Source organism: Acinetobacter sp. YH16032 (genome assembly GCF_013417345.1).
Taxonomy (GTDB): domain Bacteria; phylum Pseudomonadota; class Gammaproteobacteria; order Pseudomonadales; family Moraxellaceae; genus Acinetobacter.
Genome location: NZ_VPEE01000001.1, coordinates 1 through 230,686 on the forward strand (window position 1 = coordinate 1; position 230,686 = coordinate 230,686).

Sequence of the window (230,686 nt, forward strand, 5' to 3'; positions counted from 1 at the left end):
AAGTGATGGGAGAGCATGTTCAAGAGTGGATTCTAAATGTTCAGATAAAGACATAAAAAAATGAGCGTATTTACATACACTCATTTTTACTACATTTTTCTAATATTTGCTTAACTGACTGGCATTATGTCATATGACAGGTTTTTTTATGTATCTAAAACGTAGATGAAAGTGATCAACGCTAATTTTCTTAAAATGCTGGAATAAGATTGGTAAAGTGGAAAATAAAAGCAGCGAGGAAAACACCTAAGAAAAAGAAACAGTAAGCACCCTTGTCTACTCGAATACGAGGGCGTGCTTGTTCCATTAAGCCTGTTGATTGTTCCGGTATAATTTTCATCTAGGAGCCTAAATATTACTTTATAGTTAAATCCTATTTATTTGATGTATTTTTAGCATAAATATTCGCCTGAATCCATATATTTCCACGAATATATTGACCAATTTCGAAATTTTTATAATTCTCATCCTTAGTCGCGATACGAATAAGTGTAGCAGGTTGGTTATCTTCCAAAATAAGTGTTACATCATAAAGTTGATAAAATTGATCGTTGAACTGCATTTGGGTCTTGCCAACCACTTTTCCTTGGAACCAGGCCTCATCTTCCTGACCCATGGTTTCACCGTACAAGTAAGCCACCATTTTCGAAAAATCGACCGTTACAGGTTCTTTATCGGCATCTGATTTAGGTTCCCAAGCATCGATCAGCTGCTGTAAATTATCTGGCGCTACACCATTGTGTTCACTCAAAATTTCATTTAAAGCACGATGGTGTTTAATTGAAGCTGGATCATCCACAACAATTTGTTCTTGATCAGCAACTTTTTCTAGCTCATAAGCCCAAGCATTTAATTGGACTTTATAAGATTGATTTTTTTGGTATTGAATTTGATTCACGCTGTATAAGCTATCAAAAGCATAAACCACACTATTATCACTAACTTTTAATTGTAACACTGCTTGCGTGTTGGACTTACATGTAATGATGCGTTCAATCGTCGCGTTCAACGTATAAGGACTATCAAAAGTAGGGAAGGCTGTTTTGACTACTTTAGGTTTATTGTCTTCTACAGCAATGACTTGAACCAATTGGATAGGTTGTTGTTTAGGTCCTTGAATTAGCCAAACATTCGGATCCATATCTTGTTCTTCAGCACAAATCCCCATCGGCATGACAGGTGCATTTAGTGCTTCACTCAACCATTTTGGAACCTGAACAGTCGGATCATCAGTTAACAGCGCCCAATGTTCTACATGGCTACCAAAGCTTTGATCTTCTATCGTAATAATTTCAGGTTTGTTTTGATTGTTCATATGCTCATTCTAAGATTGAGTGAATTACTCTATGTAATATCGAGGATAATTGATATTTTTCAAGTCTTGAATTGTTTTTTCTTTATGTAATCCAAAAGTTTAAAGCGGCATAAATGAAAAAGAGCACCTAAGTGCTCTATGGGAATCATGAGTTAGAACTTAAATGTAACATCTGCAATGAATTGACGACCGATTTCAGGACTTGGTGTTGGTGTCACTGAGGATGTATTGGAAGAAAAATACTCATTTTTACGGTTAAGTACATTATTAATGGTTAAACCAAAAATAGTTTGCGTATTCTTTGAACTCGGTATTGTGTAGGTAGTACGCATATCCCAATTCAAAGCATTTTTCGTTTTATATGCAGTGTAAGTGTCATATTTCATACCATCGAGTTCATAGACAAATTCAGTTTTACTGGTACTCAGGGTTTTTTTCATACCTGGTGTCCCTGCACGATAGCTAAGATAATGATTAATATTTAAAGGAATATTATTAAAACCAATATTCCAATCCAGTCTAACTGTCCATGGTGTATTGAAATTATCAGTGGGTTTATCTTCAGCATTAATCAGTTTGCCATCATAATAAATTTGTGATGTGCCTGTGTAGTAGTTGCTTTCATAGCTATCAAAATTACGATTTGTATCTGTCATATCGGCATTTAGGCTTAAATGATGCGCAGATTTTTTAAATACTAGCGGTTTAATATTTTTTAAAGAAAAAGTTAAGATATCAGCTTCAGATTTTCCTGAGTTGTTATAAGACTTATTACCTTGCTGCTGGCGTAATTGGTCTTTGTTTTCTCGCTTAACATATTTTAAACCAGTATTGATGTTCCAAATATTAGTGTTAAAAGCAAATACAGATTCATCTGAAAATGGCGTATCCAGCTCTGACCTTGATTTGAAGGATGGCATATACGTCGGGTCGAGTTCCCAACCTTCAGAAAGACTATTTCTCTTAAATTTTGTCTGTAATCGACCTCGTTGATCTTGTAATTCGTTGGCGAATGCGTTTAAACCATAATAGCGATTCCAACCAGCCGTAATAAATAATTGATCATTGCCAAATGGCTTCAACACAAATGAACTACGAGGTGCAATATTGGTATTTTGAGTCAGTGAATCATAATCAGCTCGTAAGCCTAAACTAGACTGAATAAATGGATTAACATAAATTGAATCTTCGAGATATGCATGCCAACGATCTTGGCGTACATTGATTTGTCCTGCATCATATTTAAATCGTTGCGTTAAATATTGCCCGTCAATTGAATTGCCTTCATCACAAGCATCATAACGACGACCATCAGAAGCGTAACAGTTTAAGTTTTCAATATTTTTTGAAGCGATAGTAGTTGTGTAATAGTTATTAGAAACTTCAGGTCTTTCCCAATACGCTTCATAATGACCATAACCTGCACCCACTTTGAATTGGTGTGATGAGTTCGCAAACTTTATTGGTTCAAATAAGGCTTTGATTGAGTATTCCAGTTTTTGTTCTTCTTGTGATAATGCACCATAGTTTCCATAGGATTGCGTACTTAAATTCGGATTCCAATTTTTTGTTGAAGATCGAGCCCACACATACGCATCCTGTTCTGCCTCTCGCGAGCTGTTTTGTGTTTGATAATTAAGTTGTTGTTCTAACCGAACAGCATTTAATTTATTTTTTAAATTGATATAAATACTTTGGCTATCAGATATTTGCGTGTTTTCTGAGTTTGAAAATGTAGCATTGAAGTATTCACCTTTATTTTCAAATAGCTGAGTTCCTATTTTTAATGAGGTTTTATCTGAAGGTGTATAGAAGAGTTCTACACCATAATTGCTCGCAGCACGTGTTTGGTCTAATTCTGCTGGCTCAATAAAATTCGTTTTTAATGGAATTAAGGAATGTCGAAAAGAGCCAAAAGCATTGAAGCCTAATTGGTTTGTGAGATTACCATACAGTGTTGCACTGACTCCTTGTTTAGTAAAGAAAGGTTGATTTTTTTCACTGTTGGAGGTTTCAAATTCCTGTTGACTTTCTGGATTCGGAAAGTTGATTTTAGACCAAGAATCAGTTGTATAGTCATAAGTAATATTACCGTGAATTTTGCCTACCTCAGTTTTTGGTGCGCAGGTTTCTGCACTCACTACACCGCCAGTAAATTCACCATATTCAGCGCTCACATTGCTATCGAGCAGTTTAATATTACAAATCAGATCTGCATTGACTGCAACAGTTTGACTAGAGCCGAGTAGTTCATTATTTGAGTTCGATATTGTTGCACCCACAGGGTTAATATTATTGTTGATGCTCATCCCATTGATTAGAAATTTATTTTCATAGGGTAAACCGCCATTGATGCTAATTTCGGCTGGGCTAAGTTCACCTTGTTGTAAGCCACTTCTAAAATTATTACCAAATTGCACGTTAGGATTTACTTTTAAATAATCAGTAATGTTCTTAGAACTATTGGGTGTCTTGTCTAAATCGTCCTTCGTATAAACGGTTTTACCAACTTCTTGTTGCTCAGTTGCATTCGTTACGATTGTATTGAGTTTGATTGAATCATCATTAACTAATGAATTTATTTCTGTTTCATTTGCACAAACTGTGGTTGAGAGAATCGTAAGAATGGCTAAATTTAATTTTGAGCGTACAAATGACATGATTTAACATTGAGAGAATAAAAACGATAGCGATTATCATTTAGTAATACTTATTTCACAATATTAATGAGAATAATTATCAATACTATATTCCGATCAACATAATATAAAAAAGCGATAGTAAAAATTGGAAAAAAGAAACCCCAATACATATTAATGAAGATCAATCCACAGGATGATCAAGATATCTAAAATATTGGGGTATTTAAAGATTTTTACTCTGAAACGAGTGTTTCAAGTAAATGGGGCGCTAATTTATTTAAAATATAGCAGAATAATTCAGCTGTTTTCTGTGTGTCATACAAAGCAGAGTGGGCTTCTTTACCATCAAACTCGATGCCTGCTTGGATACATGATTTAGCCAAAACAGTTTGTCCGAACATCACAGCACTCAAAGTCACCGTATCAAAAACCGAGAAACTATGAAATGGATTTTGATTCTTAGTTCCAGTACGTGCAATTGCCGCTTTTAAAAAACCAAGATCAAAATGAGCATTGTGTCCAACTAGCACAGCATGTGTGCATTGTTGTTGTTTGCGTACCTCATTAATTGCTTTGAACATACGTTTAAGTGCAGACTTTTCATCTTCTGCCATCGCTACACGCATTGGATTAAAAGGATCAATGCCAATGAAGTCGAGTGAGCGACGATCTAAATTTGCACCTTCAAATGGATTGATGTGTGCATGATGCGCTTGACCAGGTACAAACTTTCCAGATTCGTCGTAAATGATTGGAATACATGCTATTTCGAGCAATGCATCGGTATCCGCATTAAAACCAGCTGTTTCCACGTCAACAACCACGGGTAGGAACCCGCGGAAGCGTTGACCGATGACAGGTAATGTTTCAGTGGTCACACTTTTCTCCATTGAATTGTTTTACCTGCATAAAGAGGAATGATCTGTTCGCCATCTAAATATTCAAGGCTTTCAGGAATCACTTGATCTTCTTTGATCAATGTAATGGTTTCAGTATTGCGAGCTAAACCATAGAAATCCGCACCAAAGAATGAAGTGAAACCTTCAAGACGTTCAATTTTACCGACCTGATCGAATGCTTGAGCATACAATTCAATTGCAGTTGGAGCGCTATAGCATCCCGCACATCCACAGGCATTTTCTTTCGCATTTTTAGAATGAGGAGCGCTGTCAGTACCTAAGAAGAATTTAGGGTTGCCACTTGTTGCGACTTCTAACAAGGTTTGCTGATGTGTCTGGCGCTTTAAAATTGGCAAACAATAGAAATGTGGTTTAACACCACCAACCAACATGTCATTGCGATTGAATAACAAATGTTGTGGTGTAATCGTCGCTGCCACGTTGCGATCTTGCTCAAGTACAAAATGTGCAGCTTCGCTTGTGGTGATATGTTCTAAAACTAATTTCAGTTTAGGAAATTGTTTAAGCAGCGGTGCTAAAACCTCATCTAAGAAACGTTTCTCACGGTCGAATATATCAACATGATGATGTGTTACTTCGCCGTGGAGTAAGAGAGGAACCTGATGTTCTTCAAGTTGTTCAATGACGCTATACACTTTACGTATATCACTAACGCCATTATCAGAATTTGTGGTTGCTCCAGCAGGGTAAAGCTTAATTGCATTTACATATGGAGAGTTTTTAATTTTTTGTACTTCTTCAGGAGAAGTATGATCCGTAAAGTAAAGCACCATACGAGGATCGAATTTTACATTTTCAGGAACATGCGCCATGATTCTTTCACGATAAGCATGTGCTTCTTCCACAGTTTTTACAGGTGGAACTGTATTTGGCATACAGATTGCGCGATGAAATTGCTTCGCCAAATCAGGAACAGTACGTTGAAGTGCTAAACCATCTCTTAAATGAGCGTGCCAATCATCTGGCTGGATTAAAGTGATCGTATTCAAGGCAAGTCTTACTGAAAAAATAACATAGATGATAATCGATATTGCTTGAAATTGATAACGACAAAAGCCGATAAAAGGGGTTTTACATCTATTTGTGCTGATTAATATGGAAATGAGGCATACGTTAGATGAATGAGTCACTATTCATCTAGAGAGCAATGATAGATTTTAACGACCAAATAAAAAACCGCGCTCGAAGCGCGGTTTTTTGAGACTAAATTAAATCTTAATTTTTGTCTTTAAGTTGTGGAACAGCAGAACCTGTACCGACAGCAAGTAAACCTGCACCAGTATAGATTCCTAACTTAGCGCGAGTATCTGTAATGTCTAGGTTACGCATGGTTAATTGACCAATACGATCCATTGGCGTGAATACAGAATCACCTTTTTCCATAGTTAAGCGTTCAGCTTCGTATGTAAGGTTCTCAGATTCAGTGTTCATAATAGTGTAATCGTTACCACGACGAAGTTCTAAAGTCACAGTACCTGTGATTGCTTTAGCAACCCAACGTTGAGCAGTTTCACGAAGCATAAGCGCTTGAGAGTCGAACCAACGACCTTGGTAAAGTAAACGACCTAAACGTAAACCGTTGATGCGGTACTGTTCAATGGTATCTTCGTTATGAATACCAGTCACAAGACGTTCGTAAGCAATGTGTAGAAGTGCCATACCTGGAGCTTCATAAATACCACGAGATTTCGCTTCGATGATACGGTTTTCGATTTGGTCAGACATACCTAGACCATGACGACCACCGATACGGTTCGCTTCAAGAATTAACTCAACTGGATCTTCAATACGTTGACCGTTAAGTGCAACAGGAAAGCCTTCTTCAAATGTGATTGAAACTTCTTCAGGTGCGATTTCAACGTCTTCTTTCCAGAAAGCAACACCCATAATCGGTTCAACGATTTTGATACCAGCATCAAGATACTCAAGATCTTTCGCTTCGTGAGTTGCGCCAAGCATGTTTGAGTCTGTTGAGTATGCTTTTTCTTTTGACATTTTATAGTCAAAACCGTTGTCGATGAGGAACTGTGACATTTCTGCACGGCCACCAAGCTCATCGATAAATGTTTGGTCTAACCAAGGTTTGTAAATTTTAAGTGCTGGGTTCGTTAATAGACCATAACGGTAGAAACGCTCAATGTCGTTACCTTTATAAGTAGATCCGTCACCCCAAATGTTGACGTCATCTTCTTTCATCGCAGTAACAAGCATTGTACCTGTGACTGCACGACCAAGTGGCGTTGTATTGAAGTAAGGTACACCACCTGTAGAAATATGGAATGCACCACATTGAATTGCTGCAATACCTTCTAATGCAAGTTGTAAACGGCAATCCACTAAGCGTGCTTTAACAGCGCCATAAGCTTCAGCTTTCTTTGGAATAGCATCGTAATCATCTTCATCTGGCTGACCTAAGTTTGCTGTATACGCATAAGGTTCAGCACCTTTTTGTTTCATCCACAATAAAGCTGCAGAAGTATCAAGACCACCAGAGAAGGCAATACCAACTTTTTTGCCTACAGGTACATTCTGTAAGATAGTTGCATTATCAGACATTGTTCATCCTAACGATAGAATATAGGCACCTAGAAAATTGGTAACCTGAAAAATATATTTCTTCAATTGTAGCACTTTTCGTTGGTAATTTTTTTTAAAAAAAGATACGTGGTGCAAAAATATTTGAATAAATAGCAATATTTCGTCAAAACTCAAAAGTAATAGGCAAGGCTTGATCTAATTCAAGATTTCTTCTTGAAAATAACACAGCGCATTTGTAAAGATTTTTATGCATCAATTTATTTTATTGCAATTTTTCAAAGCGAACTTAATGAAAAATATTTTTTGTAAGTGATTGAATATTAATATCTAATTCAATAGTTGGTAATTTATTATAGAAAAAGACAAAAAACTGCCATAAACAGTTATGAAAAAAGAAGTATAGTTTTATGCAACAAGTTGCAAAGCCCATAAAATAAGGAATTGCCATGACAACTCGCTATGCAAATATATTAAAACCTCTTGATCTTGGTTTCACTACCCTCAAAAATCGTGTCGTGATGGGATCGATGCATACCGGTCTAGAAGATCGTTTTTATAATTATCCTAAATTAGCAGCATATTTTGGTGAACGTGCTAAAGGGGGCGTAGGTCTCATCATTACAGGTGGTATTTCGCCTAATCGTCAAGGCTGGCTCCTTCCAGCTGGTGGCACAATGAATACCTTAGGTGATGTTGCCCCACACCGATTAGTGACACATGCAGTTCATAAACATGGTGCAAAAATTTTAATGCAAATTTTGCATTCAGGGCGTTATGGTTATCAACCTTTTGTGGTTTCTGCAAGCCCAATAAAATCGCCGATTTCACCATTCAAACCACGCCAAATGTCAGAAAAACAAATTTTGGATACGATTCAAGATTATGCGGCTACAGCAAGTATCGCGAAAAAAGCTGGCTATGATGGTGTTGAAATCATGGGATCAGAAGGCTATTTGCTGAACCAATTTATGAGTCGTCATGTCAATCAACGTACAGACCAATGGGGTGGTGAAATAGAAAACCGTATGCGCTTTGCAGTTGAAATTGTTAAGGCAATTCGCGCGAAAGTTGGCGAAAAATTTATCATTTGTTTCCGTTTATCTATGCTCGATTTAGTTCACGACGGTAATATAATGAGTGAAGTGATCACGGTTGCCAAAGCGCTAGAAGAAGCGGGTATCACATTATTGAATACAGGTATTGGTTGGCATGAAGCTCGTGTGCCAACAATTGTAACCTCTGTTCCTCGTGCGGCATTTGTAGATTATACCGCAGAGGTAAAAAAACATGTGTCTGTGCCTGTGATTGCATCCAACCGAATCAATATGCCTGAAACTGCCGAAGCTATTTTGGCTGAAGGTAAAGCCGACATGATTCAAATGGCTCGACCATTATTGGCAGATGCTTTTTGGGTGAATAAAACGGCGACTAATCGTGTTGATGAAATTAATACGTGTATTGCGTGTAATCAGGCTTGTTTGGATCATACTTTCAAAAATAAACGTGCCACATGTTTAGTGAATCCACGTGCAGCCTATGAAACTGAACTGGTTTATTTAAAAACCAAGAAGCCAAAAAAAGTAGCCGTTGTGGGTGGTGGTGTAGCTGGAATGTCTGCAGCGACCGTTGCTGCCAGTCGTGGTCATCTAGTTACTTTATTTGAAGCCACTAATGATGTAGGGGGACAATTTAACTTAGCGAAAGTTGTTCCTGGGAAAGAAGAGTTTCACGAAACCATTCGCTATTTTAAAGTCCAAATTGAGCGTACTGGGGTTGAACTTCGTTTAAATACTAAAGTTAATCGTGAACAGCTTGAGCGTGAAGGCTTTGATGAAGTAATTGTTGCGACAGGCGTTGTTCCACGTGCATTGAAGATCGAAGGAAGTGATGCACCACAAGTTTTATCTTATGCAGAAGTATTAAGAGGTGCGCCTGTGGGTCAAAAGGTAGCAGTAATTGGTGCTGGTGGTATCGGATTTGATGTGTCAGAGTTTTTATTAAAACCTGAACATCAGCCACAGCCACAACCTTTGGCAGAATGGAAACGTGAGTGGGGAGTTGATCCTGATGTTCAGTATGTTTCTGAAGGTGGTTTACAACCTGCTGAAGTGGATCATCCAGTTCGCGAAATATATTTATTGCAACGTAAGACAACGCCTTTGGGTATAGGATTAGGTAAAACCTCTGGTTGGGTTCATCGCGCCCAATTAAAAAAACATCATGTGAAAATGTTGCGTGGCGTTCAATATAAATCAGTGAGTGATGAAGGTCTGTGGATCGAAGTTGGTGGACATGATCAATTATTACGAGTCGATACTATCGTTGTTTGTGCAGGGCAAGAATCTGTTAAAGAGATTATGCCGTCAGAGACTGAAACAACTTTAGCGAAATATCATATTATTGGTGGTGCAAAGCTTGCTGCTGAGCTTGACGCTAAGCGTGCGATTCGTGAAGGTGCTGAAATCGCAGCCAAAATTTAATAAATTTGAATCATTTGGTGAAACTATATTCACTTGAATGGTTTGATTGTAATTTTTACTTGTCATGATATGAAAAGCTTCGTATTATGGCGCACATGGAAGCGTGGCAGAGCGGTTTAATGCACCGGTCTTGAAAACCGACGAGGGTGTGAGTCCTCCGTGAGTTCGAATCTCACCGCTTCCGCCAAATTCAAAAAGCTCTGACATTTGTCAGGGCTTTTTTATGAGAGAAAATAATATCTCTTCATTTCTTCATTTCTTCATTTCTTCATTTCTTCATTTCTTCATATTTAGAATTATGATGTGATCTTGACAAAGTTTCTCTAAATTAAAAATTTCATGATATCGTATTAATATATGTAAATATTTTAAAAATTATTAATTTTATAGAGTAATTAAACTAAATATTTTAAAATCATAGTTACAAAAAAATACATGAATAATTAATTAATAATAAATAAAGAGTTAAAGAGAAATTTACAAATGTGAAATGATTTTAATTAAAATGGCAAAATGTGACTTTATTTACACTTATTTTGTAATGTAATACCATGCTTTTGCAATTTTTTGCATACTAATCGACATTTTTGAAACATCCCACCATTCCTCAAATTAGAGTAAGACCAATGAAAAAAATCGCATTATTTTCAGCAGTTTTATTAGCTACGATTGCACAAGCAAATGCAGCTGATGGAACAATTACAATCAACGGTTTAGTTACTGATAAGACTTGTGACATTGTAACGCCACAGGGAAAAAATTTTACTGTAACTCTACCTACAGTTTCAAAACAAACGCTTGCTACAGCTGGTGAAGTCGCTGGCCGTACACCGTTCACGATCAATCTAAGTGACTGTTCAGAAGGTAAAGTTGCAACTTATTTTGAACCTGGTGCAACGGTTGATTTCAATACTGGTCGTTTAAATAACCAAGATGCTAATGGTGCTAAAAACGTACAAGTTCAATTGTTAGGAAGCAATAACCAACCTATTTTAGTTCAGCAGGCTGGTGCGAACGGTGCGCAAACTAACTCTCAGTGGGTTGATGTTGTCGATGGTGGAACTGCTGCACTTGACTACTATGCAGAATACTATGCGACTGGTGCTTCTACAGCAGGTCCTGTAACTACTTCAGTTCAATACACGATTATTTATCAATAATTTTTTTTGAAAATAGAGTTAAGTTATTAATTAACTTGACTCTTATCAAATGTATTAAGTAGAGATCAATTGCATGCTAGGTTCATTTAAAATTAAAACGATGATGTTGGGGGTATTGGCTTCGACAAGTTTTGCTCATGCTGAAATTATTATTCATGGAACAAGAGCAATATACCCAGCAGATGCAAGAGAGATCACACTACAGGTCAGTAACAATGGTGATAAACCATCATTGGTACAAGCATGGATTGATGAGGGTGATCCAAAGAGTAAGCCTGAACAATCTAAAGCTCCCTTCATTATTACACCTCCAATCTCGCGTGTTGATCCGACTAAGAGTCAATCGCTTCGAATCACGGCTTTGCCAAATGCAAAATCATTAAGTCGTGAACAAGAAACTGTGTTTTGGTTGAATGTTTTAGATATTCCGCCTAAACCTAAAGCCAATGCTGAAAGCATGGAACCAGATAACTTTTTACAACTGGCAATACGCTCAAGAATTAAATTATTTTATCGACCTTCAAATTTGAAAGATAAGGTTGCAGAAGCTCCAGCAAAATTGCAATGGAAGCAAGTGGGTAATCAACTCCAAGTGATTAATCCAACGGCTTATCACGTCACAATCACATCGATATTAAGCCAACAAACTAATGGAAAATTGGTGGATTTGATGAAAGAAGGGCTCATGGTGAGCCCCAAATCAAGTGAAAATGTAAATCTAAAGTCAGCTATCACTAATAATAAGTTGAGCTTTACAACGATTAATGATTTTGGTGGGCGCATTCAGACTGATTTGAAACTAAATCCATAAATTAATGAATCAATATCCCTATTAAATATTAATAGGTAGGCAAAAATATGCTGATCCGTAACCAAAAACAATATGATGAAAAAAAACTTCCAACAATTATGATTATTTTGGGGGCTATAACCTTCGGATTTACTTATTTAACGCCAGCACATGGTGAAGAGATTTCAAACGAATCATCAGCGGATGGTGTGGAATTTGACTCATCTTTTTTGATTGGTGAAAACGCACAATCAATTAATACAGATAGGTTTAAATTTGGAAATCCTATTTTTCCAGGTGAATATAATGTTGATGTTTACGTAAATGGTAACTGGTATCGTAAGCATCGAGTTGTATTCAAGAATGAATTAAATAATAAATCAGCAAATGCTTATACGTGTTTTGATGCAAAAACATTAATGCAGTTTGGTGTCAAAAAAGAGATTTTAAACTTTGAGCCATCTAATTCTACTTCGACATCATGTCAGCGTATTGAAAATTGGGTGGAAAATGCATTTTATGAGTTTGATTCTGCTCGTTTAAGACTAGATATTTCGATCCCTCAAATTGCGATGCAACAAAATGCTCAGGGCTACATCGACCCAAGTGCTTGGGATCGAGGGATTAATGCTGGATTTATTTCATACAGTGCCTCAGCATATAAAACAAAAAATAACTCTGAAACCAATCCTGAAATTAACAATGCCTTCATGTCTTTGGCAACTGGTGCAAATTTAGGTGGGTGGCAACTCCGTCATAATGGTCAATGGAAATGGTCTGATCACGAAGATCAGGGGCGTAATAAAAGTAGTTACGATGCAGTCACGACTTATGTACAACGTGCATTTCCCCAATATCGAGGTATGTTGACACTCGGTGATTATTTTACCAATGGTGAATTATTTGATTCTGTAGGTTATCGCGGTCTAGATTTCACAAGTGATGAACGAATGTTACCCAATAGCATGACGGGTTATGCGCCCCGAATTCGTGGTAATGCTCGTACGAATGCTAAAATTGAAATTAAACAACAAGGTCAAATTATTTATCAAACTACAGTTGCACCGGGTAGTTTTGAAATTAATGATCTTTATCCCACTGGCTTTGGTGGTGAATTAGAAGTTTCAGTCATTGAATCTGACGGTCAAATTCAGCGCTTTTCTGTACCTTATGCATCAGTTGTACAAATGCTAAGACCTGGTATGAATCGTTATTCATTTACGATAGGTGAGTTTAGAGATAAGGATATTGATTTAGATCCATGGGTTGGTCAGGCAAAATATCAACATGGGATCAATAACTATATTACAGCCTATACAGGGCTACAATTTTCTGAAAATTATCAGGCATATTTAGTCGGTACAGCTTTTGCGACACCAATTGGTGCGATTGCAATTGATATCACGCAATCTGATGCTAAGTTTGATCGAAGAAAAGATCAAACTGGACAAAGTTATCGTTTGAGTTACAGCAAATTAATTAGCCCGACGAATACGAATTTAACTTTGGCTGCTTATCGTTATTCAACTGAAAACTTTTTGAAACTACGCGATGCCTTTTTAATCCAAGATCTGGATGAAAAGGGGGTAAGCTCAGGTCATGTAGGTAAGCAGAGAAGTGAGTTTACCATCACGTTAAACCAAGGATTACCAAATAATTTAGGCAATTTCTATGCTACAGGTTCTTGGAGTGATTATTGGAACACCAACCAAAAGTCTAAACAATATCAAGTTGGCTACAGTAATACTTATAATTTGCTGACGTATGGTTTATCTGCCATTAAAAGAGAATTAGAAAATAATAATACGAATATGCGTAGCAGCGATACGGAGTATATGCTGACGCTTTCTTTGCCGCTCACATTTAAAAAGAGTGCTTTAAATCTAAGTTCAATTACCACGCAAGATCGTATTAATGTAGGTGCGAGTGGTACAGTGGGCGAAAAATTCAATTACGGATTTTCGACTTCCGCGGATTATGGCAATAATCCAAGTTTTAACACTAACGTACAATATCGAACAAATTATTCAACTCTTGGTGCGTCTTATAGTTTGGCGGATCAATATCAACAAATGTTAGTCACAGCCCGAGGTAATGTAGTTGTACACCGTGATGGCGTACATTTTGGACCAGATCAGGGGCAAACGATGGTCTTAGTCTATGCCCCTGAAGCCTCAGGTGCAAAAGTAAATAATTCGACAGGTTTAGAAATTAATAAATCTGGTTATGCGATTATTCCTTATGTCACACCATATCGTCTGAATGACATTAGCTTGAACCCTGAAGAGATGTCGACAGATGTAGAGTTAATGGAAACAAGTCAAAGAATTGCACCTTATTCAGGCGCGATAACGAAAGTGAATTTTGCGACTAAATCAGGGAAGGCAATTTATATCAAAAGTGCGCTAAAAGATGGACAGTCTTTACCATTTGCAGCAGAAGTATTCAATTCTAATCAAGAAAGCATTGGTTTAGTTGCTCAAGGTGGTTTGGTTTATGTCAGAACCGCAGCACTCAAAGATACTTTAAACATTGTTTGGGGTGATGAGCCAGATGATCGTTGCCAAATCCAATATGATGTTACTGCGCATCAGTCTGAAAATATGATTACGACAGAGGCTCTATGTCAATGAAAACAAATATTTTAATAGGTGCTGTTGTACTCTCAGGTTTTGCCATAACTTCTGTTCAAGCAGCTTGTACACCTCAAGCTAACTTTAGAACAGTTGATATTAGTATGGCTGTTGGGAGAGTCGTAGTCAGACCATCTGATCCAGTAGGCCGAGTTTTAACCAAAAAAACGTTTCCGATTTCACCGAATGGTTCGACTATTTCATGCGATCGAAATCCAGTAAATATTAATGCAAGACTGATTCAAAATGGTCAGCTGAGTCCCGCTGGGGATTCAGTCTATGAAACCAATATTCCAGGTATTGGGATTAGGCTTTATCGGGAAGCAGCAAATAATCAAAATTTCTCAGGTTACTATCCATATTCTCGAAGATTATCTGCCAGTAGAAATTACTATTTAGATAATGGTTTTTTCGTTGTTGAAATTATCAAAACTGCAGCGAATACGGGTTCTGGTGTAATAGCCCCGGGACGTTATAGTTCCTATGATGTTGATGGTTATACTTCACAGCCTTTCTTAACAAGCACAGTGTATGGTAATGCGATTACGATTGCTTCAAGTTCGTGTGAGATCCAAGGAAATATCAATAAAACGGTGAATTTACCTACAGTGAATAAATCCGACTTTAAAGGTATAGGATCTACAGCGGGTGAGCAGGCATTTGATATGAATATCTTATGTAATGGTAGAGATAATCCGACGAGTGTGACGGAAACAAACAGAATTAGCCTAAGTTTTGATTACACTTCAAATGGAAATAATTCAATCGTAAATGATGCAGCGTCAAATGTCAGAGCCAAGGGTGTAAATACACAATTAATTTCCAATTATCAAAATCAAAATAAAGTCATTACTCAAGGTGAGCAAATACAACTTGGCACCGTGAGCTCGAATCAAACGGTTCAATATAACTTGCCATTGAAAGCACGCTATATCCAAGTTGAAAACCAAGTAGAACCTGGTCGTGTAAGAGGTCAGGCAACGGTCACAATCCAATACCAATAGTGATATGTAGTTCACGTTAATGAAAAATATTTAATTTATAATATTGTTTTAACTATATTTTTATGTAAATTTAAAGATCGTATGCTTTATTGGGGAAAGGCAATGCGATCATTATTTATACTTATTCTAAATGTGGTCATTTCGGTGCATGTCGTGCATGCTCAAAATATTGAATTTCAAGGTTCAGTCATTGAAAACTATAGCTGTTCTGAAAGTTCTTTAGAAAAATATTGTATTGAATTACATGAACTCACTCAGCAGTTAAAAGATCATCAAGTGACTCAAGAGAAACGTTTAAGTTTAGATCATTATGTGGTTCAAGTAAGCAATGTAAATGGGCAAGATAAGAAAATGATTTCAGTTTATTACCACTAATTAAACTCAAAAGCTTGCAATGGATTAATGCTCTTCCATAAGAAACCTATGTTGTCATCAATGGAGATGGATTAAGTTTGTATTGAGGATTAATCACCAAACTTATTTGGGATGACCAGTAACCTTTTCTTGTGTTGATCATCTTCAACCACTCTGACTTCGGCATCTAGGTTATAAAGTTGATGAACTAATTTCTTAGTCAAAACATCTTCTGATTTACCTTGTGCAATGATTTGACCATCTTTCATCGCAACTAGAAAATCGGCACAGCGTGCAGCAGTGGCTAACTCATGTAGAACCATCACTATGGTTTTACCTTGTGAGGCTAGAGAGCGGACTAAATTTAAAATATCGGCTTGATGACCGATATCGAGCATACTGATTGGTTCATCTAAAAGAATTAAAGGGGTCTGTTGTGCGAGTACCATTGCGATCCATGCACGTTGACGTTGACCTCCTGATAGATTGCTTAAATTTTGATTTTTTAATTCGCTTAAATGGGTCGCAGACAAGGCATCATCAATCGCTTTTTGGTCTTCGATGTTGAGTCGTTTAAACCAACCTTGGTGTGGAAAACGACCGAAGCGCACTAACTGCTCAACTGTCATGCCGTTGGGTGCAGTTACATGCTGTGGAAGTAATGCAAGTTGTTTAGCGAGCAACTTTTTACTGAGTATATTCAGTTGATTTTTTTCCCAAATGACTTCGCCTTGATCATATGGATGAATTTGAGCAATACATTTTAACAAGGTCGATTTTCCACAGCCATTTGGACCAATGAGGACGATGACTTGACCCTGCTGAAATTCAGCATTGATACCCTTCAAAACTTGATGATGATTATATCCAGCACTTAATTGATTGATGATTAAACTCATGTACGACTCATACTTCTAGAATGACGATATAACAACCACAACAACAGTGGACCACCAACCATGCCACTAATAATGTCTGCGGGAATTTCGACAGGGGCAAGCAAATTTTTTCCAAGTAAATCGGCACTTAAAACCATTAATGCACCAATACACATGGTTGGGAAAATCGGAAATAAATGATGAGGAAATGATTTAAATGCGATGATTGGTGCGGCAATAGCCACAAATCCAATGGGGCCCGCAATACTGACAGCGGTCCCAGCGAGAAACGCAGCAATAATAATGAGCATCAGTCTAATTTTAGATAAGGGTTCTCCTAGACTATCAATGACAGAATCAGGGAGAACCATTGCACTAAATAGTCGCCGCCACAGCACAATAATACTGATAAGCAGCATGATAAAAATCGAAGTTGGTAGCAAGATGCTGTAGCTTCGACCAATCAAACTACCGCTACTAAAAATTAAAATATTACTGGTGTGCATTACTGGCAGTGTCGCAAGGATAAGGTCAAAACTGGCTTTCATGAGTGTTGCAATTCCGACCCCGATGACCAAAATACGATACCCCTGTGTTCCCACGCCGCCTGAAGCAATTAAAATAAAAAAAACACAGAAGATCGCACCCATTAATGCTTGCCACCATTGACCTAACATACTAGAACTTGAGAGGAGAATGGTGAATGCCAAAGCAAGCACTGCACTGTCACTGATACCAAAAACATCTGGGCTCGCAAGAGGATTTTTGGTGATAATTTGAAGAATGAGACCAGATAAGGCGAGTGCAGCGCCAATCAATAAGGCTGCCAAAAGTCGTGGTAATCTAATCTTTTCAACGAGAAGTTGATGTGGAGCTGACGCATTGCCTGTAAATACATTCCATAGCGTATTCAAATTTAATGTGATTTCGCCGTACATCAGGCTAAATAAACTGAGTGATATCAGTAGAATCACAATGATTATCCAAGCCTTTATCACTGATTTTTGTTTTAAACGACTCAACAGAGAAGACATATTATTTCTCCGCTTGAATGATATTTTGTAAGTTATTTTGACGCACCATCCATATCAAAATAGGTGCACCTAATAAGGCTAAAAGAATACTGACAGGGGCTTCGAAAGGTTGCACGACTGCACGTGCAATGATATCCGCGATCAGCAACAACAACATGCCAAATAGTCCGCTATAGATGAGCTGTTTCTGAATACTCTGAGCACCAATAGCTCGTGCAAAGTAAGGTGCAATCAAGCCTAAAAAGGCAATTGGTCCTGTTAATGCAACGGCACTTCCAGTTAATAAAACCACAGCTAAAATGCAGAATGCATCAAGTAGTTTCGTATTTAAGCCTAAGCTATTCGCCAGTTGATCACCAACTAAGCTAAGACCTAGAGGGCGTATTACCAATATAGCGATGATGAGTCCGATCGCCATTAAAATTAGTGCAAGACTGAGATATTGAATATCGACGCGATTGAGCGAACCTAAAACCCAAAAACGATAGTCATCTAAGCCATTTTGGAAACTCAGAAGAATGGCAGCCATAAAACCTTGGAATGTACTGGTGATCGCCAGTCCAGCCAAGACTAAACGTGTAAGTGAGCTTTGATCTGTCATTTGACGAGGGGTGATGGCAAAGACCAACAAGGCACTCACTAAAGCTCCAATCAGCGCCCAAAAAAATAGTCCGAAGGTATCCATTTGAAGAACAATGGCCAAAACAATGGCAAGAGATGCACCACTATTAATTCCGATTAATCCACTATCAGCCAAAGGGTTTTTAAGCAAGTTCTGAAGGATGACGCCTGAGATCGCTAAAGCTAATCCGACACTCACCGCCGCAATAGTACGTGGAATTCTAATTTCCAATAGGGGGGTGATTGGTTCTAACGACCATTGACTTAGTGCCTGAAGAATAAGTTGCAAACTGTCTGTAAAGTAGGGCTGACCAGCGCCGTACGCGATCGATAAAACAGTGCAACATAAAATAATTAAGCTAAGCACGATTCCCATCAGCGGGAATCGGTCAAGTACAGTTGTAGCATTCGTCAGCATGTTAATTACGGAGATGCTTCAATACATCATCAATAGCATGTCGAGCAGCATGTGGTCCACCTATGCCAGTCCACATAGATGCATCAACCACGAAATAATGCTTGTTTTTTGCAGCATTAAGACGTTGGAATTCTGGTAATTTTTCTAGTTCTGCCAGTTGCTTTTCCGCATTTAGATGACTGCCAATGATGAGCCAGTCTGCATCAATTTGATCAAAACGTTCACGACTGATTGGAGGCGTATGGCTTGCACCTGGTTGTTGCTGATGTTGAGGTCGTGTTAAGCCAATATCTTTTAAAACTTGGCTCGCAAATGAATCATTTAACATATACACAGGTCCATTGGCTGTCCAACGAATGACACTGACTGATTGACCTTGTTGAGCATGTAATTTCTGTTGAGCTTCTTGCGCATATTGATCGTACGCTTCTAGAGCTTTTTGGGCTTGTTGTTCTTTATTTAATAAATGAGCTACCTTTTTGAAACTGTCTTTCCATGCCTCGCCGCGTGCAAAACTGACTGCAGTGGGTGCAATTTGCTGCAATTGATTAATCATTTGTGTATCAATCATGCTTCCAGCAATAATTAAGTCAGGTTGTAACGTTAGAATTTGTTCCATGCTCGGTTGTCCAAAGTTACCGACGGAGGCGATCTGTTGTGTTTCATTTTTGAGGTAATCTGGAAAATTACTTTGACCTCGAACATAACTACTGCCTATAGGTTTTATTCCAAGCGCAATAGCACTATCCAAATCAAGTTCACTTAAAACCACAACACGTTGTGGCTGAACAGGAATCGTAACTTGACGACCTAAAGCATCTTCAATTTGTCGTGTCGTATTTATTTGAGATTCAACCGTCGCTTTACTGTCTCGTGAAGAAGGTTCATTCGACTGAGAGCATGCTGTGAAGAGAGTGATAGCACTCAACATAATTGCAATTTTATATTTCATATCTTTCTACATATTTCATTAAAATAATTCTATTCACTTATTCAACGGCATCCATCACTTGATGGCGTTCCTCATGATAAGCCTCTTCGTTGTGACCTTGCTTCCAATAAGGCACAGCATATAAATTGCTCTTGGGTAGCTGGAAGTTTTGTCTCAGTATTTTACGAAGTTCAACCACCGTTGAATTTTCACCCGCCAGTGATACTGAAATATCTTTATTTTTCCAGTCTAAGTTTTGCAAAGAATCACGGATTTTATTATTCAATTCATGAGGGCCTTTGCACCAATGAAGCTTGATGTGTTCAGGCTTATTCAGATGTATTTGGTCTGAATCATCTTCGATCTCGATCCAAACTTCACCATGAGCGTCTTTTGGTAATTGTTCAAGAGAGGCAGCGATCATCGGGATTGCTGAAAGATCTCCAACAAAAATCCAATATTCTGCATCGATTTTAAAACGTGCTGGTCCTCCTGGACCAGCTAGACCTAACAGATCACCTGGACTCGCATGCTTTGCCCAATCAGCCGCTATACCAAAATCTTCATGTCTTACAAAATCGATGACTAAAAGTTGCTGTTCTTCATCGAAATCTCGAACAGTATATGTCCGCGTAATTGGTTTCTTTCCATTTGGCCACGTAATTTTGCCTAAAGAATTTCGAAACGGGAGGTCAGGTGCTTGTTGATCTGGGTTCGGAAAAAATAATTTGATGTGTGCACCACCATCACATTTTGCATAACCTGTGAAATCTTCACTTTTAAACCTAATACGCTGTAAATGAGTGGAAATTTGTTCTGTTGAATGGACAGAAATATGTCGAGCTAGAGGAGGAGATTGTGTCGTCATTATTTAATCTTCTGTACTTTTCAATGGAGTGAAGATCGTCGATACAGTAATACGTGCGTCAGTCGATAGATTTGAATGGTTATTAATCTAAATCAAACAAATTAAATTTGCAAATGATAATCATTATATTTAATAATCTTTTTGTGCCAAAGTGTAATCACAAAATATGAAGGTTAAGATATTTTGTAAAGCTTTGATTTTATAATGAAAATTAAATATGCGGTTGTCTTATGCAAATCAATGAATCCCATGATCTATTAACTCGTGCACAACACAGTATGTGGAAAGGACATCATTATCATGGCAGTTATCCTTTTCATACGGCGGAGTGGTTGGTTATTGAGGGACCATTAGATCGAGAGCTTTTTCAAAAAGCAGTTTATCTCACATTAAAGGAAGCTAAATCGCTTCATTGGCGAGCTTTAGTTCAGGGCGAACACGTCTATCGAGTAGATGATGTGACGATACGGAAACCTAGCTTCGTTGATTTATCTCAGCTTGATGAGGAGGAAATTTTAGCGTGGGCTGAGAAAGAAGTAGAACCAGCATTTAATTTAGAATCGGGTCATTTATATGACTATGTGTTTGCACACTTAGGTGAGCAAAAGTACGGATTATTTTTTAAAGCGCATCACGTTGCATTAGATGGCTACGCTTACGGACTGATGATTAGCCGATTTATTGATTATTATCAATCTCTCAAAAATGGTACTGAATTAAAAATTAAAGGGTTCGATCATTATGAAAAGTTTATTGCAGAAGAACAGCACTACCTTCACTCTGAAAAAGCTAAAAAAGATTTAGACTTTTGGAAGGCTAATTTTTCGTATGAGAAAGCCCCTAAGAAACGACTTAAACGAAAATTAAAAGAACCATTTTCACAAGGGCCACGTTATGAAGAGGTAATTGATTGGTCTACACAGCTACAATTAAATGCATTAGCAACTGAATTAAAATTGCCCAGTGCTCTTATCGTCATGGCAGTGATGATGAGTTATTTAATAAAACATTCTAAAGATCCTCAACAATGCTTTGGGGTACCTTTTATGTCTCGGTTGGGAACTTCATCTATGCGTATTCCTTGCTTAGTCATGAATATCCTGCCATTAAGGTTGGGCATTACTGGACAAGAAAACTTAAAAGAAATCATTTTATTATTAACTAAAAGGTTTGCCGAAATTCGACCGCATCAGCAAAGCTATTTTGAGCAAATGCGATTTGTATTAGAAGATTTTGATCCCTATGAAAATATCTTATTTGGACCTATTGTGAATTGGATTCCTTATCCTTTACCTGAACATTTCGAAGGGTGTAAGTTAACAAAAACAACCATATCCGCTGGCCCAATTGAAGACTTTGATACCGCGATTACCAATAAGTTTGTTGATGGTATCGAACGATTATATCTCGCTGTTGACGGACATAAAGAACTCTATGATGTGCCAAGTCTTAAAGCTTATTGGTATGATTTTATGGAGATGATGAAAACTTGGTTAGCTCAACCAGAACTTGTTTTTGAACAACTTCAAATTCACAAACCACTGCCAGAATAGTCTGGCAGTTTATCCTTTGAATGGGCAATAGGGCTGTTACACGCCTAAAGTTGCTCCACCATCAACCACCAATTCGTGCATTGTGATTTGGCGTGCTTGATCTGAAAGTAAAAACATCACGGCATTGGCAATATCTTCAGCCTCAGCAATCTTTTGTAATGGAATACCATTTCGGAATTGTTCTAGATTTCCGTTGACAATGCCTGCTGGAGGGCGATCCTCAGTCCATAGTTGTTTTTGCATTTGTGTAAGGGTTGAGCCAGGTAAAACTAAGTTACAGCGAATATTGTGAGGCGCGAGTTCCAACGCGAGATTTTTAAAATAGTGGCTCACTGTAGCTTTGGTCGTTGCATACAGACCCATATTCATTCTTGGAATGAGGGCTGCATTTGAACTGATGCTCACAATCGCACCTTCTCTTTGCGGAATCATTTGGTGAGCGACCCAACGACTAAGTTCGGCAGGGCCAATGAAATTTATCGACAAATTTTCATGCCATTGTTCAACAGATGTATTTAATAAAGATCCCATTTCTAAGACCCCCACAGCATTCACTAACCCCGTGATCGTGCCTTTAAAAAGTATAGAATTTTCAATGTGCTGAATAATTTCATTGGTCTTACGAATGTCACAGCTGATGTGGTCTAGATGGTTGAGTGATGCTTCAGGAATTAATTTAAAAAGTTCCCATTGATTGATGTCATCGATCCGATCAATTGCGATGACTTGATAATCCTTCTGCAATAGTTGACGACAAATTTCAGCACCAATTCCTCTGGCTGCACCCGTCACGATATATAAACCCATTTAAGTATCCTTTAATTTTATTAACAAATTGAAACGATAATCATTTTCAATTGGGAATAATAATTATTATATTGGTTGCGTTCAACTCCTAGAGGTTGTCCTTTTGTGAATGTTGAAAGTTTGATGCACGCAGTGCGAACAGATAATCGTGAGAACAAATATGTTGCCAATAGAACCGTCAGTTTTTCAAAATATGATAGGCATAAAAAAGGAAGAGTTAATTGAGGAAGATCAACCTGGCTTCGTGTTCGCAACGCCAACGGGGACCATTTCAAGTAAAAAGTTAATTGAACATATCGAATTTGACCGAGCTTCTCATTTAAATTTTAATCAGCAGCAAGCTCTGTGGCTCGAACAAGCAAAATCTACACTACAAAAAAAAATTGAATTAACAGCGAATAAAGATCTTATTTTGGTCGGGAGCTTGCCTTTTGATCATCGAGATTTACCAGAAATCTCGATTGCGGAAGCAAAAAACACATTTGTAAATGAGCGCATTGATCAATCTGCTCAGTCTTCTCTTGATGATCAAGTACAAGCGACTCTCATCCCAGCACAAGAGGAATACATTGCTGGTGTCGTTAAATTGGTTGAATTGATGAAGTCATCACCGCTAGAAAAAGCAGTATTGGCTCGGGCAATTGATCTTAAAACCCAACACAAAATTAATATTATTGATTTATTTTACCAGTTGTTGGCCTCTAATCCTGATGGCTACACATTTGCGTTGGCCCAAAACCCAAAACAATCTGGTTGGTTTATGGGGGCAAGTCCAGAGCTTCTCGTTGCGAAGCAAAATGAATATTTGTTTAGCCACCCAGTTGCAGGAACATTAGCACGTCATACAGATCCAGCACTGGATCAACAACAAGCTGAAAAATTGCTTGCTTCACAAAAAGATCAACATGAACACGCCGTGGTCATCGAGGCCATTGCAGATCAACTGTCTCCCTTGTGCAAAACGCTCAATATCCCAAAATCACCTTCATTGATTAAAACCGAGGCGGTTTGGCACTTGGCGACCAAAATTCAGGGAACGTTGAAAGATCCAGAGCAACATATCTTTGATGTGGTCTCAATTTTACATCCAACGCCAGCAGTCTGTGGACAACCAGCACCTATGGCTCGCCAGTTGATTTCGGAACTTGAGCCATTTAACCGTAACCTTTTTGCTGGAACCATGGGGTGGTGTGATGCCAGAGGGAATGGTGCTTGGGCAGTGAATGTACGTTGTGGGCGAATCTTTGACCATTATGCGCGTCTTTATGCGGGTGCAGGAATTGTCGAAGCTTCACAGCCGACCAGTGAACTGTCAGAAACCATCGTGAAATTTAAAACGATGTTAAATGCATTGGGTTTAGATTCTCAGCACTTAAATCATGGGGAATAAAATGAATGCAAATGTAAATGACGAGTCTTTGCTCTGGGATGGCATCGTGCCATACCCAGAAGAATTCGTAGAACGTTACATTCAAAAGGGATATTGGAAAGGTCAAACCATTTCAGAGTTTTTTCAAGAATCAGCCCAGAAATTTGCCAATCAGGTGGCATTGATTTGTGGTGATCGCCAGTATTCTTATCAAGAGCTGAATCAAAATATTGAACAATTTGCAGTCTTCTTGACTAAACAAGGCTATGGGCTGGCAGATGCTGTTGTGATTCAAATGCCAAATATAGCAGAGTTTTTTATTGCTTATTTTGCAGCTTTGCGGATAGGGATGCGACCAGTGATGAGTTTACCAGCACACCGTCATGCCGAAGTAAGTCATTTTATTCAGCAAACAGATGCCAAATTGTATATCTGTGCAGATAAGCATCTAGGCTTTGATTACAGATCCTTAGCGCAAGAGTGCCAGCGCAGATGTCCGACTTTACAGCAAGTGATTGTCGTTGGTGATGCAGGCGATTTTGATCCTTGGCCGAATCTTGCATCGTTTAAAAATCATATGGTTTCAAAGCCCAAAATAACGGCTCGCCATGTGGCTTTTTTTCAACTTTCAGGGGGAAGTACTGGCACACCGAAACTTATACCAAGAACACATGATGACTATTTGTATAGTGTTCGTGCCAGTGCAGATATTTGTGAACTTGATACAGAAAGCCGTATGCTTATGGTGCTTCCAGTAGCACATAATTTCAGTATGAGTTCGGCTGGTTCATTGGGTCTATTTTATGCAGGTGGAACACTTGTTTTAGCGAAAGATCCTTCTCCCCAAACTGCATTTCCACTCATTGAAGCGCACCATATTACGCATGTTGCTCTTGTCCCTGCATTAGCAGCAACATGGGCTGAAGCTGTTCAAAACGGCGCAACAAATATTTTTAAGAAATTAACGGCTTTACAGGTCGGTGGGGCAAGGTTGCCAGATGCTTTAGCTGAAAAGTTGATTGATCAATACCAATGCCGATTACAACAAGTATTTGGTATGGCAGAAGGTTTGGTGAATTACACGCGTTACGATGATCCGAAAGAAGTCATTATAGGTACCCAAGGTTCTCGTATAAGTCCAGATGATGAAATTAAAATCGTCGATGAGGGGGATCTCGAGCTGCCATTGGGTGAGGTGGGGCATCTTTTAACTCGCGGCCCTTATACCATTAGAGGTTATTATCGGGCTTCAGAACATAACCGAAGTGCTTTTACCTTAGATGGATTTTATCGCACTGGTGATTTAGTGCGATTAACGCCAGAAGGCAATATTATTGTTGAAGGACGAAGTAAGGAACAAATTAATCGTGGCGGTGAAAAAATCGCGACGGAAGAAGTCGAACAGGTTTTAAATCAACACCAACAAATCATCTTGTCCGCCTTGGTTGCACAACCAGATCCAATGTTAGGAGAAAAAAGTTGTGCATTTATTCAATGGCGACCTAACAACCAAGATGCATCAGAAACAAGGCTGAAACTGCAAATTAGACAATTCGTTCAAGCCTATGGTCTGGCGACCTATAAGATCCCAGATCGCATCGAATTTATTGAAGAAATGCCTTATACGGCATTGGGCAAAATTGACAAGAAACAACTCAGAAAACGCCTAACCGAAGACACGATTTAACGAAGGAAATAAAATATGGCAATCCCACGTATTGCAAGTTATCCCATGCCATCTGCTCAAGATTTTCCAGTTAACAAAGTTGATTGGACTTTAGATGCGTCACGGTCGGTTTTGTTGGTACATGATGTTCAGCAATATTTTTTAGATTTTTACGATCAGACTCAAGCGCCCATTCCCACATTAATCCGAAATTGTAAAGCCCTTATTGATCAGGCACATGCACTAGGAATTCCAGTTTATTACACCGCACAACCTGGAGATCAGACGCCAGAACATCGTCAACTATTAACGGATTTTTGGGGTAAAGGTTTGTCAGCTGATCCAGCATTGACCAAAATTATTGATCCACTTCAACCAAAAAATGAAGACACTGTGCTAACAAAATGGCGCTATAGCGCATTTAAAAAAAGTGATTTTGAGCAGCAAATCAAACAAGCCAATCGCGATCAATTAGTGATTTGTGGAGTATATGCCCATATTGGTTGCTTATTAACAGCAGCAGAAGCATTTATGCTGGATATTCAAACATTTATGGTGGGTGATGCCTTGGCGGATTTTAGCCGAGAAGAACATGATTTTGCACTAAAGTATGCGACTGGGCGCTGTGCAAAAGTCATGGATACTCAGACTGTGATTAACGCCTTAGGTCAGGGGCAAAGATCATGAATGAATTAAGCATGCTTGAGTTAAAAAATATGGTCGCTCATCAATTGAATTTACCTGTAGATGAAATTCAGCAGGATGATAATTTATTTATGTTAGGACTTGATTCAGTCAGTCTTATGACGCTGGTTGGATTGCTACGTGAAAAAGGCTTTCAAATTGAATTTCAAGATCTGGTGGAGGAGCCAACGTTGAATGAATGGAGTGATCGTCTTAAATTAAATAGAGATTAATGTAAGACAAATGTGCCTGCCTTGAAAATCAACACATGCACAAGTAACGGCCCTAGCCAAAGTACTTATAGCCAAAGGCCATTTTCGTTAAATTATTCGCTAACGTGAGTGGATCTTACATGCAATTAGAAAAATACTATTCTGATCAACAATGGAAAAAAATCCAAAATTTTGCCGAAACAAAGCAAAGCCCTTTTTTAGTTGTTGATTTAGATCAAGTGCAAACTCAATTTATAGAGTTGCAAAATAGCTTTCCAAAAGCCCATATTTATTATGCAGTGAAAGCAAATCCAGGTCGTGAAATTATTTATAAACTTGATCAACTTGGCTCATGTTTTGATGTCGCATCAATTTATGAGCTAGATAAAGCGCTTGAATGTGGAATTCATCCAGATCGTATTTCATACGGTAACACTATTAAAAAAGCTTCAGACGTTGAGTATGCTTACCAAAAAGGAATCCGTTTATTTGTCACCGATGCGGAAGCAGATCTCGCCCAAATAGCCGAATTCGCACCGAACTCTAAAGTCTTTGTCAGGGCAATGGTAGAGTCAGGAGGTACAGCAGATTGGCCACTTTCACGTAAATTTGGATGCCATCCAGATATGGCGGTTGATTTAATGGTGAAAGCTAGACAATTGGGTTTAATACCCTTTGGCGTGTCATTCCATGTTGGTAGTCAGCAACGTGATGTCACTGTATGGCGTTCAGCTTTAGGGATAGTAAAGCAAATATTTAATACTCTGAAAGACCAATACGGTATCAGTTTACAATTAATCAATTTGGGTGGTGGTTTCCCAGCACATTACTTAGCTGATGTTGACAGTATTCAAAGTTATGCGCACGAGATTCAACGCTATCTTGATGAACACTTTGATGATCAGGTGATATTATTTTTGGAGCCAGGCAGATCGCTGGTGGGTAATGCTGGTGTGATTGTTTCAGAGATTGTTCTTATCGCCAATAAATCAGCACATGATGATAAACGATGGGTGTACACGGATGTGGGCGTCTTTAATGGACTAATTGAAACTTTAGGTGAAATGATCAAATATCCTATATATACACCTAAAATGCATTCAGCACATGAACATTCAAGTGTTGTGCTTGCAGGACCGACCTGTGATTCAACAGATATCATGTATGAAAAAGTGCCTTATCAGTTACCAAAAAACTTGAGCATTGGAGATCGACTCTATTGGTTAAGTACTGGAGCTTATACAACCTCTTATGCTTCGGTCGAATTCAATGGTTATCCACCTTTAAAAACGTTCTATTTAGATTGATTTTAGGAATGGTGCTATGTGGTTGGTAGTCAGTCGCTCAAGCTGCGAGCCACATAGCCTAACCCTCACAGAAGCGTTATCATAATGCTAAAATCTTGATGGGTAGGCTCATGAAAATCGTTGCAGATGAAAATCTCGCATTCACAGATTATTTCTTTTCAGAATTTGGCGATATTTATAATAAAGTTGGTCGTACCTTAAAGCATGAAGATGTGGTCGATGCTGAAGCTTTATTAGTACGTTCTGTGACGAAAGTGAATTCTGCCCTCATTCAAAATACTGCATTAACCTTTGTGGGTAGTGCAACGATCGGCACAGATCACTTGGACATTCCAGCAATTGAACAGCAAAATATTCAATGGTCAAATGCTGCAGGATGTAATGCCCAAGCTGTTTCTGAATATGTTATTACGGCGTTATTAGCTCTAAATCCTCATTTGCTAGATGCAGAACAAGATTTCACTTTAGCCATTATTGGACTGGGTAATGTCGGTTCTCGACTCGCACATATGGCGAAACTATTGGGATGGAACGTCATCGGGGTTGATCCTTTTGTACAAAGAGAAAATATTCAGCAAGTCACTTTAGATGAAGTTTTTTCAAAAGCAGATGCAATTTCTATCCATGTGCCATTAACCACTTCAGGGATGCATGCAACTCGACATATGTTTAATGCTGAGACCTTAAAAAAGCTTAAACCATCTACATTTTTAATTAATTCTGCCCGTGGTCCAGTCATTGAAGAACAGGCTTTGATTGTAGATATTCGAGCAACAGGTCGTAAAGTTGTACTAGATGTCTTTGAGCATGAACCAGTCATTACGAAGGAGTTACTGGATCTTGTGCAATTGGTGACACCTCATATTGCGGGTTATAGTCTTGAGGGTAAAGCGCGTGGTACCCAGATGATTTATGATGCTTTTTGTCAGCATTTCGGCCATCAGCCTTCAAAACAGTTCGAAACCCAATTGCCTACATGTGAACAATATTTTAACAATAGTGATCTCAAGCACACGCTGAAAACTCAATTAAACCATATCTACGATATCTTTAGAGATGATCAGAACTTAAGAGCATGCCTCAAAGATGGGAAAGTAGATCAAGCCTCATTTGATCAATTACGTAAAACCTATCCATTACGCCGTGAATGGGCTGCTCATGGAGGGCCGCAAGCGTGACTGACTCTCTGAGCTATCTACCAACTTGCGATCTTACAGCCATGAAAGCCAGAGCGAAGATGTATCAACAGATTCGCCAATTTTTTTTAGAACGTGATGTTTTGGAAGTGGAAACTCCAATTTTATCTCATGCTGGAGTAACCGATGTCCACTTGGCGTCAGTTGAGGCAAGCCGTCATGTGCATGGTCATTTGAAAAAGCACTATCTTCAAACTTCACCAGAATTTGCCATGAAACGCCTGTTGGCAGCAGGAGTAGGGCCAATTTATCAAATCTGTAAAGTTTTTCGTGATGATGAACATGGCCGTAAACATAACAGTGAATTTACCATGCTTGAGTGGTATAGACCTGATTTAAGTCTCAAAGACTTAATGTTTGAAGTTACAGATTTACTCAATGTCACTTTGGCACATCGTTTTGGCGAAGTGCGACCTACGATTTTAAGTTATAAACATGCATTTATAGATCGCTTAGATCTCAATCCACTTAAATCCACATTAAAGGAATTAAAGGATTGTTGTAATCGTGTTGGGTTAAATCTAGATCTGGGTGATGATCGTCTAGGATATATCGACCTGTTATTTTCGCATATGGTGGAACCGAGCTTAGGTTTTGATACGCCTGTATTTTTAACGGATTTTCCACCAGAACTTGCTTCTCTTGCAAAAACTCGAGTTGATGAAGATGGGGAATTGGTTGCAGCACGTTTTGAGCTATACATTGAGGGCTTAGAGTTAGCAAATGCTTATGATGAGTTGATTGATGCAGATGTATTGCGTTCCCGTTTTGAAGCTGATAATGCTGAACGCGAAAAATTAGGCTTAGATGTTATGCCAATAGATGAAAATCTCTTAGCAGCATTGCCTGAAATGCCAGAATGCTCAGGTATCGCATTGGGGATCGATCGTTTACTGATGGTGGCAACAGAGAAAATGAAATTAGAGCAAGTGATTACATTTCCTGCTGATCGCTCATAAGATTTTTCTCTTCAGGATAAAGGACGATCTTGAGGAGTTATTATTTTGACAAATGTTGTGCTATATGCTTTAAAACCGTGATTTAAATAAAACTGATGTGCAGGTAATCGTTCAGCACGATTACCACTACTGACCACAATTCTTTGAATACTTTGTTGACTGGCTATATGTTCAACGTGAGCCAACAGTTTTTGACCAATCCCTTTATCGCGATGCGCCTGATCTACAATGAGTACTAGAATGCGAAAATACGGATCAGCACATTCCCATGATATTTCTTCAACAAAACCAATATATGCGATAACTTGTCCATGATCGATAAATACTAGGGTTGTATAACGCTCCTGGGCTTGCAACCTCATTAAACGTTCTTTCATAACTTCTGTCCGAGTTTGATAGCCGAGTTGGGTAGTCAATTCAGCGATCGCTGCAACATCATGGTTTGAATCTACAGGTCTAATCAGCATTGTCGTGGCTCTTGAAACATGGTTTATAAGTATGAATTGAAGTATGTTTAAATAATTTAATCTTTCATGTATTTTGTTTAGATAAATTTAATATTTTATCTTTTAATATTGGATTTAATTCATCTTTCCAACGTGAAGATTTAAAAAAATAATCATAGGCGACTATATGTCTTTTTCTATATTTATATCCTTTGTTCTATATTCATTTGTGACATCCATAACACCTGGACCTAACAATTTGATGGTCGCAACTTCAGGAGTGAACTTTGGACTCCGTGCGACTTATGGACACATTTTAGGTGTAGCAATCGGTTTTGGGGTCATGGTGATTTTGGTTGGTCTAGGAATTGGTACATTACTGAGTCAAAATCAATTGGTTTACGAAATTCTAAAGTTGATCGGTATTGCTTATTTAATCTATTTAGCGATTAAGATTGCTCAATCAGGCTCAGTTGAATTAGATAAAACTCAAGCGAAACCCATTACTTTTTTGCAAGCTGCATTATTTCAATGGGTCAATCCAAAAGCTTGGATTATGGCAATGGGCGCGGTGACGACTTATTTAGCTGCAGGCAGTGAATTTTATTGGTATATCATTTTGGGTGTTGTGTTTGGGTTAGTCTGTATTCCATGCACGGGAGCTTGGGGAATACTCGGAGAAAAATTACAAACTTTGGTGCGTACGCCACAGCATCTAAAGATCTTCAATTACAGTATGGCGCTATTATTAGTGGCTTCGATCATTAAACCAATGATTGATTCTTTTAAATATTTTCAACAATCATTCTTTTAAAATACGATTACCTCCTGAGCTTCAGGAGGTAAATATTATGTATTTACAATGGATTGATATTTTTCTCGGTGCATTGACAAAGCTTCAATTCTTTTTTGGATCAGCATTTCACCAATATCAGGGCCTTTGATCTCAGGCGGTAAATCAGATGCTTTAATTGAACGAACAATCTGTACTGCATCTAATACATATTTTGCTTGAGGATATTCACGGTCTTCGAGACCTAAGCGACCTTTGGCATCACATTCACATGCTTGTACAAAAGCCTCAACACGTTCAGGACGGCGTAATACATCTAAACGTTGTAATAGACGCCAAAGTGTTCCTGGTTTTAATGTAAACGCCTGATGGCATTTAAGATGTTCTTTGCACACCGCAATAGCCAATTGTTTGGTTTGGGTCGGAACTTTAAGACGTTCACATAAATCAGTCACGGGCTGAACACCACGTTCCTCATGCATGATATGGCGAGGTAACTCATCTTTAGGCGTGAGTGCTTTACCCAGATCATGCACTAATACTGCGAAGCGTACATCCATCGAGTAGTCTGCTTTACAAGCTTGTTGTAATGACATCAAGGTATGAATACCACAGTCAATTTCAGGATGATATTCAGGACGTTGTGGTACACCAAATAATGCTTCGATTTCTGGAAAGAGGATTTTGAGAGCATCACACTGACGAAGGACTTCGAAGTAAATATCAGCATCACGTTCCATTAAAGCACGAGAAGTTTCTTTCCAAACACGTTCAGGCGTAAGTGCTTGCAATTCACCAGAATCAGCCAAATTTTTCATTAAGGCTATGGTTTCTTCAGCTACTTTAAAACCATACTGATGATAGCGAGCTGCAAAACGGGCAACACGCAATACTCGTAGTGGATCCTCTGCAAAGGCATCAGAAACGTGACGTAAAATGCGTTGATTCAAATCTTGATGACCATGATAAGGGTCGAACAACTCACCATCTTCATTCATGGCCATTGCATTGATTGTCAAATCACGACGAATTAAATCATCTTCAAGGGTTACCGAGGGATCGGTAAAAAATTCAAAGCCATGATAACCATGCCCAGATTTACGCTCAGTACGAGCGAGGGCGTATTCATCTTTAGTTTCGGGATGTAGAAATACAGGAAAATCTTTACCAACAGGTTGGAAACCTTGGTTTAAAAGTTGTTCTGGTGTTGCACCGACAACGACATAATCTTTTTCGTGATAGGGGTGTCCGAGCAACTGATCTCGCACTGCGCCGCCTACTAAATAAACTTGCATAAAAAACCTCTATTCTTAGCACCATCATGCATCAGAATAGAGGTTTTCTCAAGTCACAAAACGTGCCCTAAATAAAGGATTAGAGCGCGTTTTTTTCCTCTTCTTGAATTTCTGCAACAGTTAATGCAGTCATATTCACAACACGGCGCGTAGTTGCTGTTGGTGTTAAGATATGAACTGGCTTAGCCGCACCTAATAAGATTGGACCAATTGTTACATTATTTCCTGAAGTTGACTTCAACAGGTTGAATGAAATATTTGCAGCATCTAAATTCGGCATAATCAATAGATTCGCAGAACCTTTGAAGCGCGAGTTCGGGAATGCAAAGCTACGGATATTTTCATCAAGCGCTGCATCTGCATGCATTTCACCTTCAACTTCAAGTTCAGGTGCAATTTCAGAAAGGATTTCATACACTTTACGCATTTTTTGAGCGCTAGGATCAGTCTGGTCAGAACCAAAACTTGAGTGCGACAACAATGCTACACGTGGAGTAATACCGAAACGACGGACTTCTTCTGCTGCTAATATAGTCATTTCAGCAAGCTGTTCAGCCGTAGGGTTACGATTGATGTATGTATCTGCAATGAACAAGTTGCGATCTTCGAGCATCAACGCATTTAAGGTAAAGAAAGTGTTATGACCTTCTTTTAAACCAATCACATTGCTCACGAAATCTAAATGGATATCGTAGCTAGAATACGTACCGCATAGCATACCATCTGCTAAGCCGTGGCGTACTAACATCGCTGCAATTAGGGTCGAACGACGACGTGATTCACGTTGTGCATACTCAGGTGTTACCCCTTTACGCATCATCAGATTATAGTAATCATCAGCAAACTTTTCGTAATCAGGATTTGTTTCTTGATCAACGATAGTGATATTCACACCATTTTCTAAACGTAAACCTAATTTCTTAATATTCGCTTCGATCACAGCAGTACGACCCACCAAGATCGGTTTTGCCAAGCCTTCGTCTACTGCAATTTGAACAGCACGAAGAACACGAAGATCTTCACCTTCCGCATAAGCAATACGTTTAGGATCAGTTTTCGCTTGAGCAAAAATTGGTTTCATCATAAATGCTGAGTTGTAAACGAACTCAGAAAGACGCTGATGATACACGGAGAAATCTTGGATTGGACGAGTCGCTACACCAGAATCCATCGCAGCTTTTGCAACAGCAGGCGCAATTTCAAGAATCAAGCGTTGATCTAGTGGGCGTGGAATTAGGTAATCACGTCCAAATGATGCAGATTTTTCACCATAAGATGCAGCATCAGCTTCTACATGTGCCATACGAGCAATTGCGTGTACACATGCAATCTTCATTTCTTCGTTAATGGTTGTTGCACCTACATCAAGTGCACCACGGAAGATATATGGGAAGCAAAGCGCATTATTGACTTGGTTCGGATAGTCTGAACGACCCGTCGCCATGATGACATCATCACGAACTTCATGTGCATGTTCAGGCAGAATTTCAGGGTCTGGGTTAGCAAGCGCGAAGATAATTGGATCCTTCGCCATGACTTTGACCATTTCTTTAGTCAAAATACCCGCAGCTGATAGACCAAGGAACATATCTGCACCAGCAATTACGTCGCCAAGCTGAGAACCTTCGATATCTTGAACATAGCGTTTTTTAGACTCGTCTAAACCTTCACGTTTTTTTGTTAAGAGTCCACGAGAGTCAGCAACAATGATATTTTCTTTTTTAGCACCAAGCGCACAAAGAAGATCTAGACATGACAGTGCAGCAGCACCTGCTCCAGAAGCGACGATCTTGATATCTTCAATTTTTTTGCCGTTCAATTGCAAAGCATTTAAAAGCGCTGAACCTACAATAATTGATGTTCCATGCTGATCATCATGAAAAACTGGGATATTCATACGCTCGCGAAGTTTCTGTTCAATATAGAAACATTCTGGAGCTTTAATGTCCTCGAGGTTAATACCGCCGAAAGTCGGTTCAAGAGCAGCAACAATATCTACGATTTTATCTGGATCGTTTTCTGCAATTTCGATATCGAAAACATCAACCCCTGCAAACTTTTTAAACAGGACGCCTTTACCTTCCATCACTGGTTTAGAGGCGAGGGGACCAATATTACCCAAACCGAGTACTGCAGTACCATTACTGACGACTGCGACTAAGTTACCACGTGCAGTATAAAGCGCTGCTTTAGAAGGGTCTTTTTCAATTTCCAAACATGGCACTGCAACACCTGGGGAATATGCTAATGCTAGATCATGTTGGTTGACGAGTTGCTTACTCGGAGTAACGCTGATTTTTCCTGGCGTTGGAAATTCGTGGTAATAGAGTGCTTGCTGTTTTAAAGATTGATCGTCCATCTGAATCCCAGTTATTACAATGTTCCAGCCTTGCTGGTTTTTTGGTTATATCGGTTCGAATATACCACTAGTTGCACATTGATCACAGTTAAAAGTCGAAATTTCATACATATTTAGGACTTTGGTCTAGCCTTTATTTGATTTTTGAGAATTGATATTCATTTTGCAGAAATTGAGTGCTATCAGCGCTATTTAATGGTCTCGAAAAATAATAACCTTGGAAATAATCACAACCTTGTTTTTTTAAATATTCAATTTGCTCGATATCCTCAACACCTTCAGCAACTAATTTCATCCCCATCGTTTTACCCATTGAAATAATTGCATCGACAATAGCATTATTTTTACGAGTGCCAATCTTTGAAATAAAGGCGCGATCAATCTTGAGTGTATCAATAGGATAGTCGGCAAGATATGCAAGTGATGAATAGCCTGTTCCAAAGTCATCTAAGGCGATTGAGAAATTTTTATCCTTAATTTGGTCTAGCAAATCAAAAACATGAGATGATTTATCTAACAATGATGACTCGGTAAGTTCAAACTCTATAAACTCGGGTTTGAGTGAATATTTGAGCACGGCTTGATCAATAAAATTGAGAAATTCCCCACGATGGATCTGTTGTGCCACGACATTAATAGAAATTTGTAACTTATCAAATCCTAATTCATGCCATGTTTTAAGTTGCTTACATGTCTGGAAAATAACAAATTTTCCGATATCTGAGATCAGACTAGTCATTTCAGCAATGGGTATAAAACGATCTGGCATGATGATGCCGTACTTTGGATGATTCCAGCGGATTAACGCTTCAAAGCCGCTCACTTGCATCGTTTTACTTTCTATCTTAGGTTGATAGTAAATTTCTAAGTCCTGATTCTTTATAGCAAGTCGTAAATCTCTTTCGAGCTCAATGTCACTGCCAAAAATGGATTCAGGCTTATTGTCATAATAATAGGCTGTGCTGCCCCCTAGTTTTTTTGCTTCTGTTAAAGCGCTTTCCGCGTGACTATTTAAGCTACCAATTTGTCTACCATGATTGGGGTAAATTGCGATACCCAGTGAGACATGAATCATGTGTTCTTGCCCATCGATGATAAAGGGTATTTCAAAGGCCTCAAGGATCTGATCGACGACTTGTTGGATCGTGTAATGACTATGATTTAAGTTGTAAATCATAGCAAAGTCATCATTATTTAAATATGAAATCAGAACAGCTTTAGAACAGGTATATTTCAGTCTTCGGGAAACTTCTTTGAGAACTTCATCTCCGGTTTGATGATTAATAAACTCATTAAAATGTCTAAATCGATCAATGTTGAGACGAATAATAGAAAAATGGCTCAGAATTTTAGATTTACTAATTAGATACTGGTGTAACTGTAAATTAAAATAAACACGGTTAGGTAAATCTGTAAGTAGATCGTAATTCTCTAAGTAGGCCATTCTTTCAAGATTTTGTTTCCGTTCAGTCAAATCTGAAATGATGCCTACATAATTTAAAATTCTATTTTTATCATCACGAACTGCATTGATATGCAGCCACAAGGTTAATATTTTTCCTGAAATAAATTCTTCTGTGACCTCAGCATCATATTGTCCAGTGTGTAACACAGTCTGAGTTATATCGGCGTGATGTTGGCTGAGTTGGGATGTGGAAGATTTGGTAATATCAAAGATGTGTTTTGAGATAATATCTTGTGGTGGGATGTTGACCAATTCACTAAAATAAGGATTAACTTCTAAAAAACACAAGTTATTGTCTAAAACGAAAACTCCTTGGGCCACTTGATTGAATACATTCGAAGCTAATTTCAATTTTTCTTGTGCTTTTTTTTCACTCTCAATGTCTTGGAAAATACCCACCATTTTTAGAGGTTTATTATTTTTAGGATCACGTGTAATAACTCGACCAATATCTTTAATCCAGAACCACTGATCTTTTACTTTAGTTCTATAATGTGCTTCAAAACGTTCAGTATTTCCTCTTAAATGTCTACGGAGCTCTTTACGATAATTTTCTTGATCTTCTGGGTGAATAAAATCATTAATTTGATCAGTTGCACTTTGGTAGTGTAAAACCTGATTACCATATTTAATGCCTGAAATTTCAATGGTTCTTTTCTCAATATTCCATAGCCAAGATGAAATTCCAGCAGTTTCATGCGCAAAATCGAGGTTAGCTTGATGGTGCTGCAGTCGATCGTTGATCTTATTAATATCGTAGGTTCGTTCAATTACTTTTTGTTCGAGTAATTGATTATGCATTTGTAATTGGCTTTCAATTTCTTTGGATTTTTCAATCTCATTTTTTAGCTTTTCTTGGAGAAGTGATGACTCCATAAGATGTTTTCTAGATTCAGATAAATAGAATTTATTGTGACTATTTAATATTCCAAGACGGCGGTACATCTTGTGGGTAAGGAGAGCGCAAATAAGTAATACACCAAACCAAATATTAAAGATTAAACTAAAAACATCAGGAGTATTATCTAAAAAAAGGAAATTGGAAAGGACTATTGCCGAAGCTGAAGGCAAAAAAACATAAAGGAAGTATCGTAAACGCTGTGATAAAAATACAATAGCAAAAGTATAAACAATAGATAACATTAACCCAGCTAAAGTCAACATATGTATATCTTTGACTTCTGGATTATGTTCGGGGATAAGCTGTAATACGGTATATATACCAATAGCTAGACCAGCTCCAGTAATTAAGCAAACCAATTGTGCCCACATGTCTAAGTTAAAAATACTAATTTGATTAGATTTTTTAAAAAAGAGGGTAAAGCAAAAACAGATTAAAAGAATGGCGCTGAATATAATGAGCCAAATGGTATAAGGTATTGAAAAGCTTTTGAAATAAAAGAAGTAAATAAGTTGATTATAGATACAGGCAAAGAGCACCCACGCTAAAAAAAAATGCAAATTAGAAGTCGCACTTTTGATCTGGCTATCGAGTACAGAGTTGGAAACATGCTCTCCCTGAACTTCACTCATAACTGGCAATACCTTAATTTTCTTTCTACTTTATTTGTATTATTTTTGAGTACGAACTTAAAAAAATATAAATTTAGCGCGACAACTCTTTTCTCATTAAAGTACTGTCTAATTGGATGAAAATCAATTCTATTGTGAGTTAAATCACGGAATTTTGAGAAAATATTTATTAAAATTTGTAATTTAAGATCGATAAAGCAACCACTGGTGCAGTTTCTGTACGTAAAACACGTTCACCAATACACCAATTGATAAATCCATGCTGATTTGCAGATTGGATTTCAGCTTCACTTAATCCACCTTCTGGACCAATGAGTAGCGCTATATTTGAGGAGGCATCATTTAACACATCGACCTCATCTTTATTGGGGGCTAAGACTAATTTCGTTTCAGGGAGTGTGCTATTTAACCATTGTGCCAAAGGGAGTGGAGCTAATATTTTTGGAACAATATTCATTCCACACTGCTCGCAAGCTGCAATTGCTACACCTTGCCAATGATCAAGTTTTTTCTGATCACGGTCGTACTTTAAACGCATTTCGCAACGTTCAGAGGTGAGAAGTTGAATTTCAGATACGCCTAACTCAACCGCTTTTTGAATAGCATAATCCATGCGGTCACCTTTACTCATTACTTGACCAAGTAAGGCATTAAAGTTTGGTGTGCGATTGGTTGGGTTAAATGCATTGACGTGGACTGCGGCAGTTTTTTTATTCACTTCAACCAATTCAACGTGATATTCACCACCTTGACCATTAAACAGTGTGGCAGTTTCACCGACTTTCGCACGTAATACTTTGACCCAATGATGAAACACAGTTTCAGTCAGCTCAACTGTTGTATTTACATTTAAGTCTGCTTCAATAAAAAAACGAGGCATGTGCATTACTCTAAAATCGGTAAAATAAAAACTTCTTTTATCTTCAGTCCTTACATCAAATAAATTGAACCTAAGCTGTCGATAAAAGAAGTCAGGAGACTTATGCCAGACCGAGGTCTTTTACAAGTTTACGAGTTGGGTCAGTGGTGTTCATGGTGTAGAAGTGTAAACTTGGTGCACCACCAGCAATGAGGCGTTCGCACAGTTTCACAATCACTTCATGACCAAAGGCTTTAATCGAAGCCGTATCATCACCATACGTTGCCAATTGCTTGCGAATCCAACGTGGAATTTCAGCACCTGTACCATCCGCAAAGCGAATCAGGTTGCTTGCATTGGTAATTGGCATAATGCCTGGGGCAACTGGAATATTCACACCTTCTTTTTGAATGCGTTCTACAAAGTAGAAGTATGCATCTGGATTAAAGAAGAATTGCGTCAACGCTGCATTGGCACCAGCATGCGCTTTTTCGCAGAAACGTTGAATGTCAGCGTCAAAGTTGTCTGCTTGAGGGTGCATTTCAGGATACGCTGCGACTTCAATATGGAAGTGATCGCCTGAATGTTCACGAATAAAGCGTACTAAATCTTGAGCATACGGTAATTCACCTAAGCCAACTTGACCGGAAGGTAAGTCACCACGTAGTGCAACAATACGGTCAATCCCTTGAGATTTGTATAAATCTAAAAGTTCAGCGATCCGTTCTTTGCTATCACCAATACAAGATAGGTGAGGAGCAACAGGCGTGCCTTTACCATTAAAATCAGCTAAAGTCGAAAGTGTACGTTCACGTGTAGAACCACCTGCACCATAAGTCACAGAGAAAAACTCTGGATTCAGCAACTGCAGTTCTTGGTGAACAACTTTAAGTTTTTCCGCACCTGCATCAGTTTTGGTTGGGAAAAACTCAAAAGAAATTGGAATCTGTTTAGACATGTTCAAATCCTTTGTACTTATTTCAGCAAAATAGAATTCAAAGAAAAGCAGGCTGTTCAGCCTGCTTGTTCAAAGATTAGTATTTATAAGCGTCAGATTTGAATGGACCTTCAACAGCAACCCCAAGGTAGTCCGCTTGTTCTTGAGTTAATTGAGTCAGAACACCACCGAAACCTGCAACCATTGCTGCAGCAACTTCTTCATCTAATTTCTTAGGAAGAAGTTCAACACGGATCGCAGCTTGTTTTTGGTCTTCAGGAAGATCAGCAAATTTCTCTGCGAACAAGTGCATTTGACCTAAAACTTGGTTTGCAAAAGAACCGTCCATCACGCGTGATGGGTGACCAGTTGCGTTACCAAGGTTCACTAAGCGACCTTCAGAAAGAAGAATCAGGTAATCGTTTTCGTTTTCTGAACGATACACTTGGTGAACTTGAGGTTTAACTTCAACCCACTTATAACCACGTAAGTAGTTGGTATCGATTTCAGTGTCAAAGTGACCGATGTTACACACAACTGCACCTGCTTTTAATGTATCAAGCATTGCTGCGTCACATACGTGGTAGTTACCCGTTGTTGTTACGATCAAATCAGTGTTTAAAAGAAGGTCAGCGTTAACATCTTCTTTTTTACCAGTTTGCACACCATTTTTGTATGGAGAAACCACTTCGTAACCGTCCATGCATGCTTGCATTGCACAGATCGGATCGATTTCAGAAACACGTACGATCATGCCTTCTTGGCGAAGTGATTGTGCAGAACCTTTACCTACGTCACCGTAACCAATTACAAGCGCACGACGACCAGATAAAAGCATATCTGTCGCACGTTTGATCGCATCGTTTAGAGAGTGACGGCAACCGTATTTGTTGTCGTTTTTAGATTTAGTCACTGAATCGTTTACGTTGATTGCAGGAACTTTAAGTGAACCGTCTTTCCACATTTCTAGAAGACGTTGAACACCTGTCGTTGTTTCTTCGGTAATACCGTGAATTTTAGCGAGTACTTCTGGGTATTTTTCATGAACAAGCGCAGTTAAGTCACCGCCGTCGTCCAGAATCATGTTGGCATCCCAAGGCGTACCATTTACATTAATTTGTTGTTCAAGACACCACATGTATTCTTCTTCAGTTTCGCCTTTCCAAGCAAATACAGGAACACCTGAAGCTGCAATAGCTGCCGCAGCGTGGTCTTGAGTTGAGAAAATGTTGCAAGATGTCCAACGAACTTCAGCACCAAGCTCGACTAAAGTTTCGATAAGAACAGCTGTTTGGATTGTCATGTGGATACAACCCAAAATTTTAGCACCAGCAAGTGGTTTAGCCGCAGAGTAACGCTTACGCAGACCCATAAGGGCTGGCATTTCAGCTTCTGCAAGTTTGATTTCTTTACGGCCGTAGTCAGCAAGTGAAATATCGGCAACTTTATAATCTGTAAATGAAGCATTAACCGCGTTCATCACGATCTCCTTATAAAAAACAAAAATTGATCATTATGTTCGCGGATGCCGTTGTTGGTCTGCCTAGAATAAGAGGGACCGATCGTCGAGCCTGGCGCTTTTACATTTTGTACTTGTAAAACGTCGCAGCATCCCTCGACTAGGGCAGTATTGTACTTGCAATCAAAAATTGTTCCAAGTTGAAAAAAGTAATATTATTCTTTTTCTGAAATTTGAGCTTTTAATTGATCAAAAGCTTCCCATCCCTTATCAGTTAGTGAAAACAATTGACCTTTAGATCCTCTATCTATTAGTAGATTTAATTTAACCAATTCTTTTAGGGCAGCTTGCCATTTTGCTAATTCACGTCCTTCATTTAACTTAAAGTCCAACTTGCCAACATGAAAACAGACTCCATCTAAGAGTTCTAAAAATTGAACATCATCATTATGTTCACCCGCATTTAGAAGGATTTGTTTCATTTCGTCAGAAGGTTCAATAGAAATTTTTTCACTCACTCCATTTGATCTTGATGAGGTAGCATTTTCGGTCAATAGTGAACGAATATATTCGTGTTGACTAATGTGTATAGATAAGTGATTTTTAATAGATTGTTTAAAGGTGAGCAGATCATTATAGAAATTCAGAACTCCACTTGGCATCCATTCTCTAACTTGAACCTGTAACTTTTGATATTGTTCAGTGATTTGACTAGGTGGAATAGGCTTATCACAAATATAGATTGAAGTTAGCTTTTCAGAAGATATATGTTTTGTAATTTCTTCTACTGTGCCGCTAGCATATTCACCAGTTTCTGTACCTAATCGAGTCCAAAATATTCCAATCAAGATATCTGCATCATCTAGGATTCTTTTATTAATGATTACCTGTGGGTGATTTCCCATTTCAGGTGCAACATGAGTCTCCCAACCAACAGGATTTAGCATTACACCGAACTGTTTGGAGTGAATGGCATTCCATTCGTAAATTGCATCACGAACGAGTTGCCTTTCTTATCCTACATCACTTGGAGATGCGATCATTACATTTAATACAGTTGCTTGATAAGCCATTAGAGTAATTACACTTATATTTAAATGATCATAATTTATCTGAATCTCTTTAATTTGCTAAGCTTTAATTTATGATTTAATTTTGAGCTTATCGTATGATATTTCAAAATTTCTGCACCAATGTAAGATTTATTTTATGTCCTCCAATCTTCCTGAAGAACTCGCCAATCTAGAAGCCAATGCTGGCATTTACGCCGTATGGATGCTCTTTCAACATCTTGGGTTAGACCCAGATATTGAACAACTAAAAGAAGTCTGTGGTTATGTAGAAGGTGATGGAACGACCACGATCGGTCTAGCGGTGGGACTTAAAAAATTTGGCTTAGATGTGGAATTTACCACAGATGAAGACAATGCACTTCAAGAGCAAGAAAAGCAAAGCTATTTAGTGGCTGAAAAACTTGCGCTAAAAATATCCCCTGCAATCAGCTATCAAGATATTCAAATCGCATTTGATGCCAATAAGTTCGTGATCGTGTATTACGATACTTTAGAAGGCATTGGTAATCATTCATTGGTATATGACATCAATGAAGAAGAAATCTGCTTTTTTGATAGCTTTGAACCAATGCCTAAAAAAATATTTGAACAGCAAAGGGCAGTAGACGGGATCTGTAGACAAGCCATCATCGCTGAAGTTAATTAATATCTAAAAGTATGTAACTATCTTATAGTGAGTTATTATTTTAAGGTATGTTAAAGTTTTAACAAGATCTAAAGTAGTTCAATAAAAAGCCTTCAATCATGAAGGCTTTTGAGGCAAAAAACGAGATTTATCTTAAGTGCTTGATTGAGCTTTTTTCTGCCAATAATCAGCTTTTTCCTCATTAACATCCACACCTAAACCATGTGCATAGATGGCAGATAAATCACGCATTGCTTGAGTATCACCAAGTTCAGCGGCTTGAGTCACCAATTCAACAGATTTTTCTACATCTTTTTCGACCACATTACCACGACGGTAATAACCTGCGAGCTCTAAAATCGCAGCAGCATGTTGATGTTTACTTGCTTGCGTGAGCCAGTTAAAACCGTACTCAAAGTTTAGTTTTGCATCCTCAGGATCTTCTTCTAAAACTTCTTTTGCATAATGGGTATAACCTTCCCCTAACCAGTACATCGCTTCGACATGACCCAATTGACCAGCACGTAAAGCCCACTCTTCTGCAAGCGCAATGTCTTCATCGTGTTCACTCGTCATATAAAGTTCAGCAAGTTCAAATTGAGCAGCGGCATTACCTGCATGAGCACGATTTTCGAGAGCAATCGGGACGGTAACACGTTTCGTCATAGTGGGATTCCATGGCTTCAAAGCGAAGCAAAAATATTAAAGTTGTTCCCTTATTATACTGCAAAACTGATTCAAAGCTTGAGTAGTATGGTTTGAGCAGATTTACTGAGATATTTTGTAGATGAATTACAAATTCAACCATAGGTAAAAGCTATAGATGAGCGACATAAATTAAGGTTTTTTGATGGAATTGAAGTAAAAGTGACAATTTTTTAAATTTCATAAGACCTTAGCATAACTTTTTCCTATGCTGAAAATCCTCTCTAATGCGAATATTAGAGGAGATTGACCATGTCACAGACCAACACTTACTCAGCAGATGTGATCGTACTTGGTGCAGGCCCAGTCGGTTTAACGATGGCGAACGGCCTTGGCCTTGCGGGCTTAAAAGTAAAAGTGATTGAACAGCTCGATCAATTGATTGATTATCCTCGTGCAATTGGTATTGATGATGAATCTCTAAGAACAATGCAATCGATTGGTTTGATCAACAAAGTATTGCCGCATACCACTCCCGATCATGCGATGCGTTTTCTTACGCCTTCAGGCCGTTGTTTTGCAGATATTCAACCTAAAACACGTGAGTTTGGTTTCCCTCGTCGTAACGCATTCGTACAACCTTATGTTGATGCAGAATTATTGGAAGGCTTAGAACGTTTTGACGATGTGGAAGTACTTTTTTCTCGTCAACTCCAAAGTTTTAAGCAGACTGAAGATCAAGTTGAAGTTCAAATCCAAAATAAAGATAAAACAATTGAATATATAACTGCAAAGTATCTTGTGGCATGTGATGGCGGTAATAGCTACGTTCGCCGTATGTTGAATATTCCTTTTGAAGGTAAAACTGCACCAAACCAATGGATTGTTGTCGATATTGCAAACGATCCATTGGCGACACCTCATATTTACTTATGTTGTGATCCAGTACGTCCATATGTGTCAGCGGCTTTACCACATGGTATCCGTCGTTTTGAATTTATGGTGATGCCAGGGGAAACGCAAGAGCAGCTGAGTCAACCTGAAAACATGGCTAAACTTTTATCCAAAGTATTACCAAATACTGAAAATATCGATGTGATCCGAAATCGTGTTTATACCCATAATGCACGTATTGCCAGTAGATTTAAAGAAGGGCGTATCTTACTTGCGGGAGATGCAGCGCACATTATGCCAGTATGGCAGGGACAGGGTTATAACAGTGGAATGCGTGATGCGTTCAATTTATCTTGGAAACTGGCTATGGTCGTACAAGGTAAAGTAGATGCTAAAGTTCTAGATTCTTATCAAGAAGAGCGTCATGATCATGCCAAAGCGATGATTGATTTATCTGTTACAGCAGGCCATGTGCTAGCTCCGCCTAAAAAATGGCAAGGTACTGCGCGTGATGCTATTTCATATGTTCTAAATTACATTAAACCAGTTAAACAATATTTGTTGGAAATGCGCTTTAAGCCAATGCCACAATATAAATCTGGTATTTTAATTGGACAGGTCAATAAGACATCACCAATCGGTAAAATGTTTATTCAACCTAAAATGCAAGACAGCACAGGTCAGGTGAAATTACTGGATGATTTTATTGGTCAAGGCTTTGCTATTATTGCTTGGGGAGTAGATCCGACTTGGGGACTCACACCAACAAGTATTCAAAAATGGAAAGCCTTGGGTGTGAAATTTATTAAAGTCGTTCCACCTGAACAATTGAAAACTGATGCTCATGATGATGAAATATTGACACTTGGGGATACAGAGCATGCGATTCGTGCGTGGTTTGGTCGCACTCAATACTCGATGGCATTTTTAAGACCAGATAAATTTGTCGCGGGCTTAAGTATTCCTCAGACGAGCGAAGAGCTCAGTCAAAAGCTGTTTGATAAACTTGGCGTTTAATCAAAAAGTTTAAGACTAATCTAAAAGAAAACCTGCAAATTTGCAGGTTTTTTATTTTTAAAATAGCGTTCAAAGTTTTAAAAAATATGACAATGAAAGTGTTGGCTTAGAATATTTTTCACAGTTTGCAAATGCTTACTTTGATCTTGTTTTCTGAAACTCAAATATAAGCTGATATTCGGTAAATCAATTTCAGTTGACTTAATTAAGACATTTTCACTGAGCAAGCTTTCAACATATTTTGGAACAATGGTCCAACCGACTTGCATCGCTACAAGATTAATATTCATTAAAATATTACTCGAGTATTGAGCAACTTGAATAGATGTATTTAGGGCTTCAAAAATATTTTGAATTTTTTGGAACAAAATCGGTGAGGCAGTTTCCTCACTCATGATAAATTTTTGGGCAATTAAATCCTGTTTTGAAATACAGTCTAAATGCGCATGGGCTGAATGACGAGGAATCAGCAAGATCAGAGGCTCACTGAACAATTCGATAGAGGCAATATGCTCATCATCGATACATTGGCGAGTGAATGCGACATCAATTTTTTGATCACGAAGTGCTTGGATTTGATGTACACAGCTCAAACTATGAAATTGAATATCTAAATCAGGCTGTTGTGCACGAATAATAGGCATGACATAGGGAAAAATTTTCATTTCTGCCACAGGTAAAAAGCCAATATTTAATTTATTTTTCTTGGTATTCGCCATGATTTGAATCTTGTGTTTGGTGTCTTGAGCAAGTTTCAAGATATGTCGAGCATCTTTTAAAAAAGTTTCTCCTTCCTCTGTCAGTGATAAGCTTCGACTTTTACGAATCAGCAGGGATGTGCCTAATTCTGCTTCAAGGTCTTTAATTTGCTGGCTTAAAGAAGGCTGCGCTATAAAAAGTTTTTCTGCAGCACGCGTAAAATTAAGTTCTTCGGCAACTGAGACGAAATATTTCAAATGTCGAAGTTCCATGCGTACCGATCCTTAACCGCCATAATAAATGAGGTTCATTATACGTTTGATTTGCTAGAACTTCAGCGTGATTCACGTTTAAAGCTAATCTAAGAAGAAAAAAAACCGACCCATATTTAAATGAAATATGGGTCGGTTTTTATCAAGTAAAGTATTAAATGATTGAGAAGATCAAGCTGATGAATCCAATAAAGGATACGCCCAAAATGATTTTTTTTATTTGTGACTCAAAATAGGTCAGACAAAGTGCAACAAAAAGTGCAGCGAATGTCAGTACACCAATCCAATAACTCATCATATTACTGACTTGTCCTTTGCTCATGCAGAGGATAAGCCCTAACGACAGGAATCCCCATCCAACCATTGAGGCTATTTTCTGGTGTTTAATACTCAATGTTTGACCAAAAATTTGTTTTTGATGCTTTTGCATTGCACTGGCTAAACCTATAAAACCTAAAGTACAAACTGCCCAAATGAGGAGAAAAAAGCTCATGGTGATTACCCCTCTACCTTAGGTAAAACTTGACTCTTTTTTAATGGAGTTCCTTGATGATTTTGAACTTTGTAAAGTGCAAAATAGAAAACCACTGCCAATACCATCATAGCCAGATCGAACGAAGCGATAACCCATTGTCCGTGAGCTATCGAACGCCATAAAGGTTGACCACCTGTGATAAAGTTTATGAGCGGAAGTAAAGCGAAAAGCAGGGTAGCGAGACTCAGTAATTCAAGCCAAGCTTGGCGATGGGTGCGAAAAACAGCATAAACCAGTGTGAAGAGCCACACGATAAAGAATGTACGGATTTCCCAGTTTAAACGCATTTCCATATCGGCAGGGATAAAACGGTTTGCATAAAAATAAGCTGCACAAGCAATTGGTAAGCCGATAATCGCAGCGATATTGGTAATCTCAACCGTGCGATAGCCAAAGGATTTATAACCTTGTTTCGCTTGTTTAGGTGCACGTTTAACGCACCATAAAATTAATCCTGTTGCGACCATTAGCGTGCCAACGATACCAGAAAAAAAGAGTATCCAACGTAAGGCTAAATCAACTCCTCGTGCTTCATGTAGAACAGTGACAACATTGTAAATGCCATTGGGAATAGAAGGATTTTTGAGTTGAGCGGAATCATCTGTAATGTTTTGACCTGTCACACCATTGAAGTCTAAAGTTTCATATACGCCACGATGAGCGATACTTGCGCCGTTTAAAGCACGTAACTCTATGGTCGCCTTAGATGTATTCGGTGCTTTAATCGTGATCGAACCAATCGGATTGTTTTTCCACTTCGCTTCAGCTTGAGTGAGGATCGGGGCAATATCTGTAAGTGGTGCAGGTTCAGCTTTACGATCTTGGTTTCGAGTACGTCGACCTTCACCTCGATTCTTTCTCTCACCATCCATGTTGTTAGCATGTTCATTTGATGCTGACTGCGTACCACGAGCCTCAATTTCTGTACGAGCATTCATCATTGAGCGCTCATTTCCTTGCGGTTGATCAGTACGAGTCTGACCTTCTGATTCTGCTGGATTTTGAATTAAGGATTTTCGTTGATCTTGTAGAAAGGCGCCACGATTGTCATAAATTTGCTGTACCCCCCACGGCATGATGGTAAACAATAATAAAAGTAAACCACTAAAAGTGATCATGATATGAAAGGGAAGTGCAAATACAGCTGTTGCATTATGTGCGTCTAACCAAGAACGCTGTCCTTTACCTGTCCTAAAGGTAAAGAAATCTTTAAAGATTTTCTTATGGGTGATGATGCCACTAATAATTGCAACAAGCATAAACATGGTTGCTATGCCCACAATCCAACGTGACCATATACGTGGCATTCCATATAATTCAAAATGGAAACGATATAGAAAACTACCACCACGGGTTTCACGGGCTTCCAATACCTCACCTGTGGCACTGTCAATCGTCACACGTTCACCACCGCGACGAGCATTGGGATCTTCTCCGACACTGCGGATATTCAGCGTGGTGTAATTTTGACGAGCATTGGGTAATTGAATTCCCCAGCTCCCTGCATCAGCATGATTATTCTGCAAATATTGCAGAGCCACTTGTGTCTGCTCAAGTTGAGTTTGGCTTGGAATCGATTGGTGATACTCGGGTTTCATCCATGTGCTGATTTCTGCTTGGAAAAAACTCAAAGTACCGGTTACAAAGATGGCATACAGCAACCATCCTAGTATCAAACTAGCCCAAGTATGTAACCATGACATAGACTGGCGTGGGCCTTCAGCTTTGGCATCACTTCTCATGAATTAGTTCCCCATGATTTTATAGATGAGAAATAAAGCAAGGCTAGGTAAGACGATGCCCAATGTAGCTTTTCTGGTTTTGTGAACCATAAAAACCCAAATAAACGCTGCACACTGTAAACAGAAAGCAATGAGCGTTGCTGACATCGCTGCGCTAGATTGATATGTGCTAAATGTTTGTGCAATCACGATAGCAGAGAGGGATGCAAGCAAATAACCTCCAATACCCGCCAATAAAAAACGATAGAGCACCATCAGGCGATAACTGATAGAAACTGATTTAGTAGTCTTACGAGTTTTTTTTACTTGATTCCCAAGTGTTAACTCGCCTGATAGTTCGAGTTCTGTACTGTTCATAAAAGTAAGAAAGTGTGAGTGTATGTAATTATTGTAAATGATAACAATTATTGTTTATCTTTAGAATTATAAATTTAGCATTTTAGAAATAAATTTTTAATTGAATTAGCTTGGGCATGTTAATTGCAGAGTTATAGTTATTTTTTATCGATAGGTAAAATTTATGACGTATCAAGTTTTTTACTGCAAAGCTAATCCTGATGCTCAATTTGTGTTGTTATCTTCAGGGTTAGGAGGGCATGGACATTTTTGGCATCCACAATTAGATATATTGACTCGATTTTTTCATGTTATTACATATGATCAAGAAGGATGTCATGCAGATGCTGCATTACTAGCACCAACTTATTCAATGACCGATATGGCAATGCAAGTGTTACAGATTTTAGAGGATCTAAAGATCGATGAATTCCATTTTATCGGTCATGCTTTAGGTGGGCATATAGGAGCGGAGTTAGCCGGTTTAATTCAAAATACAAAATTGGAAATGTTGAGTTTGACCAGTATTAATGCCTGGGACTCACTAGACCCACATACGCTCAAATGTTTCGAAGCTCGAGAATCGTTATTACAAAATGCTGGTGCAGAGGCATATGTTAGAGCTCAAGCATTATTTCTTTATCCACCCGTATGGATCTCTGTTAATATCGATCAAATACAACAAGCAGAAAATAATCAACTCCGAAACTTTCCACCAAAAGAGAATGTACTGAGACGTCTGAAGGCTTTAAAGGAATTTAAAATAACAAATGAACATATCACCGCACTTCAACGAACTCCAATTCACTTGATTGCAAACCGTGATGATTTCTTGGTTCCAGTACATAAGACTCTTGATCTTCAGAAAAATTTTGTACATGCACAATGCTCAATTTTTGATGTAGGTGCACATGCTTCTACTGTGACTGAGCCAAATATCACTAATCAGGCACTTATTCAATTTCTTCGATCACTCTAGCATTTGAAACTTTTCAATTGCATATAAAAACCCACGATTGAGATCGTGGGTTTTTTAATTATTTTACCAAATGGTATTTTTTGGAACATCTTGTGCACTTTTTTATGACGTTATTTAGGAGTAATGGGTATTGGGATTATGTGATTAATTTATCATAAGGTAAAATATAAAATTATTAAGTTATTGTAATATATATTAAAATAATAATTGGCACATCATTTGCTAAATATCTAATACAAGCTCGAAAGCTTAATCCTACTAAATCAAATTTAACTGATCGTTAAATTAGGAGTGTTAGATATGAAAATTGGTGTCTTTTGTCCGATCGGAAATAATGGCTGGTTACTCTCAGAAAATGCTCCTCAATACAAACCAAGTTTTGAGTTAAATAAAAAAATTGTCCAACGCGCAGAGCATTACGGTTTTGACTTTGCATTGTCTATGATCAAGCTGCGTGGTTTCGGGGGTAAAACTGAGTTTTGGGATCACAACCTAGAAACTTTTACGCTTATGGCGGGGCTTGCTGCAGTCACCAGCAAAATAAAAATTTATGCAACAGCTGCGACGCTAGTGATGCCGCCTGCCATAGTTGCACGCATGGCATCTACGATTGATTCAATTTCGAATGGTCGTTTCGGCCTAAATGTCGTCACAGGTTGGCAAGCGCCAGAATATACCCAAATGGGCATGTGGCCCGGTGATGAATATTTCGGAAAGCGTTACGAATACTTATCTGAATACGTACAAATTCTGCGTGAATTATGGGCAACAGGTAAATCTGATTTTAAAGGTGACCATTTCCAAATGGATGATTGCCGAGTTAGCCCACGCCCGCAAGCAGAGATGAAAATTATCTGCGCTGGTCAATCGGATACAGGTTTGGAATTTTCTGCTCAACACGCTGATTACAATTTTGTTTTTGGTAAAGGGCTTAATACACCAACAGCATATGCAGAAATCAACGATCGTTTAAAAGCCAAAACAGATATTACGGGTCGTGATGTTCAAACCTACGTTTTGTTCATGATTATCGCTGCTGAAACAGACGAAGAAGCGATGGCGAAGTGGCAACATTACAACGATGGCGCTGATATTGAAGCGATCAACTGGTTAATGAATCAAGGCGGAAAAGATACTAAATCTGGTGCAGATACTAATATTCGTCAAATGGCTTCATCAGTATCACCAGTCAACATCAATATGGGGACGTTGGTGGGTTCTTACGAAACTATCGCAAAAATGCTAGATGAGATTAGTGAGGTAAAAGGAACTGAAGGCATATTACTGACATTTGATGATTTTGTTGAAGGTGTTGAAAGTTTTGGACAGCGGATTCAGCCGCTTATGAAATGTCGTGAACATGTTGTGGTTGAAGGAATGAGTTCAGAACCTGTGTTGGAGAAAATCGCATGAGTCATTTAGAAAATACCGTTGAAGCTGGATTTACTGCACAAGCGGGAACGGGTGTAAAACTCAAAGCCGAACCGGAAAATATTGTGCTTGCACCAGAGCAAACAGCATTAATCGTGATTGATATGCAAAATGCGTATACGTCAAAAGGTGGTTATTTAGATCTTGCTGGGTTTGATGTGTCGACGACAAAACCTGTGGTTGAAAATATTAAAAAGGCAGTTTCTGCAGCACATGATGCTGGTATTCAAGTGATCTATTTCAAAAACGGTTGGGATAATAAATATCGTGAAGCAGGTGGTATTGATTCACCAAACTTTCATAAATCAAATGCACTGAAGACCATGCGTAAGCGTCCTGAGCTACAAGGCAAATTGTTAGCAAAAGGGGATTGGGATTTTGAGTTGATTGATGAGTTGGTGCCAGCTCCTCAAGATATTGTGATTGAAAAACCTCGTTATAGTGGATTCTTTAACACAGCGCTAGACAGCATGCTCAGAGTGCGTGGAATTCGTAATTTGGTTTTTGTTGGTATTGCGACCAATGTATGTGTTGAATCGACGCTCAGAGATGGCTTCTTTCTAGAATATTTTGGCGTGGCTTTAGACGATGCCTGTCATCAAGCAGGGCCAAAAGAAGCCCATGTCGCAAGTATGTACAACATAAAAACCTTCTTTGGATGGGTGTCGGATACAGAAAGTTTTATCAGTAGTTTTGCAGATCAACCAACACTCGCTGAAAGCGCATAAATATTTATAGATTTTAAAATTAGGAAATAAGTCATGTCAAAAGAAGTCATCATTACAGTGGGTTCAGGTAAGCCACTCGCACCGTATTCGCCAGCAACTAAAGCAGACAACATTGTCTATGTTTCAGGCACTTTACCTTTTGATGAAAACAACAATGTAGTTCATGTTGGAGACGTAGCAGCACAGACACGCCATGTCCTTGAAACAATAAAGAAGGTCATCGAAACTGCTGGCGGAACAATGTCGGACATTACTTTCAACCATATTTTTCTGACAGATTGGGCAAACTACGCTGCAATGAATGAAGTATATGCCGAATATTTTCCGAATGCAGAACCAGCTCGTTACTGTGTTCAAACAGGATTAGTCAAACCTGATGCACTCATCGAAATTGCTTCGATTGCTCATGTTTAATTTGAAAGCTTTCATCACCCTATTATGAGTCCCTCACTTACTGCTTAGGCGATGAGGGATGGAGAACACTATGAATGCAAATGTGAAATCAATCAATTTACTCGAGGCAGTGAGTGCCACACTCAACATTGACCAACAGGTTTTTAGACAAGGAATGTCGAATTTAGGTGCAGCTGTCAATGTCATTACTACAGCTGGTCTAGCAGGAAAAGCTGGCTTCACAGCTTCAGCTGTATGTAGTGTGACAGATACGCCACCAACATTGCTGGTATGTCTAAATCGATCAGCATCAGTATTTGAAACATTTAAAAGTAATCAGGTTTTGTGTGTCAATACTTTAAGCAGTAGTCAAAAGCATTTATCGAATGTGTTTGGGGGTAAAACTCCAATGGCAGAACGTTTCGAAAAGGGGGACTGGTCAACATTAGTCACAGGTGCACCTATTTTAGAAGGTGCGCTAGTGAGTTTTGATTGTGAAGTCGTACAAAGTTTATCGGTAGGCAGTCATGATGTTTTGTTCTGCCATGTAAAGGGGATGAAACAGCAAGCGGGTGAAAAAGCCCTCATGTATTTTAACCGCGCATATTGCGAGCCAGTTCCAATGGTCTAAAACAGCATGCTTGATCAGGAGAAGGTCGATGAGCACAAAAGAAACATGGTTTCCAAAATTTAAACCTTTCCAAGGAAATCTAGACACGACCGCAGTTCAAGTAGATGAGTACTTGCCGCCAGGTAAAAGTATGGTATTGGGGCTGCAGCATGCATTTGCAATGTTTGGAGCAACAGTACTTGCCCCTTTACTGATGGGGTTCGACCCGAATCTTACAATGTTTATTACGGGTATTGGGACAATATTATTTTTCTTAATGACTGGGGGGCGTATGCCGAGCTATTTAGGTTCGAGCTTCGCTTTCATTGGAGCAGTCATTGCAGTCACTGGTTATACCGGTGTTGGCTTAAATCCAAACTTAGGCTTAGCACTTGGCGGTACCATTGCATGCGGTATTTTGTACGCCTTGATCGGTTTGATCGTGATGAAAACTGGCACAGCATGGATTGAAAAATTGATGCCACCAATTGTGACTGGAGCAATTGTGATGATCATTGGTTTGCATTTAGCACCAGTGGCGATCAAAAGTGTTTCTGCTAATCAGTTTGATTCATGGATGGCTCTAATTACGATTATTTGTATTAGTGTGATCGCCGTATTTACTAAGGGCATGATCCGTAGATTATTATTGCTCATTGGCTTAGTGGCTTCTTACTTTATTTATTTTTTACTCACCAATGTTTTGGGTTTTGGTACAGCGATCGATTTTACTAAAGTCAGTGAGGCAGCTTGGTTCGGTTTACCTACTTTTCATGCGCCAGTGTTTGAATTTAATGCCATGCTGCTTATTGCTCCCGTAGCGATCATCTTAGTTGCAGAGAATCTAGGACATTTCAAAGCGGTATCTGCAATGACTGGACGTAATCTTTCACCATATATGGGACGAGGTTTCTTTGCAGATGGTGTATGTACGACCTTGTCTGCATCAGTCGGTGGAACAGGAATGACAACATATGCTGAGAACATTGGTGTTATGGCGGTAACGAAAATTTATGCTACCACCATATTTTTATTTGCTGGCGTATTTGCAATTTTGCTAGGTCTATCACCAAAATTTGGCGCGGTTATTAGTACGATTCCTGTCGCATTATTAGGGGGAGCTTCGATTGTTGTTTTCGGTCTGATTACAGTGGCCGGTGCTAAAATTTGGGTGGACAACCGCTTAGATTTTACCAAAAACAGTACTCTGTTGATTGCTGCTGTCACCTTAATTATGGGGACAGGCAATTATAGTTTACAAATTGGGAATTTTGATTTGGGTGGAATAGGGACTGCAACATTAGCGGCTATTTTATTGAATCTTTTCTTAAATCGTGAAGATAAAAATGCGCAAACAGTAGAGCTCGAAAACAAACCGCATTCAGCAGAAGCAACGGCACTCCCTAACACTCAAATTTAAGGTGAAATTAAAAATGAAAATTGCATTTATCGGTTTAGGTGCTATGGGATGGCACATGGCGAGCCATTTACCAAAACTAGGATTTGAAGTTTTGGTTTGGAACCGTAATTTTGAAAAAGCAGAAGCACATGCACAAACATTTGGTACTAAAGCGACTTCTGTCGATCAAGCAGTGAAAGCAGATTTTATTTTCAGTTGCTTACCCACCAGTGCAGATGTCGAACAGCTTATTGCTCAAAATCCTCCGGTCAAGGGGAGCGTATGGATCGACTGTACCAGTGGTGTACCTGTAAGTGCTTTAAAACTTGCAAATCAGTTGAAATTTAATGGTGTTGAATATTTAGATGCCCCCGTTTCTGGGCAAACTATAGGTGCTGAAAAAGGGACACTAACGGTAATGGTTGGAGGTGATTTCGATGCTTATAAGCGTGCAAAACCGATTATTCAGGCATTTGCAGGATTAATTGAATATGTCGGGGAGAGTGGTTCTGGATTTGCTGTTAAAGCGGTGAATAATACGTTGATGGCAACCCATCTATGGGCACTTGCAGAAGGATTGACGGTATTAAAGTCAAAAGGAGTAGATTTGAATAGTGCATTGAATTGTATTAATCATTCTAGTGGTAAAAGTTCAATGTCTGAAAATATTATGGCGCAACGTGTCTTGAGTCGTGCATTTCCAAAAACCTTCGCCTTAGATCTTTTACAAAAGGATATTGGAATTGCGACCGATCTAATTCAAGAGCAAGCGTTGAATTTGCCAACGATGCAACTTATACAAAATCAGTATATGCAAATTGAAAAAGTGAAAGCCCAAGATTCTGATTTTTCAGCTGTGGTTCAGGTGCTTGAACATCAATCTAAAATTGAATTAAGTTAAATCTAGCGTCGAAATACCTTATAAAACCGCTTAATGTAGATTAAGCGGTTTATCTATGAATGCTCAATGAGATTAGCTTTGTTGATATTCATTAATGACTTCTAACGCGGCTCTAAATGCTTCTTGGCTAGCTGGAGCACCACAGTACGGCAAGCTGTGCAAAAGAACCTCTTGGATTTCTTCAACAGTTGCGCCGTTGTTTAAAGCGCCACGTACATGACCTTTAAGTTCTGTTGGGCTTTTTTGGGCTGTTAAAAATGCAATCGTGATTAACGAACGATACTTGCGCGGTAAAACACCTTCACGTTGCCAAGTTGAACCCCATGCATGCTCATTAATCCAATCTTGAAGTGGTTGAGTAAATGGAACTGTATTGTCTTGTGCACGTTTGACAAAATTTTCTCCCATCACTTCGGTACGAACTTTTAAACCATTTTCATAATCTTGTTTTGACATTTTTTTCCTCATAAAAAAAGCGCATCTTAAGATGCGCTATAGCATAAATATTAAGCTGGGATTTCAATCGCAATCGCAGTTGCTTCTCCACCACCAATGCAAAGCGCGGCAACACCTTTTGTTTTACCTAAGCGTTTTAATGCATGGATGAGAGTCAAAATAATACGTGAACCGGATGACCCCAATGGATGTCCGAGTGCACAAGCTCCACCATGAATATTCACTTTTTCAGGATCTAAATGAAAAGCATCAATCGCTGCCATGGTTACCATCGCGAACGCTTCATTAATTTCCCACAAATCCACGTCTTCAACAGTCCAGCCCGCTTTGTTTAATACTTTTTCTATTGCACCAACAGGTGCGATGGTAAATTCTGATGGGTGTTGAGAGTGAGATGCGTAAGCTTTAATCGTTGCTAAAGTTGAAAGCCCCTTTGCTGTTGCGTGTTCAGCAGAAGTCACTAAAAATGCTGATGCACCATCACTAATTGAACTGGCATTCGCTGCAGTAATTGTACCGTCTTTAGCAAATGCTGGGCGTAGCGTAGGAATTTTATCAATTTTTGCTGTAAATGGATTTTCATCTTGGGCAACGATGACATCGCCTTTACGTGAACTTACTGTAACGGGGGTGATTTCATCTTTGAAATAATTATTTTGAATCGCATTCTGAGCACGAGTTAAGGAGCGAATCGCGAAATCGTCTTGTTGTTCACGTGTGTAGTTTTTCTTATCTGCCATTTCTTGAGCAAGAATACCCATTGAATAGCCAGTTTCAGCATCTTCCAAACCTTCTTGGAACATGTGATCAATCACTTTGCCATGTCCCATACGGTAACCTGCGCGTGCTTTGTCCATGAGATAAGGTGCATTCGACATGGATTCCATTCCGCCAGCGACGATAATATTTGCCGAGCCAGCTTTAATGGTATCTGCAGCTTGCATCACGGCTTTCATGCCAGACCCACAGATTTTATTGATCGTTGTTGCACCTACATGATCTGGTACACCTGCAATTCGCATCGCTTGACGAGCAGGACCTTGTTTTAATCCCGCAGGTAAAACACAGCCCATAATCACTTCATCTAGTTGGTCTGCAGCAAGCTTAGATTGGTCAAGTACGGCTTTAATGACTTCAGCACCAAGTTGCGGGGCTGTTAAGCTTGAAAGTCCTCCCTGAAAGCTACCCATAGCGGTACGGCTACCTGCAACTAATACGATTTCTTGACTCATAGCGTTGATCCTTGTCCTGTAGTTTATATGATTCAAATGCGTGTCAATTTCATATGTTCAAAATTTAATGACAGCTATTTTATTAGTTGTAATCACATTATCATAAAAAAATGAATAAAGATTCATTATTTTGTTTTCATTTAATTTCGCTTATTTTGATGTTGTTTTCTATAACACCATAGTGGAATGAAATATAATAAGTGGAATGAAATATAAAAAGTGGAATGAAATATAAAAAGTGGAATGAAAAATAAAAAACGACCCTTTAGGATCGTTTTTTCAGAAGCAATTGAGTGACTAGTATTGTGTAGAATTTGACAGAGCCTGAGCGTGAGGGTTCTCAAGTTCTAAACTTTGGTTAAGTTCAGTATCGAAAACATCAGTCAACATACTGTCAAAACGTTTAGCGTTATACGTAAGCAACTGATCAGCTTCAGCCTGAGTGATGAACTTCTCATTAAGAGCAGATTCAATATGCTCTTCGAAAGTCAGACCTGTAAATTGGCCTTTGGATTCAGCCTTTTTAAACTTATTCCATAATTCCTCAATTTGAAGCAACATTTGGAATGTAGACTCCATACGCCCATTGACATCATCGGGATCAGTACTATAGAAGACATGTTTTTTTAATTCATCGCGGAAAGCATTTTCCTGAAGAATTAGTTCACCTAATTTAAGTTTCAAGGCATCCGATGGTTGAGTAATAGGACGACCAAAAGGGAAACAAATGAGTTTGACTAAGCTTGCCGCGATTTTTACAGGGAAGTTATCAAACAGACCATAGAACGCTTCTTGAGATGCATATAATGCTTTCTCAAGTGCGAGTTTAGCATGCAGTTGTTCAGCTTCAGTACGTTGACCATTTTCATAAAATTTAAGAATTGCAGTCGCAATAAATAAGTGTGAATGCATATCTGCTAATCGTCCAGACAACATTTCTTTGCGTTTGATATCACCTGCAAGGAGGCCTAAGCACATATCTGCGACTAAGGCAAAATTAGCACTCAAACGATTAATGGTTTTGTAGTAAGGGCGACTGAAATCATCAGCCTTTACTGAGCCTTCTGTTGATCCGCCTATAAAACCATAAGCAAATGATTTAGCAGTTCGATTAAATGTATAACCCAAATGCTTATAAAGAATTTCATTAAACTCTTTTAATGCTGCATCTTTATTTTCGGCTTGTAAAAGTTGTAATTCTTCAAATAAATAGGGATGACAACGCATCGAACCTTGACCAAAAATCATCAATGAACGACTCAGAATATTGGCACCCTCAACAGTAATTGAAACAGGGATCGCTTGGTACATAAGCGCCAAGAAGTTACGAGGACCCATTTGAATAGCACGCCCACCCACAATGTCCATACTATGATTAACAATCTTACGCATGGTCTCAGTTGCGTAGTATTTTGCCATTGCAGTCATGACTGCAGGTTTACCCCCTTGGTTTAGGCCACAAGTCACTAGGTAACGGAATGCTTCAAGCATATAGGTATCGCTAGCGATATCACTTGAAACCTCTTGAACACCTTCGAATTTACCGACTGAAATTTTGAATTGTTGACGGACACGAGCAAAGGCGCCGACATTTAAATAACACATTTCACCTGCAGCTGTTGATAGTGCTGGAAGAGAAATACCGCGGCCAACTGCCAGACATTCCATCAGCATACGCCAGCCTTTACCTGCATTTTCTACACCACCAATAATCCAATCCAGCGGAATGAAGACATCTTTACCATCCACGGTACCATTCATAAATGGTGAACCTGGATTATGGCGTGCTCCTACAATGACACCTTCATGATCAGCTGGTAATAGGGCACATGTGATTCCGTATTCAGTTTTGTTTTTATCACCTAGTAAACCTTCAGGGTCATATAATTTGAAAGCTAAACCGACCACCGTAGCAACAGGGGCAAGTGTAATCCAACGTTTGGAAAAATTCATTTTTAGGCCAAGAACTTCTTGTCCTTCAAATTGACCATAACAAACCACACCTGTATCAGGAATTGCACCTGCATCTGAACCTGCTTCAGGGCTTGTTAAACCAAAACATGGAATTTCTTCACCTTTTGCTAAACCTGGTAAATAACGATTCTTTTGATCTTCAGTACCGTAGTGTAAGAGTAATTCTCCTGGACCTAAAGAGTTAGGCACCATACAACTGACAGCAGTGGTAAGTGAGCGTGAGGCAATCTTACTCATGATACGGCTTTGCGCAAATGAGCTGAATTGTTTACCGCCGTATTCTTTAGGGATAATTAAACCCAGAAAACCTTTGGATTTAATAAATGACCAGACTTCTTCAGGGAGGTCTTTACGATGATGGTGAATATCCCATTCATCCAGCATCTGGCAGAGCTGTTCAACTTCATGATCGATAAATGATTGTTCTTCTTCAGACAGCGTGGGGTACGGATACTGATCAAATTTCTTCCAGTCTGGTGCCCCCATAAATAATTCTTTTTCCCACCAACTGGTTCCTGCATCCAATGCTTCACGCTCGGTACTACTCATTGTTGGCATTGCATTGGCTAGAGCTTTATAGGCAGGTTGTGTAATAAATTTCATCCTTAACGTATCAATACTGACAATCAATGAAATTAGGATAAAAGGAATACCGAGTATCAGCGACCAAGGGCTGATCAACGCAACTAAAATAGATACGACTGTGAGTGTGATAGCCCCAGAAGTTCTTGAGAATTCGAAATAAAAAATAGCCCAGAGTGTTATAAATAGAATAATTAAACTGAGTATAAAAAACATTATGAACTGCTCCATTTATGATTTGGTCATGGAGCCAATACCCACAGTAAATTTAATCAAAGCACAAACATCAGATCTACAGCGATATTGGATCATGAAATGTGAAACGAAAGCGTTGAGTTCTAAAACGGACGCATATTAATACTTATATTGGATAAGATTGTTTGAAAAATATTCAAAATTCAAGCTGTAGAGAGATAAGAAATGTGTCAATAAGTAATTGAGAATTATAAAAACCACAAACAAAAAAGCCCTCATACGAGGACTTTAAAGTAAGAAGAATTATGCTTCGATTGTTTGAACAGTAATTTTCTTTGCAGGATCAGCTTTACGACGAACTGCTGGTACTGGTTCGCCATAGTATTGACGATCAGCAAAATAACTTGAACGTACCATTGGTGCAGCCCAAATATTTTTAAAGCCTAATTTTTGCCCATGTGCTGTATAGCGTTCGAACTCTTCAGGTGTGACGAAGCGATCAATTGGTGCATGTTCTTTTGATGGTTGTAAATATTGACCAATCGTTACGTAGTCAACATCGTGTGCTTTAAGGTCATCAAGAAGTGAGAGAACTTCTTCTTCAGTTTCGCCAATACCTACCATCAAGCCACATTTAGTTGGAATATCTGGGCAGTATTCTTTAAACATTTTAAGAAGGTTTAAGGAATGTTGATAGTCTGAACCTGGACGCATTGCTTTGTATAAACGTGGTACGGTTTCAATGTTGTGGTTAAACACATCTGGAGGACATTCCGTCATGATGCGTAATGCAACATCCATACGACCACGGAAATCAGGTACTAAAATTTCCAATAATGTATTAGGACTTAAAGCACGCGCTTCTTTAATACAATCAACAAAGTGTTGCGCTCCACCATCGAGTAGATCATCACGGTCTACAGATGTTATAACAGCGTATTTCAAACCTAAGTTTGCAATTGTCTCAGCCATGTGGCGTGGTTCATCTGGGTCTAATGCATTCGGACGACCATGTGCCACATCACAAAATGGGCAACGACGTGTACAAATGTCACCCATAATCATGAAAGTTGCTGTACCACCACCAAAACATTCAGGAAGGTTTGGACATGCAGCTTCTTCACACACTGTATGTAATTTTTGTTCACGTAAAGTTGATTTAATGCGTTGAACCTCTTCTGGTGCAGCCATTTTGACGCGAATCCAGTCTGGTTTACGAGGTGCTTCAACCGTAGGAATCACTTTTACAGGAATACGTGCAACTTTCTCAGCGCCACGAAGTTTTTCACCCTGTACTGGTTTACGGTTTTCTGACATATTCAACGATTCCACTAATGTGTGACGGGAGGAAATATTAAAAATAGGTCTCTTATTATAGCGAATTTATGCATAAATTGGGCAAAAACGATATTCATAAAATAAATGTGGCTATCAAGCAATATATGGTATTGAAATACAGCAAATGTGCGCATTTTCAGTCATAATATAAGTCAGATAAATGAAGAGATAATTGTATAGGAGCATTGAATGCCGCGTAAGAAAGAGGTCGTGAGTGGAACCTTTGTCAAATATGATGCAGTCGTTTTAGGTTCAGGCCCTGCTGGTGAAGGTGCGGCAATGAAACTTGCCAAATCAGGCAAGCGCGTTGCAGTAGTTGATATGCGTGAACAACTTGGTGGTAACTGTACTCATGTAGGAACCATTCCAAGTAAAGCTTTACGTCAAACGGTTTCTAGCATTATCCGTTATCAACGTGATCCAATGTTCCAAAAAGTGGGTGATTGGAAACAATTCACCATGAAGCAAGTGCTTCGTAATGCGCATAAAGTGATCCAACAGCAAGTGGATACACACTCGCGTTTTTACGACCGTAACCGCATTGATATTTTCCACGGTCGTGCTTATATCCAAGATCAAAATACGGTGGTGATTTTCACGCCTGAAGGTGTGAAAGAAACGATTATTTTTAAACAGTTGGTGATTGCGACGGGTAGTCGTCCATATCGTCCTTCAATTTTAGATTTCAATCACCCACGTGTGTTTGATTCTGACAAAATCTTAGATCTAGATTTTTCAATTCAAAAAATCATTATTTATGGTGCTGGTGTCATTGGCTGTGAATATGCATCTATCTTTATTGGCTTAGATCACAAAGTTGATTTGATTAATACTCAGCATAAATTACTGAGCTATTTAGATGACGAAATTGCTGATGCATTGTCATATCACTTACGTGAACAAGGTGTATTGATTCGCCACAATGAGCAGATTGATCACTTAGAAACATTTGATGATCATGTGGTGTTGCATCTTGAAAGTGGCAAGAAAATTAAAGCTGATGCAATTCTATGGTGTAATGGTCGATCTGGTAATACAGATGGTCTTGGCTTGGAAAATGTTGGTATCAAACCAAACAGCCGTGGACAACTATCAGTGAACGAGCAGTATCAAACTGAAGTTGAAAACATTTATGCTGCAGGTGATGTGATTGGTTGGCCGTCTCTAGCTTCAGCTGCATATGACCAAGGTCGTTGTGCTGGCGCGATTATGAGCGGTGAACAAGGTATCCAACCAGTGGTTGATATCCCTACTGGTATTTATACCATTCCAGAGATTTCATCAATTGGTAAAACTGAGCAGGAATTAACTGAAGAAAAAATTCCTTATGAAGTTGGTCAGGCGTCTTTCCGTCACCTCGCTCGTGCGCAAATCACGGGTGATACAGTGGGTGAGTTAAAGATTTTATTCCATCGCGAAACCTTAGAAATTTTAGGTGTGCATTGCTTCGGTAATAATGCTTCTGAAATTATCCATATTGGTCAAGCCGTGATGAATAGCCCGAACAACACGATCAAGTATTTTGTTGAGACAACGTTTAACTACCCAACGATGGCTGAAGCTTATCGCGTAGCAACATTAAACGGGATGAATCGCTTGTTCTAAGGCGACTTGATGACAAAAAACTCGCAAGTTCAGGCTTGCGAGTTTTTTTATTTTTGCATTTAAGTTTGATCTTTAAATTACAAAATACAATAAAGCTCCATAGCTAACAAAGCTCGCTAATAAAGAGATGATGACAGGGATTTTTAATCTCAGTAAAAGAATGACAATGCCGATAAAAATAAAATCATAAATTGAGTGTAGATGTTTTTCAGCCATTTGAGCAATTAAACAGAGTATTAACCCGATGACCGCTGCATTAATTGCAGCGACGGCTGCTGCAATCTTTTTGTTTTTGACCCATTTTGACCAATAAGGGAGCGTGCCGAAAATAAGCAGAAATGAGGGCAGGAAAATTATACTGGTTGCAATCGCAGCGTTAAGTAAAGGCGATGCGGTAAATCCTAAATATGTGCCAACGTATCCTGCAAAACTAAATAAAGGGCCTGGAATAAGTTGAGCAAATGCATAGCCTAAGTCAAATTGTTCCGCAGTGATGTGTTGAGTAAGCACAAAATCTTCATACATGAGTGGCAGGATGATATGACCGCCCCCAAAAACCATTGAAGCAGTGTGATAAAAGCTTTCTAGATTTCTAAGCAAGCTTGATGAATAGATAAATTGCAGCGCAGGAAAAAAAATAAATAAAGCGACAAACAGGACGAGCCAGAGATAATGATACTTTTGATATGCCTGAGTGGTTTTGATGTGCGGTGATGGCTGAGATGTTCCTTTTTTTGTAAATGCTAAGCCAATGAATCCAGCCACTAAAATTAAGAAAATTTGACTATAGCTCCACTGCGCAAAATAAATAAAAAAAGCAGAACTCAGCATCAGGACATACTGCCAAATTTCAGTACAGAAGCTTTTGAACATTTGTAAAAAAGCCCAAATGACGACGGCTAATACAATCAAATGGATGACGTGAAAGAGTTCAAGAGGTATATCGGAAAAAAAATATTGACCAAAAATAGCAAATGAAGTCATTAGAATGAAGGCAGGTAATGTAAATCCTAACCAAGCAATAAAGCCCCCCCAATATCCTTTGGATAAATATCCTATCGATAATCCCACTTGACTACTTGTCGGACCTGGCAACAATTGTGCTAATGCGACCAATTGTCCATATTCATGAGAGCTTAACCATTTGAGTTGATCAACAAAAGTGCGATGAAATAACACCAAATGCGCTGCAGGACCACCAAATGAAATACATCCTAATTTTAGAAAAATAAAAAAAAGTGTTGATAAGCTAACTTTAGGAAAAGTATCTGATTTCATTTTGTAATCGTATGTTGTTTTTGAACTAAGTCTAATAGGGGATTATGACAGGTATTTGAAATGAATGAAGAGTGATGAGGGTAAGCCTTATCTTGAAAATGATAAGGCTTGTGGATGTTAAATTAAGCAAAATTTCCATTTCTGAAATCATCAAATGCTTGCGCGATTTCTTCCTGAGTATTCATGACGAAAGGACCGTGGGCAACAATGGGTTCATTCAATGGTTCACCACTTAAGCAAAGAATTTTCGCCGTACGATGAGCAAATATTTCTACCCCTGTTGATGTTGGATCAAGATAAAGCGTTTGCATGGCTGTATAGATCTGACCATCAATCTCAATTTCTCCATCAAGGATAAAAATCAGGTGATTCCAGTTTGGCATAAGGTTTAATGGAAGGCGTGCTCCATGATTAAGTCTAATGTCATAAACATTCATGTTGCTAAATGTTTGAGCTGGTCCTTGATAAACAGTTGAGCCGATTTGATATTGACCAGCAATAACACGAATCTTGGTTTGCTCATCGTGAGATAAAACTTCAGGAATATTTTGCTCAGTCAATTCCTGATATCTCGGCTCAGTCATCTTGGCATGCTCTGGTAGATTTACCCAAAGTTGAACCATATCCAAAACTCCGCCAGTTTTTGCAAAAGCTTCCGAATGGTGTTCTTCATGCAGAATACCTTTACCTGCCGTCATCCATTGCACTTCGTTTGGACCAATTTTTCCATGATTGCCTTTTGAGTCACGATGCTCTAATTCGCCGTCATAGACAATCGTCACCGTTTCAAAGCCACGGTGGGGGTGTAAACCAACACCGCGTTGGTGGTGACTTGGAGAAAATCGATATTGACCTGTATAACCCATTACCAAGAATGGGCTGGTATGATTTCCTATTTCATGCATGGGTAACATGGAGTTTGTTGGAAAACCATCACCCACCCATGTGCTTCGATCGCTGGTATAAACTTTCTGAACTTGTGTCATTTGTATTCCTCTATATATCGTTCTAATCATGATATTGAGGTATATTGATGAGATTACAGGGCGATTCTCTCAACAGATAATTCCAAAAATGAAACAATTATGCAAAATTTAAATGATTACTACTATTTTGTGCAGGTCGTTAAATATCAAGGTTTTACTAAAGCGAGTGAAGCTTTAGGTATTACAAAATCTAAGTTATCTCGTCATATTTCAGATTTAGAAAACCGTTTACACGTAAGATTATTGCAACGAAATACACGAAAGTTTGCCGTAACCGCAGTTGGTCAAGAATTTTTTGAATATTGTATTAAGATTTTGGATCAAGTGGAGGCGGCAGAAAATTTTGTAGAGCAAAGTTTGTCGAGCGAGCCTTCAGGTTTAATTCGAATTTCGTGCCCAATTGGTTTGGTTGAGTTTCCATTGGGGAATATGATTGCTAAATTCATGCAACATTACCCACGTGTTCAAGTTCATCTGGTCGCAACAAATCGTAAAATTGATCTCATAGAAGAGGGGATTGATTTGGCTGTTAGGGTGAGAAATTTACCACTTGAAGATAGCGACTTGATTGTACGAGAGCTTGATGCTTGGCAACATGTGTTAGTGGCAACGCCTGAATTAATTCAACAGATTCATGAACCTATCCATTTGGATAACCTTGCACAACTTCCGAGTATAGGTTTTCATGTCCCAAAATCGATTTGGAGATTTCAATCCAAATTTGACACAGTTAATCAGTTTCAAGAAATAGAATTCTTTCCAAGACTCAAAACTGATAATTTTGCTGCCATGAAATCTGCAGTGTTGAACAGTGTTGGAATAGCATCATTACCTAGAGTGTTTGTTTATGAAGAGCTTAATCAAGGCACTCTTGTAGAATTAGTCCCTGAAAGGGAGTTGCCTCGTGGCGTTATTCATGTTGCCTATACATCACGACAAGGCATGATGCCTGCCGTGAGATGTTTATTAGATTATTTGATTGAGGAATTTAAAAAACTGAGCTGTCAAAACCATGAAATTATATGAATTAATGTGCGCAAAAAGCTTGATTAAAATATGCAAATAAATCAGGAGTGTTCATCCACAAAGTAATCGACAGACTAAGCAGAAGGATGACTCCGATAAATATGATGATGTAGAGCAGATTGAAGCGATTAGTCATTGACGACATTCTCCTCATTAACAAATAAATGAATGAATACACCGAAGATACTGAGCGCAATACACATCATCCAAATAATATTGTAATTGCCTGTCATATCATGATTTAAGCCACCCAACCAGCCTCCAAAAAATGAACCGACTTGGTGAGTAAAAAATACAATTCCACTTAGCATGGTGAGATACTTAACTCCAAACATATTAGCAACAATACCATTGGTAAGGGGAACGGTTGATAACCATAACAACCCCATAATGATGGCAAAACTATAAATCGTAAAGATCGAGAGTGGCAATGCAAGGAATAAAATGATGGCGATGCCACGTAGTCCATATAACCACATGAGCAATTTAGGTTTGGAATATTTATCACCCAGCCAACCAGCAGTGTAAGTTCCAACAATATTAAATAGCCCAACCAAGGCTAAAAACATAGTACCAGTTGTGGTGCTAAAACCATGGTCAGTTAAATAACCCGGCAAATGAATGCCCAAAAATACGACCTGAAATCCACAAACTAAAAATCCTAATGCCAACCAGATAAAAGGTTTGTGGTTTTTGGCAACTATGAGTATTTGTTTAAAACTTAAAGAAGGTTTAGTGATCGCATCAACTGTTTGAGGCGCTTGATAGATTGGAGCTTTTAGCATCCAAGCCAAGGGTACAATTAATGCAATTAAAATCGCTGTGATGAGTAGCGCCGATGACCAACCAAAATTTTGTAAGAGTAAAAGTGTGGTTGGCAACATAATAAATTGCCCAAAAGAGCCTGCTGCGCTGGCAATACCCATAGCCATACTACGTCGACTTGGATGCGCTGCACGACCGACAGCAGAGAGCAAAACAGAGAATGAAGTAGCTGATAAAGCCAAACCAATGATTAAACCTAGACTAAGATTGATGAGAAGCCCTGTTGAGCTAAATGCCATCATCACAAGTCCAATCGCGTATAAAGCGCCGCCTACGGCAACGACTTTTTTACTCCCATATTTATCTGCTAGCGCTCCCGTAAAGGGTTGAACAGCACCCCATAATAAATTTTGAAAGGCAATTGCTAAACTAAAAACTTGATGATTCCAATTAAACTCATGACTCATTGGAACTAAATACAAGCCAAATCCATGTCTGACACCTAAGGAGAGTGCTAAAATAAAAGCACTCCCAATGAGCATAAAGATGAGGGGTTTTGAAAATTTGGTTTCTGACATGGTTAATCCGCTTAGCATTTTTTGTAATTTTAAAAGATCAGTAGCATCATGACGACAGAATAAAAATTTATCAATCAATAAAATTTAGTTATTAGAATGAATAAAGCGGCACTTGGCCGCTTTATGAAGACTGATGGAAATTAGAATCGATAACCAATACCGGCATATCCCAGAATCGGATTAATTTCGATATCTGATTTTGCATTGATTAATTCACCAAGTTCAGCATCGTTTACTGTAATTGTTGTTTCACCTTTAAGATGCGCATAGGAAATTGACCCGACTGCAAACCAACGATCGTTGAAATCATAAGTAAAACCGGCAGTAGCTACAGGGGCGAAAGCATCTTTTGCTTCGAGTTTAACTTTAGGATTCGCAGCACTTTCAATTCCATCAAGTGCTTTCCCAGCTTCACCTAATTTGATGTTCGCAATTTTATGACCTGCAGCGACTAGATCAGCTTCAAGGTTGGAGTTCATTTCCAATTCGTTGAAGTATGCATACATCAAACCAAGCCCTATATAAGGTCTAAATTTATTTACGCCTGTTTTACCAAAATGGTATTGGAATTCGAATGCTGGCGTCCATGCACGAGCTTCTGCAACTTTACCGTGGGCTCCAAGATTTGTTACTTGGATATCTTGTTTGAGTGGAATATTGCCGCCAATAATGCTCCCAGCATCTATATCTGCAATAATGATATTGACGTTTCCAGGATCTACTGAGCCTGTGAGAGGTGCTGATATATTCCCTTTACCTTTAATATCAACTTTAGGTGGAATTCCTGCTTTGACTTCTAAAGAAATATTATCTGTAAAGAAGTAATTAGTCATGATTCCGAGGGTAGTGACATCATCAGCTTCTAATCCTGTCCCTTGAGCAGTCCATGATGATAATCCATCAATTTCGGCAGTACCACCAACTGATGGCTTAAGATATTTTACGCCATCGATTTCATCAAGGATTAATGGGCTAACAAGACCTGAGTTTATAAGTGTCTCTAATTTACGTTTTTTATCAACACCATCTGCTGTCGAAGTATCAATAGCACCTAGTACAGAAGATGTTGAAATTCGTCCAACTTCAGACTTGGTACCCTCTGGTACAGCGGTGTTAATATTAATCGGTTGAGCTTTACCCTGAGGCATTACATGTAATGCACCCACTGAAACCGAAAAACGTTTAAAGCCATCGCCATCTTTTAAACTAAAATAAGGTGAATCTGCATAACTGAAGACTGGAAAACTTAACGCACTGATGGATGCAACTAAGTAAGCTAGTTTTTTTTCATTATGGAACTCCATGTCCAATACTGTAAATAAAAAGTGATTATTTTTGTATTTTTATTATCAAATTTATTTTTAGGCACATTGTAGTAATAATTTGCCAATTATGTTTGGTTTTTGTTTGGTTACAAAAAAAGAGGCAATTGCCTCTTTTCTTACTCTATGCGTTAGAAACGCATGCCAACCCCAGCATAGCCTAATATCGGGTTAATCTCGATATCAGCTTTTGAGTTGATCAACTCTTGTCCAGTATTTTCATTGACGACTGTGATCTTCGTTTCATTATGCAAGTGGGCGTAACTAATAGATGCTACTGCATACCATGTATCATTAAAGTCGTAGGTGAATCCAACTGTTGCTATAGGCGCAAAAACATCAGTTGCTTCTAAATTAACTTTCATTTTTCCATTGGTATCTTTCTTATCAAGTGCTGCACCAGCATTTTGATTAATAATATTTTGGATCATATGCCCAGCGGCGACTAAATCTTTTTCAATACCTGGATCCATTTTTAGCTCATTAAAATAAGCGTACATTAATCCAACGCCAACGTAAGGGCGGAATTTATTAATCCCGGTCTCACCAAAACGATATTGTAATTCAAAAGCAGGGGTCCATGCTCTAGCTTCAGCAGCTTTTGAAGATTGTTCTAGATTAGTAATATGAATATTATTTTTGAGGTCTAAGTTCCCCGCAATTCCACCTAACGGTGCTGCAGTAGCTGAGAAGGGAGCTTTAATATTTCCAATACCTTTAATATCCACTTTAGGTGGAATTCCACCTTTTATTTCCACAGACAAATTATCTGTAAAGTGATAACTGCTCATGATGCCAACTGTTGTAACTTTATCAGCCTCCAGGCCAGTATTCGGATTATCCCATTCAGCTAATCCATTAATATAGGATTTTCCACTAATAGCCCCTGAGACATTGCCTTGAAAAGCAGAAATTAATTTAACAATACCTTCTACTAAATAATTTGGTTTACGATCTGGGTCAAGGTTATCGATTACCGTGGAAGCATTAATGTCCCCAACTTTTGATTCATAATTGTCATTTATGACTGTTTTTACATTAAAAGGTTGGGCCTTACCTTGTGGCATTACGTGTAATGCACCCACTGAAATTGAAAAGCGCTTAAACCCCTCATCAGAAAGGCTGAAATATCCTGACTCCGCATAACTCAGAGAAGATAAGAATGAACTCGCGAATAATGTAGGAACTAAAAACTTCTTCATTGTTTGAAGGACTCCATGTCCAATTTTTAGTTCATTTTATATTCATTAAATCATCTAAATGCAAAGCAGTTTGTTCACTTGAAATCAAATTTATTATCCTAATTTACAATTGTTAAATTATTGAAAAATATGATATAAGTTGGATTTTAAAATGTGTATTAATTGTCTTATTCTTTCTTTATTTGTGATGGGTTGGGCATATTGGTGTGGCTTCAATATGCCTCAAGTGTTTTAGAAGCGATAGCCTACACCAGCATAACCAATGATAGGATTTACTTCTAAATCAACTTCCGATGAAAATAATGTTCCGAGTTTATCATCGTTGACTTCAATAGTAGTTTTACCTGTTAGATGTGCATAACTAATAGATGCAACTGCAAACCAGTTTTGATTGAAGTCGTAAGTAAACCCAAGCGTGGCTATTGGCGCAAAACTCAATTCGGACTCAAGCTTAACCTTGGGATTTGCTGTACTTTTTTTACCTTTAATTAATGCATCGCCACCGCGTCCATTTTTCATATTGGCAATCATGTGACCTGAATCAATTAAGTCTTTTTCAAGGCTTGGATTCAATTCTAATTCATTGAAGTATGCGACCATAAGTCCAAGCCCAACATAGGGTCTAAATTTATTGATCCCAGTCTGTCCAAAATGGTACTGCAATTCCCACATTGGAGTCCATGCACGTGCTGTCGCAATAGAATTTCCATGACTTTCAAGATCTGTAATTGGCAGATCATTCTTAAGATAGATTGTTGGTAAAGGTATACCTAAAAGTGTTGAATTTGCTTCGGCTGTAAATGGTGCTGTAATCTTACCTTTACCTTGAATATCTACTTTTGGGGGGAACCCAGCTTTACTCTCGAATGAGATCTTATCGTTGAAATGGTAATTGATCATGATGCCAAGTGTTGTGACATCATCTGCAGTCATTCCAGAGCCATCCATACTCCAACTTTCAATGCCGCTTACAGTTGAAGTTCCACTTTGACTGGCTGGATAAGTATCACTAAAAGCATCAACGATCTTCAAAAGCGCTTGCATACTTTGATTTTCTTTTTGTTTATCAGGATCTAAGTTCTCAAAAACTGTAGAAAGTGTAATATCACCATTTTTTGCAACTTCACCATTTTTTACTGCTGTACGAATTTTAGGTGCCTTGGCTTTACCTTGAGGCATAACATGTAATGGTCCGACTGAAATTGAATATCGTTTAAACCCTTCAGTTTCATCCAGATTAAAAAATGATGATTCTGCATAAATAGTTGTAGATGCAAAAACAATAGGTACGACCATGCACCAGAATGCTTTTTGCGTCATTTTGGACTCCCTGTCCGATTTTGTTGCTAGTTGTTGTTTTACATTCTTTAAGCGTTATATAAACATAAAATGAATCAGTTTGAAAAGCGTTTTTACTCATTTTTGTGATAAAAAATTTTTAAAAATCATGAATTTAAATCTTAAAAATCCAACATTTGTTAGGTTTGTTTGTGAATTTATTTCTTATTGAGTGACTTAGCAAAATAAAAAGTCAGATCAATTTAAATTGGTCTGACTTTTTTAACTTTATTAATTAACTAAAATTATTGAAATCGGGATAAATCCTCTTCAGGGCGAGCAGTTAATACCTCGACACCTGTTTTAGTGACTAAAACAGTATGTTCATATTGCGCAGATAATTTATGATCTTTCGTTACAACTGTCCATTTATCACCAAGAAGTTTAGTTTGCCATACACCAGCATTGACCATTGGTTCAATTGTAAATGTCATACCCTCTTCTAAAACCATGCCTGAATTTGGTTGACCGTAATGAAGCACTTGAGGTTCATCATGGAAAACAGTTCCAATACCATGACCACAATATTCACGAACGACACTGAAACGCTCTGACTCAACATATTTTTGAATCGCATGACCAATATCACCGATCGTCGAACCAGGTTTTACCGTAGCAATACCACGATACATTGCTTCTTGTGCAACTTTGCATAAGCGATCTGCAAGAATAGAAGTCTCGCCACCTACAATGTACATCATGTTGGTATCACCATGAAATCCATCTTTAATCACAGTGACATCAATATTCAAGATATCACCTTTCTTTAAGATTTTGTTTTCAGAGGGAATACCGTGGCAAACCACATGGTTTACTGATGTGCAAATCGTATGCTGGAATGCAGGACGACCAGGTGCAGCACCATAGCCTAGGCAAGCAGGAATGGCATCTTGTTTATTCACAATATAATCATGACAAATCGTATCCAATTCTAGTGTACTCACACCAGGCTTGATATGCGGTTTGATCATATCCAAAACTTCTGCCGCTAGTCGTCCCGCCACACGCATCTTTTCGATATCTTCAGCAGATTTAATTAAACGACGTGGTGCTTCATAAGTACTGTTCATGATCTTTAAAAACTTTTGGAAATTTGTGTGTGACTATGGTATAAATAGCCGCCCAATTTATCAAATGCTTTTCGTGAATAGATTCACTTAATCGGATGATATGTTGGTTAATAAAATCCGCACATATGTCGACACATTACTCTGGGTGCCCGTAAGGGTGGAGAATGCGGACATATGGAGGCCTAACCCAAACTTTTAAGGTAAAGAAAATGGCAGATTACAACGTAAGCATGCGCGACCTTCTTCAAGCTGGTGCGCACTTCGGTCACCAAACTCGCTTCTGGAACCCAAAAATGCGTCAATACATTTTTGGTGCGCGTAACAAAATTCACATCATCAACCTTGAGCACACTGTTCCTGCGTTAAATGATGCATTGAACTTTGTTAACAACCTAGCAAGCAAAAAGAACAAAGTATTGTTCGTTGGTACTAAACGTGCTGCTTCTAACATCATCCGTGAACAAGCTCAACGTGCTGGTCAACCTTATGTAGATCACCGTTGGTTAGGTGGTATGTTGACGAACTGGAAAACTCTTCGTCAATCAATCAACCGTCTTAAAGATCTTCAAACTCAGTCTACTGACGGTACTTTCGCTAAGCTTACTAAACGTGAAGCTTTAGAGCGTACTCGTGAAATGGAAAAACTTGAACGTGCTCTTGGCGGTGTTAAGAACATGGGTGGTTTACCTGACGCATTGTTCATCATCGACGTTGACCACGAAGCGATTGCAATCAAAGAAGCTAAGAACCTTGGTATTCCAGTAATCGGTATCGTTGATACTAACTCTAACCCAGATAACGTTGATTTCGTTATTCCTGGTAACGATGATGCGATCCGCGCTGTAACTCTTTACGCTACTGCGATGGCTGATGCGATTATTGCTGGTAAAGAATACGCTCAAACTCAAGCTAATGCGCAAGCTAAAGGCGAAGAAGCTGCTAAAGAAGCTCCTGAGGCTTAATGCGATTTGATGCGGATTTGTCATTTTTGCGACACGTAATCGTGGCATCTTAAGCATCAATCAAGCAAAACGGCCCAGATGATTAATTTGGGCCGTTTTTGTTAACAGATACATATCTCGACCGAATTTAGGAGAATAACATGACTGCTATTACTGCAAGCATGGTTAAAGAGTTGCGTGATCGTACTGGTCTAGCAATGATGGAATGTAAAAAAGCGTTGACAGAAGCTGGTGGCGATATCGAGTTAGCGATCGACAACCTTCGTAAATCTGGTCAAGCAAAAGCTGCTAAAAAAGCAGGTAACATTGCTGCTGATGGCGCGATTACAATTGCTCAAGAAGGCAATAAAGCAATTCTTTTAGAAGTAAACTGTCAAACTGACTTCGTTGCTAAAGACGAAAACTTTGCTGGTTTCTCTGCGAAAGTTGCTGCTGCTGCGCTTGCTGCGAATGTAACTGATGCTGCTCAAATTGCTGAATTGAAACTTGAAGATGGTGCAACTGTAGAAGAAGCTCGTATTGCGCTTGTTCAAAAAATCGGTGAAAACATTCAAGTTCGTCGTGCTCAAATCGTTGAAGGTGAAAACCTTGCAGTTTACAAACACGGTTTAAAAATCGGTGTTGTAGTTTCATTTGCTGGTGATGCTGCTACTGGTAAAGGTATCGCAATGCACGTTGCTGCGTTCAACCCAGTTGCTGTAAATGCTGAAGGTGTTTCTGCTGAGTTAATCGCTAAAGAGAAAGAAATTGCTGAAGCAAAAGCAATTGAATCTGGTAAACCGGCGAATATCGTTGAAAAAATGGTAACTGGTTCAGTTGAAAAATACTTAAATGAAGTTGTTCTTGAGCGTCAAATGTACGTTATCGACAACGACAAGAAAGTTGCTGATGTTCTTAAATCTACAGGTACAACTGTTGCTCAATTCGTACGTTTCGAAGTGGGTGAAGGTATTGAGAAAAAAGCTGAACTTTCTTTCGCTGAAGAAGTTGCTGCTGCTCAAGCTGCTGCAAAATAATTGATTCAATTATTTTGAAAAAGAAAAAGCCCTTAAAGGGCTTTTTCTTTTTTTTGATGGGTCTAAATGATATAAACTTTAGGATGAAATAAAAATATAACTTAGAGATCAATATGTCTCAGAAATCAAAAATGAGTATTGCTGCGTTAATTGTAGTCGTGGTCGCAGCATATTTCGGTATCGATTTAAAACAGGATTTAAAACAGAGTAATGAGCACACACTCAATCATACGGATGTAAGTACTCACTATAATGATGCTAACCAACGAGAACTATCCTCTGCGGATAATGATGATGCCAAAAAAATAGCCACACTATTTCAAAAAAAGATCAGTGATGTGCAAGTTAGGGCTTCTGGAGAAGTTGTTGCAATATTAAAAGATGATAATGAAGGATCTAGACATCAGAAATTTATTTTAAAACTTAATCATGGTCAGACAGTTTTGGTAGCTCATAATATAGACTTGGCACCACGTGTTGAAAATATTCAAAAAGGGGATATCGTCGAGTTCTATGGTGAATATGAATATACCGACAAGGGTGGTGTAATTCATTGGACTCACCATGATCCTAATAAACGGCATATTGATGGTTGGTTAAAGCATCAAGGTCGAAGTTATCAATGAATTAGTTAATCAATGTAAAAACGGGCTAAATTAAATTCTAATTTAACCCGTGCTGTATTTGCTAATTTAAGCGCTGATTTGGCGTGATTTCCAATTAGGTAGTATCTTATCTAGGTAAGCATCCATACACCATAGAGGGCCAATTAGAAGGAATTGAAGGTCTTTAAAGAAAGAAGGCTTTTTCCCTTCAATTTTGTGCCCGTAAAATTGACCTATCCAAGCCAAAACGAACAGAGCAATATAGAATCCTTTCCCGAATGGAAGAATAATGATAAGCCAAGACATGACCAATAATAATGCTGCCATTGCAACCGCGAGTACAAGATCTAATCTTGCATAAAAGATGAGTGTTAACACCAGTAAAAGGGTAGTCAGTAATGCGCTGAAATGAGCGAGTATGCCAATGATCGAGAATAGAATCGTGGGTACGCAAATCCAGTGTAATGTTTTATTGGTTAGGTTTTGATGGCTATCACTATATTCATCTAACCATTCTGTAATTGTCTTCATCCTATTTCCTTAGCTGATTATTTGAATTTTATTTATTCTATAAACGACAGTATGACATAAGATGATAAATCAAGATTATTTTTTGTATATTGGTCACATCAAAACAATTAAAAATAATAAAGCCACTCGATGAGTGGCTTTTCGTTAAATGCTTCGCTGAATCATAAAAACCTAAGAATTTGGACCATCCACACGTTCGATGCTTACACGCGCAGTACCAGCATTGGTAATACCAAGGGATTTCGCAGCACCGTAAGATAAATCTACAACACGATTACCATGAAATGGGCCGCGATCATTTACTTTGACAACGACGCTTTTACCGTTTGATTTATTCGTTACACGAATATAGCAATTAAGAGGTAGGCTACGATGCGCTGCAGTAAGTGCATTCATATCAAATGTTTCGCCACTTGCAGTTTTACGACCGTGAAATTGACGACCGTACCAAGAAGCAACGCCTGTTTGACTAAAACGACGAACAGTGTTTGAAGCCACATTATTAAGTTTATCAATCACTGAAGGCTCTTCAACAGGTACTTGAATTTTCGCTGCGATTGTTTCGCGACGAATTTTATCACCTGAACTTTCAGTAATTGCTAAACTGTTTAAATTCGAGAAGTGCGAATTGAAACTTGTAGAGTCTTTGCTAATTACGCGTGAAGCAAGACTTGATTGGTCAACATCATTATTTAGATAAGAGGATTGAACCAACTCGGCATGAGTTTGAGTCAAAGCCAAACTAATACCTAATATTGATAACATTTTCAGCGAAGCATGCATCGTTTAACTCCTTGGAACCCTAAGTTAATTATCTAAGTTGCTGATAATTAACCTAAATGGTCTGTAAATTTACTTGTGCAACTGCATTTAACGGTAGTGGATGATATTCATCCTGATACAAAAGTGTCTAGCTTTATTTTCACTTTAGTTACAAAAACGACAAATTATCACAAAATATGGTTAAAAATTAATCAATAGTGTAACAAAATATGTAAAATGTGCAAATAGTGAACTTAATCACAAAAATATTTATTGACTTTTGTTAAAACAAGTAGATTTATATTTATCTACTCGCGATTTCAGTCCCTAAAAGCCACAGTGCAGTTGCATACATTCGACTACGGTTATAGGTCGTAATGACTTGAAAATTAGGATATGTAAGGTAATAAGCTGGTCCATAATTTTCTTGTAGTTGAATCACATTGACCATGTCTAAGTCATCTATTTTAACAATAGGATTGAGTGGGCTAATGCCTTGAACTTTTAATGCACCATATGGAGTAGGTTGTGTTAAGTCTTTGGCTATGATGGCATCCGCATTATTTCCTTGGTAGCGTGCGGCAAAAGCAATCGGTTGATCTCGTTGCCAACCATGTTGAGCAAGATAATTTGCAATAGAACCAATTGCATCTACAGCAGAGTTTCTGAGATCGATATGACCATTACCGTCATAATCCACACCAAATTTCGGAATATTGCTTGGCATAAATTGAGGATAGCCCACAGCACCAGCATAAGAGCCAACGACTGAATTAGCTGGAATGCCGTCCTTATAAGACCATGCAATCAAAGCGCTTAATTCGTCTTGAAAGTATTGTGCACGACGTTCATATCCAAACCCTAAAGTGGCTAGTGCATCACGTGTGATGAATGAACCTTTATTTGCTCCAAAACCTGTCTCTACGCCGAGAATACCGAGAATGATGGACTGGGGAACACCGAACTGCTGTTCTGCTCGATTTAAAGTGTCTGCATATTGATTTTTAAAACGCACACCACGTTGAATTGTACTTTCTGCTAAAAAATTCTTTTTATATTCGTACCAAGGCTTGCTTTCTCCTGGGCGATTCATAATGTTGATAATATTTGGTAGGTTTTTTGATCCATTCATGGCCCAGTCAACTTGCTCAGTACTCAAACCATAGGTCTGCATCGTTTTTAGTTTAAAATTTTGATATTGAGGATGTTGAGCGAAGTCATTGGCTTGAACAAAACTTGTGATCATAAACGCACTGAGTGCTAAACCAATACGTTGTAATTTAACATTAAAATTTTCAAATAACATAACAGCAGCAGATCCAATTATTATCGGTGGTAGACGCAAAGGTATAAGTGTTGATAAGGATTAAAAGTTCAACATCATTTGATTAATCGCAATGTTTATTAAGATAACATTAGGTCGTGATGGATTCACAAAAACCTACATAAAAAGTGTAAAAATGGATGAATTATGCCTTTTATTTATTCAATATTGATGAACTATTTTTAAAACATAAAAAAACCTAGCAGAAGCTAGGTTTTTGATTAGTCTGATTTATTCTTGAATAAATAGCGTGTCATGATATTCAGCTGTAGCTAACAATTCTTCTTTAGTAAAGTTAGGAATGAGCTTATCAATAGCAATATGAACTGCTTTGATGACCGCTGAAGAAGCGATATCAGACGCCTTACGTTTAATCATACCCAAATCTAAAGTCTTGTTAAAATCATTCATAAAGTGACGAACTGCAGCTTCACCGAATTGCTTGTATTGTTCAGACAGAACTGCACGATTGACATCATTGCCTGCACGTACTTCTGCAAAGCTATTTTTTAAGTTTGTCACTAGATCAGCAGGTAATGGAGCACCGACACGATAATTACCCTCTGGATCTTTGAATAAACTCTTTTCAGAGAATTCAATCGATTGTCTCACGACGTCATTTGGTGCTTTACCCAATAACTGTTTAAGTAGTACCGATACTGTTGATTTAATATAACCAGCAAGTTTTTCAGCTGTTTCTCGTTTGTCACTTGCAGGGAAACGACGTACAAGTTCAACTAAAATTGCATCGATAATTTCATCATTAATAGCGAGTGCAGTTTGATCACGCAAAGGGTAAAGTGGTTCGTTTGAATTTTTTTTCTCAATTCCAGTTTGAATATTCTTTAACAAAGATTCAGATGGAATAAAACCAAAATATGACATCGTATAACCTCAACTATTCTTCAATTTATTGTCGCGCCAATCGAATTGGGCTTGGCATCCATGCAAAGTCCGATACACGACAAGGGTTAATGTCTAAACCACCACGGCGTGTATAAGTCGCATATACCATCAACTTTTCAGGGTTAAAGTTTTCCCAAATATCTGCGTAGATTTGTTCAACGCATTGTTCGTGAAAGCCATTATGCTGACGATAGGAGATAATATAAGCTAAAACTGAACGATAACAAGGTTTTTTGCCACGATATCTTAAAAAAACTGTGCCCCAATCAGGCTGACCTGTGACTGGGCAGTTACTTCTTAATAAATGCGAATATAATTGAATTTCAACGATTTCTTCGGAAGACGCTGCATCGAGTTTAAGTAAGCTCACATCAGGGTGGTTTTCAAGACGTTCAGGCTCATAATGGTCGATGCATATTCCTTCAGGCTGGGCAATATTCAACTGATCAACATCGAATAATTCAAGTCTGACTTCTGCATTGGCTGCTTTAGAAAGATCACGCTCGACTGTCTCAATAAACTGATTTTGAGATTCAAATTTAGCAAAATTCAGACTATTGAAATATAGTTTAAGAGATTTGGACTCGATGAGATAAGGTGATGAAGCAGGAAGATGCATTCGACCAATTGCAACTTGAGGAATCCCTGACAGATTCAACCAAGAAATTTCAAAAATATGCCACCAATCAATTCCTTGTTGAATACCATCTACATGTGCGTACTTCGCTCGTGCTTCTGCGCGAGCAATTGGAAATAACACCTCAGGTTGATATTCAGTTGGATAGTTGGTGTCTTTGCCTAAAAGAGATTGTTCAACGCTCATTATTCACGCATTCCTGAACCACGGGAGAGTAGGTGATAAGCGACCGCATATAGCACGGCGCAACACGCTGTGATTACTAATAAAGAGATAGATACATTTACATCGCTATGACCAAGAATTCCATAACGGAATGCATTGACCATATATACGACAGGGTTAATTAAAGATAGATTTTGCCAAAATGGGCTTAATGCAGAAATTGCATAGAACACCCCACCTAAATAGGTCAACGGTGTTAAAACAAAAGTGGGAATAATCGAAATATCATCAAATGACTTTGCATAGACAGCATTAATAAATCCACCTAATGCAAACAGTAATGATGTAATCAGGACGGTATAAATTGTGACGAACCAGTTGGTAATATATAAGTCAGTAAAAAATAAACTCATTGCAGTCACAATGATAGCAACCAATAAGCCTCGAGCAACACCACCAAGCACATAACCCCAAAGTACGGCATGTAAAGGCACTGGACTCATGATCAGTTCTTCAATACTTTTTTGAAATTTAGAACTAAAAAAGCTTGATGAAACGTTGGCATAACTATTAGTAATGACAGCCATCATAATTAGACCAGGTACAATGAACTGCATGTAGGTAAAGCCACCCATTTCCCCAATTCTTGAACCGACTAGATTTCCAAAAATCACAAAATACAGTGACATGGTAATTGCTGGTGGTAATAATGTTTGTGGCCAAATGCGCATAAATCTACGAATTTCCTTATGGATAATCGTATATAAAGCTACAGCGAGTTGATTAAAATTCATTGCGCAGCTCCATCAAGATTCTTTTCGACCATTTTGACGAATAACTCTTCTAAACGATTTGATTTATTACGCATACTTCGAACTTGAATATTCTGTGATTCTAGAAGTTGGAAAAGATCATTCATGCTGTGTGCTTTATCAAGCGTAATTTCTAGGGTCACAGGATCAACCAAATTAAATTTCACACCAATAATGTCGAGTTGAATCGGTTCTATAGGTTCAGCCAAGTCAAAAATGAAAGATTCTTCATTTAATTGATTTAAGAAGTTCTTCATGGTGGTGTCTTCTTTAATGACGCCACGATCAATAATTGCAATTTTGCGACACAGTACTTCTGCTTCTTCTAAATAATGTGTTGTGAGAATGATTGATGTACCTTTCTGATTCATTTCTGTTAAGAAGTCCCACATCGAGCGACGTAGTTCAATATCAACACCAGCAGTCGGTTCATCGAGAATTAACAGTTTTGGATCATGCATCATTGCTCGGGCAATCATGAGGCGGCGTTTCATCCCCCCGGATAGCATGCGTGCTTGAGTAGAGCGTTTTTCCCATAAACCTAATTTGGTCAGGTACTCCTCTGCGCGGGTTTCAGCAACTTTTTTTGGAATGCCGTAATAACCTGCTTGTGTGACTAAAATATCGAAAGTCTTTTCAAATTGCGCAAAGTTAAACTCTTGAGGGACTACACCCAAGCATTGTTTAGCTTGAGAAGGATGTGTATCGAGGTTATGACCAAAAATCTCGACAGTTCCTGCAGTTTTTTTTGTAAGAGAGCTGATGATGCCAATAGTGGTTGATTTACCTGCACCATTAGGGCCTAGAAGTGCATAAAATTCACCTTCTGGAACATCTAAGTTGATTCCTTTTAATGCTTGAAAACCATTTCGATAGGTCTTCGACAAATCCCTTAAGGTCAATGCATCAGTCATGAATATCTCGAATGGTGAAAAGTTGAGATATTGTGAGTGATCTTGAAAAATAAACCAAGCTCTGTAATCAGAATTCTCTGTTTTGATGTTGAAACGCTGTATAAAGCATGAGCACTAAAAATAGGAAAGATATATAGTTGCTTTACCTTAGAGTTTTTTTTGTTATGATGTGCGCACTTCCTAAAATGCGCTCATAGCTCAACTGGATAGAGTACAGGTCTCCGAAGCCTGTGGCGTGGGTTCGAGTCCCGCTGAGCGCACCATTTCTTTTATGTTTTTCAAACAAAACATAGCCTGTCAATTAAAATATTTTTAGTAAATTTTTATCAAAAATTAATGATTAATCTGAATTGTTAATCTGACTCGATTGAATCGCGTCATGCATCAATATTGACAAATAATAATATATTTAGTCTCAAAATAAACATTAAAATGATAAATAAGTCACATAAAATTCACATGACCTATCTTAAATTTGAATTGCGGCATTGCCGTATAAATCACATAAATTATGAATAATTCAAATAAGAGGCACAACAATGTACGAAGAAAAAGTTTTGATCCAAAATCGAATCTCGTGGGCGAGTATTTTCGCTGGCGTTATTGTTGTATTAGCTATTTCAATTTTACTCTCATTACTTGGCGTTGCATTAGGTTTTGCGCTCCTAGATCCACAATCTACCACTGATATTACAAATGGCTCAGGGATAGCAGTAAGCGTTTGGACAATTATTTCATTGTTAGTATCGTTGGCTATTGGTGGATTTGTTGCAGGTCACTTGGCTCAAGCTGATGGTGCAATCCATGGCTTTATTGTCTGGTCACTTTCATTGCTGTTAGGTATCTGGTTTGGTGCAATGACTATTAGCGGCGCGGCAAAAATTACTGGTAGTGCGATTAGTTCAGTCAGTAGTGCTGCGGGTAGTGTAGCATCAGGAATTGGTCGAGGTGGCGTTAATTTAACTCAGATCGGAGTTCAAGCTTTTGAGGAATTAGTTCCTTTACCAAAACTTGAAAATAGTGATGAAAAGATGTCTGAGGCATTACGCAAAACAGGAATCGAGGAATTGCAACCCGAATTCTTAAAAGCGCAGGGTGAATGGGCAAAAGAGCAAATTAAGGTTGCTGCAAAAGAGTTGGTGATTCATCCAGATAACAGTGATGCTATTATTCAAAAGTTATCAGAACAATTAAAAACTCGTGCACAATCTGTGACTGCTTCTATTAATAAGAATGAAGTCAGTGCTGCTTTAGCGAAAAATTCATCTCTAACTCCGCAAGAAGCGAATCAAGCTGTCAATAATTTCCTTATACAGCAGGATAAATTCTTTAATGATTTAGAAGCGAATATTCAATCTGCTAAATTAAAATATGCTGAACTAAAAGATCAAGCACGTGAAAAAGCAGCTGATGCGACTAAAGCTGCTGCAAAAGCTGCTTTATGGTCATTCATTGGTTTATTGATTGGATTGATTGTGACGATTTTTGCTGGACGTTTTGGTGTAAATAATTCAAATAATCGTTCACGTCATTTGGCTTAATTCTGAGCTTGAAGTTAGAATTAAAAGTCGACCCATTTCGGTCGACTTTTTTTGAATTAAGACTTTGTTCATATTCGCGAAACTTATTCTTATCTATAAATAAAAAAATTCAATTGTATTTTTTTTATGCAGTTGTTGAAAAGTGTTAAAGTGACTTCACATCACGTATTGAAAGTATTAAATTTGAAATCACAGTAGGTTATAAACATTCAACGCTACTGACGAGTTGGACGGATCAATGACAGTTAGTTGAGTTCAGTTGAACTATAAATCTAACACTAGCCTTCCAACATAAAGCCCGCGTAAAGCGGGCTTTTTCATATCGAAATTATGCTTTAAACATGACCTCAACATCATATTTTCGAAATTCACTGAGCAGTTCTTGAATGATCGATCCACCCGTTTGTTCTGAAGCATTGAGCAGGACTTCTTTATTTTCAAGGCTATCAAAGCATTCTATGTGATTAATTTGCCATTGATGTTCTTGATCAGCTTGTTCAATGATAATACGTCGAGGCTGCAATGAGCCATCTGCTTGACGCGGAATAACATTGGTAATGGCGAGCTGGATTTTCTCCACCTGATCATGGGCATGCAAAAAGGTGAGAACCCAATTTCCGACTTTTTTAAGATACATAGGATTATCTAAAGGATCAAATTCTAGAATTTGGCTAAGTTTAGACATAAGGCACCTATTTATACCGTTGTTGTATGATGGTATTAATATATTTATGACAAAGATGTTCTACTTCGCCTTAGTCTAATGGAGGATGAGGTGGGCAGTGTTGAATGAATAAAAATAATAAAAAATATTTAATTATCATGCGTTTATATTATTTTAATTATTGGTGTAAATTTTATTTTAATCGTTTAAAAGTATTAAAAAATAGTTAACTTCTCACTTTGAGCTTTAGGTTCAAAGTGAGAGTCATGAAATATTGCTTAAAGCGTATCAATTAAAGTTTTTTCTAAGGCTTTTTTCAGATAGGGATCCAAGTCTTCTTGTCTTAGTAACCATGAAACATAATCACTTGGAAGATCTACAATGGCTGTCCCACGATGTTTACCGAAGTTAATCGTACGAGGAATGCGTGCATCTTCAGATACTTCATAGAGTTCTTCAATGTTTTGAATACCCAAATGATGAATAATGTGCATTAAAATATTTGCAGTCAAAATAATATCTGCGTCAGCTCGATGGGCACCTTTTAACATCTCTCTAGCTTTGCTACTGCCTTTACTAATCATATAAATTAAAGCAGAAATGTTGTGTGCTTCTGCATGAGGCCAAACTAGTCGAGAAAGAGCGAGTGTACAGATGGCTTTAATATGACTTGTTTCAACGCCGCATTGCTGAATAGCTCGAATATCATAATCAATATTATGACCAATAATATACGTCGTTTCTTGAGGTAACTCGAAGGTTCTGAAGTTGGGTTGATCTACTAAATCGCTTTCAAGAATATGATGAACCGCCATTGCAGCATAGGAAATTTTTTCGTCACCAATGCTATATAGTTGGTCAAAGATTTTTTCGCGATCAAGACTTAATTTGCCTTGTTCAATCTGAATAGGAGCATATGCAATTTCTATGGGCAAACCGTTTAATGTATGGGTTTCAGTATCCAAGATAATGGCTTGCATGCAAATGTCCAAGTTAATGATAAAGATGTAATTAATTTAACATTTTCAAATCTGAGCTCACAGTAATAAAGTCAATGAATTGTATAAATTATGCTGAATTGAACAAATTATGGGAATTATTTAGATAAGGTGCTCATTTAAAGAAATTTCGTTTTCTATGATATTGACGCTGCAAGTTTAGACTGTAGGTTGTTAAAAATAATTTTTAAAAATGAATAAATTTAAAAAGAATAGTCATAATTCAGATATTTGTTTTTAATAGTAAGAGAGTGAACACACAAGAATTAATCAAATTTAATTGCAAACTGTTTAAACTTCATTCTCGAAATTTAACAAGTTCATGTTACAATACGCGCCAATCTTAGCACGGCTTAAAAGCCCTACATTAATAGGACCTCGCTAATGTTTGCCAATATCTCTATTGCTGACTTTGATCCAGAATTAGCTCAAGCTATTACGAGTGAAGATGCTCGTCAGGAAGCTCATATTGAGTTAATCGCTTCAGAAAACTATTGCTCTCCAGCAGTAATGGAAGCTCAAGGTTCAAAACTCACTAACAAATATGCAGAAGGCTACCCAGGCAAACGCTACTATGGCGGTTGTGAATATGTAGACGTGATTGAACAATTGGCAATTGACCGTGCTAAAGAACTCTTTGGTGCTGATTACGCGAACGTTCAGCCTCATGCTGGTTCTCAAGCAAACTCTGCAGTTTATCTAGCGCTTCTTAACCCAGGCGATACTGTTTTAGGTATGAGCTTAGCTCACGGTGGTCATTTGACTCACGGTGCTAAAGTTAGCTTCTCTGGTAAAACATATAATGCGATCCAATACGGTTTAAATCCAGAAACGGGTGAAATCGATTACGAAGAAGTAGAACGTTTAGCTGTAGAACACAAGCCACGTATGATTGTCGCTGGTTTCTCTGCTTATAGCCAAATCGTTGATTGGCAGCGTTTCCGTGAAATCGCGGACAAAGTAGGCGCTTATCTATTTGTAGATATGGCTCACGTTGCTGGTCTTGTTGCTGCTGGTGTTTATCCAAGCCCAGTTCAAATTGCTGACGTAACAACAACGACGACTCACAAAACACTTCGTGGCCCACGTTCAGGTTTAATTCTTGCAAAAGCAAACGAAGAGATTGAGAAAAAACTTCAATCTGCTGTATTCCCAGGTAACCAAGGTGGTCCTTTAGTTCATGCTGTAGCGGCTAAAGCAATCTGCTTTAAAGAAGCAATGGCTCCTGAATACAAGGCATACCAACAACAAGTTGTGAAAAACGCGCAAGCAATGGCTGAAGTGTTAATCGAACGCGGTTATGACGTTGTTTCAGGCGGTACGAAAAACCACTTGTTCTTGTTGTCTCTCATCAAACAAGACATTACTGGTAAAGACGCTGATGCTTGGTTAGGTGCTGCTCACATCACTGTGAACAAAAACTCTGTACCAAACGATCCACGTTCTCCGTTTGTGACGTCTGGTATCCGTATCGGTACTCCAGCTGTAACTACTCGTGGTTTCGGTGAAGCAGAAGTACGTGAACTTGCAGGTTGGATCGCTGATATTTTAGATTCTAAAGGCGACGAAGCTGTCATCAATTCTGTGAAAGCTAAAGTTGAGACTGTATGCGCTAAATTCCCAGTTTACGCAAAATAATCTTCGACTTGAGAAAAGCCCCCTCAAGGGGGCTTTTTTATTGAATATTGGAATGTCAAATCTGTCATTTTTCAGTAGTTCTGATATAACTGATGTATCTATTAATTATTCAATTGTCGTTATACATTTGAATTGGAGCAGAAAATGAGCCATCCAAATATTATTATTTCTGAACAAGATTTAAATCGTTTAGAAACCATGTTGGAGCATCAACCACAGTTGACTTCAACGATGGAACATTTAGAAAACGAGTTGGCTCGTGCTGAAGTCGTACAGCCTAAAGATATCCCTGCCAATGTAGTGACGATGAATGCTAAAGTGCTGATAACGGTTGCACCATCGACGGAACCTACAGAGATTGTGCTGGTATATCCCCATGACTTTAAAGGTGAAAAGGGGCAGGTTAATGTGATTGCACCTATTGGTGCAGCAATCCTAGGTTTGGCGGAAGGACAAGAAATTGAATGGCCTCAGCCTGATGGGCAAATAATGAAAGTGAAAATTGATAAAGTGCTCTATCAGCCTGAACGTGAGGGTATATATCTTTAATTAAAAAATAAAGCCTCTTGTGGAGGCTTTAAAGTTTTATTGTTTCATTGTGGTTTGTTGCATATATTTATTTAAATAAGTTTCGCGTATTTCCTTGCGCTGCTCGGCTGTAGTCGCGTTCATCATTTTTTTACGCAAATCATTTCGTTCACTTGAGCTCATCTGTTGCCAAGTTTCCCGCATTTGTATTTTTTCTTGTTCAGGCAGTTTAGTAAACCAATCCATTCTTTGTTGTAGAACAACACTTTGCTCTTCAGGAATTTCTTTCAAATTTTGATAGCGTTTAATCAGTGCTTTTTGTTCATCTTCAGAAAGCGATTCCCAAGATTCATTAAGTTCAGAATTATTGTCTTTCGAGAAGATCCAAAAACGTTCATAGCCTGCAAAACTAGTTTGTAAAAAACCTAATGTGCAGAGTGCAATCGCTAAGCCTTTAGCTGCCATGAGCTGATTTATCCTCACCAAAAACAGATAACATTTCTAGATCTTCCATCATTTGCGGAGAAAGTTTAGGGGTGACAATCACTTGTTGTGGGCTTGGAGCTTCTTCCAAATCAAATGCATTTGGAAGTACCACAAATCCTGTGATCGCGGCTGCTAATGCAAAACCAGTAACTTTCCAAGTCATCAACTGAGAAAATAACGGTTTGTCTTTAATCTCATCGAGTACATGCTCCATCACGACCGCTTTATTGCGATGTTGTGATGCCAGTACATTCAATTTTTCAGTCACTTGTTTCGTAAATTCATCATGATTCATCCGATGATCCCCCGTCATTTGGGTTTAAGTGAGACAAAGCAGATCTTAAGCCCTGTATAGCTCGATGGTAATGGGTCTTTACACTGCCTTCTGAACAATTCATGATTTCGGCTGTGGTTTGTGTATCAAACCCTTCCCATGCTCTCAACATAAATGCTTGTTGTTGGCGAACAGGTAACTTAGAAATTGCATTTTGAATCTCCTCAACAGCCATCTCTTGTGCAAGAAATTGCAGCGGATTAGGTGTTGATTCATCCACAATATTGATGGTTTCGTCATCATCTTCATCGTGGTTATTTTTTTTAAATAACGAGAATGGAAAAGCCCGTCGAGATTCTTTACGACGCCAATCCTGAAGTTTGTTATTTAAAATGGTATAGAAAAGGGGATACCACTCTGCAGTGGATTTATCAGCATAAGATTTATGCAAAGATATAAAAGCTTCTTGGACTAAATCCATGGCAATGCCATTGTGTCCTTGAGTTGCACTTTCCATCATCACCAATGCACGCCCAGTGACGTCTTGCATAAAATATTTAAGACGTTGTTCGGCCGTATTCAAAAGAACACTCGAATCTTCAGGCTTGACTTTTTTTGGTGCTAAATCCATAGAGATGGAAAATCCCGTCATTGGGTACCCACCATTATTTTCTAATCGTTACTTATATAACGTCAAAACATAATGGTAGGTTGACAATCTAAGCAACTATTTTTTAGCAGTTTAATAGATTTTTTTATTTTCAGTGACTTCGTTAATATATTTTAACGAATCATATCCGTTGGCGTACCATTTCAAAGAAACAAATCGATCCGGCAACTGCAACGTTTAATGATTCTTGACCACCCGGTTGGGGAATGGTAATTGCTGAAGCATGTGCTAGGGCATATTCCGAAACGCCTTGACCTTCATTGCCCAGTACCCATACGCAAGCTTGAGTTAAGTCTTTTGCATATAAACTTTCTGATTCATGTGAGCTCGTGACATACACGGGAATTTTGAATTGAGACAGCACATCTTCAAGCGCAACGTTTTCATAGGTTTTTAATGAAAAGTGCGCACCCATTCCTGCTCGTAATACGCGAGGAGACCACAAAGATGCTGAACCTTTGGTGCAAACAATTTGTTCAATACCTGCAGCCGCAGCTGATCGAAGTAATGTACCCACATTGCCTGGATCTTGAACATTTTCAAGAATTAAAGTGTCTTGAGTATAATCTAGAGCATCACGTTGAGTTGGCAAATCTACAATCGCTAAACATGCCAAGGTTGTTCCTAGCGTGCTTATGTCTTTATAGAGTGATTCACTAATAACAAACACTGAACCTGTATAGTGTTGTGCTATTTCGTCAAAATCGGCGTGTTCCATTGCTTTTTCAGTGGTAAAAATCGAATTCAATTTACGATTTTTTTCTAACCAAGCTAAGCACAAATGTGTGCCTTCTAGAACAGTTTGGCCTTGCTTTTTACGGTAACTATTTTGATCAATTAAACCACGTAAATGTTTAATTTTCGGGTTGTCTTTAGATTCTAAAAAGATAATGGCCATTCAGTTTGACTTCCATGAGAGCCTAAATCAATAGGCTCTCAATTGTAAAATTATTGATGATAAGCAGTAACAAGCTCAACTTCATTTTTTGAACCAATGACGACTGGTACACGTTGGTGAAGTTCAGTTGGTTGGATTTCCATAATACGCACGCGACCTGTTGTAGAAGCACCACCTGCTTGTTCCATGAGCATACTCATTGGATTTGCTTCATACATAAGACGTAGACGACCAGCTTTCTTAGGATCTTTGGTATCGTAAGGGTATAAGAAGATCCCACTACGGCAAAGAATACGGTGGATATCACCAACCATGCAGGCAACCCAACGCATATTAAAGTCTTTTTCACGTACAGATGTTTTACCCGCTTGTAGCTCACCAATATAGCGTTGAACAGGTTCTTCCCAATGACGTTGGTTTGAAGCATTAATGGCGTATTCTTTTGTATCCGCATCCACTTGGATATTTTCAGTCGTCAACAGGAATGTTTTTGACTCTGGATCAAATGTAAAGAAAACAGTACCTGCACCAACGGTTAATGCCATCATAGTTGATGGGCCATATAACACATAACCAGCTGCGACTTGTTCAGTGCCTGCTTGAAGGAAATCTTCTGCTTGTGTCACTGAATTTTTGGCAGGTAGGATAGAGAAGATGGTCCCAACACACATATTGATATCGATATTACTTGAACCATCTAGTGGGTCAAATAAAACTAAATACTTACCGTTCTCTTGTGCTGGTGTAAACTCATCGAGTTCTTCAGAAGCTAAACCGCCTACATTTTCGTTGTTTTTTAGCGCATCAATTAAATAGTCATTTGAAATAACATCTAATTTTTTTTGCGCTTCACCTTGTACGTTTTCATTACCAGCACTACCTAACACACCTGCTAAGGCACCCTTTTGCAATGCTGAATCGATGGTTTTACACGTTTCAGCAATTGTTTCAATCACATTAGAGAGTTCAGGTGTTAGATTTCCTTGTTGTTGTGCAAGATATTGTGACAAGGTGAGGTATGACATTACAAGGACGCTCCTAAAAGCTTTAAAAGAATAAAATTTGGATCTTGGGCTATTTTAGATGAGTTCAGTGCAAAATAGAAATTATCCTGCGTTATTTGTGGTGATTTTGCACTTGCCAGAGTTTTAGAACATGGTATGTTGATAGGAGAATGATTTTAAAAGGAGCTTTAAAATGAGCATTCAAAAGTTTGAAGCAACTCCAACGCCAGGTGAGGCAATCGACTTAAACGAAATTAGTTCAGAGAGTTCCAAGGAAGCATGGAAACAGTACGAGGCTAAACCTGAATATAAAGAGTTTAATAAGCATGACATGATTGAGTCTATGCAAGTGCCCATGCCAGACTCGCAAAGGTCTTAAACCTGATATAAAAAAGCGCTCGAATTGAGCGCTTTTTTTGCATTCATTAGCGAAGAAGTGGTGGCACTGCTTCATAATTGAGTTCTACACGACGGTTTTCTTTCCACGCAGCTTCATTGTTACCTGTATTAATTGGCATTTCTTTACCATAACTCACAGCTTCGAGTTGGTTTGGATTTACACCATTTGTAACCAAATAACTTTCAACTGCTTTGGCGCGTCGCTCACCCAAAGCCATATTGTATTCACGCGTTCCACGTTCATCTGTATGACCAGTTAATGCGATTTTAGAGTTTGCATTTGCCAATAAAAATTGTGCATGTGCTTGGAGGGTTTGATAGTCCTCAGTAGATAGCTCACTGCTGTCATAATCAAAGTGAACAACACGTTTAGCCAAGAAAGCTTTATTGGCCTCGGTTACCCCTTTAGCAGAAGCACCCGTTAAGTTTTGTGCATTTAATGCTGCATCTTCACTTAGACCAGTCGTATTTACAGAGGTTGACGTTGATGGTGGTGTCATCGTAGTGGTATCTGTAGTTGCTGGTTTACGGCTTGCGCAACCCGTCATTACTAAACTTACAGCAATGAGTGGAAGAGCAAACGTTTTAATCGCGTTCATGTTCATCTCCTTGAAAGATTAAATTCGATTATTTAGGTGCCCAAGCAGGTTCACGAACTTCACCTTGTTCGCTAGGTAGGTTCATGCGGAAGCGACCGTCTGTAGACATAATCGATAACAATCCACGGCTGCCTTCACGTGTCGCATACACGACCATTTGACCATTTGGTGAAAAGCTTGGTGATTCATCTAAACTGGTTGGCGTTAAAATGTTCGTGATTCCAGTTGAGATTTCTTGAATTGCTACCTTATAGTTGCTGCCTGAAGGGCGATGTACTAAAGCAACATATTTACCATCGGCACTTAAACTTCCACGTGCGTTGAATGCTCCGCGGAAAGTCAAACGTTTTGTTGAACCATCAGCAAACGTGTAATGATAGATCTGTGCTGAACCACCACGGTCTGAGGTAAAGATAAAACCTTTACCATCTGGGGTATAGCGAGCTTCTGTATCAATTGCTGTATTATTTGTCATACGCTTCACTTGGCGCGTATTTAAATCCATTTGATAAATTTCAGGGTTGTCATGCATTGAAGCAGTGAACAACATGCTTTTACCATCAGGGGAAAAACTTGGCGCACCGTTTAAGCCACGAAAGCCAGCTAATTTTTCACGTTGTCCAGTCGCTAAATCTTGAACATAGATCGCTGGACGTTTGGTTTCGAATGAAACATAAGCGATTTTTTTGCCATCAGGCGTCCAAGCAGGGGATAAAATTGGATCGCGCGAACTCAATACAGTGCGTGGTTGTTCGCCATCAGTATCTGCGATTTGTAAAGTGTAGCGATTATCAGGAGTCGCAGGATTTCGCAAAACATAAGCGATGCGACCACTAAAGTCACCAGGAATACCTGTTAATGCTTGGTAAATCGCATCACTGATCATATGTGCTGCAGATCGAATGCGTGATGGCGGTACAGTTAATAGTTCATTGAGTAAATATTGTTGTTTTTGGACATCATAGAGTTGGTAATGAACAGCCAGTGAACCATCAGGATTGGTTTTTACTTCACCATTCACAACATAAGGTACGCCTGCTGATTGCCAAGCAACACCATTGGCTTGATTGATGGTTGCTGTTGCAGGTAAATTTTTAGATGAACTGGTAAAGCGACCTGAACGGTTTAAATCTTGCTCTACAACAGGGTATAAGCGTTGATCACCTACGAATGGCACGATAGCAATTTTTGGTGCTTCTTCAGGTGCTTTGGCAATTTCAAGATGAAGCTGTGCATAAGAGGTCGTAATGAGGGCAGGGCTAAATGCTGCCAAAATTGCTAAACCGAGAAGATGTTTTGAGATCATTTTCATGAGAGGTCACGTACTCAAGATACTAATTTTTCGAATATTCTAGCTTTTTAGCATATAGCTCCGTACCGAATCTATATAAAGCGTGTAATTATCCGCAATTCATGAAAAAACCTTTCGACGAATCGAAAGGTTTTTTTATTATTTCACGGTGAATGAAGAAATGAAACTACGAGCTTCACGCCTTGCGTCAGGATCGGATGGCATCGGATATGGTGCTGCTGCACGAACAGCCTGTTCGACACTGGCTTTGACATCTGGATCTGATGCATTGACGATGACTGAAGTCACAGAACCACTGTCAGATAATGTCACGCGTGCTGTCGCTTTTTGACCTGAAGAGCCTAATGGCATTCTCCAAGCACCTTTAATTTTTTGCTCAAAGTCTCTTTTCGCTGAAGAAGCGATGCGTTTAGATTCAGCTTTTTTATTGGCTGCTTCTTGTCTAGCTTTTTCAGCGGCAGATTCTCGAGCTTCAGCTTCGGCACGTTCTCTGGCTTCGGCATCCGCTTTTCTTTGTGCTTCCTGACGAGCTTTCGCATCAGCCTCTTGTTTAGCTTTGGCATCAGCTGCAGCCTTAGCTTTACGATCAGCATCCTGTTTGGCTTTTGCATCTGCTTCCGCTTTAGCTTTCCGGTCGGCTTCTTGTTTGGCTTTAGCATCGGCCTCCGCCTTAGCTTTCCGATCAGCTTCTTGCTTAGCTTTGGCTTGAGTTGCCTCAGCTTTAGCTTTTCGATCAGCTTCTTGTTTCGCTTTTAAAGCCGCATCAGCTTTCGCCTTTTGTTGTTCCTGTTTTGCGTTTTGCTCTGCTGCTTTGGCTTTTTGGGCGGCCTCTTGTTTAGCTCTAGCATCGGCCTCAGCTTTAGCTTTACGATTCGCTTCTTGAGTTGCTTGACGTTGTGCTTCAGCCGCTGCTTTACGTTCGGCTTCTTGTTGAGCTTTAACCGCAGCCGCTTGCTCAGCTTTACGGTCGGATTTTGGCTCTTCAACTTTTGGTTGAGTTGGAGGAGGTACAGCAGGTGCAACAGGAATCACAGGAGCATTTTGAATAGGCTCATTGGTCTGTTGAACATTTTCTTGAACGTTCTGGTGCGCTGTATCTGAATGATCAGATTCAACCAATGGTGTGGGTTCAGGTGGTACCAGATCTTCAGGTTTAACTAAAACTGTTTTAACAGTTTTAGTTGGCTCAGGAGGTTGAGTCAATCCAAGGAACAACAAGCCTGTGATCGCAATCACATGGACCACAACAGTGAATCCGATTGCAATTTTCTTTTCTTTTGAAAAGCGAGAGTTAGATTCTTTCATAGCTTATTGAATTGGTTTGGTCAGCAAGCCAACTTGATTGATCCCTGCATCTTGTAAGTTAGACATGAGCGTCATCACCTCACCATATGGTCGAGTGTTATGACCATTGATGACGACACTAAATTGTTTATTCTCATGTTCAGCAGTTTGTTGTGCATCACGAAGTGTCTGTTGTAATTCCTGCAAGCTCAGTGGACTTGGTTGGCTACCCTTGTATTCTAAAAAGTATTGTCCTTGTTGATCTAAAGTCACCATAGCTGGTGCATCCTTAGATTCAATCGGTACACTGTTTGCTTCAGGTAAATCAACTTTTATGCCACTTGTGATCATTGGTGCAGTCACCATAAAAATCACCAAAAGTACTAACATGACGTCAATATAAGGAACTACATTCATGTCACTGTTAAGTGGCTTTTTGATGCGTTGGAAACGCCCTGAACGACGAACAGCCATTTATTCAGCTTCCTGTGTAGAACCCACAGAACGACGTTGTAAAAGCGCCACCATTTCTTCAGCAAACAAGGAGCGATCTGAGTAAATTTCTTCACTTTTGGCCGTATAGTGGTTGAATGCAAGTACTGCAGGAATCGCGGTAAATAAACCAATTGCAGTCGCAATGAGGGCTTCCGCGATACCTGGTGCGACAGTTGCTAGCGTCACTTGATCCACTTGGGCTAAGCCGATAAAAGCATTCATGATGCCCCAAACTGTACCAAATAAACCAACATAGGGTGCAACTGAACCAATACTCGCAAGCGCACTGAGACCTTGTTCCATACGGCTCTGATCTCGGCTTAAACCCACCCCAAGAATACGCTCTGTGCCATCAATGACTTGTGCTGTTTCTGCTTTGGTTTTTTTGAGTTTAAGAAACTCTGCAAAACCAAGATAGAAAACATCTTCCAAACCTTCACGCTTAGAGTTGACTTGAGCATTGTTATATAAGGTGTTGAGTTCTGCACCAGACCAAAAAATCTTTTGAAAATGATCATCGCCTTGGCGAGCTTTCTTAAACGTCATATGTAACTTGGCAATAAGGTACCAGCTAAAGAGTGAAGCTAGTACCAACACCAGCATGACCAGTTGTACGACTGGACTCGCTTGAAGAATTAAATCTGTGACGTGAAGTGAAGATTCGAGTTGTGTTGCCATAGTTACATGTGCCAATCATATTTTTATGCGTGGGCTAATTCTTTTTCGATTAGATCACGGATTTCATTTGGAATTCTCAGCGGTTTCATTTCAGCGCTAATACACGCCAATTCTACTTCCCCTGAAGCTAGCATGATTTCACCACGATAAATATTTTGTTGCAATACAAAAGACGTTGCTTTACACGAAACTACACTTGCTGTAACAGTAATTAAGTCATCCATTAATATTGGACGTGAATATTTAAGCGCTAATTTATGCACGACAAAGTTGTAATCTTTTTGATGCCAGTAATGTGAAATCCCTGAAGCGCGTAACCATTCTGTACGTGCGCGTTCCATAAAGCGAATATGATTGGCATGATAAACAATGCCTCCTGCATCTGTATCTTCAATATACACTCGGATTTGAAATTCAAATTTGTTCGCCATACAGGTGTTCCATTACTTTAAATAGTCCAGTGTTTTGCAACATTCTTGAGAAAGAATGCGAAACGCTGATTTATACAATGTTTGAAAGGCTTGAAGTTTAGCACTCCATTTTTACAGACCAATGGCACAAGATTTCAAAAATAGCTGTAGATTGGGCGAAATATTTTAAGATGAAAATGCAGATTTAATTGAATTTTAATCATGTTTGGCATAGGGATTGCTTAAATAAATTCACATGAAATTTATAGTTGGATTTGAGTGCATGTTAAAAAAGTTAGCTTTATCGATTTCGATTGCTACATCAATATTAAGTTTTTCGACTTTTAGTTCGGCTGAAGATTTTAAAATTTTAAAACAGATTGAAAGCAAGCCAACTTTTCTAAAAAAAGGGGAATATGCTGGACACTATTATATTCCAAGTACACTCAATACTATTCAATGGGGTTATCTACCGAATAAAGATGCTAAGCCAGTTTTAACGGTTCGATCGGGGAGTCATGTGACTTTTGATACAGTGTCACATGAAGGTTTATTAGAGGATCAAGGGCGTGATGCTGAAAAATACTTTACATCTAAAGGTGTTAAAAAAGAGCACATTTTAGATGAAGCGAAATTGATCACCCGCTCTAATTTAAAGCATGATTTCCATAAAGATGGTCCACACATTATTACTGGTCCGATCTACGTTGAAGGTGCAATGCCGGGAGACGTGCTTAAAGTTGAAATCATCAAAATAGAACCGCGTGTTCCTTATGGTGTTATTTCAAACCGTCATGGTAAAGGTACATTGCCTGAATTCCCTAAACGTCAAAAACATGATCATGCTTCGCCAGAAAATCCAGATGCTTACGGTAATGTGTCAGTATTTACACCCATTGCGCAAAATAAAGAGGGTGTATGGGAGGGGGTGATTCAAACAGAATCTGGTAAAGCGATTCGTTTTCCATTAAATCCGTTTATGGGAACAATGGGTGTTGCACCAAATACCAGCGAACCTGTTCACTCAGTTCCACCCTCTTTTTATGGTGGAAATATTGATATTAATGATTTAACTACTGGGGCAACCGCTTATTATCCTGTTCAAGTTCCAGGTGCATTATTCTACACAGGTGATAGTCATTTTGTTCAAGGCGATGGTGAGGTTGCATTAACTGCTTTAGAGGGTTCAGCGCGCGCAACGTTTAAAATTAGTGTGTTAAAAGCGGGTAAAAATCATATTCCAGGTAAGCAGCTTTCTCAGCCATTAGGTGAAAATGGTGAGTTTTGGATCACGCCTGGTTTAGATGAAGATTTGGATGAAGCAATGCGCAAATCTACGCGTGAAGCAATCAATTTCTTAGTCAATGAATATGGCATAAGTGAAGAAATTGCATATGCTTATCTCAGTGCAGCGACTGATTTTGAAGTTTCTCAAGTTGTAGATAAAACAAAAGGCATCCATGCGATGATTCGTAAAGCAGATTTCAAAGAGTTCATCGAGCAGAAATAAATTTTTCAAATAAAAAATCCTCCATCAAGGAGGATTTTTTTTTACTGCTGGAGTGTATCTTTGATGCCATGAATGAACTCCCTTCATTCTCAACTCCTTTATAAATTCATGTATATGTGAGAATTAGAGTTAATTTAGTGAAAACATGAATTTTTTTATTTAAAAAAATAAATATTTATATAAAAAACATGTAGTTAAGTTTTGGCACGCTCCTTGCGAAGTATCTGGTGGCTTAGATAGGACATTTAAGCATAAGGATAATTTAAGAACACTGGAGACGTTTCATGGATAATTTAAGTATTTTAACAAAAGGTGTGGACACCTTGGTGACGGTCGTTGGTGCAGGGTTTACTGGACTTTATGCCTTATTCAAACTGCGTGATCAGATGAAAGCTCCAGTACGCGTGTTTGAAAGTGCACCGGATGTCGGTGGAACTTGGTACTGGAATAATTATCCCGGTGCACGTTGTGATATTGAGAGTGTGCATTATTCCTATTCATTTGATGAAAAATTACAGCAAGAATGGACCTGGAGCGAGAAATTTGCTGCCCAGCCAGAAATTCTACGATATCTCAATCATGTGGCAGATCGCTTTGACCTGAGAAAGGACATCACCTTCAATACCAAAGTCACGTCTGTGGTCTGGAATGAACAAGAAAAATATTGGACAGTAACGACCAATCAGGGTGAAGTCATTAAATCTCGTTTCTTTATTTCTGGTGTAGGGACATTGTCCGTGCCGAAAAAACCGGAATTCCCAGGTGTAGAAAACTTTAAAGGTCCAACACTGATTACCGGCAACTGGCCAAAACAACCAATCAGCTTGAAAGGCAAACGTGTTGGTGTAATTGGCACCGGTTCTACGGGTATCCAGCTTATTACGGAAATTGCCAAAGAAGTCGGTGAGTTATATGTGTTCCAGCGTACACCAAACTACTCCACTCCATTGGGTAATGGGCCTACTCAGGCAGAGGAAGATCTCGAGAACAAGGCCAAATATACTTTAATCAGACATAATGCCCGCAATCATTTCCTGGGGGTACCTTATAACGAAGTACAGCCTTCAGCACTGGCAGTTTCCGAAGAAGAACGTTTAAAAGTTTATGAAGACCGTTACCAACGTGGTGGTTTCCGTCTGTTTATTGATAGTTATCAGGATATCTTGTTTGATCCGAAAGCCAATGAAACTGTATCCGAGTTTATTCGTCAAAAAATTCATGCTCGTGTGAAAAGGCCAGAAGTAGCAGAATTGTTGGCACCGAGAGATTATTGCTATGGCACTAAACGACCACCCATGGAAAGTGGATATTACGAAGTATTTAACCAGGACAATGTGCATTTAATTGACGTTAAACAAACTCCAATTTCCCGTATTGATGAGAATGGCGTTGTGGTTGGTGATCAGTTGCATGAGGTGGATGTCTTGATTCTGGCGACCGGTTTTGATGCCATGACTGGACCATTATTTGCGTTAGGGATCCAAGGCAAGAACCATGAAAAACTGACTGAAAAATGGAAAGAAGGACCACGTACCTATTTGGGGCATACCGTGAGTGGATTCCCGAATTTATTTCTTGTGACAGGTCCACAAAGTCCTTCGGTGCTATATAACATGCCTTTAGCGATTGAAGATCATGTTGACCTTGCGACAGGCATTATCCAACACATGATTGATCATCAGCTTCTTGAAGTTGATGCAGATGCTCAAGCGGAAGAAGAATGGGTGAATCATGCCAATGAGCTGGCTCAGGCAAGTCTGCTGCCAAATACGGATTCTTGGTATATGGGTGCCAATATTCCCGGAAAACCACGCCGTTGCCTGGTGTATTTAGGTGGAGCACCGAAGTATCGTGCGATTTGTGATGAGATGATTGCTAAAGGTTATCAGGGTTTTCATTTTAAAGCAGTCGATCCTAACAGTGCTTTACTTCAACACGTGTCTTGATCGGTCAGGAGAATTCATATGCCAATTACTCAAGAAATAGCAACTCTACTCGGTCAGATCCAAGAAGCAGGGGTGAAACCTTTTCATCAAAGTCAGGTAGATGAAGTGCGTGCAGTAGTTGAATCTTTCCAAAACATGCAAAAGCCGGTCGAGGTGAAAACTAAGACGACCGATGTTGAGTACCGCACAGGAACTTATATGCGCATTTATCAGCCAGAACTTGCAGGAAAAAAACTCCCTGTGCTGGTGTATTATCATGGAGGTGGCTTTGTCGCTGGTTCGCTGGCTGTAGCCGATGAAACTTGCCATGTGCTGGCGCAAATGAATCAGCATATTGTGGTGTCAGTGGATTACCGTTTGGCGCCTGAGCATCCTTTTCCAGCCGCACATGAAGATGCCAGACAGGGATTGGAGTGGGTGTTTCAACATATTCAAGAATATGGCGGTGACGAGAATCAAATCTCAGTCATAGGTGACAGTGCAGGAGGAAATCTTGCAACGACATCTGCGTTATGGGCTGTATCACAGGATATGAAGATTGCCAAACAGATCTTAATATATCCAGTGATACAGCCTGAGATGGATTCTGCCTCAAGAAATGATGAAAATGGTTATCTAATATCGCAACAGGATATGGAGTGGTTCTGGAAAAATTATCAGATCCAAGATGGGCAGTCTGTTCAATATTCACCTTTACAGTATGACAATCTATCCGCTGCGCCAGAAACTTTAATCGTGACCACAGAATATGAAGTATCGCGGGATGATGCGGAATATTATGGATTCCGTTTAATCGATCAAGGTATAACCACCACCATCAAGCGTATTCGGGGTGGTGTACATGGTATTTTCTGGCTATCTGCAGTCGTGCCTGAACACCAGACGATTCGGGAGGAAATTGCTCGATTTTTAAAGAAATAACTCCCATTCAAAACCAGCCAGTGAATGGCTGGTTTTCACATTCAAAGCGCATTAATCTTATCGATATGTGCTTGATATGCTCGATGAGATTGAAGAATGAATCAAAGGAGCAAAACGTAGTGTTTTGTAGTTTTGTCATCTTTGACACTGTATTTCTAAATTGGCGATCTATACACTGACCTAGAAACGCCTGCTTATTTATAAAAATAATAATATATTCAAACAGTTCAGGAAATTTGAAATTAATTGAGGGATGGAGTAATACTCAATGAAAAATTATATGGATATATCGGTTAGCGATTTTATTAGTAAAATTTCTTTTGAAAGTGAGGACGGTAAAATCTGGTTCGATGGAGATCGATCACTTCTCTTTAATGCGAATAGTTTGTATACACTGAAGCATTTTTTAATTGATGAATATGGGATTGATCTAGCTAAAAAAGTTATCTATCGCTGGGGTTATGAAATTGGTAGTGAAGATGCTGTGCGAGCGCTCAAACTGCGCGCAGATGATCAGTTGTCAGCTTTTGTGGCCGGACCTCAACTGGCCAAGATTCGTGGCATGGTAAATGTTGATATTGAGACGCTGGATTTCAATCCCAAGCAAAACAAGTTTAAAGGTATATTCAAATGGAATGACTCCTATGAAGCCTATGCACAAATTAAGAACAGGTCTTACTCGACACACTGTTGCTGCTGGTGGTTGACGGGTTATTCCAGTGGTTATACCTCAAAATTTTTAAATGCTCCCTTTCATTATGTTGAAACACATTGTGTTGCCAAAGGAGATGAGTGTTGCCGGATTGAAAGCCATGAAGGGCAGGACCGTCATTTTGGACTGAAATCTGAATATTTTATTGAAACCATTAAACCATTATTTTCCAACAGCTACTTTGATGCCATAGGAAAATCCAAGACCTTTGCCAAGGTGTGCCAATTATTGCTCAAGGCAGCAGAGTCGGATATTACGGTATTGCTACAAGGCAGCACAGGGGTTGGGAAAGAGGCATTTGCGCGTGGTATCCATCAGAATAGTGCCCGTAAAGATAAAGAATTTGTCGCAATTAACTGTGCCTGTCTGCCAGAGCAACTGATTGAAGCGGAATTGTTTGGTAGTAATAAAGGCGCATTTACCGGGGCGACTGAAAACCGCTTTGGTAAATTTGAACGGGCAGATGGGGGCACCATTTTCCTGGACGAAATTATCGAGCTATCCCCTAAAGCGCAGGCGTCTTTGCTTCGTGTTTTGCAAACTGGAGAGTTTGAACGGGTGGGGGATACCAAGACCCGCAAGACCAATGTCAGGGTGGTGGTCGCTTGTAATGAAAGTCTGAAAAAAGCAGTAGATGAAGGACGTTTCCGCAGTGATTTATATTACCGGCTTGCCACTTATCCGGTATTAATCCCATCATTGAAAGAGCGTCGGGAAGACATTAATTTACTGCTGGAATATTATATTCGGTTCTTTGAAAAGCAGTACGAGAAGACCTTCAACGGATTTAGTGACCGGGTTTATGCTTTCTTCAACAGTTATGAGTGGCCAGGGAATATCCGCGAACTGCGAAATATTGTGGAACGGGCAGTGCTATTGTCCAATGATGTGCCATTGGACTTAGAAGACCTGATGTTGGAAGATAATGTAATTCAGAGCTTTGTTAGCCAGCATAAGCAGAAAGTGAATGGCATCAAAGGCATTGCTACTCAAAGTGATCTGGATCAGTTAATTGAAAATCTGATGCACAATTCAGAACAGCTAGATATTGAATATGTCGAAGCCACGATTTTACAAACAGCTTTGCAAAAGTATCGCGGCAACGTGTCGAAAGCCGCACGTTATTTGAATATGACACGAAGTGCACTGGAATACCGGTTAAAAAAGCACGCAGTAATATAAGTTGAGGGTGTTTGGGTATGAAATATAGAGCCTTAGGATAAGGCCCTATATTTCTTTAAGCGATAATCCAATGTTGCCCGGCTAATGCCGAGTAAACGTGCTGCTTCGGAGACATTGTTCTGACTCTGTTGCATGGCTTGTACAATAATCTGCTTTTCGTAATGCTCCAATGAAAAGTCAGGAGTAAATAGTTCTGCAATTTTTTGTGAATTAAATGATTTGGAAGGGAATGTTTCCCTATAGCTATTTGTCTCAGCGGCTACAACATCGGGAAATAAATCACGTAGTTTAATCTCTTGTTGATCATTTGTGAGTAGTGCTGCGCGTTCCAGCACATTCTCTAATTCACGGATATTGCCTGGCCAATTGTAATTTATAAAGAAATGTTTGGCTTTGTCACTCAGTCCTTTAAATTTTTTGTCATAGATATTTTCAAAGCGTTTAAGAAAATGACTGACCAGCAGGGGAATGTCCTCCCGCCGTTCGCGTAATGGCGGAATACGTACCGGAAAAATGTTTAGGCGAAAATACAGATCGGCACGGAATCGACCCTTTTTGACAGCTAATTCTAGATCTTCATTGGTAGCAGCTACCACTCTAACATCGACTTTTCGGGTCTGATAATCGCCTACACGCTCAAATTCACCTTCTTGCAGCATTCGTAATAAGGCTGCTTGGGCACGAGGGGATAACTCAGCCAGTTCATCCAGAAAAATCGTACCTTGATGGGCACGTTCAAATTTACCTATTCGTTGACTGACTGCTCCTGTGAAAGCCCCCTTTTCTACGCCAAAGAGCTCAGCTTCAATCAGGTCATGTGGGATACAAGCACAGTTAACTGCGATAAAAGGCTTATCTTTGCGTGGACTAGCATAGTGAATACCTCGTGCAAAAGCCTCCTTACCAACACCTGTTTCCCCAGACAGGAGTACGGCCACTTTACTGCCAGCCGCTTTTTTGAGGAGGTCACAGACATTGCGGTAAGCCGCAGATTCTCCGACCGCATTAAACATGCTGTAGTCGACCTCGGCACGAGTATAAATATCGTGCTTTAGCTGATTCAATTCAGCGCGTAATGCAATGATTTCGTCCGATATAGGGTCAGGAGACATAAATTGTACAAGTTTTTCGGCATTTTCCCATTCAGTTAAGGGTTTACCAATGATCCGACAATGATCATGACCTTGGGCAATACATTGGGTTTCCTGATAAATAATGGTTTGCCCCATGACATAGCTGCTATATCCACAAGCATAGCCAAGTTGTAGCCAGCAAGCAGGTTCATCGGATTTACCAAATTCGCTCAGGTGAACTTCACCTTCAAAGGAATGTCGCCAGTTAAAGTCGGCATAGAACTCATGGTTGCGATGGCTCAGCTGAAGTGTATTGACTTCGACCTGTACCATCCCACGAATACCATGCATTTGTGGTCCTGCCATAAAAGCCTCTGTTTCATTGAGGTCTGGACGAAGTTGTGCAGTGGCTTCGGCATCTCGCATACCAGCCTGATAACCACAACGAATAAAGAACCTTTTGGCTGGCTCATAACCCAGCATATCGTGCAAGTCTTTGCGTAGAAAACCAAAAATATCGGTATGTAGCAACAACATACGATTTTCTTCAAACCAAATCTGACCATGAGCGGCATCGAACTTAATCCGGTCAATCAGGTCCTGAATATCTTGTTGTGGCTTCAAAAATGGCTGCATGCGCAATGTCCTTCATTTTATTCTGTGCTCAATATCCTATGAAGCATTTTTTTCATTACTTGTGTACTAATAACGAACTCAAAATTTATACATATCATCATACTGTACATAAAGTGCATGAAAATGCCAGATGGATATTTATAAAAAAAAAGAGTTGAAAATAGTCTTTCATCATTTGATGAATTTTTTTTAATTGTGTTCATCAGTTGATGAAATCAAACTTCAAAAAAAGACACCCAATATAATAAAATTTATAAAAATCAAAAACTTAAAAAGTTGGCACACTAATTGATATATGTATGTGGAAGGAAGTTTGTCCAGCAAGAAGGATTCTTAGTCATGACAAATCAAATAGGGATGCCACAACTCACCAAATATATTCGGGTGACGGGTGACCGTAATGCCAAATTTATTGAATTTGATTTCGCCATTCACGATCCAAGTCTGTTTGTCGAACTGGTGCTACCTCGTGAAGCTTTTATACAGTTTTGTGAGACCAATCAAGTCGTTGAGATGACTGAAGAACAGAAAACCAGAAATGATGAGGAAGAAGAAAAATGGCGCTATGGGACTGAAGTCACTTTAGTCAATGCACAGCGATATATCCCAGATCAAGAAGATCTTTAGAAATAGCTTAAGGAGATAGCCATGTCACTTGAAATTAAAACATCTAGTATTGAACCAATACGCCAGAGTTACGCCTACATTGAACGCCGTTTTGGCAATAAACCTGCAACCCGCTATCAGGAAGTTAGTTTTGATATTCAGGCTGAAACCAACTTCCATTACCGACCATTATGGAAACCTGAGAAAACACTGAATGATAAAACGCATACAGCTATTGTGATGCAGGACTGGTATGCATTTAAGGATCCACGTCAGTTTTATTATGGGACATATGTGCAACATCGCGCCCGTTTACAAGATACTGCCGAAGCTAATTTTAACTTTTTTGAGAAACGTCAGCTGGCTGTACATATTTCTGAAGAAGTCCGTGAAAAAGTGATTTCGTTGTTTATTCCATTCCGTCATTTGGAGCAAACCGCCAACCTGCACATGATGTCAGGAAGTGCTTATGGTTATGGCACGGTACTGACCCAAGCATGTATTTATGCGGCGATGGATCGGCTCGGCATGGCGCAATATATTTCTCGTGTAGGTTTAGCCTTGGATGGTGGAACGGGGGAATCACTCGTTCCTGCAAAACAGGCATGGATGAACGATACAGCTTGGCAAGGTTTACGCAAGCTATGTGAAAAAAGTCTGACAGAACAAGACTATTTCAAGCTGTTTTTATTACAAAACCTAGTGATAGATAGTTTTATGGCTGAACTGGTCTATACCCAATTTGATCAATGGTTAGCAGAGCACCAAGCTCGGGATCTCGCGATGCTCACCGAGTTTATGCAAGAAGCCTTAACAGATCTGCGCAAATGGTCAGACAGCGTACTCAAAACAGCGACAGCAGAATCAATTGAAAATAAGCAATTGTTAAGTCAATGGCTGGCGGAATACCTACCCGAAGTTAGAGCCGCATTTGCACCTTGGGCTGAAAAAGTTTTAGCTAGTGACGCAATAGATGCGGCTGAACAAAAACTGCTGGAGCGCAGTAAAAAAATTGGAATAGATCTCGAACAAGTGGCACAGACTTAAGGAGAAGCAGCATGTCTAAAGTGTATTTAGCATTACAAGATAACGATACCTCACGTTACATCATTGAAGCGATTGAAGAAGATAATCCTGAGGCCACCATTCAATATTTACCGGCCATGATTCGCGTAGAAAGTGAAAAAGGGCTGATTGTTCGTGCGGAAACGGTTTCGGAAAAATTGGGACAAGAATGGGATATCCAATCTTTACAGCTCAATATGATCACATTGGGCGGTAACGTTGAAGAAGATGACGATACGTTCCGTCTACACTGGAATTAAAAATAGTAAGCGTCAATGTGCCGCATTGAAGCGGTATATCAAAAGAATAAAGGACCTTAGGTATGAATTCTAAAATTAATGCAATTGGTAAAAAACTAAATGCCAAAGACCGTTACCGTGCACTCACGCGTGATCTGGACTGGGAATTTTCCTATGCAGACCGTAAAGAAGCATTTCCTTATGAAGAATTTGAAGGCATTAAAATTACGGATTGGTCGAAATGGGAAGATCCATTCCGCCTAACCATGGATGCCTACTGGAAATATCAAGCGGAAAAAGAGAAAAAGCTCTACGCAATTTTTGATGCTTTTGCACAAAATAATGGTCAGTTGAATGTCACCAACGAACGCTATTTAAATGCCATTAAACTGTTTTTAACTGCTGTAACGCCATTGGAATATCAAGCCTTCCAAGGTTATGCCCATGTAGGACGTCAGTTCAGTGGTGTTGGTGCACGTATTGCGTCCCAAATGCAGTCCATTGATGAACTGCGTCATGTGCAAACGCAGATTCATGCGATGAGCCATTACAACAAATTCTTTGATGGCTTCCAAGATTGGTCACACATGCATGACCGCGTTTGGTATTTATCTGTACCTAAATCATTCTTTGAAGATGCGCGTTCTGCAGGCCCATTTGAATTCTTACTGGCTATCAGTTTTGCCTTTGAATATGTGTTGACCAACTTGCTGTTTGTACCCTTCATGTCTGGTGCTGCCCATAACGGTGATATGGCAACCGTCACATTCGGCTTTAGCGCGCAGTCAGATGAAGCGCGTCATATGACACTAGGACTGGAAATTGTCAAATTCCTACTGGAACAGCATGAAGACAACGTGCCGATCGTACAGGAGTGGATTGATAAATGGTTCTGGCGTGGCACTCGATTACTATCAATTGTCGGCATGATGATGGATTACATGCTGCCAAACAAAGTTATGTCATGGAAAGAAGCATGGGAAACTTATTTTGAAGAAGCGGGTGGGGCGCTCTTTAAAGACCTGAGCCGCTACGGCATTCGTATGCCTAAATATTCTGAAGTCATTGAAAAAGAAAAAGAGCACGTCTCGCATCAAGCATGGTGGATTTTCTATAACTTTGGTCATGCGGCTGGCTTCCACACTTGGATTCCAACTGATGAAGAAATGGATTGGTTATCAGAAAAATATTCAGACACTTTTGACAAGTATTACCGTCCACGTTGGGAGTTAGCACGCAAGATGGAAGCGGAAGGTAAACGTTTCTATAGTGCGGGCTTGCCACAGCTGTGCCAAATCTGTCAGGTACCGATGACCTTTACTGAAATGGATGGTGATCAGACCATGTTCAGTTACCGCAGCAGTGTCTATAAAGGCGAGCGTTATCACACTTGTTCAGATGGTTGTCATGACATTTTCGAGCGTGAACCAGAGAAATATGTACAAGCTTGGTTACCCGTGAATCAAATTTTGCAAGGTAATTGTGGTGGCCCTGATCTGGAAGTGATGTTGCGCGAATATTACCGCTTTAATGTCGGTGCAGACAACTTAGACATTGAAGGCTCTCCAGATCAGGTACGCTGGAAAAAATGGAAAGGTGTGGCGTAAGTCACGAGCTGGGGATAGTCCTAAAATGGGCTATCCAGCTTACTCATGGAATTTAGGAGTTTAGGGATATGCCAGTAAAAGCAATTAACAACCAATATGATTTTGAACCTCGTGATCTACAAAAACATTATGGCGACAACATTCTGATTTATGTGGGATGGGATCATCACACCTTATACTGTGCGGCACATGCCATGTTGGCATCTCCACAGCAAAGCTTTCAGGATTTAATTGATCAACAGATACAAGGTGGTTTCCACCAACATCCTGAATTTACTGAAATTGATTGGTCAAAAGTCGAATATTTGTTAGATGGTCAGTCGTTCCAACCGAAACTGGATCAAAGCTTGGCAAGTCAAAATATTGGTCATAAATCACTATTGCGCTTCATTACACCTGGGCTGGATGGCTACCAGCATCGTCATGTTTAAGGAGCGTTGAAATGAGTTATCAAGTCACGATTGAACCGATTGGAACCACCATCGAAGTCGAAGAAGATCAAACCATTTTGGATGCAGCATTACGTCAAGGAGTCTGGTTGCCATTTGCCTGTGGTCATGGCACCTGCGGTACCTGTAAAGTGCAGGTGACAGATGGATATTATGATGTTGGTGAAGCTTCTCCATTTGCATTAATGGACATTGAGCGTGAAGAAAATAAAGTTCTAGCATGTTGCTGCAAACCAGAATCAGATATGGTCATTGAAGCTGATGTTGATGAGGATGAAGACTTCCTTGGTTATCTAGTCGAAGATTTTCAGGCTGAAGTGATTGAGATCAAACAGCTTTCACCGACGATTAAAGGCGTGCGTTTAGCCTTAGATCGTCCAATGCAATTCCAAGCTGGGCAGTACATCAATATTCGGTTCCCTGGAATTGAAGGTACACGCGCCTTTTCGATCGCCAATTCCCCAAGTGAGGAAGGTATTGTTGAATTACATATCCGCCAAGTACCGGGTGGCGCAGCGACTACTTATGTCCATGAATCATTAAAGACTGGCGACCAGCTAGAAATTTCCGGACCGTATGGACAATTCTTTGTACGCAAGTCTGATACGAAGGATGTGATTTTTATCGCAGGTGGTTCGGGCCTATCTAGCCCTCAATCAATGATTCAAGATTTATTAGAACAAGGGGATAACCGTACCATTTATTTATTCCAAGGTGCACGTGATGTAGCAGAACTGTATAACCGTAAAATATTTGAAGGTTGGGTAAAACAATATCCGAATTTCCGTTATATACCAGCCTTGAATGCCCCGAAGCCCGAAGATCAATGGGATGGATTTACCGGATTTGTACATGAAGCCGTAGCAGATTATTTTGAAAATAAATGTTCTGGTCATAAAGCTTATTTGTGCGGTCCACCCCTCATGATTGACGCTGCGATTTCCACGCTAATGCAAAGTCGTCTGTTTGAACGAGATATTCATACAGAACGCTTTCTCAGTGCGGCCGATGGCGCATCGGATCAATCACGTTCAGCACTATTTAAACATATCTAAGTGCCTGATAGGTGAACATAAAAAAACAGCCAAATGGCTGTTTTTTTATTGAATGATTTAAAAATGATAAGCCAGTGTAAGGCTGTAGAGACTTGGATCAATTTTAAGATTACCTGCATCCGCATCATTGATTTTCACATCGCTGTCTACTTTGACATAACGATAATCAAAACCTAGAGTAATTTTATTATTGATGAAATATTCTAGGCCGGCGTTAAACGCGATGCCATGTGAATTGGACAGATCAACATCTGAACCATCTGTGCTGTCAGTATCATAAAAATAGACATAGTTGTAACCAATGCCTAGATAAGGATTAATATTACCTTTGGGTTTGAAATGGTACTGGAGACTCAAGGTGGGTGGTAGATATTTGGTGCTGCCTAGTTTGACTCCATCACCATAAAAATTATGTTGTGGCGGGATACCAGCTAATAAATCCAGGCTGATGTTGTCACTGAGGAATAGCCCCATGGCTAGGGTTGGTCGATAACTTTCACCAATTGAGGTTTCAACACTGTTAAATAACAGGCCAGGATGTTTGTCTGCTTCAATCTGGGTAATACCAAACCGTAGATACTTGTCATGCGAAAGTAAAGGTGAGGCAGAAATTGCGGTGCTTACCGTTAGGGCCAAACTGGTACAGAGTATTGTTTTTTTCATCAAATTTATTCCTTTAAATATAGTCAATTTCATTACTTTGAAATTGATTAGGAATATTGCAATAGTTGTACCATGTTTATTTTTTAAAAAAATCAATAACTTGTTTGTTTTTTAGATTTGTGGTTTTCATCATTTCATTTATTATATAAAAAGTACGATTGAAATTTAATGAAATAATGAAATAATGAAATTTGCATTTCAATAAAATATGTATTTGAGAAGAGTCAAGAATTATCGTTCTAGACTCTCCTTAATTCAACTTACCATTAAAATGATTTAAACCTTATTGTGTGTTTTTATCCAGTCTTTTTGAACTTGTTGTGCAATAGCCGGATAGTCCATCACAAAACGAATGTGGCTTTCAACGCCAGTTTTTAATGTCGCATCATCTACAATAAATTGAGGGTTATGATTGGGTGCAGCCTTACTCATCTCTTGATCTTGAGGTGTTGCACCAATGAAAATGAACAATGAAGGCATAAGTTGACCATAATAGGCAAAGTCTTCACTTGCACTCGCATTGTTCTCGAGCACATGTAATTTATCTTCGCCATGAACTTTCGCAAGTGAGGGCGCGATGAGTTGAGTTAGTGTTTTATCGTTCGTAGTGACGGGGGCATAAGCGGCAATTTCTACTTTGGCTTTTACGTCATTTGCATGAGCATTATGTTCGATGAGCTTTGGTAAATCCTTGAGAATATTCTGGCGGACTTCTTCATTATTTGATCGAATCGTGCCAACCATATTAACTTGCTCTGGTATCACATTTCCTACCGTTCCACCTTGGATACTGCCAATACTGATTGCCCCCATACCTTTGGTTAAATCTGCACGACGGCTGATTAAACTCTGCATATTACCAATCATTTGAGATGAAGCGTAAATGGGATCGCGTCCAAGCCATGGCATAGAACCATGAACTTGTTTTCCACTGACCTGAATGCGCAAGTGATCTGCACTGTTTAAAATAGTGCCATCTTTATAGAAAATATGACCACTTGGCATACCTGCCATAACATGCATACCGAAGATCACTTCAGGCTTAGGATTTTTTAAAGCCCCATCAGCGATCATCTTGCGTGAACCAATTTGATCGCCATGGCTAAAGTTATCAATATCTGCTCCACCTTCTTCAGCTGGTTGGAAGACAAACACAACAGTACCTGCAATTTTATCTTTATTTTCCGAAAGCACTTTTGCAGCGCCGAGTAACATTGCTGTGTGAGCATCATGTCCACAGGCATGCATCACTGGCGTTTCTTTACCTTGATAGATTGACTTTGCTTTACTTGCAAAAGAAAGTCCTGTTTTTTCCTCGATTGGTAATGCATCCATATCTGCACGTAATGCCATCACTGGGCCAGGTTTTGCACCTTTAAGAATTCCGATTAAACCCGTTTTGGCATAGCCTGTGCGGACTTCAATCCCATATTTTTTTAATTCTTTTTGAACCAGAGCCGAGGTTTTAAATTCCATATTGCCGAGTTCGGGATGTTGGTGAATGTGTTGTCTTAATTTGATGGTATGTTGTTCAACCGCGTTTACACCGTCATCAACCCAATCTGCAAAACTCAAGGTTGAACAAAGGGGCAAGAGGGTACAAGCATAAAATAGCCTAAGTGAGATCATGAACTCTATTTCCTAAAAATCCAAAAGTTTTAGGAGCTTCTCATTCACTTCTGATGGTTGCAAAACTTAAGAGGTATATCGAAATACATGAAAAGTATAGTGACCATGAAGCATTGATTTTCAATGCTTTATCCATAGATTTAAAGTTGTTATTATTTGTAAATTATTCATTTTAAATAATTATTTTAATAGTTGTGGGGGAGTTAATGAGTGTTGAAGAAGAACTAATGAATGATCAAGATGTCATGATTCAACTTCCATGGACTGTACCTCAACAGCCTTTATATATGACGAATATCCTAGTTGATCCGAAAACTCAAAAAATTCCTTTAAATATTCAACATTCGACAGATACCACAGCGATTTCATCGTTTGCTTTATCAGTAATTATTGCTTTGATATTAGGAGGATTAGCAACGTGGTTAGCATATTGGTATGGACGCAAAAGCTTTCAATTAACGGAAATGTCTTTTAAAACTGTAGTAGAAGAAATAAAAGCATCGCAACAATCAGCGATGGATTTGAATGCGAGATTATTTGAACAGCAGCAAGTATTACAAGCTGAAAAAGAAAAATTTGAAAGAGAGAAGAGTGTTACAGATAGATTTAGAAATGCTGCAGAGATGTTTATTGTTGATATCGAATTGTTTTTATCATCCGTGACTCTATTGCACTTAAGTCATATACAGTTCCAATTCTCTGAACAAGTGGAGATCGGAAGTTATGAACATGAAGTGACTGCAGGGATTAATAAAAAATTCGATCAATTATTTGAAAGCCGTTCCAAGTTATTGTTTTCTGCTTTAGAAATGGAAGAAAATACTTATGATGATATAGATCAAGCTATTTCTGAAACGATTAAGCTAGCGGCATCGGTGAAGAATAGGCTAGTAAGAGGAAGAGAGGGATTGATGGGCGATATAGAAAAATGTAAAAGAGCTATTAATCAAAATAAATGGATGTTCAAAAAGATACTGGCAAAAAAAGCAGCCTAAGCTGCTTTTATAAATCACTTCTCTTTCGGTTCAGGTGGTGTCATTCCAAACTGTAAATACGCCTGATTTGTCGCAATACGACCACGAGCAGTACGCATGACATAACCTTGTTGAATCAAGTAAGGCTCAATCACATCTTCCAGCGTGCCTGAATCTTCTGCCATAGCCGCTGCTAAAGCTTCAACACCTGCAGGACCACCATCAAAACGCTCTAACAGCATCGACAGGTAACGACGGTCGAGTGTATCTAAACCATCTTTATCCACATTCAACATATCAAGCGCACGTTGCGCCATTTCTTGTGTGACCTCACCTGTACCTTTCACTTGCGCATAGTCACGTACACGACGCAGTAAACGGTTTGCGATACGAGGCGTACCACGAGAACGACGAGCCACTTCCTTCGAACCAGCTTCTGTGATTGGAACATCCATCAGATTTGCAGAACGAGTCACGATATGGGTCAAATCTTCAACCGAATAAAACTCTAATCGTTGGACAATACCAAAACGATCTCGAAGCGGAGAGGTCAGTAAACCGGCACGAGTAGTCGCAGCGACTAAAGTGAATGGTGGTAAATCTAACTTAATTGAACGCGCAGCAGGGCCTTCACCAATCATAATATCCAGTTGGTAATCTTCCATCGCGGGATAAAGGATTTCCTCGATCACTGGAGAGAGACGGTGAATCTCATCAATAAATAAAACGTCACCTTCTTCTAAGTTGGTGAGCATTGCTGCCAAATCACCAGCGCGCTCTAACACAGGACCTGAGGTGGATTTGAGATTGCCACCCATTTCACGCGCGATAATATTGGCAAGTGTGGTTTTACCTAAACCCGGAGGACCAAAAATCAAGGTATGGTCTAAAGCTTCACCACGTCCACGAGCTGCACCAATGAAAATTTCCATCTGCTCACGCACAACAGGTTGACCAATATAATCATCTAATGATGTTGGTCGAATGGCACGATCAAAATGATCTTCTGGTTTTTCAGAACCACTGATAATACGGTCTTGCATAATATGAGATCTTATTTATTCATCGATTTTAAAGCAGCACGGATAATATCGGATGCCTCAGTGAAGTCACCTTTAACGGCATTGACTAACTTTTGGGCTTCTAGTGGCTTGTAACCTAATGACTGTAAAGCAGCTTCAGCCTCAGCGACAGCAGAGTTACCCGTAAACTGAATTTGCGCTGTTGTAGAGTTTGATGTGGATGGCTGAGCTGCAAGCGCTTTAAAGCGATCTCGAAGTTCAATCATCAAACGCTCTGCAGTCTTTTTACCAACACCTGGAACTTTGACTAAAGTGTTTACATCTTCATGTTCAACGGTATGAATGAGCATGTCCACGCTGAGTGTTGAGAGAATACCCAATGCCATTTTGGGACCAACGCCGTTCACTTTAAGTAAAGTGCGGAAAATACTTTTTTCTTGTGCGTTGGAAAAACCATACAGTAATTGGGCATCTTCACGTACAGCCAAGTGCGTCCACAATGTGACTTTTTGTCCTTTCTGTAATTGGCAAAATGTTGAGAGAGGTGTATCAACCTCATAGCCAACACCATTTACATTCAATAAAACTGTTGGTGCTTCCAAAGCAAGCACTTCACCAATAAGACATCCAATCATTCAATTATTTCACTTATTTGTCGATGTTAAATTCACTATGTCAGCATAGTAGTGTTCATTGCTTCAGAACGCAAAATCAAAAAACACTTTATGCTCTTTTCCTGAACACTAAATTTAAGGTTTATAAAAATCCAACTTTATTCCCTTGAAGTTCCTGTGCCAAATGATAAGCCTGATGATCCGAAAATTTTGAGATCACATCTAAGACTTGCATGATATTGTCATAGTGATCATCACTAAAACGAACACCTAAGCCTGAGATAATAGACAGTAAACGCCCTTCCTTAAAATTATGAATTTTATTGGGTGTCGTAAGCGGAATAAAGGCATCTAGTATGTGCTGTAAGCTTTGATGTGCAATGATTTCTAAACCAGATTTTTGAGGATGCTCAAAGATTTTTTCCCGCGCTAAATTCTTTGCACAATCAATTCCTGCTTCGATATCGGGCGAGCAATATTGGAGCAAACTACCTTTAAGCTGTCCTGACAAAATTTCAAAATGATGTTTAGCAAAAGCGGAAGTGACTTCATCAACCAAGCGTTTCATCACACGACCACGCAATGCTGCAATCTTTTGTTGCCACGTGGTGTATGGCATTGCAAGTTCAGCAGGCGTGCCATAGTCACCAAGCAGATTTAAAAAAATAGGCTCGACTTGCTCATAGCTGAGCATGTTAAGAATAATGCCATCTTCTAAATCGATCAGGGCATAACAAATATCATCCGCAGCTTCGAGTAAATAGGTGAGTGGATGGCGACAGAAATGATATTCACCATATTGTATAAGACCTAATTGGTGACCAATTTGTTGCAAAATTTCTTTTTCAGATTGATAGCAACCAAATTTAGCTCGTTTACTGGCAGGCGTATTCCCCTGAGAGTCAATGGTTTTAGAAAGCCATGGGTACTTTAAGTAAGCTCCTAAGGTTGCGTAAGTGAGGCGCATTCCACCGTCATTAGGGTGATAGTCAATTTTCGTGAGTAAACGAAGACCTTGAGCATTGCCTTCAAACTGGCGAACATCGGCCTGCTGTTCAGGGGTTAAACTCGATAAAAAATCGCCGTGTGATGCATCATCAAACCATTCACGAATCGCATATTCACCTGCATGACCAAAGGGGGGATTACCAATATCGTGTGCAAGACAAGCTGCTTGAATAATTGCACCGACATCTGCAGGAGAGATCCACATAGGTAACTCATCACGAATTTTTTCAGCCGCCAGCATTCCCAAAGAGCGTCCGATGCAAGAAACCTCAAGGGAATGTGTTAGACGCGTATGAATGCCGTCATGTTGAGTCAGGGGGTGCACTTGAGTTTTACGGTTAAGTTGCCTAAAACTCTGTGAAAAAATAATACGATCATAATCTTTATGGAAGGGGCTACGTGCTTGTTCTGTATTTTGTTTTGAACTACCAAATCGAACTGTTGATAACAGTTCCAGCCAACGCATTTGAGTCATTTATCATTATTCATCATTACTGTATGGAACCATCATGCCAAAAAAATCGTGAAAAATATATGCTGACACGACATAATTTGGCGCATTGAAAATGCATTTCAGAAAAGTTTAAGAAGTAAAATAATGATTATTAAGATGTTGATTTTAAGAATTATTCTCCAAATATAATTCAATTTCTTCACTCTCAAATCATATAAGAGTCTCTAATTGATTATAAAGATAGATATCAATCATGAGATGATGCGTGGATGCGAGTCGGTTCGATAATTTTTAACGAATTAGTATGCATAACGTATCTACTTTTTATGCCGATTGTTGATCAAATTGATCCTATGATTGGCAGAACATTTCAATAAAGCTATTGAAATTTGTCTATTTTGACCTCATGTTATCCTCATAAAGATGAATTATAGAGATGTGAATTTATATGTTATTTCATTTGCCGAAACTTCCTGCCGAAATTCGAGTCACTCACTTAAATGCGCGTATTAATGAACAACGAAAAAAAATTGCGCAAAGTACTGCATCTAAACTTGAACTTCTGCAGTTGTCTCAGCAGTTTTCAAAAGAAGCACGCACGCGTAAAAAGAATAATCAGAAAGTATATGTAATTGATTTTAAAGGTGACATGGCAGCTTCAGCTGTAGAGAATCTTCGTGAAGAAATTACTTTGATTTTGGCGACTGCTAAAGCAGGGCGTGATCGTGTCGTAGTACGTTTGGAAAGTCCAGGTGGGATGGTACATGGTTATGGGCTTGCGGCTGCTCAATTGGTGCGTCTGCGCGATGCTGGTTTTCATTTAACCATTTGTGTTGATAAAGTCGCAGCAAGTGGTGGATACATGATGGCATGTATCGGTAACGAAATTATTTCTGCTCCATTTGCAGTGATTGGTTCAATTGGCGTTGTTGCTCAAGTGCCTAATTTTAATCGTTTACTTAAAGAACATAATGTTGATTTTGAGCTTTATACTGCGGGTCAATATAAACGTACCGTGACCATGTTTGGTGAAAATACGGAAGAAGGTAAAGCCAAGTTTGAAGAAGAGTTGCAACAAACGCATGCATTGTTCAAGCATTTTGTTGAAAAATATCGTCCACAGTTAAATGTTGAAAAAGTAGCAACAGGTGAACATTGGTACGGTCAAGATTCATTAGATTTGAATTTGGTTGATAAGCTTCAAACCTCGGATGAGTATTTACTAAGTTTATTGACAGTGCATGATGTTTACTTGATTCAAACTCGCCGTAAACCTACCTTAGGTGAGAAATTAGGACTGCAAGCAGCACAAATGGCAGACAGTTTGATTCCTGCTGTGATGAATAAAGTCATGGACACTTTAGTCAAAACTAATGCGAACTTAGTGCAACTACGTGATCCTAAACTTTAAATTCGATGAAATAAAAAAAGCCAATCTAATGATTGGCTTTTTTTTATGATTTATCATTTGTATGGTCGAGAGTCTAATTTTCGATATAACATCACTATTCCTGTGATCATGGACCCAAGTGTTGCGAACAGCATATCTTTATGGGCATCCCAAATATCACCTTGTTGACCATTATAATTTTCTGCTGCCTCAGGGGAAAGATTAATTGCAATCAACCATTCAATCCATTCGTAAATGAGACTGGTGGCCATGACAAACTGAACCACAATAAGAAAAAGTACTCGTTCAGATAATTGGGGTAAATAGAATTGAATGATCCTCAGGAAAAAAGGATAGAGAAGTAGACCATAGGTAAAATGGACCAAGCGATCATACATATTTCGCTCCCAACCCATCTGTGCGTTTAAATCTATGCCGAAGTTGTGCATCAACCATTCATTATAGGGAACATACGAATATAAATAGTGTGCCCCAAGAATATGAATGATCAGAAATCCAATATAGAGAGAAAATGCGATAAAACTCAAACTAACTTTCTTTTGTATATAGATCAAAAACACCAGCATTAAAGCTGTGCCAAGTTGATGTAAGCCATAAGAAGCATATTCAAGAGGCTTTATACTTGCCAAGATCAGCACCATTATGAAAATGAAGAATACGAGGTGGTGTTTATGAGTAAATTTTTTGTAGTGCATTTTGTTATATGTTGATTTGATTAATTTCTTCATATGATTGTAATGGATCAATCCTGAGGATAAGCTGCAGATCGCATTATTTTTATAAATAGTTGTTTATATCAATAGCTCATTGCAATCAGGATGATCAGTTAGAATATGATTTATTTTGAGTTTTTATTATGACGGTTTCAGCTGCTTTTCTTGCACAGCAAAATGCATATTTTCATTATGAGTTTGAAGAGTTTACTCTGAATGACTTTCCTGAAGAGATCTCAGTATCACTCCGAGGAATGATGTTTAGGCATGACATTCAATATGCTCAAGTGACTCATTATATTTACTATAGCGATGTTTTAACTGGTGATGAATTAGAAAAGCTCAGAACTGACTTTATACGTTACTGTCCTGATGAAGCATGATTTTTATTGAAACATTTGATGAGTCTCATACAAAAAAAGCGAAGCCTAAGCTTCGCTTTTTTATTCAATACTATTTAGATTTTAGCAATCAAATCTTTAATTTGTTTCGCTTGCTCAGCAGCATTACCTGTATAAGATGCAGGTGTCATTTCAGCAAGACGCGCACGATCTGCTGCAGGAACAGCTTCTAATTCGTTACCATTCACAAAATTCACCATCATTTCGCGAGTCATTGCTTGACCACGAGTAAGGGCTTTCAGTTTTTCGTATGGTTTTTCAACGTTATAACGACGCATTACTGTTTGAATTGGTTCAGCAAGAACTTCTTGAGCGTTGTCTAAGTCTTCAAGAATACGGTCGGCATTCAATTCAAGTTTGCCCACACCTTTCAAGCAAGCTTCAAATGCGATCAAGCTTTGTGCAAAACCAACGCCCATGTTACGAAGAACAGTAGAGTCAGTTAAGTCACGCTGCCAGCGAGAAATTGGAAGCTTTTCACCAAGGTGAGCAAGGACTGCATTAGCAATACCCAAGTTACCTTCAGAGTTTTCAAAGTCGATTGGGTTCACTTTGTGTGGCATTGTTGAAGAACCAACTTCACCTTCTTTTAATTTTTGTTTGAAGAAACCAAGAGAGATATAACCCCAAACATCACGGTTGAAATCGATAAGGATTGTGTTAAAACGACGAAGCGCATCAAACAATTCAGCCATGTAGTCGTGTGGCTCAATTTGAGTTGTATACGGGTTAAACGTGAGACCTAAAGATTCAACAAATGCTTGCGAGTGAGCAGGCCAGTTAATTTCAGGGTAAGCAGAAAGGTGAGCATTATAGTTACCTACTGCACCATTGATTTTACCTAGAAGCTCAACATTATTGAATTGTTTGATTTGTCGTGCAAGACGGTATGCCACGTTCGCCATTTCTTTACCCAATGTTGTTGGGCTTGCAGTTTGACCATGTGTACGAGACAACATTGGTTGATCTGCGTGTTTTTCTGCAAGTGCAACAATTGAGTCCACGATTTGTTGCATAGACGTAGCTAGTACTTCACGACCACTTTTCAGCATGAGTGCATGGGACAAGTTGTTGATGTCTTCAGATGTACAAGCAAAGTGAATGAATTCACCCGCATTTTTAAGTTCATCAATGTTTGCAATTTTCTCTTTTAAGAAATATTCAACCGCTTTTACATCATGGTTGGTTGTGCGTTCGATTTCTTTGATACGGTTAGCATCGTCTTCAGAGAAATTTGCAACGATTGCATCTAAAGCTGCATTTGTTTCGTTAGAAAAAGCTGGCACTTCAGTAATTTCTGGGCGATTTGCAAGTGCTTGTAACCAGCGCACTTCAACAGTCACACGAGCATGGATTAAACCAAACTCAGAGAGGAAAGGGCGCAAAGCATCACATTTGCTTGCATAGCGACCATCTAATGGAGAAAGTGCGGTTAAAGCGTTCATAGCAATTCCTTAAACTTTGGAATGAAACGTAAAACAGAACTCGATATACATCAGGTTAAACTACCTGAAACTGTAAACGAGCGAGATCTTGAATATCTTTCAGTAACTTGCGTTTGGTGAAGATCATGCTCCATGAACTTCCACCTGACTGACGCCATAAATGCGCCATCTGTAAACCTGTAAACAATGAAGCACGAATGCGATTGGTGTGCGAAGAATCCTTAAAAGCTTCTGCATTGCCTTTCACCATAATGCGAGGATTAATCTGTCCTGCAGTTTCGACATAGGTTTGAGCAAGGTTTGCAAGAATACTTGGATGTAGATAATTATGATCAAAAAAGGAGAGTTGTTTTAGTATTTTTTCTTGTGATTTTTCAATAATTTCAACGAATTTTGGGTTGCTATATACTTTCTTTTCTAGATGTAATAACGCCATTGCATAGGACATTGGAAGTTTTGCATTGGCAAATTTAGGTATTCTTGATTTTGGTGCAGTATTGAATGGTTGGGTGATGCTACTTTCTAATGTTTTTAATCCCAGAGAAATATCTGCAAGCTGGTTAAAAAAATCTAAGGTTTGACAATTCTTATTGGAAGTAGGGCGAATATTTAAACTCGCCTTAATTAATTGTTCTAAATAGAAGTTACCGTTTTCGCCAATATTTTGTCGACCTGCAATGGCTGTCATATGTGTCAGCTGAGTCGATTGAAATACTGCTGCCAAAGCCAAAGCTCTGTTTTGACGATCATTCAGAGTCTGAAGCTGCTGGAACGGTAACTCTGTCATGCCTGAAAATTCCTTTAAATAAAATCAGGTTTAGGCGCATTAGTATGATGAATCACACCGCCACCTAAACAAACTTCATCCGCGTAAAACACAACGCTTTGTCCTGGCGTAACAGCACGTTGAGGTTCATCAAATTCTACACGTACACCTTGCGGTGCATTTGGGTCATTAAATAAGACACATGCTTGATCAGGTTGTCGATAGCGAGTTTTCGCTGTGCAACGGAAACCATTTTCTGGAATCTCTTGCTCACCTGCAACCCAATCAATCGCTTCAGACCATAACATGGTACTTTGCATGAGGGGATGCTCATGACCTTGGCCAACAACTAAACGATTGCCTTCGATATCTTTGTGTAATACGAACCAAGCACCTTCTTCAGCGCCTTTCATTCCACCGATACCAATACCACCACGTTGACCGAGCGTATAGTACATTAAGCCGTGATGATCACCAACCTCTTTACCATCTTCAAGGACAATTTTACCTGGTTGAGCAGGTAAATATTGCTTTAAGAAGTCATTAAATCGGCGTTCACCAATAAAACAGATACCTGTAGAGTCTTTTTTCTTCGCTGTTGCAAGACCTAAATCTTCAGCAATTTTACGCACTTGAGGCTTTTCGATCTCACCCACAGGGAACAAGGTCTTGTTAATTTCACGACCATGAACGGCATGTAGAAAATAAGTTTGGTCTTTGTTGTTATCCACGCCACGGAGTAAAGGCGCATATTGCTCACCTTTAGAGTTGGTCGTGGTTTCACCGCGACGAGCATAGTGTCCTGTTGCGATGAAGTCAGCACCTAATTTCATGGCATGATCGAGGAATGCACGGAACTTAATTTCTTTATTACATAAAATATCTGGGTTTGGGGTGCGCCCCGCAGCATATTCAGCCAAGAAGTGCTCAAATACACGATCCCAATATTCCATTGCGAAGTTGGCTGTATGTAATTTGATACCGATACGATCACATACGGCTTGCGCATCTGCAAGATCATCCATAGCCGTGCAGTATTCTGTGCCGTCATCTTCTTCCCAGTTTTTCATGAAAAGACCTTCAACTTGATATCCTTGTTGAAGTAATAAAGCCGCAGAGACAGATGAGTCTACACCACCTGACATACCGACGATGACACGTTGTTGCATAGGATTAGGCATCCAAATTTGAAATTAAGGGAGAATTTTGGTGCTCATAAACGAGCGATAAAGGAAAATTTTGTCCTGATTGGGCATCTTGAATGGCTTTGATGACCAAAGGACTACGCGCGCGCGCTGTTTCTAACAGCTCATCTAGGCTCATCCAAACTGCACCTACGATACCTGTATCTAGTGTTGCATCTGCAAAATACTGTGTTGATTTTGCTAAAAAACAGAAGCGGTAATAGGTACGATCCGGAAACATAGGTGGGGTATAGGTGTATATACCCAATAAATCTGTGACTTCAACTTGGTGACCTGTTTCTTCCATGGTTTCACGAACTGCGGCTTGAATAAGGGTTTCACCAGCTTCAACATGACCTGCAGGTTGATTAAAAACGGTGTGCATGACACCTTCAGTTTGTTCTTCTACAAACAGATATTTACCATCTTTTTCAACCACTGTTGCAACAGTGACGTGAGCAGTCCAAGCGGTCATAAAAAAGCACCAGATGAAGGGAAGGCATATTGTATAAAATTTTGAGGTGTGTGGCTATGTTGGATGAAATATTCTTTTGACCTTTAGAATAAGCTTGCTTTTAGGTTGAAAACACCTGTCAAAAAAACATAAGCGAATTATAGATAAGATACATTTTATAAGTCGTTTTTTGATCAGTTTAATATAATATATAAATAAAAATAGGTACGACATAATAAGAGGAAAAAAATAATGAATGGTATTCAAGATATTTCTAAATTAATCATTTGGAGCTTAATTGCTGTTGTTGTCTGCTACACCTTTGGTTGGATTGATCAAACTGTTTTTGAAAAGAATGTTGTTGGAGATGCGTTGATGTGGATTGATTAAGTCTTTGTTGATGTCGTAGTGGCTAATTATTTACAGGGTGAGATACATTGATTAGTTTATAAGGGCGGTAGTGGAGATCGAAGTAGTAAAGTCTGAAATTATACATTTTGTGGCTATAAGTAAATTTGCGGTTAATTGATGATAAGATAATTAGATTAATCAAATATTAGAGTGTGGTTTGAGAAATTTATCTAATAAATTGAATAGTGTTTTATATGGAAGAAAGCAGATGGGATTAGTTATCTTGCTTCTTTCAATATTTTTACTTCTTCTACCTGGTGCTATTTATGGATGTATATTTTTTATACCTATAACTCAATCTGAGCTTGATTATTATGCAAAATTTGGGGCATGGTTTACTGCTATTGGTGCAATATTTACAATTATTAATACAATAGTCGTAATTTATTTAATGATATTCTTACATAAAAAAGAAAATGAATTCAATATGTTAAATAATTTTTCTGAGTTAAGAAAGAGATTTACATATATTAGTACTATTTTAAAAGATGAATTAGCATTTTTTGTTGAAAAAGAATATGAAATTGCAGAAAATTTATATGCTGCACAAAATGGTTTTGATGCATATCAGTATAAAGATTTATATAAATTGGAAGCGGCTTACCTACGCGAAATAGTTAAATCTCTTCATGAGGTTTATCAGACATTAATAACATTAAAAGAAACATGCCAATTAGAAACAAATATTTCTCTTGTTGATTATCAGACTAAACTAAAGCTATTAGATTATATTGATGATCTATTGATATTAAAAAAACCATCAAATGAGTATCAGAGGGGTTTTGTGGAAGGTAGTAGAGAAGATGTTGACCCAGAGGATATGGTTGAAGTATCAAATAAAAATGCTATCGAAGCTATAGAAAATTTGAAGGCTCTGTTAGCCATTTAATGGTTATCTTTTATTGGGAGATTTGAGTTGGAAATAGATAAGCAGAGATAGAAGTTCTCTGATTTCTATCTCATGAATATACTAAACAATTAGTTTTAACCCTAATCATTCTTTATTAATATAATTCCCCGAAACCTTTACATAATTTTGTGCCGAATAAGGCAGAAAAGCTTTTTCTTTATCAGTCAGTGGACGCACTTTTATCACAGGACTACCCACATATAAATAACCACTTTCTAATACTTTGTTGGGTGGAACAAGCGAACCCGCACCTATCATCACATCATCTTCAACAACAACATCATCCAAAATAATCGTGCCAATACCGACTAAAACACGATTACCAATGGTACAACCGTGTAATTTCACATGATGACCAATCGTCACATCTTCACCAATAATGAGCGGTGAGCCTTCAGGTTTATCCGCTTTCTTATGACTAACATGCAACATGGAATGATCTTGGATATTGGAATTTTTACCAATCCGAATAAAATTAACATCACCACGGATCACAGTATAAGGCCAGACCGAAACATTCTCAGCCAAGGCAACATCACCAATCACTAACGCAGTTGGATCAATATAATTTGTTGTATCAAATTTTGGGTAAGTCTCTAAGTATTTGCGGATACTTTCAGTCATAAAAAATTGCCTGTTTTTATTCATTATAAACAAAAAAGCACCCAAAAGAATTTGAGTGCCTTTATATCTTTAGTCAAGCTGCGAATTAAAATAAATTACTAAAGAACTGTTTGATATGATCAATCATACGCGAGAAGAAACCAGCTTCTTCAACAGCTTGCAAAGCAACAAGCGGCTTCTCCGCAATAACTTTGCCGTCAAGTGTCGCTGTTAATTTACCTACAACTTGCCCTTGTTGAAGAGGGGCATTTAAGTTCGGTTGAACCGCGATTTGAGTCTGAATGGCATTTGCTTGACCTTTTGGCATAGTCACGTTGAAGTTCTCAGCAAGCCCCACACTCACTTGATTAGATTGACCAAACCAAACTTTAGAAGTGGTCAACTCTTTGTGAGCGGGTTGAACACTGACAGTTTCAAAGTTTGCATAACCCCAAGATAACAAATCACGTGTTTGTGTTGCACGTGCTTGCATTGATGGAGCACCAAAAATCACTGAAATTAAACGCATTGGGCCACGTTTAGCTGAAGTCGTTAAACAATAACCAGCTTCAGAAGTATGACCTGTTTTAAGACCATCTACACTCGGATCTGTATATAGCAACGCGTTACGGTTACCTTGCTTGATCCCATTAAAAGTAAACTCTTTTTCAGAGTAAATAGGATAATACTTTGAACTGTCATGAATGATGTGCTTCGCAAGGGTAGCCATATCTTTCGCTGTAGAATAATGACCTTCAGCAGGCATACCTGTTGAGTTCATAAAGTTCGTGTTGGTCATGCCAATACGCTTTGCTTCTTGGTTCATGCTGTGTACAAATGTACCTTCATTACCAGAAATATGCTCAGCCATCGCCTTAGATGCGTCATTACCAGATTGAATGATAATCCCGCGTAACATTTCCAATACGGTTGCTGTGCCGTTGAGAGGTACATACATACAAGATTCTGTACTACTACCACGACACCAAGCAGACTCGTTCATACGAACTTTTTCATCTTCCGTGAGTTCACCGTTCAACAACTTTTGTTCAATAATGAAACTGGTCATCATTTTGGTCATTGAAGCAGGAGCAAGTTTTTCATTTTCATTTTTACTTGCGAGAATTTGACCTGTTTCATAATCCATCAAAACGTAAGACTTGTTATTGAGTTCTGGTGGTGAAGATAAAACAGTTGCTGCATAAGTAAATGAAGGTAATAGTAATAATGCAGCAATGGCGCTTTTTCGGGTCATTCTATGTAGTTCCAATCTTGTATGAACGCAAAAATCAGCTTTGCATTCTAGGACAAAGCAAAGCCGACTTCTAGCAGTGGAGTCGGCTTATTTCAATCGAATTGTAACTATTTCGTGCTCTATTTAACTGAAGACTGATATTTTTTTATATCCTCGCACACTTGTTGATTTGCTTTATCTCCAGCGTTTTTCGCATCTTGTCTCGCTTGAGCTAATGCTTGCTGATAATCCTGTTGTTTAATTAGATTGTTCAGCGTGGTTTGAGGTGAATTTTCATTAGGTAAATAGTCTTTTAATAGCTTTTGATAGCCTGCTTTAAACGCTGCATCTTCTTCTACTAAACTTGGGCATGATTCTGAAAAGACATAGATTGCAGCGAGTTCATCTTTAGTCACTTTTTGTTGAGTAACTTCGATATTTTCTTTTAAGTCTTGAGCATTGGCGAAAGTGAAACTTGAAAATAACATTGAGCTGCTGATAAATGCGGTTGAAATCAATTGTAAAAAACGTTTTTGCATAAATGACTCAAAAATTAGTAAGTTAGTTATAAGAATAGAATAATCTTTTTTCGTGTTTAAAAAATAGAGAAAGTGTATTAATGCTGTTGGAACTCAGAAAGTAAAGAAGAAAAGTTCGGATTTGAACAGGGGGATGACTATATGCCGAGTTTTCAAGATTAAAGGGTAAGCAGATTACCAAGATTAAAGGCGTTTAAAACCTCAACATCTATGCGTGTGCTCATTGTTGTGTGTGGGGATTTTGATTAGGCTATCGAACAGATGGGATTACATGAATTGAGTGAATTGTTTTGAATATTTTGATTGCCAACGATGACGGTGTGTTTGCACCAGGAATACAAGCATTAGCACAAGCATTAAAACCTTTGGGTCGAGTCGTAGTGGTTGCTCCCGAAAGTGAGCGGAGTGGTTTTTCAAGTGCATTAACGCTTGATCGTCCATTGCGACCCGTGCAAATTTCAGAAGATGTATGGGCAATTAATGGCACACCAGCGGACTGTGTTTATCTGTCAATGAATGGTCTATTTGATTTTGAATTTGATCTAGTCGTAAGCGGGATCAACAGTGGTGCGAATTTAGGTGATGATGTCTTGTATTCAGGTACAGTTGGGGCCGCGTTTGAAGGCCGACTCATGAAACAACCTGCAATCGCAGTTTCATTGGCTGGTCCAAATGTTCGTTCGTATCAAGATGCTCAAGATTATGCACAAGCTGCAAATTGGGTATATGAATTTATTAAAAATGGTTTGCCTGAGTTACCACCGCGTCATATTTTCAATATTAATATTCCGGATACGGCTGAAATACAAGGAACATTGGTGACTTATCAAGGAAGAAGAAAACAAACGAAACCGATTACCACACAAGTTGACCCGAGAGGTCGTCAAGTTGTTTGGATTGGTTTGGCTGGAGAGGCCGTAACAGATCCCGAAAAAAGCCAACTGGGTTATCAGTCAGACTTTTTTGCCATTGCAAATGGATATGTCAGTGTGACACCGATCCAAATGGATGCTACCAACTATCAGGTGTTGGCTTCACTTGAATCTCAGTTAGGGCTTTAATTGAACGACCACAGGTAGGATGTGTTATAACTTTGTGAAAAATATATTTGAAACGGTGAATTTAGCATTAATTTTGCTACTCTTAAGCCGAATTCAGTCTTTTTAATCTTTTGTCAGAGAGGGAAATCATGCTTTTGGTCAGACCCAAAACAGTTTTGAAGTTGTCTAAACCATCTATTCACTCAGCATTGATCGCGGTTGCTGTCGCTTCTTTTCTTGGTTTGTCGGGCTGTGCATCGAAACCCCAAATCCACAATTCTGCTCGTTATGCGGTTGCTCCTGACTTCTATACAGTTCGTTCTGGCGACACTTTAAGTAAAATTGCGGCACGTTATGGATTGAGCTATTTGAGCATTGCGGAGATGAATGATATTGCACCGCCTTATCGCATCTATGTAAATCAATCTTTAAGATTAAAACCCTCTGGCAATCGACAAGTGACACGTTCGACCACGCGTCCTTTGACAGCGACTGAAACTCAGATTCAACGTCAAACCATTCAGTTACCAACAAAACCAGCTGTGGTTACGCCACCACCACAAACCACACCAGTACCCGCGGTAACTGCTGCAGTACCGACGACTTCAACTAAAGCAACTTCATTACGCTGGGTAAAACCATCGAATGGTCCAGTCATTGAAAACTTCAATGTGGCAAGTAATGTCAAGGGATTACGTTTTGGTGGCAATGTTGGTGATCCAATTTTTGCAGCAGCTGATGGTCAAGTGGTTTACGCAGCTGATGGTTTAAAAGAATATGGTAATTTGGTGCTCATTAAACATATTGATGGTTATATCACTGCGTATGCGCACAATAACCGTATGTTAGTGAAGAGTGGGCAGAACGTAAGTGCAGGGCAACAAATTGCAGAAATGGGCTCGAGTGGTGCAACCCGTACGATGCTTGAGTTTCAAGTTCGTTTAGATGGTAAGCCAATCAATCCAGCAAATATTTTGCCAATCAACTGAAGATATTTAGTGCAATTTAACAATTTCTTCGTATAATACAATGAGTTGCTTTTGTTAATTTTTGTTAATTAGAGAAGCATCTCATAATTTCAGAGGGAAATTTATGTTAGATCAACTTCGCTCGATGGGCGTATTTGCATGTGTTGTTGAAAAAAGCTCTTTCAGTGGTGCTGCTCGAGATTTAGGCATCACGACGAGTGCGGTTAGTCAGCAAATTCGTTCACTAGAACAAGAAATGGAAGTAACACTTCTGCACCGTTCCACAAGAAAACTAAGTTTAACGGAAGCGGGGCAGGCCTTTTTTCATAGCTGTCAAGAAATGCTCGCTGCAGCAGAGCGCGGTAAAATTCGAATTAATGAGTTACGAGACGATTTAGTTGGTGATTTACGTATTGCAACAACGCCAGAACTCGGTGCAACCCATGTAGTTCCTGCGTTATCGCATTGGATTTCGGCACATCGTGGTTTAACCGTTCACTTTGAAGTTGAAAATCAGTTTGTCGATTTGATTCAAGAAAGAATCGATATTGCAGTGAGAATGTGTTCTCGCGTAGATGAGTCTAATCATTTATCTTGTCTGCCGCTTGCACGTGTGGATCAAGTCTTGGTGGCTTCACCAAGTTATTTGAATCAAAATGCAGTTATTTCAAGACCTGAAGATTTAGCACAGCATGATTTGATTCCAGTAAATATTGTAAAAAATCAGCAAATGATGACATTTGAACACAGTACATCGCGTGAATTGGTGAATGTGTCCATGGAAAATCGTTTACAGACAAACAATGTTTATGTCGCTAAATCACTGTGCCAAAATGGTCACGGCATTGCGCGATTATTATATCTAGATGTGCAAAAAGAATTAATGAATGGCACATTGGTTGAAGTTTTACCTGAATGGAAGTTACCTGCATACACTTTGAATGCAATGACATTAAAACGTGAACAACAACCAATGAAAATTCATCGCTGCCTAGATGCTTTAAAACAATATTTCAGCCAGTTGCCTGGTGGTCGAGTATTCCAAGAAGCATCTTAAGTGTTCTTCTTAATAAAAAAGCCGCAATATGCGGCTTTTTTATTGATCTTAGCTTAAGCCAAGAAGTTTTTAATCGCTGGAACTAAGCGTTTTAATAAATCATCAGCTTGTTCTTGATTCATATTCAACGCTGGCAACAAACGAACGACATTACCTGCGGTGACATTAATAATTAGATTGTGTTCTATGCGTGCAATATCCACCAACTCTGCGCATGGTTTTGGTAATTCAATACCAATCATCATACCAAAGCCGCGAACAATAACGTTTTGATCTGCAAGTTGTGTACGGAATTGATCAACTAAATATTGGCCAATTGTTGCTGCGTTTTCAATAATATTTTCTTTTTGCATCAAATCGATAATCGTGTAGACAATGCGCGAACCCAATGCAGTACCACTATAAGTTGATCCGTGGTTACCTGCAGTAAGAATACCTACACCTTTACCTTGAGTCATCACTGCACCAATTGGGAAACCATTACCCAAGCCTTTAGCTGTCGTCATGACATCAGGAATAATATTGGTATGTTGATACGCAAAATATTTTCCTGTACGGCCGTTACCTGTTTGAACTTCATCTAGCATCATCAACCAATTATGTTGATTACAGATTTGACGAATTTCTTCAAGATAACTAAAACCTTGAGGGGCAGTATTTACACCACCTTCGCCTTGAATCGGTTCAACGAGAATCGCGACGATATCTGGATGGTTGATTGCTGCTTCTTCAATTGCCTCGATGTCGCCAAAAGGTACTCGGATAAAACCTTCAACGAGCGGGCCAAAACCTTCTTGTACTTTTTTATTGCCTGTCGCAGAAAGTGTTGCCATTGTACGACCATGGAAAGAATGATCAGCGACAATGATTTTCGGCAGAGCAATACCTTGCATATGACCGTATTTACGCGCAATTTTAATTGCACCTTCATTTGATTCAGCACCACTATTCGAGAAGAAAATTTCTTCCATACCAGATACTTCAGCTAACTTTTGCGCAGCTGCAGTCTGCCAAGGTACTTCATAAATATTACTGGTGTGAATAAGCGTCGCTGCTTGTTCTGCAATTGCTTCTGCCAAAAGTGGATGTGCATGACCTAGACCACATACTGCAATGCCAGTCAGCGCATCTAAATATTCTGTACCTTCAGCTGTATAAAGATACGAACCTCGGCCACGCACAAAGCTGATCGGTTGACGGCTGAATACAGGCATCAAATGAGATGGTTGATCAGTTTGAACTGGAGCGAGGGTGATATTGTTCATGTCTAACTCGTATTTGTTAGGTGGAAAATAAAAGTTTATCTAAGCAAAATCTGCTTAAGATTAAAAGCCTAATTGCAAATTAAACTGGAAAAATTTAGCAATCCATACTCTTTACGGCGGTTTTAGGTATAATGCAGGCAGAATAGTTGAGGATTTAATCAATGACTGAACAAGTGCGTGATACAGAAGCGTTAATTCGTGATCAAATTGCAAAACATGCAGTTCTTCTTTATATGAAAGGCACACCACAGTTCCCACAATGTGGTTTCTCTGCACGTGCAGTTGAAGCATTGAGCCAAATTGGTCGCCCATTTGCTTATGTAAATATTCTTGAAAACCAAGACATTCGTGCGACTTTGCCACAAATTGCAAACTGGCCAACATTCCCACAATTATGGATCAATGGTGAGTTGATCGGTGGTAGTGATATTATGCTAGAAATGTTCCAAACAGGCGAATTAAAAACGCTCGTGGAGCAATATAGCCCAGCGCCTGAAGCTTAATTCGAGCGCAATAAAAAAAGCACCGATGGGTGCTTTTTTTATTTTTGAAAATTTCAAACTAGTTTGAAGTTTCATCAGCGAGTTGAGAAGGTTGTCCTTCAACATTGATCGCTTTATCTTTTTTAGCTTTGTCTTTTTTCTTCTTTTTTTTCTTTTTCTTTGGCTCTTCTTCAATTTCAGCGCCATCTTCAATGGCTTGCCAATATTCTAGCTGCTCCATGACAGCAGCATAAATTGAACCTTTGGTATAGCGACCTTTTTTATTTAATTCTCCGACAGGATGCGCCATGAGAATCTCAAGTGCTTGATCAATTGTGTTAATGGCATGAATATGGAATTGACCGGCCTCGACAGCATCAATCACATCTTGACGTAACATTAGATGCTGCATGTTTTGACGTGGAATAATGACACCTTGTTTGCCTGTTAAACCTTGAAGTTTACATGCATCAAAGAAACCTTCGATTTTGGCATTGACGCCACCAATCGGTTGTACTTGACCCAGTTGATTCATTGAACCCGTAATCGCCCATGACTGATCAATCGGCAGTTGGCTGATCGCAGAAATTAAAGCGGAGAGTTCTGCAACGGTTGCACTATCACCATCGACTTGACCATAACTTTGTTCAAAAGCCAAAGCGGCAGAGAAGTGCAAGGTTTGTTCACGTCCGAAATGTGCCTTCAAGAAAGACGACATTAACAGTACACCTTTAGCATGAAGTGAACCGCCTAACTCCACGCTACGTTCAATATCTAAAATATCGCCACCACCTTGATACACTGAAGCAGTCAATCGTGATGGTAAGCCAAACTCTACATCTGCGTAGTGAATCACGGATAAAGCATTAATCTGACCGAGTCGATGACCACGCGTTTCGATAAGCTGTGTACCACGAGATAAATCTTGCCAGTACAACTCTCGTAAGTAACCTAGACGATATTGGCGGTGTTTGAGCGCAGTGCCGATATGTTCTGCTGTCACCATAGTTGCATTAGATTTAGATGCATGGTGATGAGATTCATGAATCAGATCACCTAAAGTTAAGGCATGTAGTGACAACGAACTCTGATCCTCTGCTTGACGACTTGAGTCGGTCAGTAAAGCAGCCAAGGCAGAACGATCAAATGGAAGGAGTTTAGAGGATTGAACATAGTCTGCAATCAAATGCATATAAGCTTGTTCATTTTCGTCATTACGTTGTAATGTGTCGGTAAAATCAGCTCTGATTTTAAAGATACTTCCTAACTCAGGCTCCACCTCCAGAATTTCATAATAGATTTCTGGTTCAGCCATTAAAATGACTTTCAATTGTAATGGAATCGATGCGGGCTCAATTGAAATACTGCCCGTCAGCGTTAGCATATGCTCTAAAGATGAGAGTTTAATCTGACCAGACTTAATTGCTCGTTTGAGTCCTTGCCATGCATAAGGTTGTTCTAAAAGCTGCTCAGCCTCAAGCATTAAAAAACCACCATTAGCACGATGCAGTGCACCAGGTCGTATTAAAGTGAAATCAGTGCTGATAGTGCCATTTTGCGTTAATTGTTCAACATGTCCAAGTAAGTTGTAATGTGTGGGGAAATCTTCAAAGATGACTGGTGCCCCAGAATTTGGCTTGTTGCTAATGACTAAATTTGCTTGATAACGCGCAGGGACACGGTTAAATAAAGCAGGTGAAAAATCACTTTCTTCCTGTTCTAGTACGGTTTCCACATTGTCGATAATATCTTGAGCATATAATTTTAAATATTGTTCAAGATATTTGATATCTGGAAATTTATTTAAAATATGTTCCATGCGAGGAATAATGACTTGTTTGGCAATGTCACGATTCAACTCAGACACCATATCACGTGCTTCATCTTCAAGATCACCAATCTGTAAACCTAAACGCTCAAGCTTTTTATCCATATAACGGATATTGGACGCAATTTCAGAACGTTCTTTGCTACTCAGTGCATTGATGTCATCTTGAGACATCTCTTGAATTTTATTGTCTTTAAGATGAACAGGAATAAAGCAGTGTTCTTCATTACGACTGATCAACTTTAAATCAAGCTCTTCACCTTCTTTGGTGAGCTCAATCAAAGCTTGTTGTTGTTCATGACCTGTCGTTAAACGAATTTTTTCAATCCGATTGTGATACGTTTCAGCACTAAAACGACGTTCGAGCTGTTTGAAAATGGTTTGCCACGTTTGATGTAGCGTACTTTGAAACTTTGCGCCTTGTCCTGCAGGAAAGTTAAGCGCAATTGGGTTGCGTGCATTTTTGAAGTTGTATACATAAACCCAATCATCCGGTGTAGGCATATCTTTGGCATGTTGTTGGAGTAAGCGCTTGATCATGGTGCGTTTACCCAACCCTGCCGTACCCACAGCAAAGATGTTATAGCCTGAGTATGGAAGGGCAATGCCTGCTTCTACAGATGCTTTAGCACGATCTTGTCCTAAAAAATTATTAAGAGGCTTGATACGTTTTGTAGACGCAGGAATATTGTCATAATTTGGAATATGCGTCAGTTGTTCTGGTTTGAGTGCTGTTGCATTCAAGGTGTTTTGCGTGGCTTCAAATTCAAATACGGATAGGAGCTTGTTTTGCGAGTTTTGTTCTAAGTTTGTGGATGTCGTGGTTAAAGCTACTGCGGTGGAACTAATTTGATCGTGTCTCTGGGTCACAGGTGAAATCCAAAACTATAATTTACATTTGATAGTTTAAGGTATACAGGTTTAGCCAAAAATATCAAGTTGAGATAGATCAAATTGATGAAATACTCGGTGAAGTTTGCGTAAATTATATTGAAACCAAGCGCATTACAGAGTTGAATAGCGAGAGTACTTTTCACTGAAAATAACAACGCAATGACATCACAATCTTCGTCACCAGAATCAGCTGGATGGACTTCGGCATTTAAAGCCTTTCTTGATCGACGCGCGATCATTATGCTTTTTTTGGGTTTCTCATCAGGTATCCCAATTTTTCTGATTTTTTCAACTCTATCTTTCTGGTTGAGTGAAGCCGGTATTCAGCGTAGTACCATTACCATGTTTTCATGGGCAGCCTTAGCTTATGCCTTCAAGTTCATTTGGGCACCTTTGATTGACCGATTACCATTGCCTTATTTAACAAGGAAATTGGGTAAACGACGAGGGTGGTTATTGGTTTCTCAGATTTTGGTCGCAATTGCTATTTGTTCAATGGCATTTACTGATCCGAGTATTCATGGAGGAAGTGTAGGGCCATTTTCAAGTTTAACGTTCATGGCGATATCCGCAATCTTTCTAGGATTCTCATCAGCGACACAAGATATTATCGTGGATGCTTATCGTATTGAGTTGACACAAGATACGAGTGTTCAGACGGTTATGGCTTCGACCTATAACGCAGGTTATCGAATTGCGACCATTGTAACTCAGCTCGGTGCATTACTCTTCGCTGCATCACTTGGTACAGCCATGGGTAACTATATTTATGAGGCGTGGCAGTCTACCTATTTACTCATGGCTGGATTGATGATGGTCGGGATTGTGACGACCTTAGTGATTCATGAACCAGTAGTAAATCAAGAACCTCATCAATATCAAGCAAAGGATTATTTTCAGTTATTTATCGTCTTTGTGATTTCAACAGTAGTCTTCGTTTGTGGGTTTCTCCAATTTGGTGCTTGGATTTCACAGTTAAATATCGATGGTAATTTTCTGTCATTTATTGGGCAAGTTTTACGTTTCTTCGCGAGTGTGGCGTTGGCTGTGTTGGTCGTATTTGGATTAACCCGAGCAAAACTCATTGATGAAAAAATAGTCGTCGAGACATGGCTGTCACCGATTTTAGATTTCTTTAAACGTTATGGTTTGAAAGTTGCGTTAGCTATTTTATTACTCATTGGTTTTTATCGAATTTCAGATATTGTCGCTGGGGTGGTCGCAAATCTTTTTTATCTTGATTTGAATTTTGATAAAGAAGAAATCGCTTGGTTTAACAAGTTTTTCGCCATTTTTTTTGTAATTTTAGGTGGCTTCCTTGGAGGCTTATTAGCTCAGCGTTATAACATTATGAAAATGATGTTGGTGGGCGCTATTGTTGCCAGCACGACCAATCTCATCTTTGTGGGGCTCGTAAAATCTGGACCAACGATGAATCAAGTCTTGGTACAAATGGGAAGTCAACAGCATCAAGTGACTCCTGATGAAGTAGGGAACTGGTCTTTAAATCTCCCTGCATCTAATTTTGCTGAACATCATAGTATTCAAGTGTTATCCACCCCTGATGGTTATGATAAAGCCCTGAGTGTTGAAATCCCGCTTCAACGCTATTCGAGTCAAGATGATTCTCAGATTTTCATCCAAGCCATTGGAGGGGACGATATTCTCTACCAAGATGAGTTAAGCAAGGATGTCATTATTCGCGGTCAACTCTCGAACTTAAAAGCTGACAGCACACTACAAACACTGAATATTCATATTTCAAATCAGCAAGTGATACCTGCGAAGTTGGATCAAAATAATTGGAGCGTGGTCGTCCCGGGAGACAGTCTAAAAGACCACACTAAATTTACGGTGCAAGCGGTTGTGCAGCATGCAGGTCAGGCGCATGAATTAACCCAAGAGCATATTTATAAAACAGTTTCAACGATCCAGCCGAAATCACGTATGACTTTATCTGATCTTCCAGCTGTTCAAGTTGATAGTGATCAAATAGTCGAACTCAAAGGTAAAGTGGTTGTCCCTTATAGCAAGGTGTGGCTGGTGATGGGCATTGTATTTGACAATCTCGCATCAGGACTTGCTGGTGCAGTATTTATTGCATTCCTATCGAGTTTGACTAGCGTTTCATTTACAGCAATGCAATATGCAATTTTTAGTTCATTGATGTTATTGCTTCCAAAGATGATTGGTGGCTATTCAGGTACAATAGTGACAAACTTCGGTTATTCATCATTCTTCTTTATGACTTTTTTAATGGGTTTACCTATTTTGTTACTTGTTATTTGGGTGGCGAAATTGTTAAATCAGTTGAAAAGTACATCTTTCAATCAATAGGTAAATTTTATGCGAATGTTACATACCATGTTACGTGTAGGCAATTTAGAGCGTTCATTGACGTTCTATACTGAAGTACTCGGTATGACTTTGCTTCGTAAACGCGATTATGAAGAAGGTCGATTCACTTTAGCCTTTGTAGGTTATGGTGATGAAGAAAACAATACTGTTCTTGAGCTAACGCATAACTGGGATACAGACAGCTATGAGCTTGGTAATGCGTATGGTCATATTGCGATCGCAGTGGATGATGCGTATAAAGCGTGTGAAGAAATCAAAGCACGTGGTGGTAACGTTGTCCGTGAAGCTGGACCAATGAAAGGCGGCGTAACCGTAATCGCTTTTGTGGAAGATCCAGATGGTTACAAGATTGAACTTATTCAACAAGACAGTAATGCGAGAAATAATTAAGTTTCACTCGCTGATTGGTGAGTAAAATTTTAAAGATAAGCCCAATCGATGAGTATTGGGCTTATTTTCAATTTAGAGAATAAAAAGAGGGACATGGGGTGCTAAAGCTCTTAGCGTTAGATCGTTTCACGATATTGCTGTTTGTTATGGTGATTTTAGCGTCACTGATGCCAATTTCAGGTGTTGCTGCTCACTATTTTTCTTATTTCACCACGATTGCAATTGCAATCCTATTTTTTTTACATGGTGCAAAGTTATCACGTGAGGCGGTGATTCAAGGCATTAAACATTGGCAATTACACAGTTTGGTCTTTGCACTGACGTTTGCAGTTTTCCCAATTCTAGGGTTAATGGCTAAACCTGTATTGCTACCGCTACTTGGACAAGAACTGTATTGGGGCTTCTTGTTTATGTGCTTCTTACCCTCAACAGTTCAGTCTTCTATTGCATTTACTTCAGTAGCAGGTGGTAATGTCGCAAGTGCTGTATGTAGTGCTTCATTCTCTAATATTATTGGTATGTTTATCACACCTATATTAGTCACCTTATTTATTTTAGGTCAGTCTAATCATGGGTTTGATCCAACCAGTGCGATCGTCAAAATTATTCTGCTGTTATTGGTTCCATTTATTTTGGGACAATTATTGCGTCCTATCGTCTTTCCACTGATTCAAAAAGCCCCGAGTATTGTCAAAACTTTTGATCAAGGCTCAATTCTTTTGGTGGTGTATGGCGCATTCAGTAGTGCAGTCGTAGCAGGTCTATGGAATGAAGTCAGTGGGGTGACCTTAATGTGGTTAATTATTGCATGCTCTGTGCTTCTGACCTTGATTATGCTTTTAGCCTATCACGCCCCAAAGTGGTTTGGATTTAATCGTGCCGATCAAATCGCCGTATTTTTTTGTGGTTCTAAGAAAACACTCGCAAGTGGAGTGCCTATGGCGCAAATTCTTTTCATTGGACAACCTATGGGTATGATCATATTACCAATTATGATTTTCCATCAGATCCAATTAATGGTGTGCGGAATTATTGCGAATCATTGGTCCAAGCAAATTGAAAAGTCTTAAAGGAATAATTCGCTATCTGAAATAAAGTGGCGTATAATGTCGTCCACTTGTTGTGCTTAGCTCTGACGGAAGCCGTCTCGGTGGGCCAAAAGAATGGTCTGTTATGGTGTTGATCTGCTGTATTTCAGCCTTTCCTCTGCATCTGTTGTAATGGATGAAGAGAGTGATCAATTGCGATGACAGCTAAAGCCTTCTTAACTCTATGGAGAATCGACCATGCGCGCCGATATTCACCCAAAATACGAAAAATTAGTTGCTACTTGCTCTTGCGGTAACGTAATCGAAACTCGTTCAGCTGTTGGTAAAGAAACACTTTACCTAGACGTATGCTCAGCTTGCCACCCATTCTACACTGGTAAGCAAAAGAACGTTGACACTGGCGGTCGTATCGACAAGTTCAAACAACGTTTTGCTGGTATGTCACGTTCTATCAAACGTTAATACCCAAAATAAAAAACAGGCGTTCAGCCTGTTTTTTTATGTCCAAAATTCGGATTTAACTTTGATCTTGAACATTCATGAGCTGATCCAATTTACGCTGGTAATAATCACCTTGTAAAAATCTCACGTCGACATTCCACGCGTTGGCAAAGCTATTCATATCATTGAGATTTTTGAGTAATAAATTGACTGATCGATGACTATTGAAGTATTCAATCGCTTGTTTAAAACGTTCAATACCTTCTTCAGTATTTAAATCATCTGTGAATTCTTCATGCAGCGTGAAATTCTGAATATTGGCAACTTTGAGAATGAGATCGCTACATTTACTTAATCCAAACTCACAAACGGCAATATCTGCACCTTGCGCTCTCAATACCTCAATCGCAGGCAGAATTTCATTTAAATGTTGAGCAATGTATTTTTCTTTAAACTGTAAAATCAGTGGTTGAGGTGCTTTTGCGCCTACAATCATGAGCAGTTTTGAAATTAATTCTGCCAATTGATGATGCTTTAAAAGAACATGGTGTCGTAAATTAATAATCAGTTTAGCTTCAGGATATTGTGTTAAAAAATTGTGCAGTTGCTTTGCTGCTTCAACCAAAATCCATCGGTCAATTTTAATAGACAACTCAGGGTCATCCACCAATTCTTCAATATCATCCAATTGAATCCATTGGTTTTCAAAAATAAACCCACTGCTTACTTCATAGGTATTAAGACTAGTGTCTTCTTTATCATAGATTTGTTGGAACTTTAGCGTAATTTGATCGCGTTCAAGAACTTTACGAAGATGTACTAGGATATCGCCGTGAACTTCGTCTGACTGTACAGGTTCTTCAATTGCTTGAAATACAAATTCTGTTGAATGATCAGGCTCTACTTCAGAAGAAGGTGTATTCAACTGAATAGAGGTCGGCTCATCTGCTTGAGTAACTTCAAAATGAATCTCTTCAATTTCTTCAAGCGTTGTCTCTAAAGCAGCATCATTGCTCAATAAATTGGGTAGGGGTGTGTTATAAGCATTTGCAATGAGCTGTTCAAAATTAACTACATTTAAATCTGACAGTTTGAAGAGACTATAACCAATTTTGACATGCTGTTGATAGGTTTGATCTCCCAGATTGACGAGCCTAGGTTTTTCAAGCGCATGTAGCGCAGAGAGTCTTGATTTTAGAACTTCAATCGTTTCAGCTTGAATGATAGTGGCATACAGGGCTGTTTCAATTTTAAATACAGCGCCATTGGTCTGTTCGAGAATAAAGTCTGAAAGTTTGCCGAAATAGCCTTTAAAAGTATCCCAATCAGAACTCAAGATATAGTCAGGACAACTGGCTAGGCTGAAGATGACTAAAGCATTTTCTTGAGCAGGGTGTTCTTCAAGATGTTGTAAAATTTTTGCCAATGTTGTGTGTGGTGCAATTCTACTGTCTTGGTGAGGTGCAGTCTTAAGTTGAGGACTAAATGGTTGATCATCCTGTTGAAAATGCGTTGAAATCGTAATTTCAATGATTTGATTTTGATCTGTAGGATTACATTCAATTTGGACTGGATTTTGATGTGTTAACTGTGGATTAAGAGAAATCAGTTCAAAAGGTCCATACTCAAATTTACCGAAAGCTAATTTTTTAAATCGTGCTTTAAAAGATTGAATATCCTCAGGTTGTATTAAATCAATGAGCGGGGATCCAATAACGTCATCAAACGTGTTGAAGCCAAATAAATGCGTAAACTCATGGTTGCATTCAACGACAATCCCTTCTTCTATGATTGCAACTGCTTTTTTATGCTCTTCGATCCAATTTTGTTTAATTTGAACATTGTGTTTCAGTTCATCCGTTAATTGCATCTGATTTTTTTGTAAGCGACTAAAAGCCAATGCTCGAATAATTTTAAGTAAACATTGTTCAGGTTGATCAATATTTAAAACATCGTAGATGCCCATCGAAATGAGTTTTACTTCAGACATTTCTAGCGCTTCTGGAGCTAGATAAAGTGTTGGGGTAAAAGCTTTATCAGAATCTGCAAGCAGTCGAAGAAAATGAGTTAAGGTCAGTTCATAGGCACGACCAAACAGAATTAAATCCCAATCTAAATGAAGTTGCTTTTCAAGACTCACTTGATCATCGAGTAGCACTGCTTCTACCTTGTACTCGCGTTTTTCGAGTAAAGAGATAATATGGTTATAACGAATCTGATTATCATCGACAATGAGTAAGCGCATTCCAGATTGCTTTAATTGTGTTGATAGAAGTAGGTTTTTCACTTCAATGCTTCCCATACGTCTTGAAAACGATTTGATTCAAGGTTTTGATGTTGTAAAAATTCATCAATCAGATATTGCTGCTCATCATTAAATAATTCAAATTCAAATTGAACAAAACTTTGTGTGATGAGCATGGTCTTTATTAATTCTACTTTGATATCTTGATCAGTTAAGCGTAAATAAATAGATTGTTGTTCTTTGAAAAACTGTAAATTTGGCAAAATAAGAGAATGCTGTGGAGCATCAATCTTCAAGGTATGTACAAATAAACATGGATGATAATTAAAAGAACTTCGATCTGTATAAACTTTTGCGGCGCAAGGGTGGATGTCGGGTCCAATCACTTCAAGCCCAAGTTCATAGCTTTTTTTAACAGATTGTTTAATCCAACGAATTACACCACCTTTCCATTTGCTGTTCACCCCCTCATTGATCAGGATAAATTCACCAGTTCTCAAATTTGGAGGTGCTTCTTCTTCTAACCAACGTACGCGATAGCCATTTAAACTGATATCTAAAACTTGAGCCGCATGGATTTGACGTGCCTGTTTATCTAGAACTTTGTTTGATTTGTCTGTATAGGCATCTGGGTAGTCATTTAAATATGTAAACGCAAACTCGTCTTCTGATTTTGATTTAGGCGGTGTTAGTCGCAAGGTTTCGCTAAAAGTTTTGGTCTTTGAGAGATGATAATGTGCGGTAAGTAAACTGAAACAGAGTTGTAACTGAGCGGAATGTTCATAACGTTCATGTCTGCGTTCAATGGTCGAGCCTAAAACATTTTGTACATGAAATTTAAGAGGCGCAGTTAAATATGCTTTCTCTTTCTTAGATAAATATTCATTGTCCTTTTGAATGGTTAAGTTGACATGCTCAAGCAACGATTGTGTCGCCACGAAAATGTTTGGTTTAAAACTCTCATGGTGTTTTCGGTTGTAAACTGGCGGATGATCTTTAGTGGTATCAATGACGTAACGAGATAAAGCGGTTTCGCGTGGTAAAACTTGCACTAGTTGTGCCCAATCCGCTGTGCATTGATAGAGCGCGTAGATCTCAGAAGGACGAATTTGGTGAGTATTAAATATTTCTAATAATAAGACTTGGGCATAGCACTGTTGAATATTTTTTAAAGCGTGATGAGTGCCTTGCAATAAATTAATATTGACCGTGTGTTCTTGGTTTTTTAATGCCAAATCATACAGATAATGGGTCATTAACCATTGCTTAGACAAGGCAGAACGATAAAGCATCTGTTGTTGTACTAGCAATAAACCCAATTGTTGAAGAGCGTAATAACTGGAAAGGAGTCGTGCAGTTTTCACATTACGCTTTTGAGCAAACTTCAAAATAGAAAACTTTTGTTGTTTTAGCTGCATTTCACTGCGCTGTGCAATATCTATGTAGATATCAGCAAATAATGTTCTCAAGTGAGTGGTTAATTCTATAATATCTTTGTTACGGTCAGATAGAAAAAGACCTTGATTTAAAAAGTTTTTTTCAAGTCTCTCTAAAATATTTTCGATCAAAGGGTGTAGCGCTTGAATAAGATCAAAGCGCAATGTTTCCGAACATTTGAGTTCAGCGATTTCATATAGGGCTTTCAACACCGCTTCAGAGGTGTCACCTAATTGCATAATTGAAAGTTGAGATGCCCAAAAACCCAAGTCCTGAACATTTGCATTTGCAAAACTCAGTTGATCTCGAGTCAAGGCAGTAGGATAGTGAAAAATTTCTGAAATCTGAGCCTGAAGCATGTGAATGAGTCTCTAAAAAGTGGCAACTCCATAAAGCGGTGTTTTATTCTGTTCTCCCGCAATTTCTCTAACCAGCTTTGGAACCAAGTATCCAGGCAACCTTGCCAAAACCTCTTTATAGATTGAATCAATAGATTCACTTGGTAAATCAAAATGCTGAGCACCTTTCACTTTATCCAACACATGTAAATAATAAGGCATCACACGCGCATCAAATAATCGATGACTTAGATCAACCAAAATATCAGGATGATCATTAATACCTTTTAATAACACAGCTTGATTCAACACCAAAATATTTTGTTGTGAAATTTGCATTAATTTCGAAGCGGTAAAGTCATCAATTTCAGTAGCATGGTTTGAGTGTACCACTAGAATAATACGTAGCCTACTGTTTTTTAACAGAGAAATAAGTTCATCATCAAGCCGATTTGGGATAACGATTGGAACTCGAGAATGAATACGCAAAATTTTAAGATGTGGAATTGAACTTAATCTATCGATCCAAACGGCAAGTTTACGATTTGAAAGTGTTAGGGGATCCCCTCCGCTTAAGATCACTTCATTGATTTCTGGATGAGCGAGTAAGTAGTCTTGTATTTTTTTCCAGTCGTCATTTTTAGGTAAATTTTCTTGATATGGAAAATGACGTCTAAAACAATAACGACAATGAACAGCACATGCACCTGTTAAAGTCAGTAAAAAACGTGACTGATATTTATGTAATACACCTGGAATTAAATTGGCAGCCTCCTCATCAAGGGGGTCTGTCACAAAATCAGGATGTTCATTTAACTCCAGATGATGAGGGAGTACTTGAAGTAACAGTGGATCATCAGGATTAGATTTTTGCATCTTCGCGACGAAGGCGCGAGGGACTCTTAATTTAAATTGGGCTGATGCCAAAATTGCACCATGTATTAAATCTTCAGGTTGCAATTCCAAGAGTTCAATGAGCTCATGTGGGTCAGTGATTAAATCGCTGAGTTGATTTTGCCAATGTTGCTCTTGATACAAATAGTGGGTCATACAGTTTAAATTTAGAGGGAGATGAAAGGCTTCATTTTAAATCAAAACCCATTGAAAAACTCAGTTGTGTCCTGATTAAGCCTTCTTTATTGAATGTTGGGATGAAAATACTCAAGCCTAAAGATGATCAAATTAAGTCTACAACAGTAGTTCTGCATGGAACTTAGACAGCTTAAACGTTGTATTTCGGAATTTATCATTGCGGCAGAGTAGGTTGGTCATTTAGAATACGCAACATAAATGCATGTGCATGTGGCATATCATGCACCTGTCAGCCTTGCTAAATGACAGTGTAGCAGCCCATCGCATTAATAGATTAAAGTTAGTAAGTTTGGAGTGAGCCTCTCATGGCCTATTATTCTACGAACGATTTCAAGTCTGGCCTTAAGGTAATGCTTGATGGTAACCCATGCTCAATCATGGAAAACGAATACGTTAAACCAGGTAAAGGCCAAGCGTTCAACCGTGTTAAATTACGTAACCTTAAATCAGGTAAAGTATTAGAAAAAACATTTAAATCTGGTGATTCTTTAGAAGCAGCAGATATCGTAGAAGTAGAAATGGACTACTTATACAACGACGGCGAACTATGGAACTTCATGGATCCTGTGACTTTCGAGCAAATTGCGGCTGACAAAGTTGCAATGGGTGATGCTGCGAAATGGTTGAAAGACGATTCAAACGAAAAATGCACAATCATGTTATGGAATGGTGTTCCTTTAACAGTGAATGCACCTAACTTCGTGGTATTAAAAATTGTTGAAACTGATCCAGGCGTACGTGGTGATACTTCTGGCGGTGGTGGTAAACCAGCGAAACTTGAAACAGGTGCTGTAGTACGTGTTCCATTATTCGTTCAACAAGAAGAAAGCGTTCGTGTTGATACACGTACTGGTGAATACTTAGAACGTGCATAATGGTGTAAATTTATACTATTATCGAAAGGGATGATGACAATCATCCCTTTTTTAATGCCAAGGTCTAAGGTAAAGAAGAATTATTGAGGAGTATAGTCGCAAGGGAAAACAGCAGTAACACGAATAATAAAATTGAGCTGATTGCAAATACGAAATAATGAGGGTTTGATATGGATCAAATACAACCGAAGTCATCCATGACTTCGAAATTGATTTGGATTATTGTGGCCATAATCGGTGCAGTATCCTTTGGAATATTAGCGGTTAGTCGTGGAGAACATGTCAACGCAGTTTGGCTCGTACTCGCTGCAGTCTGTGTTTACAGTATTGCATATCGTTTTTATAGTTTATTTATTGCTAATAAAGTATTCGAGTTAAATGCTCGGCGTTTAACACCTGCGCACCGTCTAGCGGATGGTCTAGATTATGTGCCTACAAATAAAAGTGTTCTGTTTGGTCATCACTTTGCTGCGATTGCAGGTGCTGGTCCGTTAGTTGGGCCTATTCTTGCTGCGCAAATGGGTTATTTACCAGGAACGATTTGGCTGTTAGTCGGTGTTGTACTGGCAGGTGCAGTCCAAGATTTTCTAGTTTTATTTATTTCTACACGCCGTGACGGACGTTCACTGGGTGAAATGGCAAAACAAGAACTGGGTTCATTTGCAGGAATTATTGTGATGCTTGGCGCATTAGGGGTAATGATCATTATCCTAGCTGTGCTTGCACTCGTCGTGGTTAAAGCATTAACCAATAGTCCATGGGGTGTGTTTAGTATTGCTGCTACCATTCCAATCGCATTATTTATGGGCGTATATATGCGATATATCCGTCCAGGAAAGATTGCCGAAGTTTCAATCATTGGCTTTGTACTGATGATGCTCGGTATCATTTATGGTGAAAACATTGCGCAACATCCTTATTGGGGGCAATTATTCACTTTATCTGGTACAGAGTTAACATGGGCATTGATTATCTACGGTTTCATCGCTTCTGTATTACCAGTATGGTTGTTATTGGCGCCACGTGATTATTTATCGACTTTCTTGAAAATTGGCGTGATTGCAGGTTTAGCATTGGGTATCGTATTTGCGATGCCTGAATTAAAAATGCCTGCAATTACCCACTTCGTAGATGGTACGGGACCTGTATTCTCTGGATCACTTTTCCCATTCTTATTTATTACCATTGCCTGTGGTGCAATTTCAGGTTTCCATGCATTGGTTTCATCAGGAACTACACCTAAGCTCGTAAATAATGAACGCGATATCCGGATGATCGGATACGGCGGTATGTTGATGGAATCATTTGTCGCAATCATGGCGATGATCTGTGCAACGATCTTGGATCCAGGCGTTTATTTTGCCATTAACTCACCAGCTGCGGTGATAGGAACGACGGTTGAAAGTGCCGCAGAGGCGGTACGTAATTTAGGATTTGTGGTTACACCTGAAGCTTTAACACTACTTGCCCAAGAGGTTGGTGAAAGCACAATTCTTTCTCGTACTGGTGGTGCACCGACGTTTGCGATTGGTATGGCGCACATCATCACTGAAATTTTTAATAGTCGTGAAATGATGGCATTTTGGTATCACTTTGCGATCTTGTTTGAAGCGCTATTTATTCTAACTGCTGTTGATGCAGGAACACGTGCTTGCCGTTTTATGGTTCAAGATACTGTGGGTATTGTTGTCCCTGCGGTTAAAAACTCTAAGTCGTTTGTGGGCAACTTGATTGGTACTGCCGTTGCAGTGGCAGGCTGGGGTTTCTTTGTATATCAAGGTGTAGTTGATCCACTGGGCGGTATCAATAGTTTGTGGCCATTATTTGGTATTGGTAACCAAATTTTAGCTGCGATGGCGCTGATGCTGGGTACTGTCATTTTATTCAAAATGAAGAAAGAAAAATATGTGTGGGTCACCATTGTTCCAACGATTTTCCTCTTCATTACAGCGATGACTGCTGGTTGGCAAAAAATCTTCCATGAAAATCCAAAAATTGGATTCTTGGCACAAGCAGATCGTTTCAATGCGGCTATTGAGCGAAACGAAATTTTAGCGCCTGCGAAATCCATTGCGGAAATGCAAACTGTTGCTTTATCGAATCAGATTAATGCTGCGTTATGTGCATTCTTTATGATTGTTGCTGTGGTGATGTTGTTTGCTGCCATTAAAGTGATTCGTCGTGCTTTAGCAAATCCGCAGCCAACAGCTCAGGAAGCTGAAGCAATCTATACTGATCAAATCCCTGCAGGAGAGACCAAATGAGTTTGAAAGAACAAATTCGTCAAAAGCTGGCATTGGGTAAAATCATTAAATTCACGATTTTGGCTCAGCCGAAGAAGTTTTTAATGTTGAATGGAATCAAAACAGTTCAAATGATTTGGCAGCGGCTACAACAAAGTTTTCGTTTAATGGTGGGTGTGCCGGATTACCAAAATTATGTAGAACATATGAAAAAGCATCACCCTGACCTAGAACCAATGGATGAAAAAACTTTTCATCGTTATTGTGTCGATGCACGCTATCCAAGTGCAGGAGGCGGTATGAAGAAATGTCCATGTTAATTTTCTAGCTTTACATAAAAAACGGCACTGAGGTGTCGTTTTTTATTTGTCTTAATTGTATAAAACCTGACAAATTTATTGTTCTGAAACTCGTATACTCTTGATCAATAACAAAGGATAAAAACATGAAAATTGGAATTTATGGTGCTGGGTCAATTGGGTGTTATATCGGTGGAAGAATGGTCGCAGCAGGCCATCAGGTGACATTTTACTGTAGGGAAAGAAGCTATCAAAAATTAAGCCAAAAAGGGTTGGAGCTCAGTGATTTAAACGGCTACCATCATAAGCTCACTCCAGATCAATTAAGACTTACAACAAATCTAGCAGAAGTCTTAGACACGGACTTAGTCATGATTTGTGTAAAATCAGCAGCGACAGAGCAAGTGGCATCTGAAATACGAAGCTGTGACACTGTCAATAAACTGAGTCTCATCAGTTTTCAAAATGGGGTGAGTAATGTTCCACGGTTAAAAAAAATGCTGCCAGAATGGGAAGTTATGGAAGGAATGGTTCCATTTAATGTCGCAGAACTCAAACCTTCTCATTTTCATCAAGGTTCTGATGGAATATTAATGATAAAAAAATTTGCAGAAAATAATCAGCTAAAAATAATGTTAGATGCGGCGAAACTACAAGTTGAATTCCGTGATGATATGTTAGGGGTACAGTGGGCTAAAGTCTTATTCAACTTGAACAATTCGATTAACGCTTTATCTGGTTTAACTTTAAGAAATCAACTTACTAATCGAATGTATAGAAAGTGCCTTGCTCAGGCACAGTTAGAGACGCTTCAAATTTTAAAGCAGGCAAATATTCAACCCGCACAATTAACGCCTGTACCAGCGAACATCATTCCTCATATTCTTCAACTTCCTAACTGGTTGTTTAAGTTGATTAGTCGCAAAATGTTAGCCATTGATCCACTAGCTCGTTCATCTATGCAGGATGATCTGAATTTAGGGCGCACGACGGAGGTTGATTGGATTAATGGTGAAGTGGTCAGACTTGCCAACACACTCGGGGTGAATGCACCGATCAACAGCTATTTTATTGAACAGATCAAGCTGGCGGAAAACAATAATTCAAGCCTTCAAATTGGACCTGAAGAGATGCTCAGACAGTTGAAGCTTATTTAGCATTAAGTTTGAAACTCATTCTTTAATACACTGATTATTAGAAATATTTGAGAAAATAAAAAAAACCTGTATGGTAGAAATATATAGTTTTGGAAATGTAAATGATGATTTGGGGAATGAAGCAGAGTGTTCAATCAAAAGATATTATACAGCCTGAGTTAGAATCTCAGATTCAATCATTTACTCCCAAAATTTCATTATTTCTAGAACAAATCAATCAAATTGTTTTGGATAAAAATACGCAAACTGAATTGGCTTTATGTAGTTTAATTGCAGGTGGTCATATTTTATTTGAAGACTTACCTGGATTGGGTAAGACCACATTGGCCAGTAGTTTGGCATCTTTATCAGGTTTATCATTTCAAAGAATCCAATTTACCAATGATATGCTCGCCAGTGATGTGATTGGCGTGAATGTTTTTAATCAAAAAGAGCATCAGTTTGAATTTAAGTACGGACCTGTCTTTACCCAAGTGCTTTTGGCAGATGAAATTAATCGTTGTAGTCCAAAGACACAGAGTGCATTACTTGAGGCGATGGAAGAGGGCTACGCCACGATTGATGGACAGCGATATGCTTTACCTCAGCCTTTTTGGGTGATAGCGACTCAGAATCCACTCTTTCAAAGCGGGACTTATGCACTACCAGAGTCTCAGTTAGACAGATTCCTCATGCGATTATCTCTTGGTTATCCATCTCGCCATGCAGAAAAAATACTTCTTCAACAAGAATCACGTGCCAAATTAATCGCACAGTTGATCCATGTATTTAATGAGACTGAAATACTGAGATTGCAATCCTTGACTCATCAAGTCCATTTAAGTGATGCAATTCAAGACTATTTATTGGATTTGGCTACGGTAACACGAAAAAGTGCGCATGGTTTATCGACGCGTGGATTATTGGCTTTAAAACGAGCATCACAAGCGAGAGCGATCGTGCATGCCAGAGCCTTTGTCATTCCTGATGATGTAAAAGCAGTTTTTTCAGCAGTATGCGCTCATCGATTAAACTTGAGTGAGGATGAGACGGTCTTCCTAATGAATCAGGTTAAATTGATTTGAGGGCATGCAGGTGACCAGTATCTGGAAGCAATGGTTAAAAAAAAGATTTCGGTTTGAGCAGAGTAAAAAAATTGGTCAACGCGATATTTTGATTTTTATTTATCAGCAAGGTTTCTTATATCTTGTGTTGATTTTGATCACATTTATTGCGGGTATTAACTATGCCAATAATTTGATATTGGGTTTCTGCTTTTTAATTAGTGCGATCTTGTGCATTAGTTTTTATATCACCTTTAAACAATTGCATGGTCTTGAGATAGACATCATTACTGATGAAGTCGGACAGGTAGGGCACTCGATTTTATTTAAAATCTACTTGAATCAACCTTATTCATATTCACGTTATTTATTGATCTCCATCGATTCTGAGACACAGCACATTCACTTTGATCAAAAACAGTCTGAATGTGTTATACCGATTCAGGTTGATCAACGAGGACAATATAACTATCCCGATATACGCATTGCTTCTGTGTATCCATTTGGTCTAGTTCGAGCTTGGACTTATATCTTTCATGGACGACATGCATGGATTGCGCCTCAAGCCAAAATAAATCCGAATACAAGCTTTTCAAATGCATTTGTATTGGATCAGGAAAAAGATGAGTTTAAAGAATTAAGAAGTTTTCAGGTCGGCGACTCATTACAAAGTGTATCTTGGAAGCAGGCTGCTCGTGGACAAGGTTTGTATATTAAAGTTTTTGAAGAGCATCAACAGGATCGATGTGTTGATATTCATTATCATCATATGCCGTCAGTCGAGCATGAAGAAAAGCTAAAATATATGATGGGTGTGGTGGAGCAGTGTGAGCAATTACAAATTCCTTTTAAGCTGGTGTTACCTCATGCCGAATTGAATCAAGGATTTGGAGTTGAGCATATCAAGCAGGCTAAAATTCTGCTTGCTCAGGCATAAAGTGTGAAATAGAAAATAGGTTTAGATATATGGTACATCCTAAAGTTTCACAATCCATGCTATTGAGTTTGGCACTCATTTTATTTATCCAGATTATTTATCTACCTTATGCTTTAATTTTGGTGCTCTGTATTGAGCTTATATATTTATGGCATATTCAAAAAAGTAAAAAAAATGTCTCCAAAGCAATAAAATTTAGTTTTACAGCAATTGCACTTGGCGCGATTTATCTGCATTACCATACCTTTGTTGGTGTTGAGGCTGGCGTAGCATCGCTGACAACTTTTCTATTTGCAAAAGCATTAGAAACCCAAAAAAAACGTGATTTGATCATCGTTTTTAATTTTGCCTTATTCGTGGCGGCAAGCACGTTTTTATACAGTCAAACGTTGTATGTTGCTTTGGGAGTGGTATTGTGTTTAGTGAGCTGTTTTGTAGGACTATATAGAATTCAAACCGCGGAGTTTCTGTCCACTCCTGAAACTAAAAATGGCTTAAAGCACGATATCATTCATGTCGGTAAATTTATCGGATTGGCAATTCCTTTTTTTATATTGCTCTTTATTTTTTTCCCACGATTACCTCCGCTCTGGCATATTCCCATTCAACAAAATAAGGGGATGACAGGAATCAGTGACTCTATGTCCCCAGGTGACATTGCTGAGCTGTCTCAGTCAAATGAATTGGCATTTCGTATTATTGGTGATATGACAAAATTACCGACGCGTTCAGAAATGTATTGGCGAGCTTTGGTCTTAGATCAATATGATGGTCAAAAATGGACGAGTCATGGATTTAATAGAGGGTTAAACGAGTTAAACTCTTATCAAATTTCTATTTTAAATCAAAAAGTTGAATATCAATATTTGGCTAAAGATTCTTCTGTAGAATGGATCATGGGATTAGAGCAATCTGTACCTCAACAACGAAATTATTATCTCCGTTATGACGGTGGTATTTCAGCTCAACGACCTATTCAAACGGCTCAACCTATAAACTTAGTTTGGTTAGGGCGTGGGACGAAAATAAATCATGAACTTAGTCAGTTTCAAATTCAGTATTACACCCAGTATCTCCGTCAGCACGATATCAAAAGTCAAAGTTTAGCATGGGACTTATTTATTAAAAGTGGAGAGCAGCCAGAGCGTTATATCCAGCAAGTTTTAGACTGGTTTAAGCAAAATAGCTTTCAGTATTCTTTATCTCCCGGTGTTTTGAGTGGTGATCGGATAGATGCATTTATGTTTAATTCACAACAAGGATTTTGTGAGCATTTTGCTTCTAGTTTTGTCATGATGATGCGTTATGTCGGTATTCCTGCCCGAGTCGTAACAGGTTATCAAGGAGGTCAATTTGCGCCAGACCAAAAAAGTTGGGAAGTGAGGCAGTTAGATGCACATGCTTGGACTGAAGTATATTTTGGAGGTCAATGGCAGAGGATTGATCCCACTGCAATGATTGCTCCAGAGCGTATTGACCAGGGAATGCAAAGTTTAATTCAAAATAACCAAACACTTTACTCTGAGAATAAAAATTGGTCAGTTGCAAAATATCCTTTTTTGACAAAAATTCGCATATGGAGTGATTACGCAAGTTATCAATGGCAAAGTAAAGTTGTTGGATATAACGCTGATCAACAGCTGAGTTGGATGACAAAATTTGGAATTCATTCAGTTGCTTCAGTGTTTGTGATTATCCTTGCAGGCTCACTGATCATATTAGGATGTTATGTGCTATGGATGTTGAGAAAAAAGAGAAAACACTATTCACAAATCGATTGGGTACTTCATGTTTTTAATAGAAAATTAGGACTTCACAGTCGCCGTTATTCTTACGAAACGGTTCGACAATGGTTAGAAAGAATTTCATCACCTTTAAGTCAAAATGATAGAGCTGTTTTCCTCGAAATTATCATTCTGTACGAGCACTTAAGTTATTCACAATCGAGTATTTCTAAACAAGAGTTTGCAAATTTTAAGTCAATGATTAAAACTTGTTCATATCTTTTGGTTAAATATGAAAAAGGCTTGTCAGCCAAGTGATTTTTGCATAAGATGCGAAGCATTCTAGGTGTATAGCTCAGTTGGTTAGAGCGCTACGTTGACATCGTAGAGGTCTCCAGTTCGAGTCTGGATATACCTACCAAGATTTAAAAAAAGGGCTTAAGTATTTTACTTAAGCCCTTTTTTCGTAATCAAGACATTACTTCTTTTTTTAAAAGTAAAGTATTCGTTATCACTTGCTCTATCAAGAAAAATTGCGTTTAAAAAATCTCTAAATTTGATATTAAATTATATATTTTAAGTATAAATACCCAAAATGCTTTAATCTAAATATTGGGTATTTCCGTAATTTATTAATATACCCGTACATTAACACTTACAATAACGCCCGAAATGTACGCTTTTGCCATCCTGTTTAAATATGAGACACGTATAATGTTCATATTACAGGGAAGTTGAGATCAACGTTCATTACCAGTTCTTCACTTTTCATTCAGAAGTAATGAAATTCATACAGTATTATCAAACTAAAGATGGATACTATTTTGTATGTTATTTCATCAAAATAGCGTACTAAAAGCTTATTTCATTGACTGAAATGCGACGAAGAACGATACTCTCAACGTTTTAATTTAAGCAAATCGGTTCTAAGAGACTGGACCAAAAGTTCGGTGCTCTGTAACTCAATCCAAAGCAAGGGGCTATATATGGCTGGTGGAAAGTCAACTATCATCTACACACTGACCGACGAGGCGCCATTACTGGCGACTTACTCACTACTGCCGATCATTGAGACCTTTACTAAGCCTGCTGGTGTTGAGATTGTAAAAACTGACATCTCAGTTGCAGCACGCGTGCTCGCTGAATTCTCTGAATACCTTAGCGAAGAGCAGAAAGTATCAGACAATCTTGCAGAATTAGGTCGTCTTACACAAGATCCAGACACAAACATCATCAAACTTCCAAACATCAGTGCATCTGTAGCTCAGTTGACTGCATGTATCAAAGAGCTTCAATCAAAAGGCTATGCAATTCCAGATTATCCTGAGAATCCTACGACTGAAGAAGAAAAAGCACTCAAAGCACGTTTTGGTAAATGCTTAGGTTCAGCAGTAAACCCTGTATTGCGTGAAGGGAACTCTGACCGTCGTGCCCCTGCTGCTGTTAAAAACTATGCGAAAAAACACCCACATTCTATGGGTGAGTGGAAACAGTGGTCACAAACTCACGTTTCTCACATGGATGAAGGTGACTTCTATCACGGCGAAAAGTCTATGACTTTAGATCGTCCTCGCAATGTGAAAATGGAACTGATCACGAATTCTGGTGAAACCATCGTTCTTAAAGAAAAAGTTGCACTGCAAGACGGCGAAATCATCGATTCTATGTTCATGAGCAAGAAAGCACTTTGCGACTTCTATGAAAAAGAATTAGATGATTGTAAAGAAGCGGGCATCTTGTTCTCTTTACACGTTAAAGCAACCATGATGAAAGTTTCACACCCGATCGTATTCGGTCACTGTGTGAAGATTTATTACAAGGAAGCGTTCGAAAAACACGGTAAACTGTTCGACGAACTAGGTATTAACGTAAACAACGGTATGGCTGGTCTTTACGAGAAGATCGAAACTTTACCGACTTCTTTACGTGAAGAGATCATCGAAGATCTACACGCATGTCAAGAACACCGTCCTGCTTTAGCAATGGTGGATTCAGCAAAAGGTATCACTAATTTCCATTCTCCAAACGACGTGATCGTAGATGCTTCTATGCCTGCAATGATCCGTGGTGGTGGTAAAATGTGGGGTGCTGACGGCAAGCCTTACGACTGTAAAGCAGTAATGCCTGAATCTACATTTGCACGTATTTACCAAGAAATGATCAACTTCTGTAAGTGGAATGGTAACTTTGACCCACGTACAATGGGTACTGTACCTAACGTTGGTCTAATGGCTCAAAAAGCTGAAGAATACGGTTCACACGACAAAACTTTCGAAATCGCGCAAGCTGGTGTTGCTAACATCACAGATATCGAAACTGGCGAAGTTTTAATGTCTCAAAACGTGGAAGAAGGTGATATCTGGCGTATGTGTCAGGTGAAAGATGCACCGATCCGCGACTGGGTAAAACTAGCTGTAACACGTGCACGTAACTCTGGTATGCCAGCAATCTTCTGGTTAGACCCATACCGTCCACACGAAAACGAATTGATCAAGAAAGTTCAAAAATACTTAAAAGATCACGATACAGATGGTCTAGACATCCAAATCATGTCTCAAGTACGTGCAATGCGTTACACACTTGAGCGTGTTGCTCGTGGTCTAGATACAATCTCTGTAACGGGTAACATTCTACGTGACTACCTCACAGACTTGTTCCCAATTATGGAGCTTGGTACTTCTGCGAAAATGCTGTCTATCGTGCCTTTAATGGCGGGTGGCGGTATGTACGAAACTGGTGCAGGTGGTTCAGCACCTAAACACGTACAACAACTTGTTGAAGAAAACCACTTACGTTGGGATTCTTTAGGTGAGTTCCTTGCACTCGCTGTTTCACTTGAAGAGCTTGGTATTAAAGAAAACAACCCTAAAGCTAAACTTCTTGCGAAAACATTGGATGCTGCAACTGGTAAATTACTTGACAACGACAAATCTCCATCACGTCGTACAGGTGAGTTAGACAACCGTGGTAGCCATTTCTATTTAGCGAAGTTCTGGGCTGAAGAATTAGCAGCTCAAGACGAAGATGCTGAATTAAAAGCGACATTCTCTACTTTAGCGAAGACTTTAGCTGAAAATGAAGAGAAGATCGTTGCCGAACTTGCAGAAGTTCAAGGTAAATCTGTTGATATCGGTGGTTACTACGCAATCGATCAAGAGAAAGTAAATGCAGTTATGCGTCCAAGTGCAACTTTAAATGCTGCTATTGCAAGCATCTAATAACACTTAAGTTGAACTGAATTTCAGTTTGGCGGATTAAAAAAGCTGGTACTTCGGTACCAGCTTTTTTTTGTTAAAATTTTTGTAAATAAAACACTGATTACGCCAAATTAGAGAGAGCTTAAGGGGAGGATCTAAAAAACTTTCATTCAATTTGCATGCATTTCTGATTACAATGCGTTTTAATTTATTTTTAACTTATCTAGCTGTTTGGATAAGTTCTGTAGGTGCCCGCATGGAAATCAAAGTCAATTATCTCGACAATCTTCGACAGGAAGCAAAGTTCGACGATTTCACGGTTATTGCCGATCAACCTATTCGTTATAAAGGTGATGGATCTGCACCAGGCCCATTTGACTATTTTCTTGCGTCTTCAGCATTATGTGCAGCTTATTTTGTAAAGGTGTATTGTGCTGCACGAGATATTCCTACAGAAAATATTCGATTATCCCAAAATAATATTGTTGATCCAGAAAACCGTTATAAACAAATTTTTAAAATTCAAGTCGAATTACCCTCAAATATCTCTGAGAAGGATCGACAAGGTATTTTGCGTTCAATCGACCGTTGCACTGTAAAAAAAGTCATTCAAACAGGTCCTGAATTTGTAATTGAGGAAGTTGAAAGCATTGATGCGGATGCTCAAGCTTTACTTATGCCAAATATTGCCAAGGAAAATGTGACTGTTATTCCGGGCAAAGATTTACCGCTTGAAGAAACGATTGCCAACATGTCTTCAATTTTGGCGGGTTTAGGGATGAAGATTGAAATTGCGTCTTGGCGGAATATAGTGCCAAACGTATGGTCTTTACATATTCGCGATGCACAAGCGCCAATGTGCTTTACCAATGGTAAAGGTTCAACGAAAGAGAGTGCTTTAGCGTCTGCATTAGGCGAGTTTATTGAACGTTTGAATTGTAATTTCTTCTATAACGACCAATTTTGGGGTGAAGAAATCGCAAATGCTGAATTTGTGCATTACCCGGATGAAAAGTGGTTCCAACCAGGTCCAAATGGTGAATTGCCATCAGAAATTTTAGATGAATATACACTTGAAATTTACGATCCTGAAGATGAGTTATTAGGCACACATCTGTACGACACAAATTCTGGCAATACTGAGAGAGGTATTTGTTCGTTACCATTTGTGCGCCAGTCAGACGGTGAGATTGTATATTTCCCTTCAAATTTGATTGAAAATTTGTATCTGTCAAATGGTATGAGCGCAGGAAATACCTTGGCTGAAGCACAAGTACAATGTTTATCTGAAATATTTGAGCGTGCGGTTAAGCGCGAAATTTTAGAGGGTGAAATTACCCTGCCAGATGTACCTGAACATGTTCTAGCAAAGTACCCAAAAATAGTTGAGGGTATTAAGGGGCTTGAGGAGCAAGGTTTTCCAGTGCTGGTCAAAGATGCTTCATTAGGTGGGAAATTCCCAGTCATGTGCGTGACATTAATGAATCCAAGAACGGGTGGCGTTTTTGCATCATTCGGGGCTCATCCAAACTTTGAAGTTGCATTAGAACGCAGCCTAACAGAGCTTTTACAAGGTCGTAGTTTTGAAGGTTTAAATGACTTACCACGTCCTACTTTCAATAGCCATGCACTGACAGAACCAAATAACTTTGTGGAACACTTTATTGATTCATCGGGTGTTGTGTCTTGGAGATTCTTCAGTTCGAAATCTGATTATGATTTCGTAGAGTGGGATTTCACCAGTCAAGGTGAAAATACAAACGCTGAAGAAGCTGAAAAGATGTTCAATATCCTAAAAGAGATGGGTAAAGAAGTTTACATGGCTGTATACCAACATTTAGGTGCAACTGCATGCCGAATTCTGGTGCCAGGATATTCTGAGGTGTATTTGGTTGAAGATCTGGTTTGGGATAATACCAATAAAGCTTTAGCTTTTAGAGAAGATATTCTTAATATACATCGTTTGGATAATGAACAGCTCGAAGCTTTGCTTGATAAACTTGAAGAAGTTGAAGTGGATGACTATACCGATATTATTACCTTGATTGGTGTTGAATTTGACGATAATACGGTGTGGGGTCAGTTAACTATTCTTGAATTAAAATTATTGATTAACTTAGCTTTGGAAAATTTCGAAGAAGCGAAAGACCAAGTAGAACAGTTCTTACAATACAACACCAATACTGTAGAGCGCGGTTTATTCTATCAATGCATGGATGTCGTTTTAGAAGTATTGTTAGATGAAGAAATGGAAATTGAAGACTATGAACCGAATTTTAGACGTATGTTCGGTGATGAGAGAGTTGATGCTGCAATAGGCTCAATCGAAGGTGATGTGCGTTTTTATGGATTGACGCCAACCAATATGCAACTTGAAGGTCTCGATCGTCATTTAAAACTTATTGAGAGCTATAAGAAGCTTCATGCTGCCAGAGCACGTTTTGTTTCTCAACAAAACTGATCGAATGAAAGGCCACTATGAAGAGTGGCCTTTTTATTTTAAAGATCAGCAAATCGATGCATCTAGTTAGGGTGCTCAATTTTTTATCATAAAATGAAGTTGTTATGAAAAGTACTGATAGTATTTATTAAAAATATTAATTTATTGATATTTAAGGGAAATAATTCTATTTAACTAGTATTATTAGCTAAATGCATTATCATAGTGCATGACGAGTTAACTTAAGGCGAGCATTATGAATTTCTTGAAAAAAAAGAATAAAGCAAGTTTCGTTTTCTTTATTATTACTGCGTATTCCTGTTTGGGCTTTGGATTAGGTTACCTAATTTGGGAATACCTCCAAATGAAATAATGTTCATATTGATCGGTAAGAGTGCAAATTTAGAAAGTATTCACTGTTAGCAAGCTTAATTTACTCTACCATTTAAAATTAAATGATCTAAAAATCATCAGTGATTTTTTAAGGGGTATATTTAAATTTATATTTTTTAACGTGATTTAAATAAAGATTAAATTTTAGCGTTTTATAACCTATGACTGTGTATTCAGCCCTTCAAATTCAGTCTATGTTATAATTAAAAATATATCCCGATAGATCGAATTGTCTAGCGACTGTTCAATTGATAGATCATCATATCAAAGCTGCTTTATTGCAGCTTTTTTAATTGTGCTTCAATTTATCGGAAATTTCATTTTGGTACGTTTATTGAATGCGTCATCTGAGCTACATTTGCCAATGAATCATTGAATAAATGATCTAAATAATTTTTACGAATCGCTCGATCTTAAGCAGGGGCTCGACAATGACAAATCCAAATTCTTCAGCGGGTTTGCTTGAACGCTTATTTAAACTAAGCGAAAACAAAACAACTTTTCGAACTGAAATTATTGCAGGGATGACGACATTCCTGACAATGTGCTACATCATCATTGTCAATCCAATGATTCTGTCTGAAACAGGAATGGATCATGGTGCGGTATTTGTTGCGACATGTTTGGCAGCAGCAATTGGTTGTTTTGTCATGGGTATTATTGCCAATTACCCAATCGCATTGGCTCCGGGTATGGGCTTAAATGCATATTTCACCTATTCGGTATGTTTAGGAATGGGTGTGCCTTGGCAAACCGCTTTAGCTGCGGTATTTGTGTCTGGTCTGGTCTTCATCGCGATCAGTATGTTTAAAATTCGTGAAGCTATCGTGAATGCTATTCCAATGTCTTTAAAATTGGCTATTGGTGGTGGTATTGGCTTATTCCTAGCATTAATCGCTTTGAAAAATGCTGGCATCATTGTGGATAATCCTGCGACTCTAGTGGGTTTAGGTGATTTAAAACAACCAACCGTTCTCTTAGCCTTATTCGGTTTCTTGATGGTTGTTGTTATGCATCACTTCAAAATACGTGGTGCGATTATCATTAGTATTTTAGTGCTGACTGCAATCTCAACATTCCTAGGATTGAGTGAATTTAAAGGCGTGGTTGGTCAAATTCCTTCAATTGCACCAACATTCATGCAAATGGATTTTGAAGGCTTATTTACCGCAAGTTTAATCGGTGTAATTTTTGTGTTCTTCTTAGTTGATCTTTTTGATTCAACAGGAACGCTGGTTGGTGTTTCACATCGTGCTGGTTTACTCAAAGATGGTAAATTGCCACGCTTGAAGAAAGCTCTGTTTGCAGACTCTTCCGCGATTGTTGCTGGTGCTGCATTAGGTACATCATCAACGACACCATATATTGAGTCTTCTGCGGGTGTAGCAGCAGGGGGCCGTACAGGTCTTACAGCTGTAGTAGTTGGTTTACTTTTTATTGCTTGTTTGTTCTTAGCACCGTTGGCTCAATCTGTTCCTGGGTTTGCAACTGCACCAGCCTTACTCTTTGTAGGGGTATTGATGATTCAGGGTATTACGCATATTGATTGGGATGATATTACTGAAGCGGTTCCTGCTTTCTTAACGATCGTGTTTATGCCGTTCACTTACTCAATCGCTGATGGTATTGCCATGGGCTTTATCAGTTATGCGTTGGTGAAGTTACTTACAGGTAAAGCATCTACAGTACCATATATGGTATGGATTATCGCAGTATTATGGGCGCTAAAATTTGCAATGTTTGGCGGCTAATTTTTAACAGTTTTTAAAAGGGTGTAAACTCAGTTTGCACCCTTTTTATTTTTTGGTTTCATGAGGAGTAGCAATGAACCGTGTTGAGTTAATTAAAGCTTTACCTAAAGCTGAGCTTCATGTCCATATTGAAGGGACATTTGAACCTGAGTTGATGTTTGCCATTGCTCAGCGCAATGAAATTGCAATCCCATATCAATCAGTTGAAGAAGTCAAACAGGCTTATAATTTTCACAATCTGCAATCATTTCTAGATATTTACTATGCAGGTGCAAATGTATTGATTAATGAGCAAGATTTTTATGATCTTGCATGGGCATATTTTGAAAAATGTGCAGAAGATCGAGTGGTTCATACTGAAATGTTTTTTGATCCGCAAACGCATACGGATCGTGGTGTGTCATTTGAAACGGTAATTAAAGGCTTAAAACGAGCTTGCCACGATGCTGAGGAAAAATTAGGCATCACAACGCATTTGATTATGTGTTTCTTACGCCATTTGAGTGAAGAGGCCGCATTTGAAACACTTGAACAAGCGTTACCTTACAAAGACCAAATTATTGGGGTAGGGTTAGATTCAAGTGAAGTTGGGCATCCACCTTCTAAATTTGAAAGGGTATTTGCAAAAGCACGTGATGAAGGATTTTTGGTTGTTGCTCATGCAGGTGAAGAAGGTCCAGCAGAATATGTTTGGGAAGCTTTGGATGTACTTAAAGTGAATCGTATTGATCACGGCGTACGCTCTGAAGAAGATCCAAAGTTGTTGGAGCGTTTGATTGCTGAAAAAATGCCTTTAACGGTTTGTCCATTATCAAATTTAAAGCTTTGTGTTGTAGATGATATGGCAGATCATAATATTCGCCGTTTGTTACAGCAGGGTGTGCATGTAACCGTCAATTCAGATGATCCATCTTATTTCGGTGGTTATATGAATGATAACTTTATTGCGATTGCTGAGGCCTTAGATTTAACAAATCATGAATTAAAGCAACTCGCTATAAATTCATTTGAAGCATCGTTTATTTCCGATGTGCAAAAACAAAAGTGGAAAGATAAAATTCTCGCAATTTAAAACAGTTAAACTTATTTATGTAAAATACTGGAAGGTGGGGGCAAAATCCCACCTTTGGTTTAATATGCTTTAAACAATAGAGCCGAATGTGATGTTAAAATTGAAGTCTTTGTTTTGCCTGAGTCTGCTAATGTTGCCCGTAGTTATCGCGAATGCAAATACGACATTGACACAGCGTATATTAAAGCCTGTCATCCAGTATCAATGTGAGCGTGAAGTCAATCATTCAAAAATATGGAAAATAACGACACATTTAATGAATGAAGAAAACAAAAAGAAATTAAAATTAGAAACCTGTGATTGTGTATCAAATCATGCTTTAAAAGATATTCCGGCTCAGGAACTTGCCAAAGCAACAGTTAACGAAGATATCAAGCAAGAAGTCATTCGAAAAGCCATGTTGAATAGCCTAAAAGCATGTGTGATTAGCTCTAAATCTAACTCAGAAATTTAGAGCCGTACTCAATCAATCTTTAGGTTGTTTGGTCATGCTGTCTAAGACATGATCTTTATCTATAAAGTGATGCTTTAATGCCGCAGCAATATGTCCGAGTAAAAGTAAACCTGCAGCCCAAGAAATCCAAATATGTAGTGGTTTTACAATTTCAGTTACTTGAGGATTCTCACCTATTAAAGCAGGTAGATCAAATAAGAATAATACTGGTGCAGGATAGCCGAGACTCCAACTCCATAAGCAACCCGTAATTGGTAAAGCCAGAAGCATAAAATAAAGTCCAAGATGCCCTAAATGTGCAAGTCTTTTCATGAGGGGAGACATTGTCTCTGGTAACTCAGGTGCAGGATGGGTGTAACGCCAAAAGATACGAACCACGACCAGAAAAATAATGGTGGTTGCAATATTTTTGTGAAGCGTGATGACGTCACCTTTGAAGCTACCATCTACTTCATAACTTAAAAAATTGCCGCTATAAAAGCCGATCGTCCACGCCGTGATAAAAATAATCGCCATGACCCAATGCAAGACTTGAGCTGTGCGTGTGTAATATTTGGATTTATTATTCATGATATAAACTTATGATTGAATTTCGCACATCATAATTTAAGCATAAATTATTTATAAGTATTGAAATGAGACACAGTGTTGAAAATATGCAACGGAATGCGACTTATAACTGAGCATATAGTCGGGAAATTCAAAAAATCTATTTCTTCGTGAGGTGACATTAGGCAAAATAGCTCAATTCGTAAGATCATAAGGACAACACTGTGAAAAAATTAATTGCTTTACTCGCACCAATGACATTGGTGCTCGGAGCTTGTGCTACAGGTACAACAGGGACATCATCACCTGCCGCAAATACCACTCAACAGTTGGGTTCGGCTGCACTTAAAATTGCGATCAATGCAAAATGCACAACTGAATTGAACAATATTTCTGCTTGGAAAACTGCAACGAAATTAATGACTGCAGAGCAGAAAGAAAATATCCAAGGTGAAATTTGTGGATGTGTAAGTGAAAAAGCTCCTCAAAGCGTAACTACGGTTGATTTGGCTACAGCAGCGATTGATCCAACAGCACGTGCAACAATCGTCAGCAATATCGTGACTAAAACTATTAATGAATGTGTAGCTGAAGCTGTACGTTAATTTCAAAGATACATGAATAGGCTGATTATGATCGGCCTATTTTTTTAAGGATAAATTAGGAAAATGATGTTGATTGCTGGTGCTGATGAAGCAGGGCGCGGTCCACTGGTGGGATCGGTCGTTGCGGCTGCTGTAATTTTGGATCCTAACAATCCGATTCTTGGGTTAAATGATTCTAAAAAACTCAGTGAAAAGAAACGTGAAAAATTATTTATAGAGATCAAAGAAAAAGCACTAGCTTGGGCTATCGCTGAAGCGAGTCATCAAGAAATTGATGAACTCAATATATTGAATGCTTCGTTGTTGGCAATGCGTCGTGCCGTTGAACAATTGACTGTGCAACCACAACATGTATTGGTTGATGGTAATAAAATTCCCCAAGGATTGAGTATGAGTTGTGATGCTGTAGTTGGAGGAGATGCATTACATCCAGAAATTTCTGCTGCCAGTATCCTGGCTAAGGTGACACGTGATCATCAAATGTTAGAACTTGATGCTAAATATCCTCAGTTTGGTTTTGCAAAACATAAAGGCTACCCGACCAAAGCTCATTTTGAAGCTATTGCACAGTTTGGCGTGGTTGAAGAGCACAGGCGTAGTTTTGGTCCAGTACGTAAATCATTGGGACTTTAAACAGCTTAAACACCAAAAATTTAAAGCGGCTAAATTTAGCCGCTTTAGTCACAAAATCATTTCTAATCAACGATTGAAATCATTTTGAGTGTAATTCTCTTCTTCGTAAGAAGGTTGGTAATCTTGGTCAAGATGTTGCAAGTGCTCATGCATCGCACGTTCATGCTGAATTCGTTGATAGATTTCTTCACGATGTACAGATACTTCTTTAGGCGCATTCACACCAATTCGCACTTGGTTACCTTTTACACCAAGTACAGTGACACTGACTTGATCCCCAATCATTAATGTTTCACCAACACGACGGGTGAGAATCAGCATGTTTATCTCCTTGCTTAAACGCTAAACCTGCGATAGTTTTTTCAAAAAGTGAAAATAACAACCTCGGCACCACGAAATATTTTAATAGATAAATGCGACGAATTTAACCATTCGCACAGGACTATTGAAATTATCCCATAAACCTCTAGACCTAATATAACAGAGCCACTATAGGAAAAACTATAGTGGCTCTGAATATTTCTTCATCAAGTATGCATTGTTTCTGCTAACTCATGGCAGAAAATTAAGCACGTGCGCTAGACTCACCATGTTCGCGGTCAAGACCAAACGCAGTGTGAAGTGAGCGAACAGCAAGCTCTAAATAATTTTCTTCAATAATAACAGAGATTTTGATTTCAGAAGTTGAAATCATCAGGATATTGATGCCTTCATCAGCAAGTGCTGTAAACATTTTACTTGCAACACCAGCATGAGAGCGCATACCAACACCTACGATAGATACTTTTACAATATCATCACGTGTTGCAACTTCACGAGCACCGATTGCTTGAGCAGTTTCTTCAAGAATTTTTTTAGCTTTAGCAAGTTCGCCACGATTGACTGTGAATGTGAAGTCAGTTGTACCATCTTCTTCAACGTTTTGGATGATCATATCCACTTCGATATTAGCATCACCAATCGGTTTTAAAATTTTAGATGCAATACCAGGAAGATCAGGCACACCTAAGATAGTTAATTTAGCTTCGTCACGGTTAAATGCGATACCAGAGATAATTGGCTGTTCCATGTTGTCTTCCAATTCAGTAGTGATAAGTGTTCCGACGTTGTTTTTAAATTCTTCGTCAAATGCGCCATCATTTTCATTGTCGAAGCTAGAGAGTACGCGTAAAGGGACTTGATATTTACCCGCGAACTCAACAGAACGGATCTGTAAAACTTTAGAACCAAGAGAAGCCATTTCAAGCATTTCTTCAAAAGAAATACGATCAACTTTCTTCGCTTTTGGTGCAACACGTGGATCTGTTGTATATACACCATCCACATCTGTATAAATTTGGCATTCATCCGCTTTGAGTGCAGCTGCTAATGCAACACCAGAAGTATCAGAACCACCACGACCCAAAGTTGTTGTGTTTCCATTAGCATCAAAACCTTGGAAACCTGCAACAACGATGACACGACCAGCATCCAATTGTTCAGTCATGACATCTGTATCAATTGATTCAATACGTGCTTTTGTGAATGAGCTGTCAGTTTTAATACCAACTTGGCGTCCAGTCAAAGATTTCGCTTCCACACCGATAGAATTCAGTGCCATTGCTAACATTGAAATCGTTACCTGTTCACCCGTTGAAACCATTTGGTCTAATTCTCGTGGGTCAGGGGTGTCGGTAATGGCTTTCGCTAAAGCGAGTAGGCGATTAGTTTCACCACTCATTGCTGATACAACAACCACAACCTTGTGGCCGTGATCATGCCAACGCTTTACACGACGAGCAACATTTAAAATGCGCTCAGGAGTACCCATTGAAGTACCGCCATATTTTTGAACGATTAATGCCATAGTTGTTCCATATAAACCATGACCTTGAAGAGTTGTTCAAGGTCAGTTACACAAAAGGTGAAGTTTTATTTTGCAGCTAGCCAAGCAGTTAATTCTGCCATGACAGAAGCAAACTTCTCGTTAAGTGGCGCGCCACCTTGTGCCAAATCAGGCTTACCACCACCTTTACCACCTAGCTCAGTTGCTAAGTGTTTGATGATGTCACCTGCTTTTATAGAAGCTGTGAAGTCTTTAGCTACAGATGCGATCAAGCTCACCTTGTCACCCTCTACACCTGCAAGGACAATCACAGCATTTTCTAATTTTGATTTCACGCCGTCGTGTAGATTGCGAAGTGATTTCGCATCCATACCTTGAACAGTCGTGATTAACGTTTTGCGACCTGCAATTTCCTTAACTTGGCTAAGTAGTTCACCCGCCTGTAAATGTGCAAGTTTTTGATTCAATTGATCGATTTGCTTTTGTAAGCTTGATGCTGTGTCCGCTAAGGCTTCAACTTTCTCAATCGTTTGATCTTTTTGTGCTTTCAATAAGCCATTAATCGTGTTGATGTCTCGATCAGCTTTTTGAGCCACCTCAATTGCTTTCGAACCTGTAACTGCTTCAATACGACGTACACCTGCAGCAACACCGCCTTCAGAAGTGATTTTGAACAGACCAATGTCACCTGTACGTTTTACGTGAATGCCGCCACAAAGTTCGATCGAGAAGTTTTTCTCTTCAATGATTGAACCCATAGAAAGTACGCGAACTTCTTCGCCATATTTCTCACCAAACAACATCATCGCGCCTTTAGCTTTTGCAGATTCGATGTCAAGGAGTTCGGTTGTTACAGGCGTATTGGCAATCACTTCAGCATTTACCAGACGTTCAATTTCTTGAATCTGTTCAAATGTCACGGGTTGATCATTGGCAAAGTCGAAACGTAACACGTCAGAAGCAACCAATGAACCTTTTTGTTGAACATGTGAACCCAAGATTTGACGAAGTGCAGCATGTAGAAGGTGAGTCGCAGAGTGGTTACGTGCTGTTGCTGCACGGATGTCTGCTTTAACTGTTGCTTCTACATTTTGAGTAACTTTAAAGTTACCCATGGTCACGATACCTTGGTGAACGAACGCACCACCAGATTTTTTCGTGTCTTGAACTTCGAAAATACCTGTATCGTTTTTAAAGATACCTGTATCACCGATTTGACCACCGCTTTCTGCATAGAAAGGTGTTTGGTTTAGAACGATTAAAGCTTCATCACCTTCAACGACTTCATCAACTTGTTCGCCATCTTTATAGATTGCGATGATTTGACCCTCACCAGCAGTTGCATCGTAGCCGTCAAACTGAGTTTCGCCTTCAACTTTTACAACGCTGTTGTAGTCGATTGCGAATTTACCCGCATCACGTGCACGTTGACGTTGAGCAGCCATTTCTTTTTCAAAACCAGCTTCGTCAATGGTTAAATCACGTTCACGTGCGATATCCGCTGTAAGGTCAGTTGGGAAGCCGTACGTGTCGTAAAGTTTGAAGACCACTTCGCCCGGAATGACAGAACCTTTTAAGTTAGCAAGTTCGCCTTCTAGCAATTTCAAACCTTGTTCTAAGGTTTTAGCGAATTGCTCTTCTTCTTTTAGAAGTTGTGCTTCGATACGTGCTTGGTTTGCCGCAAGTTCTGGATATGCAGCACCCATCACCTCGGTTAAAGGCTTTAACATTTTGTGGAAGAATGAACCTGTCGCACCCAACTTGTTACCATGACGAACTGCACGACGGATGATACGACGTAGAACGTAGCCACGCCCTTCATTTGATGGGTTTACGCCATCAGCGATTAGGAATGAGCACGAACGTGCATGGTCGGCAACGACTTTAAGTGATGCTGGGTATTCAACTGGTTTGCCTTCCGCTTGCGCTTTCGCTTCAAGTTCAGCAGTATCTAAACCAATAATTTCAGCTGCAGCTTTTAATAGGTGTTGGAATAGATCAATTTCGTAGTTTGAGTTGACGTGTTGTAAAACAGCAGAAATACGCTCTAGGCCCATACCTGTATCGACAGACGGAGCAGGAAGCGGATGGAGTACGCCATCAGCAGTACGGTTAAACTGCATGAATACGTTGTTCCAAATTTCGATGAAGCGGTCGCCATCTTCTTCAGGTGTGCCTGGTAAGCCGCCCCAAATGTGATCGCCATGGTCATAGAAAATTTCAGAACATGGACCACAAGGACCTGTATCGCCCATTGCCCAGAAGTTATCTGAAGCGTATTGACCGCCTTTGTTGTCGCCGATACGGATAATGCGAGACTCATCTAGACCGATTTCTTTGTTCCAGATGTCGAATGCTTCATCATCAGTGTGATAAACCGTTGCATATAATTTGTCTTTAGGTAGACCTAACCATTTTTCATTGGTTAAGAAATCCCAAGCGAATTTAATCGCGTCACGTTTAAAGTAATCTCCGAAAGAGAAGTTACCTAACATTTCAAAAAACGTATGGTGACGAGCTGTGTAGCCCACGTTATCTAAGTCGTTATGTTTACCGCCAGCACGAACACATTTTTGTGATGACACTGCACGTACATAATCTCGTTTTTCTAGGCCTAAGAAGCAATCTTTGAACTGGTTCATACCAGCATTTGTAAAGAGCAAAGTTGGGTCGTTGGCAGGAACTAGAGAACTCGACGCGACACGTGTGTGGCCTTGCGATTCAAAGTAACGCAAAAATGCTTCACGAATTTCAGCTGATGTCATAAAACGAGTACTCACAACCAAGTCACTCCATTAATTCTGTATTGGCAAATAATATGTCTGGGAAATAAAGTGCGAATTCACAAAAAAATTCACCCCAGCATACCGGGCTAAAAGTTTAAAAACGCCAAATTATAACGGAATTTGCCACCTGTACCAATGATTTTAAAGTGTTTTAATGACAATTCTCTTTAATTTTAATTTTGATTTTAGGTGAAATTTTAATCATTATTGGTGTTGAGATCATTATCAAATGCTTAAGCAGTGTATCTCGCACGAAGATCAATCAAAAATATTGAGTAGTCATAAGACCATTATTTATTACTGAATATTTTAGAAATACTTTAACATAGAGCTTTCAAGAACTTGTATTAAAGAGTTGAAGGTTACATATGCAGCGTATCGCAATTAATGGATTTGGACGAATCGGGCGAAATGTTTTAAGAGCTTGGTTTGAAAATCCAAAACAATTCAATTTTGAAATCGTTGCGATTAATGATGTGGCTGATGTAGAAACTTTAATTCATTTATTTAAATATGACACCACACATGGAAGATTTCATGGGGAAGTGGAGTTGAGTTATGTTGCAGAGCAAGTATTTCTCAATATTCATGCCTATCAAAAAAAATTAACTATTGAAGTCCACTGTCAAACAGAACCTGATCAACTGCCATGGAAGCGTTTAAACGTTGATGTTGTTTTAGAGTGTACTGGTTTATTTAGATCTCGAGCAGAAGCGACACGTCATCTCAATGCTGGTGCTCAACGTGTGATAATTGGGGCTGCACCTTTTGATACGGTTGATGCTGCAATTGTGTACGGGGTAAATCATAAAGAGGTTAAAACTACAGATCAGATTATTTCGAGTGTTTCATGTACGACACAAGCATTGGTTCCTCTGGTCAAAATTATTGACGATGCCTTTGGCATAGAAAGTGCGTTAATGACAGAAATTCATGCTGTTACAGCGGATCAATCCGTTTTAGATCATGTTCACCGCGATTTACGTCGTGCGAGGGCATCTGGGCAAAACATTATTCCAACGACTTCATCTGCTCTAGGTGCAATCAAACGTGTCATGCCAAAAATGGAAGGGCGAATAGACGGTTACTCAATTCGTGTTCCTACCATTAATGTGGCAGCTATTGATTTGACATTTATAGCGCAACAGCCAATTACAGACCATCAGTTAAATGAAGCGTTAATTTCAGCAGCACGAGAGCAATTTTCGGAAATTATGTCGGTAACAGATGAGCCTTTAGTATCATCTGACTTTAATCATTCTCCGTTTTCACTCATTGTAGATTTAACTCAAACCATGGTGGTCGGGAAGCAAGCTAAAGTCTATGCTTGGTATGATAATGAATGGGGATATGCGAATCGTTTACTGGATTTATGTCATTCATTTCCAGATCAGTCATGAAACTGAAATGCTGTGTCTTTTATAAAGGCTTATGTCTATAACATAGATCAACTGCTAGTGCGTTCAGAATTACCAATCGAAGCTTATGAATAATCTAAAATTCCGATTTAATTATTTAAAAGTCTGATGCACATGGGGGTTGATCGTGATAGACTAGGAGAAATCGGGTGTGTTCCCGATTTTTTTATGCGGATTTGTTCCGCGCTGACAGAATTTAGGTTTACAACATGCCCATTTCAGAGACATGGTTATTACCTGATGGTGTAGCTGATGTATTACCAGAGCAAGCGCAAGTTATTGAAACTTTGCGTCGTACCGCGTTAGATTTCCTCGCAGCTCGAGGTTATCAATTGGTGTACACGCCATTTATTGAATACATCGAATCTCTATCTTCTCTTTCAGAATCGAATCAAGATTTAGACTTAGCCACATTTAAAGTAATCGATCAACTTTCAGGTCGTTTACTTGGTGTGCGTGCAGATATGACGCCTCAGGTGGCGCGTATTGATGCACACGTGTATCCAGTTGAAGGTGTTGCACGCTATTGCTACGCTGGAACGGTACTTCATACCAAACCACAAGGTTTCAATACCACACGTGCGCCTTTACAGCTCGGTGCTGAGTTGTTTGGTTCAGACAATATCGATGCTGACGTCGAAATGATCGATGTTATGTTGGAATTATTAAAAAATACAGGTGTAACTGAGGCGATCCATTTAGATATTGGACACGTTGGTCTATTCCGTAGCTTAGTTAAACATGCAGGATTGAACAAAGCTACAGAGTCGCATCTATCTGATTTATATCAGCGTAAAGCATTGCCAGAACTTGCTGAATATACGCAACAACTTAAATTCGGATCTGATTTTTATGCGCTTGGTCGTTATGCAAGTGATTTAGTCGCTTTAAAATCACATTTAAGCCAAGAAATCTTAGAAGATTCGGCATTCCAAGAAGCATTTAATGCAGTTCAAAGCACACAAGATGCGATTCAGCAACGTTGGCCAAATCTGCATATTGGTATCGATGTAGTAGAGCTTCGTTCATATCACTATCACACTGGCTTAATGTATGCAGTGTATGCACCAAATCGTGCTGCGCCATTAGCTCAAGGTGGACGTTATGATGGTATTGGTGAGCATTTTGGTCGTGCACGTCCAGCAACTGGCTTTTCATGTGACTTATACGCTTTAAGCGCTGGTCAATTTAAAGCATTGGAAGTGATCGTTGCACCTAAGGGAAATAATGCTGACCTAGTCAAAGCAATTCAAGGATTACGTGATCAAGGCAAAAGCGTTGTGCAGTTGCTTGGTCAAGATGAGTTGAATTCAGTACCTAACGCGACTCACCAATTGGTGAATCAAGCGGGTGAGTGGAAACTCGAAAAGATTTAATCACCTGATTTGAATACTAAATTTCAAATCATGTTCTTCAATTTTAACAGCATGATGCAATGAGGCTATTATGGGCAAGAATGTTGTGGTACTTGGTACCCAATGGGGCGACGAAGGTAAAGGTAAAATCGTTGACCTGCTCACAGATCAAGCGGCTGCAGTTGTTCGCTATCAAGGTGGACACAATGCAGGTCATACTCTCGTCGTAGGTGGTAAGAAAACTGTTTTACACCTCATTCCATCTGGTATTTTACGTGAAAACGTACTTTGCTTAATTGGTAACGGTGTAGTGCTTTCTCCTGAAGCGTTAATCAAAGAGATGACGATTCTTGAAGAGCAAGGTGTGCCAGTTAAAGAACGTTTACGTATTTCTCCAAACTGTCCATTAATTTTGCCAAACCATATTGCATTAGACCAAGCACGTGAGAAAAAACGTGGGAATGCCAAGATTGGTACAACAGGTCGTGGTATTGGTCCAGCGTACGAGGATAAAGTTGCACGTCGTGCGGTTCGTGTCGCTGATTTAGTGCGTGGTGGTGATCATCTTAAAGCATTGCTTGAAGAGTTACTTGAATACCATAACTTCCAATTAACACAATTCTACGGTGTAGAAGCGGTTAAGCTTGAAGACGTGCTTGCGTTATGTGATCAATGGCGTGAAGTTGTTGCTCCACTGGTTGTTGATGTTACTGGCGAATTGCATAAATATCGTAAGAACGGTGACAACATCATGTTTGAAGGTGCTCAAGGCTCACTTCTTGATGTTGACCATGGTACTTATCCATACGTAACATCTTCAAATACGACTGCTGGTGGTGTGAGTTCTGGTTCTGGTCTTGGTCCATTACACCTTGACTATGTATTGGGTATTACCAAAGCTTATACAACTCGCGTAGGTGCAGGTCCATTCCCAACTGAGTTGGTTTATGATGCTGCAAACGATGTTGGTGATGCAATTGGTAAGCACCTTGGTACTGTAGGTTCAGAATTTGGCGCATCTACTGGTCGCCAACGTCGCTGTGGTTGGTTCGATGCTGAAATCCTTCGTCGTTCAGTAGAAGTAAACTCACTTTCGGGTATTTGCTTGACTAAACTTGACGTTCTTGATGGTTTAGAAGAAATCAAAATCTGTGTAGGTTATGAAGCTGCAGATTCGGGCTGCGTAGGTTCTTCTGATGCACTTGCATTTGAAACTTTAAAACCAATTTACGAAACAATGCCTGGTTGGACTGAGTCTACTTTTGGTGCTAAATCTTTAGACCAATTGCCAGAAGCAGCAATCAACTATATTAAGCGACTTGAACAGTTAATCGAATGTCCAATCGACATCGTATCAACTGGTCCAGACCGTGATGAAACGATTATTCTTCGTCACCCGTTTGAAGCTTAATTAAAAGTTTTAAAAAAGCCCTGTGATATCACAGGGCTTTTTTTGATCTAAACAACGACCAAAGTTGTATAAAAATTGGCTGTGCTGAATTTTAGAGATTGTTAAAATCGAATGTATAAAATAATAGAGTGTGCAGGATGCATAAAAATATTTCTGGAACAATGTTTTATTCGTTGTTATTTGCAATGGGGGGGGCACCCACCATTGCGATGATGATAATTCGATCTCAAACAGTAGCCGAAGATGTGGTCTACCAAGTCTTTATTGGGCTGTCGATTATGATCGCTTGCATATTGGTCCCTATTATTTTAATTCAGAACACCTATTTATTTTTTAAACGTAAAGATGAGAAGCTTGAAACTCGTTTAAAACCGTGGAGTCAAACCTATCTCGTGCTTAATATTTTTTGTTTGGTCTTTTGGATCAGCTATCAATTTGTTTACTAAATTACATAACAAATAAAAAAGTGAAGAAAAATGAGATATTAAGCTTAGTTGAGTTTGTCTATAATTATGAACAAGTACTTTCAAGTAGATTGGAACATTATAATGAAGAACAAATTATTGCTCGGTCTTACGGCATCTGCGGTAATCTCGATTTCAGGGTGTACAACATTTGCGGATATGGCGGGTGCGGACTCAGCGACATTAAATGCAGCTGCTGCACAAAGTTACTCGCAAGCCATTGATACAGCTCGCAGCAAGGGTCTATTGGATACAAGCTCAAATACCTATAAGCGTATTACGAATGTATACAATCGTTTGCGTCCATATGCTGATCAAATGAATCAAACGGGTCAGCCATTCCAATGGCAGGTATCTGTAATTAAATCAAGTGAATTAAATGCTTCTGTCATGCCGGGTGGTAAAGTTGTTTTTTATACAGGTATTGTGGAACGTTTAAATTTAACAGATGCTGAAATTGCGGCCATCATGGGACATGAAATGATCCATGCTTTGGAAGAGCATGCAAAAAGTAAATTGGGTGCTCAAGCTTTAACTGACTTGGCTTTAGGTGTTGGTTTAAGTGCAGCTGGGGTAGGTCAAGGTGGCGCAGCAGTTGCACAAATTGGTTCTCAACTGGGTGTAGGGTTGCCTTATTCACGTAACTTGGAGAGCCGTGCTGATCAGGGTGGATTAATGTTAATGGCTCGAGCTGGTTATAACCCACAAGCAGCGATTACATTATGGGAGAAAATGGCTAAAGCAAGTAATGGTGGCAATGCATCTTTCTTATCAACACACCCTTCAAATGCTCAACGAATTGAGGCGATGCGTAAAAACTTACCTGCAGCTCAAGCGATTTATAACCATAGTCGCCGTTAAAAGAATAAAGCTAAAAAAGGATGCGTTAGCATCCTTTTTTTTATATTTACCACTTAGTAAATTGTTATCACAGTATGGCTTTGATTCAAATGTATTGAAATCGAATTTATTAGACACTTAAGGTGCTGGATTTGGCTGTTGTTTATGGATGATCTCAATTTCCTGAAGTATTTCTTCTGACAATGACACATTAAAAGCATCAATATTTTCTTTGAGTTGATTTAAATCGGTTGCACCAATGATTGTGCTGGTCACGAAGAACTGCTGCTTAATGAAAGCTAACGCCAATTGCGTTAATGTCAGTCCATGTTTTTCTGCTAAGAGGGCGTATTGTTCAGTTGCCCATTCACTTTCAGGATTACTATAACGCACAAATCTAGAGTATAAGGTGACTCTGGCATTTGCAGGTCTCGCACCATGTCTAAATTTTCCTGTTAAATAGCCAAAAGCGAGCGGTGAATAGGCCAGTAAACCGATGCCTTCAAATTTAGCAATCTCCGACATGCCGATTTCATAGGTACGATTTAATAAGTTATAGGGGTTTTGTACAGAAACAAATTTAGACAGCCCTAACTTTTCAGCTAAATGTAGAAATTTCATGGTTCCCCATGGTGTCTCATTGGAGAGTCCGATATAACGAATTCTACCTCTATTAATTTCCGCTTGAAGGGCAGATAAGGTTTCCTCGAGTGGTGTGATATCTAGTGTACTGTGAGCATGGTGATTGGTATAACCCAATTGACCAAACATATTGGTTGGGCGTTGAGGCCAATGCAGCTGATAAAGATCAATATAGTCAGTTTTTAAGCGTCTAAGATTTGAGTCTAAGGCTGAGCTGATGTCGCTGGCAGTATAGCGAGTTGTGCCGCCTCTAATATTGCTACCACCTTGGCCTGGACCTGCAATTTTTGAAGCAAGAAAAAGTTGATCACGTTGGCCGCGCTGCTGAATCCAATTGCCGATAATTTCTTCCGTCGCGCCTTGAGTTTCGACTTTAGGTGGTACTGGGTACATCTCTGCAGTATCCCAAAAATTTAACCCCCGCTCGAGTGCATATTCCAGTTGTTGGAAAGCCTCGGACTGGCTATTTTGCTCACCAAAGGTCATTGTTCCTAAACAAATTTCGGGAACGTGTATATCTGTTTGCCCAAGTCGATTAAATTTCATGCTCAACATCCTTGCTGTATTTTTTAAGTTGATATATTGAAATCATACCTAATCTAAGATTCAAAACGTATGTAAAATAAATTCGAAAGTTTTCAGAAAAAAGGCAATAAAAAAGCAAATCGTCAGATTTGCTTTTTTGAATGTAGATCAGATGAAAATTTATTCATCATCATTGTTGTCAAAGTCTTCTTCAACAGAATTTACTGCTTCTAATGATGAATCAAAAATTAAGATAGCTTTACCATCAGTTTCAATCATGCCTTGTTCTTCAAGTGTTTTAAGAACACGACCAACCATTTCACGTGAACAACCTACAATACGACCAATTTCTTGACGAGTAATACGAATTTGGCGTCCATTTGGAAGAATCATTGCTTCAGGTTGAGCTGACAAGTCGATTAAACAACGTGCAATACGACCCGATACATCAATAAATGCTAGGTCAGTTACTTTTCGAGTTGTATTTTTTAAGCGACGAACGAGCTGTGCGAACACCGCATAGCTAAGATCTGGATACTGCTTACTTACTTCATGGAAGTTAGCATATGAAATTTCAGCAATCTCACATACATCACGTGTACGTACTTCTGCAGTACGGTGAGGATTACTTTCAAATAATCCCATCTCTCCAAAAAAGTCCCCTGGGTTTAAATAGGCTACCACAATTTCACGTTCATCATCTTCACGTAAAATAATTGAAACCGACCCTTTTAAAATTAGATACAGAGATTTCGACTCTGAGCCCGCATCAATAATTGAAGTTCGTTTTGGAAATCTATTGATGTGCGCACGCTTGAGCAAAGCTTTGACAGATTCAGGTAATTGACCTGGCGACAAAGCATCTGTACTAAGTTGTGAAAAATTAGAAGTCATGCTTTTTAAATTCCGATTTGGATAGTAACTAGATCTTTAGACCTAAATAAACTTGCCACGTGAAGCATAAGAGGTGAAATTCCTTATCAGCTCAATATATGCTAGTGTACAGTCCTAAGTAAATTTATAGTTTTTTTTAGGTAGTTGCAATGCATACTAGCGTACATTGGTTAGAGAATGTTGCTTTTGAAGCAAAATCTGAAAGCGGTCACCAAATTATCATGGATGGTGCTGAAGCTTACGGTGGTGAAAACCGTGGTCCACGTCCGATGGAACTCATTTTAATGGGGCTTGGTGGGTGTGCTTCGTTTGATATTGTGACTATATTAAAAAAATCTAGACAAGATGTGATGGGTGTTCAATGTCAGTTGAAAGCCGAGAGGGCAGACACAATTCCTGCGGTTTTCACGAAGATACATTTGCATTTTGTGGTTACAGGAAAAGCAGTTAAAGAAAAGCAAGTTGCTAAAGCGGTTGAGCTATCTGCAGAAAAATATTGCTCAGCAAGTAAAATGCTTTCAGATGGCGGTGTTGAAATTACACATGATTTTGAAATCATTGAAGCCGAAGCTTGATTTTATCGAGTTGAAAAAAGCAACCTTAAGGTTGCTTTTTTTAAGTAAAGTCATTAAATCAATTTTACTCTTGTACCCATGGCAGATTGTGAAAGCGCCAACCATTATAAGTACCACGATGGGAGTTAGGGTCTAAATCACCTTCAAAACCTTGATCGATATTGTATACGTTCGTGAAACCAGCGTTATACGCCACACTCGCTGCTGCTGCAGAGCGCTTTCCACTACGGCACATGAGCAAAATGATGTCATATGCATTAACAAAAGATTGTAACTTCTCTAAAAACTCAGGGTTACGTTCAAGTGAGATGCCTGTGAGCCAAGGAATATGTTCTGTATGTTCGACATAACCTACGAATTTTCGCTCTTCATGTGTTCTGACATCAATAATGATCGCTTGTTGGGATTGGAACAAAAGCCACGCATCTTGGGGTTTTAAAGAGCCTGCAAAGAGGAGTGTATGATCTTCTACATTTTTTTTTGCTTCAGATAAAATAAATTTAATTTTATCTTGATGAGCTTTATTTTCTGAGAGATTTATAAAATGATTCATGTAAGTATGCCTGAATGATTAAATCATCCGTTTATGGAAAACGGTGATTATTATAAGTTTTATCTATATTCTTTAAATAAATATAAAATTGATTGTTTATCTTATAAATTCATATTGAATGATTTTTGCACAACATGTACCGATTAAGTCGATATAAGTTTGGCGTACTCCTATGTGATGATTTGAGAACAATAATGACAGGTTACGGGGAATATATTTTCTTTGTCATATCTAGTGAATATTGGATAAATATCATAATCACAATGAAAAAATTGTGAAGTGGTATTGAAAAATGTATGAGCAGCACAAATATTATAATTATAATCTATCTTTATTTTTTAAATAATTGAAATATAAGAAAATAATTAAAAAACCGACTTGAAATATGACGCTTCTCACCCATTAACTAAGCAAGTACCAAATTTGTTGTGAGGAAAATAATAATGCGTTTTGAAAAATTTACAAATCGCTTACAGCAAGCCTTATCTGATGCGCAATCTTTAGCAATGGGCAAGGATCATACAGCGATTGAAGGCATCCATATACTATCGACCCTGCTTGAAGAGCCATCAAATATGAGTTTGTTGCAGCAGGCAGGGGCGAATTTACGAGAATTAAGCACAAAGTTGCAACAGGCGCTTGCTGATGCACCAACACTTGCTCATCCAACTGGTGATATTAATCTGAGTCCAGATGCGGTTAAAGCGCTTAACTTAGCAGATAGTTATGCACAAAAATCGGGTGATGAGTTTCTTTCAACAGATTGGGTGTTACTTGGTTTAGCAGAAACAGGTGCAACCAAAACTATTTTAAATGCGGTTGGTGTTCAATCCGCAGGTTTAAAAGCGGCGATAACTAAAGTTCGAGGTGATGAAAAAGTCATGAGTAACAATCATGAAGATCAACGTGATTCATTAAACAAATACACCATTGATCTCACTGAGCGAGCACTTTCTGGCAAGCTTGATCCAGTGATTGGGCGAGATGATGAAATTCGTCGAACAGTCCAAGTTTTATCACGCCGTACAAAAAATAATCCTGTTTTGATTGGTGAGCCGGGTGTTGGTAAAACTGCCATTGTTGAGGGTTTAGCACAGCGTATCGTCAATGGAGAAGTGCCTGAAAGTTTAAAAAATAAACGTGTCTTATCACTTGATCTTGGATCGCTTTTAGCTGGTGCAAAATATCGTGGTGAATTTGAAGAGCGCTTAAAAGCAGTATTAAAAGATCTTGCTAAACATGATGGTGAAATTATTCTGTTTATCGATGAGTTGCACACTCTAGTCGGTGCAGGTAAAGGCGACGGTGCAATGGATGCAGGTAACATGTTGAAACCTGCTTTAGCACGCGGAGAATTACGTTGTGTAGGTGCTACAACTTTAGATGAATATCGACAATTCATTGAAAAAGATGCAGCACTTGAGCGTCGTTTCCAAAAAGTATTGGTTGATGAGCCAAGTGTTGAAGACACGATTGCGATTTTACGTGGATTAAAAGAGCGCTATGAAGTACATCATGGTGTTAAAATCTTAGATTCTGCCATCATTGCTGCAGCTAAAATGTCGCATCGATACATTACAGATCGTCAACTACCAGATAAAGCGATTGATTTGATTGATGAGGCAGCATCTCGAATTAAGATGGAGCTTGATTCAAAACCTGAGTCTCTAGATAAATTAGAGCGTCGTCTTATTCAACTGAAATTACAGCTTGAGGCTGTAAAAAAAGATGAAGATGCAGGAAGTAAAGCTGAAGTTTCACACTTAGAAAAACAAATTGCTGAAGTAGAGAAGGAATACAGCGATCTTGAAGAAGTGTGGATTTCAGAAAAGCGTTTGGTGCAAGGCGATCAACAAACTCAGGCTGAGCTTGATCAAGCACGTATCGCGATGCAAAAGGCACAACGTGAAAATGATCTAGCTGAAATGGCTCGGCTTCAATACGGTGTTATTCCTGATTTGGAGAAACGACTCAGTGAAGAAGCATCTGAAGAGAAAGTTGAACCTAAATTATTGCGTAATAAAGTGACGGACAATGAAATTGCCGAAGTTGTAAGTGCAGCAACAGGAATTCCTGTAGCAAAAATGCTACAGGGTGAGCGTGAAAAATTACTCAGTATGGAAACATTTTTACATAACCGTGTCGTAGGCCAAGATGAAGCGGTAGTTGCAGTTTCTAATGCTGTACGACGCTCACGTGCTGGACTTTCAGATCCAAATCGACCAAGTGGTTCATTCTTATTTTTAGGTCCAACAGGTGTCGGTAAAACTGAGTTAACCAAAGCTTTAGCAAACTTCTTGTTTGACAGTGACGATGCCATGATCCGTATCGATATGTCTGAATTTATGGAGAAACATTCTGTTAGTCGTTTGGTGGGAGCACCTCCTGGTTATGTTGGTTATGAAGAGGGTGGTGTGCTAACTGAAGCAGTACGCCGTAAGCCTTATAGCGTGGTGTTATTTGATGAAGTAGAGAAGGCTCATCCAGATGTGTTTAATATTCTGCTTCAGGTGCTTGATGATGGTCGATTGACTGATTCTCAAGGACGTGTGGTTGATTTTAAAAATACAGTAATTGTCATGACGTCAAACTTGGGTTCAAATGAAGTGCGTGAATTAGGTGATATGGCGACAGAGCAAGATGTACGCAGTGTTGTGATGGCTGCTGTTTCAGAGCACTTTAGACCAGAGTTTATCAACCGAATTGATGAGCTTGTGATCTTCCATGCGCTGAAAAAATCACAGATTCGAGGAATTGCGGATATTCAGTTGGATCGTTTACGTGCTCGTTTGGCTGATCGTGATTTAAGTTTAACTGTGGATGATACTGCTTTTGATGAATTAATCGAAGCTGGTTATGACCCAACCTATGGGGCTAGACCACTTAAACGCGCTATACAACAAAAGGTAGAAAATACATTGGCTCAAAAAATCTTGGCAGGAGATTTTTTGCCAGGAGATACAATTGTTATACAAAGTACTGATGGAAATTTGAGTTTTAGTAAACTTAAATTAAATTAGAATTTAATAAACAAACTTAGAAAACCTGAATTCGTTCAGGTTTTTTTTCATTTAAGTGATTTAAAAATAATAAATTTATTTTTTAATAAAATTGCTACTCAAATCTATTAAGTATAAGATTGCACTCAATATTTTTGTGAAAAAATGTTTAATTTGTTTATTGATTCACAAAAGGAATTCATTGTTTAGCTTAATGGGATCAATATGCTAGAATTAAAACGACTCCGAAAATTAAAAAAAGAACCTTATAGTGAGTTTGTTAAGGTAAAAGATTTAAAACCTCGTGATATTGAAAAGATGTTCAATATTTACAGTAACTATTATTCAAATACAGTCTTTGAAATTTTTGAAAGAGACCTTCTGGAAAAGACTGGTGTGTTTATCATTCGAGAACCCAAAAAAGATTTTTTAGTGGGTTTCTCAACTGTAATGGAGCGAAATTTTACCGTGAACGGTAAAACTGCCCATGCTTTTTTTAGTGGTGATACCATTATTGAGGAGGCGTATTGGGGTAGTCGAGCATTACAACGTGCGATGTTCCGTTATGTAATGACCTTCAAATTACGTCATACGGGTGTACCGATCTATTGGATGCTGATCTCAAAGGGCTTTAAGACCTACTTACTTCTTGCAAATAATTATTATCACTATTATCCAAATCCAGAAAATAAAGATGAATATTTAAAAGATTATGTTGAAGCATATTGTCGTGAGTATTTTGCAGAATACTATGATGATGAATCAAAGCTGATTGATTTTGGAGAAAACTATCAGTGTCTGAAACCTGATGTGGCCCCAATAACAGAAGAAATGCGCCAGAAAAATCGTAAAATCGAGTTTTTTGAGGAATGCAATCCATCTTGGGTTCAAGGTACTGAATTGCCGTGTATTGGTGAGCTGCGTTGGGTTGATATTTTGCAAACAGCGGTAAGGTTTGTGAAAAAATCATCGCTCAAAAAAAATAAGTTGAATCTGAATAAAGATAAATTATCTAAATCGGCTCAAACCAAAGATCAAGATCAAGATTCTAAGGTGGCCTAATGTCTGTGATATTTGCAGCTCATCAAGTTTTAAATTTGGCCTGTAAAAAATCATTTAAAGACTTTTATCAATACGCTGATCAATTGGAAAAAGTTCAGCGTGATAAATTAAAAGTTATATGTGATGATCCAAAGATGGAATATGAGTCGTTTGCTCAACATTTTCCAGTAACACGTTATGCTGATTGGAAGCAGAAAGTTGAAGCATCACGTAATCAAGGAGTAAATTTACTTAATAAAAGTAAAATTATCCGATTCCAGCCTACAAGTGGTTCAAGTGAAGCACTCAAATTTATTCCATATACCCAACAATTTTTAGGTGAAATAGATCAGGCGATTGGTTTATGGCTCACGAGTTTATATCGTCGTTATCCTGAACTAAAACGTACAACACACTATTGGTCTGTATCTTGGTTGCCTGAAAGCCAGCGTCAACTGACGACCACTCATAATTTAAATGATGATAGTGCCTTACTTTCTTTTTCAAAACGAATTTTAACTCAAATTACGCAGGCCGTGCCTGCTGACATTGCTTTGGCAGAAACTGCTGAAGATGCGATGTTCGCTACGGCTGTATATTTAGTCAGAGATGAAAATCTCGGCATGATTTCAGTGTGGAGCCCAACTTTTGCACTGCAACTGATCGAAATTATCCAAGAAAATAAGAGTGAAATCGTTGAGGTTTTATCGACTGGTCAGTGGAGTCGTCAAAGCTTAGATTTTTTAAAAATCAAAAAATCAGTAAAACGTAGCCAGATTCTAGAACGATTAGATTTGGAAGATCCGACTTGTTGGAAAAAATTGTGGCCAAAGCTATTTTTAATTTCATCTTGGGATACCGCAAGCGCACAGCACTGGGCACAAATTTTAAAAACCAAAATTAAGGGTGTAAGTTTTGAAGGTAAAGGGCTTTGGGCCACTGAAGGGGTAGTGACTATACCTTTAGATGATCATTATCCCTTGATGTATCAAGCTCATTTTTATGAGTTTCAAGATTTAGATACTCAGCAAATTTACCCTGCTTGGCAGCTTAAACCAGGTCAAATTGTGAGTCCGATTATTACGACAGGGTCTGGCCTAAAACGCTACATTATTGATGATGAATTATTGGTTGATTCTTTTTATCAGGGCATTCCGTGCTTTAAATTTCTTGGTCGAAAGATGACAGTTGATTTGGTCGGAGAAAAGATTGATCAATCTGTTGCTTTGAGTGTGATCGATACATTTAAACAAAACGGTTTTTTACCCATTAGTTTACTCGGAATAGAACAGACTGAATCGAAACCTTATTATGTTTTGCTTTCTGAGGGTAGTGTGAGTGGGCAGCCGTCCGATCAACAGTTAGATCAATTGCTAAAACAAAATTTTCACTATGAATTGGCACGTAATTTAGGGCAATTAGATGGAGCACGCGTGATGCATGTGGAAGATGCATGGCATGAATATAAGACAATCGCAATGCGCAATGGCATGATTGAGGGGAATATCAAGCCAGAACCGTTGAAGAAAATGAAATTTATTTAAGAATTTAAAAATGACAGAGCAAAATTTACTATATCGATCAAAAAACTCGCCTGAATTTTATCTACGTTATGCTGCGGAGCAAGATGATCCTCAATTGATTGAGTTGATTTCTGAAAGTATGCCGAGTAATTGTATGGTGATTTCATTTGAGCGGAAACCGAGTTATTTTCGGGCTACACATGCACAATATAATAAGCCTGAAATTTTGGTTGTCGTACATCAAGATCAGCCTGATCAAATTATTGCCATGATGAACATCGGTTGGAAATCGTATTGGATCAATGGCGTCACTGAACAATTACGCTATGTATCAGATTTACGAATCAAACTTACAGCTCGGGGTAAAAAAGCGTTTAATGTATTTATGGAATACATTTTTGAATGTTTCCCTCGTGAAATTATCTTTCAAAGTGTGATTTTAGAAGATAATAAAGTAGCTCGTAATATGATGCATCGTGAAAGAGAAGGATACGCTTTACCTTATATCTTTGATTCGATGACCACTTTTACCATTTCTAAGGTGCCTAAGTTTAAGCATTCTGCTGAACTTCGACTTGAAACAATGACCATAGATAAGATTGATGCGGTCAATGGTTTTATACAAGAAATGGCGTCCCATTATAATTTTTTACCTGATTATGACTTTAAAGTGTTATTGGAAGCTAATCATCCTTTTTGGTATGGGTTGAGGTTAGAAGACTTTCATTTAGTGCTCAATTCAGATCATAAAATCGTAGGTTTATTTGGTTTATGGGATCAAAAAGATTTCAAACAAACTAAAGTGGCGAGTTATTCTACAACGTTAAAACTGTTAAAACCTGTCTATAACACTTATGCTCGTATTACTGGACAGTTAACGCTTCCCGAAGAAGGGCAATCCTTTGATTATCTCATGACGCATAGTTTCCTCTGTGATCCAAGTGCGTTAGACGTACTAAAGTTTATGCTGACCAATGTCAACACATTAGTGAAGGCTCAGGGTAAAACATCATTTTGTGTGACAGTTGTTGAGAATGATCCACGTAAGCAAGTTCTAGAGCAGTGTTCATCACATAAAATGAAAGCAGTTCACACGCTTCATAGTTATGAAAGTAAACCCTATGACGTGATTGATCGTTCTAAATACTCTTACTTTGAAGTGAGTCGTATTTAAGAATATAGTGCGTTCATCGGAATGCGGGTGAACGTACTTGATTAGCTGTAATTAATAAATATATAAATAAAATTACAATAATAATTCTCGAGATAAAAAATGGAATTTATAAGTGTTACTTTTCGACGGTCAATTTTAATTTCTAGCATGCTGATGTGTGGTTTCCAATGGGCAACTGCACAGCAATTAGATGAATCTGAACTCATCGAACAGCAAGTGATTGATCAGAATTTGAATGAAAATTTAGTGCAAGAATTAAAAAAAGAAGTATCACAGAGCGCTGAGGTACAAATACAAAATCAACAACATTTGGCTCAGACTCAAGCAGAAGAATTTAATCAGAAGCAATTGGTTTCAAATGCGGTTTCTGATTTTGAGTTGACCAAAAAAGCAGATCCTGATCAGATTAGCAAAACCATTAAACCACTGACGTATTATCCTTATGATACGCTACCACGTACTGTCTATGTTTCCACAGATCCAACCATTATTGTGACAAAGGAATATTCACCTTCAAAAAATTTAAGAAAATAAAAAAGGGCAAACGAATTGCCCTGTTTTTTATTAGTCAAGCTCTCAAATCATTAGGCTTGAAGATGTCTAATTTTCCATGAACGGTGAATTTTAGTATTACGTTTAAAGTCTAGACCAATTGTTTCATGGGTGAGTTCTTCAATGTCATAAAATGCTTTGATTTCGTCGTCTAATTCAAAACCACGATAGTTATTTGAGAAATACAGTGTACCACCAGTGGTTAAACGATTCATTGCACGCTTAATCAGGGATAAGTGATCACGTTGAACGTCAAACGTACCATGGAATTTTTTAGAGTTCGAGAACGTTGGCGGATCGATAAAGATTAAGTCATATTGTTCATGACCTTCTTTTAACCATTCAAAACAATCACTGGCAAAGAACTGGTGTTGTTGGTCAGCATGATCAACAGTTAAACCATTTAAGACAAAGTTTTCTTTAGACCAGTTCAAATAAGTATTTGAAAGGTCGACACTGGTCGTGCTCGCAGCACCACCTAACGCAGCATGTAAACTTGCAGTTGAGGTATAACTATATAGATTAAGGAAATGTTTACCTTTCGCTTCAGCAGCGATGCGTAAGCGAATTTGGCGATGATCGAGGAAAAGACCAGTATCCAAATAATCTGTGAGGTTAACCAAGATTTTCGCTTTGCCTTCTTGAACGATAAAGCGTTTAGAGGCAGTACTTTGTTTGGTGTATTGGTTTTTACCTTCCTGACGAGCACGAGTCTTGATAAAAATGGCATCACGGCCCAAACCTGTGACAGCACGGATTGCTTGTAAAGCAAGATTAAAACGTTTTTTCGCTTTTTCTGGATCGATTGATTTTGGTGGGGCATATTCTTGAACATGCAGTCGGTCACCATATAGATCTACAGCGACATTAAAGTCTGGTAAATCAGCATCATAAATTCGTAAACAATAGATATTTTCTTTCACTGCCCATTTTTTCAAATTCTGCATATTCTTTTGCAGACGATTTGTAAAATCTTCGGCACCTTCAATTTTATCGAATTGAAGTGGTTGCCAATTGGCTAAGAAAGGTTGTGTCACAACAGGTGGCTTAATCTTACCCGAGCGAATATAAATAGGCAGCTTACCATTCATTAAGCGAAGCGTTTGAGTTTCGCTGAATGCCAACACGTCTGCTTGTTCAATTTGAGCTGCAATAACTGCGGCAGTTTGGTTGGCAAAGTTCTTTTGAAGTAAGCCAGATAGACCCAGATAGAATGAACGGCTAGAGCCTTTATCCCCAAGACGCTCACCATAAGGTGGGTTGGTGACAACGACCACAGATTTACCTTCTGCTTTAAAATCTGGCCAATCAGAAAGGGTGCGCTCTTCTATTTGAATTTGATCTAGCAATGCCTCAAATCCTGCAGCGCGGATATTATTTTTGGTTGCTTTTACTGCTTCCCAATCTGCGTCAAAGGCATAGAATTTTGGAAGCGGTTTTTCTAAGGCAACTTTGTGACGTTCCGCAGCTTCACCTTTAATTTGCATCCAAAGATCATGATCATGACCATTCCAGCCATTAAAGCCGAAACGACGAACCAAACCAGGCGCGCGGTCAGTTAACAGCATTAAAGCTTCAATAATGAATGTTCCTGAACCACACATTGGATCAAGAACAATATCTGGATTCTTTTCAATTAATTTTGCATGTTGAAGAATGGCTGCTGCTAAGTTTTCTTTGATCGGTGCATCAGTCATATAGTGGCGATAGCCACGTTTATGCAATGAATCGCCAGACAAATCTAAACAGAAAGTATGTTCTTTTTTACCAGCCAAAGCGTAAATGGTTATTTCTGGTTGTTTGATATCGATGCTTGGACGCTTACCGACAGCCTCCATGAAGGAATCTACGATACCGTCTTTTACACGTAATGTGGCGAATTGGCTATTGACCTTGATCTCACGTTCAACATGTAAACGCACAGCAAATGTACTTTGAGGTGCAAAAATAAGCGACCAGTCAAAACTATTTGCACCTTCATAGAGTTCTTCAGCTACATCGCGTGCATCGTGAGTAAATTCTACTTCAAATGTATGGATGGGCGTCAAAACACGTGATGCAAGACGAGACCACATACAAATGCGGTAGGCATCAGCCAATTGACCTTTGAAAACCAATCGCCCAGGGAAACGTTCAACGTTTTGTACTCCTAAACCTTCAATTTCTTCTTGAAGTAAGGTTTCAAGCCCATCTGCACAGGTAACCCAATATGTAGAAAGACGAGGTTTAGAATTCATGAACATTCCCAAAGACAAATAAAGCAATCGCGTATTTTAACTTATTTTTGATTTTAAAGCTGCTTTAATGCGTTGATCCAACCATTTTAAAAATAATTTAAATTTAAAGATTGATTGAAACTGGTTGATATAGCCCCATAAAACTAAAAAACACTAAAAGATAAAAAATATGCTGGCTTTAATTTTCTCTATGTTTACCTTTTCATTATCGATGTCTATCTCTCCTGGACCTGTTAATTTAACTATTCTCAGTAGCAGTATGAACTTTGGTGTTCGAAAAACTTTTGCTTTTATTTCAGGTGCAACCATTGGATTTACTGCTTTACTTGCAGCAGTTTGCTTTGGTCTATATCAGATTATTTTAGCGTATCCGGTTCTTTTGGATGCTATTGCGCTGTTAGGAACGGCTCTATTGATTTGGATTAGCTGGAATATTTTAAGCGCTAAAGGCGAAAAAATTCGAACAGATCACCAAGATCTAGAGAAGATTCCAAATTTTACGCAAGGTGCGTTAATGCAGTGGCTGAATCCAAAAGCTTGGATTGCCGCCTTTTCAGGTACAGCCCTATTTTCAGCTTCAGAGAATAGTGTTTATTTAGCGCTTTTTGTTTTGATTTATTTTATGGTCTGCTATGTCTCTTTATGGCTTTGGGGATATGCAGGGGAAAAATTGGCTCAGTTTCTTAATGTGGGAAATCGAGCAAGAATTTTGAATAGGGTGATGGGAAGTCTTTTAATCGTGATTGCTATACAGATGTGTCTCACTCATTTTTTAACATATCCATAAAACTATGAGTGGATCATTTATTAAAAATTTCTATTTTTATAATCTAACTCAATATTTCAGGGAAATTTGATTGAACAGATGTATCAAAATAAAGATAAACAAGCTTTTATGTAGGAGTTAGGAGCCTAATTTTGAGGGAATTAGAAGATTTCAATGGAATACTTTTGGTTAAATTAAGTTTTTGAAAAATTTTATGAAACGTCATAAGTCGTGATTAAGTTAGATATTGATCAGCTGCAGTGTGGGTCACTGCCAAATCATTTTAGAATCTGTATAATACGTTGACTTAACGTATAAGGAATCTCTCATGCACTTCGCTGCATTGCATACACCGAGCCAGATTCAACTCAACCAAGATGGGAATCTCAAACACTTCCTCACCATCGAAGGCCTTTCAAAAGAAACTCTTACAAAAATATTGGACACTGCACAGTCCTTTTTTAATGACCAAAATCAGCTCATTACCAATAATATGCTTGAAGGCAAAACGGTAATGAACCTGTTTTTCGAAAATTCGACACGTACACGAACGACATTTGAAGCAGCGGCAAAACGTCTTTCTGCCAACGTGCTCAATATTGATATTGCTCGCTCAAGTACTTCTAAAGGCGAAACACTGAGAGATACACTGTGGAATTTAGAAGCAATGGCGGCCGATATCTTTGTTGTTCGACATTCTTCATCAGGTGCTGCACATTTTATTGCGAAGGATGTGTGTCCAACTGTTGCGATTATCAACGCGGGTGATGGACGTCATGCGCATCCAACACAAGCAATGTTGGATATGCTTACGATTCGCCGTGAAACCAATAAAAAATTTGAAGATATTTCCATTGCGATCATTGGGGATATTAAACATTCACGAGTTGCACGTTCTGATGTGGCTGCATTGCAAACATTAGGTTGTAAAGATATTCGTGTGATTGCGCCGAATACGTTACTTCCTTATGGCTTCGATGAATATGGTGAAGGTGTTCGCCTATTTAACAATATGGAAGCTGGGATTAAGGATTGTGATGTCATCATTACTTTACGTATTCAAAATGAACGTATCGATTCACCTGCATTATCTTCACAAGCTGAATTTTACAAAATGTATGGTTTGAACAAAGAGCGTTTGGCTTTGGCCAAACCTGATTGTATCGTGATGCATCCAGGGCCGATGAATCGTGGTGTTGAGATTGATTCAAGTATTGCAGATGGTCCTCAATCAGTGATTTTGAATCAGGTGACCAATGGTATTGCGGTGCGTATGGCAGTTCTCGCGCTGGCGATGCAGGGTCAGTTACAAGAACAAGGTTTAATTGAAGCAGTTGCGGTATAAGGAATCAGTCATGTCTATTGTTAAAGTCGAAAATGTACGCGTCCTAGATCCAATTGCTCAAACTGATCAAATAGAAACTATTTTTATTCAAGATGGAAAACGCATCGAAGCGACTTCAGATGTGCATGAAAGCATCGATGGGCAAGGCAAATGGTTGATGCCAACGATGGTTGATTTGTGTGCACGTTTACGAGAGCCAGGTCAACAACAACATGGAACGTTAAAATCTGAAGGTAAAGCAGCACGTGAAAATGGCATTTTACATGTATTTACCCCACCAGATTCAAAACCTATCGTTCAGGACAATGGCGCTTTAATTCATGGTCTTGTTGAAAAGGCCATGTTAGATGGCGGGATTTACCTTGAGGTGATAGGTGCACAAACACAAGGGCTTCAAGGAAATCAACCAGCCAACATGGCGGGTTTAAAAAAGGGTGGTTGTACTGCTGTATCAAATGCAAATGCACCTTTTGCGAATGACGATGTGGTGCTTCGTACGCTTGAATATGCTGCAGGTTTGAATTTAACTGTCGTATTCTATGCTGAAGAGCCTCAAATTGCGAAAGATGGCTGTGTGCATGAAGGCTTTATTGCTTCACGCCAAGGTTTACCAATGATTCCTGCTTTGGCAGAAACGGTCGCGATCGCAAAATATCTATTAATGATAGAGGCGACAAAAGTCCGCGCACACTTCGGATTACTGTCTTGTGGTGCTTCGGTTGAGTTAATACGTATCGCGAAGGAAAAAGGAATGCCAGTCACGTGTGATGTTGCAATGCATCAGTTACATCTTACGGAATCTTTAATTGATGGATTCAATTCCTTGGCACATGTACGTCCACCTTTGCGTTCAGAATCTGACAAAGAGTTACTTCGTCAGGGGGTAAAATCCGGAGTGATTGACGCGATTTGTACGCATCATGAACCACTCAGTAGTTCTGCAAAAATGGCACCTTTTGCAGAGACTTTGCCAGGTTTTACTGCGTTTGACTCGTATGTTCCTTTTGGAATCAAATTGATTGAAGAAGGTTTATTTAGTCCATTAGAGTGGGTTGAAAAAGTAACGAGTGCGCCAGCTGCTGTCGCACAAATGACTGAGACATGGAAAGCACAGGCTGGATGGGTGCTGGTTGATCCAGATTTGGAATGGACACTTGATAAATCTTCTATTATTTCTCAAGGTAAAAATACACCGTTGATTAATCAAAAAGTCAAAGGTAAGGTAATTCGTACTTTCATAAAATAATGTGAATTCAATCATTTAAAGGTCGATTAATATCGGCCTTTTTTATTATGGATGATTGAATAATTCATGATTCAGTATATTTTATGAAGATCTGTATTTTTAATAAAATTTAACTGAGAGCTTCAAGAAGAATAAAAAAAACCAATAAGGTTTGGTATTAAGAGCTTGAGCATGATTGGGGGAGTAGCATGAAACTTCAGATGAAAACATTGACCACATTGTGTATGGTTGGTGTGTTGTCAGGATGCCAACAAGTGTATTCAATCATGTATGCTTTTAATCGTTGTGATCAACCTGAAGTGCAATTAAAACTCGAACAAGTCATCCATAAAGACATCGCGAATATCTCAGCGACTCAACTCAAAAGTATTATAGAAAATGATCAAGTTATTATAGATAGTCAACTCTTACAGCGTAGTTTGAAACCAGTTCAATTTAAAATTGAAAACATTGATAAAATAAAGAAAATGAGATCCTCTGATCAGACGATGTGTACAGCAAGAGTCACTGCTGAACTACCATCAAATTATCTGACGGATGCTGATGTATCGCGCGCATTAAATCGAGAGTCAAATGTTTTAGAATCAGCTGCACTTTCTCAATTAAACTTTGAGAACAATCAGATTTCTACTGAGTTAAATTATAGTGTACGAATTTCAGAGCATGAAGTAACTGTACAATTGGTGAATGCACTACATTTCACCAGTTTTATGCAAAAAGTTCTAATAGATGCCCATTTAAAACCTTCACGTTTGACGGCTTTAGCGTTAGATCGTCAAAAGAAACAAGCACTTTTAAATCACCAAAATAAAACCTCAGATGATTATCAATCCATTCTTATTGCTGAAGCACAACTTAAATTAGATCAAGCCAATGAAGATCTAAATTCTGTATGGAGTAGAGCTTCACTTCAAGCACGCCAAAAAATACAATACGAGCAAGAACTGTGGGCAAAAAAGCGTAATTTAGAATGCAAATTAAATAGTGAAGGCGCCGATAATCCTGAAGTCTTTCGATTGAATTGCGAAACAAATATGGCGATTAGTCGAACATCTGAATTACAGCAAAAAATTTTCACTCTAAGTTAGGCATTGATTAAACAGGGTTGTTGAGCATTAGCTTTTACGCATCAAATTTTAAAAAAATAAAAATGTGATGGAGTTGTTGTTTTTAATTTGATTAAATATGTCAAAATTATAAATATGCGGTATAAAAAATGACGTATAAGATTAAATTGGCTTTGATTATCTCTACCATCTTCGTTGCAGGTTGTGATCTGAATAAGAAAAGCAAAGACACCTCATAGAATGTAGAAATTGCTGATTGGAGTTGTACTTCTCCTACGAATGTCAAAGAAATTGAACGCTTTGCGCAACAGGAATATAACAACATTTTAGATCGTCGTTTAAAAGCAACACATCAGTATGAGTCAGATTTAAAATTACTTTCCCAAATCAACTCATCGCTTAGATTTGAACTGAAGTCGATTACAACAACGAATGATCCTTCAAATGCAACAAACAAACTGACGTGTTCAAGCCAGTTAGTTATCCACCTGCCGAAGGGGCTTCAACGTCGAGCTGAAAATGCATACCTTGAAAAACCTTGCGAATATGAATGTGAACATGACGAAGGTAGTTATACGCTCCAACATTGGATTAATGATGTTCATGGCAATATCAGTTATGGGCAAGATAAGCTCATAGGCACTTTGAATTATGAGATTACCAAGACAGATAAAGAAGGTTTAATGCTAAGTGTGCAACCTGATAATGCATTGTTAGATATTGCTGCAAGTATGACGAGATATGCTGTTCAATTTGAAGCATTTCGTAAAGCAAATCAGAATGAATCAAAAGCTTACGAAGAATATGAGGCAGTACAACAAAAACAAAAGGCCTTGGCACTCAAAGCCATGCAATTGAGAAAATCTGATTTAGATAAAGAGCAAGCACGAGCTGTCGAGCGACTTAATTTAACTTGGGATAATTTGAGCGGCGAACAAAAAGAACAGCTAAAGAGCGATCAAACTGAATGGTTCGAACGTCGTGATGTGGATTGTAAAGTGGTCTCTCAAAAGTCAATTGAAAGTATCCCAGAAAAAGAACGCGAAACTTATCAGCAACATTATCAATATTGGGACAATGAAATGAATCAAATAAATGTTGAGATGCAATATTCTAAATGTTTCATTCAAAAGACCAATGAGAGAATTGTGTACCTAAACAATGTGTTTAATTAATTCATTACAATATAGCAAAAGGGCGAATTGATTCGCCCTTTTTTTATCGGCATGCTTAGGTATACAGAATATATGTGGAAGCGATATGCGTATTAGTGTGATTGGAGCAGGGCGCGTAGCTCATCATTTGGCTCAGGTATTGAGTCAACATCATGAGATTGTCCAAGTGTTTAGTCGAGAGCAATCTAAAGCCAATTTGTTGGCGGCTTTAGTAAGAGCTAGACCATGCAATGCAATTGAAGATCTCGAAAACACCGTTGATATTGCATTATTGGTGGTGAGTGATAAGGCAATTGAAGAAGTTGCTGAAAAAGTTGCAAAACAGCTTCCTCAGGCTTTAATTGTACATACGTCTGGCAGTACCCATATCTCGAAAATCACGCAATATCATGAGCGTGCAGGTGTGTTCTATCCACTACAAACCTTTAGCTTTGAAAGTCAAATTGATTGGTTGAGTACGCCAATATTTGTTGAAGCGATGAGCGACCAGGATTTAGCATCCTTGACTCAAATGGCAAAAGAGTTGAGTCAAAAGGTTTATCAATATGACTCAACACAGCGCTTGAGTTTGCATTTAGCAGCTGTCTTCGCGTGTAACTTTACCAACTACTGCTATGATGTCGCTAAGCAGCTCGTAGATGCACAAAAAGTCGATTTTAATTTATTGTACCCATTGATTTTGGAAACTGCGAAAAAAGCGACCTTAAATCCCCCAAAACAGGTGCAAACTGGACCAGCGATGCGTGGTGATCAAAACATTATCCATATGCATCAAGAGATGCTGGCGCAGGCTGGACGTACGGATTTAAGCCAAGTGTATAGTGTGGTGAGTGATCAAATTTATAAAAGACAATCAGAATAAAAAAACAGGACTTAAGTCCTGTTTTTTTATTATTGAATCTTTTTAAATAAGAAGTCGTTAATTTTATGGCCTTCTTCAATTCCACGACGTTCAAACTTAGTTTGAGGACGCCAGTCAGGACGAGGATAGCTGTTACCTTTACCCGCCATATTTTCTAAACGAGGGCGGTTATCTAATACATCTAACATCCATTCTGCATAGGGTTCCCAATCGGTCGCAGCATGGAATGTTCCACTCATTTCAAGTTTTTCTTCAACTAAAGGCATACGATCGTGTGAGACGAAGCGACGTTTATGGTGACGTTTTTTCTGCCAAGGATCGGGGAAATAAAGTTGAATTGCATTGATACTGTTATCTGGCATTTCACGCAAAACTTGAATTGCATCCGCATCAAGTAAACGTAAGTTTGTCAAACCAGCCATACCCGCTTCATATACACATTGTGCAATGCCGGGAACATGTACTTCGATGCCGACATAATTGCGTTCAGGATTGGCTTTTGCCATAAGTACAAGAGAGCGCCCCATACCGAAACCGATTTCAACCGTCAATGGACGTTCAGGATGCTCAAATTGCTGACGTAAATCACCAACAGGATATTCCAAAATTAAGTGACCATATTGTTCAAGCGCAGTTCGTTGAGAAGTATTCAACGGAGATGAACGGCGCATAAATGTGACAATTTCGCGATGCTCGTTCAAGTTGTCTAATTCTACAACTTGCGGGTCTAATTGATCGTTCGACATAACTTTGGCAAATGAGAAAAAATTCGAATGCGGTATTTTAAGACCTGAGACTCCTAAGTCAAACCTTTTTCTACCTGAAAGCGCTACGTAGCTATCAATGATTTGTCGATCTATTCATGAACTTTTTCAAAATGTCATGAATTGTTCATCTACTTGTCATGCCTGTACACTAGGCTTGGAAAATAATATGAACAATGAATAAGACTTAAAATGAATAAAATAACGCTAAATAAATGGGTGTTCAATAAACTCACATTATCTTTCTGTTTGATCGGATTTAGTTCAACGCCGTATGCTGAACTCATGATCAGCCAGTATGTGGATGGTAATAACAACAAGAAAGGTATTGAACTATACAATCCAGATGGAGGTGTTGTTGATTTATCCGCGTATCAATTAAAAATATTTCCGAATGGTCTAACCACCGCGAATTTGACGGTCAAGCTGCAAGGAACTTTAACAGCTCAGCAGCACTTTTTAATTGGACATTCAAATTTAAAAACTGAATTGGGTGAAGCAGTTCAGCAAACTGCTAACCTATCATTCAATGGCGATGATGCAATTGTTCTCTATAAAAACAATGTGGCTGTCGACCGTTTTGGTGCGATTGGAATACAGCAAAACTGGGCAACCGGTTTAAGCTTTGAACGTACAAAGAAAACACATGATGTCGTTTCGATAGATCCATCTGCACCCTTTGAAATTCAAAAAGAGTGGGCTAAATGGTCGGATCGCAATGCTTTTAACCAGTATTTAGCGATTAGTACAAATGAACCAATAGAGCCATCTCCGACGACTCTAAGTTGTAACTCTGCGAATACATCTATCGCTGAACTCTCACAAGCAGCTAAGAATCAAAACTATACTGTGAAGGGGGTGATTACTGCGGATTATCGTTATGCGAATGGATTCTCAGGTTTCTATATCCAAACCCCTGATGCCAAAGCAAAACCCGATCTAACTAACGCGATTTTTGTATATGCTCCTGCTTCAAGTCCTATAAAAGGAGGAAAAGTCGGAGAAGAAGTCGTTCTTAAAGGTCGATTAACTGAATATCAAAATCAGTTACAGATTGATAATTTATCCGAAAATATTTTAACTTGTAATCAAGCGGCAAGCGCTTGGATAACGCCATTATCAATCGAGTTACCATTTGAGAGTTTAACTAACGCGTCAGGGCATGCGCCAAAGCGTTATCAAGGTATGTTGGTTAAAATCCCTCAAACATTAACGGTAAGTGAAAATTACAATTATGGTCGCTACGGACAACTGTCATTAAGTCTAGGACGTTTGTTTATGCCGACCAATATTTATCCAGCTAAATCAGCAGAAGCAACGGCATTGGCGCAAAAAAATCTTTTGTCCAAAATTGAACTTGATGACGGATATAATGCACAAAATTTAACGCCTACACTGCCAAGTCAGTTTAGTGCTTTAAATACTTTACGTGCAGGTGATCAGTTAAATGCTGTTGAGGGTATTCTAGAATATCGATTCAATTCTTGGCGTATTCAACCTGTACAAGGTCGTACTCAAATCCAAATTAAAGCGAATAACCCGCGGCCACCAATGATTCAGAAAAATTCAAACCAAACCCGTGTCGTGGCTTTCAATGTTTTGAACTATGATAATGGTTTAAATGGTTTTCCAACTGAGCGAGGTGCTAGCAGCAAAGCTGAGTTTGAGAAGCAACATGCCAAAATTGTCAGTGCAATGAAAGAAATCGATGCTGATGTATTTGGTTTAATGGAAATTGCGAATAATGGATATGGTGAAAATAGTGCCATTGCATATTTAACACGAGCACTTGGATCGGAGTGGAAATATATCACTCCGCCAAATTCAAATCGATTAGGTGATGATGCGATTGCTGTTGCGATTATTTACAACAGTAAGCGTGTAAAACCTGTTAACGCTGCTGCAGTGTTTGATGACCAGTCACAAAGAAATCGAGTGACGCTTGCTCAGAGTTTTCAATCATTGAATGGCGGTAAAATCTTTACGGTTATTCCGAATCATTTGAAGTCTAAAGGTAGTTGTCCTTCAAATGATCAATCTGCTGATGCGGATCAAGGTGATGGTCAGGGGTGTTGGAATGCGACACGAGTTAAAGCGGTACAACATCTCATGCAGTGGATTGCAAAGAATCCAACGCAAATTACAGGTCATCCGAATACGCTCTTGATTGGTGATTTAAATAGTTATGCAAAAGAAGATCCAATTTTGGCTTTAGAGCGTGCTAATTATACGAATGTACTGGCGGACAAAGTTGTAGGGCTCGGCGAACAGGCGTATACCTATGTATTTGGTGTCGACAGTAACAAAGCTGGATTTGGTGGAGCAGGTAATTTGGATCATGCTTTAGCTGATGCTTCGTTATTTCCTGCGGTTAAGCGTGCATTTGTATGGCACATTAACGCTGATGAGCCAACGAACCTAGATTATAACGAAGAATTTAAGACTACAGAGCAGAAGTCGCTCTTTTATGCTGATCATGCATTTAGATCATCTGATCATGATCCAGTGATTGTCGACTTAGAGCTTAACAGCTCAACAAATGCTGAGCAGCCACAGCGTGACACTAAGTCAGGTGGTGGTTCGTTGAACTTGCTATCCATTTTAGGATTAAGCCTGTTAGCCTTGGTTGGTTGGAGACGCAGAAATCATTCCTAAAACTTAGAAGTAAAAAAAAGAGCCATTTGGGTCTTTTTTTTAAGTATTTGAGATACGTTCTATCAATGTTATGCTCGCTTGGTTTAAACCAATCACACGTACCTGAGTCCCTTCGGCTTCAAATTTAGCCACGACATTCGCTAACATATTGACAGAAGTGATGTCCCAAATATGAGCATAGCTGAGATCTATTTCTACTTGCTTGATATCTTCTTTGAAATCAAAAAATGCATAAAAAATTTCTGCGCTACTGAAAAATATTTGACCTTTCACCGTATAGTAGCGTACGTGATTTTCTAATTCAGATTGAACTTTTACTTCACTCTCGAGTTTATTAATGAGAAATAAGGCTGACAGAACTACACCAATCAATACGCCTAGAGCAAGGTTATGTGTTGCAAGAACAATCACCACGACAGTAAGCATGACAACATTACTTTGCACGGGATGTTTGCGGAAATTTTTTACTGAATCCCAATTAAATGTCGTGAACGCGACCATGATCATAATGGCGACTAAAGCAGCCATAGGAATATAAGCCAACCAATCTTTAAAGAAGACCACGAGACATAGCAAAAAAACACCAGCCACTAATGTCGATAATCTTGTTCTTGCACCTGAGCTGACATTGATGATGGATTGCCCGATCATTGCACATCCAGCCATCCCCCCCATAAAGCCACTTACCATGTTCGCGATCCCTTGACCGCGACATTCTTGATGACGATCTCCTTCAGACTCAGTCATTTCATCAATCACAGTCGTAGTCATCATGGTCTCAAGCAAACCAACTGTGGCGAGCGTGAGAGAGTACGGTAAAATAATAAGTAAAGTGTCGAGATTGAATGGAATTTCAGGAACTAAAAATACAGGCAAGGTATCTGGGAATGCACCTAAATCACTAACTGTTCTCATGTCAGCGCCAAGTAGAAGTGCCAATACACTGAGTACAATAATACACACTAATGGCGATGGTATGATTTTTCCGATTTTGGGTAAATAGGGAAATGCGTAAATGACCAATAAACCAATCGCTAAAAATATATAGCCTAAGCTATTCATTTGAGCAATTTCTGGAAATTGAGCGATAAAAATGAGAATCGCTAAAGCATTTAAGAAACCATAGACCACTGACTGGGAAACAAAACGCATGAGTTTTGCGACTTTGAGATATCCAGCGATAATTTGAATTACACCTGTCAGAATCGTAGCTGCCAATAAATATTGTAATCCGTGTTCTTTAACAAGAGTGATCATCAGCAGCGCCATCGCACCTGTAGCAGCCGAAATCATAGCAGTCCTACCACCAAAGAAGGCGATCGTAACAGCTATACAGAATGAGGCATACAGACCTACCTGAGGATCAACGCCAGCTATCGCCGAAAATGCGATTGACTCTGGAATCAAAGCTAAGCCTACGACTAAGCCTGCAAGTACGTCAGTTCGAATGTTAGAAAACCACTGATCTTTCTTTAAATAAATCACAATTTGCCTTTCACAAAGATGTAGCAGCGCTATGGTAAAACATCACACAAATAAAAGCTGAAAAAAGCTTGAAAATTAATTCAATCTGCACAATATTCATAAGGAGATCATCGATGTTTACGCTTGCTTGCAATTTAAAAAACAGTTCTTATTGAAAAAAAGCGTGAAGCAATTTAAAAATGATAGTAGTTAGATAACAAGGAAAAAGTATGAAGTTGTATTATTCGCCAGGTGCATGTTCACTCGCAGCGCATATTATTTTAAATGAAATTAATGTTGATTTTGATTTGGTTCGTGTTGATCTTAAAACTCATACCACTGAAAAAGGCGAAGATTACTTCGCAATTAATCCTAAAGGTTATGTGCCGGCGCTAGAAATTAATCCTGGCTTAATTTTAACGGAAAATGTCGCAATTTTACCATTTTTGGCACAGCATGATCCTGCTCAAGATTTAATTCCACCTTCTGGATTAGGTCGAGCAAAAGTACTGGAGTGGCTTGGTTATCTAAATTCTGAATTACACGATGCTTATGCAGTGTTTTTTGGTGCACCACTCACGGAAGATGCTAAACAAAAAGCGTATGCCGAAGTTGATCGTTTACTGACTTTCATTGATAAAACCATTGGTGAATCTAATAATGATTATTTGGTAGATGATAATTTTGGACCTGCAGATGCGTACTTATTTGTACTCACCAATTGGTCTAATCATATTGAACATGACTTGAGTCATTATAAAAATATTATTCATATACGCAATAAAGTTGCAGAGCGTCAGTCTGTACAGATTGCGATGCGAGATGAAGGATTGATTCCTTAACAGGTAAGGTTTCGTTCCGTTTATTTCGAGAAAGAGCCGAAAGGCTCTTTTTTTACTCTAAAATTTTCAAAGAAATTTCACAAATATTTTTCAGAAATAGAGAGCATTAAAAAGACAAATTTTTCATCATAATTTGTTTCAGATTCAGTGGTAATTCATTAAATAAGATATCGTTATTCATGATATTTTTTGAACTAAACATTATTTAAGTTGCTGATTTAAATCTGATATTTATATTTTGTATTTAAATCGTTGGACTAAAAAATGAGTTTGAAATTATATTCTTACAACGAATCAGGTAACAGTTATAAAGTACGTCTGTTAGCAGCATTATTGAAAGTGGATCTTGAAATTGTAGAACTAGATTATTTCAGTGATGAACAGCATAGTGAGAAATTTTTAAAAATTAATCCTAAAGGCGAAGTGCCAGCATTAGTAGATGGCGATATTGTTTTAACTGATTCTGCCGCAATTTTGGTGTATTTAGCAGGTAAATATTCAGATAAAAACACATGGTGGTCTGAAGATTTAGTAGAACAAGCTAAAATTGTAGATTGGCTTGCCTTTGCTGCCAGTTGGGTGCAATTCGGGGTTTTCACGGCACGCGCGATATTGTCTTTCAAAGGTCCATACAATGGTTTGGGATTAGAAAGTACTGAGCAAACATTTAAAGAGGCGAAAATACGTGGTCACAAATCTTTGGCTATTTTAGATGGTGTGCTCAAAGACCGTGAATGGTTAGCGAATAATAGACCAACTATTGCGGATATCGCAGTGTTTGTCTATGTCGCGTTAGCACCTATGGGTGATATTTCTCTAGAGCCTTATCCAAACGTACGCGCTTGGATTGAAAGAATAAAAGATTTACCTAACTTTATCAAAATTGATGGATTGGATGATCCTTTGTATCGTCGAGTGAGTTAAGAAAAAACCCACTTTAAAAAGTGGGTTTTTTTTATTTAAAAAAGTATCCAGTTTCTGGAGAGCTTGCATTTGCCATACGTTTGCGTGGCATACGACCAGCAAGATAAGCCTCGCGTCCAGCTTCAACGGCTTTTTTCATAGCAGAAGCCATTAGAATCGGATTCTGTGCAGCAGCAATTGCAGTGTTCATGAGTACGCCATCACAACCTAATTCCATCGCAATAGCAGCATCACTAGCTGTACCAACCCCAGCATCCACCAATACAGGGACTTTGGCATTTTCTTTGATGATAGAAATGGTATGTGGATTAAGAATACCTAAACCAGAACCAATTAAACTCCCCAAAGGCATAATAGCGACACAGCCCATACTCTCAAGTTCTTGCGCGACGATAGGATCATCAGAGGTATAAACCATGATTTCAAAACCATCATCGATCAATGTTCTTGCAGCTTTTAAGGTTTCAGTAATATTAGGATAAAGCGTTTTTTCATCACCTAATACTTCAAGCTTGACTAAATTGTGACCATCTAAAAGTTCACGTGCGAGCATACAAGTGCGAATGGCACTATTGGCATCAAAGCAACCAGCTGTATTGGGAAGAATGGTGTATTTTTCCGGTGGAATCACTGAGAGTAGGTTAGGTTGATCTGGGTTTTGACCAATGTTTACGCGACGGATTGCAACAGTAACGATCTCAGCACCACTGGCTTGGATTGCTAAGTCAGTTTCCTGCATATCCTTATATTTTCCAGTGCCCACTAATAGTCGTGAACTAAATGAACGTGATCCTATGATCAACGGACTATCTTCCATATTTACTCCGAGTTAACCACCGCCAACAGCATGAATTATTTCTATACGGTCAGCATCTGAAATAGGGGTATCTGCTAGTTTACTTTTTGAAATGATCATTTCATTTTTTTCAACAGCAAATCGTTTACCTTCTAGCGATAATTCTTGAACCAGTTCTAATAAGTTTTGGCATTGCGTTTGAATCGACTCGCCATTTAAAAAAATATTCATCAGATGACCTTCAAATTAATGTTGAATTTTGAATGCTTGCCATGCTAAAAGTAGCCAGCCAATAATCATCAATGCTCCACCAAGAGGTGTAATTGCCCCTAACCCGCGCGGGAGCCCTAAAGCCATGAGATATAGAGATCCACAAAATAAAATGATACCGAACTGGATGAAGATAAAGCTGAATTGAGTTGAAAAGTTTGGAATTATTTTTGGTATGAGTGCGAGTATTAATAATCCAATTGCATGATAAAAGAAATAATCAGTTGCAGTCTGCCACCATGTCAGTTGGGCTTCGGTTGCACGAGCTTTAAGGCCATGAGCGCCGAAAGCACCTAGCATTACGGCAAGCGCTAAATTAATGGCTGATATTGAGATCCACATCAGGTTATTCCCAATCGAAAATTGCGTCATACTATAGCATACATGACGTACGATTTTTTTAAACTTGCATAGCGTAAATACAAAAAAAGAGCTTATAGCTCTTTTTTTGTAATCGTATTAATTTGATGACATGGCGATCTTGATCTTATCCATGGCATTTTTTTCAAGCTGGCGAATACGTTCAGCGGAAACATTATATTCGGCTGCTAGTTCATGCAACGTAGACTTATCATCATCTAACCAGCGGCGCTGTAAAATATTGCGTGAACGATCATCCAGCTGATCCATTGCTTCATGTAAAGCAGAGGTGCTCTGAGATTCATAATCTTCTTCCTCTGCTAAACGAGCAGGGTCATAACGATTATCTTCTAAGTAAAGCGCAGGAGCGACATGAACTGAGCTTTCATCATCTTCATCGGATTGAGCTTCGAAGGCTGCGTCATAAGCTGTTAAACGACCTTCCATTTCAAGAACTTGTTCAGCTGTTACATTTAAATCAGCCGCAATAGATTGCGCTTCCTCGAGCGTTAATTTCTTGCTCGATTTTTTTAAGCTTCTTAAGTTGAAGAACAGTTTACGTTGAGCTTTAGTTGTCGCAATTTTAACAATACGCCAGTTACGAATCACATATTCGTGGATTTCAGCTTTAATCCAATGTACTGCAAAAGAAACTAAGCGTACTCCCATATTGGGATCGAAGCGTTTTACGGCTTTCATCAAGCCTAAATTACCTTCTTGGATTAAATCGCCTTGAGGTAAGCCGTAACCTGCGTAACTGCGGGCAATATGCACAACAAAACGAAGGTGGGACATCACCAGCATTTTAGCTGCGTCTAGATCTTGGTCATAAAAATAACGTTCAGCTAACTCTTTTTCTTGTTCAGCTGTCAAAATAGGGATCTGGTTTACAGTACTAATGTAAGCACCTAAATTGACCCCGGGCGCAGACAATGACAGGGGCATCAATTGATTGCTGCTGTCAGTCATGAGTACTCCTTATAGGAAAATAGTTTAAAAAACCAATTACATTCATCTTAATCCTTATAGCATACAGAATTAAGCGAATTTGGGTAGTGAAATGTAAATTTAAATACAATATTTATCCATGATTAATTTAGATGAAAACACCTAAGATTCAATCACGTAATGAAATTCAGAATCCGAAACTTGTTTAAATGCGCATGTCAATTTATGTAGCTGACAATAACGTTGAATATCGATTTGACTGTTCGGATCTGAAGCTTTTAATAAAAATTGCTGAGGTGCACTATTTTGTTTCATCGATTTCTTAAGTAGCAGTAAAGGTAAAGGGCAAGGTTTACCCATCGCATCGATTAACACTTGAGACATAGTAAAACACGAGATTGAATAATAAAGTTGGTCATTATTCTAGCAAAAGTGTGACTTAAGAATAAAATTAAATGATTTAGATGAACTGTTCAAATAAAGTGCAATTTTTGCACTAAATTTGTGTGATTAATATACAAGTTTTAGTTAGATAATTAGCTAAAATTTTTCTATTAATTGTGTTGTACCCATGTTAAGCTCAATGCGTACTTAAGGATTGCGTAGAGAAATTTGTTCTCTAAGCCTTATTTATAATGGATATAACCGGGATTTTGTTAATAGTTTTACAGAATGATTACAAGCTTTGAAATAAAAAATGTTTTAAAATTTGTTTGCTCTGCTGTTTGCAACACCGGGTGGTCCCTTTTCTTACCAACTGAGGATTAACTTATGACAGCTCGCGAACAAGGCGTTGTTAAGTGGTTTAACGATACTAAAGGTTTTGGCTTTATTCAACGCGCAGGCGGTGATGACGTATTCGTTCATTTCCGTGCTATTCAAGGTGAAGGCCACCGTTCACTTCGTGACGGTCAACGCGTAGAATTCAGCGTTGTACAAGGTCAAAAAGGTTTTCAAGCTGAAGAAGTTCAGCCTTTAGACTAATCCTACTTTTCACTGAAAATTAGGTTGCGCTCCAATTTTGATAAATTGGGGCGTTTTTTGTTTATACTATAGACCATTATCAAATATTGATTGTAGAGCCCCTTATATGTCATCAGGTTTCGAAACCCTTAATTTACATCCGCAACTTAAGCAAGCGATTGATGCTTTAGGGTTTAATGAAATGACCCCCATTCAACAGAAAGTATTGAAATATACGTTGGCAGGGCATGATGCAATTGGACGTGCACAAACAGGCACAGGAAAAACCGCAGCATTCTTAATTAGTGTTATTAATGATTTATTGAACAATCCGATACAAACACAGCGTTATCGTGGTGAACCCCGTGCTCTAATTATGGCACCAACGCGTGAGCTTGCGATTCAAATTGAAAACGATGCACGTGATCTGACTAAGTTTACCGACTTAAATGTTGTGACTTTGGTGGGTGGTGTAGACTTCGATAAGCAAAAAAAACAACTGGATGAAAATTTCGTAGATATTCTTGTCGCGACACCAGGTCGTTTGATTGATTTTACTGAACAAAAAGAAATTTGGTTGGATCAAATTGAATTTTTAGTCATTGATGAGGCAGATCGTTTACTGGATATGGGATTTATTCCTTCTGTTAAACGCATTGTGCGATTCTCTCCACGCAAAGAACAACGTCAAACGTTAATGTTCTCTGCTACGTTTAGTTATGATGTACTCAATCTTGCTCAACAATGGTTATTTGAACCTGTTACTGTCGAAATTGAGCCTGAGAAAAAAACCAATGCTGACGTAGAGCAACGTGTTTATGTGGTTGGGAAATCAGATAAATACAAATTGCTGCAAGAAATATTGCGTGATGAGCCCATTGAAAAGGTCATGATATTTGCAAACCGCCGTGATCAGGTCCGTAAGCTGTATGATCATCTTAAGCATGATGGTTACAAGGTAGTGATGTTATCTGGTGAAATCGCGCAAGATAAACGTTTAAAGATGTTGGATCAATTTAAAAATGGCAAACACAACATTATGATCGCAACAGATGTGGCTGGTCGAGGTATTCATGTGGATGGTGTGTCACACGTGATTAATTTTACTCTGCCTGAGCAGTCTGATGATTATGTACACCGTATAGGTCGTACAGGTCGAGCAGGAACAAGAGGGGTGAGTATCAGTTTCTTGTCAGAAGATGATGCTTTTTATTTACCTGAGATCGAAAAAGCGATTGGTCAAAAGATTCCATTGACACGTTTAGATGGTTATTGCTAATTGCTCAATAAAAAAAAGTCCCATCAAAGGGACTTTTTTATAGGAAATTTTAGCGGGTTGAATTACAGCTGAAGGTGATTGTTGTTTCATAGTCAGTGTCTTTTTCGATTGTATTTTTAGTACCGATCACAGAGCCAAGAACTGATGAAGCTGCAGTAATGAGTTTACTAGTCTGTTCATCCACAACACCTTTTAGTGCGCCGTTATATTCAGTTTTTTCGTCAATTAAGACAGGTGCAGAATTCTTACCACAAGTTTTGTTCGCGGCAGAAATTGCATTATTTTTTGCAAGAACTTGGGTTTTGCCTAATCCTGACACTTCATATTGATTGTTTGGTTTTTGAATAGCAAGTGTTTCAGTAGGTGTTGATGCACAAGCACTCAGGAGAATTGTTGCAGTAGCTACAGAAGCCAATGTCATTAATTTTTTCATTTTATTTTTCCTCTAGCGTTGCAATATTAAGTTTGGAGCTCAGTCATGTATGCTAGGGCTTAAATTCCAAAGAATTAAGCATGTTTTGTATCGATTTTGAAGTAAAATGCCTGATTTATGTTTGATTGTAATTATGCTGGATGCCTCGTGTATAAGTATAACTGTAGAGTAGTTTTCAATGTTTATGCTAAGCTTAAGTACATAGTGTTAGTTTAAAGATTAGTCTTCAAATGTCAGATCAATTTTCTCAAGTAGTGCATGACAATATTCATCAGCGTCAATCCGTTGGTCATTTGGTAGAACCTCATCCTAACGCAGAACAATTAGAATTAGCTTTTAAAGCCGCTTTAACCGCACCCGATCATCATCGTCTGAAACCGACGCAATTTATTGTTGTGAAAGGAGAGCAACGTGAAGCATTTGGTGTTTTACTCAGTGAAGCAGTAGCAGACCTTGGTGAAACTGATTCAATTCAAATTGAACGCGTACGTCATCATCCTATGCGTGCACCTATGCTGATTATCGCTGTAACACGATTTCATGATCATGCGAAAGTTCCATATTTTGAGCAAACTTTAAGTTCAGGCGCTGCAATACAAAATCTTTTGCTCAGTTTACAAGCTCAGGGTTTCAATACCATGTGGCGCAGTGGTGCTGTTGTGGAGTCAGATCTATTTAAAAGAAAGCTTGGGCTACAAACCCATGATTTAATTTCAGGTATCATTTATGTAGGGACTGCTTTTAAGGCGATTGCACCACGCGCTGAGATTGAAACAGATGCATTCGTCAGTTTTTGGCAGCCGTAATTGCAACATTGCAAATTTAACGATTAGAAAAAGAATGTTTAGGATTTAAAAGAATGTCGGAATTAAAGTTTTCAGATTTGGTCGAGCCAGTTGCAATTGATCATAAAACAGCATTGCGCGTTACGATTCTTGGTGGTGGTAGTTTTGGTACAGCCATGGCGAATACGGCAGTACGAAATGGTTGTGATACCATGATTTGGATCCGTGATGAGGAAATTGCGAAAGAAATAAATCGAACACATGTAAATTCAAGATATTTGCCAGATTATAACCTTGAGCCAGCATTAAAAGCAGAATCCAATCTTGAAAAAGCTGTTCGAGATCGAGACATTATTTTGGTTGCTATTCCGAGCCATTCATTCCGAGATGTACTCAAACAGATTAAGCCCTTTATCACCGCTCAGGCAGTTGTATCACTCACAAAAGGGATTGAAGCTAAAACCTTTAGTTTCATGAGTGATATTATTCGTGAAGAGCTTCCAGAAGTGCCTTATGGCGTCCTTTCGGGCCCAAATCTAGCGAAAGAAATTATGTCAGGAATGCCTGCTGGAACAGTGATTGCCAGCCATTCTGAATTGGTGAGATATGCAGTGCAACAAGCATTACACAGTGCACTATTTCGTGTATTTGGAAGCGATGATGTACATGGCGTGGAGCTTGGAGGTGCACTTAAAAATATCTATGCTGTCGCAATGGGGATGGCTGCAGCTTATAACGTTGGCGAAAATACCAAAAGCATGATTTTGACACGTGCGTTGGCGGAAATGAGTCGCTTCGCTGTACAGCTAGGTGCAAATCCACTGACATTCTTAGGTTTGTCTGGTGTTGGCGATTTATTCGCAACGTGTAATAGTCCCTTAAGTCGAAATTATCAAGTTGGATTTGCTTTAGGTTCAGGTGAAACCTTAGAGCAGGCAACGACGGAACTGGGTCAAACAGCTGAAGGGATTAATACCATTGTGCAAGTGAATGCAAGAGCCAAAGAGCTTGATGTCTATATGCCAATCACCACAGCACTCTACGAAGTGATTTATGAAGGTGCACCACCATTACATATTGCATTATCTTTGATGAAGAATGGTCATCGAAGTGATGTTGAATTCGTATTGCCGCATCATAAAGTTTAAGATTAATGAATGGTTTATCATCATTGTCATAATGTTTAGATATGATGGATGACACATGGTTTAGGGAAAACAAATGCAACTCACTTTAGTTCGTCATGGTGAAGCCGCTCCACCAATTAATGGTAATGACTCGAAACGACCACTGACTGAGCGGGGTCATATTCAAGCTGAACAAACTGCGCACTTTTTAAAAGACGTGGTTGCACCTGATATATTTGTAGTGAGTACTTTGCTCAGGGCGCAGGAAACTTTAAAACATATACAGCAATTCTTTCCAAATGTTGAAGTTTTAGTATGTGATAAAATTAAACCTGACGATGATGCTAAAGTTGCAGTTGAGTGGTTATCTCAACTACCTTTTGAGAATATTGTGGTTGTATGTCATATGAATGTTGTGGCATATATTGAAGAAATTATTACGTCTGAATTTTTTACTCCTTTTTCGCTTGCTGAAGCGCGGATTTATGATCAGACAGTCATTGCTGCGGGACTTTCCACAAAATTAAAACATTTTGTACCGTCAGCTTAATAACCATAAGTGTTTAATGAATAAAACGGCAGAATAAAATTAATGTTGTATTTATGGATGCCAGTGTCGAATGGGGTTTGGCTCTGGTCAAATGGTGAAAATTGGAATTCATCAACAACGCTAGAAGAGTTGATTCAAGATACTCAACCGTATCATGGACAAGAAGCTGTTGTATTCTTTTCAAGCCATGATGTACAAATTATTCAACAAAATATGCCCAAAGCGCAATTCAAGCAAATTGGAAGCGAAGGCGCTAAATATTTACTTGAAGAATATACCATTCACTCCATTGATCAGATGAAAGTGCTCACTCAATTTGAGGCACCAGATCAATTGTCAGTAATGGGGATCAGTCAATACCAAGTTCAAACAATGCAACATGCTCTGAACTTGATTCCGGTGAAAGTGGTTGCGCTATTACCCGATTTTTTGGTTTTACCAGTGCCAGAACATGGACAAACTATTTTAGCCAATATTCATGGGCATTTATTGGCGAGAACAGGATCAAATCAAGGTTTTGCGATTGATGATTTAGCATTGTTTTTAGATCTACTGCCAAAGCCTATACATATTTTGCATGACCGGTTAAATGATGATCAAATGATGAGTTTGATTAATGCAACGGAGCAAAACGAGCGGGAAAGCTTTAATTATTTATTTAAAGCTGAAAAAAAATTAAAGAATCATCCATTCAATGTTTTGCCTAAAGCAAAAAACACAGAGGGTGGAATCTCAGGTTATTGGAAAGCATGTGCAGCACTGCTTGTGGGTTTGCTTGTAGTGCAATTCAGTTATGATCTAGTGCGTTGGGTAAAGTTAAAAAAAGTATCTGATCAAACGGCTTTGGTTGCGGTAGGGCAATATCAATCTTGGTTTGGTCCCAACAGTCGTCTCAATGAGCAAAATTTACGAAGCCAATTTGAAAGTAATTTGCGGATGAGTAAGCCTGCAAATACTGAGGTCTTACAGTTAATCAGTCGTGTAGGTCCGATTTTAATGCAGCATCAAATCATCGCAAATCGTGTTTCCTATGAAGCATCTGGATTGAGTATGGATTTGGTGGCGGACTCATCCGAAAAATTACAAAATCTAATTCAACAAATGAATCAGCAAGGCTTCAAAGCTGAACTTGGGAATGTGCAAACTCAGGATAAAATGGTCGTTGGTTTGGTGAAAGTACAATAATGAAAACTTTAGAAAAATTTCAAAATCAATTTGATCAATTATTTGAAAAGATTGATGACTATTTATCGTCATTGAGTGTACGTGAGCGTGTACTTGTCATCGCTGCAACGATTATCGTTGTCGTCGCATTGATTGGTTCTGCTTTGTGGAAAATGCATGAAGCAGCAGATAATCAGCAAAAAAGATTGAATGAACTGAAAGACACATTGGTGTGGATGCAATCCAATGTGGTGACAATGAAATCTTCAACAGATTTAAGCCTAACACCTTCGGATAAAATTCAGCGTGTAGCACAACAAGCAGGATTATCTGTGGTCACACAACCAAGCGATAATAAATTGATGATCAGTGCTGAGCATGAAAACTACGCGATCCTCGCAAATTTTCTTACCCAATTGGTTCAAATGGGTTTAAGTGTTGAAAAATTGGAACTTATTAAGTCTGGAGCTGCGATTAAATTAACAGCATCAGTACAGTAAGTGGTGAAAATAAACCTATGACAGGCATAGCGTTTTGGGCATACTCAGCCTATAATGTGGCAACTTAAAAAACCGCAGTTTTTGAGATATGTTATATTCGCTTGCTCGTCCATTTCTATTTTCATTGGCGCCTGAGCGTGCACATGATTTGACATTATCAATGCTTAAATCGACATATAAGTTTGGCATAATGCGTCAAAAAATAGACCCAAAGCCAGTGACTTGTATGGGTATTCAATTTCCAAACCCAGTTGGTTTGGCTGCAGGTTTAGATAAAAATGGTGCATATATTGATGCACTTGCGAGTTTAGGTTTTGGTTTTATCGAAATTGGAACCATTACCCCTCGACCTCAGTCTGGTAATCCTCAACCGCGTTTATTCCGCCTTCCAGAGGCTCAAGCGATTATTAATCGTATGGGTTTTAATAATGATGGTGTAGATCAGCTGATTGAGAATGTTAAAGCAGCAAATTATAAAGGTGTATTAGGCATCAATATCGGTAAGAACGCCGATACAGCAGTTGAAGATGCTGTAACTGATTATCTAATTTGTTTAGAAAAAGTTTATAATTATGCATCTTATATTACTGTTAATATTTCATCTCCGAATACCAAGAACTTACGTAGTTTACAAAGTGGACATGCATTAACAGAACTTCTTGAAACTTTAAAAAATCGTCAACTTGAACTTGCGGAACAATATCAACACTATGTTCCACTGGTATTAAAGGTTGCCCCAGATTTAACTGAGTCAGATATTGAATTTATTGCATCTCAATTAATTCAATTTAAAATTGATGGTCTGATTGTGACCAATACGACTTTGTCACGTGAGGGTGTAGAAAATTTAGCGCATGGTGATGAAGCAGGTGGTTTATCTGGTGCGCCTGTATTTGAAAAAAGTACACAATGTCTATCTGCATTTTCAAAATTACTTCAAGGTCAAATCCCATTGATTGGTGTTGGTGGTATTCTTAGTGGTGATCAAGCCGCGACTAAACAGCAAACGGGTGCGCAATTGGTTCAAATTTACAGTGGTCTAATTTATAAAGGGCCAAAACTGATTAAAGATTGCGTACAAGCTATGACCTAATCTATGAATACCATCGATATCTTTATACTGATTATTCTGCTCATTGGAGGGCTTAACGGTTTGCGTCAAGGATTCGTTAAAGCCTTTGCGAACTTGGTAGGATGGATTTTTGCACTCATTATGGGTGCAAAATTTGCGGGTCAAATTGCGCCTTCAATGTCCGCACTCAGTCAAGATCCTGTGGTTCAAAAAATAGCGGCATTTGCTTTTATTGTTCTGATTATTGTTGTTTTGACTTGGATCGTCACTGCAATATTAAATCGGTTGCTGAAAAGCTTAAAGCTTGGTCCATTAAATCGATTGGCAGGTGGTGCATTTGGCACCTTGAAAGGTCTCTTAATCGTCCTCATTACTATGCAAGGGATTGGTTCATTTGTAGAGAGCTCTCCACATTGGAAACAATCTAAGTTTATTCAAACTTTATTGCCTTACGCGCCTTTAGCGACTGAGTACACCAAAGAGACAGCGTCAAAAGCTTTAAGTCATATGAAATCAGAAGAGTCGAATCAATCATCAGATTCTTCTCGTCAATCATCTTCTGAACAAGATGATTCGTCATCTCATTCAACGAATAATCCTTTTTATTAATCCTAGCTTGTCTGCGAGGTTGCTATGTGTGGAGTTGTTGGTATAGCTGGTAAATCACCTGTTAACCAAATGTTGTTTGATGCATTAACGATGTTACAACATCGTGGACAAGATGCTGCAGGGATTGTGACATGCCATAATGGTCGTCTCTTTTTGAGAAAAGACAATGGCATGGTGCGTGATGTATTTCATACACGTCATATGCGTGCATTGTTAGGTAATTACGGAATTGGTCATGTCCGATATCCAACAGCTGGCTCATCGAGTAGCGCTGAAGCACAACCATTTTACGTAAACTCTCCTTATGGTATTACTTTAGCGCACAATGGTAATTTAACCAATGCTGACGAGATTCATGATGATCTGTTTAAAACAGATTTACGTCACATGAATACTGATTCAGATTCAGAAGTGTTATTAAACGTTTTTGCACATGAATTACAAAAACGCGGCAAACTTACACCGACTGCGGATGATATTTTCCATGTAGTCACTCGTGTGCATGAGCGTTGTAAAGGTGGTTATGCTGTTGTTGCGATGATCACAGGTCATGGTTTAGTTGGCTTCCGTGATCCAAATGGTATTCGACCTTTAATTTTGGGATCGCGTGATACCGATGATGGTGTTGAATATATTCTTGCTTCCGAATCAGTTGCTTTAACAGCGCTTGGTTTTAAAGTTGAACGTGATGTGATGCCAGGTGAAGCAATTTTTATTGATGATGCGGGTAATCTATTCACGAAGCAATGTGCGGCTAACCCACACCATAGCCCATGTATTTTTGAGTATGTTTATTTTGCTCGTCCAGATGCCATCATTGATGGAATTTCGGTATACAAAGCACGTTTGAAAATGGGTGAGAAGTTGGCGCAGAAAATCCTGCGTGAATGGAGTGAGGAGCATGACATTGATGTTGTCATTCCTATTCCAGATACTTCGCGTACATCCGCTTTAGAACTTGCCAATACACTCGGTGTGAAATTCCGTGAAGGTTTCATGAAAAACCGTTATATCGGTCGTACCTTCATTATGCCGGGTCAGCAGTTGCGTAAAAAGTCTGTACGTCAAAAGCTCAATCCAGTTGAATTAGAGTTTAAAGATAAGAACGTATTGCTTGTAGATGACTCAATTGTGCGTGGCACAACGTGTAATGAGATTATTCAAATGGCGCGTGACGCCGGTGCTAAAAAAGTTTTCTTTGCATCGGCTGCACCAATGGTGAAATACCCGAATGTCTACGGTATTGATATGCCAGTTAAAAACGAATTAATTGCTTCAAATCGTGATGTTGAAGAAATTCGTGAAATGATTGGTGCTGATCGTTTGATTTTCCAAGATTTGGAAGATTTAAAGCAAGCTGTTCGTACGAAAAAAGTACCTGAGTTAACTGACTTTGACTGCTCAGTATTTGACGGTATTTACGTTGCGGGTAACATTGATGAGTCATATCTCGATGGTTTAGAGCGCAAGCGTAATGACTCTGCCAAGAAAACCAAAGATGGTTATATCGATCTAAATATTGATGCAGCCTCAGTTGATCTGAGTGGTATTAAAGAAAATTAATTTATAGTTTTCTATTTGAAAAAGCGGGTATTTCCCGCTTTTTTAATTTATGATCACAACACAATGTAATGAGGAAATTTTACATTGAAAGATGTTAGTGGTTACTTTATTAAAAACAAAAATATGCTGTGGTCATTAAGCGTATGTTTAATTGTTATTGTGCTCGCAATTATCATTTTAAACACGACGCTCGGATTGTTGGTTCATTATATTGATCCTTCTGAGTCCATTTGGTGGCATTTTCTCAGTCCATATATGATGGTGCTATTGATTAGCATTATCGGTGGTTCTGTCGTTTATGAGTTTTATGTCTTCCGCTCTGGTGGTCATACGCTCGCAAAACAATTGAAAGCACGACAACTCACTTTTATTGAAAGTACTCCAGAAGAAAGTACAGCGCTTAGGCTTGCTGAAAAATTAGCACATCGTTTCTCAATTGATACACCTACACTCTATGTCTTACCCGATGAAATAGGGGTTAATGCACTGACTGCGGGTTTTCATCCCAAAGATACTGTGATTATTCTGACTTGGGGGGCGCTACAAAATCTCGATGAGTTAGAGCTTTATGGATTGTTGGGTCATGAATTCCATAAAATTTTATCGGGTGAAACTCGAGAAAATACTCGTCTTAAAATTTTATACAGTGGGTTAATTACCTTTAGTCAATGGGGCAGTAAAATCGCGAAGCAGGGATTTCGACGTAATCGGGATCAATTGAGAGATAGTTTGGAAACAACTTTTGTGGCGATCGGTGGAGTCATATGGTTAATTGGTAGTTTAGGCGTCTTTATTACGCGTCTGATGAAATATATTACTTTGGGTAGTCGAACATTGTATAACGATGCAATGACAAGACAATTATTGAGTAGTAATGCAAATATTCAAACCTTATTAAGAATCTATGTTCATCACGCAGGATCACAGATTCATAGTGAATATTCTGAAGCTATTTCTCATATGTGCTTTGCTAACTCACTTAGTCCTCAAAGTTGGTTGAATATCCAACCTTGTATTCAAGATCGTATATATGAATTAAATCCGAATTTACTTGAAGATATTCAATTAGAAAATTTACAAAAATTACGAAATCAACCACTATTTAGTTTAATGCGTTCTTTAGAGGAGTCTATTGCTGAAGAATATAATCCATGGATGTCACCACAGCCACTTCCATTATTAAGATTATCACCGATCAGCTTTGCAATTAAGGATGCCATCAAACCCTTAAATAGTGAAGTTAGACAGCAGATGAAACGTCCAGAACTCATTCAAAGGGCTTTGCAAACTTCGACTGGTGCGCGTGAAGTGATGGTTGCGATTTTAATGATTCGGCAGTACCGTGAATTTATTCCTTCTGATGCGCCTGTGAGTCGTGCAATTGTCGACTCACTGTTAAATATAGATGGTCGAGTGCATATTCAAATTTTTCATGAGGCATGTAAGCAGTTGGGAAATATGCCTGCTACAAGTGCGCGTCAGTTTATTACTAAATTGGCTAAAATTATTCAAGAAGATGGTGAAATTGGGCTTTTGGATGCTTTACTGATTGAAAAGGTGAAGTCTCAACTGGATTTATTGCCAATACATCGTCCAACCTCAATTGAGGATGCTAAGCCGCAAATTGTTAGGCTAATAGATGCGTTATTACATGTTCAGCAGTTAAATACTGCTAATCAGCTTGAAGTTAGAACCCAAATCTTAGAACGAATTTTAACTCGTGATGAAATTGAGTTTTATGAAGAAATTTCAGATGAACCTATCGACTTAGGTGAAATTCTTAATGATATTGCTGGATTGTTGCTGAGAGATCGGTTGAGTATTTTGGGTGTTGCTGAATTATGTTTATGGAATGATCGAATCATTACACAAGATGAGTTAGATGTACTTGAATTATTATATTGGCGACTTGGATTTGAAAGTGATGAAATTGTGGATCAAATGCATAAGAAAAATAGCGTCATTATTGTTTAGCTATCAATGCATTCTGAATTTAAAAGGTGCAAGGATATTAATGCGTCAGAAATGAAATTAAGTTATGATTGTTTGCGGATTAAAAGTTCAGTAAAAGATTAAAAAAGTGGGTAGAATACCCAGCCCTCATGCCAGTCCATCTGTAATGAATGTGAATATGTTAGAGCATCAAAGAAGCCTCTTAGCTGTGATGGGAATCGATATATGGATTCCACAAAATACGGCACAAACACGTCATTACAAACCTTCCTTATATCGCGATCAAGTTGAAGAAAATCATCCAACAGATGTATCTTTTCCTGAATTTGCGCAAGCTCAATTAGAACAGTTCATCACAAAACCAGCTTCACAAGCTGAACAGCTAAATAAAGATGATTCTTCGCTTCAGTTAAAAAGTAATCCAGACGGTGTGCAGCTTCCTCGAGAGTTTGTGGAAAATGACAAACAGTCTCAAGATGAAGTTGTTGAGCGTCAACCGCTTGTAATCGATGCTTTTGAAATTCAAGCGATGATCACTAAAACACATACTATTCTGCTAGATGCTACAGCGCTCACCACAGAACAAGAAAACTTATGGGTGAATATCCAGCGTAGTGTGAGTTCACAGTTTTACGATTTAAAATGGCCATTTAATTTCGCACAATTCCAAGATGGAAGAGGTGCTCAAGTATTTATACAGGGTTTTATCGATGCATTATCTGTTGATAAAAAAATATTGAGCTTAGGGTATTTGCCGCATATATCGACGACGCAGCATATGCAGATTGCAAGCTTACAAGACATGATTGAGCAGCCATTGTTAAAGCGTCGCTTGTGGAACTTAATTAAAAATTAAATCGATACTGGATCTAAAGAGGGAGTTTTATGAAAAAAAAGGTTGTGGTATTTAGTCAGATAGATCCGAAAATATTAAATCAATTAGAATCGAAATATCAGGTCGTTCAAATTAATCCAAAACAGGGTGACATTAATGAGCAACTTTTAAGAGAAGTTGCGGATGCAGATGGGATGATAGGCGCTGGGCGTCGTTTAAATCAAGACAACTTACAGACCGCAAAAAAACTTAAAATTATTTCTTCGGTCAGTGTGGGCTATGATAATTACGACGTTGAATATTTAAAACAACAGGGTATTTGGTTGACCAATACGCCTCATGTGTTGACAGAGACGACTGCTGATTTGGCTTTTACCTTATTGATGAGTGCGGCTCGTAAAGTGACACATTTAGATTCTTGGACAAAGCATGGACATTGGACGCGTACCGCTGGTGTTGCACAATTTGGTCAAGATTTTTATGGGAAAACGCTCGGTATCATTGGCTTAGGTCATATCGGTGCTGCGATAGCTCGACGTGGTTTTTATGGATTTAATATGAATATTCAATACCATAATCGAAAACCATGTATAGAGCGAGCTGAGCCTTTAAAGGCGAAATATTGTGATCTTGATACTTTACTTTCAACGTCTGATTTTATCGTCATTGCAGTCGATTTAAATGAGCAATCGAAAGCGCTGATCGGTCAAGCTCAATTTGAGAAAATGCAAAAACATGCTGTGTTTGTGAATATTGCCAGAGGATCAGTTGTGGATGAGTCGGCCTTGATTGAGGCGCTTGAAAATCACAAAATTTTTGCTGCTGGTTTAGATGTTTATCAGAAAGAGCCGCTCCAAGAATCACCATTGTTTCAATTGGAAAATGTAGTGACATTGCCGCACGTAGGTTCGGCGACAGCAGAAACCAGAATGAAAATGGCAAATCTTGCTTATGATAATCTGGTAAAAGCCTTAGATGGGGATGAGCCTCAATATATTGTGAATAAGTAAAGTCTGTTGAGCATGATAATAAACGTAACAGTTCATCATTAATCTTCACATTATTCAATGTTATAGTCGATGAAGTACACGTTTAGGAATACAGGTTTGAAGAAGATCATTTTGGCTTTATTGATAGCGAGTTCGAGTTTTTCAGCGGCGGCTGATGAACTCTACAATGCCAATAAAATTCAATTTGAAGTGCCTGATATTAATAGTGGTGTTGGATTTATCGATCAACAAAAAGAAAAAATGATCGGTGAAAAAGTCTATCGTCAAGTACAGCAACAACTTCCAGTGTTAAACAATGTTTGGTTGGAAGATCAATTTATGGCTGTATTCCGAAAAATTATTGCGCAAACACAGTTGGGTCAACCAATTGCTTTGGTGATTGTAAACGATCCGCAAATTAATGCCTTTGCTGTACCTGGCGGTTTATTTGCATTGAATAGCGGATTAATTACGTCGGCAAAGAACATGGATGAAGTTGCGGGTGTGGTTGCTCATGAGGTGGCACACGTCTCGCAAAGACACTATAGCCGTTCTCAAGAGGCTTTTAAAGGGCAGGGATTGCTTGCACTCGCTGGTATCATAGTGGGTGCTGCAATTGCATCACAAGCTGATGGTAATGCAGGTGCTGCCCTGATGATGGGAACTCAAGCTGCATTGGTGGATCGACAGTTAAGTTATAGTCGTAATCAAGAGCGTGAAGCAGACCGTATTGGAATGCAATTGATGTATCGTGCTGGATATAACCCGTACAGTATGTCTGAGTTTTTTGAAACCATGAATCGTGCGACTCCAAAAATTAGTTATCTTCCTGATTTTTGGTTAACACATCCTTTGACTACTCAGCGTATGAGCGAGGCTCGATTACGTGCAGATCAACTTCCTAAAGTTCCATATAGCAACACACTCTCTGAGTTTGATCAGATCAAGTGGTATACCGCAGTTGTGACCAATCAAACCAACGAGGAACAGTTAAAGGGAGTGGTGAGAGCCAATGCATTGGCTGGAAGAATTGCACTGTCTGCTTTTTATTTAAAGCGTGGTGATTTTGATCTAGCACAAAAAGAAATTGAGCTTGCTAAGAAAGTCCAGCCAAATCATCAGCTTATCGCGCTTATTCAAGCAGATATCTACTTGGCGACCAATCAATTTGATTCTGCGCAGGAAACGATATTGGTGCGCCAACGAATAACACCTGAAAATCGTGCTTTAAGTTATAAATTAGCTGAAATTTATATTCGACAGGGAAATTTTGTTGCTGCTGAAAGGTTGGCGAATAAATTTATCCAAATCAATAATCGTGATACGCAAGCATGGTTCATTCGACAACAAGCGGCAAATTTAGATATTAAAAATCCTTTACGTACTGTAAATGTATTGCGATATCGGGCTGAAGTTGAATATTGGAAGGGAGCGGAAGAGAATGCGATTCGCTCACTCATTCATGCTCAGCGTTTAGCCAAGGAAAATAACTCTATGAGTGCAGTCATCAATCAAAGACTGCGGATGATGCAGGATGAGCGTCAACAAAAATTATAAGAGGTTTAAATGATAAAAGGTCAATGCTTATGTGGAAAGGTGCAATATATTTATCATGGTGATCTTGAGAAAAGTATCTTGTGCTATTGCAAGCACTGTCAGTTGGCTCAAGGCGGTTTTACTGCATGGAATAGCCCGATCCCGCTTGAAAACTTCGAGTTAATTTCTGGTGAAGATGTGCTTAAGTCTTATTTTCATACCGAGTTAAAGGCAAGAGTATTTTGTGGTGAATGTGGAAGTCCTTTATATTCACATCGACTTGATTTACCAGGCGTTATACGTTTAAGGCTCGGTTCTGTGGTTGAAGGGAAAATACCGCCACCTTATGAAGAGTTTTTCCAGGAATACAAACCTAACTTTATTGAAACTATTCATTCTTAGTGATTAGATTGTTTTAGAATGATGAATGAATAAATATTTTAAATTATGTGATTGAATCTAATAATGAAATTGCCACTATTTTTTATGATGTTGTTTGGGGCAGGTGTGTTCACTCATGCGGAAACACTTCCTGTTAAATTTACACAAGAAATTGAAGTTGTATCACAAAAATATAATGCCGATATGAGGTATTTTCTAAAAATGCTAGCACCAAATACAACACATTTTAGCGTTGATCAGACTCAAAGATATTGTGTCATTGTTGGAACTTATGTCGATGGTTTTTATCAGGTGGTGGATAAATATCGAAAGGATTTACCATTTTCCTACTCTAGAATGAGTAAACAGGATGTTGTTGAGAAAGTGAAGCGATCTAAAGAAATGCAGATTTTACAAAGATATAATATTCAATGTGAGTTTAAATAATCAGAAAGTGAAAAACTAAAAGTATTGTTGTAATAAAATCAGGGATACGTGATTTAGACTGGACTATTTAATGACACTATTAAATAGACCAAATCAAACATAATACGAAAACTTAAGAAAGTTGAGCTTTAATTTTACTCGAAACTTGTGCAGGATCGGCACGTCCGGCTATGATCGGACGTAGAGAATTCATCACCTTACCCATATCTTTCATGCTAGTAGCTTGTTGCGCAGCAATCGTTTGCGCAATAATTGAATCAAGTTCTTCCTCAGTCATAGCTGCTGGTAGAAATTGAGATAAAACCTCAACCTCGGCTTGTTCCTTACTAGCTAAGTCTTGTCGATTAGCGCTTTCAAAAGCTTTAATCGATTCTTTACGTTGCTTGATTTGTTTTTCAATGACCGCGAGAACTCGACTATCATCTAGTTCTACGCGTTCATCGACTTCGATTTGCTTAATTGCTGCTTGGAGACTACGAATCACCGTTAACTTATCCATTTCTTTAGCACGCATTGTTGCTTTCAAAACGTCAGTAATTTGGTTTTTTAAAGTAGTCATTTATATATCCGAGCAGTCAATCACAAATTAATCTTAGTAAAGGCGAGTAGTACGTACTGATTCACGCGCCAATTTCTTTTGGTAGCGTTTAACAGCAGCAGCTTTTTTGCGCTTACGTTCTTGAGTTGGTTTCTCGTAGAATTCACGTTTACGAACGTCAGCTAAAACACCCGCTTTTTCGCATGAACGTTTGAAACGACGGATAGCTACGTCTACTGGTTCGCCTTCTTTCAATTTAACTTGTGGCATGAAGAATCCTCTAGTTTATGGATAAGACTAAGCGCCGAATTGCGCTGAGTCACAAGTGAAGGTCAGTATTTTACTCATTTACATCTCATATCACAAGTCTATAATAGCTTTAGCAATATTTTGAAATGGGTTAAAGGCAATTTAATGATCGTTTTAGGCTTAGAAACGTCGTGTGATGAAACTGGTCTCGCACTCTATGATAGCGAAGTCGGCTTAAGAGGACAGGTGTTATATAGTCAGATTAAATTGCATGCTGAATATGGTGGTGTGGTACCTGAATTGGCATCACGGGATCATGTTCGTAAATTAATTCCTTTAATCAATCAATTACTTGAAGAAAGTCAAATCAAAAAATCTGAGATTGATGCAGTGGCTTATACACGTGGTCCAGGCCTAATGGGTGCACTCATGACCGGAGCATTGTTTGGTCGTACGCTTGCATTTGCGTTAAATAAACCAGCGATTGGTGTGCATCATATGGAAGGGCATATGTTGGCGCCTCTTTTATCAGCCACTCCACCGGAATTTCCGTTTGTCGCCTTGTTAGTCTCGGGTGGGCATACACAATTAATGGCGGCATATGATATTGGTCATTATGAAATCTTAGGTGAGTCGATCGATGATGCAGCGGGTGAAGCATTCGATAAGGTTGCTAAGATGATGGGGTTGCCTTATCCAGGCGGACCAAATATCTCTAAACTTGCTGAGCAAGGTGATGCCACTGCTTTTGAATTTCCACGTCCTATGTTGCATCAAGGTTTGGAATTTTCATTTAGCGGCTTAAAAACAGCAGTTTCTGTCCAAATGAAAAAATTAGGTGAAGAAAACCGAGACGCTGATATTGCTGCGAGTTTTCAAGAGGCTATTGTTGATACATTGGTCAAAAAATCAGTTAAAGCATTAAAACAAACTGGTCTTAAGCGTTTGGTCATTGCTGGTGGTGTGAGTGCCAATAAGCGTCTTCGTGAACGTCTTGAAGCAGATTTAGCTAAAATAAAAGCTCAAGTATATTATGCTGAACCAGCTTTATGTACGGATAATGGCGCCATGATTGCTTTTGCTGGATATCAACGCTTAAAAGCAGGAGAGCATGATGGCTTAGCCGTGACAACGACGCCACGTTGGCCGATGACGGAACTCAAAAAACCTACTGAAGCATAAATGTTTGGTCACGAGAAAAAAGAGGCTTATAGCCTCTTTTTTTTATATTTACATTATTGAAAGAATTTGTATGTCTTCTGGTGAGAGTTGAAGATTCACTGCATTTGAAAATTGGGTAATTTGTTCAAGGTTTGTTGCACTGGCGATTGGTGCTGAAATATGCTTTTGCGCAAGTAACCAAGCCAAAGCTACCTCAGCAGGTGCCGCATTGTGGCGCGATGCCACTTCTCTGAGCTTATCTAAAAGGTTTAAGCCTCGCTCATCAAAATATTTTACAAGCGTATCTGCACGTTGACGCCCTTGAATATTGTCTAATGACGAATATTTCCCAGATAGAAATCCACTAGCCAGACTATAAAAACTTACGACACCAATTTGATGGCGTTCACAAATGGGTTGCAGTGTTTGTTCGAATATATCGCGATCGTAAAGATTATATTCAGGTTGAAGAACCTGATAATGTTGCACACCAATCTTTTGTGCAGCTTGAATAGAAGCGTCTAATTGATCAGCTGAAAAATTAGAAGTGCCATAGGCACGGATTTTTCCTTGATCTTTGAGCTTTGAAAATGCGGATAATGTTTCCTCATGAGGTGTGTTTTCATCAGGCCAGTGTGCAAAATAAAGATCAAGATAATCTGTTTTCAAACGGCTTAGAGAGTCTTCAACTGCTTGCATAATCCATCGTTCAGATAAACCTTGATGGCCGGGAATCCCCATATCTAAACCGACTTTAGTAAATAGCACGATGTCTTCACGTTTACTTGGATTTTGTTTTAACCAATTACCAATGATTGTTTCTGACTCGCCGCCATGATTGCCTGGTGCCCAAATGGAATAGAAGTCTGCTGTATCAATGGTGTTAAATCCACGCTCATACAGTGCATCTAAAATTTTGAAACTTTGTTTTTCATCAACCGTCCAACCGAATACATTTCCTCCGAATACGATGGGTGAGATGAATAAATCAGTTTGTCCAAGTTTTCTTTTTTGCATGAAACATCCTAGGTAGAATAATACGACTTATTCTAGCTATATAGGATTCGTCTATTTCTCGCTATCCAAATAATGTATAAACATTATCCAATGATTTTGACAAAAAAAGAGGCAAAAAGCCTCTTTTTTAATTCTCTATGTATTCAAGCAGAATCAGAAACGATAACCTGCGCTGATGTTGAACCCATCAAATTTAGCCCCATCAACTTTAGTACCTTCATAACCGATATTGATCGCATATTGCGGAGCAGGATTAATATTAATACCAATACCATATGCAAACGCTGTTTCACTTAGATCCATGTTTTCGTATATGTTCAAGGCGCGATATGAACTTTCAACTTTTGAATGCGCGATCCCGACAACACCATAAACACTGAAATTCTCATTAAGACGATATGCAGGGCCTGCTAGCAAAGAAAAATGCTTTACATCTGTATCTTGGCGTTCACCTGGTTCAATCCAAGTTTCATCACCAGTTTGATACGACATTGTTGCCATAACGCTTAAAGGAGTCTCGAGTTCATAGCGATATTGAGCGTGAACACCACGAATATCAAACGCATTTTCAATTTCAGACTGAGCATAACCCAATGAAACGGTGTGTTGTTGGGCAAAAGTTGTCGTTGTTAAAGTGGTCATCGAGAGGATTAAACCCAATTTTAAAAATTTAGTTATCATGGCGCATGCTCATTATTTGTGATTTATTTATCATTAAATGCTAAAAATGGCGATCATTTTTTGGCAAACTTTATTGTACTGTCTATTTTATTATTGTAAATAAAAACTAAACAAATAATTTTATTTTTATTATAAATGGTGTGAGAATGTATTTATTGACTCGCAATTGAGTTTTTAAATCGTTCTTTTAATGCAATATAGTGGGAATGCTGTTTAGCTTCATCCCATTTCACTTTAAAAATTCGTGCTGCTGCAGCCTTAATAGCGTCTTCTTGTTGGCGTGGTAGTTCTTCACGCCCGTGAGCACCACTTAAACCTTTTTTGTCATTAGGTACAGGACCTTTATATTTTTTCCACCTTTATGGTTGGCATAACGTCTCGCTCGGGTATAACCCATTTGTAAAAATTTACGAGCCATATCTGCACCGACAAAATCATCGACTGCTAAATATTCAAGAAAGAGTTGATAAATCTTATTAGAACTCTCTCTAGCTTTATCTTCATCTGCAAATTTCCAAAAAGGTAGAATTTCAGATTTGTAGGGTTCGACGAGTAATACACCCTGTTCACCACGACCAATTCGATAGAGTTCCGGTCTCTCTCTGAAATTAATTTTTTTAAAGTCCAAAGAGTAATCAAAACTTTGAGAGTTAACACGAGAGCTTCTACGTGGGATGTTATCGAGGTCTTTATGATTGTAAGCCATCACATTCTCTTTTGTAGTTTTAAAAATATATTAGGTGATCTCAAATGAAAAACGATTATAGAATTGTGAGTGATATTTTAAAAATGTGATTAGTTGTTTTAAAGAGATGTGCTAAACACGTGAAAGATTGAAATTGAACTGTATTAGAAATCAAAACAACGAATTAGACTATGGACGATAGCGGGGCGAAATTAAGTTTTAAACTTAAAATCTAGCAGACACAAATGATTAGACATGACGATGCTCTATAAGAAACATTTTGTCATATAAGTTTTATATCTATGAATTAATCTAAGCGATACGTATAAAAATAATTTTGGAAGTCTGATTGGATCTTATCATCATCATTTTTGGCTATCTATATGGTCGTAAATTTCATCCCAACAAGTACATTGAACAAGTATTTTTTTTAGCCCTGATTTTATTTATATTTTTTTGCACTGTTTACGCAGCGCCAAACCTACTCGCATTAGAAAATCCTAGAGCTGTTTTGAGCAAGCTAGTTATTCTCGCACTCGGGGTATGCGCATTTACTTACTGGTTTAGTTCACTATTTTATAAGAAGAAACAGCAGGAAAACAGCAAACGTAAAACAATCCAAATTAAGGATATCATTAAAATATTGACAGTATATCTTTTGCTTATTTTGGTGTTTGTGGGAGGGATCTTCACTTATCGAATGGATTTAATAGATGAGCAAATAGCTTTAAGTATTCAAAACGTTCTGATCTACATTATTCTATTTTTGATCGGAGTCTTTATATCAGCATTTAAAATCAAAACATTGCAATGGCATGATTTTAAACTCCCAATCATAATGGTATTGGCAAATACAATATTTGCCTGCTTTATGCTGATAATTTGGAAGGAAAGTGCTGTATTGCTTTCTGGATTCGGTTGGGCAAGTCTGTCTGCTGCTATGATTTCACAAAAACTAAATCCCTTATTGGCAGTTCAAGCTTTAATTGTGGATATGATTCGAGGGATGTTTTCCATCATTTTTCTACAGCTTTTTGGAAGACATCAACCACAAGCAGCAATTAGCACCACAGGTGTACTGTCCTGTGATGCATTCTTACCGATGATTAAGCAACATTGTGGTGAGCAATATGTGCTAGATGCGTTTAAAGCGGGACTATTGTTGTCGCTGTTTTGTCCATTGAATATATTTATTGCGATTCATTTTACCCAAAGTGTGACACGTTAAACGGTAAAACACCTCAAAGACAGTGATTTTGGCAATCACTAGCATACCATCACCATTAATATATCCGGCATTGTGATTCAAAAAAAATGCAGCATCCTCATTCATGTTATCGTGTTCATGCTTACAACCGCGTGTTCCTCCAAGGCCATCGTTATAAATAAAAACATGGCCAGATTTTGAAAGTTGATAATTGAATTGCTGAGAGAATAGGGTGCAAAGGTCTTGCATTTCTGTATTGTTATCGAGATTTAAGCGAATAGGCCATGTATTTTTTTTGAAAGCATATCGTGTAATTGCACGATAACTTGAGGGATGTAAACACACAGCAAAAAAATACGATGGTGCTGGGTGGCGGAGCATTTGAGAAATAATGAAATAAATGTATTGGAATTTTAACAGATTTGATTTTCGATAGGCGCTAAGAAGACCTGCTTGACCACGAAAAACATTCATTGTCTGGTCATTCTTTTTGACTTCATAACGTTGCATACTTAAAAATCCAACAGGTTTTTCTTCATCAAAATAGATCAAAACCCGTTTGCTTGCAGCATCATCGGGGGCATAGGCTTGAGCAATATCATTCAAATCACAACCCTCTGGTGTCATGAAGATCGCTTGATGAAGCGTTTTTAATATATTTTGAACATCTGGGGATTGTGTATGTTGGTTACTATATTTTTTAATTTGGAGCATGGATGCAGCCTTTTTCTATAATTATTTGCGTCCCTCATACTATTTTTGAATTGTTAAGTTTGGGTTACATTAATTTTTTCGAAAAACAAAAAATGGTTGTTATGTTATATTGTTTTAAATTTAAAATATTTTTTTAATTTTTATTTATATAATAAATTTTATTAAAATTAATAACTTAAAGTAATATTCGCGATTTTTTGATTTAAAATTTTTTGATATCGATAGAGAGCAATAAGTTAAATTGTTAATTTTATCTTTATAATTATTCATGAATAATTTATTAACTTTTATCGTAATAAAAGCTAATAACTTAGATTAAAGAGTGAAAGTCGAGAAACTAAGACGTTATTCCATCTTAGTTTCTTATTGCAGAAGCTGATGTAAATGCTTAATCACGCTTTAATTGAGTAGAGCCGATCCAATGTTTTGAAAATTGGAATGCGGAACGACCTGAGCGTTGACCTCTGGCTTGGCACCAACGTAGCGCCTCAACACGTACTTCAGGCGTCATTTCAATATCAGATTTTTTTAAATAGTGCTCTACAATCTCTAAATAAAGATTTTGATCCATAGGGTAGAACGAAAGCCAAAGACCAAAACGATCAGACAATGAGATTTTTTCTTCGATCGCTTCTTGCGGATGTAATTCAGTATATTGAGGCACGTCCACTTTAGTGATCGGGGTGTTTTCATGCATAAATTCTGGGAGTAGGTGGCGGCGGTTACTGGTCGCATAAATAATAAAGTTGCCAGAACCTGACTCTAGTGAACCATCTAACACACTTTTTAAACTACGATAATTTTCGTCTTCAGCATTAAAGGCTAAGTCATCACAATACACGATAAATTTTTCAGGACGACCTTCAATAATTTTTTGTATTTCTGGTAGGTCTGACAGATTATCACGCTCAATTTCAATGATGCGTAAACCACGGTCAGCATATTTAGACAGTAAAGATCTCACAATAGATGATTTTCCGGTTCCACGAGATCCTGTCAATAAAATATCGTTTGCAGGTAAGCCTTGTAAAAATTGTTCAGTGTTTTGCAGTATTTTTTCTTTTTGTTTTTCGATACCTTTTAAATCATCAAGATGAATTATTTTAGGTTTTTGAATGGGGATCAGCCGTTTATTTTGCCATTTGTATCCTAGTGCTGAGAAATCAATTTCCTGACTCGGTTCAGATAATGTGTGATTAAGTTGATCAATAAGTTGAGAAATTTTTGTTAACAGTTGATCTGGTAGTTCTAGAGTCGCCATAGTTGTTTGTGAAATACAATTCAATAAAATCAAGTTTAATCTACATGATGACGACAGCGATGTGAACTGATCTAAGGTATAAATCTATGCTGACTGGTCGATACAAGAAATAAATTTTATTAAGTTGATTATTTTGTGCTTTTTTTGCATAGTTTAAAAACTGAACAAAACTAATTGAACTAATAAAAATCAAAGGACTAGCTCAATGATTTTAGGCAATCGTAGTCAAATTAATCCGCATCAAGCGTATCGAATTAAAAAAATGCAACATGAGCTTGAACGTGCGGAGAGCTATGAAGAGTGGAAAGACATTGCCTTAAAGCTGGATGAGGAGACGGGCGCTCAGGAATGGAAGTTTGATAATACTTCACCCTATTTTGATGCTGAAATTATATCGCATCGTTTAAATCTCTTACGCCGTTACAAGCTGAATCATCGTGTGTTTGATCTTATCTATATTTTGCGAGAAGGCTTGAGTCATGATGTCGCCAATATTGGTCATCCTATGCTGTTCACACAAACATATATTGGCACTAAAAAACTTATTGAGGACTATATCGAAGAGGTTTCACAGAGTTTAATTTATATCGCTTCGGATGAATGTTCAGGTTTGACACATCAAGAAAAATTTGATTTTTTTAAAAATTGTCAACTGACCTATGGTCAACCAGCAATGATGTTTTCGGGTGGGGCCTCATTAGGTTTGTTTCATACAGGCGTGTGTAAGGCGCTGATGGAACAAGATTTGATGCCGAAAGTTTTATCAGGTTCGAGTGCTGGTGCGTTAATGACGGCGATGTTAGGCGTTTCTGATCAAAAAGATATTGATCAGCTGCTGACAGGAGAGAGCTTTTATAGCGAGGCATTCCATTTCAGAAGTTTCAAAGAGTTGCTTAGAGGAAATGGTGGTATTGCTGATGTGCGATATCTTAAGAAATTTTTAGTGGAAAATTTAGGGGACTTAACATTTCAAGAAGCGTATGAAAAGTCTGGACTTGATATCAATATTAGTGTTGCACCTTATGATGTCGCTCAGGAAGATGCTCGTATCATGAATAAATATACTGCACCAGATTTACTGGTGTGGAGTGCAGTATTGGCATCATGTGCGGTTCCTATCTTATTTCCTCCAGTACGACTGACCAGTAAGCGTTATGATGGGGTGCATACACCATACTTGGCAAGTATTCGTTGGGTGGATGGCAGTGTGAGAAGTGATTTTCCACAAGAGAAAATGGCTCGTCTCTACAATATTAATTACACCATTGCCAGTCAGGTGAATCCACATATTGTGCCATTCATGCAAAGTGATGCGGAGCGTTTTAGAACAGATCTACTCAGCTGGCCGCAACGTTTAGTGCGTAAACATGGTAAAACGATTGCGATGGATGTCATGAATTTCACTCGTGACCGAATGGGCAGTGTGCCGACGATTAGACGACTATTGGATCACGGTTATGGTATTGTTGATCAGCGTTATTATGGTGATTTAAATATTGTAGGTAATTATAGTCTGCGACATTATCATTATATGTTACAAAATCCGCGACCTCATTTGTTTAAAGTCCTTCAAAGAGAAGGGGAACGGGCAACTTGGTCAAAACTGTCCAGTATTGAAACACATGCGCGTATAGGAAAAACCATTGAACACTGTTTGGATATGCTGACGCAACTGAAACAGCAAAATGAATCTCTTGAAAAACAATCTACAGTGGCAAACCATTCAGCCTCTGCTCAGGCAACCGGTTAATTCTGAACAAAGTCAGCAGTATGGTCGTCTAATTTATTGTATCGAAATAGACGACCAAACGTATTGGGTTAAGCGACAACAGCAGGGTATCAGTTCACAGCATGAGCAGTGGTTCGACAATGAGATAAAACACTACCAATCACTCAGTACTCGCTCTTCAAAGATCTTAGTGCCGTTTGAGATCGTGTATGACGAAAACAGTAGATTCAATACACCTACATCAAAACATGATTCTTCATCATTGATTCTGATTGAAAATGCGGCGCCGCTATTTGAAGTAGAAAATTCTGTCTATACTCAAATGCAGACCTTCCCACACAATGAGTTTTCAAATGTGGTCAATTTATTATTATATAGTCTAGATGCATTACTATCGATTCATGAGCAAGGATGGGTTCATGCAGATCTTAAAAGAGAACATTTTAGAATATTGAATGGTCAACCCAAATTAATTGATTTTGAACAGATGTTTCACTTTGAGTGCCATCCTCAAGTTTCTACACATGGAACACCAAGGTATATGGCGCCTGAGTTGTTTCATGGTGAGTCAAAATCACAAGCATCAGATATATATGCACTCGGTATTATTTGGTTAGAATGGTTAAATCAGTACTCAATCCATAAAAAAAGCTATATAGATTGGGCAAAATGGCATTGTCAGCAATTAAAAGTTGAAATTATTAGGCCTTTTTCTGACTTAACACCAGTACTCCAGCAGATGTTGATGAAAAATAAATCACAAAGATTGGACAATATTTATCAATTAAAACAGATATTAAGCGAATTTGTCTAAAGAAAAACCAGTAAAATGGATAATTGTTTTATATTTAGTCAAACAATAAGGTTTTTCAAAAAAAGGGCTTGTCATGAGATAATGATCTCTATAATATACACAGCCATCGGGGACGTGGCGAAATTGGTAGACGCACTGGATTTAGGTTCCAGCGCCGCAAGGTGTGAGAGTTCGAGTCTCTCCGTCCCCACCAAGTAATTTACTAGGTGGAATGACCGAAGTAAGTGAAATAGAGGATTGGTGTAATGGTAGCATGACGGTCTCCAAAACCGTTCGTCAAGGTTCGAATCCTTGATCCTCTGCCAAGTTTTATGAAGCTCAGTAATATAATTGAGTATTCAAAGGGGACGTGGCGAAATTGGTAGACGCACTGGATTTAGGTTCCAGCGCCGCAAGGTGTGAGAGTTCGAGTCTCTCCGTCCCCACCATATTAAGGCAAGGTTTGATACCTTGCTTTTTTATTGCCTATATTTTTATATAAATACAGGCTGAAATATCTAAACATAAAAAAAATCGCCTACAAAGAGGCGATATTAATATTTAAATGATCTATTCAGTATTCATTCCTTTGAATTAAGCTGAAATTAAGCCTTCAAGTGATCCTCGAATTCTTCACCTAATTGCATTGCCAACGTATTTCCAGATAAGTCACATGTCACTAAACCATATTCTTTTTTAAAACTGAAAGTGAAGCCTTGGTTATCCTTTAAATTTCGAACGGAATAACCTAATTTTTCTAACCAAATTCTGAATGCAATTAAATTTTTTGCTTTGACCACTTTCTTCATGAGACAACTCCTTTGACTAATGAAATATTAATAAGGTTAATGATGTTGTTTTTAAAGGGTTTGAACCTAAATTAATGTAAATATATTTTAATTCTATAGAAATGTATATATTTCATGCAATTAAAAGACAGAATTTGATCATGTTGTTAAAGCTTTAAGATAAAGAAGAGAATGTATTGTCTGAAGGGTTTAAAAACTGAGCGAATATCGCTCAGTAATAAACATCTGTAATTTGAACAGATAATGCTAAATTTAGAAATTATCTTTCATTTCCCGAATACGTTTAAATTCTTCAGCACTGTTGACGCGCAAGAAAGGATTGGTCTCAAGTTCAATTTCAATGGTGGAAGGTAAGGTTATTTGATTTTGATCTCGAAGTTTCTGAACTTGTTCAAATCGTTCTTGTAGTGCCTTATTCTCAGGTTCTACTTGTAAAGCGAATTGTGCATTTGAGAGCGTGTATTCATGGGTACAGTAGACTTGAGTTCTTGGAGGGAGCGCTGACAGTCGGTTAAGTGATTGATACATTTGTTCAGCCGTTCCTTCAAAAAGGCGTCCACATCCCATTGCAAATAAGGTATCTCCACAGAATAAACTGTCGATTTCATCTGCAAATATTGCGATATGACCTAAGGTATGGCCAGGAACAGCGATGACGTCAAGTTTTAAGTCATTAAAATAAAATTCATCATTATGATTGAGTGGACAACTGATAAATGGAATTTTAGATAATTCTTCGCGTGGACCATAAACTTCAATATTTTTTTCCGCGATTAACTCTGGCACACCACCAATATGGTCTTTATGCCAGTGGGTAAGCCATATTTGCTTAAGTGTTAAACCATTCGAGTCACAATAGTTGACCACCAAATTGGCTTCTGTAGGGTCTACCACTGCAATTTCTTGGGTTTCAGTATCTTCAATAATCCATATATAGTTTTGTAGCGCATTGTTAACATCAATTACGCGAACTTGATAACGCATCCTAAACGATCCTAAAACATGTGACTTATTTGATCTCATCCTAGATCAAGCTTATCAAATTGTAAAATTCACCCAAATTTTAAACAGCGATGTATTGTAAATATTGATGTCGAATTTGATGAGGTGCATCGTTGTTAGCTTAAGATTATCTGATCTGATGAACAAATTTCGAGTAAAAAGTAAATGAAGATAAAAGTGAGATTGAGTGCTTGCATCAGCGCAGTGATGAGTTCGATTGTTCTTGTTGGTTGTATGCAGAACTCTCAAGTTGGTCAACTGCAAAAGTCTCAATTATACGAGCGTCCAAGCAGCTGTAAGGTCAATGAGACAATTGAACGTAAAGCGGTTCCTCAAACACCTAACCAAATGAGCCTTCCGAGTTTTGGGCAAGAGGTTATCGGTTGGGCAACAGGGCCAGAAGGTGCTCAAGCACGCTTAGAAAGTGTATCTAAGCAAGACATCCATCAGTTTAAAGCTCAAGGTGTTAGTTTGGAAATGATACGCGATTGGCAAGCGTTTTATAAGCATGAAGCAAAGCGTAATCCATGCAATCCAACTGCGCCGTTACGTGCGCAATTAATGGAAAAAATCGCTTCACTTTGGATGGATTGATATTAAAAAAGATCTCATTTGAGATCTTTTTTTAAATTTACTATCGCATTTTGGCGAGTTTTCCACCTGTCATTTGCACCAATTGAACTAATACTAAAAGCACAATAACAGTGAGTATAACGACACTGGTATCAAAGCGTTGATAACCATAGGAGATCGCAAGATCACCAATGCCACCTGCACCGACAGCGCCAGCCATGGCTGTTGCACCAATTAAGCTGATTGCAGCTGTAGTTAAATTGAGAATGAGGGAACTGCGTGCCTCAGGTAGAATAAATTTGAAAATAATTTGTAGGGGTGTTGCGCCCATAGCTTGCGCTGATTCCACGATGCCTTCGTTGACTTCAAGGAGTGAAGTTTCAACCAGACGACCAATATAAGGTCCTACATAAATGGTTAAAGGAACAATAGCTGCCCATGTCCCAATAGAAGTACCCACAATCATTTTTGTCAGTGGAATAACCGCGATCAGGAGGATAATAAACGGGAGGGAACGTAATGCATTCACAATAGGGTTTAATCCATAGTAAATCACACGATTGGCTAAAATCCCGTTTGGTCGTGTAACAAGTAGGGTTATCCCTTGAATTAAACCCCAAATCGTACCGAATAGCATTGCAAAGAAAACCATATGGAAGGTTTCTTGTAGGGCTGTCAAAAATTGATCAATTGAAAGCGAGCTTTTCCAAAAAGGTTCAGTAATTTCTGTTAGCCATTGAACAATCATATCTCTCATGCACGTACTCCTGATTGTTCAACCTTAACGCCATGTTGTTGGAAAAAGCTGATGGTTTCTTGAATAATGTCTTGATCACCCAGTAATTGCACAAACATTTGTCCAATCACAGCGCCATTAATTTCGGTCATGTTGGCAAATAAAATATTGAGACTAATATCAAATCGTTTGATGGCAGCTTGTACAACAGTTTCTTGTGCTGAAGTACCTAAGAACTGCAAGCTATAAATACTGTGGTGATTTTGATTTTCTAAATTATTTAAAATATTGATAGGTAACTGCTGCTGTAAAACAGTTTGAATAAATGTTTTGGTCGTCGGGTGTTGAGGTTGACTAAAGATATCGAGAGTACTGCCGTGTTCAATCACTTTGCCTTGTTCCATAACTGCAACAAAGTCGCAAATCGACTCAATAACATCCATTTCATGCGTAACCATAACAATGGTGATTCCTTGCTCTTGATTAATTTTTTTCAAAAGGGCAAGTACAGACTTTGTCGTTTGAGGATCAAGCGCTGATGTTGCTTCGTCACAGAGTAGAATTTTTGGATGATTGGCAAGTGCCCGAGCGATACCTACACGCTGTTTTTGACCACCAGAAAGCTCATCTGGAAAAGCATCACGTTTATGTTTTAAATCGATAAACTCAAGTAGCTCATCTAAGCGTTTTAGACGCTCAGCTTTACTCCAGCCAAGGAGTTTCATTGGCATTTCAATATTGGCTGCAACGGTTTTGGTTTGTAGTAAATTGAAATGCTGGAAAATCATACCAATATTGGCGCGTTCTTGACGTAATTTTGAAGCGCTCAAAGCAGTGAAATCTTGACCGTGGATGATCATTTGACCTTGATTGGGTCTTTCTAGTAAATTGATCAAACGGATCAGTGTACTTTTACCTGCACCACTATAGCCTATAATTCCGAAGATACTTCCATCTGGAATCGTCAGATTAATATTGTCTAAGGCGTGAATAGTTTGGCCTTTAAGCTGATAATGTTTACTAATATTTTTAAATTCAATCATAACGTCAAGAACTATTAAAAATGAAAAACAGGCAAATTAAATTTGCCTGTTAAAAATACAGAAGTCTAGAATTATTGAGCTTCTGTGAGATATGTTGTTGGTTTATCAACATTAACCTTAGTGCCACCAAAGTTTTCTTTCACATATTGCTTAACTGCATCTGTATGATATAGCTGACCTACCTTTTGCAATACAGGATCATTCTGACGCCCTTCAGCTACAGCCAATACATTCACATTCATTTTTGTACTTTGATCGATTGGCTCGTAGTAGATCGCATCTTTTAATACGTTCAAACCACCTTCCATTGCTAAGGTGTTGCCTAATACAATGGCATCCACTTCATCTTTCACACGTACCGCAGTTGCCATTTGAATCGGTTTGATGGTGATTTGTTTAGGATTCTCAGTTACATCAGAAGTAGTGCCTTTGACATTGTCAAATTGAGGTTTTAACTTTACTAAACCAGCAGATTGCAATAATAAAAGGGCACGTGATTCATTAGCACCATCGTTTGGAATTGCAATGGTCGAACCTGTTTTGAAATCATTTAAATTTTTAACTTTGCTTGAGTAAATCCCCATTGGCTCAAGATAAGTCGTAGATAATGGCGCAATTTTTTGAGTATTGGCATCATTGTATGCAACCATATATGCATATGATTGGAAGGCATTGATATCAATCTCTTTATTGGCTACCGCAGTGTTCATTGAAACATAATCAGTAAAGTTTTTAACATCTAACTTTAAACCTGCAGCTTCAGTTTCTGGCAATTTTGCAATGAACTTCCAGATATCTGCATCTGAACCTGTAGAAGCGATTGTAATGGTATGAACTGAATCTTTATTCGTGTTGTTTGCAGCGGTTTCTGGAGCATCTTGTTTTGAGCATCCAGCGATACCCACTGATAGGCCCAAAACTAAACCAAGAATTTTCTTCATGATATTTCCTGAGTATGTTGAAACGATCTTCAACTTACATATGCAGTGAGGTGAATAGTGAAATGAACTGTCCTTGTTTCAAGAGCACTTCAAGCTATTCATCTGTTAGAGATAATTCGGTATTTAGCTATCAATTATTTAAGCATTG

The 230,686-nt window shown here is 38.6% G+C and carries 214 protein-coding genes, 6 tRNA genes and 1 pseudogene; 118 read left to right on the forward strand and 103 right to left on the reverse strand.

Going from position 1 to position 230,686, the window contains the following annotated elements; translation table 11 throughout:
* Positions 1–190: 190 nt before the first annotated feature.
* The 6 genes from FTV32_RS00005 to argG form a co-directional block, all read right to left on the reverse strand.
* Complete coding sequence (locus tag FTV32_RS00005) at positions 191–340, reverse strand: hypothetical protein (protein ID WP_171076764.1); 150 nt, start codon at positions 338–340, stop codon at positions 191–193.
* A 33-nt stretch (positions 341–373) separates the two neighbouring features.
* On the reverse strand, positions 374–1,315 hold the full coding sequence (locus FTV32_RS00010) for a hypothetical protein (RefSeq protein WP_180027476.1): 942 nt from the start codon (positions 1,313–1,315) through the stop codon (positions 374–376).
* 152 nt (positions 1,316–1,467) lie between these two features.
* The gene (locus FTV32_RS00015) at positions 1,468–3,975 is read right to left on the reverse strand and encodes a TonB-dependent receptor (protein ID WP_180027477.1); all 2,508 of its coding nucleotides are present in this window, start codon (positions 3,973–3,975) and stop codon (positions 1,468–1,470) included.
* Between the two features lie 215 nt (positions 3,976–4,190).
* Positions 4,191–4,847, reverse strand: coding sequence for a ribonuclease T (gene rnt / locus FTV32_RS00020; RefSeq protein WP_035266446.1), 657 nt, complete (start codon positions 4,845–4,847; stop codon positions 4,191–4,193).
* On the reverse strand, positions 4,832–5,866 hold the full coding sequence (pyrC, locus tag FTV32_RS00025; protein ID WP_180027478.1) for a dihydroorotase: 1,035 nt from the start codon (positions 5,864–5,866) through the stop codon (positions 4,832–4,834). The genes rnt and pyrC overlap by 16 nt, the downstream gene beginning before the upstream one ends.
* A gap of 226 nt (positions 5,867–6,092) precedes the next feature.
* The gene (argG, locus tag FTV32_RS00030; RefSeq protein ID WP_092765981.1) at positions 6,093–7,433 is read right to left on the reverse strand and encodes an argininosuccinate synthase; all 1,341 of its coding nucleotides are present in this window, start codon (positions 7,431–7,433) and stop codon (positions 6,093–6,095) included.
* Positions 7,434–7,861: 428 nt separating this feature from the next.
* Here argG and FTV32_RS00035 point away from each other — a divergent pair, with 428 nt between their 5' ends.
* The 7 genes from FTV32_RS00035 to FTV32_RS00065 all read left to right on the forward strand — a co-directional run bounded on the left by FTV32_RS00035 (position 7,862) and on the right by FTV32_RS00065 (position 15,857).
* A complete protein-coding gene (locus FTV32_RS00035) occupies positions 7,862–9,895 on the forward strand; it encodes an NADPH-dependent 2,4-dienoyl-CoA reductase (RefSeq protein ID WP_180027479.1) in 2,034 nt (677 codons plus the stop codon).
* Between the two features lie 97 nt (positions 9,896–9,992).
* Positions 9,993–10,082, forward strand: a tRNA-Ser gene (locus tag FTV32_RS00040).
* 439 nt (positions 10,083–10,521) lie between these two features.
* Positions 10,522–11,055 (forward strand): fimbrial protein, encoded by a 534-nt coding sequence (locus tag FTV32_RS00045; protein WP_035266450.1) that lies wholly within the window; start codon positions 10,522–10,524, stop codon positions 11,053–11,055.
* 100 nt (positions 11,056–11,155) lie between these two features.
* Entirely contained in the window at positions 11,156–11,866 is a 711-nt protein-coding gene (locus FTV32_RS00050; RefSeq protein ID WP_257227573.1) for a molecular chaperone, read from the forward strand.
* Between the two features lie 98 nt (positions 11,867–11,964).
* Positions 11,965–14,478 (forward strand): fimbria/pilus outer membrane usher protein, encoded by a 2,514-nt coding sequence (locus FTV32_RS00055; RefSeq protein ID WP_180027864.1) that lies wholly within the window; start codon positions 11,965–11,967, stop codon positions 14,476–14,478.
* On the forward strand, positions 14,475–15,482 hold the full coding sequence (locus tag FTV32_RS00060; RefSeq protein ID WP_180027481.1) for a fimbrial protein: 1,008 nt from the start codon (positions 14,475–14,477) through the stop codon (positions 15,480–15,482). The genes FTV32_RS00055 and FTV32_RS00060 overlap by 4 nt, the downstream gene beginning before the upstream one ends.
* Positions 15,483–15,584: 102 nt before the next feature.
* Positions 15,585–15,857: a hypothetical protein gene (locus FTV32_RS00065; protein WP_180027482.1), complete on the forward strand. Its 273-nt coding sequence runs from the start codon at positions 15,585–15,587 to the stop codon at positions 15,855–15,857.
* Positions 15,858–15,946: 89 nt separating this feature from the next.
* Here the strand turns inward: FTV32_RS00065 and FTV32_RS00070 are convergent, their stop codons facing one another.
* From FTV32_RS00070 to FTV32_RS00090, 5 genes are read right to left on the reverse strand one after another with little or no spacing between them, the layout of a single operon-like run.
* A complete protein-coding gene (locus FTV32_RS00070) occupies positions 15,947–16,735 on the reverse strand; it encodes an ABC transporter ATP-binding protein (RefSeq protein ID WP_180027483.1) in 789 nt (262 codons plus the stop codon).
* Complete coding sequence (locus FTV32_RS00075) at positions 16,732–17,748, reverse strand: iron chelate uptake ABC transporter family permease subunit (RefSeq protein ID WP_180027484.1); 1,017 nt, start codon at positions 17,746–17,748, stop codon at positions 16,732–16,734. The genes FTV32_RS00070 and FTV32_RS00075 overlap by 4 nt, the downstream gene beginning before the upstream one ends.
* A 1-nt stretch (position 17,749) precedes the next feature.
* Positions 17,750–18,787 carry an iron ABC transporter permease gene (locus FTV32_RS00080; RefSeq protein WP_180027485.1) on the reverse strand — a complete coding sequence of 346 codons (1,038 nt, stop codon included), beginning with the start codon at positions 18,785–18,787 and terminating at the stop codon, positions 17,750–17,752.
* A 1-nt stretch (position 18,788) separates the two neighbouring features.
* Positions 18,789–19,739 (reverse strand): ABC transporter substrate-binding protein, encoded by a 951-nt coding sequence (locus tag FTV32_RS00085; protein WP_180027486.1) that lies wholly within the window; start codon positions 19,737–19,739, stop codon positions 18,789–18,791.
* 37 nt (positions 19,740–19,776) lie between these two features.
* Positions 19,777–20,586 (reverse strand): siderophore-interacting protein, encoded by an 810-nt coding sequence (locus FTV32_RS00090; RefSeq protein ID WP_180027487.1) that lies wholly within the window; start codon positions 20,584–20,586, stop codon positions 19,777–19,779.
* Positions 20,587–20,816: 230 nt separating this feature from the next.
* Between FTV32_RS00090 and FTV32_RS00095 the strand changes: the two genes are divergently transcribed.
* Positions 20,817–22,139: a condensation domain-containing protein gene (locus tag FTV32_RS00095; RefSeq protein WP_180027488.1), complete on the forward strand. Its 1,323-nt coding sequence runs from the start codon at positions 20,817–20,819 to the stop codon at positions 22,137–22,139.
* A 36-nt stretch (positions 22,140–22,175) separates the two neighbouring features.
* Here FTV32_RS00095 and FTV32_RS00100 read toward each other — a convergent pair whose 3' ends face one another.
* The gene (locus tag FTV32_RS00100) at positions 22,176–22,946 is read right to left on the reverse strand and encodes an SDR family oxidoreductase (RefSeq protein ID WP_180027489.1); all 771 of its coding nucleotides are present in this window, start codon (positions 22,944–22,946) and stop codon (positions 22,176–22,178) included.
* A 160-nt stretch (positions 22,947–23,106) separates the two neighbouring features.
* Between FTV32_RS00100 and FTV32_RS00105 the strand changes: the two genes are divergently transcribed.
* From FTV32_RS00105 to epmA, 7 genes are all read left to right on the forward strand, one after another.
* Positions 23,107–24,336 (forward strand): isochorismate synthase MenF, encoded by a 1,230-nt coding sequence (locus tag FTV32_RS00105; RefSeq protein ID WP_180027490.1) that lies wholly within the window; start codon positions 23,107–23,109, stop codon positions 24,334–24,336.
* Position 24,337: 1 nt separating this feature from the next.
* The gene (locus FTV32_RS00110; RefSeq protein WP_180027491.1) at positions 24,338–26,002 is read left to right on the forward strand and encodes a (2,3-dihydroxybenzoyl)adenylate synthase; all 1,665 of its coding nucleotides are present in this window, start codon (positions 24,338–24,340) and stop codon (positions 26,000–26,002) included.
* Positions 26,003–26,017: 15 nt separating this feature from the next.
* Positions 26,018–26,668: an isochorismatase family protein gene (locus tag FTV32_RS00115; RefSeq protein WP_180027492.1), complete on the forward strand. Its 651-nt coding sequence runs from the start codon at positions 26,018–26,020 to the stop codon at positions 26,666–26,668.
* Positions 26,665–26,898, forward strand: coding sequence for a phosphopantetheine-binding protein (locus tag FTV32_RS00120; RefSeq protein WP_180027493.1), 234 nt, complete (start codon positions 26,665–26,667; stop codon positions 26,896–26,898). Before FTV32_RS00115 ends, FTV32_RS00120 begins: the two co-directional genes overlap by 4 nt.
* Before the next feature lie 119 nt (positions 26,899–27,017).
* A complete protein-coding gene (locus FTV32_RS00125; protein ID WP_180027494.1) occupies positions 27,018–28,184 on the forward strand; it encodes a type III PLP-dependent enzyme in 1,167 nt (388 codons plus the stop codon).
* 110 nt (positions 28,185–28,294) lie between these two features.
* Positions 28,295–29,362: a 4-phosphoerythronate dehydrogenase gene (locus FTV32_RS00130; RefSeq protein ID WP_180027495.1), complete on the forward strand. Its 1,068-nt coding sequence runs from the start codon at positions 28,295–28,297 to the stop codon at positions 29,360–29,362.
* Entirely contained in the window at positions 29,359–30,339 is a 981-nt protein-coding gene (epmA, locus tag FTV32_RS00135; RefSeq protein WP_373683267.1) for an EF-P lysine aminoacylase EpmA, read from the forward strand. The genes FTV32_RS00130 and epmA overlap by 4 nt, the downstream gene beginning before the upstream one ends.
* Before the next feature lie 11 nt (positions 30,340–30,350).
* Here epmA and FTV32_RS00140 read toward each other — a convergent pair whose 3' ends face one another.
* The gene (locus tag FTV32_RS00140; RefSeq protein WP_180027497.1) at positions 30,351–30,806 is read right to left on the reverse strand and encodes a GNAT family N-acetyltransferase; all 456 of its coding nucleotides are present in this window, start codon (positions 30,804–30,806) and stop codon (positions 30,351–30,353) included.
* Between the two features lie 166 nt (positions 30,807–30,972).
* Between FTV32_RS00140 and FTV32_RS00145 the strand changes: the two genes are divergently transcribed.
* The gene (locus FTV32_RS00145; protein WP_180027498.1) at positions 30,973–31,599 is read left to right on the forward strand and encodes a LysE family translocator; all 627 of its coding nucleotides are present in this window, start codon (positions 30,973–30,975) and stop codon (positions 31,597–31,599) included.
* 35 nt (positions 31,600–31,634) lie between these two features.
* Here the strand turns inward: FTV32_RS00145 and FTV32_RS00150 are convergent, their stop codons facing one another.
* The 7 genes from FTV32_RS00150 to FTV32_RS00180 all read right to left on the reverse strand — a co-directional run bounded on the left by FTV32_RS00150 (position 31,635) and on the right by FTV32_RS00180 (position 42,432).
* Complete coding sequence (locus FTV32_RS00150) at positions 31,635–32,873, reverse strand: multifunctional CCA addition/repair protein (protein WP_035266499.1); 1,239 nt, start codon at positions 32,871–32,873, stop codon at positions 31,635–31,637.
* A gap of 79 nt (positions 32,874–32,952) precedes the next feature.
* Positions 32,953–35,232, reverse strand: a complete 2,280-nt coding sequence (locus tag FTV32_RS00155; RefSeq protein WP_180027499.1) for an NADP-dependent malic enzyme — start codon at positions 35,230–35,232, stop codon at positions 32,953–32,955.
* A gap of 133 nt (positions 35,233–35,365) precedes the next feature.
* Positions 35,366–37,969 carry an EAL domain-containing protein gene (locus FTV32_RS00160; protein WP_257227550.1) on the reverse strand — a complete coding sequence of 868 codons (2,604 nt, stop codon included), beginning with the start codon at positions 37,967–37,969 and terminating at the stop codon, positions 35,366–35,368.
* Positions 37,970–38,399: 430 nt separating this feature from the next.
* Positions 38,400–39,110: a 16S rRNA (uracil(1498)-N(3))-methyltransferase gene (locus FTV32_RS00165; protein WP_180027501.1), complete on the reverse strand. Its 711-nt coding sequence runs from the start codon at positions 39,108–39,110 to the stop codon at positions 38,400–38,402.
* A gap of 100 nt (positions 39,111–39,210) precedes the next feature.
* Positions 39,211–40,047: a methylenetetrahydrofolate reductase [NAD(P)H] gene (gene metF, locus FTV32_RS00170; RefSeq protein ID WP_180027502.1), complete on the reverse strand. Its 837-nt coding sequence runs from the start codon at positions 40,045–40,047 to the stop codon at positions 39,211–39,213.
* Between the two features lie 76 nt (positions 40,048–40,123).
* A complete protein-coding gene (ahcY, locus tag FTV32_RS00175; protein ID WP_004814998.1) occupies positions 40,124–41,506 on the reverse strand; it encodes an adenosylhomocysteinase in 1,383 nt (460 codons plus the stop codon).
* Positions 41,507–41,700: 194 nt separating this feature from the next.
* Positions 41,701–42,432, reverse strand: a complete 732-nt coding sequence (locus FTV32_RS00180) for a DUF4062 domain-containing protein (protein WP_257227555.1) — start codon at positions 42,430–42,432, stop codon at positions 41,701–41,703.
* A gap of 262 nt (positions 42,433–42,694) precedes the next feature.
* On the opposite strand from FTV32_RS00180, the gene FTV32_RS00185 reads away from it, so the two are divergent.
* Positions 42,695–43,204 (forward strand): cysteine peptidase family C39 domain-containing protein, encoded by a 510-nt coding sequence (locus FTV32_RS00185; RefSeq protein WP_180027503.1) that lies wholly within the window; start codon positions 42,695–42,697, stop codon positions 43,202–43,204.
* Positions 43,205–43,336: 132 nt separating this feature from the next.
* Here the strand turns inward: FTV32_RS00185 and FTV32_RS00190 are convergent, their stop codons facing one another.
* Positions 43,337–43,849: a tetratricopeptide repeat protein gene (locus tag FTV32_RS00190; protein WP_180027504.1), complete on the reverse strand. Its 513-nt coding sequence runs from the start codon at positions 43,847–43,849 to the stop codon at positions 43,337–43,339.
* 291 nt (positions 43,850–44,140) lie between these two features.
* On the opposite strand from FTV32_RS00190, the gene FTV32_RS00195 reads away from it, so the two are divergent.
* Complete coding sequence (locus tag FTV32_RS00195; protein WP_180027505.1) at positions 44,141–45,739, forward strand: bifunctional 3-(3-hydroxy-phenyl)propionate/3-hydroxycinnamic acid hydroxylase; 1,599 nt, start codon at positions 44,141–44,143, stop codon at positions 45,737–45,739.
* 77 nt (positions 45,740–45,816) lie between these two features.
* Here FTV32_RS00195 and FTV32_RS00200 read toward each other — a convergent pair whose 3' ends face one another.
* The 4 genes from FTV32_RS00200 to FTV32_RS00215 form a co-directional block, all read right to left on the reverse strand.
* Entirely contained in the window at positions 45,817–46,710 is an 894-nt protein-coding gene (locus tag FTV32_RS00200) for a LysR substrate-binding domain-containing protein (protein ID WP_180027506.1), read from the reverse strand.
* 154 nt (positions 46,711–46,864) lie between these two features.
* Positions 46,865–47,203, reverse strand: coding sequence for a DUF3325 domain-containing protein (locus tag FTV32_RS00205; RefSeq protein ID WP_180027507.1), 339 nt, complete (start codon positions 47,201–47,203; stop codon positions 46,865–46,867).
* Between the two features lie 5 nt (positions 47,204–47,208).
* The gene (locus FTV32_RS00210; RefSeq protein WP_180027508.1) at positions 47,209–48,987 is read right to left on the reverse strand and encodes a PepSY domain-containing protein; all 1,779 of its coding nucleotides are present in this window, start codon (positions 48,985–48,987) and stop codon (positions 47,209–47,211) included.
* Positions 48,988–48,990: 3 nt separating this feature from the next.
* Complete coding sequence (locus FTV32_RS00215) at positions 48,991–49,344, reverse strand: hypothetical protein (protein ID WP_180027509.1); 354 nt, start codon at positions 49,342–49,344, stop codon at positions 48,991–48,993.
* A 163-nt stretch (positions 49,345–49,507) separates the two neighbouring features.
* Here FTV32_RS00215 and rutD point away from each other — a divergent pair, with 163 nt between their 5' ends.
* The 7 genes from rutD to FTV32_RS00250 all read left to right on the forward strand — a co-directional run bounded on the left by rutD (position 49,508) and on the right by FTV32_RS00250 (position 55,764).
* Complete coding sequence (gene rutD, locus FTV32_RS00220; protein ID WP_179998441.1) at positions 49,508–50,302, forward strand: pyrimidine utilization protein D; 795 nt, start codon at positions 49,508–49,510, stop codon at positions 50,300–50,302.
* 300 nt (positions 50,303–50,602) lie between these two features.
* Complete coding sequence (gene rutA / locus FTV32_RS00225) at positions 50,603–51,715, forward strand: pyrimidine utilization protein A (RefSeq protein ID WP_035265660.1); 1,113 nt, start codon at positions 50,603–50,605, stop codon at positions 51,713–51,715.
* A complete protein-coding gene (rutB, locus tag FTV32_RS00230) occupies positions 51,712–52,461 on the forward strand; it encodes a pyrimidine utilization protein B (RefSeq protein WP_180027510.1) in 750 nt (249 codons plus the stop codon). Before rutA ends, rutB begins: the two co-directional genes overlap by 4 nt.
* Before the next feature lie 33 nt (positions 52,462–52,494).
* Entirely contained in the window at positions 52,495–52,875 is a 381-nt protein-coding gene (gene rutC / locus FTV32_RS00235) for a pyrimidine utilization protein C (RefSeq protein WP_180027511.1), read from the forward strand.
* Between the two features lie 70 nt (positions 52,876–52,945).
* Positions 52,946–53,485 carry an NADH-dependent FMN reductase RutF gene (gene rutF, locus FTV32_RS00240; protein ID WP_180027512.1) on the forward strand — a complete coding sequence of 180 codons (540 nt, stop codon included), beginning with the start codon at positions 52,946–52,948 and terminating at the stop codon, positions 53,483–53,485.
* A gap of 28 nt (positions 53,486–53,513) precedes the next feature.
* Entirely contained in the window at positions 53,514–54,884 is a 1,371-nt protein-coding gene (gene rutG / locus FTV32_RS00245) for a pyrimidine utilization transport protein G (protein ID WP_180027513.1), read from the forward strand.
* 13 nt (positions 54,885–54,897) lie between these two features.
* On the forward strand, positions 54,898–55,764 hold the full coding sequence (locus FTV32_RS00250; protein ID WP_180027514.1) for an NAD(P)-dependent oxidoreductase: 867 nt from the start codon (positions 54,898–54,900) through the stop codon (positions 55,762–55,764).
* Between the two features lie 72 nt (positions 55,765–55,836).
* On the opposite strand, the gene FTV32_RS00255 is transcribed toward FTV32_RS00250, so the two are convergent.
* From FTV32_RS00255 to lipA, 4 genes are all read right to left on the reverse strand, one after another.
* On the reverse strand, positions 55,837–56,220 hold the full coding sequence (locus tag FTV32_RS00255; protein ID WP_180027515.1) for a carboxymuconolactone decarboxylase family protein: 384 nt from the start codon (positions 56,218–56,220) through the stop codon (positions 55,837–55,839).
* Positions 56,221–56,270: 50 nt separating this feature from the next.
* Positions 56,271–57,452: a thiolase family protein gene (locus FTV32_RS00260; RefSeq protein WP_180027516.1), complete on the reverse strand. Its 1,182-nt coding sequence runs from the start codon at positions 57,450–57,452 to the stop codon at positions 56,271–56,273.
* A 297-nt stretch (positions 57,453–57,749) separates the two neighbouring features.
* Positions 57,750–60,224, reverse strand: coding sequence for an acyl-CoA dehydrogenase (locus FTV32_RS00265; RefSeq protein WP_180027517.1), 2,475 nt, complete (start codon positions 60,222–60,224; stop codon positions 57,750–57,752).
* A gap of 282 nt (positions 60,225–60,506) precedes the next feature.
* On the reverse strand, positions 60,507–61,520 hold the full coding sequence (lipA, locus tag FTV32_RS00270; protein ID WP_180027518.1) for a lipoyl synthase: 1,014 nt from the start codon (positions 61,518–61,520) through the stop codon (positions 60,507–60,509).
* A 210-nt stretch (positions 61,521–61,730) separates the two neighbouring features.
* Here lipA and sthA point away from each other — a divergent pair, with 210 nt between their 5' ends.
* Positions 61,731–63,146, forward strand: a complete 1,416-nt coding sequence (gene sthA / locus FTV32_RS00275; RefSeq protein ID WP_035265673.1) for a Si-specific NAD(P)(+) transhydrogenase — start codon at positions 61,731–61,733, stop codon at positions 63,144–63,146.
* Positions 63,147–63,218: 72 nt separating this feature from the next.
* Here sthA and chrA read toward each other — a convergent pair whose 3' ends face one another.
* Positions 63,219–64,424, reverse strand: a complete 1,206-nt coding sequence (gene chrA, locus FTV32_RS00280) for a chromate efflux transporter (RefSeq protein ID WP_180027519.1) — start codon at positions 64,422–64,424, stop codon at positions 63,219–63,221.
* 122 nt (positions 64,425–64,546) lie between these two features.
* Complete coding sequence (locus tag FTV32_RS00285; RefSeq protein WP_180027520.1) at positions 64,547–65,410, reverse strand: pirin family protein; 864 nt, start codon at positions 65,408–65,410, stop codon at positions 64,547–64,549.
* A gap of 99 nt (positions 65,411–65,509) precedes the next feature.
* Here FTV32_RS00285 and FTV32_RS00290 point away from each other — a divergent pair, with 99 nt between their 5' ends.
* Positions 65,510–66,436 (forward strand): LysR substrate-binding domain-containing protein, encoded by a 927-nt coding sequence (locus FTV32_RS00290; protein ID WP_180027521.1) that lies wholly within the window; start codon positions 65,510–65,512, stop codon positions 66,434–66,436.
* A 128-nt stretch (positions 66,437–66,564) separates the two neighbouring features.
* Here the strand turns inward: FTV32_RS00290 and FTV32_RS00295 are convergent, their stop codons facing one another.
* The 5 genes from FTV32_RS00295 to map all read right to left on the reverse strand — a co-directional run bounded on the left by FTV32_RS00295 (position 66,565) and on the right by map (position 72,711).
* Entirely contained in the window at positions 66,565–67,779 is a 1,215-nt protein-coding gene (locus FTV32_RS00295) for an MFS transporter (RefSeq protein ID WP_373683269.1), read from the reverse strand.
* A gap of 140 nt (positions 67,780–67,919) precedes the next feature.
* Positions 67,920–69,083, reverse strand: a complete 1,164-nt coding sequence (locus tag FTV32_RS00300) for an OmpW family protein (RefSeq protein ID WP_180027523.1) — start codon at positions 69,081–69,083, stop codon at positions 67,920–67,922.
* 149 nt (positions 69,084–69,232) lie between these two features.
* The gene (locus FTV32_RS00305; protein ID WP_180027524.1) at positions 69,233–70,303 is read right to left on the reverse strand and encodes an OmpW family protein; all 1,071 of its coding nucleotides are present in this window, start codon (positions 70,301–70,303) and stop codon (positions 69,233–69,235) included.
* Between the two features lie 231 nt (positions 70,304–70,534).
* Complete coding sequence (locus FTV32_RS00310; protein ID WP_180027525.1) at positions 70,535–71,623, reverse strand: OmpW family protein; 1,089 nt, start codon at positions 71,621–71,623, stop codon at positions 70,535–70,537.
* Positions 71,624–71,886: 263 nt separating this feature from the next.
* A complete protein-coding gene (map, locus tag FTV32_RS00315; RefSeq protein ID WP_035265682.1) occupies positions 71,887–72,711 on the reverse strand; it encodes a type I methionyl aminopeptidase in 825 nt (274 codons plus the stop codon).
* A 209-nt stretch (positions 72,712–72,920) separates the two neighbouring features.
* On the opposite strand from map, the gene rpsB reads away from it, so the two are divergent.
* The 3 genes from rpsB to FTV32_RS00330 all read left to right on the forward strand — a co-directional run bounded on the left by rpsB (position 72,921) and on the right by FTV32_RS00330 (position 75,315).
* Positions 72,921–73,673 carry a 30S ribosomal protein S2 gene (gene rpsB, locus FTV32_RS00320; RefSeq protein ID WP_035265684.1) on the forward strand — a complete coding sequence of 251 codons (753 nt, stop codon included), beginning with the start codon at positions 72,921–72,923 and terminating at the stop codon, positions 73,671–73,673.
* Positions 73,674–73,813: 140 nt separating this feature from the next.
* Complete coding sequence (gene tsf, locus FTV32_RS00325; RefSeq protein ID WP_035265686.1) at positions 73,814–74,689, forward strand: translation elongation factor Ts; 876 nt, start codon at positions 73,814–73,816, stop codon at positions 74,687–74,689.
* Between the two features lie 113 nt (positions 74,690–74,802).
* The gene (locus FTV32_RS00330; RefSeq protein WP_180027526.1) at positions 74,803–75,315 is read left to right on the forward strand and encodes a DUF3465 domain-containing protein; all 513 of its coding nucleotides are present in this window, start codon (positions 74,803–74,805) and stop codon (positions 75,313–75,315) included.
* A 66-nt stretch (positions 75,316–75,381) separates the two neighbouring features.
* On the opposite strand, the gene FTV32_RS00335 is transcribed toward FTV32_RS00330, so the two are convergent.
* From FTV32_RS00335 to FTV32_RS00365, 7 genes are all read right to left on the reverse strand, one after another.
* On the reverse strand, positions 75,382–75,825 hold the full coding sequence (locus tag FTV32_RS00335; protein ID WP_180027527.1) for a DUF962 domain-containing protein: 444 nt from the start codon (positions 75,823–75,825) through the stop codon (positions 75,382–75,384).
* A gap of 171 nt (positions 75,826–75,996) precedes the next feature.
* Positions 75,997–76,608, reverse strand: coding sequence for a septal ring lytic transglycosylase RlpA family protein (locus tag FTV32_RS00340; RefSeq protein ID WP_218947276.1), 612 nt, complete (start codon positions 76,606–76,608; stop codon positions 75,997–75,999).
* A 283-nt stretch (positions 76,609–76,891) separates the two neighbouring features.
* Positions 76,892–77,833, reverse strand: a complete 942-nt coding sequence (gene mltB, locus FTV32_RS00345; protein ID WP_373683277.1) for a lytic murein transglycosylase B — start codon at positions 77,831–77,833, stop codon at positions 76,892–76,894.
* A gap of 309 nt (positions 77,834–78,142) precedes the next feature.
* Positions 78,143–78,796, reverse strand: coding sequence for a hypothetical protein (locus tag FTV32_RS00350; RefSeq protein ID WP_092766031.1), 654 nt, complete (start codon positions 78,794–78,796; stop codon positions 78,143–78,145).
* A 25-nt stretch (positions 78,797–78,821) separates the two neighbouring features.
* A complete protein-coding gene (gene queF / locus FTV32_RS00355; RefSeq protein WP_180027529.1) occupies positions 78,822–79,640 on the reverse strand; it encodes an NADPH-dependent 7-cyano-7-deazaguanine reductase QueF in 819 nt (272 codons plus the stop codon).
* Complete coding sequence (locus FTV32_RS00360) at positions 79,640–80,413, reverse strand: ABC transporter permease (RefSeq protein ID WP_092766033.1); 774 nt, start codon at positions 80,411–80,413, stop codon at positions 79,640–79,642. The genes queF and FTV32_RS00360 overlap by 1 nt, the downstream gene beginning before the upstream one ends.
* Positions 80,410–81,345: an ABC transporter ATP-binding protein gene (locus FTV32_RS00365; RefSeq protein WP_180027530.1), complete on the reverse strand. Its 936-nt coding sequence runs from the start codon at positions 81,343–81,345 to the stop codon at positions 80,410–80,412. The genes FTV32_RS00360 and FTV32_RS00365 overlap by 4 nt, the downstream gene beginning before the upstream one ends.
* Before the next feature lie 187 nt (positions 81,346–81,532).
* On the opposite strand from FTV32_RS00365, the gene FTV32_RS00370 reads away from it, so the two are divergent.
* Together FTV32_RS00370 and FTV32_RS00375 are read left to right on the forward strand one after the other, a co-directional pair.
* Positions 81,533–81,608: transfer RNA gene (locus FTV32_RS00370), tRNA-Arg, on the forward strand.
* Between the two features lie 276 nt (positions 81,609–81,884).
* Positions 81,885–82,886: a hypothetical protein gene (locus FTV32_RS00375; RefSeq protein ID WP_180027531.1), complete on the forward strand. Its 1,002-nt coding sequence runs from the start codon at positions 81,885–81,887 to the stop codon at positions 82,884–82,886.
* Positions 82,887–83,214: 328 nt separating this feature from the next.
* Here FTV32_RS00375 and FTV32_RS00380 read toward each other — a convergent pair whose 3' ends face one another.
* Both FTV32_RS00380 and FTV32_RS00385 read right to left on the reverse strand, forming a co-directional pair.
* The gene (locus tag FTV32_RS00380; protein WP_180027532.1) at positions 83,215–83,571 is read right to left on the reverse strand and encodes a hypothetical protein; all 357 of its coding nucleotides are present in this window, start codon (positions 83,569–83,571) and stop codon (positions 83,215–83,217) included.
* A gap of 257 nt (positions 83,572–83,828) precedes the next feature.
* Positions 83,829–84,530, reverse strand: coding sequence for a putative quorum-sensing-regulated virulence factor (locus FTV32_RS00385; protein WP_180027533.1), 702 nt, complete (start codon positions 84,528–84,530; stop codon positions 83,829–83,831).
* A gap of 402 nt (positions 84,531–84,932) precedes the next feature.
* Here FTV32_RS00385 and glyA point away from each other — a divergent pair, with 402 nt between their 5' ends.
* Entirely contained in the window at positions 84,933–86,186 is a 1,254-nt protein-coding gene (gene glyA / locus FTV32_RS00390; RefSeq protein ID WP_180027534.1) for a serine hydroxymethyltransferase, read from the forward strand.
* Between the two features lie 144 nt (positions 86,187–86,330).
* On the forward strand, positions 86,331–86,735 hold the full coding sequence (gene rnk, locus FTV32_RS00395; protein ID WP_180027535.1) for a nucleoside diphosphate kinase regulator: 405 nt from the start codon (positions 86,331–86,333) through the stop codon (positions 86,733–86,735).
* Positions 86,736–86,771: 36 nt separating this feature from the next.
* Here rnk and FTV32_RS00400 read toward each other — a convergent pair whose 3' ends face one another.
* The 5 genes from FTV32_RS00400 to FTV32_RS00420 all read right to left on the reverse strand — a co-directional run bounded on the left by FTV32_RS00400 (position 86,772) and on the right by FTV32_RS00420 (position 90,067).
* The gene (locus FTV32_RS00400) at positions 86,772–87,179 is read right to left on the reverse strand and encodes a DUF3106 domain-containing protein (RefSeq protein WP_092766069.1); all 408 of its coding nucleotides are present in this window, start codon (positions 87,177–87,179) and stop codon (positions 86,772–86,774) included.
* On the reverse strand, positions 87,169–87,495 hold the full coding sequence (locus tag FTV32_RS00405; protein WP_092766070.1) for a hypothetical protein: 327 nt from the start codon (positions 87,493–87,495) through the stop codon (positions 87,169–87,171). Before FTV32_RS00405 ends, FTV32_RS00400 begins: the two co-directional genes overlap by 11 nt.
* A complete protein-coding gene (locus FTV32_RS00410; RefSeq protein ID WP_171260669.1) occupies positions 87,485–88,105 on the reverse strand; it encodes an RNA polymerase sigma factor in 621 nt (206 codons plus the stop codon). Before FTV32_RS00410 ends, FTV32_RS00405 begins: the two co-directional genes overlap by 11 nt.
* A 160-nt stretch (positions 88,106–88,265) precedes the next feature.
* A complete protein-coding gene (locus tag FTV32_RS00415) occupies positions 88,266–89,042 on the reverse strand; it encodes an RNA methyltransferase (protein ID WP_035265712.1) in 777 nt (258 codons plus the stop codon).
* A gap of 50 nt (positions 89,043–89,092) precedes the next feature.
* Positions 89,093–90,067, reverse strand: coding sequence for a class 1 fructose-bisphosphatase (locus FTV32_RS00420; protein WP_180027536.1), 975 nt, complete (start codon positions 90,065–90,067; stop codon positions 89,093–89,095).
* 172 nt (positions 90,068–90,239) lie between these two features.
* Between FTV32_RS00420 and FTV32_RS00425 the strand changes: the two genes are divergently transcribed.
* Positions 90,240–90,425: an NF038105 family protein gene (locus FTV32_RS00425; RefSeq protein WP_035265716.1), complete on the forward strand. Its 186-nt coding sequence runs from the start codon at positions 90,240–90,242 to the stop codon at positions 90,423–90,425.
* Between the two features lie 46 nt (positions 90,426–90,471).
* Here the strand turns inward: FTV32_RS00425 and pal are convergent, their stop codons facing one another.
* From pal to ybgC, 6 genes are all read right to left on the reverse strand, one after another.
* On the reverse strand, positions 90,472–91,044 hold the full coding sequence (pal, locus tag FTV32_RS00430; RefSeq protein ID WP_035265718.1) for a peptidoglycan-associated lipoprotein Pal: 573 nt from the start codon (positions 91,042–91,044) through the stop codon (positions 90,472–90,474).
* A gap of 28 nt (positions 91,045–91,072) precedes the next feature.
* Positions 91,073–92,356 carry a Tol-Pal system beta propeller repeat protein TolB gene (tolB, locus tag FTV32_RS00435; protein WP_180027537.1) on the reverse strand — a complete coding sequence of 428 codons (1,284 nt, stop codon included), beginning with the start codon at positions 92,354–92,356 and terminating at the stop codon, positions 91,073–91,075.
* 138 nt (positions 92,357–92,494) lie between these two features.
* Positions 92,495–93,661 (reverse strand): cell envelope integrity protein TolA, encoded by a 1,167-nt coding sequence (gene tolA / locus FTV32_RS00440; RefSeq protein ID WP_180027538.1) that lies wholly within the window; start codon positions 93,659–93,661, stop codon positions 92,495–92,497.
* 3 nt (positions 93,662–93,664) lie between these two features.
* Positions 93,665–94,114, reverse strand: coding sequence for a protein TolR (gene tolR / locus FTV32_RS00445; protein WP_180027539.1), 450 nt, complete (start codon positions 94,112–94,114; stop codon positions 93,665–93,667).
* A complete protein-coding gene (tolQ, locus tag FTV32_RS00450) occupies positions 94,115–94,813 on the reverse strand; it encodes a protein TolQ (RefSeq protein ID WP_180027540.1) in 699 nt (232 codons plus the stop codon).
* 23 nt (positions 94,814–94,836) lie between these two features.
* Positions 94,837–95,244 (reverse strand): tol-pal system-associated acyl-CoA thioesterase, encoded by a 408-nt coding sequence (ybgC, locus tag FTV32_RS00455; protein ID WP_035265725.1) that lies wholly within the window; start codon positions 95,242–95,244, stop codon positions 94,837–94,839.
* 262 nt (positions 95,245–95,506) lie between these two features.
* On the opposite strand from ybgC, the gene FTV32_RS00460 reads away from it, so the two are divergent.
* The 4 genes from FTV32_RS00460 to FTV32_RS00475 all read left to right on the forward strand — a co-directional run bounded on the left by FTV32_RS00460 (position 95,507) and on the right by FTV32_RS00475 (position 101,494).
* Positions 95,507–96,733 (forward strand): acetamidase/formamidase family protein, encoded by a 1,227-nt coding sequence (locus FTV32_RS00460; protein WP_180027541.1) that lies wholly within the window; start codon positions 95,507–95,509, stop codon positions 96,731–96,733.
* Positions 96,734–97,017: 284 nt separating this feature from the next.
* Positions 97,018–98,679, forward strand: a complete 1,662-nt coding sequence (locus tag FTV32_RS00465; RefSeq protein WP_180027542.1) for an NAD(P)/FAD-dependent oxidoreductase — start codon at positions 97,018–97,020, stop codon at positions 98,677–98,679.
* Positions 98,680–98,691: 12 nt separating this feature from the next.
* Positions 98,692–99,600, forward strand: a complete 909-nt coding sequence (locus tag FTV32_RS00470; RefSeq protein ID WP_373683278.1) for an alpha/beta hydrolase — start codon at positions 98,692–98,694, stop codon at positions 99,598–99,600.
* Positions 99,601–99,868: 268 nt separating this feature from the next.
* Positions 99,869–101,494, forward strand: coding sequence for a sigma-54-dependent Fis family transcriptional regulator (locus FTV32_RS00475; RefSeq protein WP_180027544.1), 1,626 nt, complete (start codon positions 99,869–99,871; stop codon positions 101,492–101,494).
* A 32-nt stretch (positions 101,495–101,526) separates the two neighbouring features.
* Here FTV32_RS00475 and mobR read toward each other — a convergent pair whose 3' ends face one another.
* Positions 101,527–103,203, reverse strand: coding sequence for a phenol degradation transcriptional regulator MobR (gene mobR, locus FTV32_RS00480; protein ID WP_180027545.1), 1,677 nt, complete (start codon positions 103,201–103,203; stop codon positions 101,527–101,529).
* A 357-nt stretch (positions 103,204–103,560) separates the two neighbouring features.
* On the opposite strand from mobR, the gene FTV32_RS00485 reads away from it, so the two are divergent.
* From FTV32_RS00485 to FTV32_RS00510, 6 genes are all read left to right on the forward strand, one after another.
* On the forward strand, positions 103,561–103,830 hold the full coding sequence (locus FTV32_RS00485; RefSeq protein WP_180027867.1) for a phenol hydroxylase subunit: 270 nt from the start codon (positions 103,561–103,563) through the stop codon (positions 103,828–103,830).
* 21 nt (positions 103,831–103,851) lie between these two features.
* A complete protein-coding gene (locus FTV32_RS00490) occupies positions 103,852–104,856 on the forward strand; it encodes an aromatic/alkene monooxygenase hydroxylase subunit beta (protein WP_180027546.1) in 1,005 nt (334 codons plus the stop codon).
* 11 nt (positions 104,857–104,867) lie between these two features.
* Positions 104,868–105,134, forward strand: a complete 267-nt coding sequence (locus FTV32_RS00495; protein ID WP_180027547.1) for an MmoB/DmpM family protein — start codon at positions 104,868–104,870, stop codon at positions 105,132–105,134.
* Between the two features lie 62 nt (positions 105,135–105,196).
* Entirely contained in the window at positions 105,197–106,720 is a 1,524-nt protein-coding gene (locus tag FTV32_RS00500) for an aromatic/alkene/methane monooxygenase hydroxylase/oxygenase subunit alpha (protein ID WP_180027548.1), read from the forward strand.
* A gap of 68 nt (positions 106,721–106,788) precedes the next feature.
* Positions 106,789–107,151 (forward strand): phenol hydroxylase subunit P4, encoded by a 363-nt coding sequence (locus FTV32_RS00505; protein WP_180027549.1) that lies wholly within the window; start codon positions 106,789–106,791, stop codon positions 107,149–107,151.
* Positions 107,152–107,162: 11 nt separating this feature from the next.
* Positions 107,163–108,224, forward strand: coding sequence for an NADH:ubiquinone reductase (Na(+)-transporting) subunit F (locus FTV32_RS00510; protein ID WP_180027550.1), 1,062 nt, complete (start codon positions 107,163–107,165; stop codon positions 108,222–108,224).
* A gap of 57 nt (positions 108,225–108,281) precedes the next feature.
* Here FTV32_RS00510 and FTV32_RS00515 read toward each other — a convergent pair whose 3' ends face one another.
* Both FTV32_RS00515 and FTV32_RS00520 read right to left on the reverse strand, forming a co-directional pair.
* Positions 108,282–108,887 carry an OmpW family protein gene (locus tag FTV32_RS00515; protein WP_180027551.1) on the reverse strand — a complete coding sequence of 202 codons (606 nt, stop codon included), beginning with the start codon at positions 108,885–108,887 and terminating at the stop codon, positions 108,282–108,284.
* Between the two features lie 276 nt (positions 108,888–109,163).
* Positions 109,164–110,516: an amidohydrolase gene (locus tag FTV32_RS00520; RefSeq protein WP_180027552.1), complete on the reverse strand. Its 1,353-nt coding sequence runs from the start codon at positions 110,514–110,516 to the stop codon at positions 109,164–109,166.
* Positions 110,517–110,722: 206 nt separating this feature from the next.
* Between FTV32_RS00520 and FTV32_RS00525 the strand changes: the two genes are divergently transcribed.
* A complete protein-coding gene (locus tag FTV32_RS00525; protein ID WP_180027553.1) occupies positions 110,723–111,511 on the forward strand; it encodes a hypothetical protein in 789 nt (262 codons plus the stop codon).
* Positions 111,512–111,525: 14 nt separating this feature from the next.
* Here the strand turns inward: FTV32_RS00525 and ruvB are convergent, their stop codons facing one another.
* From ruvB to FTV32_RS00540, 3 genes are all read right to left on the reverse strand, one after another.
* Positions 111,526–112,533, reverse strand: a complete 1,008-nt coding sequence (ruvB, locus tag FTV32_RS00530) for a Holliday junction branch migration DNA helicase RuvB (protein ID WP_035265728.1) — start codon at positions 112,531–112,533, stop codon at positions 111,526–111,528.
* 11 nt (positions 112,534–112,544) lie between these two features.
* Complete coding sequence (gene ruvA, locus FTV32_RS00535; RefSeq protein WP_035265729.1) at positions 112,545–113,147, reverse strand: Holliday junction branch migration protein RuvA; 603 nt, start codon at positions 113,145–113,147, stop codon at positions 112,545–112,547.
* A gap of 121 nt (positions 113,148–113,268) precedes the next feature.
* The gene (locus FTV32_RS00540) at positions 113,269–114,609 is read right to left on the reverse strand and encodes a deoxyguanosinetriphosphate triphosphohydrolase (RefSeq protein ID WP_035265731.1); all 1,341 of its coding nucleotides are present in this window, start codon (positions 114,607–114,609) and stop codon (positions 113,269–113,271) included.
* 427 nt (positions 114,610–115,036) lie between these two features.
* Between FTV32_RS00540 and sohB the strand changes: the two genes are divergently transcribed.
* A complete protein-coding gene (gene sohB, locus FTV32_RS00545; RefSeq protein ID WP_179998383.1) occupies positions 115,037–115,999 on the forward strand; it encodes a protease SohB in 963 nt (320 codons plus the stop codon).
* 53 nt (positions 116,000–116,052) lie between these two features.
* Here the strand turns inward: sohB and FTV32_RS00550 are convergent, their stop codons facing one another.
* Positions 116,053–116,694 carry a DUF2238 domain-containing protein gene (locus tag FTV32_RS00550; RefSeq protein ID WP_180027554.1) on the reverse strand — a complete coding sequence of 214 codons (642 nt, stop codon included), beginning with the start codon at positions 116,692–116,694 and terminating at the stop codon, positions 116,053–116,055.
* Between the two features lie 161 nt (positions 116,695–116,855).
* Between FTV32_RS00550 and FTV32_RS00555 the strand changes: the two genes are divergently transcribed.
* A complete protein-coding gene (locus FTV32_RS00555; protein WP_180027555.1) occupies positions 116,856–117,095 on the forward strand; it encodes a hypothetical protein in 240 nt (79 codons plus the stop codon).
* Positions 117,096–117,169: 74 nt separating this feature from the next.
* Here FTV32_RS00555 and purB read toward each other — a convergent pair whose 3' ends face one another.
* The 4 genes from purB to FTV32_RS00575 are packed head-to-tail and all read right to left on the reverse strand — an operon-like array spanning position 117,170 to position 120,983.
* Positions 117,170–118,558 carry an adenylosuccinate lyase gene (gene purB / locus FTV32_RS00560; protein WP_092766083.1) on the reverse strand — a complete coding sequence of 463 codons (1,389 nt, stop codon included), beginning with the start codon at positions 118,556–118,558 and terminating at the stop codon, positions 117,170–117,172.
* Positions 118,559–118,613: 55 nt separating this feature from the next.
* Positions 118,614–119,345, reverse strand: a complete 732-nt coding sequence (gene hflD / locus FTV32_RS00565; RefSeq protein WP_092766084.1) for a high frequency lysogenization protein HflD — start codon at positions 119,343–119,345, stop codon at positions 118,614–118,616.
* Positions 119,346–119,359: 14 nt separating this feature from the next.
* Positions 119,360–120,493: a tRNA 2-thiouridine(34) synthase MnmA gene (gene mnmA, locus FTV32_RS00570; RefSeq protein ID WP_180027556.1), complete on the reverse strand. Its 1,134-nt coding sequence runs from the start codon at positions 120,491–120,493 to the stop codon at positions 119,360–119,362.
* A 4-nt stretch (positions 120,494–120,497) separates the two neighbouring features.
* Positions 120,498–120,983 (reverse strand): NUDIX hydrolase, encoded by a 486-nt coding sequence (locus tag FTV32_RS00575; protein WP_180027557.1) that lies wholly within the window; start codon positions 120,981–120,983, stop codon positions 120,498–120,500.
* Positions 120,984–121,214: 231 nt separating this feature from the next.
* Here FTV32_RS00575 and FTV32_RS00580 point away from each other — a divergent pair, with 231 nt between their 5' ends.
* Together FTV32_RS00580 and FTV32_RS00585 are read left to right on the forward strand one after the other, a co-directional pair.
* Entirely contained in the window at positions 121,215–121,352 is a 138-nt protein-coding gene (locus FTV32_RS00580; protein ID WP_180027558.1) for a hypothetical protein, read from the forward strand.
* 229 nt (positions 121,353–121,581) lie between these two features.
* The gene (locus tag FTV32_RS00585; protein WP_180027559.1) at positions 121,582–122,262 is read left to right on the forward strand and encodes a hypothetical protein; all 681 of its coding nucleotides are present in this window, start codon (positions 121,582–121,584) and stop codon (positions 122,260–122,262) included.
* A gap of 105 nt (positions 122,263–122,367) precedes the next feature.
* Here the strand turns inward: FTV32_RS00585 and FTV32_RS00590 are convergent, their stop codons facing one another.
* From FTV32_RS00590 to FTV32_RS00600, 3 genes are all read right to left on the reverse strand, one after another.
* Complete coding sequence (locus tag FTV32_RS00590; RefSeq protein ID WP_180027560.1) at positions 122,368–122,907, reverse strand: gamma carbonic anhydrase family protein; 540 nt, start codon at positions 122,905–122,907, stop codon at positions 122,368–122,370.
* 85 nt (positions 122,908–122,992) lie between these two features.
* The gene (gene dacC, locus FTV32_RS00595) at positions 122,993–124,141 is read right to left on the reverse strand and encodes a D-alanyl-D-alanine carboxypeptidase PBP5/6 (RefSeq protein ID WP_035270478.1); all 1,149 of its coding nucleotides are present in this window, start codon (positions 124,139–124,141) and stop codon (positions 122,993–122,995) included.
* A 119-nt stretch (positions 124,142–124,260) separates the two neighbouring features.
* Entirely contained in the window at positions 124,261–124,659 is a 399-nt protein-coding gene (locus FTV32_RS00600; protein ID WP_035270480.1) for an MCR_0457 family protein, read from the reverse strand.
* Positions 124,660–124,949: 290 nt separating this feature from the next.
* On the opposite strand from FTV32_RS00600, the gene surE reads away from it, so the two are divergent.
* From surE to FTV32_RS00615, 3 genes are all read left to right on the forward strand, one after another.
* Positions 124,950–125,720 carry a 5'/3'-nucleotidase SurE gene (gene surE, locus FTV32_RS00605; RefSeq protein ID WP_180027561.1) on the forward strand — a complete coding sequence of 257 codons (771 nt, stop codon included), beginning with the start codon at positions 124,950–124,952 and terminating at the stop codon, positions 125,718–125,720.
* A gap of 128 nt (positions 125,721–125,848) precedes the next feature.
* Positions 125,849–126,688, forward strand: a complete 840-nt coding sequence (locus FTV32_RS00610) for a peptidoglycan DD-metalloendopeptidase family protein (RefSeq protein WP_180027562.1) — start codon at positions 125,849–125,851, stop codon at positions 126,686–126,688.
* 103 nt (positions 126,689–126,791) lie between these two features.
* On the forward strand, positions 126,792–127,724 hold the full coding sequence (locus tag FTV32_RS00615) for a LysR family transcriptional regulator (protein ID WP_179998372.1): 933 nt from the start codon (positions 126,792–126,794) through the stop codon (positions 127,722–127,724).
* Between the two features lie 53 nt (positions 127,725–127,777).
* Here the strand turns inward: FTV32_RS00615 and FTV32_RS00620 are convergent, their stop codons facing one another.
* Positions 127,778–128,989 (reverse strand): aspartate aminotransferase family protein, encoded by a 1,212-nt coding sequence (locus FTV32_RS00620; RefSeq protein WP_180027563.1) that lies wholly within the window; start codon positions 128,987–128,989, stop codon positions 127,778–127,780.
* A 161-nt stretch (positions 128,990–129,150) separates the two neighbouring features.
* Between FTV32_RS00620 and grxD the strand changes: the two genes are divergently transcribed.
* Complete coding sequence (gene grxD / locus FTV32_RS00625; RefSeq protein ID WP_092766094.1) at positions 129,151–129,492, forward strand: Grx4 family monothiol glutaredoxin; 342 nt, start codon at positions 129,151–129,153, stop codon at positions 129,490–129,492.
* A gap of 58 nt (positions 129,493–129,550) precedes the next feature.
* Here the strand turns inward: grxD and FTV32_RS00630 are convergent, their stop codons facing one another.
* Positions 129,551–132,169, reverse strand: coding sequence for an ATP-binding protein (locus FTV32_RS00630; RefSeq protein WP_180027564.1), 2,619 nt, complete (start codon positions 132,167–132,169; stop codon positions 129,551–129,553).
* Between the two features lie 183 nt (positions 132,170–132,352).
* Here FTV32_RS00630 and FTV32_RS00635 point away from each other — a divergent pair, with 183 nt between their 5' ends.
* The 4 genes from FTV32_RS00635 to rpmE all read left to right on the forward strand — a co-directional run bounded on the left by FTV32_RS00635 (position 132,353) and on the right by rpmE (position 136,452).
* Positions 132,353–134,530 carry an MFS transporter gene (locus FTV32_RS00635; RefSeq protein ID WP_180027565.1) on the forward strand — a complete coding sequence of 726 codons (2,178 nt, stop codon included), beginning with the start codon at positions 132,353–132,355 and terminating at the stop codon, positions 134,528–134,530.
* A gap of 9 nt (positions 134,531–134,539) precedes the next feature.
* Complete coding sequence (gene gloA, locus FTV32_RS00640) at positions 134,540–134,941, forward strand: lactoylglutathione lyase (protein WP_180027566.1); 402 nt, start codon at positions 134,540–134,542, stop codon at positions 134,939–134,941.
* Between the two features lie 98 nt (positions 134,942–135,039).
* The gene (locus tag FTV32_RS00645; protein ID WP_180027567.1) at positions 135,040–136,011 is read left to right on the forward strand and encodes a bile acid:sodium symporter family protein; all 972 of its coding nucleotides are present in this window, start codon (positions 135,040–135,042) and stop codon (positions 136,009–136,011) included.
* Between the two features lie 216 nt (positions 136,012–136,227).
* Complete coding sequence (rpmE, locus tag FTV32_RS00650; RefSeq protein ID WP_004971624.1) at positions 136,228–136,452, forward strand: 50S ribosomal protein L31; 225 nt, start codon at positions 136,228–136,230, stop codon at positions 136,450–136,452.
* A gap of 55 nt (positions 136,453–136,507) precedes the next feature.
* Here rpmE and FTV32_RS00655 read toward each other — a convergent pair whose 3' ends face one another.
* The 3 genes from FTV32_RS00655 to epmB are packed head-to-tail and all read right to left on the reverse strand — an operon-like array spanning position 136,508 to position 141,501.
* Complete coding sequence (locus tag FTV32_RS00655) at positions 136,508–138,718, reverse strand: EAL domain-containing protein (protein WP_180027568.1); 2,211 nt, start codon at positions 138,716–138,718, stop codon at positions 136,508–136,510.
* On the reverse strand, positions 138,715–140,472 hold the full coding sequence (locus tag FTV32_RS00660) for a GTPase (protein ID WP_180027569.1): 1,758 nt from the start codon (positions 140,470–140,472) through the stop codon (positions 138,715–138,717). The genes FTV32_RS00655 and FTV32_RS00660 overlap by 4 nt, the downstream gene beginning before the upstream one ends.
* A 12-nt stretch (positions 140,473–140,484) precedes the next feature.
* On the reverse strand, positions 140,485–141,501 hold the full coding sequence (gene epmB, locus FTV32_RS00665; protein WP_035265849.1) for an EF-P beta-lysylation protein EpmB: 1,017 nt from the start codon (positions 141,499–141,501) through the stop codon (positions 140,485–140,487).
* Between the two features lie 347 nt (positions 141,502–141,848).
* Between epmB and efp the strand changes: the two genes are divergently transcribed.
* The 14 genes from efp to FTV32_RS00735 all read left to right on the forward strand — a co-directional run bounded on the left by efp (position 141,849) and on the right by FTV32_RS00735 (position 159,128).
* Complete coding sequence (gene efp / locus FTV32_RS00670; protein WP_035265851.1) at positions 141,849–142,418, forward strand: elongation factor P; 570 nt, start codon at positions 141,849–141,851, stop codon at positions 142,416–142,418.
* Between the two features lie 170 nt (positions 142,419–142,588).
* Complete coding sequence (locus tag FTV32_RS00675; RefSeq protein ID WP_180027570.1) at positions 142,589–144,682, forward strand: carbon starvation CstA family protein; 2,094 nt, start codon at positions 142,589–142,591, stop codon at positions 144,680–144,682.
* Positions 144,679–144,981 carry a YbdD/YjiX family protein gene (locus tag FTV32_RS00680; RefSeq protein WP_180027571.1) on the forward strand — a complete coding sequence of 101 codons (303 nt, stop codon included), beginning with the start codon at positions 144,679–144,681 and terminating at the stop codon, positions 144,979–144,981. Before FTV32_RS00675 ends, FTV32_RS00680 begins: the two co-directional genes overlap by 4 nt.
* 125 nt (positions 144,982–145,106) lie before the next feature.
* Positions 145,107–146,117 (forward strand): 2-dehydropantoate 2-reductase, encoded by a 1,011-nt coding sequence (locus FTV32_RS00685; protein ID WP_180027572.1) that lies wholly within the window; start codon positions 145,107–145,109, stop codon positions 146,115–146,117.
* Positions 146,118–146,221: 104 nt separating this feature from the next.
* Complete coding sequence (locus FTV32_RS00690; protein WP_180027868.1) at positions 146,222–147,181, forward strand: MoxR family ATPase; 960 nt, start codon at positions 146,222–146,224, stop codon at positions 147,179–147,181.
* 10 nt (positions 147,182–147,191) lie between these two features.
* Positions 147,192–148,097, forward strand: coding sequence for a DUF58 domain-containing protein (locus FTV32_RS00695; RefSeq protein ID WP_180027573.1), 906 nt, complete (start codon positions 147,192–147,194; stop codon positions 148,095–148,097).
* Between the two features lie 29 nt (positions 148,098–148,126).
* Positions 148,127–150,139, forward strand: coding sequence for a DUF3488 and transglutaminase-like domain-containing protein (locus FTV32_RS00700; protein ID WP_180027574.1), 2,013 nt, complete (start codon positions 148,127–148,129; stop codon positions 150,137–150,139).
* Positions 150,140–150,165: 26 nt separating this feature from the next.
* Positions 150,166–150,242: transfer RNA gene (locus FTV32_RS00705), tRNA-Val, on the forward strand.
* Positions 150,243–150,807: 565 nt separating this feature from the next.
* Positions 150,808–153,039 carry an NADP-dependent isocitrate dehydrogenase gene (locus tag FTV32_RS00710; RefSeq protein ID WP_180027575.1) on the forward strand — a complete coding sequence of 744 codons (2,232 nt, stop codon included), beginning with the start codon at positions 150,808–150,810 and terminating at the stop codon, positions 153,037–153,039.
* A 235-nt stretch (positions 153,040–153,274) separates the two neighbouring features.
* Positions 153,275–155,479 (forward strand): OsmC domain/YcaO domain-containing protein, encoded by a 2,205-nt coding sequence (locus tag FTV32_RS00715; protein ID WP_180027576.1) that lies wholly within the window; start codon positions 153,275–153,277, stop codon positions 155,477–155,479.
* Positions 155,480–155,714: 235 nt separating this feature from the next.
* Positions 155,715–155,831 carry a hypothetical protein gene (locus tag FTV32_RS00720; RefSeq protein WP_092766106.1) on the forward strand — a complete coding sequence of 39 codons (117 nt, stop codon included), beginning with the start codon at positions 155,715–155,717 and terminating at the stop codon, positions 155,829–155,831.
* 451 nt (positions 155,832–156,282) lie between these two features.
* Positions 156,283–157,602, forward strand: coding sequence for an NCS2 family permease (locus tag FTV32_RS00725; RefSeq protein WP_180027577.1), 1,320 nt, complete (start codon positions 156,283–156,285; stop codon positions 157,600–157,602).
* A 73-nt stretch (positions 157,603–157,675) separates the two neighbouring features.
* The gene (locus tag FTV32_RS00730; protein WP_180027578.1) at positions 157,676–158,674 is read left to right on the forward strand and encodes an adenosine deaminase; all 999 of its coding nucleotides are present in this window, start codon (positions 157,676–157,678) and stop codon (positions 158,672–158,674) included.
* 130 nt (positions 158,675–158,804) lie between these two features.
* Positions 158,805–159,128 (forward strand): hypothetical protein, encoded by a 324-nt coding sequence (locus FTV32_RS00735; RefSeq protein WP_257227564.1) that lies wholly within the window; start codon positions 158,805–158,807, stop codon positions 159,126–159,128.
* 12 nt (positions 159,129–159,140) lie between these two features.
* On the opposite strand, the gene FTV32_RS00740 is transcribed toward FTV32_RS00735, so the two are convergent.
* Positions 159,141–159,698, reverse strand: a complete 558-nt coding sequence (locus FTV32_RS00740; RefSeq protein WP_180027579.1) for a cytochrome b — start codon at positions 159,696–159,698, stop codon at positions 159,141–159,143.
* A 203-nt stretch (positions 159,699–159,901) separates the two neighbouring features.
* Here FTV32_RS00740 and FTV32_RS00745 point away from each other — a divergent pair, with 203 nt between their 5' ends.
* Together FTV32_RS00745 and rnhB are read left to right on the forward strand one after the other, a co-directional pair.
* Entirely contained in the window at positions 159,902–160,282 is a 381-nt protein-coding gene (locus FTV32_RS00745; RefSeq protein ID WP_180027580.1) for a hypothetical protein, read from the forward strand.
* Between the two features lie 66 nt (positions 160,283–160,348).
* Entirely contained in the window at positions 160,349–160,915 is a 567-nt protein-coding gene (gene rnhB, locus FTV32_RS00750) for a ribonuclease HII (RefSeq protein WP_180027870.1), read from the forward strand.
* 66 nt (positions 160,916–160,981) lie between these two features.
* Here the strand turns inward: rnhB and csrA are convergent, their stop codons facing one another.
* The 3 genes from csrA to alaS all read right to left on the reverse strand — a co-directional run bounded on the left by csrA (position 160,982) and on the right by alaS (position 165,520).
* Positions 160,982–161,236, reverse strand: a complete 255-nt coding sequence (gene csrA / locus FTV32_RS00755) for a carbon storage regulator CsrA (protein ID WP_035265869.1) — start codon at positions 161,234–161,236, stop codon at positions 160,982–160,984.
* Positions 161,237–161,480: 244 nt separating this feature from the next.
* Positions 161,481–162,761, reverse strand: a complete 1,281-nt coding sequence (locus tag FTV32_RS00760; protein ID WP_092766113.1) for an aspartate kinase — start codon at positions 162,759–162,761, stop codon at positions 161,481–161,483.
* Positions 162,762–162,826: 65 nt separating this feature from the next.
* Positions 162,827–165,520 carry an alanine--tRNA ligase gene (gene alaS, locus FTV32_RS00765; RefSeq protein WP_180027581.1) on the reverse strand — a complete coding sequence of 898 codons (2,694 nt, stop codon included), beginning with the start codon at positions 165,518–165,520 and terminating at the stop codon, positions 162,827–162,829.
* A gap of 374 nt (positions 165,521–165,894) precedes the next feature.
* Here alaS and gap point away from each other — a divergent pair, with 374 nt between their 5' ends.
* The 5 genes from gap (at position 165,895) to FTV32_RS00790 (ending at position 171,035) form a co-directional block, all read left to right on the forward strand.
* Complete coding sequence (gene gap, locus FTV32_RS00770) at positions 165,895–166,926, forward strand: type I glyceraldehyde-3-phosphate dehydrogenase (protein WP_180027582.1); 1,032 nt, start codon at positions 165,895–165,897, stop codon at positions 166,924–166,926.
* 227 nt (positions 166,927–167,153) lie between these two features.
* Positions 167,154–168,320, forward strand: coding sequence for an ATP phosphoribosyltransferase regulatory subunit (locus tag FTV32_RS00775; RefSeq protein WP_180027583.1), 1,167 nt, complete (start codon positions 167,154–167,156; stop codon positions 168,318–168,320).
* A gap of 70 nt (positions 168,321–168,390) precedes the next feature.
* Complete coding sequence (locus FTV32_RS00780) at positions 168,391–169,710, forward strand: adenylosuccinate synthase (protein WP_035265875.1); 1,320 nt, start codon at positions 168,391–168,393, stop codon at positions 169,708–169,710.
* Between the two features lie 137 nt (positions 169,711–169,847).
* The gene (locus FTV32_RS00785) at positions 169,848–170,156 is read left to right on the forward strand and encodes a hypothetical protein (protein WP_180027584.1); all 309 of its coding nucleotides are present in this window, start codon (positions 169,848–169,850) and stop codon (positions 170,154–170,156) included.
* 102 nt (positions 170,157–170,258) lie between these two features.
* Positions 170,259–171,035 (forward strand): M48 family metallopeptidase, encoded by a 777-nt coding sequence (locus FTV32_RS00790; RefSeq protein ID WP_180027585.1) that lies wholly within the window; start codon positions 170,259–170,261, stop codon positions 171,033–171,035.
* A 117-nt stretch (positions 171,036–171,152) separates the two neighbouring features.
* Here the strand turns inward: FTV32_RS00790 and FTV32_RS00795 are convergent, their stop codons facing one another.
* Complete coding sequence (locus FTV32_RS00795) at positions 171,153–172,202, reverse strand: NADP(H)-dependent aldo-keto reductase (RefSeq protein WP_180027586.1); 1,050 nt, start codon at positions 172,200–172,202, stop codon at positions 171,153–171,155.
* A gap of 159 nt (positions 172,203–172,361) precedes the next feature.
* Positions 172,362–173,075 carry a cAMP-activated global transcriptional regulator CRP gene (gene crp, locus FTV32_RS00800; RefSeq protein ID WP_180027587.1) on the reverse strand — a complete coding sequence of 238 codons (714 nt, stop codon included), beginning with the start codon at positions 173,073–173,075 and terminating at the stop codon, positions 172,362–172,364.
* 149 nt (positions 173,076–173,224) lie between these two features.
* Between crp and FTV32_RS00805 the strand changes: the two genes are divergently transcribed.
* Positions 173,225–173,650 carry an OsmC family protein gene (locus FTV32_RS00805; protein ID WP_180027588.1) on the forward strand — a complete coding sequence of 142 codons (426 nt, stop codon included), beginning with the start codon at positions 173,225–173,227 and terminating at the stop codon, positions 173,648–173,650.
* Between the two features lie 64 nt (positions 173,651–173,714).
* Here FTV32_RS00805 and FTV32_RS00810 read toward each other — a convergent pair whose 3' ends face one another.
* On the reverse strand, positions 173,715–174,203 hold the full coding sequence (locus FTV32_RS00810; RefSeq protein ID WP_180027589.1) for a rhodanese-like domain-containing protein: 489 nt from the start codon (positions 174,201–174,203) through the stop codon (positions 173,715–173,717).
* 443 nt (positions 174,204–174,646) lie between these two features.
* On the opposite strand from FTV32_RS00810, the gene clpB reads away from it, so the two are divergent.
* The 5 genes from clpB (at position 174,647) to FTV32_RS00835 (ending at position 181,474) form a co-directional block, all read left to right on the forward strand.
* Positions 174,647–177,223: an ATP-dependent chaperone ClpB gene (gene clpB / locus FTV32_RS00815; protein WP_180027590.1), complete on the forward strand. Its 2,577-nt coding sequence runs from the start codon at positions 174,647–174,649 to the stop codon at positions 177,221–177,223.
* A 204-nt stretch (positions 177,224–177,427) separates the two neighbouring features.
* Entirely contained in the window at positions 177,428–178,264 is an 837-nt protein-coding gene (locus FTV32_RS00820) for a hypothetical protein (RefSeq protein WP_180027591.1), read from the forward strand.
* A complete protein-coding gene (locus tag FTV32_RS00825; protein WP_180027592.1) occupies positions 178,264–179,787 on the forward strand; it encodes a GH3 auxin-responsive promoter family protein in 1,524 nt (507 codons plus the stop codon). The genes FTV32_RS00820 and FTV32_RS00825 overlap by 1 nt, the downstream gene beginning before the upstream one ends.
* Before the next feature lie 10 nt (positions 179,788–179,797).
* On the forward strand, positions 179,798–180,940 hold the full coding sequence (locus tag FTV32_RS00830) for a GNAT family N-acetyltransferase (protein WP_180027593.1): 1,143 nt from the start codon (positions 179,798–179,800) through the stop codon (positions 180,938–180,940).
* 99 nt (positions 180,941–181,039) lie between these two features.
* Entirely contained in the window at positions 181,040–181,474 is a 435-nt protein-coding gene (locus FTV32_RS00835; protein WP_180027594.1) for a hypothetical protein, read from the forward strand.
* A 50-nt stretch (positions 181,475–181,524) separates the two neighbouring features.
* Here the strand turns inward: FTV32_RS00835 and rlmKL are convergent, their stop codons facing one another.
* Complete coding sequence (gene rlmKL, locus FTV32_RS00840) at positions 181,525–183,729, reverse strand: bifunctional 23S rRNA (guanine(2069)-N(7))-methyltransferase RlmK/23S rRNA (guanine(2445)-N(2))-methyltransferase RlmL (protein ID WP_180027595.1); 2,205 nt, start codon at positions 183,727–183,729, stop codon at positions 181,525–181,527.
* A gap of 169 nt (positions 183,730–183,898) precedes the next feature.
* Between rlmKL and FTV32_RS00845 the strand changes: the two genes are divergently transcribed.
* The 6 genes from FTV32_RS00845 (at position 183,899) to FTV32_RS00870 (ending at position 190,190) form a co-directional block, all read left to right on the forward strand.
* Positions 183,899–184,516, forward strand: coding sequence for a LysE family translocator (locus FTV32_RS00845; protein WP_218947279.1), 618 nt, complete (start codon positions 183,899–183,901; stop codon positions 184,514–184,516).
* Between the two features lie 307 nt (positions 184,517–184,823).
* Positions 184,824–185,840 carry an aspartate carbamoyltransferase catalytic subunit gene (locus tag FTV32_RS00850; RefSeq protein WP_092766128.1) on the forward strand — a complete coding sequence of 339 codons (1,017 nt, stop codon included), beginning with the start codon at positions 184,824–184,826 and terminating at the stop codon, positions 185,838–185,840.
* A 10-nt stretch (positions 185,841–185,850) separates the two neighbouring features.
* Positions 185,851–187,086 (forward strand): dihydroorotase, encoded by a 1,236-nt coding sequence (locus FTV32_RS00855; protein ID WP_180027596.1) that lies wholly within the window; start codon positions 185,851–185,853, stop codon positions 187,084–187,086.
* A gap of 188 nt (positions 187,087–187,274) precedes the next feature.
* Positions 187,275–188,174 carry a lysozyme inhibitor LprI family protein gene (locus FTV32_RS00860; RefSeq protein ID WP_180027597.1) on the forward strand — a complete coding sequence of 300 codons (900 nt, stop codon included), beginning with the start codon at positions 187,275–187,277 and terminating at the stop codon, positions 188,172–188,174.
* A gap of 662 nt (positions 188,175–188,836) precedes the next feature.
* Entirely contained in the window at positions 188,837–189,328 is a 492-nt protein-coding gene (locus tag FTV32_RS00865) for a hypothetical protein (protein WP_180027598.1), read from the forward strand.
* An 85-nt stretch (positions 189,329–189,413) separates the two neighbouring features.
* On the forward strand, positions 189,414–190,190 hold the full coding sequence (locus FTV32_RS00870) for a Rossmann-like and DUF2520 domain-containing protein (RefSeq protein WP_180027599.1): 777 nt from the start codon (positions 189,414–189,416) through the stop codon (positions 190,188–190,190).
* Positions 190,191–190,219: 29 nt separating this feature from the next.
* On the opposite strand, the gene trmB is transcribed toward FTV32_RS00870, so the two are convergent.
* On the reverse strand, positions 190,220–190,936 hold the full coding sequence (gene trmB / locus FTV32_RS00875; protein ID WP_180027600.1) for a tRNA (guanosine(46)-N7)-methyltransferase TrmB: 717 nt from the start codon (positions 190,934–190,936) through the stop codon (positions 190,220–190,222).
* Between the two features lie 210 nt (positions 190,937–191,146).
* On the opposite strand from trmB, the gene FTV32_RS00880 reads away from it, so the two are divergent.
* Positions 191,147–193,609, forward strand: a complete 2,463-nt coding sequence (locus tag FTV32_RS00880; RefSeq protein WP_180027601.1) for an ExeM/NucH family extracellular endonuclease — start codon at positions 191,147–191,149, stop codon at positions 193,607–193,609.
* Between the two features lie 39 nt (positions 193,610–193,648).
* Here FTV32_RS00880 and FTV32_RS00885 read toward each other — a convergent pair whose 3' ends face one another.
* Positions 193,649–195,094, reverse strand: coding sequence for a SulP family inorganic anion transporter (locus FTV32_RS00885; RefSeq protein ID WP_180027602.1), 1,446 nt, complete (start codon positions 195,092–195,094; stop codon positions 193,649–193,651).
* Positions 195,095–195,303: 209 nt separating this feature from the next.
* Here FTV32_RS00885 and FTV32_RS00890 point away from each other — a divergent pair, with 209 nt between their 5' ends.
* Together FTV32_RS00890 and FTV32_RS00895 are read left to right on the forward strand one after the other, a co-directional pair.
* Positions 195,304–195,915: a glutathione binding-like protein gene (locus tag FTV32_RS00890; protein WP_180027603.1), complete on the forward strand. Its 612-nt coding sequence runs from the start codon at positions 195,304–195,306 to the stop codon at positions 195,913–195,915.
* Between the two features lie 264 nt (positions 195,916–196,179).
* Positions 196,180–196,839 carry a glutathione S-transferase family protein gene (locus tag FTV32_RS00895; RefSeq protein WP_035265910.1) on the forward strand — a complete coding sequence of 220 codons (660 nt, stop codon included), beginning with the start codon at positions 196,180–196,182 and terminating at the stop codon, positions 196,837–196,839.
* Positions 196,840–196,870: 31 nt separating this feature from the next.
* On the opposite strand, the gene FTV32_RS00900 is transcribed toward FTV32_RS00895, so the two are convergent.
* The 5 genes from FTV32_RS00900 to FTV32_RS00920 form a co-directional block, all read right to left on the reverse strand.
* A complete protein-coding gene (locus tag FTV32_RS00900; RefSeq protein ID WP_092766137.1) occupies positions 196,871–197,656 on the reverse strand; it encodes a thiazole synthase in 786 nt (261 codons plus the stop codon).
* A 12-nt stretch (positions 197,657–197,668) separates the two neighbouring features.
* Positions 197,669–197,866 (reverse strand): sulfur carrier protein ThiS, encoded by a 198-nt coding sequence (gene thiS / locus FTV32_RS00905; RefSeq protein WP_035265912.1) that lies wholly within the window; start codon positions 197,864–197,866, stop codon positions 197,669–197,671.
* 15 nt (positions 197,867–197,881) lie between these two features.
* Positions 197,882–198,247, reverse strand: a complete 366-nt coding sequence (locus tag FTV32_RS00910) for a DUF423 domain-containing protein (protein WP_035265913.1) — start codon at positions 198,245–198,247, stop codon at positions 197,882–197,884.
* Positions 198,248–198,364: 117 nt separating this feature from the next.
* A complete protein-coding gene (gene rpoH / locus FTV32_RS00915; RefSeq protein ID WP_035265916.1) occupies positions 198,365–199,234 on the reverse strand; it encodes an RNA polymerase sigma factor RpoH in 870 nt (289 codons plus the stop codon).
* A gap of 141 nt (positions 199,235–199,375) precedes the next feature.
* Positions 199,376–199,597: a sulfurtransferase TusA family protein gene (locus tag FTV32_RS00920; protein WP_035265917.1), complete on the reverse strand. Its 222-nt coding sequence runs from the start codon at positions 199,595–199,597 to the stop codon at positions 199,376–199,378.
* A gap of 387 nt (positions 199,598–199,984) precedes the next feature.
* On the opposite strand from FTV32_RS00920, the gene FTV32_RS00925 reads away from it, so the two are divergent.
* Positions 199,985–200,197, forward strand: a complete 213-nt coding sequence (locus FTV32_RS00925; RefSeq protein WP_004824348.1) for a cold-shock protein — start codon at positions 199,985–199,987, stop codon at positions 200,195–200,197.
* Positions 200,198–200,303: 106 nt separating this feature from the next.
* Positions 200,304–201,455, forward strand: coding sequence for an ATP-dependent RNA helicase RhlB (gene rhlB / locus FTV32_RS00930; RefSeq protein WP_035265921.1), 1,152 nt, complete (start codon positions 200,304–200,306; stop codon positions 201,453–201,455).
* Positions 201,456–201,504: 49 nt separating this feature from the next.
* Here the strand turns inward: rhlB and FTV32_RS00935 are convergent, their stop codons facing one another.
* A complete protein-coding gene (locus FTV32_RS00935) occupies positions 201,505–201,888 on the reverse strand; it encodes a hypothetical protein (protein WP_180027604.1) in 384 nt (127 codons plus the stop codon).
* 230 nt (positions 201,889–202,118) lie between these two features.
* Here FTV32_RS00935 and FTV32_RS00940 point away from each other — a divergent pair, with 230 nt between their 5' ends.
* The 14 genes from FTV32_RS00940 to FTV32_RS01005 all read left to right on the forward strand — a co-directional run bounded on the left by FTV32_RS00940 (position 202,119) and on the right by FTV32_RS01005 (position 215,399).
* The gene (locus FTV32_RS00940) at positions 202,119–202,694 is read left to right on the forward strand and encodes a nitroreductase (protein ID WP_035268783.1); all 576 of its coding nucleotides are present in this window, start codon (positions 202,119–202,121) and stop codon (positions 202,692–202,694) included.
* Between the two features lie 53 nt (positions 202,695–202,747).
* On the forward strand, positions 202,748–203,821 hold the full coding sequence (locus FTV32_RS00945; protein ID WP_180027605.1) for an NAD(P)H-dependent glycerol-3-phosphate dehydrogenase: 1,074 nt from the start codon (positions 202,748–202,750) through the stop codon (positions 203,819–203,821).
* A gap of 73 nt (positions 203,822–203,894) precedes the next feature.
* On the forward strand, positions 203,895–204,350 hold the full coding sequence (locus FTV32_RS00950) for a phosphoglycerate mutase family protein (protein ID WP_180027606.1): 456 nt from the start codon (positions 203,895–203,897) through the stop codon (positions 204,348–204,350).
* Between the two features lie 42 nt (positions 204,351–204,392).
* Positions 204,393–205,535 (forward strand): type II secretion system protein GspL, encoded by a 1,143-nt coding sequence (gene gspL, locus FTV32_RS00955; RefSeq protein WP_180027607.1) that lies wholly within the window; start codon positions 204,393–204,395, stop codon positions 205,533–205,535.
* The gene (gspM, locus tag FTV32_RS00960) at positions 205,535–206,014 is read left to right on the forward strand and encodes a type II secretion system protein GspM (protein WP_180027608.1); all 480 of its coding nucleotides are present in this window, start codon (positions 205,535–205,537) and stop codon (positions 206,012–206,014) included. Before gspL ends, gspM begins: the two co-directional genes overlap by 1 nt.
* Positions 206,015–206,102: 88 nt before the next feature.
* Positions 206,103–207,107 (forward strand): quinone-dependent dihydroorotate dehydrogenase, encoded by a 1,005-nt coding sequence (locus FTV32_RS00965; RefSeq protein WP_180027609.1) that lies wholly within the window; start codon positions 206,103–206,105, stop codon positions 207,105–207,107.
* Positions 207,108–207,110: 3 nt separating this feature from the next.
* A complete protein-coding gene (locus FTV32_RS00970; RefSeq protein ID WP_179998321.1) occupies positions 207,111–207,695 on the forward strand; it encodes a CvpA family protein in 585 nt (194 codons plus the stop codon).
* Positions 207,696–207,719: 24 nt separating this feature from the next.
* On the forward strand, positions 207,720–209,258 hold the full coding sequence (gene purF / locus FTV32_RS00975; RefSeq protein WP_092766147.1) for an amidophosphoribosyltransferase: 1,539 nt from the start codon (positions 207,720–207,722) through the stop codon (positions 209,256–209,258).
* 84 nt (positions 209,259–209,342) lie between these two features.
* The gene (locus FTV32_RS00980; RefSeq protein ID WP_035268759.1) at positions 209,343–211,232 is read left to right on the forward strand and encodes a M48 family metalloprotease; all 1,890 of its coding nucleotides are present in this window, start codon (positions 209,343–209,345) and stop codon (positions 211,230–211,232) included.
* A 106-nt stretch (positions 211,233–211,338) separates the two neighbouring features.
* Positions 211,339–212,067 carry a hypothetical protein gene (locus FTV32_RS00985; RefSeq protein ID WP_180027610.1) on the forward strand — a complete coding sequence of 243 codons (729 nt, stop codon included), beginning with the start codon at positions 211,339–211,341 and terminating at the stop codon, positions 212,065–212,067.
* Between the two features lie 29 nt (positions 212,068–212,096).
* Positions 212,097–213,056: a D-glycerate dehydrogenase gene (locus FTV32_RS00990; RefSeq protein ID WP_092766150.1), complete on the forward strand. Its 960-nt coding sequence runs from the start codon at positions 212,097–212,099 to the stop codon at positions 213,054–213,056.
* A 96-nt stretch (positions 213,057–213,152) separates the two neighbouring features.
* The gene (locus tag FTV32_RS00995) at positions 213,153–214,592 is read left to right on the forward strand and encodes a M48 family metalloprotease (RefSeq protein ID WP_257227566.1); all 1,440 of its coding nucleotides are present in this window, start codon (positions 213,153–213,155) and stop codon (positions 214,590–214,592) included.
* 9 nt (positions 214,593–214,601) lie between these two features.
* Positions 214,602–214,973, forward strand: coding sequence for a GFA family protein (locus FTV32_RS01000; protein WP_180027612.1), 372 nt, complete (start codon positions 214,602–214,604; stop codon positions 214,971–214,973).
* Positions 214,974–215,036: 63 nt separating this feature from the next.
* Positions 215,037–215,399 carry a hypothetical protein gene (locus FTV32_RS01005; protein WP_180027613.1) on the forward strand — a complete coding sequence of 121 codons (363 nt, stop codon included), beginning with the start codon at positions 215,037–215,039 and terminating at the stop codon, positions 215,397–215,399.
* A 112-nt stretch (positions 215,400–215,511) separates the two neighbouring features.
* Here FTV32_RS01005 and FTV32_RS01010 read toward each other — a convergent pair whose 3' ends face one another.
* Positions 215,512–215,958, reverse strand: coding sequence for a GatB/YqeY domain-containing protein (locus FTV32_RS01010; protein ID WP_035268744.1), 447 nt, complete (start codon positions 215,956–215,958; stop codon positions 215,512–215,514).
* Between the two features lie 33 nt (positions 215,959–215,991).
* Positions 215,992–216,207, reverse strand: a complete 216-nt coding sequence (gene rpsU, locus FTV32_RS01015) for a 30S ribosomal protein S21 (RefSeq protein WP_001136722.1) — start codon at positions 216,205–216,207, stop codon at positions 215,992–215,994.
* Between the two features lie 144 nt (positions 216,208–216,351).
* Between rpsU and tsaD the strand changes: the two genes are divergently transcribed.
* Positions 216,352–217,368, forward strand: a complete 1,017-nt coding sequence (tsaD, locus tag FTV32_RS01020; RefSeq protein WP_180027614.1) for a tRNA (adenosine(37)-N6)-threonylcarbamoyltransferase complex transferase subunit TsaD — start codon at positions 216,352–216,354, stop codon at positions 217,366–217,368.
* Between the two features lie 48 nt (positions 217,369–217,416).
* Here tsaD and FTV32_RS01025 read toward each other — a convergent pair whose 3' ends face one another.
* The 3 genes and pseudogenes from FTV32_RS01025 to FTV32_RS01035 form a co-directional block, all read right to left on the reverse strand.
* Positions 217,417–218,364 carry an aldo/keto reductase gene (locus FTV32_RS01025; RefSeq protein ID WP_180027615.1) on the reverse strand — a complete coding sequence of 316 codons (948 nt, stop codon included), beginning with the start codon at positions 218,362–218,364 and terminating at the stop codon, positions 217,417–217,419.
* Positions 218,365–218,517: 153 nt separating this feature from the next.
* A complete protein-coding gene (locus tag FTV32_RS01030) occupies positions 218,518–219,045 on the reverse strand; it encodes an Ail/Lom family outer membrane beta-barrel protein (RefSeq protein WP_180027616.1) in 528 nt (175 codons plus the stop codon).
* A gap of 152 nt (positions 219,046–219,197) precedes the next feature.
* Positions 219,198–219,751: pseudogene (locus FTV32_RS01035) on the reverse strand (DUF4385 domain-containing protein).
* A 328-nt stretch (positions 219,752–220,079) separates the two neighbouring features.
* On the opposite strand from FTV32_RS01035, the gene FTV32_RS01040 reads away from it, so the two are divergent.
* Positions 220,080–220,958, forward strand: coding sequence for a LysO family transporter (locus tag FTV32_RS01040; RefSeq protein WP_180027617.1), 879 nt, complete (start codon positions 220,080–220,082; stop codon positions 220,956–220,958).
* On the opposite strand, the gene FTV32_RS01045 is transcribed toward FTV32_RS01040, so the two are convergent.
* Together FTV32_RS01045 and FTV32_RS01050 are read right to left on the reverse strand one after the other, a co-directional pair.
* Positions 220,887–221,651 (reverse strand): hypothetical protein, encoded by a 765-nt coding sequence (locus tag FTV32_RS01045; RefSeq protein WP_180027618.1) that lies wholly within the window; start codon positions 221,649–221,651, stop codon positions 220,887–220,889. The genes FTV32_RS01040 and FTV32_RS01045 overlap by 72 nt on opposite strands.
* A 388-nt stretch (positions 221,652–222,039) precedes the next feature.
* Positions 222,040–222,912 (reverse strand): ATP-binding protein, encoded by an 873-nt coding sequence (locus FTV32_RS01050; RefSeq protein ID WP_180027619.1) that lies wholly within the window; start codon positions 222,910–222,912, stop codon positions 222,040–222,042.
* Positions 222,913–223,117: 205 nt separating this feature from the next.
* On the opposite strand from FTV32_RS01050, the gene FTV32_RS01055 reads away from it, so the two are divergent.
* The 5 genes from FTV32_RS01055 (at position 223,118) to FTV32_RS01075 (ending at position 225,883) form a co-directional block, all read left to right on the forward strand.
* Entirely contained in the window at positions 223,118–224,662 is a 1,545-nt protein-coding gene (locus tag FTV32_RS01055) for a DUF3336 domain-containing protein (protein WP_180027620.1), read from the forward strand.
* A complete protein-coding gene (locus tag FTV32_RS01060; RefSeq protein WP_180027621.1) occupies positions 224,607–225,455 on the forward strand; it encodes a serine/threonine protein kinase in 849 nt (282 codons plus the stop codon). The genes FTV32_RS01055 and FTV32_RS01060 overlap by 56 nt, the downstream gene beginning before the upstream one ends.
* A 108-nt stretch (positions 225,456–225,563) precedes the next feature.
* A tRNA-Leu gene (locus FTV32_RS01065) sits at positions 225,564–225,648 on the forward strand.
* A gap of 38 nt (positions 225,649–225,686) precedes the next feature.
* Positions 225,687–225,760 (forward strand) — tRNA-Trp (locus tag FTV32_RS01070).
* 38 nt (positions 225,761–225,798) lie between these two features.
* A tRNA-Leu gene (locus FTV32_RS01075) sits at positions 225,799–225,883 on the forward strand.
* A gap of 156 nt (positions 225,884–226,039) precedes the next feature.
* Here the strand turns inward: FTV32_RS01075 and FTV32_RS01080 are convergent.
* Positions 226,040–226,243, reverse strand: coding sequence for a hypothetical protein (locus tag FTV32_RS01080; RefSeq protein ID WP_035267651.1), 204 nt, complete (start codon positions 226,241–226,243; stop codon positions 226,040–226,042).
* Between the two features lie 252 nt (positions 226,244–226,495).
* Positions 226,496–227,227 (reverse strand): hydroxyacylglutathione hydrolase, encoded by a 732-nt coding sequence (gene gloB / locus FTV32_RS01085; RefSeq protein ID WP_180027622.1) that lies wholly within the window; start codon positions 227,225–227,227, stop codon positions 226,496–226,498.
* Between the two features lie 225 nt (positions 227,228–227,452).
* Between gloB and FTV32_RS01090 the strand changes: the two genes are divergently transcribed.
* Complete coding sequence (locus FTV32_RS01090; protein WP_180027623.1) at positions 227,453–227,839, forward strand: DUF4951 domain-containing protein; 387 nt, start codon at positions 227,453–227,455, stop codon at positions 227,837–227,839.
* Between the two features lie 40 nt (positions 227,840–227,879).
* Here FTV32_RS01090 and FTV32_RS01095 read toward each other — a convergent pair whose 3' ends face one another.
* From FTV32_RS01095 to FTV32_RS01105, 3 genes are all read right to left on the reverse strand, one after another.
* A complete protein-coding gene (locus FTV32_RS01095) occupies positions 227,880–228,575 on the reverse strand; it encodes a methionine ABC transporter permease (RefSeq protein WP_180027624.1) in 696 nt (231 codons plus the stop codon).
* On the reverse strand, positions 228,572–229,597 hold the full coding sequence (locus FTV32_RS01100; RefSeq protein WP_180027625.1) for a methionine ABC transporter ATP-binding protein: 1,026 nt from the start codon (positions 229,595–229,597) through the stop codon (positions 228,572–228,574). Before FTV32_RS01100 ends, FTV32_RS01095 begins: the two co-directional genes overlap by 4 nt.
* 71 nt (positions 229,598–229,668) lie before the next feature.
* Complete coding sequence (locus tag FTV32_RS01105; protein ID WP_180027626.1) at positions 229,669–230,538, reverse strand: MetQ/NlpA family ABC transporter substrate-binding protein; 870 nt, start codon at positions 230,536–230,538, stop codon at positions 229,669–229,671.
* Positions 230,539–230,686: the final 148 nt, after the last annotated feature.

Excerpts from the sequence above, each read along its gene's own strand:
- FTV32_RS00005 (WP_171076764.1), bottom strand. The coding sequence starts at position 340 with ATGAAAATTATACCGGAACAATCAACAGGCTTAATGGAACAAGCACGC.
- FTV32_RS00010 (WP_180027476.1), bottom strand. The coding sequence starts at position 1,315 with ATGAACAATCAAAACAAACCTGAAATTATTACGATAGAAGATCAAAGC.
- FTV32_RS00015 (WP_180027477.1), bottom strand. The coding sequence starts at position 3,975 with ATGTCATTTGTACGCTCAAAATTAAATTTAGCCATTCTTACGATTCTC.
- rnt (WP_035266446.1), bottom strand. The coding sequence starts at position 4,847 with ATGGAGAAAAGTGTGACCACTGAAACATTACCTGTCATCGGTCAACGC.
- argG (WP_092765981.1), bottom strand. The coding sequence starts at position 7,433 with ATGTCTGATAATGCAACTATCTTACAGAATGTACCTGTAGGCAAAAAA.
- FTV32_RS00035 (WP_180027479.1), top strand. The coding sequence starts at position 7,862 with ATGACAACTCGCTATGCAAATATATTAAAACCTCTTGATCTTGGTTTC.
- FTV32_RS00045 (WP_035266450.1), top strand. The coding sequence starts at position 10,522 with ATGAAAAAAATCGCATTATTTTCAGCAGTTTTATTAGCTACGATTGCA.
- FTV32_RS00050 (WP_257227573.1), top strand. The coding sequence starts at position 11,156 with ATGATGTTGGGGGTATTGGCTTCGACAAGTTTTGCTCATGCTGAAATT.
- FTV32_RS00055 (WP_180027864.1), top strand. The coding sequence starts at position 11,965 with ATGATTATTTTGGGGGCTATAACCTTCGGATTTACTTATTTAACGCCA.
- FTV32_RS00060 (WP_180027481.1), top strand. The coding sequence starts at position 14,475 with ATGAAAACAAATATTTTAATAGGTGCTGTTGTACTCTCAGGTTTTGCC.
- FTV32_RS00065 (WP_180027482.1), top strand. The coding sequence starts at position 15,585 with ATGCGATCATTATTTATACTTATTCTAAATGTGGTCATTTCGGTGCAT.
- FTV32_RS00070 (WP_180027483.1), bottom strand. The coding sequence starts at position 16,735 with ATGAGTTTAATCATCAATCAATTAAGTGCTGGATATAATCATCATCAA.
- FTV32_RS00075 (WP_180027484.1), bottom strand. The coding sequence starts at position 17,748 with ATGTCTTCTCTGTTGAGTCGTTTAAAACAAAAATCAGTGATAAAGGCT.
- FTV32_RS00080 (WP_180027485.1), bottom strand. The coding sequence starts at position 18,787 with ATGCTGACGAATGCTACAACTGTACTTGACCGATTCCCGCTGATGGGA.
- FTV32_RS00085 (WP_180027486.1), bottom strand. The coding sequence starts at position 19,739 with ATGAAATATAAAATTGCAATTATGTTGAGTGCTATCACTCTCTTCACA.
- FTV32_RS00090 (WP_180027487.1), bottom strand. The coding sequence starts at position 20,586 with ATGACGACACAATCTCCTCCTCTAGCTCGACATATTTCTGTCCATTCA.
- FTV32_RS00095 (WP_180027488.1), top strand. The coding sequence starts at position 20,817 with ATGCAAATCAATGAATCCCATGATCTATTAACTCGTGCACAACACAGT.
- FTV32_RS00100 (WP_180027489.1), bottom strand. The coding sequence starts at position 22,946 with ATGGGTTTATATATCGTGACGGGTGCAGCCAGAGGAATTGGTGCTGAA.
- FTV32_RS00105 (WP_180027490.1), top strand. The coding sequence starts at position 23,107 with ATGTTGCCAATAGAACCGTCAGTTTTTCAAAATATGATAGGCATAAAA.
- FTV32_RS00110 (WP_180027491.1), top strand. The coding sequence starts at position 24,338 with ATGAATGCAAATGTAAATGACGAGTCTTTGCTCTGGGATGGCATCGTG.
- FTV32_RS00115 (WP_180027492.1), top strand. The coding sequence starts at position 26,018 with ATGGCAATCCCACGTATTGCAAGTTATCCCATGCCATCTGCTCAAGAT.
- FTV32_RS00120 (WP_180027493.1), top strand. The coding sequence starts at position 26,665 with ATGAATGAATTAAGCATGCTTGAGTTAAAAAATATGGTCGCTCATCAA.
- FTV32_RS00125 (WP_180027494.1), top strand. The coding sequence starts at position 27,018 with ATGCAATTAGAAAAATACTATTCTGATCAACAATGGAAAAAAATCCAA.
- FTV32_RS00130 (WP_180027495.1), top strand. The coding sequence starts at position 28,295 with ATGAAAATCGTTGCAGATGAAAATCTCGCATTCACAGATTATTTCTTT.
- FTV32_RS00140 (WP_180027497.1), bottom strand. The coding sequence starts at position 30,806 with ATGCTGATTAGACCTGTAGATTCAAACCATGATGTTGCAGCGATCGCT.
- FTV32_RS00145 (WP_180027498.1), top strand. The coding sequence starts at position 30,973 with ATGTCTTTTTCTATATTTATATCCTTTGTTCTATATTCATTTGTGACA.
- FTV32_RS00150 (WP_035266499.1), bottom strand. The coding sequence starts at position 32,873 with ATGCAAGTTTATTTAGTAGGCGGCGCAGTGCGAGATCAGTTGCTCGGA.
- FTV32_RS00155 (WP_180027499.1), bottom strand. The coding sequence starts at position 35,232 with ATGGACGATCAATCTTTAAAACAGCAAGCACTCTATTACCACGAATTT.
- FTV32_RS00160 (WP_257227550.1), bottom strand. The coding sequence starts at position 37,969 with ATGTGGGCACAATTGGTTTGCTTAATTACTGGAGCTGGTCTAGCTATT.
- FTV32_RS00165 (WP_180027501.1), bottom strand. The coding sequence starts at position 39,110 with ATGCCTCGTTTTTTTATTGAAGCAGACTTAAATGTAAATACAACAGTT.
- metF (WP_180027502.1), bottom strand. The coding sequence starts at position 40,047 with ATGTCTAAACAGATTCCAATTTCTTTTGAGTTTTTCCCAACCAAAACT.
- ahcY (WP_004814998.1), bottom strand. The coding sequence starts at position 41,506 with ATGAACGCGGTTAATGCTTCATTTACAGATTATAAAGTTGCCGATATT.
- FTV32_RS00180 (WP_257227555.1), bottom strand. The coding sequence starts at position 42,432 with ATGCTAAATCCTGTTGGTTGGGAGACTCATGTTGCACCTGAAATGGGA.
- FTV32_RS00185 (WP_180027503.1), top strand. The coding sequence starts at position 42,695 with ATGTCCTCCAATCTTCCTGAAGAACTCGCCAATCTAGAAGCCAATGCT.
- FTV32_RS00190 (WP_180027504.1), bottom strand. The coding sequence starts at position 43,849 with ATGACGAAACGTGTTACCGTCCCGATTGCTCTCGAAAATCGTGCTCAT.
- FTV32_RS00195 (WP_180027505.1), top strand. The coding sequence starts at position 44,141 with ATGTCACAGACCAACACTTACTCAGCAGATGTGATCGTACTTGGTGCA.
- FTV32_RS00200 (WP_180027506.1), bottom strand. The coding sequence starts at position 46,710 with ATGGAACTTCGACATTTGAAATATTTCGTCTCAGTTGCCGAAGAACTT.
- FTV32_RS00205 (WP_180027507.1), bottom strand. The coding sequence starts at position 47,203 with ATGAGCTTTTTTCTCCTCATTTGGGCAGTTTGTACTTTAGGTTTTATA.
- FTV32_RS00210 (WP_180027508.1), bottom strand. The coding sequence starts at position 48,987 with ATGAGAAGTGATGCCAAAGCTGAAGGCCCACGCCAGTCTATGTCATGG.
- FTV32_RS00215 (WP_180027509.1), bottom strand. The coding sequence starts at position 49,344 with ATGAACAGTACAGAACTCGAACTATCAGGCGAGTTAACACTTGGGAAT.
- rutD (WP_179998441.1), top strand. The coding sequence starts at position 49,508 with ATGACGTATCAAGTTTTTTACTGCAAAGCTAATCCTGATGCTCAATTT.
- rutA (WP_035265660.1), top strand. The coding sequence starts at position 50,603 with ATGAAAATTGGTGTCTTTTGTCCGATCGGAAATAATGGCTGGTTACTC.
- rutB (WP_180027510.1), top strand. The coding sequence starts at position 51,712 with ATGAGTCATTTAGAAAATACCGTTGAAGCTGGATTTACTGCACAAGCG.
- rutC (WP_180027511.1), top strand. The coding sequence starts at position 52,495 with ATGTCAAAAGAAGTCATCATTACAGTGGGTTCAGGTAAGCCACTCGCA.
- rutF (WP_180027512.1), top strand. The coding sequence starts at position 52,946 with ATGAATGCAAATGTGAAATCAATCAATTTACTCGAGGCAGTGAGTGCC.
- rutG (WP_180027513.1), top strand. The coding sequence starts at position 53,514 with ATGAGCACAAAAGAAACATGGTTTCCAAAATTTAAACCTTTCCAAGGA.
- FTV32_RS00250 (WP_180027514.1), top strand. The coding sequence starts at position 54,898 with ATGAAAATTGCATTTATCGGTTTAGGTGCTATGGGATGGCACATGGCG.
- FTV32_RS00255 (WP_180027515.1), bottom strand. The coding sequence starts at position 56,220 with ATGTCAAAACAAGATTATGAAAATGGTTTAAAAGTTCGTACCGAAGTG.
- FTV32_RS00260 (WP_180027516.1), bottom strand. The coding sequence starts at position 57,452 with ATGAGTCAAGAAATCGTATTAGTTGCAGGTAGCCGTACCGCTATGGGT.
- FTV32_RS00265 (WP_180027517.1), bottom strand. The coding sequence starts at position 60,224 with ATGTTTTTTATACTCAGTTTAATTATTCTATTTATAACACTCTGGGCT.
- lipA (WP_180027518.1), bottom strand. The coding sequence starts at position 61,520 with ATGTCAGAAAACCGTAAACCAGTACAGGGTGAAAAACTTCGTGGCGCT.
- sthA (WP_035265673.1), top strand. The coding sequence starts at position 61,731 with ATGCCGCGTAAGAAAGAGGTCGTGAGTGGAACCTTTGTCAAATATGAT.
- chrA (WP_180027519.1), bottom strand. The coding sequence starts at position 64,424 with ATGAAATCAGATACTTTTCCTAAAGTTAGCTTATCAACACTTTTTTTT.
- FTV32_RS00285 (WP_180027520.1), bottom strand. The coding sequence starts at position 65,410 with ATGACACAAGTTCAGAAAGTTTATACCAGCGATCGAAGCACATGGGTG.
- FTV32_RS00290 (WP_180027521.1), top strand. The coding sequence starts at position 65,510 with ATGCAAAATTTAAATGATTACTACTATTTTGTGCAGGTCGTTAAATAT.
- FTV32_RS00295 (WP_373683269.1), bottom strand. The coding sequence starts at position 67,779 with ATGTCAGAAACCAAATTTTCAAAACCCCTCATCTTTATGCTCATTGGG.
- FTV32_RS00300 (WP_180027523.1), bottom strand. The coding sequence starts at position 69,083 with ATGGAGTTCCATAATGAAAAAAAACTAGCTTACTTAGTTGCATCCATC.
- FTV32_RS00305 (WP_180027524.1), bottom strand. The coding sequence starts at position 70,303 with ATGAAGAAGTTTTTAGTTCCTACATTATTCGCGAGTTCATTCTTATCT.
- FTV32_RS00310 (WP_180027525.1), bottom strand. The coding sequence starts at position 71,623 with ATGACGCAAAAAGCATTCTGGTGCATGGTCGTACCTATTGTTTTTGCA.
- map (WP_035265682.1), bottom strand. The coding sequence starts at position 72,711 with ATGAACAGTACTTATGAAGCACCACGTCGTTTAATTAAATCTGCTGAA.
- rpsB (WP_035265684.1), top strand. The coding sequence starts at position 72,921 with ATGGCAGATTACAACGTAAGCATGCGCGACCTTCTTCAAGCTGGTGCG.
- tsf (WP_035265686.1), top strand. The coding sequence starts at position 73,814 with ATGACTGCTATTACTGCAAGCATGGTTAAAGAGTTGCGTGATCGTACT.
- FTV32_RS00330 (WP_180027526.1), top strand. The coding sequence starts at position 74,803 with ATGTCTCAGAAATCAAAAATGAGTATTGCTGCGTTAATTGTAGTCGTG.
- FTV32_RS00335 (WP_180027527.1), bottom strand. The coding sequence starts at position 75,825 with ATGAAGACAATTACAGAATGGTTAGATGAATATAGTGATAGCCATCAA.
- FTV32_RS00340 (WP_218947276.1), bottom strand. The coding sequence starts at position 76,608 with ATGCATGCTTCGCTGAAAATGTTATCAATATTAGGTATTAGTTTGGCT.
- mltB (WP_373683277.1), bottom strand. The coding sequence starts at position 77,833 with ATGATCACAAGTTTTGTTCAAGCCAATGACTTCGCTCAACATCCTCAA.
- FTV32_RS00350 (WP_092766031.1), bottom strand. The coding sequence starts at position 78,796 with ATGTCATATTTTGGTTTTATTCCATCTGAATCTTTGTTAAAGAATATT.
- queF (WP_180027529.1), bottom strand. The coding sequence starts at position 79,640 with ATGAGCGTTGAACAATCTCTTTTAGGCAAAGACACCAACTATCCAACT.
- FTV32_RS00360 (WP_092766033.1), bottom strand. The coding sequence starts at position 80,413 with ATGAATTTTAATCAACTCGCTGTAGCTTTATATACGATTATCCATAAG.
- FTV32_RS00365 (WP_180027530.1), bottom strand. The coding sequence starts at position 81,345 with ATGACTGATGCATTGACCTTAAGGGATTTGTCGAAGACCTATCGAAAT.
- FTV32_RS00375 (WP_180027531.1), top strand. The coding sequence starts at position 81,885 with ATGTACGAAGAAAAAGTTTTGATCCAAAATCGAATCTCGTGGGCGAGT.
- FTV32_RS00380 (WP_180027532.1), bottom strand. The coding sequence starts at position 83,571 with ATGTCTAAACTTAGCCAAATTCTAGAATTTGATCCTTTAGATAATCCT.
- FTV32_RS00385 (WP_180027533.1), bottom strand. The coding sequence starts at position 84,530 with ATGCAAGCCATTATCTTGGATACTGAAACCCATACATTAAACGGTTTG.
- glyA (WP_180027534.1), top strand. The coding sequence starts at position 84,933 with ATGTTTGCCAATATCTCTATTGCTGACTTTGATCCAGAATTAGCTCAA.
- rnk (WP_180027535.1), top strand. The coding sequence starts at position 86,331 with ATGAGCCATCCAAATATTATTATTTCTGAACAAGATTTAAATCGTTTA.
- FTV32_RS00400 (WP_092766069.1), bottom strand. The coding sequence starts at position 87,179 with ATGGCAGCTAAAGGCTTAGCGATTGCACTCTGCACATTAGGTTTTTTA.
- FTV32_RS00405 (WP_092766070.1), bottom strand. The coding sequence starts at position 87,495 with ATGAATCATGATGAATTTACGAAACAAGTGACTGAAAAATTGAATGTA.
- FTV32_RS00410 (WP_171260669.1), bottom strand. The coding sequence starts at position 88,105 with ATGGATTTAGCACCAAAAAAAGTCAAGCCTGAAGATTCGAGTGTTCTT.
- FTV32_RS00415 (WP_035265712.1), bottom strand. The coding sequence starts at position 89,042 with ATGGCCATTATCTTTTTAGAATCTAAAGACAACCCGAAAATTAAACAT.
- FTV32_RS00420 (WP_180027536.1), bottom strand. The coding sequence starts at position 90,067 with ATGTCATACCTCACCTTGTCACAATATCTTGCACAACAACAAGGAAAT.
- FTV32_RS00425 (WP_035265716.1), top strand. The coding sequence starts at position 90,240 with ATGAGCATTCAAAAGTTTGAAGCAACTCCAACGCCAGGTGAGGCAATC.
- pal (WP_035265718.1), bottom strand. The coding sequence starts at position 91,044 with ATGAACGCGATTAAAACGTTTGCTCTTCCACTCATTGCTGTAAGTTTA.
- tolB (WP_180027537.1), bottom strand. The coding sequence starts at position 92,356 with ATGAAAATGATCTCAAAACATCTTCTCGGTTTAGCAATTTTGGCAGCA.
- tolA (WP_180027538.1), bottom strand. The coding sequence starts at position 93,661 with ATGAAAGAATCTAACTCTCGCTTTTCAAAAGAAAAGAAAATTGCAATC.
- tolR (WP_180027539.1), bottom strand. The coding sequence starts at position 94,114 with ATGGCTGTTCGTCGTTCAGGGCGTTTCCAACGCATCAAAAAGCCACTT.
- tolQ (WP_180027540.1), bottom strand. The coding sequence starts at position 94,813 with ATGGCAACACAACTCGAATCTTCACTTCACGTCACAGATTTAATTCTT.
- ybgC (WP_035265725.1), bottom strand. The coding sequence starts at position 95,244 with ATGGCGAACAAATTTGAATTTCAAATCCGAGTGTATATTGAAGATACA.
- FTV32_RS00460 (WP_180027541.1), top strand. The coding sequence starts at position 95,507 with ATGTTAAAAAAGTTAGCTTTATCGATTTCGATTGCTACATCAATATTA.
- FTV32_RS00465 (WP_180027542.1), top strand. The coding sequence starts at position 97,018 with ATGGATAATTTAAGTATTTTAACAAAAGGTGTGGACACCTTGGTGACG.
- FTV32_RS00475 (WP_180027544.1), top strand. The coding sequence starts at position 99,869 with ATGAAAAATTATATGGATATATCGGTTAGCGATTTTATTAGTAAAATT.
- mobR (WP_180027545.1), bottom strand. The coding sequence starts at position 103,203 with ATGCAGCCATTTTTGAAGCCACAACAAGATATTCAGGACCTGATTGAC.
- FTV32_RS00485 (WP_180027867.1), top strand. The coding sequence starts at position 103,561 with ATGCCACAACTCACCAAATATATTCGGGTGACGGGTGACCGTAATGCC.
- FTV32_RS00490 (WP_180027546.1), top strand. The coding sequence starts at position 103,852 with ATGTCACTTGAAATTAAAACATCTAGTATTGAACCAATACGCCAGAGT.
- FTV32_RS00495 (WP_180027547.1), top strand. The coding sequence starts at position 104,868 with ATGTCTAAAGTGTATTTAGCATTACAAGATAACGATACCTCACGTTAC.
- FTV32_RS00500 (WP_180027548.1), top strand. The coding sequence starts at position 105,197 with ATGAATTCTAAAATTAATGCAATTGGTAAAAAACTAAATGCCAAAGAC.
- FTV32_RS00505 (WP_180027549.1), top strand. The coding sequence starts at position 106,789 with ATGCCAGTAAAAGCAATTAACAACCAATATGATTTTGAACCTCGTGAT.
- FTV32_RS00510 (WP_180027550.1), top strand. The coding sequence starts at position 107,163 with ATGAGTTATCAAGTCACGATTGAACCGATTGGAACCACCATCGAAGTC.
- FTV32_RS00515 (WP_180027551.1), bottom strand. The coding sequence starts at position 108,887 with ATGAAAAAAACAATACTCTGTACCAGTTTGGCCCTAACGGTAAGCACC.
- FTV32_RS00520 (WP_180027552.1), bottom strand. The coding sequence starts at position 110,516 with ATGATCTCACTTAGGCTATTTTATGCTTGTACCCTCTTGCCCCTTTGT.
- FTV32_RS00525 (WP_180027553.1), top strand. The coding sequence starts at position 110,723 with ATGAGTGTTGAAGAAGAACTAATGAATGATCAAGATGTCATGATTCAA.
- ruvB (WP_035265728.1), bottom strand. The coding sequence starts at position 112,533 with ATGCAAGACCGTATTATCAGTGGTTCTGAAAAACCAGAAGATCATTTT.
- ruvA (WP_035265729.1), bottom strand. The coding sequence starts at position 113,147 with ATGATTGGATGTCTTATTGGTGAAGTGCTTGCTTTGGAAGCACCAACA.
- FTV32_RS00540 (WP_035265731.1), bottom strand. The coding sequence starts at position 114,609 with ATGACTCAAATGCGTTGGCTGGAACTGTTATCAACAGTTCGATTTGGT.
- sohB (WP_179998383.1), top strand. The coding sequence starts at position 115,037 with ATGTTATTTCATTTGCCGAAACTTCCTGCCGAAATTCGAGTCACTCAC.
- FTV32_RS00550 (WP_180027554.1), bottom strand. The coding sequence starts at position 116,694 with ATGCACTACAAAAAATTTACTCATAAACACCACCTCGTATTCTTCATT.
- FTV32_RS00555 (WP_180027555.1), top strand. The coding sequence starts at position 116,856 with ATGACGGTTTCAGCTGCTTTTCTTGCACAGCAAAATGCATATTTTCAT.
- purB (WP_092766083.1), bottom strand. The coding sequence starts at position 118,558 with ATGAACGCTTTAACCGCACTTTCTCCATTAGATGGTCGCTATGCAAGC.
- hflD (WP_092766084.1), bottom strand. The coding sequence starts at position 119,345 with ATGACAGAGTTACCGTTCCAGCAGCTTCAGACTCTGAATGATCGTCAA.
- mnmA (WP_180027556.1), bottom strand. The coding sequence starts at position 120,493 with ATGCAACAACGTGTCATCGTCGGTATGTCAGGTGGTGTAGACTCATCT.
- FTV32_RS00575 (WP_180027557.1), bottom strand. The coding sequence starts at position 120,983 with ATGACCGCTTGGACTGCTCACGTCACTGTTGCAACAGTGGTTGAAAAA.
- FTV32_RS00580 (WP_180027558.1), top strand. The coding sequence starts at position 121,215 with ATGAATGGTATTCAAGATATTTCTAAATTAATCATTTGGAGCTTAATT.
- FTV32_RS00585 (WP_180027559.1), top strand. The coding sequence starts at position 121,582 with ATGGGATTAGTTATCTTGCTTCTTTCAATATTTTTACTTCTTCTACCT.
- FTV32_RS00590 (WP_180027560.1), bottom strand. The coding sequence starts at position 122,907 with ATGACTGAAAGTATCCGCAAATACTTAGAGACTTACCCAAAATTTGAT.
- dacC (WP_035270478.1), bottom strand. The coding sequence starts at position 124,141 with ATGACCCGAAAAAGCGCCATTGCTGCATTATTACTATTACCTTCATTT.
- FTV32_RS00600 (WP_035270480.1), bottom strand. The coding sequence starts at position 124,659 with ATGCAAAAACGTTTTTTACAATTGATTTCAACCGCATTTATCAGCAGC.
- FTV32_RS00610 (WP_180027562.1), top strand. The coding sequence starts at position 125,849 with ATGCTTTTGGTCAGACCCAAAACAGTTTTGAAGTTGTCTAAACCATCT.
- FTV32_RS00615 (WP_179998372.1), top strand. The coding sequence starts at position 126,792 with ATGTTAGATCAACTTCGCTCGATGGGCGTATTTGCATGTGTTGTTGAA.
- FTV32_RS00620 (WP_180027563.1), bottom strand. The coding sequence starts at position 128,989 with ATGAACAATATCACCCTCGCTCCAGTTCAAACTGATCAACCATCTCAT.
- grxD (WP_092766094.1), top strand. The coding sequence starts at position 129,151 with ATGACTGAACAAGTGCGTGATACAGAAGCGTTAATTCGTGATCAAATT.
- FTV32_RS00635 (WP_180027565.1), top strand. The coding sequence starts at position 132,353 with ATGACATCACAATCTTCGTCACCAGAATCAGCTGGATGGACTTCGGCA.
- gloA (WP_180027566.1), top strand. The coding sequence starts at position 134,540 with ATGCGAATGTTACATACCATGTTACGTGTAGGCAATTTAGAGCGTTCA.
- rpmE (WP_004971624.1), top strand. The coding sequence starts at position 136,228 with ATGCGCGCCGATATTCACCCAAAATACGAAAAATTAGTTGCTACTTGC.
- FTV32_RS00660 (WP_180027569.1), bottom strand. The coding sequence starts at position 140,472 with ATGCTTCAGGCTCAGATTTCAGAAATTTTTCACTATCCTACTGCCTTG.
- epmB (WP_035265849.1), bottom strand. The coding sequence starts at position 141,501 with ATGACCCACTATTTGTATCAAGAGCAACATTGGCAAAATCAACTCAGC.
- efp (WP_035265851.1), top strand. The coding sequence starts at position 141,849 with ATGGCCTATTATTCTACGAACGATTTCAAGTCTGGCCTTAAGGTAATG.
- FTV32_RS00675 (WP_180027570.1), top strand. The coding sequence starts at position 142,589 with ATGGATCAAATACAACCGAAGTCATCCATGACTTCGAAATTGATTTGG.
- FTV32_RS00680 (WP_180027571.1), top strand. The coding sequence starts at position 144,679 with ATGAGTTTGAAAGAACAAATTCGTCAAAAGCTGGCATTGGGTAAAATC.
- FTV32_RS00685 (WP_180027572.1), top strand. The coding sequence starts at position 145,107 with ATGAAAATTGGAATTTATGGTGCTGGGTCAATTGGGTGTTATATCGGT.
- FTV32_RS00690 (WP_180027868.1), top strand. The coding sequence starts at position 146,222 with ATGATTTGGGGAATGAAGCAGAGTGTTCAATCAAAAGATATTATACAG.
- FTV32_RS00700 (WP_180027574.1), top strand. The coding sequence starts at position 148,127 with ATGGTACATCCTAAAGTTTCACAATCCATGCTATTGAGTTTGGCACTC.
- FTV32_RS00710 (WP_180027575.1), top strand. The coding sequence starts at position 150,808 with ATGGCTGGTGGAAAGTCAACTATCATCTACACACTGACCGACGAGGCG.
- FTV32_RS00715 (WP_180027576.1), top strand. The coding sequence starts at position 153,275 with ATGGAAATCAAAGTCAATTATCTCGACAATCTTCGACAGGAAGCAAAG.
- FTV32_RS00720 (WP_092766106.1), top strand. The coding sequence starts at position 155,715 with ATGAATTTCTTGAAAAAAAAGAATAAAGCAAGTTTCGTTTTCTTTATT.
- FTV32_RS00725 (WP_180027577.1), top strand. The coding sequence starts at position 156,283 with ATGACAAATCCAAATTCTTCAGCGGGTTTGCTTGAACGCTTATTTAAA.
- FTV32_RS00730 (WP_180027578.1), top strand. The coding sequence starts at position 157,676 with ATGAACCGTGTTGAGTTAATTAAAGCTTTACCTAAAGCTGAGCTTCAT.
- FTV32_RS00735 (WP_257227564.1), top strand. The coding sequence starts at position 158,805 with ATGTTGCCCGTAGTTATCGCGAATGCAAATACGACATTGACACAGCGT.
- FTV32_RS00740 (WP_180027579.1), bottom strand. The coding sequence starts at position 159,698 with ATGAATAATAAATCCAAATATTACACACGCACAGCTCAAGTCTTGCAT.
- rnhB (WP_180027870.1), top strand. The coding sequence starts at position 160,349 with ATGTTGATTGCTGGTGCTGATGAAGCAGGGCGCGGTCCACTGGTGGGA.
- csrA (WP_035265869.1), bottom strand. The coding sequence starts at position 161,236 with ATGCTGATTCTCACCCGTCGTGTTGGTGAAACATTAATGATTGGGGAT.
- FTV32_RS00760 (WP_092766113.1), bottom strand. The coding sequence starts at position 162,761 with ATGGCATTAATCGTTCAAAAATATGGCGGTACTTCAATGGGTACTCCT.
- gap (WP_180027582.1), top strand. The coding sequence starts at position 165,895 with ATGCAGCGTATCGCAATTAATGGATTTGGACGAATCGGGCGAAATGTT.
- FTV32_RS00775 (WP_180027583.1), top strand. The coding sequence starts at position 167,154 with ATGCCCATTTCAGAGACATGGTTATTACCTGATGGTGTAGCTGATGTA.
- FTV32_RS00780 (WP_035265875.1), top strand. The coding sequence starts at position 168,391 with ATGGGCAAGAATGTTGTGGTACTTGGTACCCAATGGGGCGACGAAGGT.
- FTV32_RS00785 (WP_180027584.1), top strand. The coding sequence starts at position 169,848 with ATGCATAAAAATATTTCTGGAACAATGTTTTATTCGTTGTTATTTGCA.
- FTV32_RS00790 (WP_180027585.1), top strand. The coding sequence starts at position 170,259 with ATGAAGAACAAATTATTGCTCGGTCTTACGGCATCTGCGGTAATCTCG.
- FTV32_RS00795 (WP_180027586.1), bottom strand. The coding sequence starts at position 172,202 with ATGAAATTTAATCGACTTGGGCAAACAGATATACACGTTCCCGAAATT.
- crp (WP_180027587.1), bottom strand. The coding sequence starts at position 173,075 with ATGACTTCTAATTTTTCACAACTTAGTACAGATGCTTTGTCGCCAGGT.
- FTV32_RS00805 (WP_180027588.1), top strand. The coding sequence starts at position 173,225 with ATGCATACTAGCGTACATTGGTTAGAGAATGTTGCTTTTGAAGCAAAA.
- FTV32_RS00810 (WP_180027589.1), bottom strand. The coding sequence starts at position 174,203 with ATGAATCATTTTATAAATCTCTCAGAAAATAAAGCTCATCAAGATAAA.
- clpB (WP_180027590.1), top strand. The coding sequence starts at position 174,647 with ATGCGTTTTGAAAAATTTACAAATCGCTTACAGCAAGCCTTATCTGAT.
- FTV32_RS00820 (WP_180027591.1), top strand. The coding sequence starts at position 177,428 with ATGCTAGAATTAAAACGACTCCGAAAATTAAAAAAAGAACCTTATAGT.
- FTV32_RS00825 (WP_180027592.1), top strand. The coding sequence starts at position 178,264 with ATGTCTGTGATATTTGCAGCTCATCAAGTTTTAAATTTGGCCTGTAAA.
- FTV32_RS00830 (WP_180027593.1), top strand. The coding sequence starts at position 179,798 with ATGACAGAGCAAAATTTACTATATCGATCAAAAAACTCGCCTGAATTT.
- FTV32_RS00835 (WP_180027594.1), top strand. The coding sequence starts at position 181,040 with ATGGAATTTATAAGTGTTACTTTTCGACGGTCAATTTTAATTTCTAGC.
- rlmKL (WP_180027595.1), bottom strand. The coding sequence starts at position 183,729 with ATGAATTCTAAACCTCGTCTTTCTACATATTGGGTTACCTGTGCAGAT.
- FTV32_RS00845 (WP_218947279.1), top strand. The coding sequence starts at position 183,899 with ATGCTGGCTTTAATTTTCTCTATGTTTACCTTTTCATTATCGATGTCT.
- FTV32_RS00850 (WP_092766128.1), top strand. The coding sequence starts at position 184,824 with ATGCACTTCGCTGCATTGCATACACCGAGCCAGATTCAACTCAACCAA.
- FTV32_RS00855 (WP_180027596.1), top strand. The coding sequence starts at position 185,851 with ATGTCTATTGTTAAAGTCGAAAATGTACGCGTCCTAGATCCAATTGCT.
- FTV32_RS00860 (WP_180027597.1), top strand. The coding sequence starts at position 187,275 with ATGAAACTTCAGATGAAAACATTGACCACATTGTGTATGGTTGGTGTG.
- FTV32_RS00865 (WP_180027598.1), top strand. The coding sequence starts at position 188,837 with ATGCTAAGTGTGCAACCTGATAATGCATTGTTAGATATTGCTGCAAGT.
- FTV32_RS00870 (WP_180027599.1), top strand. The coding sequence starts at position 189,414 with ATGCGTATTAGTGTGATTGGAGCAGGGCGCGTAGCTCATCATTTGGCT.
- trmB (WP_180027600.1), bottom strand. The coding sequence starts at position 190,936 with ATGTCGAACGATCAATTAGACCCGCAAGTTGTAGAATTAGACAACTTG.
- FTV32_RS00880 (WP_180027601.1), top strand. The coding sequence starts at position 191,147 with ATGAATAAAATAACGCTAAATAAATGGGTGTTCAATAAACTCACATTA.
- FTV32_RS00890 (WP_180027603.1), top strand. The coding sequence starts at position 195,304 with ATGAAGTTGTATTATTCGCCAGGTGCATGTTCACTCGCAGCGCATATT.
- FTV32_RS00895 (WP_035265910.1), top strand. The coding sequence starts at position 196,180 with ATGAGTTTGAAATTATATTCTTACAACGAATCAGGTAACAGTTATAAA.
- FTV32_RS00900 (WP_092766137.1), bottom strand. The coding sequence starts at position 197,656 with ATGGAAGATAGTCCGTTGATCATAGGATCACGTTCATTTAGTTCACGA.
- thiS (WP_035265912.1), bottom strand. The coding sequence starts at position 197,866 with ATGAATATTTTTTTAAATGGCGAGTCGATTCAAACGCAATGCCAAAAC.
- FTV32_RS00910 (WP_035265913.1), bottom strand. The coding sequence starts at position 198,247 with ATGTGGATCTCAATATCAGCCATTAATTTAGCGCTTGCCGTAATGCTA.
- rpoH (WP_035265916.1), bottom strand. The coding sequence starts at position 199,234 with ATGACTGACAGCAGCAATCAATTGATGCCCCTGTCATTGTCTGCGCCC.
- FTV32_RS00920 (WP_035265917.1), bottom strand. The coding sequence starts at position 199,597 with ATGTCTCAAGTGTTAATCGATGCGATGGGTAAACCTTGCCCTTTACCT.
- FTV32_RS00925 (WP_004824348.1), top strand. The coding sequence starts at position 199,985 with ATGACAGCTCGCGAACAAGGCGTTGTTAAGTGGTTTAACGATACTAAA.
- rhlB (WP_035265921.1), top strand. The coding sequence starts at position 200,304 with ATGTCATCAGGTTTCGAAACCCTTAATTTACATCCGCAACTTAAGCAA.
- FTV32_RS00935 (WP_180027604.1), bottom strand. The coding sequence starts at position 201,888 with ATGAAAAAATTAATGACATTGGCTTCTGTAGCTACTGCAACAATTCTC.
- FTV32_RS00940 (WP_035268783.1), top strand. The coding sequence starts at position 202,119 with ATGTCAGATCAATTTTCTCAAGTAGTGCATGACAATATTCATCAGCGT.
- FTV32_RS00945 (WP_180027605.1), top strand. The coding sequence starts at position 202,748 with ATGTCGGAATTAAAGTTTTCAGATTTGGTCGAGCCAGTTGCAATTGAT.
- FTV32_RS00950 (WP_180027606.1), top strand. The coding sequence starts at position 203,895 with ATGCAACTCACTTTAGTTCGTCATGGTGAAGCCGCTCCACCAATTAAT.
- gspL (WP_180027607.1), top strand. The coding sequence starts at position 204,393 with ATGTTGTATTTATGGATGCCAGTGTCGAATGGGGTTTGGCTCTGGTCA.
- gspM (WP_180027608.1), top strand. The coding sequence starts at position 205,535 with ATGAAAACTTTAGAAAAATTTCAAAATCAATTTGATCAATTATTTGAA.
- FTV32_RS00965 (WP_180027609.1), top strand. The coding sequence starts at position 206,103 with ATGTTATATTCGCTTGCTCGTCCATTTCTATTTTCATTGGCGCCTGAG.
- FTV32_RS00970 (WP_179998321.1), top strand. The coding sequence starts at position 207,111 with ATGAATACCATCGATATCTTTATACTGATTATTCTGCTCATTGGAGGG.
- purF (WP_092766147.1), top strand. The coding sequence starts at position 207,720 with ATGTGTGGAGTTGTTGGTATAGCTGGTAAATCACCTGTTAACCAAATG.
- FTV32_RS00990 (WP_092766150.1), top strand. The coding sequence starts at position 212,097 with ATGAAAAAAAAGGTTGTGGTATTTAGTCAGATAGATCCGAAAATATTA.
- FTV32_RS01000 (WP_180027612.1), top strand. The coding sequence starts at position 214,602 with ATGATAAAAGGTCAATGCTTATGTGGAAAGGTGCAATATATTTATCAT.
- FTV32_RS01005 (WP_180027613.1), top strand. The coding sequence starts at position 215,037 with ATGAAATTGCCACTATTTTTTATGATGTTGTTTGGGGCAGGTGTGTTC.
- FTV32_RS01010 (WP_035268744.1), bottom strand. The coding sequence starts at position 215,958 with ATGACTACTTTAAAAAACCAAATTACTGACGTTTTGAAAGCAACAATG.
- rpsU (WP_001136722.1), bottom strand. The coding sequence starts at position 216,207 with ATGCCACAAGTTAAATTGAAAGAAGGCGAACCAGTAGACGTAGCTATC.
- tsaD (WP_180027614.1), top strand. The coding sequence starts at position 216,352 with ATGATCGTTTTAGGCTTAGAAACGTCGTGTGATGAAACTGGTCTCGCA.
- FTV32_RS01025 (WP_180027615.1), bottom strand. The coding sequence starts at position 218,364 with ATGCAAAAAAGAAAACTTGGACAAACTGATTTATTCATCTCACCCATC.
- FTV32_RS01030 (WP_180027616.1), bottom strand. The coding sequence starts at position 219,045 with ATGATAACTAAATTTTTAAAATTGGGTTTAATCCTCTCGATGACCACT.
- FTV32_RS01045 (WP_180027618.1), bottom strand. The coding sequence starts at position 221,651 with ATGCTCCAAATTAAAAAATATAGTAACCAACATACACAATCCCCAGAT.
- FTV32_RS01050 (WP_180027619.1), bottom strand. The coding sequence starts at position 222,912 with ATGGCGACTCTAGAACTACCAGATCAACTGTTAACAAAAATTTCTCAA.
- FTV32_RS01055 (WP_180027620.1), top strand. The coding sequence starts at position 223,118 with ATGATTTTAGGCAATCGTAGTCAAATTAATCCGCATCAAGCGTATCGA.
- FTV32_RS01080 (WP_035267651.1), bottom strand. The coding sequence starts at position 226,243 with ATGAAGAAAGTGGTCAAAGCAAAAAATTTAATTGCATTCAGAATTTGG.
- gloB (WP_180027622.1), bottom strand. The coding sequence starts at position 227,227 with ATGCGTTATCAAGTTCGCGTAATTGATGTTAACAATGCGCTACAAAAC.
- FTV32_RS01090 (WP_180027623.1), top strand. The coding sequence starts at position 227,453 with ATGAGTTCGATTGTTCTTGTTGGTTGTATGCAGAACTCTCAAGTTGGT.
- FTV32_RS01095 (WP_180027624.1), bottom strand. The coding sequence starts at position 228,575 with ATGAGAGATATGATTGTTCAATGGCTAACAGAAATTACTGAACCTTTT.
- FTV32_RS01100 (WP_180027625.1), bottom strand. The coding sequence starts at position 229,597 with ATGATTGAATTTAAAAATATTAGTAAACATTATCAGCTTAAAGGCCAA.
- FTV32_RS01105 (WP_180027626.1), bottom strand. The coding sequence starts at position 230,538 with ATGAAGAAAATTCTTGGTTTAGTTTTGGGCCTATCAGTGGGTATCGCT.